Raw genomic sequence first — 230,686 nt, 5'->3', positions numbered from 1 at the left:
GTCGTCCGGAGTGGTCGGATCCGGACGCTCGGGCAGCTCCGCCGCGAACGCGGCGGCGGCCCTGACGAGGGGAAGTGCGAGCAATGCCCCGGTTCCCTCACCCACATGGACGCCGTGATCGAGGAGAGGGTTGAGCGCCATCCGGTCCAGAGCCTTCGCCTGCGCCGGCTCCCCGCTCACCTGCCCCGCCAGCCACCAGTCCGGCGCCCGGAACGCCGCCCGCTGCGCCACCAGCGCGCAGGCCGCCCCCACCACGCCGTCAAGGACCACCGGCATCCGCCGCACCGAGGCCTGGAGCAGGAAACCGGTCATCGCCGCCAGATCCGCCCCGCCGACCGCCGCCAGCAGCTCCAGCTGGTCACCCAGGACCGGCCGGGCCCGCCGCAGCGCGTCCCGGATCGCCGCACACTTCCGCATCCACGCCAGATCGTCGATCCCGGCGCCGCCCCGGCCCGTCACCACGGACGCGTCCGTCCCGCAGAGCGCCGCGATCAGCGTCGCCGCCGACGTCGTCCCGCCGACGCTCAGATCGCCGAGCACCACCAGATCGGTGCCCGAGTCGGCCTCCTCGTCGGCGATCGCGATACCGAGGCGGACCGCCGCCTCCGTCTCCTCGACCGTCAGCGCGTTCTCCACGTCGATCCGGCCGCTGCCGCGCCGCACCCGATGGCGCACCACCTCGGCCGGCAGCAACTCCGGATCGCAGTCGACACCGGCGTCCACGACCCGTACCGGCACGTCCGTCGACCGGGCGAGCACGGCGATCGGGCTCAGCCCGTCCAGGACGGCCCGCACCAGCTCGTGCGCGGTGCCCGCCGGGCGGCCCGACACACCGAGCGAGGCGACCCCGTGGTCGCCCGCGAACAGCACCACCCTCGGCTGCTCGATCGCCCGCACCTTGACCGAGGCCTGGGCGGCCGACAGCCACTCACCGAGCTCGTCGAGCCGGCCGAGCGCCCCCGGCGGCACGGTCAGCCGTTCACGGCGCTCCTCGGCGTCACGCCGGATCCCGCCGTCGGGGCGCTCGATCAGATCGGAGAAGTCGTCCAGATTCACGGGTACCGCCTTGAGACACATCAGCGAGGGCCATCGGTGCTCGCACCCTACCCGCGCAGCACCAGGGCCTGACCGGCGACCACGAGGACGACCTCCTCGCACTCGTCGGCGAACGCCGCGTTCAGCCGACCGAGCTCGTCCCGGAAGCGGCGCCCCGCCGCCGTGCCCGGCACCACTCCGGAACCGACCTCGTTCGTCACCGCGACGACCGTACGGCGGGTGGCCCGCACCGCCGCCACCAGCTCCGCCGTCCGCTTCCGCAGCGCCCTCTGCCCACCGGCCGCCCACCGCCCGTCGTCCCAGGCGCCCACCCGGTCCATGGCGTCGGTCAGCCACAGCGACAGACAGTCGACCAGCAGCGCGGGCCCGTCCTCCGCCAGGAGCGGTACGAGGTCACAGGTCTCGGCGGTACGCCAGGAACCCGGCCGCCGCTCCCGGTGCAGGCCCACCCGCTCCGCCCACTCCGGGTCGCCCTCGCGGCCGCCGCCCGTCGCCACGTACAGCACCTCGGGGAAGGCCTCCAGACGCCGCTCGGCCTCCACGGACTTCCCCGACCTGGCCCCGCCCGTCACCAGGGTCCGCCGGGGCACGTCCGGCACCTCGTGGTACTCGCCCACGTACAGCGTCGTCCCGTCCGGCACCGCCCGCGCGCCCGCCGCCGCGAGCCGCCGGTCCAGCTCGGCCCCCGTCGGCACGTCATGGTCCAGATGCGCCGCGATCACCTCGGTCACAGGACCGACCGCCCCGGTCGCCCGCAGCCGGGCCAGCCCGTCCGGGCGGCCCGTCACATCGGCGACCACCATGTCGTACGGCACCCGGTGGTTCTCCGGGAGCCCGGCGACGGACCCGCCGGGCGGCAGATAGAGCAGCCGCTCGCCGTCCGCCGACGTCACCTCGTAGCCGGTACCGGGGGAGTCCATCGGGACGGCCCGCACCCGGTGCCCGCTGATCAGCGTCAACTCCCGCCCGTCCGGCACCCTCCCGGCGGTGGGGAGCGCGGCGGGCACCTCGACGGCCGGCCCGTCGTGCGGATGCGTCAGCAGGACCTGCCGTACGCCCACGAGCGAATGTCCCGACCGGGCGGCCGCGAGCGCGGCCCCCGGGGTCAGGTCGAGCAGCAGGGCCCCGTCCACGAGCAGCGACGTCGCCGCGCGGACCCGGGGCCCACGGGAGAGCGCGCACACGGCGCAGGGGCAGTCGGGGCGGGGCAGCCCGAGGGGGGCGCCGGTGCCGAGCAGAGTCAGTTCCACCCTCAGATCCTCCCGCGCCACCGCGAGCCGTGCGCGCCCGGCTACTCTGCGGGCAGGAAACCGATCATCCGGTGAGCGCCAGGAGGCGGACATGGCATGGACGTGGCGGTTCGAGAAGTCCGACGGCACGCAGGTCGAGCCGGTGGTGACTCCGGAGGAGTTCACCACCCAGGGCGACGCGGAGAGCTGGATCGGCGAACACTGGCGTGACCTCCTCGGCGGCGGCGCGGACCAGGTGACCCTCTCTGAGGACGGGACGAAGATCTACGGCCCGATGCCCCTCGACGCGGAAAGCTAGGGCGCCCGGCGACCAGGGGGGTGCGGGGGCAGACGCCCCCGCATCCGGAGGCGCGCCCGCACCTGGAGGTCGCGCGCCCGGGTGCGGAGCTCGCGCGCCCGCACCCGGAGGTCGCACCCCCGCACCACCCGGAGGCGCGCCCGCACCCGCCGACGGTGCCGAGGTGCCCGTAGGGAGGGCGCACCTGCGGGGGCCACCGCCCGCCGCAGGCCCCGTCACATCTCGCCCAGCGTGACCTCCGCCTTCCGCGTCGCCGTCCCCCGGACGTACGTCGTCGTCACCTTGTCGCCCGGCCGGAGCGAGGCCAACGCCTCCGACAGGGACGTGATCGTCGTGATGTCGGTGTCACCGAGCCGGATGATCACGTCCCCGGGCCTCAGGCCCGCCCGCCCCGCCGCCCCGTTCGCCGGCGCTTCGACCACGGCCACGCCCGCCGGCTCGTAGTCGTCGTCGAGCACCGTACGGCCGGTGATGTTCAGGGCCGCCCGCCCCGAGTCCGTCACCTTGCCGTCCTTGACGATCTGGTCCGCGACGGTCCGCACCATCGACGCGGGGATCGCGAACCCGATCCCGGCCGCCGAGCCGCCGCCCATCTCCGGATCGGTCGCCGCGAGCGTCGGGATGCCGATGACCTCGCTGTTCAGGTTCACCAGCGCGCCCCCGCTGTTGCCGGGGTTGATCGCGGCCGACGTCTGGATCATGTTCCCGATGGTCGCTCCCGTGCCCCCGCCCGTCCGCCCCTCGCTGACGGTGCGGCCGGTCGCCGAGACGATGCCCTGCGTCACGCTGCCGGACAGGCCGAGCGGGGAACCCATCGCCAGCACGATCTGCCCCATGTCGACGGCGGCCGAGTCGCCGAACTTCGCCGGCTTGAGGCCCTGCGGCACGGACGTCAGTCTGATCACCGCGAGATCCTGCTCGGGGTACGAGAAGACGAGGCGGGCGGTCACCGGCTGCCCGCCGGTGGCGGCGGTGACCTCGAAGTTCTTCTCCTGGCCGACCACGTGCGCGTTGGTGACGATGTGCCCCGCGGCGTCGTACACGACCCCGGAGCCCAGGCTGTTCGCCGCGTCGATCTGGACGACCGACGGCAGTACGTTCTTGATGACGGCCCGGTAGTCGTCCTGGAGGTCGTTGGCGGCGAGCGGCGCGGCAGCCTGGGTGGAGCGCTCACGCACGGGCGCGTCCCCGTCGGCGGAGCAGCCCCCGACGAGCGCGGCGGCACAGGCCGCGGCGGTCAGGGGGAGGAGGCGGCGGGGGGTACGGGCGTGGCCACGGGATACGTCCATGTCCGGAGTATCCGGTTCACGCCCAGGCGGGGCCCGACGACCGCACCCGATCAGGGGTGCCGGCCCCTCCCGGGCACCGGCCCCGCCCGTCTCAGCCCCGTACCCCGCACAGGTGCAGCAGCGCCGCGATCCCTCGGTAGGGTTCCGTGCGGCCCGCCCGGTCCTCGGCGGCGAGGAGCCGGTCCAGCTCGTCGGCGGCCGGCAGGCCCGCCTCGGCCGGGACGCCGTCCGTGAAGACCCGTACCCCGTACCAGGCGTGCAGCGGCGCCGCGATCCCCGCGAGCGTCGCCGTCAGCGCGTCGAGACGGTCGGCCCGCACCTTCACGCCGTGGTCGTCCGTGTAGACGTCCGAGTCGAAGCCCGCGAGCGCCCCCGACCAGTCGCCGGCGAGCCCCGGCCGCATGGCCAGGGCGTCGGCGTTGCGCACGACCAGGGAGAGCAGCCCGCCGGGAGCAAGCATCCGGGCCAGGCCGGCCAGCAGCGCGTCCGGCTCGTCCGCGTACATGAGCACGCCGTGGCAGAGGACCACGTCGAAGCTGCCGGGCAGGAAGTGCACCCCGGTCTCGCGGCCGTCGCCCTCGATCAGCCGGACCCGTTCACGGATACCGGCGGGCTCCGTCGCCAGCGACTCACGGGCCGCTTTCAGCAGGTCGGGATCGGCCTCGAGGCCGGTCACCGTGTGGCCGGCGCGCGCGAGACGCAGGGCCTGCGTGCCCTGGCCCATGCCCGCGTCGAGGATCCGCAGCCGCTGCCCCACGGGGTAGCGGCCGGATATCTGCTCGTCGAGCTGACGGGCGACGATCTCCTGGCGGATCGTGTCGCGCAGCCCGCCGGACCCGGCGGGCCAGTGCGCGACGGCGGGCAGCACCGGGCCGCCCGCCTCCGAGGTCGCCGCGCCGAAAGCGCGCCCGACGGGCTCCGAGCTGTCGGCGCTCAGGGCCGCTCTCCGCGCTTGACCTGCGGCTTCGGCAGCCGCAGTCGGCGCATCTGGAGCGTGCGCATCAGGCCGTACGCGACGGCGCCGCGCTTCGGCTCGTTCGGGAAGCGCTCGGCGAGCTGCTTCCGCAGACGGAGCCAGATGCCGACCGAGTCGATGACGATCAGGATGATCACACCGAGCCAGAGCAGCAGGGAGATGTTCTGCAGCGACCGGTTGGCGTTGCCGAACAGTGACAGCACGAGGATCACCACGGCCATCGGCAGGAAGAACTCGGCGATCGCGAACCGCGAGTCGACGAAGTCGCGCACGAAGCGGCGGACCGGACCCTTGTCGCGGGCCGGCAGATAACGCTCGTCGCCACTGGCCAGCGCCTCACGCTGACGTGCCAGGTCGGAGCGGCGTGCCTCGCGCTGGCGCTTGGCGGCCTCCTTGCGGTCGGTCGGCACCGTCACGGCGCGACGGCGCTGGGTCTGCGCCTCGCTCCGCTTCGGGGTCGGGCGGCCCTTGGGGGCCTCGGGGTCGCGGGGCTGCTTGGTGGAGAGGTCCGCCGTCACCTTGTCGGTGGGGGCCTTCTCGTCCTTCGGACGGCTACGGAACACAAAACCCAAGGGTACGGGGTGGTGGGCATGAACCCGATGCCGGCCGGGAACGATCCGCTAACGGAGTGCGTCCACGGCGATGTGCGGGGGAGGGCGGGCGCGGTCTCCCTGAGATCCCTCTACTCCCTGCGCGGGAGGGAGAGCCGCCCGTAGTCGTCCTTGGGGAGGAGCGCATCCCGCTCCGAACAGTGCGGTAATGGAGACAGGGCCCGTACTGTGGATCCTGTCGAAGAGTTGGATTCGAAGTCCGTCAGAAGGGGGCGCGCGAAGCCCATGAGCGGTGTCATGAAGCGTATGGGGATGATCTTCCGCGCGAAGGCGAACAAGGCCCTTGACCGGGCCGAGGATCCGCGCGAGACGCTCGATTACTCCTATCAGAAGCAGCTGGAGCTGTTGCAGAAGGTACGGCGGGGCGTCGCCGACGTCGCCACCTCCCGCAAGCGGCTCGAACTCCAGCTGAACCAGCTGCAGGGCCAGTCCGCCAAGCTGGAGGACCAGGGCCGCAAGGCGCTCGCGCTCGGTCGCGAAGACCTGGCGCGTGAGGCGCTGTCCCGCCGCGCCGCGCTCCAGCAGCAGGTCAGCGATCTGGAGGTGCAGCACCAGACGCTGCAGGGCGAGGAGGAGAAGCTCACCCTCGCCGCCCAGCGTCTCCAGGCCAAGGTCGACGCCTTCCGTACCAAGAAGGAGACGATCAAGGCGACCTACACGGCGGCGCAGGCCCAGACCAGGATCGCCGAGTCCTTCTCCGGCATCTCGGAGGAGATGAGCGACGTCGGCGTCGCGATCCAGCGGGCCGAGGACAAGACCGCCCAGCTCCAGGCGCGCGCGGGCGCGATCGACGAGCTGCTCGCCTCGGGAGCCCTGGACGACCAGTCCGGTCTCGCGAAGGACGACATCCAGGCGGAGCTGGACCGGCTCTCCGGCGGTACGGACGTCGAGCTGGAGCTCCAGCGGATGAAGGCGGAGCTGGCCGGCGGCCCATCGGCGCAGCAGCAGGCCCTCGAGGGCGGTGGCGCGGCGGCGCCGCAGGACCAGAACCAGCAGCAGTCCCACCCACGCTTCGAGAAGTAGGCGACAGACAGGACGCGACATGATCGTACGGATCATGGGGGAGGGCCAGTGGAAGCTGGCCGACAGCCACTTCGTCGAGCTGAACGAGCTCGACGACGAGCTGCTCGCAGAGATGGAATCGGGGGACGGGGAAGGGTTCCGGCACACGCTGGGCGCCCTCCTGGACGCGGTCCGGCGGCTCGGTGAGCCACTCCCGGACGACGCTCTCGAACCCTCGGAGCTCATCCTCCCCGCCCCGGACGCGAGCCTCGACGAGGTCAGGGCGATGCTCTCCGACGACGGCCTGATCCCGGGCTGACGCACGACCGTCGCTGTCCCGCCACACCGACAGCGGCTGTCCCGCTACCCCGACCGTCGCTGCCCCGCCACCCCGACTGTCGCTGTCCCGTCACCCCGACCGGGGAGGCGGGACAGCGTGCTTTCCCCCTACGGGTGCCCTACCGCCGCCTCCCCCCGGGGTGTCCTCCCGATCAGGCCGGGCACCCCCCGGGCTTCCCCTCCCCGTACCGTTGTCCCCCGTGACCCCCACCGGCCCCGCCACCGGCACGCTCTACCTCCGTCTCCGCGACTGGTTCCGCGCCCACCCCCTCGCCTTCGACGCGACGGTCGCGGCCGGCGCGCTCGTCTGCATGGTCGCCGGGTCCTTCACCGACCCCCACGGCAGCCCGGACGGGCCGACCTTCGGTGATCACACGCCCGACGCCTGGAGCGTGTTGATCATGGTCGCCGGGGCCGCCGCGCTCGTGCTGCGACGCCGCCACCCGTTCCGGGTGCTCTGCTTCACCGTGACGATCAGCCTCGTCGAACTGATCAGCGACACCCGGCCCGCCCCCATCGCCATGAGCGCCGTCGTCGCGCTCTACACGGTCGCCTCCCGCACCGACCGCCCCACCACCTGGCGCGTGGGCCTCGCCACGATGGCGGTGCTCACCGCCGCCGCCATGACCTTCGGCCCGACCAACTGGTACGCGCAGGAGAACCTCGGCGTCTTCGCCTGGACCGGCATGGCCGCCGCCGCGGGGGACGCCGTCCGCAGCCGCCGGGCCTTCGTCGACGCGATACGGGAGCGGGCCGAGCGGGCCGAACGGACCCGCGAGGAGGAGGCCGGACGCCGGGTCGCCGAGGAACGGCTGCGGATCGCCCGCGACCTCCACGACGTCGTCGCCCACCACATCGCCCTGGTGAACGTCCAGGCCGGCGTCGCGGCCCACGTCATGGACAAGCGCCCGGACCAGGCCAAGGAGGCCCTCGCACACGTACGGGAGGCCAGCCGTTCCGCGCTCGACGAGCTGCGCGCCACCGTCGGCCTGCTGCGCCAGTCCGGCGACCCCGAGGCGCCCACCGAACCGGCCCCCGGCCTCGCCGTCCTCGACGGGCTGCTCGACAGCTTCCGCAAGGCCGGGCTCCCGGTCGCCCTGGCCCGTACCGACGGGGAGAAGCCGCTGCCCGCGACCGTCGACCTGGCCGCGTACAGGATCGTGCAGGAAGCCCTGACGAACGTCCGCAAGCACGCGGGACCGGACGCCGAGGCGGAGGTGAGCGTCGTCCGGGTGGGCCGCACGGTCGAGATCACCGTCCTCGACAACGGCGGGCCCGCCTCCGCCCGGAGCGCCGCCCCCACCGGCGGCCACGGGCTGCTCGGCATGCGGGAACGGGTCGGCGCCCTCGGCGGCACCCTGACCGCCGCCCCCCGCTACGGCGGCGGTTTCCGGGTCCAGGCGATACTGCCGGTGACGTCCCGTTCGGGGGAGGACACATGACCATCCGGGTGCTGCTCGCCGACGACCAGGCCCTGCTCCGCAGCGCCTTCAAGGTCCTGGTGGACTCCGAACCGGACATGGAGGTCGTCGGCGAGGCCGCCGACGGCGCCCAGGCCGTGGCCCTCGCCCGCTCGGAGCGCCCCGACGTCGTCCTGATGGACATCCGGATGCCGGGCACGGACGGCCTCGCGGCCACCCGCCAGATCACCGCCGACCCCGGACTCTCCGACGTACGGATCGTCATGCTCACCACCTTCGAGGTCGACGAGTACGTCGTGCAGTCGCTGCGCGCCGGGGCCTCCGGCTTCCTCGGCAAGGGCGCCGAACCGGAGGAGCTCCTCGGCGCCATCCGGATCGCCCACGCGGGCGAGGCGCTGCTGTCCCCGGCCGCCACCAAGGGCCTGATCGCCACGTTCCTCGCGCAGGGCGCGGGCGGAAGGGCCGTCCACGGGGACGTCGGGGCGAGGACCGAGCGGCTCACCGCGCTCACCGCCCGGGAGCGGGAGGTCCTGGTGCTGGTGGCGGGCGGCCTGTCCAACGACGAGATCGCCGAGCGCCTCGACGTCAGCCCGCTCACCGTGAAGACCCACGTCAACCGGGCCATGGCCAAACTGGGCGCCCGTGACCGGGCCCAGCTGGTGGTCACGGCGTACGAATCGGGTCTTGTCCGTCCGAGGGTGGAGTGATCCGAGGCCCCGGCGTACTCCAGACGCGGTATGCGCGGGATAAGGATGTGGACCCGGGGGCCGAGGACTTACGGCCGCCGATGGCGGATCGTAGGAAGGGGGGCGTCTCCGGCGGATCCAGCGGGTCCGGGCCGGGGTCCTGGCTGCTCCCGCCTGTCGACGAGTACGCCACAGAAGAGAGACCCCATGTCCTGGCTGTCCAGATTCAGCCTCGCGCAAAGGGCCCTGGTCGGGCTGATGTCCATCGTCGCGATCGTGTTCGGGGCGATCGCGATACCGCAGCTGAAGCAGCAGTTGTTCCCCTCGATCGAGCTGCCGATGGTCTCGGTCCTCGCCCCGTACCAGGGTGCCTCTCCGGATGTGGTCGAGAAGCAGGTCGTCGAACCGCTGGAGAGCAACCTGAAGGCCGTCGACGGCCTCACGTCGGTCACCTCCACCGCTTCCGAGGGCATGGCCGTCGTCATGGCCTCCTTCGACTACGGCGACGAGTCGACGAAGCAGCTCGTCGCCGATGTCCAGCAGGCCGTCAACCGCGCCCGCGCGCAGCTGCCCGACTCCGTCGACCCGCAGGTGATCGCCGGTTCGACGGACGACATGCCGACCGTCGTCCTCGCCGCCGCGTCCGACCAGGACCAGCAGGCCCTCGCGGACCGGCTGGAGCGGACCGTCGTCCCCGCCCTCGAAGGCATCGACGGCGTCGGCCAGGTCTCCGTCTCCGGCGTCCAGGACCTCCAGGTCTCCGTCACCCCGGACGAGCGGCGGCTCGCCGCCGCCGGCCTCACCACCGCCAAGCTCGCCGAGGCCCTCCGCTCGGGCGGCGGCACGATGCCGGCCGGCTCCTTCGCCCAGGACGGCAAGAACCGCACGATCCAGGTCGGGGCCGGTTACACCTCGCTGCGGCAGATCCAGGACCTGCGCATCCCGGCGGCCGTCCCCGGCAAGGGCAAGGCGGTCCGTCTCGGTGACGTGGCCACCGTGCGCCAGGAGGAGTCGCCGCGCGTCTCCCTCACCCGTACCAACGGCAAGCCCAGCCTCGCCGTCATGGCCACCATGGACAAGGACGGCAGCGCCGTCGCCATCTCGGACGCCGTCGAGGAGAAGCTGCCCGAGCTGCGCCGTGACCTCGGCGCGGGCGCCGAGCTGACGGTCGTCTCCGACCAGGGACCGGCCGTCGCCAAGGCCGTCTCCGGGCTCACCACCGAGGGCGCGCTCGGCCTCGTCATGGCCGTCCTGGTGATCCTGGTCTTCCTCGCGTCGATCCGCTCGACCCTGGTGACCGCGGTCTCCATCCCGCTCTCGGTCGTCCTCGCCCTGATCGTGCTGTGGACCCGTGACCTCTCGCTGAACATGCTGACGCTCGGCGCGCTGACCATCGCCATCGGCCGGGTCGTCGACGACTCGATCGTGGTCCTGGAGAACATCAAGCGCCACCTCGGCTACGGCGAGGAGCGCCAGGCCGCGATCCTCACCGCGGTCCGCGAGGTGGCGGGGGCCGTCACCTCCTCCACCCTCACCACCGTCGCCGTCTTCCTGCCGATCGGGCTCACCGGCGGCATGATCGGCGAGCTGTTCGGCTCGTTCTCGCTGACGGTCACCGCGGCCCTGCTCGCCTCGCTGCTCGTCTCCCTGACCGTGGTCCCGGTCCTCTCGTACTGGTTCCTCGGCGCCCCGAAGGGCACATCGGAGGACTTGGCGGAGGCGCGCAGGCTGGCCGAGGAGAAGGAGGAGAAGAGCCGTCTGCAGCGCCTGTACGTGCCGGTCCTGCGGTTCGCGACCCGGCGCAGGCTCGCCAGCCTGGGCATCGCGCTCGCCGTCCTGGTCGTCACCTTCGGCATGGCCCCGCTCCTCAAGACGAACTTCTTCGACCAGGGCGAGCAGGAGGTCCTCAGCATCCAGCAGGAGCTGCCGCCGGGCACCGGTCTGGACGCCTCCGACGAGGCCGCGAAGAAGATCGAGAAGCTCCTCGCGGAGACCGAGGGCGTCAAGGACTACCAGGTCAACGTCGGTTCGTCCGGCTTCATGGCGGCCTTCGGCGGCGGTACCGGCACCAACCAGGCCTCGTACAAGGTCAGCCTCGACGACTCCGACGCGTACGAGAAGACCCGCGCCGCCATCGAGAAGGGCCTCGGCGCCCTCGACGGGATCGGCGACACCACCCTCGCGGCCGGCGACGGCTTCGGCAGCCAGGATCTGAGCGTGGTCGTCAAGGCCGCCGACCCGGAGGTCCTCAAGAAGGCCTCCGAGCAGGTCCGGACGGCGATCGCCGGGCTGAAGAACGTCACCGACGTGCAGAGCGACCTCTCGCAGTCCGTACCGCGCATCTCCGTCACGGCGAAGCCCGCCGCGGCCGACGCGGGCTTCGACTCCGCCTCGCTCGGCATGATCGTCGCCCAGGCCGTCCGGGGCACCCCGGCCGCCAAGGCGATCCTCGACGACAGCGAGCGGGAGGTCCTGATCACCTCGGCGCGGCCCGTCACCACCCTGGACGGGCTCAAGGCCCTGCCCCTCGGCCCGGTGAAGCTGGGCGACATCGCCACCGTCGAGCTGGTCCCCGGTCCGGTCTCCATGACCAGGATCGACGGCGCCCGCGCCGCGACGATCACGGCGAAGCCGGTCGGTGACAACACCGGCGCGGTGAGCAGCACCCTCCAGACGGAGATCGGCGCGCTCGACCTGCCGGAGGGCGCCACCGCCACCATCGGCGGCGTCTCCGAGGACCAGTCCGAGGCCTTCCTCAACCTGTTCCTCGCGATGCTCGCGGCCGTCGCGATCGTCTTCATGCTGCTCGTGGCGACCTTCAGGTCGCTGATCCAGCCGCTGATCCTGCTGGTCTCGATCCCGTTCGCGGCGACCGGCGCGATCGGTCTCCTGGTGGTCACCGACACCGCGATGGGCGTCCCGGCGATGATCGGCATGCTGATGCTCATCGGCATCGTCGTCACCAACGCGATCGTCCTGATCGACCTGATCAACCAGTACCGGGCCCAGGGCCTGGGGGTCGTCGAGGCGGTGGTCGAGGGCGGCCGGCACCGGCTGCGCCCGATCCTGATGACGGCCCTCGCGACGATCTTCGCGCTGCTGCCGATGGCCCTCGGCATCACCGGCGAAGGCGGCTTCATCGCCCAGCCGCTGGCCGTGGTCGTGATCGGCGGTCTGCTCACCTCGACGCTGCTGACCCTGCTCCTCGTCCCGACGCTGTACGCGATGGTGGAGCTCCGCAAGGAGCGCCGCGCGCAGAAGAAGGCGGCGAAGAAGGACGCGAAGCGAACGGCGAAGGAGAAGGGCGACGCGACGGTCAACCCGGATCAGCCGGACGTCTCCCCGCTGGACGCGAGCCTGCTGAACATCCTGGACTGAGCCCCGGACAGCGAAGGGCGCCCCGCGGTCGTGCGGGGCGCCCTTCGGCGTGTACGGGGAGGGAGAACCGTTACGGCAGAGCGAGCATCCGCTCCAGGGCCAGCTTGGCGAAGCTCTCCGTCTCCTTGTCGACCTGGATCTGGTTGACGAGGTTGCCCGCGGCCAGGGACTCCAGGGTCCACACCAGGTGCGGCAGGTCGATCCGGTTCATGGTCGAGCAGAAGCAGACCGTCTTGTCGAGGAAGACGATCTCCTTGCCCTGGTCGGCGAATCGGTTCGCCAGACGCCGGACCAGGTTCAGCTCCGTGCCGATCGCCCACGAGGAACCGGCCGGGGCCGCCTCCAGGGTGTTGATGATGTACTCGGTCGAGCCCACGTAGTCCGCGGCGGCGACGACCTCGTGGCGGCACTCGGGGTGGACGAGCACGTTCACGCCGGGGATGCGCTCGCGCACGTCGTTCACCGAGTCCAGCGAGAAGCGGCCGTGCACCGAGCAGTGACCCCGCCAGAGGATCATCTTGGCGGCGCGCAGCTCCTCGACGGTCAGTCCGCCGTTGGGCTTGTGCGGGTTGTAGAGCACGCAGTCGTCCAGGGACATCCCCATGTCCCGGACGGCGGTGTTGCGGCCGAGGTGCTGGTCGGGCAGGAACAGCACCTTCTCGCCCTGCTCGAAGGCCCAGTTCAAGGCCCGCTCGGCGTTGGACGAGGTGCAGATGGTGCCCCCGTGCTTGCCGGTGAAGGCCTTGATGTCGGCCGAGGAGTTCATGTACGAGACGGGCACGACCTGCTCGGCGATGCCGGCCTCGGTCAGCACGTCCCAGCACTCGGCGACCTGCTCGGCGGTGGCCATGTCGGCCATCGAGCAGCCGGCCGCCAGGTCGGGCAGGACGACCTTCTGCTCGTCGCCGGTGAGGATGTCGGCCGACTCGGCCATGAAGTGGACGCCGCAGAACACGATGTACTCGGCCTCGGGCCTCGCCGCCGCGTCGCGCGCGAGCTTGAACGAGTCACCGGTGACATCGGCGAACTGGATGACCTCGTCACGCTGGTAGTGGTGGCCGAGGACGAAGACCTTGTCCCCGAGCTTCTCCTTGGCCGCGCGGGCGCGCTCCACGAGGTCGGGGTCGGAGGGCGACGGCAGATCGCCGGGGCACTCCACTCCGCGCTCGCTCTTCGGGTCGGCCTCGCGGCCGAGCAGGAGCAGGGCGAGCGGCGTCGGCTGTACGTCGAGATCATGACGGGCTTGGGCCGTGGTCACGTCACGCACCCTTTCTTCGGGGAACCAGCGGGGATGCTTTTCGTCGAAATGACGCTATCTATCATAACCGCTTCACGTCACAATGACGACGGCCATAGTGTCGATGTGACGAATTCGCCGTCCCCATCGCAGGACTTCACCGTCCCCGCGGTGGGACAGGGTGTGCGAGCATGAAAGAGGAAACACCCCACTCGGCCCGGAATGAATCCGGGGCACCGACGGTTGCAACCGTCGGCAAGCAGTCTCCGTACACACCGGGAGAGAAGCAGATGTCCGTATCGGACGAGAAGACCACTGTCAGCGACGGCATCCTCCTGTCCGACGCCGCCGCGGCCAAGGTCAAGGGCCTCCTCGAACAGGAAGGCCGCGAGGACCTGGCCCTGCGCGTCGCCGTTCAGCCCGGCGGCTGCTCCGGCCTGCGTTACCAGCTGTTCTTCGACGAGCGTTCGCTCGACGGCGATGTCGTGAAGGACTTCGACGGCGTCAAGGTCGTCACCGACCGCATGAGCGCCCCGTACCTCGGCGGCGCGTCGATCGACTTCGTCGACACCATCGAGAAGCAGGGCTTCACCATCGACAACCCGAACGCCACGGGCTCCTGCGCCTGCGGCGACTCGTTCAGCTAAGTCGCACGGCGTACGTACGAGGGCGGCGGCCCGGGAGTGATCCCGGGCCGCCGCCCTCATACGTACCACCGGCCTCAGCGGCGCGGCACCGCTTCTCCGCTGGCCGCGTCCACCACGGGCCGGCCGCCCAGCGGGCCCTGCAGCGTCACGGTCCGAACGATCTCCTTGGCGACCATGATGCACATCCGGCCCGGGTCGATCGGCTTCTCCGTGATCCGCACCGACACCCGCTCCGCCGTCTCCTCGGCCGTCACGGTGTACGTGCTGCACACCCCGCCCCAGAAGTCGACCGTCAGCTGCCGTCCCGCCGCGTCCGTACGGAACGACTCGACCCGCCGGGCCGGCGCCGTACCCTCCTCGGACGTCGGCGCGGGCTTCGCCGAGGGCTCCACGTGCTCCGGCGCCACCGCCGTCCGCACCACCGTGTACGGCGCCCCGTCCACCGGGTCCGCGGTGAACAGCCACGACGGCACGAGCATCCGCCCGCCGGCCACGTCCTGCGCGGCCAGACCGAGCACCGCGCCCGTCACCGGCACCTGATCCGGAGCGGCCCTGTCCGCGACCGTCCGACAGGTCGGCTCGGCCCTCCCGGGGGCGGGCGTGCCCGTGTCCTCCCGTCCGACGGGGGGCACCGGTGCCGCGGGCGGTGCCGTGGGGCAGCGGCCGACGCCGATCGGGCCGGAGGCCTTGGAGTCCTCGTTCAGCGCGGCCAGCGCCTTCGCCGCGCCGATCACCGGATACACGGCGCCCTCGACTGGCTCCTTCAGCGTCCCGCTCCCGGCGACCGCACGGCCGTCCCGCGCGATGTGCAGCCCCGTCGACCAGCCGTAGGTCGGCAGCCCGCCCACCACCGGGTCGGCGTTGACCACGCGTACCGAACCGTTCATCACCCCGGTCGCGGTCACCTTCGCGTCGTCCTGCCCGAGCGCCTTCAGGACCGGCGCGGCGGCCGCCTTCGCCGCCGCCTCGCTCAGCGGCGTACCGCCCGGCGAGGGCTTCGTCTCTCCCGGCGGCGGACAGGCCTTGCCCTTGAGGCAGGTGTCACCGGCCGGGCCGCCGTCGTACCAGGAGTACGTCCAGTTCCCCGGAGCCTTGCGCGTCACGTCGAGGCGGGGCCCCGAACCGTCCTTCTCCGGCCGGATCGTCCAGACCTCGCCCACCAGGGCGGGGCTCCCGGAGACGCCGAGCGCTTCGGCCAGCCTGGTCACCTCCGCCGAGGTGACCAGGCCCTCGGGCCGGTGGACCGCGGCCGAGGAGGGCCCTTGGGGGAGTGGGCCCTTGGCTGTGTAGACGGTCCCGTTCGGGCCGCCTCCGGGGTCGGGCTCGCCGGGCGCGATGCCGGGGCCTCCCCGCGTACTGCCGCCGCCGTCGCCCTCCAGGCGCAGCGTCGGGGGCGGCCCGGCCGCCGCGGCGGCCCGGGTGGCCGGACCGTCACCGCCCCCGGACGCCGAGGTGGCGAGGTAGACGCCACCGCCTCCGGCGAGCAGCACACCCGCCGCCACCGAGGTGGCCAGGACGTTCCGTCGCCTCCGTACGTTCTCCGTACCGCTCACCGCAACGCTCCCTCGTCTCGACCGGACGCCGATGGGACGGAGCGGGCGGGCTCGCGGTTCCGTCCGTCAGCCCCCGTATTCCGCGGTGGCGTCGATCAGCCGTGCCGAAGCGGCCGGTACGACGACCCCGTGGATCAGCGCCGGGGAGACCGGGGCGGGGCTGGGGGAGACCGGGGTCACCCAGTGCGGAGCCATGCGGGCGCCGTCACCGCGCAGGTCGGCGAGACTCAACTCCGGCTCGTGGCGCTCACTAGGAGCGGGGTACATGGTCATGGGCGCACCGTATGCACCGCACGCCCCCGGAGAAAAGGCCTACTCTGGGGTAGTTTCCACTGTTCGGCAGCGGAGGCCCCAGCCGGTAGCGTGAACGGTCGACCGTCCGTCGCCCACGACGACCCCTTTAATCGAATCCCGCAGGAGCGCCCCGCCGTGCGTATCGCAGTCACCGGCTCCATCGCCACCGACCACCTCATGACCTTCCCCGGCCGGTTCGCCGACCAGCTCGTGGCCGACCAGCTCCACACGGTGTCCCTCTCCTTCCTCGTCGACAACCTCGACGTCCGACGCGGCGGGGTCGGCCCGAACATCTGCTTCGGCATGGGACAGCTCGGCGGCAGCCCGATCCTCGTGGGCGCGGCCGGCTACGACTTCGACGAGTACCGCGGCTGGCTCGACCGGCACGGCGTCGACACCGGCTCGGTACGCATCTCCGAGGTGCTCCACACCGCGCGCTTCGTCTGCACCACCGACAAGGACCACAACCAGATCGGCTCCTTCTACACGGGCGCGATGAGCGAGGCCCGGCTGATCGAGCTGAAGGCCGTCGCCGACCGGGTGGGCGGACTCGACCTCGTCCTCATCGGCGCCGACGACCCCGAGGCGATGCTCCGCCACACGGAGGAGTGCAAGACGCGGGGGATCCCCTTCGCCGCCGACTTCTCGCAGCAGATCGCCCGTATGGACGGCGACGACATCCGCACTCTGCTCGACGGCGCGACCTACCTCTTCTCCAACGAGTACGAGAAGGGCCTCATCGAGTCCAAGACGGGCTGGACCGACGCCGAGATCCTCTCCCGCGTCGGCCACCGCGTCACCACGCTCGGCTCGCGCGGTGTGCGCATCGAGCGCGTCGGCGAATCCCCGATCGAGGTCGGCTGCCCCGAGGAGACCGCGAAGGTCGACCCGACCGGTGTCGGCGACGCCTTCCGCGCGGGCTTCCTCACCGGGCTCTCCTGGGGCGTGAGCCTGGAGCGGGCGGCGCAGGTCGGCTGCATGCTCGCCACCCTGGTCATCGAGACGCTGGGCACGCAGGAGTACACGCTGCGGCGGGCGCACTTCCTGGAGCGCTTCACCAAGGCGTACGGCGACACCCCGGCGGCCGAGGTCCAGCCCCACCTGCCGTAACGCCCCGCCGACCGCGCCCCGGGACCGACGGGCACCCGGGCGCGGCCGTCACGCCACAGGCGCGCGGCCGGTCACCCCGTACGGCCGCGGGCGATCCGCCACCCCGGCGCCCACCCCGGGCCCGGGGCGGCCCGGTGTCACGACACCCCGCGCCACAGGCACGCACCCCGGGCCCGGCGCGGTCCGGCGTCACGACACCCGACGCACCACGTACGCCCGACCACCCCGGGGCGACGCCTCCTCCCCCACGTACTCCTGTCCCCGCATCCCGCACCACGCCGGGATGTCCAGCCGTGCCGCCTCGTCGTCCGACAGGACCGTCACCGTCGCGCCCACCGGGACCTCCCCGAACACCTTCGCCAGTTCGATCACGGGGATCGGGCACCGCTTGCCCAGGGCGTCCACCACGACCGGGCCGACGGCGGCCGTCGGGGCCGCCGCCGCGACCGGGGCGCCGAGCCGTTCCCGTACCCCCGCGACCAGCCCCGGCAGGACGTCGAGGAAGCGGTCGACGTCGTCCGCCGCGGTGCCGGCCGGCAGGGACACCCGGACGTTCCCCTCGCTCAGCACGCCCATCGCACGCAGCACATGGCTGGGCGTCAGCGTCGAACTCGTACACGACGAACCGGACGAAACGGAGAAACCCTCCCGGTCCAGCTCATGGAGCAGCGTCTCCCCGTCGACGTACAGACAGGAGAAGGTGACCAGATGGGGGAGCCGCCGCACCGGGTCGCCCACCACCTCCACATCCGGCACCAGCTCCGGCACCCGCGCCCGGATCCGGTCCACCAGGCCCCGCAGCCGCGCCCCCTCGGCCTCCGCCTCGGCCCGGACGGCCCGCAGCGAGGCCGCCGCCGCCACGATCGCGGGCAGGTTCTCGAAGCCGGGCGCCCGGCCCGACTCCCGCTCGTCCGAGGGGCCTTGCGGCGCGAACCGGACCCCCTTCCGTACGGCGAGCAGCCCCACCCCCGCGGGCCCGCCCCACTTGTGCGCGCTCGCCGCGAGCAGCGACCAGGCGCCCTCCACCGGCCCCCAGCCCAGCGACTGGGCCGCGTCCACGAGCAGCGGCACGCCCGCCGCCCGGCAGGCCTCGGCAACCTCGGCCACCGGCTGCCCTGTCCCCACCTCGTGGTTGGCCGACTGGAGACACGCCAGGGCCGTCCCGGGACCGAGGGCCGCGGCGAAGACGGCCGCGTCGACCGCGCCGGACCGGTCCACGGGCACCTCGGCCACGGAGCCGCCGGCCGCCGTGTGGGTCTCGGCCGCGTGCAGGACGGAGGAGTGTTCGACCGCGGAGACCACGAGCCGGTCTCCGACACGCCGACGCGCCGCGAGGGCTCCGGCGACTCCCGCGTGAACCGCACGCGTCCCCGAAGGAGTGAACACCAGCTCGTCCGGGCGGCAGCCCACGGCCTCCGCCGCCGCCTCCCGCGCCGCGTCGAGGAGCAGCCGGGCCCGTCTGCCCTCCCGGTACAGCCGGGCCGGGTCGGCCCAGCCCTCGTCCAGGGAGGCGAGCAGCGCCTGACGGGCGACGGGGTGCAGCGGGGCGGCGGACGCGGCGTCGAAGTACGGCATCCGCCCACCGTAGAGCCCGACGGCCGCTGATCCTCGCCCACCCGGGACGAGTCCCCGCGACCCACGAGGGGAATCCCCGCGCCGACCGTGGTGAGCCCTCGTCAGAGGGACGGCCCGGGGCACCGGCGGACCGCCGAACGGACGTGTCCGACCCCCCTCCGGAACCCAGGAGTCCACCCCTTCGGGGACTCGGACGGCGCGTTGGGCACCCTCCCCGCGCGACCCCAAATAGCGTCCAGTAGGGTTTGGTCCGCATAAACATCCAAACCCCTGCCCGCGGCACGGGGCGGCGACCGACCAGCGAGACGGACGGCCGTGGCCGACCAACGCGGGCCGAGACTCTCGGGAAGGCGCTACGTGAGTCCCAACGGCTCCGACCGCTCGTCGCGGCGCCCGATGCGGCGGAAGCTGCCGCAGGTGCTGACTGCGGGCCTGATCCTGGCTACAGCCACGGGCTGCTCGTACAACTGGGAAGACTTCCCCCGCCTTGGCATGCCCACCCCCGTCACGGAAGAGGCGCCTCGGATCCTCTCCCTGTGGCAGGGCTCGTGGGCTGCCGCGCTCGTCACGGGCGTCCTGGTGTGGGGCCTGATCCTCTGGGCCACGATCTTCCACCGGCGCAGCCGGACCAAGATCGAGGTACCTCCGCAGACCCGTTACAACATGCCCATCGAGGCGCTGTACACGGTCACCCCCCTCATCATCGTCTCGGTGCTCTTCTACTTCACCGCACGCGACGAGTCGAAGCTCCTCGAGCTCACGCCGAAGCCGGCCCACACGATCAACGTGGTCGGCTACCAGTGGAGCTGGGGCTTCAACTACGTCGAGAACGTGCCCGGTGTGACGGGTGACGCCCAGACGGACAAGAACCTCGCCGCGATCCCGGACAAGTTCCTCGCGGACTTCCCGGCGAACGCGGGCGGTGTCTACGACGCCGGTATCCCCGGCGACCGCAACCCGCAGAACGGCAACCCGGGTCCGACCCTGTGGCTGCCGAAGGGCGAGAAGGTCCGGTTCGTCCTGACCTCCCGTGACGTCATCCACTCCTTCTGGGTGGTGCCCTTCCTGATGAAGCAGGACGTCATCCCGGGGCACACCAACTCCTTCGAGGTGACTCCGACCCGCGAGGGCACCTTCATGGGCAAGTGCGCCGAGCTGTGCGGCGTCGACCACTCCCGGATGCTCTTCAACGTCAAGGTGGTCTCCCCGGAGCGCTACCAGCAGCACCTGAAGGAGCTGGCCGAGAAGGGGCAGACCGGCTACATCCCGTCTGGCATCGAGCAGACGGACCCGGCCAGGAATGCGGAGAAGAACCAACTGTGAGCATCCACAACGAAACCAAGGGTGCCGCCGCAGCTGAGGACTCGTACGAGAACGAGCTGCCCGTTCGGCGCAAGCAGCCCGGCAACGTCGTGATCAAGTGGCTGACCACCACCGATCACAAGACGATCGGGACGATGTACCTGGTCACGTCGTTCGTCTTCTTCTGCATCGGCGGACTCATGGCGCTCTTCATGCGCGCCGAGCTGGCCCGTCCGGGTACGCAGATCATGTCGAACGAGCAGTTCAACCAGGCGTTCACGATGCACGGAACGATCATGCTGCTGATGTTCGCGACGCCGCTGTTCGCCGGATTCGCGAACTGGATCATGCCGCTGCAGATCGGCGCGCCCGACGTGGCGTTCCCGCGGCTCAACATGTTCGCGTACTGGCTGTACCTCTTCGGCTCGATCATCGCGGTGGCCGGCTTCCTCACCCCGCAGGGTGCGGCCGACTTCGGCTGGTTCGCCTACGCCCCGCTGTCGGACGCCGTCCGCTCGCCGGGTGTCGGCGCCGACATGTGGATCATGGGCCTGGCCTTCTCCGGCTTCGGCACGATCCTCGGTTCGGTCAACTTCATCACCACGATCATCTGCATGCGCGCTCCGGGCATGACGATGTTCCGTATGCCGATCTTCACCTGGAACGTGCTGCTGACCGGTGTCCTGGTCCTGCTCGCCTTCCCGGTCCTGGCGGCCGCGCTGTTCGCCCTGGAGGCGGACCGCAAGTTCGGATCCCACATCTTCGACGCGGCCAACGGCGGCGCCCTGCTGTGGCAGCACCTCTTCTGGTTCTTCGGACACCCCGAGGTGTACATCATCGCGCTGCCGTTCTTCGGCATCGTCTCCGAGGTCATCCCGGTCTTCAGCCGCAAGCCGATGTTCGGCTACATCGGTCTGGTGGCCGCGACCATCGCGATCGCCGGTCTGTCCGTGACCGTGTGGGCCCACCACATGTACGTCACCGGTGGCGTCCTCCTCCCGTTCTTCTCCTTCATGACGTTCCTCATCGCCGTACCGACGGGCGTGAAGTTCTTCAACTGGATCGGAACGATGTGGAAGGGCTCGCTGTCCTTCGAGACACCGATGCTCTGGACGATCGGGTTCCTGGTCACCTTCACCTTCGGTGGTCTGACCGGTGTCATCCTGGCCTCGCCGCCGATGGACTTCCACGTCTCCGACTCGTACTTCGTCGTCGCGCACTTCCACTACGTCGTCTTCGGCACCGTGGTCTTCGCGATGTTCGCCGGCTTCCACTTCTGGTGGCCGAAGTTCACGGGCAAGATGCTGGACGAGCGCCTGGGCAAGATGACGTTCTGGACGCTGTTCATCGGCTTCCACGGCACGTTCCTCGTGCAGCACTGGCTCGGCGCCGAGGGCATGCCGCGTCGCTACGCGGACTACCTCGACGCCGACGGCTTCACGGCGCTCAACACGATCTCGACGATCTCCTCGTTCCTGCTCGGTCTGTCGATCCTGCCGTTCCTCTACAACGTCTGGAAGACCGCCAAGTACGGCAAGAAGATCGAGGTCGACGACCCGTGGGGCTACGGCCGCTCGCTCGAGTGGGCGACGTCCTGCCCGCCGCCGCGGCACAACTTCCTCACCCTGCCGCGGATCCGTTCCGAATCCCCGGCCTTCGACCTGCACCACCCCGAGATCGCCGCTCTCGACCAGCTCGAGAACAAGCCGCACGAGGCCGAGGCCCTCACGGGCAGCAAGGAGGCCGGCAAGTGAAGATCCAAGGCAAGATGTTCATCTGGCTGAGCGTCTTCATCCTTGCCATGGCGGTCCTCTACGGCGTCTGGTCCAAGGAGCCGGTCGGTACGACGGCGCTGTTCCTGGCGTTCGGTCTGTCCATCATGATCGGCTACTACCTGGCCTTCACGGCCAAGCGTGTCGACGCCATGGCGCAGGACGACAAGGAGGCCGACGTCGCGGACGAGGCCGGTGAGGTCGGCTTCTTCGCCCCGCACAGCTGGCAGCCGCTCTCGCTGGCGATCGGCGGCGCGCTCGCCTTCCTCGCCGTCGCGATGGGCTGGTGGATCCTGTACTTCTCCGCCCCGCTGCTCCTGATCGGCCTCTTCGGCTGGGTCTTCGAGTTCTACCGCGGCGAGAACCAGAACCAGTAGCTCTACCCCGCTCCGCACCGGAGCACACCGAGGGGCCCGGACACTTCATCACCGAAGTGGCCGGGCCCCTCTTTTGCAGCACTCGGCGCGCTGTCGCGGGCGATTGTTCTTACGGTGAGTCCATGAACGACACGCCGCGCATTCGGACTGTTCTGAGCTGCACTTTCCTGGCTGTCACCGTCACCGCGGCCGCCAGCGCCTGCACGTCCTCGGACCACCATCCGCTGTCGGCGAGGGCCTACGACGCGGCGGGCCAGCTCGCGGTCAGCGCCCCCGCCGACGGCGCCAAGGCGGACCCCGAGAAGCCCCTGGAGATCACCGCCAAGGGCGAGGGCGGCCGGATCACCGACGTCAGCGCCGTCGACGCCTCAGGACACCACCTGGCCGGCGAGCTCACCGCGGACGGGCAGCGCTGGCGTTCCACGGCCGCTCTGGCGGCCGGTACCCGCTACACCGTCCGCGTCTCCACCGAGGACGGGGACGGCGCCCCAGGCGCCCGTACGTTCACTTTCGAGACGGCCCCGGCCAAGCGGGCCCTGACCGTGACCTTCGGCCCGGAGGCGGGCACGTACGGCGTCGGACAGCCCGTCACGGCCGACCTCAGCCTCCCCGTCAAGGACCGCAAGGCGCGCGCCGTCGTCGAGCGGGCCCTCAAGGTCCGCTCCACCCCCTCCGTCGAGGGCTCCTGGTACTGGGTGGACGACAAGAAGCTGCACTTCCGCCCGAAGGAGTACTGGCCCGCCGGCGCGCGCGTCACGGTCACCGGCAACCTGGACGGCCTCAAGGTCGGCGACAAGCTCTACGGCGGCGCGTCCAAGCCGCTGAAGCTCACCATCGGCGACCGGGTCGAGGCGATCGCGGACGCCGGATCGCACTACATGACGGTGAAGCGCAACGGAGAAGTGATCAACACCATTCCGGTGACCACCGGCAAACCGGGCTTCTCCACCCGTAACGGCATCAAGGTGATCCTCGGCAAGGAGTACTACGTCCGGATGCGGGGCACCAGCGTCGGCATCGCGGCCGGCAGCTCCGAGTCGTACGACCTGCCCGTCTACTACGCGACCCGGGTCACCTGGAGCGGCGAGTACGTCCACGCCGCGCCCTGGTCCGTCGGCTCGCAGGGCGTGGCCAACGTCAGCCACGGCTGTGTCGGCATGTCGACGGGGAACGCCGCCTGGTTCTACGAGACCGTCCGCCCCGGCGACATCGTCAGGACCGTCAACAGCTACGGCGACACGATGGACACCTTCGGCAACGGCTTCGGCGACTGGAACCTGTCCTGGGACAAGTGGCGCCAGGGAAGCGCCCTGGTGGAGGCCGCCGGAAACCCGGTGGCCCCCACCGAGAAGGCCCGCCTGAGGCCGTCGATCTGATCAGCTCACGAGGCGATCGAGAGGCGCGAGCGCAACAGCGCCGCCAGGGACGCCGCGAACTCGACCGGTTCCACCGGAAGGGTGACCGCGGCGTCCGCACGGCTCCAGGTGGCCAGCCAGGCGTCCTGTGGGCGCCCGATCAGGAGCAGCACCGGCGGGCAGTGGAAGACCTCGTCCTTCAGCTGCCGGCAGACGCCCATGCCGCCCGCGGGGACCGCCTCGCCGTCCAGGACGCACACGTCGACGCCGCCCTCGTCCAGGCGCTTCAGCACCGCCGGCAGCGTCGCGCACTCCACGAACTCGACCGGGGGCACGTCGGAGGCGGGCCTGCGTCCGGCCGCCAGCCGTACCTGCTCGCGGGTGTTCGCGTCGTCGCTGTAGACCAGGACCGTGGCACTCGACTGCATCGTTCCTCCGGCTGGGAAGGCGGGTGGGTCGTCGTCGACCGATGCGCGGATGCTACTCCGGTCCACACCTCGTCAACACCCGTTCAACACCTGTTCGAAGGGTGCCGGGGAGCCGTCGTACTGGGCCGTTCGGGCCTGGCAGACCCCTCTGACACTCCGAACGGCACCCCCCGGAGTGAGGGCGGGATAAGCGACCGACATAATGTCGGTCGTGGCGACAGTAACGACAGTAGAAACAGGGCACGCGCACCCGTCGGTCAATCGACCGAACCTCACCAGCGTCGGAACCATCATCTGGTTGAGCTCCGAGCTGATGTTCTTCGCGGCCCTCTTCGCGATGTACTTCACCCTGCGATCGGTGACGGGAGCCGACTTCTGGACGGAAAAGGCCTCGGCCTTGAACTTCCCGTTCTCGGCCACCAACACCACGATCCTGGTGCTCTCCTCCCTCACCTGTCAGCTCGGCGTCTTCGCCGCCGAGCGGGGCGACGTGAAGAAGCTCAGGTCGTGGTTCATCATCACGTTCGTGATGGGTGCGATCTTCATCGGCGGACAGGTCTTCGAGTACACCGAGCTGGTGAAGCACGAGGGCCTCTCGCTCTCGTCGGACCCGTACGGCTCCGTGTTCTACCTGACCACCGGCTTCCACGGACTGCACGTGACAGGCGGACTCATCGCCTTCCTGCTGGTCCTGGGCCGGACGTACGCCGCCAAGAGGTTCACTCATGAGCAGGCAACCGCCGCCATCGTCGTGTCCTACTACTGGCACTTCGTCGATGTCGTCTGGATCGGCCTCTTCGCCACGATCTACATGATCAAGTAATCGGCGCCGCCGACACGGCGGACCGAGTCATCCAGCAAGCATCGACGCAGAAGATCCTGACACCGGGGTAATCCGTGAAAAAGCTCTCCGCACGACGACGCCATCCGCTGGCGGCGGTCGTCGTCCTACTTCTCGCGCTGGCGGCCACGGGGGGGCTGTACGCCGCGTTCGCGCCCGCGGGCACGGCGAAGGCCGATGAAACCGCCCAGTCCCTCGCCATCGAGGAGGGCAAGAAGCTCTACTCCGTAGGCTGCGCCAGCTGCCACGGAACCGGCGGTCAGGGCACCACTGACGGCCCCTCCCTCGTCGGCGTCGGTTCGGCGTCGGTCGACTTCCAGGTCGGCACGGGCCGTATGCCGGCCCAGCAGCCGGGCGCCCAGGTCCCGAAGAAGAAGGTCATCTACTCGCAGGCTGAGATCGATCAGCTCGCGGCGTACGTCGCCTCTCTCGGTTCCGGCCCGATCACGCCGACCGCGCAGCAGTACAACCCGGCGGGCGCCAACGCCGCCAAGGGTGGCGAACTGTTCCGCACCAACTGTGCCCAGTGCCACAACTTCACCGGCGAGGGTGGCGCGCTGACCCATGGCAAGTACGCCCCGAGCCTCGAAGGCGTGAGCCCGAAGCACCTCTACGAGGCCATGCAGACCGGCCCGCAGAACATGCCCTCCTTCCCGGACACGACCATGCCGGAGCAGGAGAAGAAGGACATCATCGCGTACGTCCAGGCCGTCAACGGCGAGAAGGCCGACAGCCCGGGCGGTCTCTCGCTCGGTGGCCTCGGCCCCGTCAGCGAGGGTCTGTTCGCCTGGATCTTCGGTCTGGGCGCGCTGATCGCAGTTGCCGTCTGGGTCGCGGCCCACACCGCTAAGGCCAAGAAGTCATGAGTAGCCAAGAGATTCCAGAAGAGACCCTGCCGGCAGGGCAGGACACCGCGCACGGCGCGGTGAAGGTCGCCGACGACCCGTTCGCCGACCCGGGGCTCCCGCCCCACAGGCCCCGCATCCAGGACATCGACGAGCGGGCCGCCCGTCGGTCCGAGCGCGCGGTCGCCTTCATGTTCACGCTGTCGATGCTGGCCACCGTCGCCTTCATCGCCTCGTACGTGATCTTCCCGGTCGACAAGATCGTGTACATCTGGCCCTTCGGCCGGGTGTCCGCGCTCAACTTCGCGCTCGGCTGGACCCTCGGTCTCGCCCTCTTCTTCATCGGCGCGGGCGCGGTCCACTGGGCCCGCACCCTGATGTCCGACGTCGAGATCGCGGACGAGCGGCACCCGATCCAGGCCGACGCCGAGACCAAGGCGAAGGTCATGTCGGACTTCGCGGCCGGTGCCGCCGAGTCGGGCATGGGCCGCCGCAAGCTCATCCGCAACACGATGTTCGGCGCGCTGTCGCTCGTACCGCTCTCCGGCATCGTGCTGCTGCGTGACATGGGCCCCCTGCCCGAGAAGAAGCTCCGGACCACCATGTGGGCCAAGGGGCTTCAGCTCATCAACATGAACACGCACGAGCCGCTGCGTCCCGAGGACGTCGCCGTGGGTTCGCTGACCTTCGCGATGCCCGAGGGCCTCTCGGAGCACGACCACCACTTCCAGACCGAGATCGCCAAGGCCGCCCTGATGATCGTCCGGATCCAGCCGGAGGACATCAAGGACAAGCGCGAGCTCGAGTGGTCGCACGAGGGCATCGTCGCGTTCTCGAAGATCTGCACCCACGTGGGCTGCCCGATCTCCCTGTACGAGCAGCAGACGCACCACGTCCTCTGCCCGTGCCACCAGTCCACCTTCGACCTCTCCGACGGCGCCCGCGTCATCTTCGGCCCGGCCGGTCACGCCCTTCCGCAGCTGCGGATCGGTGTGAACGACAAGGGCTTCCTGGAGGCGCTCGGCGACTTCGACGAGCCCGTCGGTCCTGCCTTCTGGGAGCGCGGATGAGCACCGTGACCGACACATCGAAGAAGGCGCCCGCGGGTGAGCGGGTCGCCGACTGGGCCGACGGACGCCTGGGGATCTACTCGCTGGCCAAGGCCAACATGCGGAAGATCTTCCCGGACCACTGGTCCTTCATGCTGGGCGAGATCTGCCTCTACAGCTTCCTCATCATCATCCTGACGGGCGTCTATCTGACGATGTTCTTCCACCCGTCGATGAACGAGGTGGAGTACGCGGGACCGTACGTCCCGCTCCAGGGACAGCTGATGTCCGAGGCGTTCAACTCGACCATGCACATCTCGTTCGAGGTGCGCGGTGGTCTGCTCATCCGGCAGATCCACCACTGGGCGGCGCTGATCTTCCTCGCCGGCATGTTCGTGCACATGATGCGCGTGTTCTTCACCGGCGCGTTCCGCAAGCCGCGTGAGATCAACTGGCTGTTCGGCTTCCTGCTGTTCTTCCTGGGCATGTTCACCGGCTTCACCGGTTACTCGCTCCCGGACGACCTGCTCTCCGGCACCGGTGTCCGCTTCATGCAGGGCGCGATCCTGTCCGTGCCGGTCGTCGGCACGTACCTGTCGATGTTCCTGTTCGGCGGCGAGTTCCCCGGCGGCGACTTCGTGGCCCGGTTCTACTCGGCCCACGTGCTGCTGCTGCCCGGCATCATGCTCGGTCTCGTGGTGGCCCACCTCATCCTGGTGTTCTTCCACAAGCACACGCAGTTCGCCGGCCCCGGCCGCACGAACAACAACGTCGTGGGCATGCCGCTGCTGCCGGTCTACATGGCCAAGGCCGGAGGCTTCTTCTTCCTGGTCTTCGGTGTCATCGCCATCATCTCGGCGATCGCCTCGATCAACCCGATCTGGGCACTCGGCCCGTACCGCCCGGACCAGGTGTCCACCGGCGCCCAGCCCGACTGGTACATGGGCTTCGCCGAGGGTCTGATCCGTGTCATGCCGGGCTGGGAGATCAACCTGTGGGGCCACACGCTGGTCCTCGGCGTGATGATCCCGCTGGCCATCTTCCCGGCGGTCCTCGCCGCGATCGCGGTCTACCCGTTCATCGAGTCCTGGATCACCGGCGACAAGCGCGAGCACCACATCGCGCAGCGCCCGCGCAACGCTCCGACGCGCACCGCCTTCGGTGTCGCCTGGATCACCGCGTACATGATCATGCTGGTGGGTGGTGGAAACGACCTCTGGGCGACCCACTTCCACCTGTCGATCAACTCGATCACCTGGTTCGTGCGGATCTTCTTCTTCGTCGGCCCGGTCATCGCGTTCATCGTCACCAAGCGGATCTGCCTCGGCCTCCAGCGCCGCGACAAGGACAAGGTGCTGCACGGACGCGAGTCCGGCATCATCAAGCGCCTGCCGCACGGTGAGTTCGTCGAGGTCCACGAGCCGCTCAGCCAGGGCGAGCTGCACCGCCTCACCGCGCACGAGCAGTACGAGGCCGCGGCGCTGCCGCCGGCCGTCGACGAGAACGGCGTGGAGCGCAAGGTCGGGCGCATGGAGAAGCTCCGGATCAAGCTCAACAAGGGCTACTACGGCGACGACAGCCAGATCGCCAAGCCCACGGTCGAGGAGTACAAGGCGATCCAGGACGGCCACGGCCACCACTGATCACCTGAACTCCTGACCTGCCGGTCGCCACGGCGAGAGCCCCGTCCATTCGATGGACGGGGCTCTTTGCCGTCCCCGGGGCTCGATAGGCTGGCCATGACCTATTGCGCGCGCAATTGACGATGGAGCTGCCATGAGCGCTGTGACCCCCGCTGGAGGATTGACGTCGGCGGGCCGCTCCTGGCCCGTCGTCCTGGACGGTCTGCTGACCGGCCGCGACCAGAGCGCCGAGGACACCGCGTGGGCGATGGACCGGATCCTGCGCGGCGAGGCCACCGACGCCCAGATCGCAGGCTTCGCGGTCGCCCTGCGTGCCAAGGGCGAGACCGTCGAGGAGATCTCGGGGCTCGTGCGCACCATGTACGAGCACGCCAACACGATCGAGGTGCCCGGCCCCTCCGTCGACATCGTCGGCACCGGCGGCGACGGCGCCAAGACCGTCAACATCTCGACCATGTCCGCGATCGTCGTCGCCGGCACCGGTGCCAAGGTCGTCAAGCACGGCAACCGGGCCGCGTCCTCCGCGTCCGGCGCCTCCGACGTCCTGGAGAAGCTCGGCGTCAACCTGGAGCTGACCCCGCGGCGGGTCGCCGAGGTCGCGGAGGAGGCCGGGATCACCTTCTGCTTCGCGGTGAAGTTCCACCCGGCGCTGCGTCATGTCGCCGCGGCCCGCAGGGAGCTCGGCATCCGGACCACCTTCAACTTCCTCGGTCCGCTCACCAACCCCGCCCGGGTGCGGGCCCAGGCCACCGGGGTCGCCGACGCCCGGATGGCCCCCATCATGGCCGGGGTGCTCGCCGAGCGCGGTTCCTCCGCGCTCGTCTTCCGCGGCGACGACGGGCTCGACGAGCTGACCACCACCGCCACCTCGCGGGTCTGGGTGGTCCGCGACGGCGCGGTACGGGAGGAGGCCTTCGACCCCCGGGACGTCGGCATCGACCTCGTGCCGGTGGAGGCCCTGCGCGGCGCGGACGCCTCGTACAACGCGGACGTCGCCCGCCGGCTGCTCGCGGGGGAGACCGGCCCGGTACGGGACGCGGTGCTGCTCAACTCGGCGGCGGCGCTGGTCGCGCTCGCCCCGGGGGAGGGCACCCTCGCGGAGCAGCTCCGCGTCGGCATCGAGAAGGCCGCGGAGGCGATCGACTCCGGCGCGGCCCGCCGGGCCCTGGAGCGCTGGATCGCCGTCAGCAACGCGTAGCGCGTGCACCGCCGTTCGACCCCGGTCCAGTATGCGGACCGGGGTCTTGCGCTTCGGCGATCATGTGGCAGGATGTCCTACAGGTCACGAGTGACAGCGTTTTGGCCCCGGCTTGCTGTCCGGCAACCCTCCGTCCGTGGCGGGGTGCCCCGGGTGATGACCAGGCTGTAGGCAGCGAGGTCTACGGCAAGCGCGGACCCCTCGAACACCAGGGGTCCTGGTCTCTCGAGGAGCTTTTTCCGTGAGCAAGCGAATGCGATAGGGCGAATCCGCCCCTACTTCACCCTCGGAACAGGGTCACTTCCGCGTACCCGCGTGCGTCCCCGACGTCTCCGAGGCATCACCCGTACCCCGCCGTGTCCGGCCGCGTACGGATCACCGAAGCCATTCCGCACCGCCCGCCGGGAGATACCGCCATGTCCGCACGCACTCACGCCGCCGTCGCCACCGCCGCCGACGAGTCCGCCGACTCCTGCTGCGCCGCCCCGCTGCCCGTCCTCGGCCGGGACGTCACCGTCCCGCTCGTCACCGGCGGCGAGGTGACCTACGCGGCGCTCGACTACGCGGCCAGCGCCCCGGCCCTCCAGCGGGTGTGGGACGACGTCGCCGCGTACGCCCCGTACTACGGCAGCGTCCACCGCGGCGCCGGCTACCTCTCCCAGCTCTCCACCGACCTCTTCGAGAACAGCCGCGCCACCGTCGCCGAGTTCCTCGACTGCCGCCCCGACGACCAGGTCGTCTTCACCCGCTCCACCACCGACTCGCTCAACCTGCTCGCAGCCACCCTCCCCGCCGACTGCCAGGTCTTCGTCTTCGAGACCGAGCACCACGCCTCGCTGCTGCCGTGGCAGGACGCCCGCGTCACCTACCTCGACGCCCCGCGCACCCCGGAGCAGGCAGTCGCTACCCTGGAGCGCGCCCTCGCCGACCGAGACCCCTCCCCGAGCTCCCGGCCCAGCTCGGGCACGGGAGGCCCCGCGCTCGTCTGCGTCACCGGCGCCTCCAACGTCACCGGGGAGCTGTGGCCGGTGAAGGAGCTCGCCGCCGCCGCGCACGCCCACGGCGCCCGGATCGTGCTCGACGCCGCCCAGCTCGCGCCCCACCACCCGGTCTCCGTCCAGGACCTGGACGTGGACTGGATCGCCTTCTCCGGGCACAAGCTGTACGCGCCCTTCGGCTCGGGCGTCCTCGCCGGCCGCGCCGACTGGCTCCAGGACGCCGAGCCCTACCTCGCGGGCGGCGGCGCCTCCCGCAAGGTGGCACGCCGGGCCGACGGCGGGGTGGACGTGGAGTGGCACACCACCGCGGCCCGCCACGAGGCCGGCTCCCCGAACGTCATCGGCGTGTACTCCATCGCCTCCGCCTGCAAGGCGCTCACCGAGGCCGGCTTCGACGCCCTCGTCGCGCGGGAGCGGCACCTGATCGCCACGGTCCGCGCGGGACTCGCCGAGGTCCCCGAGGTCAAGGTGCTGTCGCTGTTCGGCGACGACGCGCCCCGGGTCGGCGTCATCTCCTTCGTCGTGGAGGGCTGGAACAGCTCCCACTTCGCCGCCGCGCTCTCCGCCGAGTACGGCATCGGCGTCCGCGACGGACTCTTCTGCGCACACCCGCTGGTCCGCACGCTGCTCGGCGGCGACCCCGGGACCCAGGGCGAGTGCGGCGCCCCCGAGGCCGCGCCCGGTGAGAGGTCCCTCAACGCCATCCGGGTGAGCTTCGGCGCCGGTACGCCCGACGAGCACGTGGAGCGGTTCGTCGGCGCGGTGAAGGAGCTCGTCCGCGACGGCGCGCGGTGGAACTACCGCACCGAGGACGGCCGCTGCGTCCCCGACCGCGGCTGAGCGCTCACTCGTACGGGTGAAGGGGGCCTCCCGGTCGGGAGGCCCCCTTCAGTCCTGCCGCGCACGGGCTCTCAGGACTCCAGACCGATGGCGAAGGCCGCCTCCAGGTCGTGCTGGGAGTACGTGCGGAAGGCGACGTGGGTGTCCGTGGCCTCGACGCCCGGGATCTTGCTGATGCTGCCGGGGATCACGTCCGCCAGGTCGTCGTGGCGCGGCACCCGGACCATGGCGATCAGGTCGTACGTACCGGTCACGGAGAAGACCTCACTGACGCTGTCGAGCGCGGCGATGGACTCGGCGATCTCGGGGATGCGGTCCACGCTGGTCTTGATGAGCACGATCGCGGTGATCACGGCTGGCTTTCTCCCTCGGTCGCCGCGGCTTGGGCTTTCACTCTATCCCCACCCCTGTGGCGCCCCCACGCGTAGAGGAAGCCGACGGAGAAGCCCAGCACATGGGCCAGATAGGCGACGCCGGGACCGGCGCCCGCGGCCCGCGCGGCCAGCCACTGGAGCACGAACCAGAAGATCAGCACGATCCAGGCGGGGAAGCGCAGCGGAAGGAAGAAGAGGAAGGGGAAGAGGCTGGTGACCCGGGCCCGCGGGAAGAGGAAGAGGAAGGCCCCGAGCACCCCGGAGATCGCCCCCGACGCCCCGACGAGCGTCTGCTCGCTGTGCGCGTGCGCCGCCGCGTACCCGAGGAGCGCGAGGTAGCCGGTGCCCAGGTAGAAGAGGGCGAACTCGACGGCGCCCATGCGTTCCTCGGTCATCGCGCCGAACACGTACAGGAACAGCATGTTCCCCAGCAGGTGGAGCCAGCTGCCGTGGACGAAGAGCGCGGTCAGCGGGGTGAGCAGGGCCCGCGGATCGCCGCTCATCAGCTCGGCGGGGATGACGCCCCAGCGCCGGAAGTACACGCCCTGTGCCGCGAGGAGCTGATCTCCCGTGCCGTGTGCCGGGTTGAGCCCGGAGACCGGACTGATCACGAAGAGGACGCAGCAGGCGGCGATCAGTCCGTAGGTCACCGTGGGCCCGCCGCGGGCGCCGCGCCAGGACCCCAGGACAGCACGGACCGCTCCTCGCCAATCGATCACGGACAGATCATGGCGTACCCGGGACGAAGTGGACAGAGTGCCTCGCCGTGCCCCCGCCGACCCGTGAGGCCGTAGGGTTACGGGCAGTACGACCGCAGTTCGACGGCGCACCGCGGCTCCCGCACCTGGTACCACGCAACAGGAAGAAGGACGGCTCGATGACGACGGTTCCCCTGCCGACCGCCGAGACTCGCTGGCGCTGCACGCTCTGCGGCAACCTGACCCGCTTCGACGTGACCCGCTCCTCCAAGGTCGTCGAGTACGTCCATCTGGACCTCGCGGGGGAGCCGAAGGTCGAGGAGCGGCAGGTGGTCAGTGAGACCATCGAGTCGGTCCGCTGCCGCTGGTGCAACGCGGTGGACCAGATCGAACTGGTGGACAGGCCGGGCGCCGCCTCCTGAGGGACGGCGCGGATGACATAGGGGTGACGGATCGTGGAGCAGCCCGCGCACGGTGGTGAGCCGGCCGGCGCGGCAGGTGACGCTGCCGAGACGCTCGACCACCCACTGCCGGAAGGCGTACGGCGGCGGGTCGTCGCGCTGGTCGCGGACGCCTTCGGCGGGCTGACCGTCGCGGAGCTGCCCGCACCCCTGAGGCAGTACGCCCGGTTCACCGCGAGCCGACGGGCCAAGTTCGCCGGGAACGCGATGGCGGCCGCTCTGGAGAGCGACCCGTTGTTCCGGCAGCGGATCGGCGAGCGGTTCAAGCTGGGCCAGCCCGAACTGGCCGGCGCCGTGGAGACCGGCACCCCGCCCGCCGCCGCCGACCCCGTCGACGTGGCGGCGGCCGCCTACGTGCTGCGCCCGCCCGGCTGGGTCAAGCTCGTGGCCGCCGCGGGCGAGGAGGCCCTGCGCGCCGACGCCGAGCGGGCCGACGAGGCCGGCCGGCGCGAGCTGGAGCGGCTGCGCGAGGAGCTCGCCGGCGCCCGCGACCGCGCCCGGGACGAGACCGAGCAGCTGCGGCGCGACCTGGAGACGGCCAGGAAGGAAGCGGAATCGCTTCACCGCAAGCTGCGCAGCGCCCAGAGCGACGTGAAGCGCGGCGAGGCGGCGCTGCGCCGCGTCCGGGGCGAGATCGAGACCGCGCGGGCCGAGGCGGCCGCCCAGGTGTCCTCGGCCGAGAGCGAGAGCCGGCGGCTCAAGGCCCGGCTCGGCGAGGTCGAGGCGGCCCTGGAGGCGAGCCGCAGATCGGCCCGTGAGGGGCGCTCGGTGGAGGACATGCGGCTGCGGCTGCTGCTCGACACCGTCCTCGACGCCGCCCAGGGGCTGCGCCGCGAACTCGCGCTGCCGCCCGTCTCGACGCACCCGGCGGACACGGTGGACGCGGTGGAGCCGGGGCGGATGTCCCCGAAGGACATCGCGGCGCGGGCGCTCTCCGAGACCGATCCGGCACTGCTCGACCAGCTCCTCGCGCTGCCGCAGGCCCATCTGGTCGTCGACGGCTACAACGTCACCAAGACCGGCTATCCGACGATGCCGCTGGAGAAGCAGCGGCTGCGGTTGCTCGGCTCCCTGTCGGCCCTCGCGGCCCGCTCGGGCGCCGAGGTCACCTGCGTCTTCGACGGGGCGGAGCTGGCGGCCCCGGTGCTGCTCGCGCCGCCGCGCGGGGTGCGGGTGCTGTTCTCCAAGCCCGGTGTCACGGCCGACGAGTTGATCCGGCAGCTGGTGCGGGCGGAGCCGCCGGGCCGGCCGGTGGTGGTGGTCTCCACGGACCGTGAGGTCGCCGACGGGGTGGCCAAGGCGGGGGCACGGCCGGTCGCGTCCGCCTTGTTGCTGAAGCGGCTTTCGCGGCTCTCGTAACACATGGCAACTCCTGGGTCTTATGCCCGAATTCTGGATGGCGGACCGTCAAGTGGTCATCACTGCCCGTGCGATGCGTGTAAATAAAGTGGTGCCTGAGCGATATTTTTGCCAGTGGGATTTGAACTGATCACAACTTGGTCACTAGGGTCGGCCTTCGAACCTTCGCGCGGTTGATCATCCATCCGGGGTGGCAGCGAAGGAACCGCCTTCCCTTGACCGGTTGGGCGGCTCGAGGAAGAAGGAGCTCGCCTTCGTGGCGTCCCACCGTCGACCCAAGCAGCCGAGCCGCACCCGCGTGACCGTGCTCACCGTGACCGCGGCCGCCGCCGTCGCCCTCACCGCACAGTCCGGTGCCCAAGCGGCCCCCGCCAAGCCCAAGATCGACGAGGTCAAGTCCAAGGTCGACGCACTGCACCACGAGGCCGAGGAGGCCACGGAGCAGTACAACCTCGCCGAGGAGCGCCGCGGCACGCTGCAGAAGGAGATCGGCCAGCTCCAGGACAAGGTCGCCCGCGGTCAGCAGGAGCTCAACACCCTGCGCGACCAGATCGGTTCGGTCGCCAGCGCCCAGTACCGCTCCGGCGGCATCGACCCGGCGCTCCAGCTCTTCCTCTCCGCGGACCCGGACACCTACCTCGACAAGGCGTCCGCGATCGACCAGGTCAGCGCCCAGCAGGCCGACGTGCTCACCTCCATCCAGGCGAAGCAGCGCACCCTCGCCCAGCAGCGGGCCGAGGCCACCACGAAGCTGGCCGACCTCGAGGACGTCCGCAAGACCCTCGGCGCCAAGAAGAAGAAGTTCCAGGGCAAGCTCGCCGAGGCGCAGAAGCTCCTCAACACCCTCACCGCGGCCGAGAAGGCCAAGCTGGAGCAGGAGGAGCGGGCGAAGGAGCAGCGCGCGAGTCGCGCCGCCGGCGAGCGGATGGACCTCGGCAACGAGGCCCCCGCGAACGGCTACGGCGCCGCGGCGCTCGCCGCCGCCGCCACCCAGGTCGGCAAGCCGTACGTCTCCGGCGCCGAGGGCCCCGGCGCGTACGACTGCTCCGGCCTGACCATGTGGGCCTACGGCCAGGCCAACGTCCAGCTCACCCGCACCACCTACACCCAGCAGAACGACGGCGTGAAGATCGGCCGCAGCCAGCTCAAGCCGGGCGACCTGGTCTTCTTCAACGGCCTGTCGCACGTGGGTCTGTACGCGGGCAACAACACGATCCTGCACGCCCCCAAGCCGGGCGCCAGCGTCCGCTACGAGTCCATGAGCTACATGGGCACGTTCCAGTTCGGTGTCCGCATCGGCGGCTGACGCCCGACGGACCCTGCGGTATGCCGCCCGAACGGGTGGTTCACCGCGACCCTGACTGACCTGACGCCCCGCCGGTGACCTGTGTTCTCCGGCGGGGCGTCACTGTGTGTGTCCATCGGCTTCGTTGGACGCCGACTGATCAACGGCTACTGTCTGCCGCGCCAGTCTGCGTCGAGCCGAACGGAGCGCGATTCGTGGCGTCCCACCGCCGACCCGCCAGGGTCACCGTCCTCACCGCCGCCGCGGCGACCGCGGCGGCGTCCCTCGGGGCCGTCCCCGCGAGCGCCGACCCCGGAGCCGGGACCGAGGCCACCCGGGCCACGGTCGACCGCCTCTTCGAGGAGGCCGAGCGGGCCACCGAGGGCTACAACAAGGCGGACGAGAAGGCGGATGCGCTGCGCCGGACGGTCTCCCAGGCCCGGGACGGCCTCGCCCGCGGCCAGGAGCGCATCAACCACATGCGGGGGGCGCTCGGCTCGGTCGCCGGGGCCCAGTACCGCTCCGGCGGCATCGACCCCGCCCTCGCCCTGCTGCTCTCCTCCGACCCGGACAGCTACCTCGACCGGGCCGCCGCCCTGGAGCGGCTCACCGCCCGCCAGGGGGCCGCGCTCACCGAACTCCAGCGGGAGCAGCGCCGGCTGGACCAGAAGCGGTCCGAGGCCCGTACCGCCCTGGTGGAACTCGACCGCAGCCGGGCCGAGGTCGCCCGCCACAAGCGCACCGTCGAGCGCAAGCTCGCCGAAGCCCGCCGGGTGCTCGCCGGCCTCACCGCGCAGGAGCGCGCGGACTTCGACCGGGCCTCCAGGTCCGGCGGACGCGACGGCGGACAGGAGGGCGGACGCGACGCCGGACGGGAGGGCGGACGCGTCGGCGGACCCGCCGAGGCGGCGCCCCCCATGGCCGACCTCGGCCCGGCCTCCTCGCGGGCCGCCGCCGCCGTGATCGCCGCCCGCAGCGCGATCGGCAAGCCGTACGTGTGGGGGGCCACCGGCCCCTCCGCCTTCGACTGCTCGGGCCTGATGGTCTGGTCGTACCGGCAGGCCGGGATCAGCCTGCCGCGGACCTCGTCGGCGCAGCGGTACGCGGGGCGTCAGGTGCCGCTCGCGCAGGCGCAGCCCGGCGACCTCGTCACGTACCGCGGCGACGCCAGTCACGTCGGGATCTACGCCGGCGGCGGGCAGGTCATCCACGCCCCCTACCCGGGCGCGCGGGTCCGCTACGACCCGGTGAACATGATGTCGCACGTGACGGTGACCCGGGTCTGAGCCCGGGGGCACCGCCGGTCCCGGACCGTCCTGCACGGGAAGCGGGGCCTGCCGTTCCGACCGTACGATCGGGGCGTGGCAGGTCAGGGGAGTGGAGCGGCGCGCGGCGCGGCCGGGTGTCTGCTGGCCGCCCTCCTGGCCGTCGGCGGGTGCACCGCGCCCACGCCGGCCGACCCGGCACCCCGGGAGATCCAGGGCCTGCTCGACCGGCACGCGCGGGCGCTCGTCGACCGGGACGAGGCCGGCTATCTCGCGGCCCTCGACCCCTCGCTCGTACCGGCCGCGCGCACGCAGTTCGACCGGCTCGCCGAGGTCCCGCTGGGCCGCCTGAGCTACCGCGTCACCGACGTCGAGCGGACCGGAGAGGGCACGGCCACCGCCGAGGCCGAGCTGGGGTACCGGATCGAGGGCTACGACCCCGGGCCCGTCACCACCGGACGGATCCTGGACCTCGCGGAGCGGGACGGCCGCTGGTACGTCACCGGCGACCGGGCCGTCGAGGGCGCCCCGCAGCAGCTGTGGCAGCAGGGGCGGGTCGAGGCGGTGACCGGTCGGCGCAGCCTCGTCCTCGGCGTCGGCCAGAGCGACGAGCGGCTGCGGGAGATCGCGGCCGCCGCCGACCGGGCGGTGCCCGCGGTCGGGGAGGCCTGGCACGGCGACTGGGCGGGCCGCGTCGTGGTCCTCGTACCCGCGTCGGTCGAGGCGATGGGACGGCTCCTCGGCGGACCGGCCGCCTCCTACCGGGGCATCGCGGCCGTCACCACCGGCGAGACGGGCGGCGGCCCGCAGGCGCCCGCCGACCGGGTGATCGTGAACCCCGACGCGTACGCGGTGCTCGGCGCCTTCGGGCGGCAGCTGGTCCTCACCCACGAGGCCACCCATGTCGCGACCCGGGTCCAGACCACCGGGGCCACCCCGATCTGGCTCTCCGAGGGCTTCGCCGACTGGGTCGCCTACCGGGGCTCCGGCCGCACCGCCGCCCAGGCCGCGCCCGAACTCGCCCGCGCGGTCCGCGCGGGCGAGCTGCCCGCCCGGCTCCCGGAGGACCCCGAGTTCGGCTTCGGCGGCGACGCGGAGGCCCTGGCACGGGCCTACGAGGGCGGCTGGCTGGCCTGCGAGCTCATCGCGGACCGGTGGGGCGAGGAGGAGCTGACGGCCTTCTACCGCGCGGTCGGGGCCCACCCGGGCCGCGAGGGCGCGGTGGAGAAGGCACTCCAGGACGTGCTCGGCACCACCCCGGAGGACTTCACCGCCGACTGGCGCGCCCATCTGGTGGAGCGGCTCGGCCACTAGGAGCGGGCCGAGTCGCGAGTTCGCTCGAAGACGGGGATAATTTCCGCGCATGACCGGCGACACCCGGGGTAAGCGCGGCCCCGAGGGGTCGAGAGACGTGTTGATCGATGAGGGAGGGCCCGAGAGTGCTGACGACGGCGACGAGGACACAGGCGGAGAACGCTGCGAACGGTATGGCGAGCCTGCCGACCATCGACGACCCGCTCAAGGTCGCTCCTAAGGACGCCCGGGCGATGTCCAGGCTGTTCTTCGGGCAGCTGACGGCTCTTGAGGAAGGCACGCACGAGTACCAGTACGTGCGCAACACCCTCATCGAGATGAACATGTCCCTCGTCCGCTACGCGGCGGGCCGGTTCCGCAGCCGTGGCGCCGACGAGATGGAGGACATCGTCCAGGTCGGGATGATCGGCCTGATCAAGGCCATCGACCGCTTCGAGCTGTCCCGCGAGGTCGAGTTCACCACCTTCGCCGTCCCCTACATCGTGGGCGAGATCAAGCGGTTCTTCCGCGACACCTCCTGGGCCGTGCACGTCCCGCGCCGCCTCCAGGAGGCCCGCGTCGAACTCGCCCGCGCCACCGACGAGTTGAGCACCCGGCTCGGCCGCACGCCCACGGTCAAGGAGCTGGCCGAGCTGATGAGCCTGTCGGAGGACGAGGTCATCGAGGCCCGTCTGGCCGCGAACGGCTACAACTCCAGCTCGCTCGACGCCGCGATCACCGGCGACAGCGAGGACGGCGAGGCGGCCCTCGCCGACTTCATCGGCGCCGAGGACCCCGCCATGGAGCTCGTCGAGGACTTCCACGCCCTCGCGCCCCTCATCGCCGGACTCGCCGACCGCGACCGGCGAATCCTCCACATGCGCTTCGTCGAGGAGCTCACCCAGGCCCAGATCGGCGAGCAGCTGGGCTGCTCCCAGATGCACGTCTCCCGTCTGCTGTCCCGCACGCTGAAGCAGCTTCGCGAAGGCATGCTCACCACCCAGTGCTGAGACCCGGCCGAGGAGCCGCCTCCCCCGGCGGTCTCCTCGGCCCCACCCCGTCACCCTGTCGCGCCGGTCGCTCCGACCGGCGCCCTTCCTTTTTCCGTCGACCAGGTGAGTCATGACGCGTACGCACGAGATACCGGAAGTCCGCGGGGACACCCTCGACGACCAGACCCCTCCTCCTTCCTCCGACGACCGCAAGCACCGCCTCCGGCGGCGCTTGGAGCGCCTGATCGGCATCGCCGCCACCGAGGGGAACTCCCTGGTGGCCCTGCGCAACGGGGACGAGATCTTCGACGCCATGCTGACGGCGATCCGTTCCGCCGAGCACACGGTGGACATGATGACGTTCGTCTACTGGCGCGGTGACATAGCCAATGAATTCGCCCGGGCCCTCGCCGACCGTGCCCGTGAGGGGATACGCGTGCGCCTCCTTCTGGACGGCTTCGGCAGCCGGCTGATCGAGAAGGACCAGCTGCTGGCGATGGAGCAGGCCGGGGTGCAGGTGTCCTGGTTCCGCAAACCGCTCTACCTGTCGCCGTTCAAGCAGAACCACCGCTGCCACCGCAAGGCCCTCGTCGTGGACGAGCGCGTGGCGTTCACCGGCGGCGTCGGCATCGCCCAGGAGTGGTGCGGCGACGCCCGCAACGAGAACGAATGGCGCGACACCCACGTCGAGGTACGGGGTCCGGCGGTGGACGGCATCGCCGCCGCGTTCGCGCAGAACTGGGCCGAGTGCCACCAGGACCTCTTCGACGAGCGCGACCGTTTCGTCGAGCACGAGCGGCAGGGCGACGCGGTCGTGCAGGTCGTGCGGGGATCGGCCAGCATCGGCTGGCAGGACATGCAGACGCTGATCCGGGTGATGCTCGAATCCGCCGAGGAGCGGGTGCGCCTCGCCACGGCGTACTTCGCGCCGGACGCCTACTTCATCGGGCTGCTCTGCGCGGCCGCCAGGCGCGGGGTCGAGGTCGAGATCCTGCTCCCGGGGCCCCATACCGACAAGCGCGTCTGCCAACTGGCCGGGCAGCACTACTACGAGGAACTGACCGCCTGCGGCGTGAAGATCTACGAGTACCAGCCGACGATGATGCACGCCAAGGTCATCACCGTGGACCGGACCGCCAGTCTGATCGGCTCGACCAACTTCAACCGGCGCTCCCTCGACCACGACGAAGAGGTCATGCTCGCCGTCCTGGACGAGACCTTCACCGCCACCCTGGACGAGCACTTCGACCAGGACCTCGAAGCCAGTGAACGGATCAGCGGCGGCCGCTGGAAGAGACGCTCGCCCGTCCAGCGCGCCCGGGAGGCAGCCGTACTGCCGATTCGCCGCTTCCTGTGACCGGGCGGTCGCGCGGGGCGCCGTTCCGGACGGTCAGCGGCTGAGGTAGAAGCGGACGGTGGTGCCGTCCGGAGCCGTGTGCACCCGGACCAGGTCGGCGAGGTAGTTGACCAGGAGCAGGCCGCGCCCGCCCAGCTGGCCACGGGCCGCCGGGCGACGGCCGGCCAGTGGGTCGGCCAGACGGCCGCCGTCCTCGACCTCGCACACGATCCGCTCGCTCTCGGCCCAGATCCGCAGGGTGCCGGAGCCACCGCCGTGGATCACGCTGTTGGTCGTCAGTTCCGAGACCGCGAGCGCGAGGTCCTGTGCCCGGCCGCCGGGCAGCCCCAGCACCTCGGCCTCCTTGACCGCGAAGTGGCGCGCGGCCGGCAGCTCCTCGGCGCCGAAGGAGACCGTCGCGGCGCCCGCCGGACGGACCAGGGGCTCGTTGTAGCGGGTGACGACCGTCTGCCAGTCGTAGGAGGGGCTGCTCAGTTCGCGTCCCCGGTCGATGACCGTGGGGTGGGTGGCCCAGGCGTCGGCGATGACCTCGGCGTCCAGGCGTACCGTGTCGTAGGGGCACAGGATGGTCGCGTCCCGCCCCTGGAAGGCGCTGTTGATCAGCGCTTCGTGCTGCACGCACGCGGGGTACTCGGTGGCTGTACGGCCGGCCCAGATCGGCTCGCCGATGATGCGGACGTGGCCCTCGGGGTGGGCGTCGGCGAACGCTCTCAGCACTCCCGGGATGATCCGGCCGGGGTTGCGGCCGGCCTCGGTCATGTCGAGGAACTGGACACCCTCGGCGCCGGACCCGAGAGCGTTCTTGATCACTTCGAGGTTGGGGCCGGGCACCGCGACCGCCACGGCCTCCCCGGCGGCCAGGCCCTCCTGAACGAAGGGCACGGTTCCGGCCACGTACTCCCGCTCGTCCCGGTAGAACAGGGCCGGGTGCACGAAGGACTCGCCGGTGGCAACTGTACTCATCGCTGTGCCACCTCGATCGTCGACAGGTCGGGCCAGAACATGTCCAGTACGCGCCGCAACTCGGACGGGGGGTCCTCAAGGACGATACGGCCCTTGGGCAGGTTCTGCGCCGTGACCGCCAGAGCGGCCACGCCGGCCACGTCGACGAACTGGAGCCCCGACATCTCCACGTAGGAGACGTCCGTGTGGCGCCGCGCCATGGTCGTCAGGGCGTCTTCCCAGGAAGGGCGCGAGACCACGTTGACCTCGCCCATGGCTCTCACCCCCGGTCGCCCTGACAAGGGGCCTACTTCCAGCAGAGCCCGGCCCGACGACCGCATCGGGCGGAACCTGTCCGCGTCGTGTGGGGCATCCACGCTCTGTTCTCCTACGTCGGCGTCGGCAGTGGCCTCATCCGACCCCGTAGCCTAACCGACCGGGGATTCCCGCGACATCCCGGGGGACCCGTACCGGTGGGGGGCCGTCTCGCCGTGGGCCGGGAGCCCGGCACCCTCGCCGGTCCCGGACCGGGCGGGGCATACTGCGTGGCATGGACAGCACCAGCGGCAACCTGTCCCCGAGGGACGACGAGGGGACCACCGCCCGCACCGACCAGTACACCGTCGGCGGGGCCTGCGTCGTCGTCGCCCGCGGCGACCTGGACCTCAGTACGCTTCAGCCGCTCACCGACGCCCTGGCCACAGCGGGCAGCGCCTACCCCGTGGTGATCCTCGACGCCACGGAGATCACCTTCGGGGACTCCACCTTCCTCAATCTGGTCCTCCACACCCACAGCACGACGGCCCTCCGTGTCGTCGCGCCCGACGAGCAGCTCCGCCGGCTCTTCGAGATCACGGGAGCGGACACCGTCCTCGACATCCGCCCCAGTGTCGAAGCGGCCCTGTCGCCGCCGCCGTCCCCGTAGCGCCCGAGAACGGGACGCCCCTCCCGGGGAGGTCAGGTGCCCGGGCCGGGGTCCGGGTGGACGGGTTCCGTGATGCCCGCCCGCGCCGCCTCCAGCTGGGCGGCGAAGGCGATGCCGAGGAAGAGCGCGATGCCCGTCACGTTGGCCCACAACAGCAGGGCGACGAAGGCCGCGAGAGAGCCGTACACCGCACCGAACGACCCGCTGCCGCCGACGTAGAGGCCCAGGAGCCAGGTGGCGGCGACCCACAGCAGCAGATGGATCCCCGATCCGAACACCAGCCAGGTGTAACCGGGTTGGACCCGGCGGGGGGCCCAGCGGAAGATCACGGCGGAGGCGAGTGCCGCGAGCAGCACCCCGAAGGGGAGGTGGAGCGGCCGCCACCAGGTGAGCAGGGACGGCGGCCAGTGCAGTGCCCGCGTCACGGCCTCGCCGATCTCGGGGCCGGCCACGATGACGAGGAAGCCCGCCCCCAGCGGCAGGCCCGCGCTCACCGCGAGGAGGACGGCCCTGCCGTACTTGGCGAGGAACGGACGGTCCCGCTCGATGCCGTAGATGCGGTTGCAGCCCCGCTCGATCTGCCCCATGGCGGAGGCGAGGTTGAGGATCGCGAAGCCGAGGCCGAGCCACATGGCGATGGCCCCGGCCGTGTCCGCCCCGGCGCTGCGCCGGGTGTCGGCGAGCGCGTCGCCCACCAGGCCCGCGCTGGCGCCCGGAACGACGCCGGCCAGGGACAGCTCGATCGCCCGTCCCAGGCTCTCGGTGTGCATGGTCACCGTCACGCCGACCAGGGCGATGGTGAACGGGACGATGCCGAGCACCACCTGGTAGCCCAGTGACCGGGCGAAGCTGAAGCCGTCCGCGTACCGGAAGCGGGCGAAGGAGTCGACGAGCAGCGCGCGGCCGCCGTAGTGCCGCAGCGCCGTGAACGCCTCGTCGCCGGAGAGTTCCTCCCCGAGCATGTCCCGCGTCTGCGGAACGTGCACCACCGTGCCCATGTGTTCCTTCCCCCCAGGTGGCGTCGGTCGTGACGCGCGACGCCTGTCGTGTGCCCGGAACGGGCGGGCGCATACGCCGACGCGCACGGCGCGCCAGGTGTGCGTCAGAACGTGCCGGACAGAGCCTTCTCGCGCTCCGGCGCACCCGCCTGCGCGGGTACCGTCGCGGCCCCGGCGAGGCGCGGCTCCGTCACCGTCTGCTGCCACAGGATCCGGCAGGCGATGAGCGTGGCGGCGATGAGCAGCCCGTTCCGGGTGAAGAGCACCGCCATCCCCAGCGGGTCGCTCCGCGTCACATGCGAGAACCACACCGGGAACTCGAACTGCGTCACCGCCGTCGCCCACACGATCAGATGCACCGGGCGCTCCATCCGGCTCGCCCGGTAGGCGAGACACACCGCCGCCAGACCGACCAGCCACAGCATGTACTGCGGGGAGAGCACCCGGCTCGTCGCCGTGAACAGCAGCACCGCGACGAAGGCCGCGTCCGCCACCGTCGACGAGGTGAAGTGCCGCGCCTTGAACCGCCAGAGCAGCAACCAGCCGAAGGCGACGAAGGTGAGCACCATGGCGGCCGTCGACACCGTGGAGACGTACGGACCGAGGAACTCGATCGAGCCGTAGTTCATCCGCGCCTCACCGTCCCAGCCGAAGTGCCGGGCCACGTGGAAGACCATCGAACCCAGCGACTCGACCTCCGTGCCCCGGTCGCGCTGGAAGGAGAGGAAGGCCAGCGCCCCCGGCATCCACAGCACGCAGAGCAGCAGCACGGCCGCCGCCGCGCCCACCGCCGTCGGCCAGGCCCGGAAGGTCGCCCGGCCCTTGGGGGTGCCCGCGAGGAGCAGCACCGGCCACACCTTCAGGACCGCGCCGAACCCGGCGAGGGCGCCGAGGACGCGCGGACTCCGGCCGGCCGCGAGCAGCGCCGCCACCGCCACGGCGGTCACCATCACGTCGTACCGGGCGTACGCGGTCGGGCCGAGCAGCGCGACGCCGGCGATCCAGATCCAGGCGCCGCGCATCGAGCGGCCGGCCCGGCGGCCGGTGTGGACGAGCAGTCCGAAGACGAGCGCGTCACAGAGGAAGGCGAGGACGAAGAAGGCGGCCGAGTAGCCGAGGAACGGCAGCAGACCGGGGGCCAGGATCGCGAACGCGGCGGCCGGCGGGTACTGCCAGGTCACGTCGTCCAGCGGGTACGTGCCCGTCCGCAGGACCTCGTACCAGCCCTGGTAGATGTCCGCGACGTCGAACGTGATGTCCGGTCCGGGGATCACCACGATCTTGAAGACGCAGAGCAGCAGGACGACCCGGGTGAGACCCCAGAGTCCGAGCGGAAGCCGCAGATCCGCGCGTGACCGTGAACGATTCCCCACTGCGCCCGTCTTCACTGGTCTCGTCCTTGTCCTGTCGGCCCGCTCACGCGGGGGGAGTGGTGGTGCTGGGCGGTGGGTGCGCTCGCGGTACTGTCGGCCACGATGCACAAGACCCTGATCGTAACCAACGACTTCCCGCCGCGTCCCGGCGGAATCCAGGCCTTCCTGCACAACATGGCGCTCCGCCTGGACCCCGACCGGATCGTGGTCTACGCCTCCACGTGGAAGCGCGGCGGCGAGGGGATCGAGGCGACGGCCGCGTTCGACGCCGAACAGCCTTTCACGGTGGTACGCGATCGCACCACCATGCTGCTTCCGACCCCTCGCGTCACCGCCCGGGCCACCGCGCTCCTGCGCGAGCACGGCTGCGAGTCCGTGTGGTTCGGCGCCGCCGCCCCCCTCGGCCTGATGGCGCCCGCGCTGCGCCGGGCGGGCGCCCGGCGGCTCGTCGCCACCACCCACGGCCACGAGGCGGGCTGGGCCCAGCTGCCCGGCTCCCGGCAGTTGCTGCGGCGGATCGGCGAGGGTACGGACACGATCACCTACCTCGGCGAGTACACCCGCTCCCGGATCGCGGCCGCCCTCACGCCCGCCGCCGCCGGCCGCATGACGCAGCTCCCGCCCGGCGTCGACGAGAAGACCTTCCACCCCGGCTCCGGCGGCGCGGAGGTCCGCGCCCGCCTCGGGCTCAGCGACCGCCCCGTCGTGGTCTGCGTCTCCCGGCTCGTCCCGCGCAAGGGCCAGGACACCCTGATCCGGGCGATGCCGCGGATCCTCCGCGGGGTCCCGGACGCCGTCCTCCTGATCGTCGGCGGCGGCCCGTACGAGCAGGACCTGCGCCGCCTCGCCGCCGAGACCGGCGTGGCCGGATCCGTGCGCTTCACCGGCGCCGTCCCCTGGTCCGAGCTGCCCGCCCACTACGGAGCCGGCGACGTCTTCGCCATGCCCTGCCGCACCCGGCGCGGCGGCCTCGACGTCGAGGGCCTCGGCATCGTCTACCTGGAGGCCTCCGCCACCGGCCTCCCGGTCGTCGCGGGCGACTCCGGCGGCGCCCCCGACGCCGTTCTCGACGGCGAGACCGGCTGGGTCGTCCGCGGCGAATCCCCCGAGGACACCGCCGACCGCGTCACCACCCTCCTCCTCGACCCCGAACTCCGCGCCCGCATGGGCGAACGGGGCCGCGCCTGGGTCGAGGAGAAATGGCGCTGGGACCTCCTGGCCGAACGCCTGCGCGCCCTGCTCTGAGACGCCACGACGGAGGGGGCCCGGGGCGATGTCGCCCCGGGCCCCCTCCGTACGTCCGAGCCGTCGGCTCAGGCCGTGTAGATCGCCTCGATCTCGTGCGCGAAGTCCTTCGCCACCACGTTCCGCTTCAGTTTCAGGGACGGCGTGATGTGGCCCGCCTCCTCCGTGAACTGGGCCGGCAGGATACGGAACTTGCGGACCGACTCCGCCTTGGAGACCGCCGCGTTGCCGTCGTCGATCGCGCGCTGGACCTCCGCCACGAGCTCCACGTCGTCGCGCAGGGTGGCAGCCGTCGAGCCGGCCGGTTTGCCGTGCTCGGAGGCCCAGCGGCCGAGGAACTCCTCGTCGATCGTGACCAGCGCGCCCACGAACGGGCGCCCGTCGCCGACCACCATGCACTCCGCGACCAGCGCGTGCGCCCGGATCCGGTCCTCGATGACCGCGGGAGCGACGTTCTTGCCGCCCGCCGTGACCAGGATCTCCTTCTTCCGGCCGGTGATCGCCAGATAGCCGTCCTCGTCGAGGGTGCCGATGTCACCGGTGTGGAACCAGCCGTCCGCCAGCGCCTCGGCCGTCGCCGCCTCGTTGTTCCAGTACCGCGAGAAGACGTGCTCGCCGTGCAGCAGCACCTCGCCGTCGTCGGCGATCCGCACCACCGAACCCGGCAGCGGCTGCCCGACCGTACCGATCTTCTGCCGGTCCCAGGGGTTGAACGCCGTCGCCGCGCACGACTCCGTCAGGCCGTAGCCCTCCAGGACCGTGAAGCCGATGCCCCGGAAGAAGTGCCCGAGCCGCTCGCCGAGCGGCGCGCCGCCCGAGATCGCGTACTCCCCGCGCCCGCCCAGCACCGCCCGCAGCTTGGAGAAGACCAGCTTGTCGAAGACCTTGTGCTTCAGCTTCAGGCCGAAGGACGGACCCTGCGGGGTGCCGATCGCCCGGCTGTACGCGATCGCCGTGTGCGCGGCCTTGTCGAAGATCCTGCCCTTGCCGTCGGCCTGTGCCTTCGCCCGCGCCGAGTTGTAGACCTTCTCGAAGACCCGGGGCACGCCCAGGATCAGCGTCGGCCGGAACGAGGCCAGCTCGTCGGTGAGGTTCTTGATGTCCGGGACGCAGCCCAGCCGGATCGGCGCCATCACGGACGCGACCTCGACGAGCCGGCCGAAGACGTGCGCGGCGGGCAGGAACAGCAGCACCGAGCACTCACCGGTACGGAAGAGGGGCTTCAGCCGCTCCACCACGTTGCCGCACTCGGCGAAGAAGGCCCGGTGGGTCAGGACGCAGCCCTTGGGGCGGCCCGTGGTGCCCGAGGTGTAGACGATCGTCGCCGGGTCGTCCGCGTTCGCCGCCGACATGCGCTCGTCGAGCAGCTCGTCGGAGACGTCCGCGCCGGTCGCCGTGAGCCGCGCGACCGCGTCGTCCTCGATCTGCCACACGTCCTTGAGCTGCGGCAGGTGCTCCCGTACGGACTCCACCGAGGCCTCGTGCGCGGCGCTTTCGACCAGCACGAGCGTCGCGCCCGAGTCGCCGAGGATCCACTGGATCTGCTCCGGCGAGCTGGTCTCGTACACGGGTACGGTCACGCCGCCCGCGCTCCAGATCGCGAAGTCGAGGAGCACCCACTCGTAGCGCGTACGGGAGAGCAGCGCGACCCGGTCGCCCGGCTCGACACCGGCGGCGATCAGACCCTTGGCGGCCCCGCGGACCTCGGCCAGGAACTCCGTGGCGGTCACGTCGGTCCACGCCCCGGCGACCTTGCGGCCCATCACGGCGACGTCTGGGTGCTGGGAGGCGTTGCGGCGGATGAGATCCGTCAGGTTGCCGTCCGCGGGGACCTCGTACAGGGCCGGAAGGCTGAACTCGCGCAAGACTGCTGCTCCTCATCGGGCGCCGGCGCCACGGCTCTGTGTGATGCACCGGTGAAGTCCAAGAAATGGCGGGCGCTCAGTGGGGGTGAGCACGACTGGACTGCCCGGACGTTACCCATCAGTACATGGTTGCCGATAGGGGGTTCCGGCCAGATGTTCCGTGCATCACACATGTGTGGCGGTGCTCTGCGCACAGTAATCCACAGGTTTGCCGACTCGGAAGTAACCGCAGGTCGCACCCCCTAAGGTAGGGCGCATGCGAGTCCATGTGGTCAGTGACGTGCACGGAAACGCCGGAGACCTCGCCAGGGCGGGGGACGGCGCCGACGCCCTCATATGCCTGGGGGACCTGGTCCTCTTCCTCGACTACGCCGACCACAGCCGGGGGATCTTCCCCGAGCTCTTCGGCGTCGAGAACGCCGACCGGCTCGTGGAACTCCGCACCGCCCGCCGCTTCGACGAGGCCCGCGACCTGGGCCGCCGCCTCTGGGCCGCACTCGACGTCGACCGGGACACCGCGATCGAGACCGCGGTCCGCCGCCAGTACGCGCAACTCTTCGCCGCCTTCCCCACCCCCACGTACGCCACCTACGGAAACGTCGACATCCCCCGCCTCTGGCCCGACTTCGCCCGGCCCGGGACGACCGTCCTCGACGGCCAGCGGGTCGAGCTCGGCGGACTCGTGTTCGGCTTCGTCGGCGGCGGTCTGCGCACCCCCATGCGCACGCCGTACGAGATCTCCGACGAGGAGTACGCGGCGAAGGTCGAGGCCCTCGGCGACGTCGACGTCCTCTGCTCCCACATCCCGCCGGACGTCCCCGAGCTGACGTACGACACCGTCGCCCGCCGCTTCGAGCGCGGCAGCCGTGCCCTGCTCGACGCCATCCGGCGCACCCGGCCCCGCTACTCCCTCTTCGGCCACGTCCACCAGCCGCTGGCCCGGCGGATGCGGATCGCCTCGACCGAGTGCGTGAACGTCGGCCACTTCGCCTCCACGGGCAGGCCCTTCGCGCTGGAGTGGTGACGGGCGCGCGGTCACGGCGCGATAGCCTGCCGTCGGCACGTCCGTGCCCTGCGACTTCCTTCGATTTCCGCCGGACCGCACAGTGGAGGAGCCACCACGATGGCCGAACACACCAGCTCGAGCATCACCATCGAGGCGGCGCCGGCCGACGTCATGGGCGTGATCGCCGACTTCGCCCGCTACCCGGAGTGGACGGGCGAGGTGAAGGAGGCCGAGGTCCTGGAGACCGACGGCTCCGGCCGCGCGGAGAAGGTCCGGCTGCTCCTCGACGCCGGCGCCATCAAGGACGACCACACCCTCGCCTACACCTGGACCGGCGCCGACGAGGTCAGCTGGACCCTGGTCAAGTCCCAGATGCTCCGCTCCCTCGACGGCTCCTACCGGCTCGCCGCGCTCGGCGGCGACCGCACGGAGGTCACGTACCAGCTGACCGTCGACGTCAAGATCCCGATGCTCGGCATGATCAAGCGCAAGGCGGAGAAGGTCATCATCGACCGGGCGCTCGCGGGCCTGAAGAAGCGCGTGGAGTCGGGCTCGTAACGGGCCGGCCGGGCGGGCGGGCAGTCGCGTCGGGGGCCCGCGGAGGGCCCCGCCGGCGGCCGGTAACGTTCCCGGCATGCGGATCATCCTTGTCACCGGTCCCGGCGGCGCCGGCCGCACCACCGTCGCCGCCGCCACCGCCCTCGCGGAGGCACGGGCCGGCCGGCGGGTCCTGCTCGTCTCCGAGGACGCCGACCCGCTCCTGACCGGCGAGGTCCCCGACGCCCACGGCCCCGAGCCGGCCGCCGACGCCGTCCACCGCTCCGAGTTCCCCGGCGCGCTCCGCGTCCACCGCCCCGAGCCCGCCGCCGACTTCCGCCGTGAGTTCCTCGCCCTTCAGGCCCGCTCCGGCACCGCCCTCGACCTGCTCGGCGCCACGCCCTTCGAGGACGCCGAACTCACCGAGCTGCCCGGCAGCCGCCAGTTCGCCCTGCTCCGCTCCCTCCGCGACGCCGCCCAGGGCGACCACGAGCTCGCCGTCGTCGACCTGCCGCCCCTCCCCGAGGCCCTCGCCCTCCTCGCCCTGCCCGAGCAGCTCCGCCGCTATCTGCGCCGCCTCCTGCCCGCCGAACGCCAGGCCGCCCGCGCCCTGCGCCCGATGCTCGCCCAGCTCGCCGGGGTCCCCATGCCCGCTCAGTGGCTGTACGAGACCACCGCCCGCTGGGAGGCCGAGCTGGCCGCCGTCCAAGCCGTCGTCGAAGCCCCCACCACCAGCGTCCGGCTCGTCCTGGAACCCGGCCCCGCCGCCGCCCGCGCCCTGCGCACCGCCCGGCTCGGCCTCGCCGTCCAGCGCCTGGCCCTCGACGCCGTCGTCGCCAACCGGCTCCTGCCCGCCGACTCCGACGACCCCTGGCTCGCCGGGCTCGCCGCCCAGCAGCACCGGCACCTCGCGGAGCTCCGTACCGCCGCCGGAACCGTCGACGAGCTCCCCCACCTCGGCCGGAACCCGCGCGGGCCCGAGGACCTCGCGCTCCTCGCGCCCGCACGGCCCGCCGCCGCGCCCGCCCCCGTACCGCGCTGGACCGTCGAGGACCGGCGCGAGGAGGACGGCGTCCTCGTCTGGCACATCGCCCTCCCCGGGGCCGTCAAGGAGGAGCTGTCCCTCGTCCGCAGGGGTGACGAACTGCTCCTGACCGTCGGTGGCTTCCGCCGCAGCATGCCCCTGCCGGGCGCCCTGCGCCGCTGCACCGTCAGCGGTGCCGGGCTCGTCGAGGGCGACCTCAGGGTGCGCTTCACGCCGGACCCCGGCCTCTGGCCCCGTACTTCCTGAAGGGGCGTGTACCGTCGAAGTACCAGCCACTGAGGAGTACGCCATGAGCGATTCGGACGCCTGGGCCAAGGCGTGCGCCGAGGACCTGGAGGCGGAGAGGGCCCGCCGCAGGGACCGGCGCGGTGACGGGCCGGGTTCGCCCGCCGAGGAGTTCCGCAAGCTCTTCGAGGCCGTCGCCGACAAGGTCTCCGGCAGCCTCGGGAACCCGCTGCTCGGCGGCCAGGCCGCCGAGACCGTGCAGCAGCTCGTCCACCAGGCGAAAGCCGTCGTCGAGCCCGTCATCGAGCGCAACCCGCAGGTCTTCGACCACCTCGCGGCCGCCGGGAACGAACTGCTCGCCGCCTACCGCTCCGCCGTCGAGGGCCACGAGCGCCGCTGGACCCGCGACGAGGCGGTGTCCCCGGACGACCCGCGCGACCCCCGCAAGGACACGGGCGGCCCGCGCGACGACGCCCGCGAGGACGACCGCAAGGACGACGAAGGGCCGGGAACCGGCCAGCACATCGACCTCGACTGATCAGTAGGCCCGTCCCCCTCGGGTACGGTGGGCCGTAGCGGGGCTCGACCGAAAACTGAGGGACACATGGGACTCACCATCGGCGTCGACATCGGCGGCACGAAGATCGCGGCCGGCGTGGTCGACGAGGAGGGCAACATCCTCGACACGCACAAGGTGCCCACCCCGCCGACCCCCGAAGGCATCGTCGACGCGATCTGCGCGGCCGTCTCCGAGGCCGGCAAGGGGCACTCGATCGAGGCCGTCGGCATCGGCGCCGCGGGCTACGTCGACGACAAGCGCGCCACCGTCCTCTTCGCACCGAACATCGACTGGCGCCACGAGCCGCTCAAGGACAAGGTCGAACAGCGGGTCGGGCTGCCCGTCGTCGTCGAGAACGACGCCAACGCGGCCGCCTGGGGCGAGTACAGGTTCGGCGCCGGCCAGGGCCACGAGGACGTCATCTGCATCACCCTCGGCACCGGCCTCGGCGGCGGCATCATCATCGGCAACAAGCTGCGCCGCGGACGCTTCGGCGTGGCCGCCGAGTTCGGCCACATCCGGGTCGTCCCCGACGGTCTGCTGTGCGGTTGCGGCAGCCAGGGCTGCTGGGAGCAGTACGCCTCCGGGCGCGCCCTCGTCCGCTACGCCAGGCAGCGCGCCAACGCCACCCCGGAGCGCGCGGAGGTGCTGCTCGGCCTCGGCGACGGCACCCCCGAGGGCATCGAGGGCAAGCACGTCAGCCAGGCCGCCCGCGCCGGCGACCCGGTCGCCGTCGACTCCTTCCGTGAGCTGGCCCGCTGGGCCGGCGCCGGTCTCGCGGACCTGGCCTCGCTCTTCGACCCCTCGGCGTTCATCGTCGGCGGCGGCGTCTCGGACGAGGGCGACCTCGTCCTCGACCCGATCCGCAAGTCCTTCCGGCGCTGGCTGATCGGCGGCCAGTGGCGTCCGCACGCCCAGGTCCTCGCGGCCCAGCTCGGCAACAAGGCCGGCCTGGTCGGCGCCGCCGACCTGGCCCGGCAGGGCTGAGCCTCACCCCTTTGCGACAACCGCCCGTCGCGTCCTTGCGGACGCGACGGGCGGTTGTCGTACGTTACGGGGCATGGCGATCAGTGAGCTGCCCAACTCCCGGACCGAAGCGGACGGTTCGGCCGTCCTGCGGGTCCTCGGCTACAACATCCGCTCGATGCGCGACGACGAGGACGCCCTCGCCCGGGTGATCCGGGCCTGCGCCCCGGATGTCGTCCTCGTCCAGGAGGCCCCGCGCTTCTTCCGCTGGCGCAAGCATGCCGCCCGGCTCGCCGCCAAGAGCGGCCTCGTCGTCCTCAGTGGCGGCGCCACCGCGGCCGGCCCACTGCTGCTGTGCTCCCTGCGGGCCACCGTGGAACGCACCGAGGACGTGCTGCTGCCGCTCACGCCCGGTCTCCACCGGCGCGGTCTCGCGACCGCCGTCGTCCGCTTCGGCCGGGCACGCGTCGGTCTGGTCAGCTGCCACCTGAGCCTGCGGGAGGAGGAGCGGTACGCCCAGGCCGGGATGGTCCTGGACCGGGTCGCGGCCCTGGGGACCCCGTACGCGCTGGTCGCGGGGGACCTCAACGAACGACCCGACGGCCCCGCCTTCCGCCGGCTCACGAAGGAGCTCCAGGACGGCTGGGAGGTCAGCCCCTGGGGCGGCGAGAACACCTCGACCCCCGCCGACCCGCACCAGCGGATCGACGCGATCCTGGCCACCCCGGGCGTGGAGTTCCTCGGGTGCGGGGTGCCCGACGACCTCGACCCGGCGGACCTGCGGGCCGCCACCGATCACCTTCCGGTGCTTGCGGCGGTCCGCGTCCCCGCGTCGTAGCGTCACCGGGGCGTGACCTCCCCGCGGCGTGACATCCGTGCGTCGTACGTCGCCGTACGAGCGGCTCAGACGACCGCGCCCCGGCCCGGGTCGTCGAAGCCGTCGTCATCGTCGTCGTCGTGCTTCATGCGCCCCACCAGGGTGGCGAAGCCGCCCAGGAAGCCGCCGACGCACAGCGTGGTCAGCCACCAGGTCATGTCCCAGCGCAGCAGGACGGCCAGGAGCATCAGCACCGGGCCGCCGATCACGGCGAGCCAGGCGAACCTGGTCGTGGCGTCCGCGTCGGGCAGGGGGGGCGGCTCCGGCGGGACGAAGTGGTCCTCGTCGGAGCCGCCGGGCCCGTCGTCCGGCTCGGCGGGGGAGTAGTCCCGGGGGCCGGCGGGCCGCACCCCGGGCGCGAACACGACGGAACTCCCGAGGGCGGGCCGCGCGGACCCGTCCCCCGGCCCACCGCTCTCCGGCTCCGTGTCCCCGGGCTTCGTCCCCTCGGGCTTCCCGTCAGAGGGCTTCCCGTCAGAGGGCTTCCCGTCCGGGGGTTGCGAGTCCTCCGCCGGCCGGGACGTCTCGATCCTGAACTTCTCGGTCAGGGACTTCTCGACGGGGGACTTTCCAGGCGCGGAGTCACCCGGTCCGGTCGTGCCGCTCCCGGTCGCCCCGCCCCCGGACTCCTCCGGCGGGGCCTTCGGACCGCTCGGGCCGGGCCCGTCGGAAGTGTGCGTCCCCTCGCCCTCCGGTTCCGGCAGCGAAAGGGTCTCGACGGTCCGGAACGGCTTCGCCCCCGGTGGGTCCACGGGCTCCTCGCCGTACCCGGCGACGATCGCGGCCCAGGCCGCCGCCTCGTCGATGGGCTGCGGCTCCCGCTCGCCGCCGTCCTGCTGCTCAGCCACCGCTCCTGCTCCCCTCTCCGCCGACCAGACCCGGGGCGAGACGCTCGACGAAGGCCAGGCTCTCGTCGAAGATCTGCTCCGCGTCATGGTCCAACGTCGCCACGTGGTAGCTCTGTTCCAGCAGGACCTCCCGGACGTCCGTCGAGGAGATCCGGGAGAGGATCCGGGCCGAGTCGGCCGGGGGCACGACATGGTCCTGGGGGCTGTGCAGCAGCAGCACCGGCTGCGTGACCTGCGGAAGCTCCCCGTCCACGGTCCGGAAGAACTGCCGCAGCGAGTACGCGGCGTGCAGCGGCACCCGGTCGTACCCGATCTCGGTCACGCCCTCCTTGGCGATGTCGCTGGCGATCCCGTTCGTCGAGGAGACCAGGTGCCGCACGATCGGCAGCGCGTGCGCCGCCACCCCGTGCACCTTGTTGCCCGGGTTGACCAGGACGACGCCCTGCACGGCGTCCCCGTGCTGGGCGGCCAGCCGCAGCGCCAGCGCCCCGCCCATGGAGAGGCCGAAGACGAAGACGGTCCCGCACCGCCCCACGAGCTCGCTCAGCGCCCGGTCCACCTCCGCGTACCAGTCGTGCCAGGTGGTGAGCTGCATGTCGTGCCAGCGGGTGCCGTGGCCGGGCAGCAGCGGCAGCGACACCGTGAGTCCGCGCTCGGCGAGGTACTCGGCCCACGGGCGCAGTGACTGCGGGGAACCGGTGAATCCGTGACAGAGAAGGACGCCGACCTCTCCGCCCTCGTGGCGGTACGGCTCGGCTCCGGGAAGGACCGGCACCGGGGTCTCCTGTTCGGTTGCACTTCGGCGTCCTCGGGTGCGCCGGAGCGACGGAAATTGGGGAAGGACCTTCACGGTACGCGACCGGACCGACACCGACCAGGGCCGTAGCGGGGGCCGTACCCCGGTACGGGATAAAGTCGTCGCCACGGCACACGGAAGGCATGGCGAGTTGATCTACGGCGCAATGAAGTTCTCCCTCGGAGGGTCCCTCAAGCTTGCCTTCCGGCCCTGGGTGGAGGGTCTGGAGAACATTCCCGCCGAGGGGCCCGCGATCCTGGCGAGCAACCACCTGTCGTTCTCCGACTCCTTCTTCCTGCCGGCCGTCCTCGACCGCAAGGTCACCTTCATCGCCAAGGCGGAGTACTTCACCTCGCCGGGTGTGAAGGGCAAGCTCACCGCCGCCTTCTTCAAGGGCGTCGGCCAGCTGCCGGTGGACCGTTCGGGTGCCCGCGGCGCGGGCGAGGCGGCCATCAAGGCCGGCATCCAGGTCATCGAGAAGGGCGGCCTCTTCGGGATCTACCCCGAGGGCACCCGCTCGCCCGACGGGCGCCTCTACCGGGGCAAGCCCGGCGGTCTCGCCCGGGTGGCCCTGGCCACCGGCGCGCCCGTGATCCCGGTCGCCATGATCGACACGGAGAAGATCCAGCCGCCCGGCAAGGTCGTCCCCAAGCTGATGCGCCCGGGGATCCGGATCGGCAAGCCTTTGGACTTCACCCGCTACCAGGGCATGGAGGGGGACCGCTTCATCCTGCGCTCGGTGACCGACGAGGTCATGTACGAGATCATGAAGCTGTCCGGCCAGGAGTACGTCGACATCTACGCGACCGCCGCCAAGCGGCAGATCGCGGACGCCGAAAAGGCGGCCAAGGAGGCCGTGAAGGCCGAGATCGCGGCCCGGGAAGAGTCCGGCGCGTAGGCGTTCCCGCGAGGGACGTCCGGGGGGTGGGGGAGATGGCCGAGCGCGAGCATGTCGTCCGCATGTCGGTCGAGCAGCCGCTGTGGCACGCGCTGACCGGCTACCGCGTCCTGACCATGGTCTACGCGGTCCTGATCTTCGCCTTCGGCCGGGAGGCCTACGAGCGGCCCTGGATCGGCGTCGCCTATCTCGCGGTGATGTGCGTCTGGACCCTCGCGACCCTGCCCAAGGTGGCGAACGCGGCCAGCTGCACCAACCGCTTCCTGGGCGCCGACCTCACCGTCGCCCTCGTCGGCATCCTCCTGACCCCGCTCGCCGACGCCCACGCCCAGACGGTCGACGGCCCCACCCTGCCGTCGATATGGACCGCCGGCTCCGTCCTCGCGTACGCGATCAAGGGCGGCTGGCGCTGGGCCGGCCTCGCCTCCTCGCTTGTCGCCGTCGCCAACCTCGTGGAGCGGGGACACCCCAGCCGGGACACCCTCCACAACGTCCTGCTCGTCTGGGTGGCCTCCATCGCCATCGGGTACGTCGTCGAGGTCGCCCGCGCCTCGGAGCGCACCCTCGCCCGCGCCCTGGAGATCGAGGCCGCGACCCGGGAGCGCGAGCGGCTCGCCCGGGACATCCACGACAGCGTCCTCCAGATCCTCGCGATGGTGCAGCGGCGCGGCACGGCGATCGGCGGCGAGGCCGCGGAGCTCGGCCGGATGGCGGGCGAGCAGGAGGTGGCCCTCCGTACCCTCGTCGCCGGCGGTCTGAACCGGCCCAGCCTGGTCTCCGAGGACGAGTCGCAGGGCGCGGTGGTCCGGGTGGTCGACGTGGACGACGCCGACGACGGATCGCCCGTCGACCTGCGCCTCCTGCTCGCCCCGCGCGCCGGGGCCCGGGTCACGCTCTCCGATCCGGGTGTCCCGGTCCTGCTGCCGCCGCCCGCCGCCCGCGAACTGGCCGCCGCCGTCGGCGCCGCCCTGGACAATGTGCGGGTGCACGCGGGGGAGGACGCACGGGCCTGGATCCTCGTCGAGGACTGGCCGGACGAGGTGATCGTCACGGTGCGGGACGACGGCCCGGGCATCCCGGAGGGCCGTCTCGCACAGGCGGAGGGCGAGGGCCGGATGGGCGTCGCCCTCTCCATCCGGGGGAGACTGCGGGAGCTCGGCGGCACGGCCGAGCTGATCTCGGTCCCCGGACAGGGCACGGAAGTCGAGTTGAAGGTCCCACGGGGGAAGGCAGGACGAGGAAGATGAGCGAGCAGCGGGCCGAGCGGCCGATCAGGGTGATGGTCGTCGACGACCATCCGATGTGGCGGGACGCGGTCGCCCGCGACCTGGCCGAGGCGGGCCTCGACGTGGTCGCCACCGCCGGCGACGGCGAGCAGGCGGTGCGCCGCGCCCACGCGGTCACCCCGGACGTCCTCGTCCTGGACCTGAACCTGCCGCTGAAGCCGGGCGCCCGGGTGTGCAAGGAACTCGTCGGCGCCCGGCCGGAGCTGCGGGTCCTCGTGCTCTCCGCGAGCGGTGAGCACGCCGACGTCCTGGAGGCGGTCAAGTCCGGCGCCACCGGCTACCTCCTCAAGTCGGCCAGTACGGAGGAGCTCATCGACGCCGTGCGCCGGACGGCGGTCGGCGACCCCGTCTTCACGCCCGGTCTCGCCGGTCTGGTCCTCGGCGAGTACCGCCGGCTCGCCTCCGAGCCCGCTCCGGCGGCCGGCGGCGACGAGCCGAAGGCCCCGCAGCTGACCGAGCGCGAGACCGAGGTCCTGCGGCTCGTCGCCAAGGGCCTCAGCTACAAGCAGATCGCGGAGCGCCTGGTGATCTCGCACCGCACGGTGCAGAACCACGTCCAGAACACCCTCGGCAAGCTCCAGCTGCACAACCGGGTGGAGCTCGTCCGGTACGCCATCGAGCGGGGCCTCGACGACGTGTGAGCCGGCTCGACGCGACATGGGCCGTATATTCGCGGATATACGGCCCATCACCGCATCAAGGGGACTTTCGTGGAAATCCTGGCATTCGGCGTGCAGGCGGACGAGAAGCCCCTGATCGAGAAGGCGTTCGCGGGACACCACGACGTCCGCTGCGTGAACGTCTTCCTCAGCGAGGACACCGCCCCCATCGCGGCCGGTTACGAGATCGTCTCCACCAGCGTCAACGCGGTCCTGGACCACCGGGTCCTGCAGACCCTCGCCGCCGGAGGGACCCAGATGATCGCCCAGCGTTCCACGGGCTTCAACAACATCGATCTGGAGGTGGCCGAGCGGCTGGGCCTCACCGTCGCCCGGGTCTCGTCCTACTCGCCGTACTCCGTCGCCGAGTTCGCCTGGACCCTCGCGACCGCCGTCAACCGCCGGATCGTCCGCGCCTCCAACCGGACCCGCGACTTCGACTTCCGCCTCGACGGACTGATGGGCCGTGACCTGCGGGGCCGTACCGTCGGCGTCCTCGGCACCGGCAAGATCGGGGAGGCGTTCACCCGGATCGCCCACGGCTTCGGCATGAACCTGCTCGGGTGGGACGTCGCCGAGAACCCCGCCTGCGTCGCCCTCGGCATGACGTACGTCGAGAAGGAGCAGCTCTTCGCCGAGGCCGATCTGATCAGCCTGCACGTGCCGCTGCTCCCGTCGACCCGGCACCTCGTCGACGCGCGGGCCCTCAAGACGATGAAGGACGACGTCATCCTGGTGAACTCCAGCCGGGGCGGACTCGTCGACACCGACGCGCTGGTCGCCGAACTCCGGGCCGGACGCTTCGCCGGCGTCGGCCTCGACGTGTACGAGGCGGAGGCCGGGCTCTTCTTCCTCGACAAGTCCCTGGAGGTCGTCGAGGACGACACCCTGGCCCGACTCGTCACCTTCCCGAACGTGGTGGTCACCTCCCACCAGGCGTACTACACGGCGGACGCGGTCGGCCAGATCATCGACACCACGGTCCAGAACGTCCTCGACTACACCGCGGGCCGGCGCAGCGAGAACGTCCTGGTCCCGAGGATCCCCTAGACCAGTACGCCCGCGAGCAGCGAGGCCGTCAGGGCGGCTCCGTCCGTCGTCAGGACCGACTCGGGGTGGAACTGGACCCCCGCGAAGCCCGGCCCGCGCAGGGCGTGGACCTCGCCGGTCTCCGCGTCCCGGCTCACCTCGACGCGGTGCAGCGCAAGTTCCGTCGCGGTCCGGTCGTCGCAGCGGGCGGTGAAGCTGTTGTAGAAGCCGACCGTCCGCTCCTGCCCGAACAGGTCGATCGACAGCTGGGCCCCCTGGAACGGGGTCCGCTTGCGCACGATCTCCAGGCCCAGCTCGGCGGCGATCAGCTCGTGCCCGAGGCAGACGCCGAGCAGCCCGTACCGGTGGTCCCGCACCAGCTCGGCCGTCAGGGAGCGCAGGAAGCGCATCTTCGGGTCGGCCGCGTCCGAGGGGTTCCCGGGACCGGGGCCCAGGACCACCGGCCCCTCGTGGGCGAGGGCCAGCTCCCGCAGGCCCGGCTCGTCGTACCGCAGCACCGACACGTCGAGGCCCGAGGAGCGCAGGACGTGCGCCAGCATCGCCGTGAAGGTGTCCTCGGCGTCGACGACCAGGGCGTGGCCCGTCAGTTCGGCCGAGCGGACCTGCATCTTCAGCCAGAACGGCGCGAGGTCGGCCCGTCGGGCGTCCAGGGCGGCCCGTACCCGGGGATCGTCGGCGAGCCGCGCCGGGACCACCGGATCCGCCGCGCCCGTCGCCGGCCTGCCCTCGCGCACCCCGAGCGCGGTGAGCACCCCGGCCGCCTTGGCATGGGTCTCGGCCACCTCGCCCGCCGGGTCGGAGTGCCGTACCAGGGTCGCGCCGACCGGCACCCGCAGCCGCCCATCGGCGTCGATGTCGGCGGTACGGATCAGAATCGGGGAGTCCAGCGTCTGCGCGCCGCTCCCGTCGGTGCCGAGCAGGGCGAGCGCCCCCGCGTAGTAGCCCCGCCCGCCGACCTCGTGACGCTCGATCACCCGGCAGGCGTTCTGTACGGGCGAGCCGGTCACGGTCGCCGCGAACATCGTCTCCCGCAGCACCTCCCGCACGTCCAGGCTGGAGCGGCCCCGCAACTCGTACTCGGTGTGCGCGAGATGGGCCATCTCCTTGAGCCGCGGCCCGATCACCACCCCGCCCATGTCACCGACCGTGCACATCATCTTGAGCTCCTCGTCGACCACCATCGACAGCTCCTCGGTCTCCTTGCGGTCGGCGAGGAAGGCGAGGAGGTCCTCGGCGGTCGGGGCGGCGCCGGCCGGGTAGCGGTACGTGCCGCTGATCGGGTTCATCACGACCGTCCCGCCCGACATCCGTACGTGCACCTCGGGGCTGGCCCCGACGAGCGTCCGGTCTCCGGTGTGGACGACGAAGGTCCAGTACGCGCCCCGCTCGCCCGTGAGCAGTCGGCGGAACAGGGCGAGGGCGTCGGCGCGTCCGAAGCCGGGGATCTCCCCCGTGTACGTCCGACGGACGACGAAGTTCGCGCCCTCGCCCGAGCCGATCTCCTCGTCGACGACCCGCCGCACGATGCCGGCGTACTCCTCGTCGGAGACGTCGAAGCCGCCGTCCTCGACGGTCACGTCGTGCGCGGGAAGCCGCTCGACGGCCTCGGCGAGCGGCAGCTCGTACACCTCGTCGGCGACGAGCACGGAGAGCGGGGTGCCGTCGTCGCGGACGTCGAAGCCGCGCTCCCGGATCTGCCGGAAGGGCACGAGGGCGAGCGTCGGCAGCGGGCCCACGGGCAGCTCCGCGAGGCGCTCGGCCTCGTGGACCCGGCCGATCAGCACCTCGACGGTGTCGTGGTCGTGACCGGGGGTGCGGCGGCGCAGCAGGGCGAAGGGCGGGGCGGACTCGTCGAGGAGACGGGAGAGGTCCATGGGGTCCGTGGTTCCTTCCGGCGGAGTGCGGAGAGGAACGGCCCGGGCACGAGAAAGGCCGCCCCTCGGGCGGCCTGTGCAAGCGTGGATGTACGCGCAGTCAGTGGGCCGCCGGATGAGCGGTCCACCACCAGTTCTGGATCTGAGGCGCGAACATGCGAGCACTGTAACCCAGCGGGACCCGGAAAGGGGCCCGGTCCGCACCGTGGACGGTACGAGCCGGGCCCCTCGGGCCGTGGGCTGTCTCTCGACTACCCGATCAGAAGATCAGGTTGTAGATCTGCCAGCCCGGGCCGACGTTGACGCGGGCCGCGAAGGGCACGGTCGCGCTGCCCAGGCCCTTGTAGGACCAGAGCGTTCCGGCGCTGTCGCGGGCGACGAGGTCGACCTTGCCGTCACGGGACAGGTCGCTCGGACCCACGATGCTGTTGTACGCACCCCAGCCACCGCCGACCCTGACGCGGGCCGCGAACGGCGTGGTGGCGCTGCCCGTACCGGTGTACGACCAGAGCACCCCGGAGGTGTCGCGGGCGATGAGGTCCGCCTTGCCGTCACCGGACAGGTCGCCGGTGCTGATGATCGCGTTGTACGCCTGCCAGCCGCCGCCGACCCTGCTCCGGGTCGCGAACGGGGTGGCCGGGACGCCGGTGCCCTTGTACAGCCACAGGACACCCGACTTCTCGCGGGCGATCAGGTCGGGCCTGCCGTCGTTGGTCACGTCGCGGACGGCGATGATCCGGTCGTAGATCTCCCAGCCGCCACCGGTCCGCAGACGGGTCTTGAACGGCGCCGACGGGTTGCCGCTGCCCTGGTGGTACCAGAGCACACCGGAACCGTCACGGGCCACGGCGTCACCGGTGCCGTCGGCACGGAGCGCGGTCATCGGGGTGATGGCGTTGTAGCCGCCCCACCCGCCCCCGACCCGGTACCGGTTCAGGAACGGCGCGGAGGCGTCGCCCGTGCCCTGGTACTGCCAGAGGACACCGGAGGCGTCACGGGCGAGGAGGTTGTAGCGGTTGTTCGCGGCGACGGGGGCGGCGGGGGACTCCTCCACGACGTCCGTCGCCTTCACCCACGCCATGCGGTGGTTGTAGCGGATGGGGATGTACATGTCGGTGCCCACGACGTTGGTCTGGGCGGAACCGAAGTAGTCGTCACCCTTGACCGCCGGGCCGGCCTTCACGTACGCGCCGCCGCTGCCGAAGGCGTACTTCGACAGGTAGTTGGGGTTCTCCGTCGGTGCGGTGACACCGCCGGTGCCGGGGTACGCCGAGGCCTCGGGGAAGGCGCGGCCGTAGATCCGCGGGGTCACTCCGGCCTTGGCCTTCAGCACCTTCTGCGAGGTGCCCGTGACGGGCGCGGTGTACTGGCCACCGGGGTTGTGGAACCAGGCCTTCTGGCCGCCGTACCAGATCTGGGTCCAGTCGTTCTGCACGCCGGTGACCACATAGGTGCCGCCCGCGCGGACCTTGTTGCCCCAGTTGGGACCGTCGCTCCACAGGACGTTGGGGATGTACGCGTCCTTGATCGGCGTCGCGGTCGACGCCGTGGTGTACAGGTAGCCGAAGTTGGCCGGCTGGGCGGTGACGGTGTTGCCGCCGTAGGTGATCTTGGGCTGGTTCGCCGAGGTGAACGGCGGAACGACGCGGACCAGCTGGCCGACGCTGAGCGGGCCGCCGGCGCCGCCGGCGCCCGTCGGGGCACCCATCAGGGACATGTAGTGGTTCCAGTCCCAGAAGGGGCCGGCGTCCCAGTGCATGCCCGCGACCTTGGCGTCGACGTGCCCCGGCACCTCGTCGTGGCCGATGATGTGCTCGCGGTCGATCGGGATGCCGTACTTCCCCGCGAGGAACTTCACCAGGGCGGCGGAGGACTCGTACTGCGGCTCGGTGTACCACTGGCCGGCCTTGATCGCGTAACCCTCGTGCTCCACGCCGATGGCGTGCATGTTGAGGGTCCAGTTGCCCGCGTGCCAGGCGATGTTCTTGTTCTCGACCATCTGGGTGACCAGACCGTCCTGGGCACGGATCAGGTAATGGGCGCTGCCCTTGGCCGTCGCGCTCTGGAAGGTCGCGATCGTCCCTTCGTAACTGCCCTCGGTGTCGTGGATGACGATCTGGCGGATGCCCACGTCACTGTTGGGGCGATCGGCGAGGGTGTAGTTCCGCTGCCCGGTGCTCGGCACCTCGGCCGGACGGTAGTCGCAGAGCAGACCGGCCGGGCACTCGGGCGTCGGGAGGGCGGTGGTGCTCGCGAAGGAAGCGGCCAGCGGTACGTTCGACGGCTTCACGGGCTCGACCGCGGGGTCGGCGGGGAGAGCGACCGTTTCGCCGTCCGTGGTGAGACTGCGCTCGCCCGTCCTGATGGACTCGAAGACGCGCTTCGCGAAGAGGTCGGCGCCCTTCTTGTCGGGCGACTGGCTGTACCGCGCGACGGCCGGGTACCAGTCGCCCGGGTCGTCGGACAGTTCGGCGCCGGCCTGCTGCTGGTACTCGGCGAGCAGCGCGGCACCGGCGCGGATCGAGGCGGCGGTGTCGTTCTTGACGGCGTCGCCGGAGCTGTCGATCAGCTCGGCCGCCTGGTCCAGGGTGTGCAGCCGGGGGTCGTCGGTGTCGACGGTCTCCTCGGGCAGCGCCTTCAGCGCCTTCTCCGCGTCGAAGGTCTTCTCGATCTCGGCCTTGCCGCTCGCGTTGAGGTGCGCGAGGCGCTCCCTGTCGTCGTGCTGCTCGACGTCGTCCGGGTCGACGTCCGTCAGACCCATGACGTTGTACGCGCCGGTCGTGCTCGGCAGCCCGTCGTGCGACTCCCACCGCGTCTGCCGGTACGACACGGCCATCAGCACACTCTGCGGCACGTCGAACTCACGCGCCGCGTTTGCGAACTGCGACTGGAGGGAAGGTTCCCCGGCAGCCTTGTCGGTGCCCGCCGCGCCGAGGAGGCCGGGAGACGCGACCGCGATGGTGCCGATCGTGGCTGTGGCCACGACCGCTGCCGCCACCCCGTAGAGGATTCGTTTCTTCTTGCGGTCCCTGCGGTGCCTCTGGGTCACGCCCACCCCTGTGATTCGACTGTGTACGACCGTGTACTTGTGAAACGGGCCAGAGGGTAACACCACTCGATGGAATGAAGATCGTCAGTGGACATTTCGGGCGCCCGTCTCAGTCACTGGGCAGGGGGACAGGACCGGACGAAGAACCCCGTAATGTTGTGCGTGTGACCGTGAACGCTGATTCCCACGCCGTCGCCAAGGCGACCTGGCGAGACCTGCCCGCGGCGCAGCAGCCCGAGTACCCCGATGCCGAGGCTCTGCGCGATGTGATCGCGGACCTCGAGTCGTATCCTCCGCTCGTCTTCGCCGGCGAGTGCGACCAGCTGCGCGCCCGGATGGGAGCCGTCGCCCGTGGCGAGGCGTTCCTGCTCCAGGGCGGCGACTGCGCCGAGGCCTTCGACGGTGTGTCCGCCGACCACATCAGGGCCAAGCTCAAGACGCTGCTCCAGATGAGCGCCGTCCTCACCTACGCGGCCTCCGTGCCCGTGGTGAAGGTCGGCCGCATCGCCGGCCAGTACTCGAAGCCCCGCTCCAAGGGGACCGAGACCCGTGACGGCGTCACCCTGCCCACGTACCGCGGCGACTCGGTCAACGGCTTCGCCTTCGACGAGAAGTCCCGCATCCCGGACCCCGAGCGCCTGAAGCGGATGTACAACGCCTCCGCGTCCACGCTCAACCTGGTCCGTGCCTTCACCACCGGTGGCTACGCCGACCTGCGCCAGGTGCACGCCTGGAACCAGGACTTCGTGAAGTCGTCCCCCTCGGGCCAGCGCTACGAGGCGCTCGCCCGCGAGATCGACAACGCCCTGAACTTCATGAAGGCCTGCGGCACCGACCCGGCCGAGTTCAAGGCCGTCGAGTTCTACGCCTCCCACGAGGCGCTGCTGCTCGACTACGAGGGCGCCCTCACCCGTACCGACTCGCGCACCGGCAAGCTCTACGACACGTCCGGCCACATGGTCTGGATCGGCGAGCGCACCCGCCAGCTCGACCACGCCCACATCGAGTTCGCCTCCCGGATCGCGAACCCGATCGGCATCAAGCTGGGCCCGACCACGTCGGTGGACGAGGCGCTGACGTACATCGACCGGCTCGACCCGGACCGCGAGCCCGGCCGGCTGACCTTCATCGTCCGCATGGGCGCCGACAAGGTCCGCGACAGGCTCCCCGAGCTGGTCGAGAAGGTCACCGCCTCCGGTGCGGTCGTCGCCTGGGTCACCGACCCGATGCATGGCAACACCTTCGAGGCCGCCTCCGGCCACAAGACGCGCCGCTTCGACGACGTGCTCGATGAGGTCAAGGGCTTCTTCGAGGTCCACAAGAGCCTCGGCACCCACCCGGGCGGCATCCACGTCGAGCTCACCGGTGACGACGTCACCGAGTGCGTGGGCGGCGGCCACGAGATCTTCGTCGGCGACCTGCACCAGCGCTACGAGACGGCCTGCGACCCGCGCCTCAACCGCAGCCAGTCCCTCGACCTGGCGTTCCTGGTGGCGGAGATGTACCGCGATCAGTAAGTAGGTACCTACGAGGATGGGGCGCGGATCCATGTGATCCGCGCCCCATCCTCGTATCCGGGACTTTTGCGGTCCCGCGCCGCCGGGTAAGGTTAGGTTAGCCTAATCGATCACGGCGGGAGGTGAACCGCGTTGTACGTCTGCTCATGCTTCGGTGTCACGGAGAAGCAGGTCAAGCAGCATGCGGACGCGGGTGCCTGCACGCCCCGCCAGATCGCCTCGGCGTGCAAGGCCGGCACGGACTGCGGTTCGTGCGTCCGTCGCATCCAGGCCATCCTCGGGCGCGGCAACTGCCCCCGGCGTGAGCTCCTGGACCAGGGGATCCCCGCGCTCGCGACGGAGCTCGCGGAGCCCGTCGCGGAGCTCGAGGAAGCCGCTTAGCTCGGCTGCTCGATGAGCGTCGAGATGTAGAGCGCCTCACCCAGGGACTCGATCAGCTCCAGCTGCGTGTCCAGGTAGTCGATGTGGTGCTCCTCGTCGGCCAGGATCTCCTCGAAGAGGTTCGCCGAGGTGACGTCGCCCTTGGCGCGCATGACCTCGATCCCGCGCCGCAGACGGTCGATCGCCTCGACCTCGACCTGGCGGTCCGCCTGGAACATCTCGGTGATCGTCTGGCCGACCCGCACATGGAAGAGCCGCTGGTAGTTGGGCAGGCCGTCGAGCATCAGGATGCGCTCGGTCAGCTTGTCCGCGTGCTTCATCTCGTCGATGGACTCTTCGCGGGTGTACTTGGCGAGCTTCGTCCACCCCTTGTTGTCCTGGATGCGATAGTGCAACCAGTACTGGTTGATGGCCGTCAGCTCGCCGGTCAGCTGCTCGTTGAGGAACTCGAGGACCTCGGGGTCGCCCTGCATCGCAGAGGCTCCTTCCACGTTACGTGTCTACGCCATCACTGGGCAGGATGGCCGCATCCTCGCACCCCGAATGGGGGGCGTCCAGTAAGTGCAGGCTTAGTCCGAGATGCCCGAATCGGCCGATGCCTGTCGTCTCCTGGTCATGACCACCCCTCGCAGTCTGTCACCATGGATGACATGGGTCAGCCGGAGAGCGGAGTACACCGGGGAGCGGGGCAGCCGGATCGTTCGCCGGACCTTCCGCCGGGCCAGCGGCTCCAGCGCGGCTGGCCGGTCACCCACTACGGGCCCGTCCCCAAGTTCAAGCCGGACCGCTGGGAGTTCCGCGTCTTCGGGGCGACGGCCGACGGCGACAAGCGGTGCTGGAACCACGAGGAGTTCTCGGCCCTCCCGTTCTCCACGGTCGTGGCCGATCTGCACTGCGTCACGAAGTTCAGCATGCTCGGGGCCGAATGGGGTGGCGTCCCGGCCCGCACGGTCCTCGACCTCGCTCCGCCCGCGCCCCAGGTGACCCATGTGATGGTCTGGGCCGAGTACGGCTACAGCGCCAACATGCGGCTCGCCGACTTCGCCGCGGACCGTACGATCTTCGCCACCCACATGGACGGCGAGCTGCTCACCGCCGAGCACGGTTTTCCGCTGCGCCTCGTCGTCCCCCATCTGTACGCCTGGAAGGGCCCGAAGTGGGTCCGGGGTGTGGAGTACATGGCCGCCGACCGGCGGGGCTTCTGGGAGGAACGGGGCTATCACAACCTTGGCGACCCCTGGACCGAGCAGCGGTACTCCTACCAGGAGGAACCGGGAGACGGCCCGGAGCTGTAGCCGCTCGGGGCCGCCCGCGGGTGTGGTCAGTGGTGGTACTGGTGGACCACCGCGTGGCCCTTGCCACGGCCGATCATCCACTTGTTGACCGGCGTGGTGATCACGAACGCGGCGGCGAGCGCGATGGCGAGCACGATCCAGAAGAACGGCTCCGAGAGGTGTGCGTCCATGGCTCCGGGCCAGAGGGCGAGGACGCCGTTGTCGATGATCTCCATGACCGTGATGGAGAGGGTGTCGGCGGCGAGGGCGACCTTGAGCGCGGTCCCGAAGTCGACGCCGGCGGTCAGGACGCCGCGCAGGGTGAGCGCGTAGCCGAAGAAGAAGGCCAGGACGATGGCGAGGATCATCGTCTGCACGTTGCCCCAGCCGAGCGCGGTGCCGATGACCATGCCGAGCACCTCGCCGATGGCGCAGCCGGTGAGGCAGTGCAGCGTCGCCTTGGCGGCCATGGACCAGGAGACCTTGCCGGAGTGACCTGAGTGGCCGGAGTGAGCGGTGTGGTCGTGGTGGGTGTGCGCGTCGTGCTGCATCGGGTGCTCCCAGCGCCGGGTAGCGGTTCCTGCCGTTACAGGAACCGTATACCCCCACGGGGTATTCCTCAACGCGTTTTCCCGCGTGCTCTCAGCCCGAAACGACGCCTCTGAGCTTCTTCAGCAGCTCCACGTCCGCGAGATGCCCCTCCTTGCCGCCCGGCGTCTCGATGATCAGCGGCACCCCGTCCGACGCCGGGTGCCTGAGGAGGTTCCGGAAGCCGTCCTCACCGATGTGCCCCACGCCGATGTTCGCGTGCCGGTCCTTGCGGGCGCCGACCACGTCCTGGGAGTCATTGGCGTGGATCAGTTTCAGCCGCCCCTCGCCCACGGTCTCCACCAGCTCGTCGAGGGTCTGGGCCGCGCCGTGCGGACCGGTCAGATCATGGCCGGCGGCGAAGATGTGGCAGGTGTCCAGGCAGATCCCCAGCTTCGGATGACGGTCGAGCGCGTCGAAGTACGGTCCGAAGTCCTCCGCGCGCGAGCAGAGCGAGAAACCCTGGCCCGCCGTCGACTCCAGGAGCAGATCCGGATCTTCGTCGTGCGTCAGCTCGTCGAGGAGCGGCAGCATCCGCTCCCGTACCTGGGCGAGCGCCTCCGCGCGCGGGCGGCCCCCGGTCGCCGAGCCGGTGTGCACCACCACCCCCTTCGCGCCGATCGCCCGACCGCGCCGCAGCGAGTGCCGCAGCGACTCCACCGACTTGTCGACGGTGGCCTCGGTGTGGGAGCCGAAGTTGATCAGATACGGGGCGTGGACCCAGGCCGAGACCGACTCGGCGGCGCACTCGGCGCGGAACCGTTCGTCCTGGGCGGGGTTGCCGGCCGGGGTGGCCCAGCCGCGCGGGTTGGCGACGAAGACCTGCACGGCCTCGGCGCCGAGTTCACGGGCGTAGCCGAGGCCGGTCGTGGCGAGGCCACCGGCCACCGGGACGTGCCCGCCGACGGGGTTGCGCATGAGTCTCTACAGTCCCTTGATCGTGATGCTGACGGTGGAGCCCTCGGGCGCGGTCGCGCCGCCCTCCACGGACTGGTCCGCGACCGTGTCGCCGAGGTAGGGGAAGGACTTCTCGACCTCCACCTGGAAGCCCGCGTCCTCCAGGGCCGCGCGGGCGTCGTCGGCGGTCTCGCCGGTGACGTCCGGGACCTCGACGAGCTTGGGGCCCTTCGAGACGGTGAGGGTGACGGCGTCGCCCTCGGCGGCCCTGCTGCCCTCGGCGAGGGACTGCGCGGCGACGGCTCCGGCGTCCTCGGGGGAGTGGACCCGCTCCGGGGCGACCCGCACGGTGAGCCCGGCCTCCTGGAGGAGGGCCGTGGCGTCGCCGACGGTCTCGCCGGTGACATCGGGTACGTCGATCGGTGCGCCCTTGCTGACCACCAGGGCGACGGCCGAGTCCGGCGCACGCTCGGTGCCGGGCTCGGGGTCGGAGCTGATCACGGAGCCCCGGGCGACGGAGTCGCTGAACGCGGTGGAGGTCACCCCGGGTGCCAGACCCTCCTTCTCCAGCATGCGCCTGGCCTCGGCGAGCGGCTTGTTCCTGAGGTTGGGCACCTTCACGATCTCCGGGCCCCGGGACAGGGTCAGGGTGACGGTGCCGTTGCCCCGGAGGCGCTCGCCCGGAGCCGGGTCGACGGCCATGACGGTGCCGCGCTCGTACACGTCGCTGAACGCGCGCTTCGTCGTGCCGACCTCAAGACCGGCGTCGGTGATCCGCTCCGTCGCGACCGTCTCGGTCTGGCCGAGGACGGCGGGGACCCGGGTGAACTGGCCGGAATTGATGTACCAGACGCCGGCGCCGAGCCCGAGGACGAGCAGGACACCGAGGACGATCAGAAGGGGGCCGCGCGGGGGCCGGCGGCGGGTCGGCGGCGAGGGAGCGGGGGGCTCCGGCGCGGGCAACCGGTTCGTGTGCAGCACCGGCTGGGGGTCCTCCGCCCCGGCGGCCGGTACGGGCCGGGTGATCACACTGGTCCGGTCCTCAGCCGTGTCCCGGGCCCCCGGCCGGGCCTGCGGGGGTACGGCGTCCAGCTGCTCCTCGCCGAGCGCGGCGCGGGCCTCCCGGAGGAGGGCGAGCAGGGCGACGGCGTCGTGCGGGCGGACATCGGGGTGGCGGGCGGTGGCCGCCGCGACCAGCTCGTCGAGCTCCAGGGCGAGGCCGGGGACGGTGGCCGAGGGGGCGGGCACGTCGGTGTGGAGGTGCTGGTAGAGCACCTGGGCGGGGGTGTCGCCGCCATGGGGCTTGCCACCGGTCAGCATCTCGTACAGGACGACACCGCAGGCGTACACGTCGGCGCGGGTGTCGGCGGTGCCGTGCTCGATCTGCTCCGGCGCGAGGTACGAGACGGTGCCGAGGACCGAGCCGGTGGTGGCGGTCGCCGAGCCCACGGTCCGTACGAGACCGAAGTCGGCGACCTTGACCCGGCCGTCGTCCCCTATCAGGACGTTCTCCGGCTTCATGTCCCGGTGCACGAAGCCGGCCCGGTGCGCGGCGCCCAGCGCGGCGAGCATCGGCTCCAGGATGTCCAGGGCGGCGCGGGGTGCCAGGGCGCCGCGCTCGCGCAGGACGTCTCGGAGGGTGCAGCCGTCGACGTACTCCATCGCCAGGTAGACGTACGCACCCTCGGCGCCCTGGTCGAAGACCCCGACCACGTTGGGGTGGGCGAGGCGGGCGACGGACTTCGCCTCACGGATGAAGCGCTCGACGAAGGCGGCGTCGGTCGCGAGGGCGGGATGCATCACCTTGAGCGCGAGGACGCGGTCGAGGCGGGTGTCCACGGCCCGGTAGACCGTGGCCATCCCGCCGACGGCGATGCGCGCGTCGACGCGGTAGCGGCCGTCGAGCAGCCGCCCGACGAGGGGGTCCTGAAGGGTCGTGTCCACGGCGACGAGTCTACGAGCCGTGGGGCGGGGGGTCAGAAGGCCGGGCGTTCCGGGTCCAGGCGGGGGCGGCCGGCGGACGGGGAGGACGCCTCCGCGAAGTGGCGGCGGGGGATGCGGCCCGCCCGCCACGCCAGCCGCCCCGCCTCGACCGCGTGCCGCATCGCCGCCGCCATCAGGACCGGCTCCTGCGCCCGGGTCACCGCCGACGCCAGCATCACGGCCGCGCACCCCAGCTCCATCGCGAGCGTCGCGTCGGACGCCGTGCCCGCGCCCGCGTCGAGGATCACCGGCACCCCCGCCCGCTCCGTGATCAGCTGGAAGTTGTGCGGGTTGCGGATGCCGAGCCCGGAGCCGATGGGGGAGCCGAGCGGCATGATCGCCGCGCAGCCCACGTCCTCCAGCTTCCGTGCGAGGACCGGGTCGTCGTTGGTGTAGGGGAGGACGGTGAAGCCGTCGTCCACGAGGGTCTCGGCCGCGGCGAGGAGCTCCTCCCCGTCCGGCAGCAGGGTCCGCTCGTCGGCGACGACCTCCAGCTTGATCCAGTCGGTGCCGAGCGCCTCCCGCGCGAGCCGTGCGGTCAGGACCGCCTCGCCGGCCGTGAAGCAGCCCGCCGTGTTGGGCAGGACGCGGATGCCGAGCCGTTCCAGTACGGAGAGGACCGAGCCCTGCACGGTGGGGTCCAGGCGCCGCATGGCGACCGTCGTCAGTTCCGTACCGCTGGCGGTCAGCGAGCGCTCCAGGACGTCGAGGCTGGGCGCCCCGCCGGTGCCCATGATCAGGCGCGAGGAGAACTCCGTACCGCCGAGGACGAAGGTGTCGTCGGACATCGCGTTCAGCCTCCCTGTACCGCGGTGAGGACCTCGACCCGGTCGCCTTCGCCGAGGAGCGTCGACGGCCACTGCCCGCGCGGCACGACCGTCTCGTTGAGGGCGGCGGCGACCCCGGAGCGGGCCGTGGTCAGGGTGGCGACGAGGGCGTCGAGGGTGAGGGGGCCGGAGAGCTCGCGCGGTTCTCCGTTCACGGACACGTTCATGCGGGCTGCTCCTGACGTACGGGAGGGGCGGGGGCGAAACGGCGGGGGGTGAAGGGGCGCGCCTCGTCGGGGAGGACGCCGGTGGTGAGGACCTCGGCCATGACGTCGCCGGTGACGGGGGTGAGCAGGACCCCGTTGCGGTAGTGCCCGGTGGCCAGGTGCAGACCGGGAAGCGCGGTGGGGCCGAGCAGCGGCGCGTTGTCGGGGGACGCGGGGCGCAGGCCCGCCACGGTCTCGGTGAGCGGCAGCTCGGTGATCCCGGGGACCAGCTCGTGGGCGTCGCGCAGCAGCTCGTACACCCCGCCCGCCGTCACCGTGGTGTCCCAGCCGAGTTCCTCGCTGGTGGCGCCGACGACGAGCTCGCCGTTCTCGCGGGGCACCAGGTAGACGTGGCTGCCCCGCACGACGGCCCGGACGGTCCGGGAGAGGAAGGGGGCGTACGCGGCCGGCACCCGCAGTCGCAGCACCTGGCCCTTCACGGGGCGGACGGGCGGCAGCGCCTCGGCCGGCACGCCCGCGAGCCGCCCGCTCAGGCTTCCGGCGGCCAGGACGACCTGGTCGGCCGTCAGTTCCCGGCCTCCGGCGAGCACGGCGCCGCGCGCGCGGTCCCGCACCACCGTCAGGCTCTGCGCGAGGGCGCGGTGGAAGACCACCCCGGCCCGCTCGCAGGCGACGAGGAGCGCGGCGGCCAGTCGGCGCGGGTCGACCTGGTGGTCGCCGTCGACCCGCAGCCCGCCGCGCACCCCCGGGGCGAGCATGGGTTCGAGGCGGCGGCACTCGCGGCCGCTGAGCCACTCGGAGGCGAGCCCGCAGCGGGTCTGCAGGGCGTGCAGTTCGCGCAGGTGGGCCCGGTCGTCGGCGTCGAGGGCGACGGCGAGGGTGCCGCAGGCGCGGTAGCCGACGTCGTGCCCCGTGGACTCCTCGAGCTCGGCGACGAAGGCGGGGTAGCGCGCGGCGGAGGCGAGGTTGAGCCCGAGCAGGGTCTCCTCGCCGTAGTGGAGTTCGGTGACGGCGGCGAGCATCCCGGCCGCGACCCGTGCGGCGCCGCCGCCGGGGTCCGGGTCGACGACGGTGGTGCGCAGTCCGCGCCGGGCGGACCGCCAGGCCGTGACCAGGCCGACGATGCCGCCCCCGATCACGAGGACATCGGAGATGTCGGAGACATCGGAAGAACGCATGGGCGTCCAGCCCCTCCCTTCGCCGGCATGACCCGGATCAGGTTCGTACGGTCGGAGGCCGTCCCAGCCTCCCTCTCAGCCCGGTGCGTCCGGGCTCCCGCGAGTGCTTTACGCCCGCCAGACTAGCCTCCGTCCCCGAGGCGGCCACAGACCCCTCCTGGCCTCCGCATTCCTGATGGCTCGTCAGATGCGTAAGGTGGTCGGGTGAGCGAGCAGAAGCAGGCCCAGCAGCATGTCGTGATCGTCGGCGCCGGGATGGCGGGCGTACAGACCGCCGTCGCCCTGCGTGAACAGGGCTTCACCGGCCCCCTGACCCTCATCGGGGCCGAACCCCACCAGCCCTACGACCGGCCCCCGCTCTCCAAGGCCATCCTCCTCGGCAAGGCCGAGGACTCCGCCTTCGACGTCGACTTCGAGGTCCTCGGCATCGAGCTCCGCCTCGGCCTGGACGTCACAGGACTGCGCGCCGCCGACCACGAGATCGACACCGAGGCCGGACCCGTCCGCTACGACATCCTGGTCGTCGCCACCGGCGCCCAGCCGGTCACCCTGCCCGGCGCCGAGGGCGTCCCCGGCGTCCATCTGCTGCGGACCCTCGACGACGCCGTACGCCTCGGACCCGTCCTGGAGCGGCGCCACACCGTGGTGGTCGTCGGCGCCGGATGGATCGGCGCCGAGTTCGCCACCGCCGCGCGCGAGGCGGGCTGCGCCGTCACCGTGGTCGAGGCCGCCGACCGCCCCCTCGCCGGCGCACTGCCCGCCGAGGTCACCACCCCCATGGCCGAGTGGTACGGGGCCCACGGCGCCGAACTCCTCACCCATGCGCGCGTGGACACCGTCGAGCCCGGCCGCGTCCTCCTCGCCGACGGCCGCGAGCTCCCCGCCGACGCCGTCGTGGTCGGCATCGGGGCCCGCCCCGCCACCGGCTGGCTCACCGGCTCCGGCATCGTCCTCGACCCCGGCGGCGCCGTCACCGCTGACGAGCGGCTGCGCACCTCCCTGCCCGACGTGTACGCCGTCGGCGACTGCGCCTCCTTCCCCTCCGCCCGCTACGGCGAACGCCTCCTCGTCCACCACTGGGACAACGCCCTACAGGGCCCCCGCACGGTCGCCGCCGCGATCACCGGGGCCGCGGACACGCCGTACGACCCCGTCCCGTACTTCTGGTCCGAGCAGTTCGGCCGCTTCGTCCAGTACGCCGGCCACCACGCGGACGCGGACCGACTGCTCTGGCGCGGCGATCCCGCCGACGAGGCCTGGTCCGTGCTCTGGCTGCGGGCCGACGTGCCGGTGGCCCTCCTCGCCGTCGGCCGCCCCCGCGACCTGGCCCAGGGCCGCAAGCTCATCGAGACGGCGACGGCCGTGGACCCCACGCGCGCGGCGGACCCCTCCGTACCCCTGAAGGCGGCAGTCGCGTAGGGCCCGACTACCGGCTGTCAGCCCGGGATGGCAGGCTTGTCCTGTGACCGAGATTGACGTAAAGATCGATGCGCTCGTCCCCGCCTGGCTCTACGTGCCCGACATCGCGGAGATGCTCGACATCGAGGTGACGCGCGTGCGGCAGCTGATCAAGGAAGGTCAGCTGATCGCCGTGCGCCGTGGAGAGAACAACGCCCTGCAGATCCCCGCCGCCTTCATCCAGGGCGACAAGATCGTCAAGGGCCTCGTCGGGCTCCTGACCGTGCTGCGGGACGACGGCTTCACCGACGAGGAGATGCTGGAGTGGCTCTTCACTCCGGACGAGAGCCTGCCGGGCACGCCCGCGCAGGCCCTCGGCGAGAACCGCGGCACGGAGGTGAAGCGCCGCGCCCAGGCGCTCGCCCTCTGACACACGTACGCCCGAAGACACCACCAGCGGGTGTCGCGGTGGCCGGCTCCTCGCGGGGTCGGCCGCCGCGGCGCCGGCGACACCGACGGGGGGAACCCACCCATGCCCACGCCTCGTGAGCGGCTCGCCGACGCCCGGCTCTACCTGTGCACCGACGCCCGGAAGCGCCAGGGAGACCTGCCCGCCTTCCTCGACGCCGTGCTCTCCTCCGGCGTGGACATCGTGCAGCTCCGCGACAAGGGCATGGAGGCCGGTGAGGAGCTGGAGCACCTCGCCGTCTTCGCCGACGCCGCCCGACGCCACGGCAGGCTGCTCGCCGTGAACGACCGGGCCGACGTCGCCCACGCCATCGCCTCCGACGTGCTCCACCTGGGCCAGGGCGACCTGCCCGTGCCCGCCGCCCGCGCCATCCTCGGCGACGAGGCCCTGATCGGCCGGTCCTGCCACGCCGAGAGCGAGGCGGCCGCGGCCGCCGCCGAACCGGGCGTCGACTACTTCTGCACCGGCCCCTGCTGGCCCACCCCGACCAAGCCCGGACGGTACGCACCGGGCCTCGACCTCGTGCGGTACGCGGCGGGCCTGGCCCAGGACCGGCCCTGGTTCGCCATCGGCGGCATCGACGAGACCAACCTCGACGAGGTCCTGGACGCGGGCGCGCGCCGGATCGTCGTCGTCCGGGCCATCACCGAGGCCGACGACCCGGCGGCCGCGACCGCCGCCCTCGCCAAGCGGGTCCGGGAGCGCGCGGGGGAGTAGGGGCCTGGCCGAGGTGGCGTCCGGGACCGGCGCGCCCGCCCTGCGGAACTCGGCGGTTCGTCCAAGGACGCGCCCCGCCGGCTGTCCGAAACGGTGTCCATCAGCCGGACACCGTGTACGCCGCCCGCCGCACCCCGTCTAACCTGCCGGTATGGCCCTTGGTACCGCTTCCGTCCGTTCGGACCGCGCCCGCACGGTCCGCGAGATCCTCGCCTCCGGCGGCACGTCGTACTCCTTCGAGTTCTACGCGCCCCGGACCGAGAAGGGCGAACAGGGCCTCTGGAACGCACTGCGCCGGGTCGAGGCGGTCGGACCGAGCTTCGTCTCCGTGACCTACGGCGCCGGCGGCTCCACCCGCGGCGGCACCGTGAAGGCCACCCAGAAGATCGCCTCCGACACCACGCTCACCCCGGTCGCCCACCTCACCGCCGTCGACCACTCGGTCGCCGAGCTGCGCAACGTCCTCGGCCAGTACGCCGACGCCGGCATCCGCAACATGCTCGCGCTCCGAGGCGACCCGGCCGGCGACCCGCTCGGCGAGTGGGTCGAACACCCCGAGGGCGTCCGGTACGCGGCCGACCTCGTCCGGCTCATCAAGGAGTCGGGCGACTTCTGCGTGGGCGTCGCCGCCTTCCCGGAGATGCACCCCCGCTCCACCGACTGGGACACGGACATCAGGCACTTCGTGGACAAGTGCCGCGCGGGCGCCGACTACGCGATCACCCAGATGTTCTTCGACCCGGAGAACTATCTGCGGCTGCGCGACAGCGCCGCGAAGGCGGGCTGCGAGACCCCGATCATCCCCGAGGTCATGCCCGTCGTGAACGTGAAGACCCTCGGCCGGCTGCCCCAGCTGAGCAACGCGGCCTTCCCCGACGACGTGAAAGAGCGCATCCTCGCCGTCAAGGACGATCCCACCGCTGTACGCTCCATCGGTATCGAGTTCGCGACGGAGTTCTGCGCGCGGCTGCTCTCCGAGGGTGTCCCCGGACTGCACTTCATCACGCTGAACAGCTCCACCGCGACGCTCGAGATCTACGAGAATCTCGGACTGCACCAGCAGTCGTGACCGGTCGTACCCGCCCCGACCCGCGGCGGTGACCGTGGAGAGGGGCGGCGGGGCATGGGGTGGACGGTCCTCTACATCGCGTTCGGAGTGGTCGCACTGTGGTTGCTGGGGGAGGTGCTCCTCCAGTACAAGGCGCGGCTGCGCTGGCGGGTGCTCGCCTTCTGTGGCTTCCTCGGCGTGGTCCTGGGCGTGCTGCTGCCCTCGGTGACGGTGATCATCGCCGGGGCGGTCGCCTTCGCCGTCGGCCAGACGTACGTGACGCTGTCCTTCCGCCGTGGCTTCTCCACTGGCTGGGCGATCGGCGGCAATCCGGGCGCGAGCCGTCGCCGCAGGTCCGGCCCTTCCGCGCAGTCCGGGCCCACCCTTGAGGTCACCGAGCTCGCCTACGGCGGCGAGGACCCCTCGTACGCCGTACCGGAGGGCGAGGACGCTCAGCCAGCCGCGGTCTACGAACCCCTGCCGATGCCCGACGACACCGGCCAGTACGGGGTCTACGACACGGGCCAGGACACGGCTCACGCCGCCACGGGCCACGAGGCCGGCCACGGCACCGGCTACGACACGGGGTACGACCCCTACGCGCCGGCCTACGACCAGCAGCCCGCCTACGACTACGGCGCCGCCGCCGCGCAGCAGCAGTACGCCGCCTACTCCGACCCGTACATCGGGCCGGGCACGGACGGCCAGCAGTACGGCTCGTACTACGCCGACCCGTACGCCGCCCCGTACTCCTACGACACGCCGCCCGGCGGGGTCTGGGTCCCGCAGCAGCGCGACACCGAGCCGGTGCCCCCGCCGCAGCAGCCGGGGACCCCGGACCCGTACGGCTACGAGCCGCACCAGGACGACCAGCAGCAGTACCGCTACTGAGTGACCGCGGGGGCGCCGGCGGGTCCGGTGGCCCCCCGGACGGCCGGGCGCGTCCTGCCGCCCCGGGGGAAGGCCCGGCCCGAACCCCGGGGCTTTCTGAGACCTCCCCGCAGGGCCCGGCGCTTCCGGCGGCCCTCTCATGCGGCCCGGCGCTTCCGGCGCCCCGCACGACCCCGGCGCGTCATGGAGGCCTTGCCGCACGGCCCGGCGCTTCCGGCGCCCCCCAAACGCCCCAGCGCGTCCTTGAGCCTCCCCGCACGGCCCGGTGTGCCCTGCCGCCCTCTACTGGGAGCCGCGGAAGTCCGCGCCCTCCACGACGAAGCCCGCCACCAGCGCGCCCGACATGCCCGCGTGGGCGAGTCCGCCGCCCGGGTGGGACCAGCCGCCCGCGAACCAGAGGCCCGGCAGCGGGGAGCGGTTGTCGGCCGGGAGCAGCCGCCCGCCGGCCCCGGCGAGCGCGGGCCCCGGCACCTCGGCGGCGCCGGTGTCCCGCCGTACGTCCTCCGGCGTGCGGACGTGCTGCCACAACACCCGCTCCCGCAGCCTGGGCACCGCCCGCCCCGCCGCCTCGGCCATCCGCCCGGCAAAGGCCTCCCACGCGGCCGCGTCCCGCTCCGGAGACGTGGGAACCGTCGCCGTGACCGTCACCGACTCGTGGTCCGCGCCGGGGCGCAGCGCCGGGTCGTCCGGGCGCAGCACGGTCACCGTCGGCCGCTCGCCGTCCCCGTGCACGACGGTGCGGTGGACCGCCTCCGGCTCGCGAGGTCCGCGCAGCGCCAGACAGACCGTCACCCGGCTGGTGCCGAGGGCCTGGAAGCGCGGCAGGTCGTGGTCACCGCGCCCCCACGCGACGACGTGTTCCCGGTAGAGGGCGGGCACCGGGGCCCCGGCGACGACATGGTCGGCCTCGACGAGGTCACCCCCGGCCAACCGGACTCCCACCGCCCGGCCGTCCTTCTCCAGGACGTCCTCGACGGGCGTGTCGAAGACGAACTCGACACGCCGCTTCCTGCACCGCTCGTACACCGCGTCCGCGAGCGCCCGCAGCCCCCCGCCCACGTACCAGCTGCCGAAGGTCTGCTCCATGTACGGCAGGACGGCGGCCGAGGCGGGCGCGGTGGCCGGGTCGAAGCCGTACGTCCACGCGTACGCGTCGAGCAGGGCGGCGAGCCGGGGGTCGCGCAGCTCCCGCGCCCCGACCTGCGCGAGCGTCGTCGTCGGCCGCCGCAACAGGCCCGGCTTCAGGGCCGGGTACGGCTCGCGGGCCAAGGGTGCGGGATCGGCCGGCTGCGGCTCCTCGAGGAGCGGACGGCGGGTGCGGTCCCAGGCCTCGCGGGCCCGCACCAGGAAGTCGCCCCAGCGCTCGCCCGCGCCCGCGCCGAGTGCCCCGTCCAGGGCGGCGACCGTGCCGGCCCGGGAGGCGTTCGGCAGGTCCACGCGCGTGCCGTCGGCGAAGACGTGACGGGCCGCCGGGTCGACCTGCGTCAGCGTGACGCACTCCTCCAGGGCCTCCTTGCCGGTCTTCACGAACAGGTCCCGGTACACGGCGGGCAGATGCAGCAGCCCCGGGCCCGTGTCGAAGGCGAAGCCGTCCCGCTCGAAGCGGCCGACCGCGCCGCCGTACGTCGAGCCCCGCTCGTACACCGTCACCCGGTGGCCCGCCACGGCCAGCCGGGCCGCCGCCGCCATGGCGCCGAGTCCCGCGCCGATCACCACAATCCGTGCCATGCCGGCGACTTTATCCGGCGCCCGCGACAGGGGCGGAAGCCCGGTCGGGCGTCCGGGGCCGGCCAGTCAGAAGTGCTTCGTTCCGCCGTCGGACGGCGGCCGTGACCGGGCCCTCGACATCGCGTCGGCGAGCCGCCTCTCCTCACGGCGCTGGGACCTGCGGCGCAGGAAGCGGCGGATCCGCCGCGCGAGGAAGACCAGTATCACCAGGCCCAGGGCGAGCAGGACGGCCGCGATGATCGCCGCCGCCACCGGGTGGAAGAGCGCGAAGGTGATGACGGCCGCCACCCCGAGGTCCTCCGCCAGGCTCAGCGCCACATTGGAGAACGGCTCTGGCGACGAGTTGACCGCCATCCTCGTCCCCGCCTTGACGAAGTGGCTCAGCAGCGCCGTCGTACCGCCGACCGCGCCCGCCGCGAGTTCGGGCAGCGAACCGTTCTGACCGGCGAGCAGGGCGGCGACGACGGCCCCCGACACCGGCCTGATCACCGTGTGGACGGCATCCCATGCCGAGTCCACGTACGGGATCTTGTCGGCCACCGCCTCGCACAGGAAGAGCACGCCGGCGACGACGAGGACATCGGTGCGCTGCAAGGACTCGGGCACCTCGTCGGTGAGCCCGGTCGCGCCGAAGACGCCGAACAGCAGGACCACCGCGTACGCGTTGATCCCGCTCGCCCAGCCGCTGGTGAACACCAGGGGGAGTACGGACACGCCCGCGATCGTAACCAGCTCTGAGTACCCGTACCTAGGGGGCGAGATGAGTAGGTGCGCGGATGGGCGCGGGCGGCTCCGGACGGAAGAGTGGAGCTCACGGAAGGGGCGCGGCTCCGGCACCGCCGGCACGGGGCTGCGGAACGGGGCCGCGCACCTGCCGGCACGGGGGTGCACGGGGGAGAGACCGGTGCGGCGGGGCTCGGGGGGATCGAGCCTCGCCGCACCGGTCCTTCGCGTGGTCCACGCGGGCGCGTGGTCATCGTTTCCGTGATCCACGCGGGCGCGCGGTCAGCGGCCGCCCACCCGCCCGTGCAGCAGCCGGGAGAGCGCCGCGTGCACGTCGTCGAGCGAACGCTCGCTCTGGAAGGCCTGCCAGTCGAGCGCCGCCACGAGCACCATCCCGACCAGCGCCGCCGCCGTCAGCTGGACGTCGATGTCGTCGCTCAGCTCACCGGCCTCGACGCCCTCGCGCAGTACCCCCTCGACGACCGCGACGGCCTGCTGGCGGACCACCAGGAGCGTCGAGTTCCAGGCCCGGTTGGTGCGCCACAGCTCGGCCACGTACAGCTGGGTGAAGGCCGGGTAGCGGTCGATGAAGACGAGGCCCGCGCGGATCATCGCGTCGAGCGCGTCGACCCTGCTCCCGCCGCGCTCGGCGGTGTCCTCGGCCGCCGTGCGCAGCGAGGCCGTGAGCAGCGACACGCCGTGGCGCAGCAGCTCCTCGAAGAGCTCCGTCTTGCTCTTGAAGTTGTAGTAGACCGTGCCCTTGGCCACGCCGGCGCGCTCGGCGATCTCGTCCACCGTGGTCGCGGAGAAGCCCTGCTCCGCGATGAGGGTGACGGCCGCTTCGTAGAGCTTCGCGCGCGTGGCCTGGCGTCGGGTGCTGCTGCTGTCCATGGGGTCGATTCTCACAGGTGTCGCGGGTGTCACCGGCCCCGTCTCACAGGGTCAGTTCGGGGTGGAGCCGGTCGAGCGTCCAGACCTGCCGCCTGTGCGCCGAGATCGCGGTCAGGGCGAGGGCGCCCACGGTGAACGCGGTCAGGACCGCGCAGGCCTGCCAGACGGGCCCGATCCCGCCGCCGGTGATCAGCCGGCGCAGCGCCTCGACCACGTAGGTCATCGGCAGGAAGGGGTGGACGGCGTTGAAGAAGCCCGGACTGGTCTGGACGGGGTACGTGCCGCCCGCCGAGGTCAGCTGCAGCATCAGGACCGCGAGGACCAGGATGCGGCCGGCCGCGCCGAAGCGGGCGTTGAGCCACTGGATGATCGCCGCGAAGCAGCAGGTGACCAGGGTGAGGAAGCCGACCGTGCCCCCGGCCCGGGCCATCTGGAGGCCGAGTCCCCAGTGCAGGACCGCCATGAGGGCGGCGACCTGGAGGACGCCGATCGCCGCCACCGGGAACCAGCCGGCGAGCGCGATCCGCCAGGCGGAGGCGCCTGCGGCCAGGGCGCGCCGGTTCAACGGCTGGATGATCATGTACGCGACCATCGCGCCGACCCAGAGGGAGAGCGGGATGAAGTACGGGGCGAACCCGGTGCCGTAGTTCGGTGCCTTGTGCAGGGACTGGGAGGCCAGCCGTACGGGGTCGGCCATGACCTCCGTACGCCGGTCACGGTCCTGCTCGTCGTAGTCCGGGATCCGCTCGACGCCGTCGCGCAGCCCGCCGGCCAGCTCTCCGGAGCCGTCGGCCAGCTTGAACAGGCCCCCGTCGAGGGCGCCCGCGCCCTTCTTGAGCTTGCCGACGCCGGTGTCGAGGCTGACGGAACCGGTCTTGGCCTCGGTGATGCCGGAGTGGAGCTTGTCGGCGCCGTCCGCGACCTTCTTCGCGCCCGCGTTGAGCTCGTTGATCTTCCTGATGGCGTCCTCGACGTCCTCGTCGAGGTGCGGGGCGCGGGCGGCCAGCTCGTCGGCCTGCTTCGTGAGCGTGACGAGCCGGGCGTCCAGGGTCTTGATGTCGCCCTTGCTGTCCTTGGTCAGCTCGTGCACGTCGTCCGCGACGGTGGCCACGTCGTCGGCGGTGACCGAGGCCTCCTTGAGCCGGGCGCAGATCCGCTCGTCGGCCTCGGGCTTCAGCTCGCACTCCTCCCGGTGGATCGCGGCGAGGCCGTCGTCGGCCTTGTGCGCGGCCGTACGGAGCACGGGGGCGCGCTCGACCAGGTCGTCGAGCCGGTGGCGGACGGCGGTGGCGGAGTCGGAGACGAGCCGGGCGGTGTCGCGGATCGAGGTGCCGTTGTTCGCCAGGTAGGGGCGGACCTTGTCGGCGGTGCCGTTGACCTTGTCGGCGAGCGACTGCGTGCCGTTCGCGACCTTGCGGGAGCCGCTCTCCAGGTCCTTCGCGCCCTTGTCGAGCTTCCTCAGGCCGGCGGCCAGGTCACCGCTGCCGGTCTTGGCGGTCGTGAGGCCGTCCGCCAGGTCCTTGGAGCCCTTCTTCGCCTTGTCGACGCCCTGCTTGAGGTCGTTCGCCCCCTTGGCGGCCTTAGCGGTGGCGTCGTGGATGTCGGAGAAGGAGATGAAGATCTTGTCGAGGAAGGACCGCGAGGACTTGGTGGAGGCCGCGGTGCGCACCTCGGAGAAGACCGTCCGGGAGATCTGCCCCACGATGTAGTTGTTGGCGTCGTTCGTCCGCACCCGGAGGGCGCCGGTCTCGGGGGAGTCGCCGGAGCTGGAGGCGATCCGCGAGCTGAAGTCGCCGGGCATGGTCAGGGACAGGTAGTACTTCCCGTCCTCGACGCCCTGGCGCGCCTCGGCGTCGCTCACCCGGTGCCAGGCGAAGGTGTTGCTCTCCAGGAGCCCCTTGGTGATGTCGTCGCCGGCGTTGATCCTCTTGCCGTCGGCGGTGGCTCCCCGGTCCTCGTTGACGAGGGCCACGGGGATCTTGTCGAGCCTGCTGTACGGGTCCCAGAAGGAGTACAGGTACAGGGCGCCGTACAGCAGCGGCAGCAGCAGGATCGCGACGAGCGCGGCGCGCGGCAGCTTTCCCCTGCCGAAGCGCCTCAGCTCAAGCGCGGCGAGTTTCGGCGAGCGCATCGGCCGCCCCCTCCTCGGTCGTGTGGTCGGTGTCGTTCCCGGTGTCGGCGACGCCGGCCGGGTCCGTCTCGGCTTCCGGCTCGGCGGCCTCCCCTTCGGGAGCCTCAGGTCCGACGGCCTCCGGCGTGGCGGCTTGGGTCTCTGCGGCCTCCGGTTCGGCGGTCTCCGGCGTGGCGGCATCCGTCTCTGCGGCTCCCGGTTCGCTCTCCCCGGTGGGCGTCTCCGGTTCCGCCGCGTCCGCGAGCGTGGTGATCCGCAGGGCGTCGGCGGGGGCCTCGCTGCAGACGGCGAGCACGGTCGTCCCGGCGGCGGCCACCGAGCGCAGCAGCCCCCAGACCTCGGCCCGGTCGGCGCCCGAGAGCTTCAGGTCCGTGTCGTCCACGGCGAGCAACCGGGGGCGGCCGATCAGGGCCAGTGCGGTCGAGAGCCGCAGTGCTTCGAGCCGTTCCAGATCCCGTACGGAGGTCCGCTCGCCCTTCGGCAGCGTGGAGAGGTCGAGCCCGGCGGCCGCCACGGCCTCCTCGATACGGGCCCGGCTCGACGCGGCCCGTGCGGACGGGCGCCGCAGCAGGGACCGGACGGAGCCGTCGTAGCGGCGCTGGAGCAGGGCCCGCTCGCGCAGGTGCTCCGCGACCGTGAAGGCGGGATCCAGCTCGCTGACGCCGGGCACCTGTCCGAGGGCGCTGATCCGGCGGACCGCGGCCATCTTCCGGGGCAGGGGAAGACCGCCCACCTCGGCGGTGCCCTCCTTCGCCTTCATCCGGCCGGTGAGCGCCAGCAGCAGACAGGTGCGCCCCGACCCGGACGGCCCCTCGATCGCCACCAGCGAGCCCGGCGCCGCCCGGAACGAGACCTCCCGGAAGGCCCAGCCGCGCGGGCCCTTCAGTCCCAAGCCGTCCGCGACGACGGCGGCACCGCGCGGCCGCTCCTCGGCTTCCGCTCCCACGGATCCACCCCCACTTCCCCTTTTGAACTGACTGGTCAGTGCAAAAACTACCCCCGGACCCGGTTCTCCCGCAAAAGCCCAGGTCGACGGCGTTGTCAGTGGGGCGGGGCACGATGGACACATACGGCCACAGCGCCGTCACGCGACGACAGGAGGACTCGTCATGGCAAGCCCTTCCGCAGCAGCCGCGCCCCGCCGCCACCCCGGGGGCCGCGCCGTCCCCGCGCAGTCCGGACCCGCGTCCGACATCCACCCCGTCCCGCGTCGGTCCGCCGCCCCGCCCGCCGCCCTCGACCTCCTCGCCAAGGCCCGTGCCGGACTGGCCGAGGCCATGACCCTCGACCGTCCCCACGAGCGGTACGCCGCCGCTCATCTCGCCGCCCTGCGGGCCGCCGCCGCGGTGCTCGCCGCCCGCGCCCGACCCGAGACCGGCCCCCGCCGCCGACAGCGGATACGGAGTGCCTGGGAGCTCCTCGCCGAGCTGGCGCCCGAGCTGACCGAGTGGAGCGCCCTGTTCGCCTCGGGCGCCGAGCGCAGGGCCCGCGCCGAGGCAGGCATCGCCGGCGCGGCCACCCGGCGCGAGGCCGACGACCTCCTCAGGGACGCCTCCTTCTTCCTGCGCCTGGTCGAGCGGCTGCTCGCGCTCCAGCCGGACCCGCCGCGTCGGCCGGGGGCGGACGGGGCCGGAGGATGATCCGAAAGGCGAGGCCGAGGCCATAGGGTGGGGAGCGTCCGTACCCGTCACCGAGGAGTCAACAGCCGTGCCGGACCCTTCCCCCGCCTTCGGCCGAGAGGCGTCGTCGCGCCCGTCGCGCGCCTCCCTGCGTACCGCCGTCGTCTGGGACGTCCTCAAGGAGGCCCTCGACCGCCGGGTCGAGGCCGCCGGCAAGGACAGCCTCGACGTCCTCGACACGGGCGGCGGCTCCGGGAACTTCGCGGTACCGGTCGCGCGTCTCGGCCACCGGGTCACCGTCGTCGACCCCAGCCCCAACGCGCTCTTCGCGCTGGAGCGCCGAGCCGCCGAGGCCGGGGTCGCCGACCTGGTGACCGGCGTCCAGGGCGACATCAGCGGCCTCTTCGACGTGGTCGGGCGTGAGAGCTACGACACCGTGCTCTGCCACGGGGTCCTGGAGTACGTCGACGACCCCGCCGAGGGCGTACGGAACGCGGTCGCGGCCCTCCGGCCCGGCGGCAGCCTCAGCCTGCTCGCCGCCGGGGTCGGCGGCGCGGTCCTCGCCCGCGCCCTCGCCGGACACTTCACCGAGGCGCGGCACGCGCTCGACGACCCGGCGGGCCGCTGGGGCGCCGGCGACCCCGTGCCCAGGCGCTTCACCGCCGAGCAGCTCACCGACCTCGCCGACGGGGCCGGCCTCGTCGTCGGCGCCGTGCACGGCGTCCGGGTCTTCGCCGACCTCGTCCCGGGCGTCCTCGTGGACACCGAGCCGGGGGCGGCGGAGGCCCTGCTGAAGCTGGAGGCGGCCGCCGCCGAGCTGCCCTCCTTCCACGCGATCGCCACCCAACTGCACGTGCTGGGCGAGAAGCGGGCCTGAGCAGGACGGCCACCCGTTCGGCGCTGCGGGCGACGGCACTCCATGGAGTACGCCACAGCCTGCCCGGTAACGGCGTCCGCCCCGTATGATCGGGGGACAGCATCCGGCATGACAGGCGAGGGGCTGGGGAATCAACGCCTCAGCAACCGAATCCGCATGGCGGCCCGGCTTGGCTATTCGGCACTGAGGGCGGGTTTCACGGGGGCGATTCCCTGCCTATCCTGAAAGGGCCGCAAACCGGTCGCCCCCGCGACCGACGACTAGGAGGACTCCGTGCCGCTCTCGGAGCACGAGCAGCGAATGCTCGAGCAGATGGAGCGAGCGCTGTACGCCGAAGATCCCAAGTTCGCGACAGCGCTCGAGGGAAGCGGACTGCGTACGTACACCCGGCGACGGGTCTACCAGGCAGTCGCCGGCTTCCTGGTGGGTATCGCGCTCCTCATGGCCGGCATGGTCGCACAGCAGATCTGGATCAGCGTGGTGGGATTCCTCGTCATGCTGGGCTGCGCGGTCCTGGCGGTCACCGGATGGCGCAAGGCGCCGAAGCCGGGGGAGCAGCAGGCCAAGGGTGGTGTGACGGCCGGTGGCCATCAGACCCGGCAGCGACGCTCCATGATGAACCGGATCGAAGAGCGGTGGCAGCGCCGCCGCGACGAGCAGCAGGGCGGCGGCCACTGACGGCCCCCTGAGCGGCGGCCCCGCACCCTCCCGCACGACCCGAGCCCCGTGCCCGGCGCGCACCACGCGCCCCCACGGGGCTCAGCCATGCCCGCGCCCGGGCCAGCCCCGTCGTGGGCATGCGGTCCGGTGGGCGGACACTCACCCGCCACCCCCCGTGTGGGGTGTCCCGTCTCCCAGGCGGGGGCCGTCCGTCCCCCCACACGAGAAGGCGTCCCATCCCCCCACGGCGGGCCTCCGTCCCCCATACGGGCGGGCGCCCCGGTCCCGCCCCCCTCCCTCAGCCCGGCTTCGGGCGGGTGCGGCGGAGGTGGGACAGGGCGGTGTGGCGGCGGAGTGCCCAGTTCGTCGACCACTCCGACCAGCGGGCCGCGGCCGCCCAGCGGAGCCGCGCCGCCGACCGCGGCGCCAGGCTCGCGCGGAGCCTAGTGCGCCGGTCCGCGGAGGCGTGGAGGCCCGCACGCACCCGCGCGGCCTCCTCCGCCAGGCCCGCCGCCGGGCGCGGGTGAGGGGCGTACAGCACCTGCTCCACCGCCCCCGCCACCCGGTGCACCGCGTCCGCCGCCTCGTCCCGCAGCTCACCGAGCCGGACGATCCGCGCCGCCGTGTTCCGCGGGGACAGCGACTCGTCGGGCTCGACCCCGTAGTCCCAGGCGGTGTCGTTGATCTCCCGCCAGACCACGAGCGTCCTCGCCGCCGTCTCCTCGGGACCCCGTACCCCTTCCGAACCGATCCGGCGGGCCCGGAGCCGGGTCCGCCAGAGCAGGGGAAGGAAGGGAAGGCAGAGCACGACCAGGGCCGCGAGCGTCAGCAGGACCACCGTCAGGTGATCGGAACCGGAGCCGTCCGAGGACGCACCGCCCACCGCCGCGTCCGGACCGCAGTCGCCGAGCCGCCGCATCTGCGGGGTGCAGCTCTCCGAGGCGCTCGGCGCGGCGGACGGCTGCGCCGAGGCGCTCTGCTGGGGCTGCGCGGGACCGGTGGCCGTACCGGAGGGCGTGCGCTCGCGGGTGTACTCGGGGGTGGAGCCCCGCGAGGGGGTCGGCTCGAACCGGGTCCAGCCGGCGCCCTCGAAGTACAGCTCCGGCCAGGCGTGGGCGTCCCGGATGCCGACCGAGACCGAACCGTCGGTCTGCGTCGTGCCCGGCATGAAGCCCACGGCGACCCGGGCCGGGATGCCGAGCGAGCGGGCCATCGCCGCCATGGAGAAGGAGAAGTGGACGCAGAAGCCCTCCTTGTCCTTCAGGAACCGGGAGATCGCCTGCACCCCGGTGCCGGACTCCACCTCGACGTCGTAGCGGAAGCCGCCGTCCCTGGCGAACCAGTTCTGGAGCTTCACCGCCTGCTCGTAGTCGTCGCTCGCGCCCTGGGTGACCCGCAGCGCGGTCGCCCTCACGTCGGCCGGGAGCGAGGCCGGGACCTTGGTGTACTCGCGGAGCAGCTTCTCCGGGGCGGGCCCGGCCGCGGCCAGCTGGTCCGGCGTCGGCCGTACGTCCAGGCTGGAGACCTGGTAGCGGGCGCCCCGGGTGGTCTGCTTGTCGTCGCCGACGAGCATCCGGCCGGCCGGCTCGTACCGCCAGCGTCCTTCGATGTCGACGCGGCCGGCCGGGTACGGCATCGGCAGCCACTTCTGCTCGTAACCCTCGGAGGCGACGAAGTTGCTGGTCACCTCGGTGATCTGGACGTCCTGGGAGAGCCCCTGCGGCCACGGCAGCTGCTCGGGGACGTCCTCGATCGGACGGACCGAGGACTTCCACGACGTGCCGTCGAACTGGTCGAGCGCGACGAGCCGCAGATACATGCCGGAGGTGTCGCGGGCGTTGGTCCGGTACCGCAGGACCTCCCGGTCCTCCTGCTGGCGCAGATTGTCCTGGAGGGAGACCAGCGGGTTCACCGCCGCGATGGTGCCGCCCTTGCCCACACCCCCCGTGCCCTCGCCGTCACCCCGGCCGAAGAGACCGCCGGAGAAGCCGGGCAGCGCGAGCGGGACCACCAGGGCGACACCCATGGCCACCGCGCCGATCCGGCGGCCCGTGCGGGCCGGGGCGAAGGTGGGGCCGCCGCCCCCGACGGTGGAACCGGGCCGGCCGGAACGCTGGGAGCCGCCGAAGACCCGCCCCCACTGGGAGAGCCGGTCGCGGCCCTCCGCGAGGAGCAGCAGCAGATAGCCGGAGGCCGCGAGGAGGAACCAGAGCCGGCCCGCGCCACCGCCGGAGAGCCCGGCCGCCACCGAGTACAGGGCGAGCAGCGGAAGACCCGCCGGGGCCGCCCTGCGGAAGGTGACCGACAGGGTGTCCACGAGGAGACCGATCGTGACCACCCCGCCGACCAGCATGAGCCGGATTCCCTCGGTGTCCGGCGCGGGGATCGCGAACCGGCCCACGTCGTCGGCGCCCGCCCGGAACAGGTCGGCGGCGTGCGCCCAGACCTGCGGGCCGGGGAGGAACCAGAGGACCGCCTGCTCCCGGGCGAAGATCACGGTCAGCGCGAGCAGCGCGACGGCGATCTGGGCGAGCAGGGTCAGCGGCCGGGCGAGCGGTGCCCGCCTGGCCAGCGTGCCCGCTCCACTCACCAGGGCGAGGACGAAGGCCGCCGTGAAGATCCAGGTCGCCGGCTTCACCAGGGGCAGCAGTGCTCCGGCCCCCATCAGAGTGGCGGCCCAGGCCGCCAGCGTCAGCCGTGCGCGCCCGCTCATGACCATCCTCCGTAGGTGTCGGCGGAGGCGGACTCCGCGCGGACTCCGGCCGCCTGCTGCCACAGGTCGGCGAGCCGCGCCCCGGGCGGTACGGCCAGCGCCGTCCAGCCGGCCTCGCGCAGCTGCCGTACGCGGTCCTCGACGGCTCCGGTGACCGAGCCGCCGGTCAGCCACGTCCCGGAGTCCAGGACGAAGGCGACGGCCGCGCCGGCGCGGCCGCGCATCCGGGCGGTGAGGGCCGCCTGTTCCCGGTCGAGGTCGCCGACGAAGGCGATGAGCAGTCCTTCGTCGCCGCCCCGCAGGACGTCGGACGCCCGGGACAGGCCACCGCCCTCGGAATGGTCGACGACCGCGAGGGTGTCCATGAGGAGACCGGCGGACTCGGCCGAGTCCTGTGCCGAGGCGGCGAAGCCGTCGGTGCCCTCGCCGGGCACCGCGCTGCCGGTGTCGGTGACCAGCCGGACCGCGTAACCGCGCTCCAGCATGTGGACGAGCGAGGACGCGGCCCCCGAGACCGCCCACTCGAAGGCGGAGTCCGGGCCAGAGCCCTGGTAGGCGACCCGGCGGGTGTCGAGGAGCACGGTGCAGCGGGCCCGCTGCGGCTGCTCCTCGCGGCGCACCATCAGCTCGCCGTAGCGGGCGGTGGAGCGCCAGTGCACCCGGCGCAGGTCGTCACCGTGCCGGTAGGCGCGCGGGATGATGTCGTCGTCGCCGGCGAGGGCGAGCGAGCGCTGCCGTCCGTCGCCGTAGCCCGAGGTCTCGCCGACGAGCTTCACCGACGGCAGGCTCTCGGTCCTCGGCACGACGGTGAGGGTGTCGTACGCGCTGAAGGAACGGGTCAGTTCGCACATCCCGAACGGGTCGTTGAGCCGCAGCTGGAGCGGGCCGAGCGGGAAGCGGCCGCGCAGGTCGGAGCGGACCCGGTAGGACACCTCGCGCCGCCCGCCCGCCTCGACCCGGTCGAGGACGAAGCGGGGGCGGGGCCCCAGCATGTACGGCACGTGGTCCTGGAGCATGAGCAGCCCGGTGGGCAGCTTGGAGACGTTCTCCATCCGCAGCTGGACCCGGGCCTCGGTGCCCGCCTCCACCCGCTGGGGGGTGAGCCGGCGGGAGGCCGCGACCCGGTAGCGGGTGCGGTGCAGCACGAGGACGCAGATCAGCGGCAGCGTGGCGAGCAGCAGCCCGACGCGCAACAGGTCGGCCTGGCCGAGGACGTACGCGCAGCCCGCGGCGGCCACCCCGGCCGCGAGGAAGGAGCGGCCACGGGTGGTGAGACCGCCGAAGGCGGTCCGCAGACCGCCCCGGTCGTCCTCGCCGTCCCGCTGTCCGTCCGGCACGGCGGCGCCTCCCATCACAGCCGCCGGGCGCCGGGCTGCTGGCCGTAGAGCGGTCCGGCGGGCGGGGCCGCGGCCGGGACGGGGGTGCGCTGCAGGATGTCCTGGACGACCTGCTCGGCGGTACGGCGGTTCAGCTGGGCCTGTGCCGTCGGCAGCAGCCGGTGGGCGAGCACGGGCGCGGCGAGGGCCTGGAGGTCGTCGGGCAGCACGTACTCACGTCCGCTGAGCGCGGCGGAGGCCTTGGCGGCCCGCAGCAGGTGGAGCGTGGCCCGCGGAGAGGCGCCGAGCCGCAGGTCGGTGTGGGTGCGGGTGGCGGAGACGATGTCGACCGCGTACCGGCGTACGGCGTCGGCGACGTGGACCGCGCGCACCGCCTCGATCAGCTTCAGGATGTCGTGGGCGTGGGCGACCGGCTGGAGGTCGTCGAGCGGGGAGACCGAGCCGTGCACGTCGAGCATCTGGAGCTCGGCCTCGGGGCTCGGGTAGCCGATGGAGACCCGGGCCATGAAGCGGTCGCGCTGGGCCTCGGGCAGCGGGTAGGTGCCCTCCATCTCGACCGGGTTCTGCGTGGCGACCACCATGAACGGGCTGGGCAGCTCGTAGGTCTGGCCGTCGACGGTGACCTGGCGCTCCTCCATGGACTCCAGGAGCGCGGACTGGGTCTTGGGCGAGGCGCGGTTGATCTCGTCGCCGATCACGATCTGCGCGAAGATCGCGCCCGGCTTGAACTCGAAGTCCCGGCGCTGCTGGTCGAAGATCGACACGCCGGTGACGTCCGAGGGCAGCAGGTCGGGGGTGAACTGGATGCGGCGCACCGAGCAGTCGATGGACCGGGCCAGGGTCTTGGCGAGCATGGTCTTGCCGACGCCGGGCACATCCTCGATGAGGAGGTGCCCTTCGGCGAGCAGCACGGTCAGCGAAAGCCGTACGACCTCGGGCTTGCCCTCGATCACACTCTCCACCGATCTGCGGACACGCTCCACAGTGGTGGTCAGATCAGCGAGGCTCGCTCGATCGTCATAGGTCGTCACCCGGCCCTCCTCGGCCTTCCGGAACACGGACACCTGCCCCCGGTGGAAACGTCGGGGGGTGTCACCTGAGCATTCTTGTTCGCGTGGCCGGGTCGTGTCACTCGCCTGTGGACAAGTGCGAGGGATATGCCGGGCTATGGGTGTTTACGCCGGGTGGGTCGCCGGGCCGATCGTGCGCGGAGGGCCTGTCGTCACGTCCAGGACGGAGCCCCCGACGGGCCGGCCGTCCGGAATGTCCGGCCGGGTCCCGGCGCCGTGCGACGCGCCAGCCGGTTGATTGACCGGCGGGTCCCGTGGACTAAAGTGACGCGGAGTTCACGGAGACAACGAGCGATTCCCGCGGTTTCTCCCCCCGTGTGTGCGGCGGTACCTACGGCTCGGCCTCCTTCCGCTCGCCCGTACCTCCGCGCCGGATCTGAGAGGGCGCATTGAGCAACGACCGACACGTCCCGGTCATGCTCCAGCGGTGCCTGGACATGTTGGCCCCCGCCCTGGAACGCCCCGGCGCGGTCGTCGTCGACTGCACCCTGGGCCTCGGCGGTCACAGCGAGGCACTCTTGAAGCGGTTCCCCGAGGCGCGGCTCGTCGCCCTCGACCGGGACAAGGAGGCCCTGCGGCTCTCCGGTGAACGGCTCGCCCCGTACGGGGAGCGCGCCACCCTCGTCCACGCCGTGTACGACGAGCTGCCCGAGGTCCTCGACCGGCTCGGCATCCCGACGGTCGACGGCATCCTCTTCGACCTGGGCGTCTCCTCCATGCAGCTGGACGAGGCCGACCGCGGCTTCGCCTACGCCCAGGACGCCCCGCTCGACATGCGGATGGACCAGACGACCGGGATCAGCGCGGCCGAGGTCCTCAACACCTACCCGCCCGGCGAACTGGTCCGGATCCTCCGCGCGTACGGCGAGGAGAAGCAGGCCAAGCGGATCGTCTCCGCGGTCGTGCGCGAGCGCGACAAGGAGCCGTTCAGCAACAGCGCCCGGCTCGTCGAGCTCATCCGCGCCTCCCTGCCGCAGGCCGCCAAGCGGACCGGCGGCAACCCGGCCAAGCGCACCTTCCAGGCCCTGCGCATCGAGGTCAACGGCGAGCTGACCGTCCTGGAGCGGGCGATCCCGGCGGCCGTGAAGGCCCTCGGCGTCGGCGGCCGGATCGCCGTCCTCTCGTACCACTCGCTGGAGGACCGGCTGGTCAAGCAGGTCTTCGCGGCCGGCGCCGCGACCACCGCCCCGCCCGGCCTGCCGGTCGTCCCGGAGAAGTACCAGCCCCGTCTGAAGCTGCTCACCCGGGGCGCCGAGCTGCCCACCGAGGAGGAGGTCGCCGAGAACCGGCGCGCCGCCCCCGCCCGTCTCCGGGGCGCCGAGCGGATCCGGGAAGACGTCCTGTGAGTACGGCGAAGGGGCCGCTCAAGGGGCGGGCCGCGCGGCTCGGACGGCTCATGCCGTCGGGACCGAGCTCGGCCGCCCGCACCCCCTTCGTCCTGCTCGTCGTGGTGCTGCTCGGCGGTGGTCTGATCAGCCTGCTCCTGCTGAACTCCGCCCTCAACCAGGGCTCCTTCAAGCTCAACGAGCTCAAGGACAGGACCACCGAGCTCACCGACGAGGAGCAGGCGCTCCAGCGGGACGTCGACGCCTACGTGGCGCCCGACGCGCTGGAGCAGCGGGCCCGCCGGCTCGGCATGGTCCCGGGCGGCAGCCCCGCCTTCCTCGGCCCGGACGGCAAGGTGCTCGGCGAGCCCTCGGTGGCGGTGGCGCCGCCGAAGCCGAGCCCCACGCCGAGCGCGTCGGCCACGGGCACCGCTACCGCGACGGACACGGGTACCGCCACGGACACGGGCACCACCACGGGACCCGACACGCCCGGCGCCGCCGCGGCCACCGCGAACGCCACGCGGACCGGGGCCACGCGGACCGGGGCCACGCAGACCGAGGGCACGCAGACCGGGGCCACGCAGACCGGCACCGGTCCCACCGGTCCCACCCCTGACACCCCGCAGACCGGCACCGGCCCCACCACCGGCACCGTCCAGCCCAACGCCCCCCAGTCCGGCCACCGGCCCGCCACCGAGGTCTCCACGACCGACACCGCAGCCGACGGCACGACCGGCCGGACCGTGCCCGCGCCGGCGCTCGCGGACACCGCACCCGGCCCCGCAGAAACCGCCCCGACGACCTCCGGCAGGTGACCGAGCAGTGCCCTCGAAGGAGCCCCCGCGCCGCCGCGTCCCCGGCCCCGCCCGGCCCGCGCGCCCCCGGCCCGCCTCCGCGGGAGCCCGCCCGCCCCGCCCCGCCCCGCGCCGCCCGGCCACGAAGCGGACCGCGCCCCGGCCCCCGGCCCGGCCGCCCCGCACCATCCGGCTCGGCAGCCCGCGGCCCCGGCTGCGGCTGATCTCCCTCGGCCTGACCCTCGTCATGCTGGCCTTCGTGGTGCGGCTGCTCCAGGTCCAGGCCGTCGACGCCAGCGCGTATGCCGCCAAGGCCGACAAGTACCGCTTCCAGGAGTACACGCTCTCCGCCGAGCGGGGCGAGATCACCGACCGCAACGGCATCGCGCTCGCCGCCAGCGTCGACGCGTACGACATCACGGCCGACCCCAAGCTCTTCACGCCCGAGGAGTCCAAGGTCCCCGACGCGCCCGAGCAGGCCGCCGCGCTCCTCGCCCCCCTCCTCGGCAAGGAGCCCGCGGAGCTGGCGAAGAAGCTCCGTACCCCCAAGTCCCGCTACACCCTGCTGGCCCGCAAGCAGACCCCGCAGGTCTGGAACCAGATCAAGGACCTCAGGAAGGTCTACGGGCAGAAGGCCCAGGTCTCCGCCGGCGGCAACGGGATCAACCTCCTCGGCGGCATCCTCAGCGAGCCCAGCACCAAGCGCGTGTACCCGAACGGCGAGCTCGCCGCCGGGATACTGGGCTACGTCAACGCCGAGGGCCGGGGCGCCGGCGGCGTGGAGTCCATGCTCGACCCGGAGCTCGCCGGCAAGGACGGCAAGATCCGCTTCACCCAGTCCGGCGGCCGCCAGGTGCCGACAGCCGGCTCCCAGGGCTCCCCCGCCGTCCCCGGTTCCGACATCGAGCTGACGATCGACCGGGACATCCAGTGGGCCGCCCAGCAGGCCATCACCGAGCAGGTGAGCAGGTCCAGGGCCGACCGGGGCTACGTCATCGTGCAGAACGCCAGGACCGGCGAGGTCCTCGCCATGGCCAACGCCCCCGGCTTCGACCCCAACGACCTCTCCGCCGCGAACTCCGCCGCCATGGGCAACGCCGCCCTCCAGGACGCCTACGAGCCCGGCTCCACCAGCAAGGTCATGTCCATGGCCGCGGTCCTGGAGGAGGGCAAAGCGGCCCCCGGCACCCATGTCACCGTCCCCAACCGGCTCCACCGCGGCGACCGGCTCTTCAAGGACGACATCGACCACCCGACCTGGTACCTGACCCTCAACGGCGTCCTCGCCAAGTCCAGCAACATCGGCACGATCCTCGCCACCGGCCGCCTCGGCGACACCCAGGCCGAGTCCAACCGGATCCTCGACTCGTACCTGCGCAAGTTCGGCATGGGCAGCCCCACCGGCCTGGACTACCCCGGCGAGACCTCCGGCATCCTCGCCAAGCCCCAGAACTGGTCCACCTCGCAGCAGTACACGATCCCCTTCGGCCAGGGCCTCTCCGTCAACGCCATGCAGGCCGCCTCCGTCTACTCGACCATCGCCAACGGAGGCGTACGCGTCGAACCGACCCTGGTCCGCGGCACCAAGGGCCCCGACGGCCGCTTCACCCCCGCGCCCAAGCCCAAGGAGAACCGGGTCGTCAGCGAGAAGACCGCCAAGACCCTCGCCCAGATGCTCGAGTCCGTCGTCGACGACCGGGAGGGCACCGGCACCAGGGCCGCGATCCCCGGCTACCGCGTCGCCGGCAAGACCGGTACCGCCAACCGCGTCGACCCCGAACTCGGCCGCTACAAGGGCTACACCGCGTCCTTCGCCGGCTTCGCCCCGGCGGACGACCCGCAGATCACCGTCTACTGCGCCATCCAGAACCCCACCAAGGGAAGCTACTTCGGCGGCCAGATCTGCGGACCCATCTACAAGAAGGTCATGGAGTTCGCCCTCAAGACCCTCCACGTCGCACCCACGGGCAGCGAACCCGCCCGACTGCCGGTCACCTTCGAACCCACCCCGTGACACTCCGGGAGCACCAGTGACAACGATCACCCCCCATTCCGGGAACCGGAAATCGAACTCCGGCGAGGCCCCGGGCCGTTTTGGCCCCCCACAGGGTGCGCCCGGTACGCTCACCGCCGTGCCACACGCTGATCAGTACCGAACCGCCCCGCCCCGGCCGCAGCAGGCCCGCCCGACACCCCTGGGCGACCTGGCCGCGCAGCTGGGGGTCGACGCCCCCCAGGCCGCCGAGATCTCGGGCATCACCCACGACTCGCGGGCCGTGCGCCCCGGCGACGTGTACGCGGCCCTGCCGGGCGCACGCGTCCACGGCGCCGACTTCGTCGCCCAGGCCGCAGGACTCGGCGCCGCCGCGATCCTCACCGACCCGGCGGGCGCCGAGCGCGCCGCCGCGACCGGCCTGCCGGTCCTGGTCGTCGAGAACCCGCGCGGCCGGATGGGCGAACTCGCCGCCGAGATCTACGGGCGGCCCGGCGCCGACCTCCTCCAGATCGGCATCACCGGCACCTCGGGCAAGACCACCACCGCCTACCTCGTCGAGGGCGGCCTGCGCGGCTCCGGACACCACACCGGACTCGTCGGCACCGTCGAGATGCGGATCGGCGACGAGCGCATCAAGTCGGAGCGGACCACCCCCGAGGCCACCGACCTCCAGGCGCTCTTCGCCGTCATGCGCGAGCGGGACGTCGACGCGGTCGCCATGGAGGTCTCCAGCCACGCCCTGGTGCTCGGCCGGGTCGACGGCTGTGTCTTCGACGTCGCCGTCTTCAACAACCTCAGCCCGGAGCACATGGAGTTCCACTCCGACATGGACGACTACTACCGGGCGAAGGCCGGGCTCTTCACGCCCGAGCGCAGCCGCCTCGGTGTGGTCAACCTCGACGACGCCTACGGCCGCAGGCTCGTGACGGACGCGACCGTCCCGGTCGTCACCTTCTCCGCCGAGGGCCGCGCCGACGCCGACTGGCGCGCCGAGGACCTCGTCCTCGGCTCGCACGACTCGACGTTCACCGTCGTCGGACCCGAGGGCGTACGGATCCCGGCCACCGCGCCGCTGCCCGGCCCGTTCAACGTCGCCAACTCCCTCGCCGCGATCGTCACCCTCGCCGTCGCGGGCGTCGACCCCAAGAGCGCCGCCGAGGGCGTCGCGGCCGTCCCCGGCGTACCGGGCCGCCTGGAGCGGGTCGACGCGGGCCAGCCGTACCTCGCGGTCGTCGACTACGCCCACAAGACGGACGCCGTCGAATCGGTCCTGCGCTCCCTGCGCGAGGTCACCGAGGGCAGGCTCCACGTCGTCATCGGCTGCGGCGGCGACCGGGACACCACCAAGCGCGGCCCGATGGGCGCCGCCACGGCCCGGCTCGCCGACACCGCGGTCCTGACCTCCGACAACCCCCGCTCCGAGGACCCGCTCGTGATCCTCACCGCCATGCTCGCGGGCGCTGCGGACGTGCCGGCGGGGGAGCGCGGCGACGTCCTGGTCGAACCCGACCGGGCCGCCGCCATCGCGGCCGCCATCTCCCGCGCGCGCCCCGGCGACACCGTCCTGGTCGCCGGCAAGGGCCACGAACAGGGCCAGGAGATCGCCGGAGTGGTCCGCCCCTTCGACGACCGCGAGGTCCTGCGCGCGGCGATCCTCGAACAGAACGCCCCGGCCGCCCCCTCCGGCGGCCGGGCCGAAGCCAGCCACCAGAACAGTCAGGGATGAAGCAGTGATCGCCCTCTCCCTCGCCGAGATCGCCGAAATCGTCGGCGGGCAGGCGCACGACATACCGGATCCGGCCGCCCGGATCACCGGGCCCGTCGTCATCGACTCCCGCGAGGTGCGGGCCGGCAGCCTCTTCGTGGCCTTCGCCGGTGAGAACGTCGACGGCCACGACTACGCGGAGCGGGCCGTCGCCGCGGGTGCGACGGCCGTCCTGGCCGCCCGCCCCGTCGGTGTCCCCGCCCTCGTCGTGGACGACGTCCAGACCGCTCTGGGAGCCCTCGCCCGCGCGGTCGTCGAACGGCTCGGCACCGATGTCGTCGCCCTCACCGGCTCGGCGGGCAAGACGTCCACCAAGGACCTGATCGCGCAGGTCCTCGACCGGCACGCGCCCACGGTGTGGACGCCCGGCTCGCTCAACAACGAGATCGGCCTGCCGCTGACCGCGCTGAAGGCGACCGACGAGACCCGGCACCTGGTCCTGGAGATGGGCGCCCGCGGCATCGGGCACATCCGCTACCTCACCGGCCTCACCCCGCCGCGGATCGGACTCGTCCTCAACGTGGGTACCGCCCACATCGGCGAGTTCGGCGGTCGGGAGCAGATCGCCCAGGCCAAGGGCGAGCTCGTCGAGGCGCTGCCGTCGGCCGAGGAGGGCGGGGTGGCGGTCCTCAACGCCGACGACCCGCTCGTCCGCGCGATGGCGAGCCGCACCAAGGCCCGCGTGATCCTGTTCGGCGAAGCGGACGAAGCGGCCGTACGGGCCGAGAACGTCCGCGTCACAGCGACCGGGCAGCCCTCTTTCCTCCTTCACACACCCACCGGGTGCAGTGACGTGACCTTGCGCCTGTACGGTGAGCACCACGTGTCGAACGCGCTCGCAGCGGCCGCCGTCGCGCACGAGTTGGGCATGCCTGTCGAGGAGATCGCCACCGCGCTCTCCGAGGCCGGCACCCTGTCGCGCTGGCGCATGGAGGTCACCGAGCGTCCGGACGGCGTGACGATCGTCAACGACGCCTACAACGCGAACCCCGAGTCCATGCGAGCCGCCCTGCGCGCGCTCGCGTCCATGGGCAGGGCCGCACAGGCCCGAGGGGCTCGTACGTGGGCGGTGCTCGGCAAGATGGCCGAGCTCGGTGACGCATCGCTCGTCGAGCACGACGCGGTCGGACGGCTCGCCGTCCGGCTCAACGTCAGCAAGCTCGTCGCGGTCGGGGACAGGGAAGCGTCCTGGCTGCAACTGGGCGCATATAACGAGGGTTCGTGGGGTGAGGAGTCGGTGCACGTGTCCGACGCGCAGGCGGCTGTCGACCTGTTGCGCAGTGAGCTGCGTCCGGGGGACGTCGTCCTTGTGAAGGCTTCCAGGTCGGTCGGTCTGGAGCAGGTCGCCCTTGCTCTCCTCGACACCGAGGGTGAGGTCACCGGCCGATGAGGCAGATCCTCTTCGCGGGGGCCATCGGGCTCTTCCTGACCCTGATCGGCACCCCGCTGCTCATCAAGCTCCTCGCGCGCAAGGGGTACGGGCAGTTCATCCGGGACGACGGCCCGCGCGGGCACGCCGGGAAGAAGGGCACGCCCACCATGGGCGGCATCTCCTTCATCCTGGCCACGCTCATCGCGTACGCCCTGGCCAAGGTCATCACCGGCGAGCCCGTCTCGTACTCCGGGATCCTGGTCCTCTTCCTGATGGCCGGCATGGGTCTGGTCGGCTTCCTCGACGACTACATCAAGATCGTCAAGCAGCGGTCGCTCGGCCTGCGGGCCAAGGCGAAGATGGCCGGACAGCTGATCGTGGGCATCGCCTTCGCGGTGCTCGCGCTCCAGTTCTCCGACTCGCGCGGTCTCGCCCCGGCCTCCATGAAGCTCTCCTTCATCACGGACTTCGGCTGGTCCATCGGCCCGGTGCTCTTCGTGGTCTGGGCGCTCTTCATGATCCTGGCCATGTCCAACGGCGTGAACCTGACGGACGGTCTGGACGGTCTGGCCACCGGCGCCTCGGTGATGGTCTTCGGCGCGTACACCTTCATCGGGCTCTGGCAGTTCCAGGAGTCCTGTGCGAACGCCCTCACCCTGACCAACCCCAACGCCTGCTTCGAGGTGCGCGACCCGCTCGACCTCGCGGTCGTCGCCTCCGCGCTGATGGGCTCCTGCTTCGGCTTCCTCTGGTGGAACACCTCACCCGCCAAGATCTTCATGGGTGACACCGGTTCGCTCGCCCTCGGCGGCGCCCTCGCCGGTCTCGCCATCTGCTCCCGTACGGAGCTGCTGATCGCCCTGCTCGGCGGCCTGTTCGTGCTGATCACGATGTCCGTGGTCATCCAGGTCGGCTCGTTCAAGATGACCGGCAAGCGCGTCTTCCGGATGGCACCCCTCCAGCACCACTTCGAACTCAAGGGGTGGTCCGAGGTCCTTGTCGTCGTCCGGTTCTGGATCATCCAGGGCATGTGCGTGATCGTGGGCCTGGGCCTCTTCTACGCGGGATGGGCATCGTCGAAGTGACAGAACAGCTCGACTGGAACGGCAGGAACGTCACCGTCGCGGGGCTCGGGGTGTCGGGCATCCCGGCCGCCCGCGTCCTGCACGGGCTCGGCGCGCGGGTGACCGTCGTCAACGACGGCGACGACGAGCGCTCGCGGGAGCAGGCCGCCGAGCTGGAGGCGGAGGGCATCACCGTCCGCCTCGGCGACGGGGCGACCCTGCCGGCCGGTACCGAGCTGATCGTCACCACCCCCGGCTGGCGGCCCGACAAGCCGCTGTTCACGGCCGCCGCCGAGGCGGGCGTGGAGGTCTGGGGCGACGTCGAACTCGCATGGCGGCTCAGGGGCGCCGACGCGGCCCCCTGGCTGGCCGTCACCGGCACCAACGGCAAGACCACGACCGTACGGATGCTCGCCTCGATCCTGGAGGCGGCCGGACTGCGGACCGCCGCCGTCGGCAACATCGGGGTCTCGCTCCTCGACGCCGTCCTCGGCGAGGAGCGGTACGACGTGCTCGCCGTCGAACTCTCCAGCTACCAGCTCCACTGGGCGCCGTCCGTCCGCGTCCACTCGGCCGCCGTGCTCAACCTGGCGCCCGACCACCTCGACTGGCACGGCTCCATGGAGGCGTACGCCGCCGACAAGGGCCGGATCTACGCGGGCAACCAGGTCGCGTGCGTCTACAACGTCGCGGACAGGGCGACCGAGGACCTGGTCCGCGAGGCCGACGTCGAGGAGGGCTGCCGGGCCATCGGCTTCACCCTCGGCACCCCCGGCCCGTCCGAACTGGGCGTCGTCGAGGGCATCCTCGTCGACCGGGCCTTCGTCGAGAACCGGCAGAAGAACGCCCAGGAGCTGGCCGAGGTCGCCGACGTGCAGCCGCCGGCCCCGCACAACATCGCCAACGCGCTCGCCGCCGCCGCCCTCGCCCGCGCCTTCGGCGTCGACGCGAAGGCCGTACGGGACGGGCTGAAGGCCTTCCGGCCCGACCCCCACCGCATCGAACTGGTCGAGGAGGTCCAGGGAGTCACGTACGTCGACGACTCCAAGGCCACCAACACCCACGCGGCACAAGCCTCGTTGGCGGCCTATGACCCGATCGTCTGGATCGCCGGCGGACTCGCCAAGGGCGCGACCTTCGACGAGCTCGTCCAGAAGTCGGCGAAGCGCTTGCGCGGCGCCGTCCTGATCGGAGCCGACCGCGCCCTCGTCCGCGAAGCCCTGGCGCGACACGCCCCGGAGGTCCCGGTGGTGGACCTCGACCGGACCGACACTGGGGCGATGTCCGAGGCGGTCCGCGAGGCGGCCCGGCTGGCCCGCCCGGGAGACACGGTGCTCCTGGCCCCGGCCTGCGCCTCGATGGACATGTACACCAACTACAACAAGCGCGGCGAGGCCTTCGCGGACGCGGTCCGCGCCCTCGCCGCCACCGGGGACGCCTGACCTGACCACTGGGAAGGTCCGGCAGGACCGGGCTCGACCAAAGGGGGCAGCGACCATGCCGAGCAAGATCGCCGGGACACGCCGGCCTTCCGCCGTACGCGGCGGAGGGCGGTCCCCCGCGCCCCTGCGGCGGGTGCGCGGGGGAGGCGTACGGGGCCTTCGCGAGCGGGTGCTGAAGGCCTGGGACCGGCCGCTCACGGCGTACTACGTGATCATCGGCGCGGCTCTGCTCATCACCATGCTCGGCCTGGTGATGGTCTACTCCGCCTCGATGATCACGGCGCTCCGCTACGAGCTGGTGCCGTCCTACTTCTTCCGCAAGCAGTTCTTCGCCGCGCTGCTCGGCACCGGACTGCTGCTCCTCGCCTCCCGGATGCCGGTGAAGCTGCACCGGGCGCTCGCCTATCCGATCCTGGTCGGTGCGGTCTTCCTGATGGTGCTCGTGCAGATCCCCGGGATAGGGCACTCCGTCGGCGGCAACCAGAACTGGATCTCGCTGGGCGGCCCCTTCATGCTCCAGCCGAGCGAGTTCGGCAAGCTGGCGCTGATCCTCTGGGGCGCCGACCTGCTCGCCCGCAAGCAGGACATGAAGCTGCTCACCCAGTGGAAGCACATGCTGGTGCCGCTGGTCCCCGGCGCCTTCATGCTCCTCGGGCTCATCATGCTCGGCGGCGACATGGGCACCACGATCATTCTCACGGCGATCCTGTTCGGCCTGCTGTGGACGGCCGGAGCGCCCACCCGGCTCTTCGTCGGCGTGCTCACGGTGGCCGGCGCGATCGGTGTGCTGCTCATCAAGACGAGCGCGAACCGGATGAAGCGCTTCGACTGCATCGGAGCCTCCGACCCCGGTGGGGAGGGAGCCCCCTGCCTCCAGGCCGCGCACGGAATCTACGCTCTGGCCTCGGGTGGCTGGTTCGGTTCCGGACTCGGTGCGAGCATCGAGAAATGGGGCCAACTGCCGGAAGCCCACACCGACTTCATCTTCGCGGTCACCGGTGAGGAACTGGGTCTCGCGGGGACGTTGTCGGTACTCGCCCTGTTCGCGGCTCTAGGCTATGCGGGTATCCGCGTGGCCGGAGGCACGGAGGACCCCTTCGTGAGGTTCGCCGCGGGAGGTGTGACCACCTGGATCACGGCTCAGGCCGTGATCAACATGGGTGCGGTGCTCGGCCTGCTGCCGATCGCCGGGGTCCCGCTCCCGTTGTTCTCCTACGGTGGGTCGGCCCTGCTGCCGACCATGTTCGCCGTCGGGCTCCTCATCGCCTTCGCGCGACAGGAACCCGCCGCGAAAGCGGCCCTGGCCATGCGCCGCCCCGGCTGGGGTAAGCGGGCCGGGGTGAGATGGAAGTCGATGCGACGGCGCGTCAAGAAGCGCCCGTCCGGAGAGCGGTGAATTTCGGTGCATGTCGTACTCGCCGGCGGGGGGACCGCCGGCCACATCGAGCCCGCGCTGGCCCTCGCGGACGCCCTGCGCAGGCAGGACCCCAGCGTGGGAATCACGGCGCTCGGCACGGAGAAGGGTCTGGAGACCCGGCTCGTGCCCGAGCGGGGCTACGAGTTGGCCCTCATCCCCGCCGTACCGCTGCCCCGCAAGCCCACCCCCGAGCTGATCACCGTCCCCGGACGGCTGCGCGGCACGATCAAGGCGGCCGAGCAGGTCCTGGAGCGCACCAGGGCGGACTGCGTGGTCGGCTTCGGCGGCTACGTGGCGCTGCCCGGCTATCTCGCGGCCAAGCGCCTCGGGGTGCCCATCGTGGTCCACGAGGCCAACGCCAGGCCCGGTCTCGCCAACAAGATCGGTTCGCGGTACGCGGCCGGGGTCGCCGTCGCCACCCCCGACAGCAAGCTCCGCAACGCCCGCTACATCGGCATCCCGCTGCGGCACACCATCGCGACCCTCGACCGGGCGCGGGTGCGTCCCGAGGCGCGCGCGGCCTTCGGCCTCGACCCGAACCTGCCGACGCTGCTCGTGTCCGGCGGTTCGCAGGGCGCCCGGCGGCTCAACGAGGTCGTCCAGCAGATCGCCCCGGTGCTCCAGCGCTCGGGCATCCAGATCCTGCACGCGGTCGGCCCCAAGAACGAGATGCCGCGCGTCGACAACATGCCCGGAATGCCGCCCTACGTACCGGTACCGTACGTGGACCGGATGGACCTCGCGTACGCCGCGGCCGACATGATGCTCTGCCGTGCGGGCGCGATGACCGTCGCCGAGCTCTCCGCCGTCGGGTTGCCGGCGGCGTACGTCCCGCTGCCCATCGGCAACGGCGAACAGCGACTCAACGCGCAGCCGGTGGTCAAGGCCGGCGGTGGACTCCTCGTCGACGACGCGGAGCTGACGCCGCAGTGGGTGCAGAGCAACGTCCTGCCCGTACTGGCCGATCCGCACCGGTTGTACGAGATGTCCCGTGCCGCCGCCGAGTTCGGCCGCCGGGACGCCGACGACCTGCTCGTCGGCATGGTGTACGAGGCGATCGCCGCCCGCCGACAGGCGTAGCGGCGGCGAAAGGCGGGAAGCGTGGCAGCCGGACCGACGACCGCCGAGAAGAGCGGTGCGAGCACGTCGAAGGGGTCGTCGCGGGGTCCGTCCCGTGCGGGCACCCGGAACAGCAAGTTCCGGGTGCCCGGCACCCGGGCGCTCCTGATCGCGTTCGGCGTCCTCGCCCTCGTGGTCGGCGGGGTCTGGGCGCTCTACGGATCGACGTGGTTCCGTGTGGAACATGTGAAGACTTCCGGCGCCGGGGTCCTGACGGCGCGTGAGATCGAGGCGGTCGCCGCCGTCCCGGTGGGCGCCCCGCTCGTCTCGGTCGACACCGACGCCATCGAGGTCCGGCTCCGGCAGCGGCTGACCCGCATCGAGACGGTGACCGTCGTGCGGAACTGGCCGCACGGAATCGGGCTGAACGTGACGGAACGGAAGCCCGTTCTCCTCATCGAAAAGGGCGGAAAGTTCATCGAAGTGGACGCGGCGGGTACCAGGTTCGCCACCGCCGACACCGCCCCCCGGGGCGTCCCCCGGCTCGTCCTCGACAGCGCCTCCTCCCCGAGCCTGCGCCGCTTCCCCGCGGACCGGCTGCTCCGGGAGGCCGTCCGCGTCCGGGGTGAACTCCCGGCGGAAATCGCCCGGGACACTCGTGTCGTACGCGTCACCTCGTACGACTCCGTCACTCTGGAGCTGGCGGGCGGGCGTACTGTCTTCTGGGGCAGCGGCGAGCACGGCCCGGTCAAGGCCCGGGTTCTCACCGCGCTGCTGAAGGCCACTCCCAAAGCGGGGCACTTCGATGTAAGTGCCCCCACCGCGCCCGCATCGTCCGGGAGTTGACGGGTATTACCCCTGGCCAGCACCCTGGTTGGCCAGCGCTACGGGTGATCACATAGGGTGAAAAGAAAAACGGGAGGTTCGGCGTGTTCGTTGAACGTGCGCCGCTTGTCGACTTAGTGTCTCGTTCGGAAGAGTCCAGCGAACAGAGACACTGGTAACCCTAAACTTCAACGTTAGGGTTTGGGTCGGCGTTTCGGACCGTCCCAATCGGCATCCGTCGGAGCGGCGCGACCAACCGCGCACGCGACGACACGTAACTCGAGGCGAGAGGCCTTCGACGTGGCAGCACCGCAGAACTACCTCGCAGTCATCAAGGTCATCGGTGTCGGCGGCGGTGGTGTCAATGCCATCAACCGAATGATCGAGGTCGGTCTCAAGGGCGTCGAGTTCATCGCGATCAACACCGACGCGCAAGCGCTGTTGATGAGCGACGCCGACGTCAAGCTCGACGTCGGCCGTGAACTCACCCGCGGCCTCGGGGCCGGGGCGAACCCGGCCGTCGGTCGCAAGGCGGCAGAGGACCACCGTGAGGAGATCGAGGAGGTCCTCAAGGGGGCCGACATGGTCTTCGTCACCGCAGGCGAAGGCGGCGGGACCGGCACCGGCGGCGCCCCCGTCGTCGCCAACATCGCGCGCTCGCTCGGCGCCCTGACGATCGGTGTGGTCACCCGGCCGTTCACCTTCGAGGGCCGCCGTCGCGCCAACCAGGCGGAGGACGGCATCGCCGAGCTCCGCGAAGAGGTCGACACCCTCATCGTCATCCCCAACGACCGGCTCCTGTCGATCTCGGACCGTCAGGTCTCCGTGCTCGACGCCTTCAAGTCGGCCGACCAGGTGCTGCTGAGCGGTGTCCAGGGCATCACCGACCTCATCACCACCCCGGGTCTGATCAACCTCGACTTCGCCGACGTCAAGTCGGTCATGTCCGAGGCCGGTTCGGCCCTCATGGGCATCGGATCCGCACGCGGCGACGACCGCGCGGTGGCGGCTGCGGAGATGGCGATCTCCTCGCCGCTCCTGGAGGCCTCCATCGACGGCGCCCGTGGCGTGCTGCTCTCCATCTCCGGCGGCAGCGACCTCGGTCTCTTCGAGATCAACGAGGCCGCGCAGCTGGTCAGCGAGGCGGCCCACCCCGAGGCCAACATCATCTTCGGCGCCGTCATCGACGACGCCCTCGGCGACGAGGTCCGGGTCACCGTCATCGCGGCGGGCTTCGACGGCGGACAGCCGCCGGCCCGCCGGGACAACATCATCGGCTCGGTCTCGGCCAAGCGCGAGGAGCCGGCCCCGGCACCCCGTCACACCGAGACCTCCCGCCCGCTCGGCGGCCTCGGCACGGTCGCCCCGCGCGAGGAGCCGGCCCCGGCTCCGGCCGAGCCCGCCCCTGCGGTCAACGAGACCCCGCTGTCGCCGGCCCCGCCGGTCGTCCCGCCGGCCCGCCCGTACGGGGACAGCCAGGCCGAAGAGCTGGACGTCCCGGACTTCCTGAAGTGATAGGACAGCGCTTCGACGCGAACGGCGCGCACTTCGCCTTCACCGACAGGTGGGGCGGGGTGAGCGCCGTTCCGTATGCGGAGCTCAACCTGGGCGGCGCGGTGGGGGACGCCCCCGGGGCCGTGACCACCAACCGGGCGCGCGCGGCAGGCGCCCTCGGGCTCGACCCGGCGCGGGTGGTCTGGATGAACCAGGTGCACGGCGCGGACGTCGCCGAAGTCGACGGACCGTGGACCACCGCCGAGATCCCGGCCGTGGACGCGCTCGTCACCACCCGGCGAGGGCTCGGCCTCGCCGTCCTCACCGCGGACTGCGTCCCGGTCCTCCTCGCGGACCCGGTCGCCGAAGTCGTCGCCGCCGCCCACGCGGGGCGTCCCGGCATGGTGGCGGGAATCGTCCCGGCCGCGGTCGCGGCCATGATCGAACTGGGCGCCGAGCCCGCCCGTATCGTCGCCCGCACCGGCCCGGCCGTCTGCGGGCGCTGCTACGAGGTTCCGGAGGCGATGCGGGCCGAGGTCGCCGAGACCGAACCCGCCGCCTGGGCCGAGACGAGCTGGGGCACCCCGGCCGTCGACGTCGTCGCCGGCGTGCACGCCCAGCTCGAACGGCTCGGCGTCGGGGACCGGGGGGCCAGTACGGTCTGCACCCGGGAATCCGGTGACCACTACTCGTACCGCCGCGATCGCACCACGGGGCGACTCGCGGGATATGTCTGGTTGGACTGAGAAGAGACATGACGGACCGCACGTCGGAACTGGCCGAGAACCTGGCCCGGGTGGAGGAGCGCATCGGCGCGGCCTGCGCCGCGGCCGGGCGCGCGCGGGAAGAGGTGACGCTCATCGTGGTCACCAAGACCTACCCCGCGAGCGACGTGAGAATCCTCCACGGACTCGGTGTGCGGAACGTCGCCGAGAACCGGGACCAGGACGCCGCCCCCAAGGCGGCCGCTTGTGCCGACCTTGATCTGACCTGGCACTTCGTGGGTCAGTTGCAGACCAACAAGGTCAGATCCGTGGTGGGTTATGCCGATGTGGTGCAGTCCGTCGACCGCTTGAAGCTCGTTTCGTCCCTCTCCGCGGCCGCGGAGAGGGAGGGCCGCGAGCTCGGCTGTCTCCTCCAGGTCGCGCTCGACGCCGAGTCCGGTGAGCGCGGTGACCGCGGCGGCGTCGCTCCGGACGGGATCGAGGAGTTGGCGGCCGCGGTCGAGGCGGCCTCCGGTCTTCGGCTCGGCGGACTGATGACGGTCGCCCCGCTGGCCGGCCCGTACGCCGGAAGGCAACGCGCGGCCTTCGACCGGCTGATGGATTTGTCGACTGCCCTGCGCGCGACCCGTCCGGCTGCGAACATGGTGTCGGCAGGGATGAGTGCGGACCTCGAGGAGGCCGTCGCGGCCGGGGCGACACATGTACGCGTCGGTACGGCGGTACTCGGCGTCCGCCCGAAGCTCGGGTAACGTCGCGAAGCAGGTCGGACCACAGCAGAAAATATGGTCATTTCGCAGAACGGCGGAATGGCCCGTGGATCGCGGGCACTTGGTGACGCTGCGACATTGGCCAGTAGGGCGATCCACCACAGAGCGGAGGACTCAGAGAATGGCCGGCGCGATGCGCAAGATGGCGGTCTACCTCGGCCTCGTGGAGGACGATGGGTACGACGGCCGGGGCTTCGACCCCGACGACGACTTCGAACCCGAGCTGGAGCCGGAACCCGAGCGTGAACGGCGCCACACCCCGCCGCGCCAGGTCGAGCGTGAGGAACCGGTGCGAGTGGTACAGCCCCCGGCTCCCCGGGAACCGCTCGCCCATTCCGTCCCGGTACTCGCCGAAAGTGGACGTCCGGCCCGAATTGCCCCCGTGGCATCCATCACACCCGAACGCCCGAGCATGGAGAAGAACGCACCGGTGATCATGCCCAAGGTCGTGTCCGAGCGGGAGCCCTACCGCATCACCACGTTGCACCCGCGGACCTACAACGAGGCCCGTACCATCGGGGAACACTTCCGTGAGGGCACCCCGGTGATCATGAATCTCACGGAGATGGACGACACGGACGCGAAGCGACTTGTCGACTTTGCCGCCGGACTCGTCTTCGGGCTCCATGGCAGCATTGAGCGCGTGACGCAGAAGGTGTTCCTGTTGTCGCCTGCTAACGTCGATGTCACGGCGGAGGACAAGGCCCGGATCGCAGAGGGCGGATTCTTCAACCAGAGCTGAGAACACGAGAACCGGACGGACCGACCGCGAAGCGGCCGGACGAGCAAGAGCATGAACACAGGGGAGAGGGAAACGCGGGATGGGCGTCGCACTACAGGTGGTCTACATCGTTCTGATGTGCTTCCTCGTCCTCCTGATCGTCCGACTCGTCATGGACTACGTCTTCCAGTTCGCCCGTTCATGGCAACCCGGTAAGGCGATGGTGGTCGTCCTTGAGGCCACCTACACTGTCACCGATCCACCGCTCAAGCTTCTGCGGCGACTCATCCCGCCGCTGCGTCTCGGGGGCGTGGCACTCGACCTGTCCTTCTTCGTTCTGATGATCATTGTCTACATCCTGATCTCCATCGTGAGCAGCTTCGCGAGGTGAATGTGGACGATACGGTCTTGCCGACTGCCGACGACTACGTAGAGGTGAAGAAGAGATGCCGCTGACCCCCGAGGACGTGCGGAACAAGCAGTTCACGACCGTCCGCCTCCGAGAAGGCTATGACGAGGACGAGGTCGATGCCTTCCTCGACGAGGTCGAGGCCGAGCTGAACCGCCTGCTCCGCGAGAACGAGGACCTGCGCGCCAAGCTGGCCGCCGCGACGCGTGCCGCCGCGCAGAACCAGCAGCAGCAGGGGATGCGCAAGCCCCCGGAGCAGCAGGATCGTCCCGTCGGTCCCGGCGCTCCCGTGCCCGCTGCCATATCCGGACCGCCGGTCCAGCAGCAGCAGCCGCCGCAGATGGGCCCGCCGCAGCTGCCGTCCGGTGCCCCGCAGCTTCCCGCGGGCCCCATGCAGGGCGGCCCGATGGGTCCCGGCCCGATGCAGGGCGGCCCCATGGGCCACCCGCAGCAGCAGCAGCAGATGCAGCAGCAGATGCAGCAGCAGCAGATGCAGCAGCAGATGCCCCCGCAGATGCAGCAGCAGCAGCCTGCCCAGGGTCCCGGCGGCGACAGTGCCGCACGTGTCCTCTCGCTGGCCCAGCAGACCGCCGACCAGGCGATCGCCGAGGCCCGTTCCGAGGCCAACAAGATCGTCGGCGAGGCGCGCTCGCGCGCCGAGGGCCTGGAGCGGGACGCCCGCGCCAAGGCGGACGCGCTGGAGCGGGACGCGCAGGAGAAGCACCGCGTCGCGATGGGTTCCCTGGAGTCCGCCCGTGCCACGCTCGAGCGCAAGGTCGAGGACCTGCGCGGCTTCGAGCGCGAGTACCGCACGCGGCTGAAGTCGTACCTGGAGTCGCAGCTGCGTCAGCTGGAGACCCAGGCCGACGACTCGCTGGCTCCGCCGCGGACTCCGGCCGCGGCCTCGCTGCCGCCGGCCCCGTCGATGGCCTCGGCCGGCGCGGGTGCCCCGTCCTACGGCAACGGCTCGATGGGTGGTGCGCCGTCCATGGGTGGCGCCCCCTCCTACGGTGGTCAGCAGCAGATGTCCCCGGCCATGACCCAGCCGATGGCTCCGGTCCGGCCGCAGGCACCGCAGCCGATGCAGCAGGCGCCGGCGCCGATGCGGGGCTTCCTGATCGACGAGGACGACAACTGACGGCGGGTGGTCGCGCGATGAGCGCGTAGCCGTCGGCAGGCTAGAAGGGCCGGTTCCCTCCGGGGGACCGGCCCTTCGCCGTGCGCCGGGCTCCGTCCCCGCGTGCTCGCGACGGGGGGTACGGCGAAGGGCCCGGCGCCCCCAGGGGGTGCCGGGCCCTTCGGGTCGTGCCTACGCCTTGCGGAGTCGGAACGTCAGGCCCAGGACGTCGTCCGTGAAGGGGGCGCCGTACGTGGTGTCCGCCTCGCCCTCCGCGTGGTCCGTCGCCAGGACCTCGTCCGCGATCAGCTCCGCGTGAGCCGTCAGGGCCTCCGTCGTCTCCGGGGAGTCGGCCTGCCAGCGCAGGGCGATCCGGTCGGACACGTCCAGGCCGCTGTTCTTGCGGGCCTCCTGGATCAGGCGGATCGCGTCACGGGCGAGGCCGGCGCGGCGCAGCTCCGGGGTGATCTCCAGGTCCAGGGCGACCGTCGCGCCCGCGTCGGAGGCGACCGACCAGCCTTCCCGCGGGGTCTCCGTGATGATGACCTCCTCGGGGGTGACGGTGATCGTCTCGCCGTTCACCTCCAGGGTCGCCTCGCCGGAGCGCAGGGCCAGGGAGAGCGCCGCCGCGTCGGCCGCCGCGACCGCCTTGGCGACGTCCTGGACGCCCTTGCCGAACCGCTTGCCGAGGGAGCGGAAGTTCGCCTTCGCCGTCGTGTCGACGAGCGAGCCGCCCACCTCCGAAAGGGACGCCAGGGAGCTGACGTTCAGCTCCTCGGTGATCTGGGCCTGGAGGTCGGGGGAGAGGGCGGTGAAGCCCGTCGCCGCGACCAGGGCCCGGGAGAGGGGCTGGCGGGTCTTCACGCCCGACTCCGCCCGCGTCGCCCGGCCCAGCTCGACCAGGCGCCGGACCAGGAGCATCTGCTCCGAGAGCGTCTTGTCGATCCGGGCCGTGTCCGCCTCGGGCCAGGTGGCCAGGTGCACGGACTCCGGGGCCTCGGGCGTCACCGGCACCACCAGGTCCTGCCAGACCCGCTCGGTGATGAACGGGGTCAGCGGGGCCATCAGGCGGGTGACCGTCTCGACCACGTCGTGGAGGGTGCGCAGGGCCGCCTTGTCGCCCTGCCAGAAACGGCGGCGGGAGCGGCGCACGTACCAGTTGGACAGGTCGTCGACGAAGGACGAGATCAGCTTGCCGGTGCGCTGGGTGTCGTACGACTCCATCGCCTCGGTGACGTCGGCCACCAGGGTGTGGAGCTCCGAGAGGAGCCAGCGGTCGAGGACCGGGCGGTCGGCCGGGGCCGGGTCCGCGGCGCTCGGGGCCCAGCCCGCGGTCCGCGCGTACAGGGCCTGGAAGGCGACGGTGTTCCAGTACGTCAGGAGGGTCTTGCGGACGACCTCCTGGATGGTGCCGTGGCCGACCCGGCGCGCCGCCCACGGCGAGCCGCCGGCCGCCATGAACCAGCGGACGGCGTCGGCGCCGTGCTGGTCCATCAGCGGGATGGGCTGGAGGATGTTCCCCAGGTGCTTGGACATCTTGCGGCCGTCCTCGGCGAGGATGTGGCCGAGGCAGACCACGTTCTCGTACGAGGACTTGTCGAAGACGAGGGTGCCGACCGCCATGAGGGTGTAGAACCACCCGCGGGTCTGGTCGATCGCCTCGGAGATGAACTGCGCCGGGTACCGGGACTCGAACAGTTCCTTGTTCTCGTACGGGTAGCCGTACTGCGCGAACGGCATGGAACCCGAGTCGTACCAGGCGTCGATGACCTCCGGCACGCGCGTGGCCGTCTTCGAGCAGCTCGGGCACGGGAAGGTGACCGCGTCGATGTACGGGCGGTGCGGGTCCAGCTCCGACTGGTCGGTGCCGGTCAGCTCGGTCAGCTCGGCGCGCGAGCCCACGCACGTGAGGTGGCCGTCCTCGCAGCGCCAGATCGGCAGCGGGGTGCCCCAGTAGCGGTTGCGGGAGAGCGCCCAGTCGACGTTGTTGGTGAGCCAGTCGCCGAAGCGGCCGTGCTTGACCGAGTCGGGGAACCAGTTCGTCTTCTCGTTCTCGGCGAGCAGGCGGTCCTTGACGGCGGTCGTCCGGATGTACCAGGACGGCTGCGCGTAGTACAGCAGGGCCGTGTGGCAGCGCCAGCAGTGCGGGTAGCTGTGCTCGTACGCGATGTGCCGGAAGAGCAGCCCGCGCGCGTCCAGGTCGGCGGTGAGCGCCTCGTCGGCCTTCTTGAAGAAGACGCCGCCGACCAGCGGCACGTCCTCCTCGAAGGTGCCGTCGGGGCGGACCGGGTTCACGACCGGCAGGCCGTACGCCTTGCAGACCTTGAGGTCGTCCTCACCGAAGGCGGGGGACTGGTGGACCAGACCCGTACCGTCCTCGGTCGTCACGTACTCGGCGTTGACGACGTAGTGCGCCGGGGCGTCGAAGGGGACCAGCTCGAAGGGGCGCTGGTAGGTCCAGCGCTCCATCTCCGCGCCGGTGAAGGACTCGCCGGTGGTGACCCAGCCCTCGCCGAGCGCCTTCTCGAGCAGCGGCTGCGCGACGACGACCCGCTCGTCGCCGTCGGTGGCGACGACATAGGTGACCTCGGGGTGGGCGGCGACCGCCGTGTTGGACACCAGGGTCCACGGGGTCGTCGTCCAGACGAGGAGCGCCGCCTTCCCGGCCAGCGGGCCGGAGGTCAGCGGGAAGCGGACGTAGACGGAGGGGTCGACGACCGTCTCGTAGCCCTGGGCCAGCTCGTGGTCGGAGAGGCCGGTGCCGCAGCGGGGGCACCAGGGGGCGACCCGGTGGTCCTGGACGAGGAGGTCCTTGTCGAAGATCTGCTTCAGCGACCACCACACCGACTCGATGTACGAGGGGTCCATGGTCCGGTACGCGTCGTCGAGGTCGACCCAGTAACCCATGCGGGTCGTCAGCTCGGCGAACGCGTCGGTGTGCCGGGTCACCGACTCGCGGCACTTGTCGTTGAACTCGGCGATGCCGTAGGCCTCGATGTCCTTCTTGCCGGAGAAGCCGAGCTCCTTCTCGACGGCGAGCTCGACCGGCAGGCCGTGGCAGTCCCAGCCGGCCTTGCGGGCCACGTGGTAGCCGCGCATGGTCCGGAAGCGGGGGAACACGTCCTTGAAGACGCGGGCCTCGATGTGGTGCGCGCCGGGCATGCCGTTGGCGGTGGGCGGGCCTTCGTAGAACACCCACTCGGGGCGTCCTTCGGACTGCTCGAGGGTCTTGGCGAAGATCTTGTTCTCCTGCCAGAGATCGAGCACGGCGTGCTCCATCGCGGGCAGGTCGACCTGGGCGGGCACCTGGCGGTACTGCGGCGGTGTCATCGAGTTCCTCCGGCGGACTGTCGTCGTTCCGTCCGGAGGGACGAGAGCGCTGCTCCCGCGGTACCACCCTCCTTGGCCCGGGGCGGCGCGCCCTGAGCCCCCTCATTGGGGTCGCGACGTCGGGTCTAGTCACCGCGCTGTCCTGCGGCTTTCTTCCGACGGCTCCGGGGTGATGCTTCACATCGGGCTCGCCCCCGGGCTCTCACCGTCCCCGGGTCGCTCATGGCTGCGTACGACGCTACTCGTCCCCATCCAAGCCTTTCGCTGTGGCCCAGTGTACGGGGCCGGGTGCGCGGCGGCCGACCGGTTTTCCCGTGACCCGAATGGCCATACGGGTCAGGCCGGACTTGACGTACGGCCATGTGGGGGAGGACCGGGACGGATAACCCGGCGGGGAGCTGGGCACAACGGAGGCAGGCCCGTCCCGAGGTGCGCGGGGGCGGGTGGGAACGGCGGCGAGCCCCGTTGCCGCGGGCCTTGGGCCGATTTATCGTCCCAGCACGATGCGCGAGCAAGATCACAAAATGTGAAGGGGCCGCGACATGGTGGCGAAGAAGACCGCCGCGAAGAAGACCTCGGCCGCCGGTTCCACCGGTACGGCCGAGGGCGCCAAGGACGTGGCCGGCAAGAAGACGACGGTCACGGAGCCGCCGACGGTCGCGCGGAAGAAGCCCGCCGTGAAGAAGACGGCCGCCCACAGGACGGACGCCCGGGACATGGACGCCCACGACACGGACGCCCACAGGACGGTCGCCGTGAAGAAGACGGCTGCCCACAAGACGGACGCCCAGGACATGGACGCCCACGACACGGACGCCCACAGGACGGCCGCCGTGAAGAAGACGGCTGCCTCCAGGACAGCCGGGAAGAAGACGGTCGCCAGGAAGACGGCCGCCAAGAAGGCCGTGGCGAAGAAGGCGGCCGCCAAGAAGGCGCCCGCCACGACGCAGACAGGAGCCAGTACGGTGGCAGCGAAGAAGATCGCGGGTGGCGTCACGACCGCCGGGGACGAGACCGCGGTGCCGCCGGCCCGTACCGGCGAGCTCGCGGTGCGGCCGGGTGAGGACCCCTGGACCCCCGACGAGGTCGTCGAGGCCCGTACGGTGCTCCAGACGGAGGTGGTGAGACTCCGCAGCGAGCTCGCGCACTCCCAGGAGGAGCTCACCGGCCTGATGCGGGACTCCGGCGACGGAGCCGGGGACGACCAGGCCGACACCGGCACCAAGAACATCACCCGGGAGCACGAGCTGGCCCTGGCCGCCAACGCCCGGGAGATGCTGGAACAGACCGAGCACGCCCTGGAGCGCCTCGACGCCGGCACGTACGGCCTCTGCGAGGTGTGCGGGAAGCCGATCGGCAAGGCCCGGATGCAGGCCTTCCCGCGGGCCACGCTCTGCGTCGAGGACAAGCAGCGCCAGGAGCGGCGCGGCTGACGATCTCGGATGCCGGTCTCGCACGCCTGTGCCGTACCCTCGGTGCACGGTCAGGCATCGAGGTCGAGGGACTCACTCACGTGGCAGAGGCGGAGCGCATCATCGGTACGCCGGGTTCAGCAGGAGCCGACGATTCGGCCGCCTCCGACGAGACGGCGGCCGCCGACGGATCGGCCACGCCCGACGGGTCGGCCGCTCCCGAGGAGCGGCCCCGGGGCAGGCGCAGGATCCTCGCGCTCTTCGTGGTGGCGGTCGTGGCCTACCTGCTCGACCTCGGCAGCAAGATGCTGGTGGTCGCCAAGCTGGAGGGCCGCGAGCCGATCCGGGTGATCGGCGACGTGCTGCGCTTCGACGCCATCCGGAACCCGGGTGCCGCGTTCGGCATGGGCGAGGCCTTCACCGTCATCTTCACCTGCATCGCGGCCGCCGTGATCGTCGTGATCATCCGGCTCGCGCGCAAGCTGTACAGCCTGCCGTGGGCGATCGCGCTCGGCCTGCTGCTCGGTGGCGCGCTGGGCAACCTCACGGACCGGATCTTCCGCTCGCCCGGCGTGTTCGAGGGCGCGGTCGTCGACTTCATCGCCCCCGCGCACTTCGCTGTCTTCAACCTCGCCGACTCCGCGATCGTCTGCGGCGGCATCCTCATCGTGATCCTGTCGTTCCGGGGTCTGGACCCGGACGGGACCGTCCACAAGGACTGATCCGGACGGAGTGCTCCCCGCACAAGGCATACTCGACGGGTGAGTACGAGTCCCGAGATCCGCACACTGCCCGTTCCCGATGGCCTGGAGGGCGAGCGCGTCGACGCCGCCATCGCCCGAATGTTCGGGTTCTCCCGTACGAAGGCGGCCGAGCTGGCCGCCTCCGGGAAGGTCCAGGTCGACGGCTCCGTCGTCGGCAAGTCCGAGCGGGTCAGCGGAGGCGCTTGGCTCGAGGTCGAGATGCCGGGCGTCGCCGCGCCCGTGCAGATCGTCGCCGAGCCCGTCGAGGGCATGGAGATCGTCCATGACGACGACGACATCGTCGTGATCATGAAGCCGATCGGTGTGGCCGCGCACCCCAGCCCCGGCTGGACCGGCACCACGGTCATCGGCGGTCTCGCCGCCGCCGGCTACCGCATCTCCACCTCCGGCGCCGCCGAGCGCCAGGGCATCGTGCACCGCCTCGACGTCGGCACCTCCGGTCTGATGGTGGTCGCCAAGTCGGAGTACGCGTACACCTCGCTCAAGCGCCAGTTCAAGGAGCGCACGGTCGACAAGCGCTACCACGCGCTCGTGCAGGGGCACCCCGACCCGATGAGCGGCACCATCGACGCGCCCATCGGCCGGCACCCGAACCACGACTACAAGTGGGCGGTCACCGCCGAGGGCAAGCCCTCGGTCACCCACTACGACCTCATCGAGGCGTACCGCTCGGCCTCGCTGCTGGACATCAAGCTGGAGACGGGCCGCACCCACCAGATCCGGGTGCACATGTCCGCCCACCGCCACCCCTGCGTCGGCGACCTCACCTACGGCGCCGACCCGACGCTGGGCAAGCGCCTCGGCCTGACCCGGCAGTGGCTGCACGCCGTCCGCCTGGGCTTCGAGCACCCCGGTGACGGCTCGTGGGTCGAGTTCGCCAGCACCTACCCCGAGGACCTGCAGAAGGCCCTCGACCGGATCGCGTCGGAGAGCCGGTGAGCACCGCGTACACCGTCCGTGAGGCGGTCGGCGCCGAGGACCGGGAGGCCTGCTTCTCGGTGCGCCGTGAGGTCTTCGTCGAGGAGCAGGGCGTTCCGCGGGAGCTGGAGTACGACGCGTACGACGCCACCGCGGTGCACGTGCTCGCGGAGCGCGAGGACGGGTCGCCGCTGGGCACCGGGCGCCTGCTGTTCGGGGCGGACGCGCTCGGGAAGACCGGTGGCGACGCCTCGGTCGGCTCGCTCGGCCGGCTGGCGGTCGCCAAGGCGGCCCGCGGCCTCGGCGTCGGCGCGGCGCTCGTGGGCGCCGTCGAGGACGTGGCGCGCGAGCGCGGCCTGACCGCCGTCGACCTGCACGCGCAGACGCACGCGCTCGGCTTCTACGAGCGGCTCGGCTACGAGGCGTACGGCCCCGAGTTCCCCGACGCCGGCATGCCGCACCGGGCGATGCGCAAGGCCCTGTAGGCGGAGCCGCATCGGGCCGCCCCCTCCTGCCGATGCTCCTGCGGGGGGCAATGGCGGCCAAAACGGGCATACATGGCAGGGTGGGGCCGTGGATCAATTGGCCCTGTTGTTCTTGCTGCTGCTCGGCGCGTTGCTCACCGTCCCCCTCGGTGAACGGCTCGGACTGCCCGCGCCCGTACTGATGACCCTCATCGGGATCGTGCTGGCCGTCCTGCCCTTCGTGCCGAACGTCGAGATCCCGCCGGAGCTCATCCTCCCGCTGGTGCTGCCGCCCCTGCTGTACGCCTCCGTGCAGCGCACCTCCTGGCGCCAGTTCGCGGCGAACAGACGGCCCATCTTCCTGCTCGCGGTCGCCCTCGTCTTCGTCACCACGGCCGCCGTCGGCGCGGTCGCGAACGCGCTCGTGCCCGGCCTCCCGCTGGCCGCCGCGATCGCGCTCGGCGCCCTCGTGGCGCCTCCCGACCCGGTCGCGGCGACCGCCGTGGCCGGCTCGCTGGGACTGCCGCGCCGTCTCGTGTCGATCCTGGAGGGCGAGGGCCTCTTCAACGACGTCACCGCGATCGTGCTCTACCACGTGGCGATCGGCGCCGTCGTCAGCGGCTCCTTCTCCTGGCCCGAGGCGGTCGGCGCGCTCGTGCTCTCCGCCGTGGTCGCCATGGTCGTCGGCCTGGGGCTCGGCTGGCTCACCCACAAGCTGATCGGGCTCCTCGGGGACGCCACCCTCCAGACCGGCCTGACCCTTCTCGTGCCCTTCGTGAGCTACGTCCTCGCCGAGGAGCTGCACGGCTCCGGCGTCCTCGCCGTCCTGGTGACCGCCCTCTTCCTGGCCGAGCACGCGACGGACGCCGACGACGTCATGGGCCGGCTCGCCGGACAGACCTTCTGGCAGATCGTCGACACCCTCGTCACCGGTATCGCCTTCGGCCTCATCGGCCTCGAACTCGTCCATGTCTTCGGGGTGGCGGACGGGCACGGCCTGGAGATGCTCGGCTGGGGCGCCGCCGTCGTCGCGGTGGTCGTCGGCGTCCGGCTCCTCTGGCTGCTTCCGGCCACCTGGCTCGCGAAACGCCTGCACACGCGCCGGGACGTCGACGAGGAGATCCCGACGAGCTGGCGGGAGACCATCGTCATGTGGTGGGCGGGGATGCGCGGGGTGGCCTCGGTGGCCCTCGCGCTCGCCATCCCGCTCCGTACCGACGACGGGTCGCCCTTCCCCGGCCGCGACGAGATCGTCTTCATCGCCTTCTGCGTGATCATCGCCACTCTCGTCGTCCAGGGGCTCACCCTGCCCTGGCTGGTCAGACGGCTCGGGGTGCGGGCCGACGCGGACGCCGAGCGCGCGCTCGAACGGGACCTCGCGATCAGGGCCGCGAAGGCCGCCAAGCGCCGGCTCAAGGAGATCGAGGAGGTCGAGGAGCTGCCCGAGGAGGTCCAGGAGCGGCTGCTGCGCGGGGCGTACGACATCGGGGCGAGGATCAGCCCGGACATGATCGACGAGGAGCGCAGGGCCGCGTTCGTCGAGCGGACGAAGCGGTTCAAGGCGGTGCAGCGGATCCAGCGGGAGCTGATGTCGGCCGCCCGGCACGAGGTCCTCGCGGCGCGCAGCGAGCCGGGCGCCGATCCGGAGGTGGTGGACCGGGTGCTGCGGCAGCTGGACGTCCGCAGCATGCGGTGACGGTGGGCCGCGCGGCGGCGCCGTGGCTGCCGGTGACGGGGGGGCGCGGTGCGGTGGCCGCCCCGCGGGTTTCGGTGACGGTGTGCCGCGGCGTCGTGGCTGGACCGGGGTTTCGGTGACGGTGGGTGGCGGGTGGCAGGATGGCGGGTATGGACATCATGCTTTTCCACTCGGTCCACGGGCTGCGCCCGGCCGTCCAGGCCGCGGCCGACCGGCTGCGGGCCGCCGGGCACCAGGTGTGGGTGCCGGACCTGTTCGACGGCTGGACCACCGACTCGGTGGAGGAGGGCATGGCGAAGCGGGACGGGATCGGCAAGGACGAACTGCTCAAGCGCGCGATCCTGGCCGCCGCCCCTTACTCGGAGCGTGGTCTGGTCTACGCGGGCTTCTCCTTCGGCGCCTCCGTGGCGCAGACCCTGGCCCTCGGTGACGAGAAGGCGCGCGGGTTGCTGCTGCTCCACGGCACGTCGGACCTCGCGCCGAACGTGTCGGTGGACGAGCTTCCCGTACAGCTGCACGTGGCCGAGCCCGACCCCTTCGAGACGGACGACTGGCTGTCCGCCTGGTACCTCCAGATGCGCAGGGCCGGGGCGGACGTCGAGATCTACCGGTACCGCGGCGCGGGGCACGTGTACACGGACCCGGAGCTGCCGGACTGGGACGCGGAGGCGGCGGAGCGGACCTGGTCGGTGGCGCTGTCCTTCCTGGACAGCCTGTAGGGCCCTCTTCGGACGGCCGTGGTGAACGGGGCGCGGCCCCCGGGGAGTCCCCCGGGGGCCGCACCTGTGTCCTGGACGCCTGATCAGGCGCGGTACGCCGTCCAGTACTCGTTCATCCGGGTCACCTGGCCCGAGGTGAACTGGTACATGCACGCGTCGTACGTGTAGTCCATGAAGTTGTGGATCGGGTCCGCGCCGGACTTGGAGGCGCAGGAGTCACGGCCGGTCGGGCACTCGTACGCAGGGCTCTTCTCGGCCGGGGTGTCGGTGACGTAGTCGCCGTTGCCGTTACAGCCGCCCTGGAAGGTGTGGTAGAGGCCCATCCAGTGGCCGACCTCGTGGGTGGCGGTGTCGCCCTCGGCGTAGTTGGCGGCGGAGCCGCCCGGGAGCGAGGCGTCGAGGACGACGACGCCGTCCATGGAGGGGTTGGACTGGTACGAGGACGGGAAGGTCGCCCAGCCGAGGAGGCCGCCGCCCAGGTTGGCGGTGTAGAAGTTCAGCGCGCCCGCGCCGCCCTTGCGGAGGGTCTGCTTCATCTGCTTCTCGGCGGTGGAGCCGGAGGTCAGGTTGTACCAGGTGGCGTTGTCCGTGTAGTCGGTGGCGGCGAGGGTGAACTGGAAGTTGCTGTTCACGTTGCCGGTGCCCTGGCCGGCGTAGGCCGAGTTCAGGACCGCCATCTGGTTGTTGATGGCCGTGGCGGAGAGCTTGCCCGTCGTGCCGGAGTGGATGACGTGGAAGTAGACGGGGATGTTCACCACGGCCGCGGCGCCGGTCTCGGCCGAGGCGCTGAGGCGGCTCTCGGCGCGGGCGGCGGACAACTTCTTCCTGAAGTCGTCGTCCATGGACTTGGCCTGGGCGGCCGTGACCTCGTTGGGCTCACCGGCGTGGCCCTCGGCGCCGCGCGCCTTGCGGGCGCCGGAGTGGGAGTCGTGGTCGTCCGCGCACTCCTCGGCGGTGGCACCGGCCAGGGTGGTGGTGGCGGCGCCGGTGGCTACCGGGGCGGACAGGGGGGCCAGGGCCAGGGTTCCGGCCATGACGGCGGTGCCGAGCATACGACGTGACATACGCGGTGATATACGGACAAGAGCACGCACGGTGACTCCTCGCGGGGGGTGGTGGGAGGAACTTCCTCGCCACTGCGGGGAGATTACGCGTCCATGTCAGAGGCTGTTGAGCAGTGATCAGGCCCAATCATCCATGGGGCAATTCGGGTCATCGGGAAGAAAATCTTGTGCGGGTTCCGGAGTTTGAGATGCCGACGTAACGGCGGGGACGACGGAGGCGGGTGGTGTGTCCGGATTCGATCTCCGAAAACCAGCCACCCGCCGTAGCGATGTGATCTTCTGTTAACAGAAGGGATCATGGCTGAAAATCGACCATGAAGGACCGTCGGTCACACCTCAGCGCACCGGCTGGTACACCCGCTCGACACGCTGCGTTCCGCTCAGCGTCCGGTAGGAGCGCTCCCAGGCCGTCGTCGCCGCCGGATCCGTCTTGTCGGAGACCGTGTAGTAGTCCATCTGCGAGTGCTCGGCCGTCACGTCGAGCACGCCGTAGCCGTGGTGGTCCATGTCCACCCACTTCACATGCCGGTTGGCGGCCTTCACGGCGCCGGCGGCCACCGCCGAGAGCGTCCCCGGGGCCACGTGCAGCAGGTCGTCGAGGTTGTCCGAGGTGACCGAGGTGACGACGAACTCGGTCGCCGCCGACGCCGAGAAGGGATACGTCGCCGCCTTCACCGGTACGTCGTTGGCCCAGGCCATGTGGATGTCACCGGTCAGGAACACCGTGTTGCGGATGCCGCGCGAGGTCAGGTGCGCGAGCAGTTCCTTGCGGTCGTCCGTGTACCCGTCCCACTGGTCGACGTTGACCGCGAGCCCTTCCTTGGGCAGGCCCATCAACTCGGCCAGCGGCTCCAGGAGGTGGGCGGGCAGGGCGCCGAAGGCGACCGGCGAGATCATCACCGAGGTGCCGACGAGCTGCCAGGCCGCGTCCGAGCCGGCGAGCCCCGACTTGAGCCAGTCCAGCTGGGCGCGGCCCGTGATGCTCCGCTCCGGGTCGTCGACCGTGCCGCTGCCCGCCTTCGCCGGCGTGGAGCGGAAGGAGCGCAGGTCGAGCAGGTGCAGATCGGCCAGCCTGCCGAAGCGGATACGGCGGAAGACCGTGCCCTCCGTGGAGGTGCGGACCGGCATCCACTCGAAGTACGCCTGCTTGGCGGCGGCCACCCGGGCCGCCCAGTCGCCCTCGGCGCCGGGGGTGTGGTTCTCGGCCCCGCCCGTCCAGGCGTCGTTGGCGAACTCGTGGTCGTCCCAGATGGCGATCACCGGGTGGGCCGCGTGCAGCGCCTGGAGGTCCGGGTCCGTCTTGTAGTGGCCGTGCCGGGCGCGGTAGTCGGCGAGCGAGACGATCTCGTGGCGCGGCTCGTGCCGGCGGACGGTGTACTTCGCCTCCGGATAGGTGCCGCTGCCGTACTCGTACAGGTAGTCGCCGAGGTGGAGGACCGCGTCCAGGTCGGGGCGGGCCGCGAGGTGGCCGTACGCGGAGAAGTGACCGGCCTCCCAGTTCGCGCAGGAGGCCACACCGAAGCGGACGCCGGGCACGGCGGCGTCGACGGCGGGCGCGGTGCGGGTGCGGGCGGCGGGGGAGACGGCGGAGTCCGCGGTGAAGCGGAACCAGTAGGTGGTGGCCGGGCGCAGGCCGCGGACGTCCGCCTTCACCGTGTGGTCGGTGGCGGCGCTCGCCGTGGTCGTGCCGGAGGCCGTGATCCGGGTGAAGGCCCGGTCCTCGGCGAGCTCCCAGCCGACCTGGACGTCGGCGCCGAGGCCCGAGCCGGGCACGGCTTCGGGGGTGGGGGTGACGCGCGTCCAGAGGAGGACGCCGTCGGGCAGCGGGTCACCGGAGGCGACGCCGTGGAGGAACGCGGTGGTCCCGGAGGCCGCCTGGGCCTGGGCAGCCGCGCCGAGGAGGGCGGGCGCGGCGACGGCGGTGACGGCGGCGGCCTTGACGACCGTGCGCCGACTGGGGGCTGAGGATATGAAACGACTGGTCACGGGCAGTCAGATTACTGGCGAGTATGCCCGACTGGCAGGCGATATCCGGAAGTTCGCCGACTGGTCGCCCACCGGTCGCGGCCCCGGCGGCGGGCGGGCGTCTTCGGAGGGCCGCTCGCCTGACAAACCCACGAGCCCGGACGGTGACGACGCCCAGCGCGCACCCCGCGTGCCGTCCTTCGCTCCCCGACCCGACCACGGGGGAGACCAGGGAGCGAAGGAGACCGTTCCGGTCAGCCCTTGAGGGCCGCGTCGATCGCCGTGGTGAACTCGTCCGCCGTCATCGGCGGGTTGTCGCTGCCCGCCACCGTCACCGGCTTGGCGTCCATCTTCAGGGTCGGCGTGCCCTTCACCCCGCTGTCGTCGAAGGCCTTCGACATCTTCATCGCCCAGGCGTCGAACGTGCCGTCCTCGACGTTCTTCCTGAAGGCGGCGTTGCCCTTGAGGGCCGGGACGGAGTCCGCCACCTCGATGAGGTAGGAGTCCTTGGCGAACTTGTCGTCGTTCTCCTCCGGGTGGAACTTCGACGAGTACAGCGCCGCCTTGTACGTCAGGAAGGCCTCGGGGCTCACGTCCAGGGCCGCGCCGAGCGCCGAGAGGGCGTTCTTCGAACCCTCTCCCGTGGCGGCGTCGTCGATGAAGGTGGCACCCACGTACTTGATCTTGTACTTGCCCGCCGCCACGTCCTTCTCGACCGTGGCGCCCACGGACTGCTCGAAGGTCGCGCAGACCGGGCAGCGCGAGTCCTCGTACAGCTCCAGGGTCTTCTTGGCGGACTCCTTGCCGATGACGACGTTCGTGCCGTTCGTGCCCGAGGTGTTCTTCGGGGCCGTCACGGTCGAGGCCTTCGCCGCCGACTCCCACTGGGAGGGCTTGTTCGACTGCACCACGGCGTAGCCGATGCCGCCGGCGGCGGCGAGGACGGCCACCGCCGAGACGCCGACGACGAGCTGCCGGCGCGCCCGGTCCTTCTTCGCCTGGCGCTCGCGCTCGACGCGCAGCCGCTCGCGGGCGGCAGCCTTGTTGGCCTGGGTGTTGCGTGCACTCATGATCGTGGTCTCCGTGGGGTGAGGAAGAAAGGGACTGCGTGCCGGGAGCCTGCGCCGCTCAGACGAGAGCGAAGGCCGGGCACGGCGGTCCCCGCCGCCCCACGGAGTGCGTGAGGAGCCGGGTGCGGGAGGGCCGGGGCCGCCCCACGGGCCGTCCGGCGCTCCGCGGCGCCGGACCACCGGTACGGAAGAGGGCCGCCACGAGCAGCAGCGGCCGGAACGCGAAGGCCGCCACCGCGCCGAGCAGCCGGGCGAGCGCCCGCTCCCCGCCGCGCAGCCAGACCGCGGCCGAGAGGCCCACGCCCACGTGCGCCAGGAGCAGCAGCCACGGCAGCGCCGGGTCGGGGGAGTCGAGCAGCGCGGCGGCCGTCCCGCTCTCGGGAGACGCCACGCCCGGCAGCGGGGTGCCCACGGCGCCGCCGCAGAACACCTCCACGCCCACCGTGCGCAGGGAGCCGGCGACCGGGCCGCCGGCGGCGCCGTAACAGAGCGCCTGCCCGCTGGTGAAGAGGGTGTCGGCCGCCAGCTGCAACGGGACCAGGAGCCCGGCGATGGGGCCGAGGCCACGCTCGCGGCCGGCCAGGGCGTACGCCACGGCGAAGACCCCGACCGCGACCGGAACGACCGTGCCGAGCGGCAGCGGCACGCGCGAGAGCAGCACGTGGGACGCCACGGACAGCGTCACGACCACCGCCGTGAAGAACGCCGCCCGCAGCGCCCTCAGCTGCGTCCCTGCCATGTCCATCGTCGTGGAGTGTGCCATGCCGGGCCGTAAGGGGTCCTTAAGGGGAAGCTGTGGGAAGCCTCACCGGTCCCACGGCGGCCGGAAGGCGACGCCTCAGAGGCCCGGGATCCGGCCGTTGCGGAAGAGGTCCACGAAGATCTGGTGGTCGGCCCGCGCCCGCGCCCCGTAGCCGTGCGCGAAGTCGACGAGGAGGGCCGCGAACCCCTCCTCGTCGGCGGCGATCGCCGCGTCGATGGCCCGCTCCGTCGAGAACGGGACCAGGGAGTGACCGCTGGACTCGTCCGCCGCCGCGTGCATCGTGGCCGTCGCCCGGCCCAGGTCCGCCACGGTCGCGGCGATCTCGTCCAGGTCGTCGATGTCCGACCAGTCCAGGTCCACCGCGTACGGCGAGACCTCGGCGACGAGCTGCCCGGAGCCGTCGAGCTCGGTCCAGCCGAGCCAGGGGTCGGCGTGCGCCTGGAGCGCCCGCTGCGAGATCACGGTGCGGTGCCCCTCGTGCTGGAAGTACTCCCGTACCGCCGGGTCCGTCACATGGCGGGAGACCGCCGGGGTCTGCGCCTGCTTCAGATAGATCACGACGTCGTTCTCCAGGGCGTCGCTGTTCCCCTCCAGGAGGATGTTGTACGAGGGGAGGCCGGCCGAGCCGATGCCGATCCCGCGCCGCCCGACGACGTCCTTGACCCGGTACGAGTCGGGGCGGGCCAGGCTGGACTCCGGCAGGGTCTCCAGATAGCCGTCGAAGGCCGCGAGGACCTTGTACCGGCCGGCCGCGTCCAGATCGATCGCGCCGCCGCCCCCGGAGAAGCGGCGCTCGAAGTCCCGGATCTCCGTCATCGAGTCGAGCAGCCCGAACCGGGTCAGGGAGCGGGCGGTGCGCAGCGCGTCGAGCAGCGCGCCCTCGGCCGTGTCCAGGGTGAACGGCGGCAGCTCGTCGCTCCTCGCGCCGGTCGCGAGGGCGTGGATCCGCTCCCGGTAGGACGCCGCGAAGATGCGGACCAGGTGGGTGATCTGCTCGTCGGCGAGCGCCTTCGCGTACCCGATGAGCGCCAGGGAGGCCGCGAGCCGCTTGAGGTCCCAGGTGAAGGGGCCCACGTACGCCTCGTCGAAGTCGTTGACGTTGAAGATCAGCCGCCCGTTGGCGTCCATGTAGGTGCCGAAGTTCTCGGCGTGCAGGTCGCCGTGGATCCAGACCCGGCCGGTGCGCTCGTCCAGGTAGGGGCCGCCGTGGGCCTCCCGCTCCAGGTCGGAGTAGAAGAGGCAGGCGGTGCCCCGGTAGAAGGCGAAGGCGGATCCGGCCATCTTCCGGAACTTGACGCGGAAGGCCGCCGGGTCGGCGGCGAGGAGCTCGCCGAAGGCGGTGTCGAAGACGGCGAGGATGTGCTCACCGCGCTCGGCTGCGGTGGGCTGCGGGACCGACATTCGAGGTGCCTCCTGGTACCGGACGTGCTGACAGGCTGTCCATGACAAAAGGGACAGGTGTTCCCCGTCTCCCCACGCGAGACCCTAGTCCCGAGTGCCCCTCGACTGTCATCGGCCCGACGTAGACTTCCACGGTCCCCCCAGCCACCCCTGTGACCGCTACGGAGACCTCCCGCCGTGACCAAGCCGCCCTTCACGCACCTCCACGTCCACACCCAGTACTCGCTGCTGGACGGTGCCGCGCGGCTCAAGGACATGTTCGAGGCGTGCAACGAGATGGGCATGACCCATATCGCCATGTCGGACCACGGCAACCTGCACGGGGCGTACGACTTCTTCCACTCGGCGAAGAAGGCGGGGGTCACGCCGATCATCGGCATCGAGGCGTACGTCGCCCCCGAGTCCCGGCGCAACAAGCGGAAGATCCAGTGGGGCCAGCCGCACCAGAAGCGGGACGACGTCTCCGGTTCGGGCGGCTACACCCACAAGACGATCTGGGCGGCGAACGACACCGGGCTCCACAACCTCTTCAAGCTGTCCTCCGACGCGTACGCCGAGGGCTGGCTCCAGAAGTGGCCCCGGATGGACAAGGAGACCATCTCGAAGTGGTCGGAGGGGCTCATCGCCTCCACCGGCTGCCCCTCGGGCGAGCTCCAGACCAGGCTCCGCCTCGGCCAGTTCGACGAGGCCCTCAAGTCGGCCTCCGAGTACCAGGACATCTTCGGCAAGGAGCGGTACTTCCTGGAGCTGATGGACCACGGCATCGAGATCGAGCGCCGGGTCCGCGACGGGCTCCTGGAGATCGGCAAGAAGCTCGGCATCCCGCCGCTGGTCACCAACGACTCGCACTACACGTACGCCCACGAGTCGACCGCGCACGACGCCCTGCTCTGCATCCAGACCGGCAAGAACCTCTCCGACCCGGACCGCTTCCGCTTCGACGGCACCGGCTACTACCTCAAGTCCACGGACGAGATGTACGCGATCGACTCCTCGGACGCCTGGCAGGAGGGCTGCCGCAACACCCTCCTGGTCGCCGAGCAGGTCAGCACCGACGGCATGTTCGTCGAGAAGAACCTCATGCCGAAGTTCGACATCCCGGAGGGGTACACCGAGGTCACCTGGTTCCGCGAGGAGACCATGCGGGGCATGCACCGACGGTTCCCGGACGGGATCCCCGAGGACCGCATGAAGCAGGTCGAGTACGAGATGGACACCATCATCTCGATGGGCTTCCCCGGCTACTTCCTCGTCGTCGCCGACTTCATCATGTGGGCGAAGAAGCAGGGCATCGCCGTGGGCCCCGGCCGAGGCTCCGCGGCCGGCTCGATCGTCGCGTACGCCATGGGCATCACCGACCTCGACCCGATCCCGCACGGCCTGATCTTCGAGCGCTTCCTCAACCCCGAGCGCATCTCGATGCCCGATGTCGACATCGACTTCGACGAGCGCCGGCGCGTCGAGGTGATCCGCTACGTGACGGAGAAGTACGGCTCCGACAAGGTCGCCATGATCGGCACGTACGGCAAGATCAAGGCGAAGAACGCGATCAAGGACTCCGCGCGCGTCCTCGGCTACCCCTACGCCATGGGTGACCGGCTCACCAAGGCCATGCCCGCCGACGTCCTCGGCAAGGGCATCGACCTCAACGGCATCACCGACCCCTCGCACCCCCGCTACAGCGAGGCCGGCGAGATCCGCGCGATGTACGAGAACGAGCCGGACGTCAAGAAGGTCATCGACACCGCCCGGGGCGTCGAGGGCCTGGTCCGCCAGATGGGCGTCCACGCGGCCGGCGTGATCATGTCCAGCGAGCCGATCGTCGACCACGCGCCGATCTGGGTCCGGCACACCGACGGCGTCACCATCACGCAGTGGGACTACCCGCAGTGCGAGTCGCTCGGCCTGCTGAAGATGGACTTCCTGGGCCTGCGCAACCTCACCATCATGGACGACGCCGTCAAGATGGTGAAGGCCAACAAGGGCATCGACCTCGACCTGCTCGCCCTGCCGCTCGACGACCCGAAGACCTTCGAACTGCTCCAGCGCGGCGACACCCTCGGCGTCTTCCAGTTCGACGGCGGGCCCATGCGCTCGCTGCTCCGGCTGATGAAGCCCGACAACTTCGAAGACATCTCCGCCGTGTCCGCCCTGTACCGGCCGGGCCCGATGGGCATGAACTCGCACACCAACTACGCCCTGCGCAAGAACGGCCAGCAGGAGATCACCCCGATCCACCCCGAGCTGGAGAAGCCGCTCGAAGAGGTGCTCGCGGTCACCTACGGCCTGATCGTGTACCAGGAGCAGGTGCAGAAGGCCGCCCAGATCATCGCCGGCTACTCGCTCGGCGAGGCCGACATCCTCCGCCGCGTGATGGGCAAGAAGAAGCCCGAGGAGCTGGCGAAGAACTTCGTCATCTTCGAGGCCGGAGCCAAGAGCAAGGGCTTCAGCGACGAGGCCATCAAGGCGCTGTGGGACGTCCTGGTCCCCTTCGCCGGCTACGCCTTCAACAAGGCCCACTCGGCCGCGTACGGCCTGGTCTCCTACTGGACCGCCTACCTCAAGGCCAACCACCCCGCCGAGTACATGGCGGGACTGCTCACCTCCGTCAAGGACGACAAGGACAAGTCCGCGGTCTACCTCAACGAGTGCCGCCGCATGGGCATCAAGGTGCTGCCGCCCAACGTGAACGAGTCCGAGTCGAACTTCGCCGCCCAGGGCGACGACGTGATCCTCTTCGGCCTCTCCGCCGTCCGCAACGTCGGCACCAACGTCGTCGAGTCGATCATCAAGACGCGCAAGGCGAAGGGGAAGTTCTCCTCCTTCCCGGACTTCCTCGACAAGGTCGAGGCCGTCGTCTGCAACAAGCGGACCGTCGAGTCGCTGATCAAGGCCGGCGCCTTCGACGAGATGGGCCACACCCGCAAGGGCCTGGTCGCCCACCACGAACCGATGATCGACAACGTGGTGGCGGTCAAGCGCAAGGAGGCCGAGGGACAGTTCGACCTCTTCGGCGGCATGGGCGACGCGGCGACCGACGAGCCCGGCTTCGGCCTCGACGTCGAGTTCTCCGACGTCGAGTGGGAGAAGTCGTACCTGCTCGCCCAGGAGCGCGAGATGCTGGGCCTGTACGTCTCCGACCACCCGCTCTTCGGCATCGAGCACGTCCTGTCCGACAAGACGGACGCGGCGATCTCCCAGCTCACCGGCGGCGAGCACGCCGACGGCGCGGTCGTCACCATCGGCGGCATCATCTCCGGCCTCCAGCGCAAGATGACCAAGCAGGGCAACGCCTGGGCGATCGCCACCGTCGAGGACCTGGCCGGCTCCATCGAGTGCATGTTCTTCCCGGCCACGTACCAGCTGGTCTCGACCCAGCTCGTCGAGGACACGGTCGTCTTCGTCAAGGGACGGCTCGACAAGCGCGAGGACGTGCCCCGTCTCGTCGCGATGGAGCTGATGGTCCCCGACCTGTCGAACGCCGGGACCAACGCGCCGGTGATCCTGACCATCCCCACCGTCAAGGTGACCCCGCCGATGGTCACCCGGCTCGGCGAGATCCTCGGCCACCACAAGGGCAACACCGAGGTACGGATCAAGCTCCAGGGCCCCCGGAAGACGACGGTGCTCCGCCTCGACCGGCACCGGGTGCAGCCCGACCCGGCGCTCTTCGGCGACCTGAAGGTCCTGCTCGGCCCGTCCTGCCTGGCCGGGTAGGGCTCCACGCCGCTCCGGCACGCGCAAGGGGCGCGCCCGTCGTCACGGGCGCGCCCCTTTGCCGTCGGTCCTGCCGCCGTCGGTCCTGCCGTCGGTTCGCGTCGACTGCGTCTCAGTTGTGTCCGAAGCGCTTCTGACGTCCCTTGCGCGCCATGTCACCCGGAGTGACCTGGCTGGAGCGCTGGTCGGCCTGGGACTCCATCGACGACTGCTTCGCCTGCTGGGTGCCACGCTCGGCCTGCGACTGCTGCTTCTGATCGCGGTTCTGACTGCGGTTCTTGGCCATGGGGATGCCTCCTCAAAGGTCCTGGGTGCCAGGGCCGCTGCCAGACTCACATACCGCGCGAACCGTCGCATGTTGGATCATTACGGAGCGTAAGGCGCCCGGGAAGTGACATCCGCCACGCCGATGATCCAGTTCCGACCGTCGAGCCCCCGGCCTTCGGGCAGACTCGAAGGAATTCCGAAGCAACTCCGATCCCGAGGTTCCCGAAAGAGGGTGGAACACGTGGACCGCTGCGTCGTCCTGGTGGACGCCGGCTATCTGCTGGGCGCCGCCGCCAGTCTCCTCGCCGGGGAACCGTCCCGCTCCAGGATCACCGTCGACCACGCCGGGCTCATCCAGCAGCTGCGTCAGCGCGCCGAGGCCGAGACCGCGCTGCCCCTCCTGCGGATCTACTGGTTCGACGGCGCACCCGACCGGGTGCCCCAGCCCGAGCACCGCAGACTGCGGGTGATGCCCCGGGTCACCGTCCGGCTCGGCGCGCTGACCCGGAGCGACGGACGCTGGGCCCAGAAGGGCGTCGACGCGGCCATGCACACCGAGCTGACCGAGCTCGCCAGGAATCGGGCCTGCTCCGACATCGTGCTCGTCACCGGCGACGGCGACCTGCTGCCCGGACTCATGTCCGCGAAGGAGCACGGCGTCGCCGTCCACCTCTGGGCCGTGCAGGCCGCCGACGGCGACTACAACCAGTCCGAGGACCTGGTCGCGGAGGCCGACGAACGCCGGGTCCTGGACCGGGCCTGGATCACCCGGGCCGTCCGCGCCAAGGACCTCACCGGCATCTGCGCGCCCCCGCCCGCCCCGCGCCCCGAGATCGCCGCCATCCTCTCCGCGCCCCTGCCGGAGGCCGCCCTCGCCGCCTCCGCCGGACGGGCCGCCGAGGCGTCGGCCGCCACCGGGATCACCGGGGAGACCTCCGCCGACCACGTCGACGGCGGTAACGGCCACGTCCGCCGGGGCAACGGTCACGCGCACGGCGACGGCCACGACAGCGGTCACGTCCGCGACGACGGGCACGGCCACGGCCCGGGCGCCCCCGCCCCGGCCGGAGGCAAGGGCGTCCCCACCCCCAAGGACCTCGCGGGACTGCGCGCCCCCGGCGCGACCGCCGCCACCGCGTCACAGGCCGCGAGCGCACTCCGCTGGTCCTCCGACCGGGGCTGGGTCGAGCGTCCCGCCCCCGCGCTCGGCGAACCGGCCGAGACCGCCTCCCTGCCCACCCTCGCCACCCTCACCAGCGCCGAGCAGCGCTGGGCGGACCGCGAGGAGGACATCACCACCGTCGGCGGCGACCCCTTCGAGGTCGGACAGGTGTTCGCCCGCCGGTGGATGGAACGGCTCCCCGAGCAGAGCCACGTCCAGAAGCTCTCCACCCTCTACCCCCGCATCCCGCACCGCATCGACGGCGAACTCCTCCGCTACGCCGCCCGATTCGGCCTGCTGGCCCACAAGGACGACCAGATCGACGAGCACGACCGGTACGCGATCCGGGCGGGATTCTGGCGCGAGATCGACGTCCGGGCCGCCACCGAACCCGCCCCCGCGCCCGGAGCCGGCCCGGCGACCCCGTAGGCTCTTCCCCCGTGAGTACGGTGTGCGCGGTGCGGGATCTGGTCAAGACGTACCCCGCCACGCGCGGCAGGCGCGGTGCGCCCGCGACACCCGAGGTGCGGGCCACCGACGGGATCAGCCTCGACGTGCGCGGCGGCGAGATCTTCGGCCTGCTCGGCCCCAACGGAGCCGGCAAGTCCACCCTCGTCCGCCAGCTCACCGGCCTCATGCGCCCCGACTCCGGCACCGTCGCGCTCCTCGGCCACGACCTGGTCCGCCACCCCGAGCGGGCCGCCCGCCTCCTCGCGTACCTCGGCCAGGAGTCCACCGCCCTCGACGAGCTGACCGTCGCCCTCGCCGCCGAGACCACCGGACGGCTGCGCGGCCTCACCGCCCACGACGCACGCGCCGAGAGCGACGCCGTCCTGGCAGAGCTCGGCCTCGGGGAGCTCGCCTCCCGGCCCCTCCGCAAGCTCTCCGGCGGACAGCGCAGGCTCGCCTGCTTCGCCACCGTGCTCGTCGGCCGGCGCCCCGTCCTCGTCCTCGACGAGCCCACCACCGGCATGGACCCCGTCGCCCGCCGCGCCGTCTGGGCGGCCGTCGACCGGCGGCGCGCCGAGCACGGCACCACCGTGCTGCTCGTCACCCACAACGTCATCGAGGCCGAGACCGTCCTCGACCGGGTCGCCGTCCTCGAACACGGGAAGGTCATCGCCTGCGACACCCCCGCCGGGCTCAAGGAACGCGTCGCCGGCGAGATCCGCGTCGAGCTGGTGTGGCGCGAGTCGGCCCCCCTCCACCTCCCCGAGGTCGCCGCGCTGCGCGGACTCGCGCAGGAGACGGGGAGGCGATGGATCCTCCGGCTCGCCCCCGACGCGGCCCGCGCGGCCGTCGCCACCGTCACCGGCGGCGCCGCCTTCGCCGCACTCGACGACTTCACCCTGGCCACGCCCAGCCTGGAAGACGTGTACCTCGCCCTCGGCGGCGCGACGGAGGGGCTGGTGAAGGCGTGACCCCCTCCGTGCGCCGGTCCGTCGTCTCCAGCGTGTGCCGCGTGGAGCGCCGCCCCCCGGGCTTCGGTGTGCGCCCTGTGGCGCGCCGGTCCGCGGTCCTCGAAGCGCTTCCCGCGGCGCTCCCGGCCGTGGCCCCCTCCGGGGTCGCCTCCGCCGTTCTCGGCGCACCCCCCTCCCACGCCCCCCGTGGCCTCCGCGTTCCGTACGTGACCGTCAGGAGCTGTACGCAGTGAGCACCGTGCCCGCCGAGGTCCTGCCGACCGGCGCGCCTTCCGTCCGGGGCCGCGACGACGAGGACGCCGTGGCGCCCCTCGCTCCGCGCGCCCGGCTGCTGCCGGCCATGGCCGCCGTATACCGGGCGCAGCTCTCCCGCGCCCGGGTCGCCCGCATCCCGCTCCTCTTCGTCGCCACCTTCCAGTCCGTCGGGATCATGGTCCTGATGCGCGGGGTCGTCGACGGCGGCTCCGAGGCGCGCGCCGTCGTGGCCGGCTCCACCGTCCTCGTCGTCGCCTTCGTCGCGCTCAACCTCCTCGCCCAGTACTTCGGGCAGCTGCGGGCCGGCGGCGGACTCGACCACTACGCCACCCTGCCCGTGCCGCCCGCCGCCGTCGTGCTCGGCGCCGCCGGGGCGTACGCCTCCTTCACGGTGCCAGGGACCGCCGTCACCGCCGTCGCCGGCTCCGTGCTCTTCGGGCTGCCGCTCGGCAACCTGTGGATCCTCGCCGCCGTCGTCCCGCTCGCCGGGGCGGCGCTCGCCGGGCTCGGGGCCGCCCTCGGACTCCTCGCGCCCCGGCAGGAGCTGGCCACCCTCCTCGGCCAGCTCGGCATGTCGGCGGCCCTGCTCCTCGGCGTCCTCCCGGCCGAGCGGCTCCCGGGGCCCATCGGCTGGGCACGGGACCTGCTGCCGTCGACGTACGGCGTGGAGGCTCTGGCCCGCACCTTCGAGCCGCACCCCGACTGGGCGGCCGTCGCCCTGGACCTCGCCGTGTGCGCGGCGGTCGGCGTGGTCTCCCTCGCGGTCGCCACCCGGGCGTACCGGCGGGCCGCCGTCCGCTGAGGCGGGACACAGGCGCACCTGGCACGATGGCGGGGTGACCGCACCTCTGACTCCGCCTCACCAGCCGCAGCCGCACGACCCCGACCGGCCGCCGCCGCCCCCGCCGGTGCTCGGCCCGGCCGGGGACCCGATCACGGCGGCCGAGGTCCTGCAGGGCGTTCTGGTGACCCTCGTCTCGGCGGTCGCGGGGGCGCTGCTCGGAGTGCTGTGGCTGAACCTGGCCCCCCGCGTCCTGCTCATCTCGGACGGCAAGGGGGTCTACCTCCGCAACTCCGAGGGGGAGGCGGCGATCGGCTCGGACGGTACGTTCGTGCTCCTGGCCCTGGCCTTCGGTGCGGTCGCCGCGCTCGTCGTCTTCCTGCTGCGCCGCAAGGGCGGGGTCCCGCTGGTCCTCGGTCTCGCGCTCGGCGGCCTGCTGGGCTCGCTGCTCGCCTGGGGCCTGGGGACGTACTTCGGCCCGACGCGGAACGTGGTCGCCCACGCCAAGGCGGTCGGCCCCGACGTCACCTTCGAGGCGCCGCTCGAACTGAACCTGGCGGCGGCCGCGATGCTGGCCTGGCCGCTCGCCGCCATGATCGTGTACCTGGCGCTCACGGCCCTGTTCGGGCCGCGCGATGCGGAGCCGGAGCCGTGGGACCGGCCCAAGGCGTACTGAGCCTCACCGAGGTCCTGGGCCGCGCGGACGTCCGTCAGGCGCGGCCGATCGGGGCCACGACCGCCGAGGTGAGGGCGGCCAGGTCCGCGGGGGAGAGCTCCACCTCGAGGCCCCGGCGGCCCGCGGAGACGCAGATGGACGCGTGGTCGCGGGCCGAGGCGTCGAGGACCGTACGGAGCCGCTTGCGCTGGCCGAGGGGTGAGATGCCGCCCCGGACGTAGCCCGTGGTGCGCTCGGCGGCCGCCGGGTCCGCCATCGCCGCCCGCTTCCCGCCGACGGCCGAGGCCAGCGCCTTCAGATCGAGCTGGCCCGCCACCGGGACCACCGCAACCGTCAGCTCGCCGTCGACGTCCGCGACCAGCGTCTTGAAGACCCGGTCGGGAGACACCCCGAGGGCCTCCGCGGCCTCCTCGCCGTACGAGGCGGAGGCCGGGTCGTGCTCGTACGCGTGCACGGTGAACGGGGTGCCGGCCGCCGTCAGGGCCACCGTCGCGGGGGTGCCGCCGCCGCTGTTCTTCTGCTTCTTCGCCACGCGCTCGCTCTTCCTCGGCTCGGCCGGCCCCGGTCCGGATCGGTCCGGGCCGGACCCGATCAGTTCGGGTACGTCGGGGCCTGCGTCAGGTCCACCGCCGGCAGCGACGGAAGGTGCCGCAGCACCGCCGTCTCCGCGCGCAGCAGCGTCAGCTCCTCGCGCAGCCGGGTCGCGGTGTCCGGGGCCTGGAGCAGCCGCTGCTTCGACGGGGTGTCCAGCACCGCGGCCGCCGCGACCAGGTACGACACCACCGAGGGGTCGTCCGGCAGCTCGCTCGTCGTCAGCGAACGCTCCCGCGCCCCCGCGAGGCGCTTCTGGTAGCTCCGGAAGGCCCGCAGCACCCCTTCGGCGAGGGCGGGGGCCTCCTCGCCCTGCTCCTCCGGGATCTCCTCGACCTCGGCGACCAGGAACGGCCCGCTCGCGTCGACCGAGAGGAGCTTCACCCGGGTCGTCCCGGTCGCCATCACCTCGAAGCTGCCGTCCGAGCGCTCCCGGATCGACGCCGCGTCGGCGACGCAGCCGACCCGGTGGAAGGCCTGGACGGGGTCGGAGCCGAAGCCGGCCGCCGGGCCCTTCTCCGGCAGCGCCGTCTGGTCCGGCAGGCCGGGAGCGGTCGGCGCGACCTCGCGGCCGTCGCGGATGGCGACGACGGCGAAGCGGCGCGGCTCCGAGTCGTCGATCGCGAGCAGCTCGCGCATCATGGCGCGATAACGCTCCTCGAAGACGTTCAGCGGCAGCACGAGGCCAGGGAACAGCACCGCGTTGAGCGGGAAGAGAGGCAGGCGAGCGGTGGTCACAGCGGCCAAGCCTAATGGCCGCCGGGCCCGCCCCGTCCGGCCCGTCCATGTCCGGTGTCCCACAGCGGCGTCCGACAGGCCAGCTCCGCCCCGACGCGGTCCCGCGCGGCGAGGAAACGGCGCAGTGGATCCTCCCGTGCGGCGCCCCGTCCCGCGCCGGGCGGCACCCCCCAGGGGAACGAGGTCGCGTGGACCCCGATCCGGCCGAACTCCTGCCGCGCCTCCTCCCACCGCGCCCGCTCCACCAGCACGTGCGCGAGCAGGTTGCGGACCTCCGCGGGCCACGGGTCGCCCGTGGGGAAGGCCGCCGACAGGGCCAGGGCGCGGTCCGCCGCCCGGTCGATCCGCCGTTCCGGCACGGCCGGGTCCCGGTGCGACGGGACCCGGAGCCGGTCGTAGGCCGCGCGGACCGGCAGCGCCCGTACGAGAGAGTCCGGGGCGGCGTCGTCGGCCGCCTGCTCGGCGAAGTCGAAGGCGGCCCGGTGCGAGCCGTACCACTGCGCGGAGAGGTACTTGAGCGCCGCGACATGGCAGCCGTAGTGGTGCGGGGAGCGGCGCACGGCCTGCTCCCAGAGCGTCTCGAAGACGGTGTGCCCGGCGTGCGCCCCGCGCGCGTGGTCCAGGGCGAGCCGCCACGGCACCGGATCGTGCGGAGCCGTCTCGGCGACCGCCGTGATCAGCGGGCCGAGCTCGCGCAGCCGCTCCGCCCGCGCGGGGGACTCCCAGGCCCTGCGGACGGCGAGCTGCGCCGTCACGAGCAGGGCGTCGGGGTCGCCGGGCGCCACGGAGAGCCAGTGGGTCAGCCAGTCGCCCCTGCTGTACGCGAAGGTGGCGAGCCGGGTGACGTACCGGTCGCGGTCCTCCCAGTCGCCGGCGTCCCGGGTGGTGGCGAGCAGCTTCGCGGCGGGCTCCGGATCGGCCAGGGCGGCGGCGACAAGGGCGGGGGCCAGCCGCTCGTCCGGGGCGTCGAGCAGCACGTCGTCGTCCGGGACGAACCCGGCGGCGAGCCGCGGGGCGTGCCGGGCCGAGCGGACGGCGCCGATCAGGGCACGGAGCAAGGACATGGTGCGACGTATTCTCTCCCGGCTCCACGGGCCGCGGCAGCCCGTCTCACAGCCCGTACACCAAACCTCCGCCGCCTCAGCCCCTGCTCAGGAGTCTGGTTGCGCCCGCCGCCACCGTCGTCGCCAGGATCCAGCCCAGCATGATCAGCACCGCCGCCACCCACTGCCAGACGCCCTCGAGCCGCCAGTGGCCGTCCTGGCCGAGGTTGATCACCGGGATCAGCAGGTCCAGGGCGTACAGCGTGCCGTTCCACTCCGGCGCCTCGTCCGGCTTCAGCGGTATCGGGCGGTAGTGGGAGAACGCCACCGTGCCCGCCGCCCACAGGACCGCCATCCACAGCGCGGCCCGCCCCGGCCGGTAGCCGTACGCCACGGTCAGGTCCTGGAGGTACCCCCAGAGCTTGCCGGCCACCGGCAGGGTCTCACGTCTGCGCCGCTGCTTGGCGAGCAGCACCTCGCGGGCGTCGGCGTCCTCCCCGCTGCTGCGCAGGACCGTCGCGAGCCGCTCGTACGGCTCGGGGGCGTACTCCGGGGTCGCCGCCGCCACCCACTCCAGGCGGCGGCGCAGCGGGAAGTGCCCGTACGGCACGAGGTTCTCGTAGACGAAGCCGCCCATCGCGAGCCCGCCCGGTCCCGGCCAGCTGGTCGACAGGTCGATCAGGGTGACGACCTTGGCGCCGTTGAGCACGACCCGGCCCTCCTCCGGCCGCTCGCCGTTGAACCTCAGCTCCGGAGTGACTATCCGGCGCATCGAGACCTCCTCCCGACGGGCCCCGTCGAGCAGGAAGCGGGCGTGGTGCAGGTCCACCGCGTCACCGAACCGGCCGTCGTCCAGCCGCACCCCGCCGTGGAACTCCACCGGCTTGCGGCGGGCGTCCTGGGCGGGCGACACCCCGTACGGCGGGGTGGCCGTGGCGCTGCCCGTGAAGCCCCCGTCCTCGTACACCCAGGCCGCGTTCAGATAGAGCGAGCGCTCCACCGTCAGCTGCGGCGCGTTCAGCGCGCGGCGGCCCTGCGCACCGCGCAGCACACTGCCCCGCAGACTGAGCGAGACGCCGATCTTCGCCCCGCGCAGGCTCACCTCCCCGTGCGTCTCGATCAGCTCGGCCTGGAGGTCCTGCGCGACCACCAGGCCGTCCGCCGTGATGGCCCGCCCCCGCCGGTCCGGCCACACCTGGATCTGGTTGACCAGCAGGTCCGTGCCGATCTGCGCGTCGGTGAGCCGGATGCCCCGCTCCACCCGGCAGCGCGGCAGGTGCAGGTCCCCCTCGGTGTGCAGCCGGGCGGCCTCCAGACGCGGCAGTGCGCACGCCACCATCCGCAGCGTGCCGAAGCGGGCCTCGGGCACCACCACCTCGTCGTCGAACCGGCAGCCGTGCAGCTCCACGTACGGCCCTATCGTCCCGCCCGCCAGGTCCAGCACGCCCGTGATCCGGACCCCGCGCAGCTTCAGCGCGGCCACCCGCCCGGATCTGGCCTGCGGCCCCGCGAGCAGCAGCAGTCCCACCACATCGGCGCGGACACTCCGCTCCGGTCCCCATTCCCGTCCCCCGAAAGGGTCGTCCCGCTCCGCGACCCCCTCCGTCAGATCGCACGTCCTGCCGATGCGGAACGCCTGCCACAGGGCCCGCTCCGGGCCCGTGAGGCCGTCCGGCACGTCGTCCTCGTGCGGCTCGGTCACCGCCGCCCCCTCGCTTTCCACCATCCGCGCCCACGATTCCGCGACGCCGTCTCCCGGCGTTCGTGGATTCGTACAGCCGTTCTTCCCGCTGAGTGACGGGCTGAACGCTAACGGTCAGGAGTGGCGACAAGACGCCAGTGAGGCGTGTATCAGCCAGTGATACGGGCGACCGGCGCTGTGGGGCGTCTGAGAGAATTGACCCGTGATCTCTCGAATCGATCTGCGCGGCGAGGCCCTCCCCGAGGGCTCCTCCCTGCGCGACCTGCTGCCCCGTGCCGAGTTCGACGTGGAAGCCGCCCTGGAGAAGGTGCGGCCGATCTGCGAGGACGTCCGGCATCATGGCGCCGCAGCGGTGATCGACTACGGGGAGAAATTCGACGGCGTCCGCGTCCCGAGCCTCCGCGTCCCCGTCGAGGAGCTCTCCCGCGCTCTCGACGAGCTCGACCCGGCCGTCCGCGCCGCCCTCGAGGAGTCCATCCGCCGCACCCGCCTCGTCCACCGCGAGCAGCGCCGCACCACCCACACCACCCAGGTCGTGCCCGGCGGCACGGTCACCGAGAAGTGGATCCCGGTCGAGCGCGTCGGCCTGTACGTGCCCGGCGGCCGCGCGGTCTACCCGTCCTCCGTCGTGATGAACGTCGTCCCCGCCCAGGAGGCCGGTGTCGAGGGCGTCGCCCTCGCCTCGCCGCCGCAGAAGGAGTTCGACGGGCTCCCGCACCCCACGATCCTCGCCGCCTGCGCCCTGCTCGGCGTCGACGAGGTCTACGCGGCCGGCGGCGCCCAGGCCGTCGCCATGTTCGCGTACGGCACGGAGGGCCCGGACGGCTGCGCCCCCGTCAACCTGGTCACCGGCCCCGGCAACATCTACGTCGCCGCCGCCAAGCGCCTCCTCAAGGGCCGCATCGGCATCGACGCCGAGGCGGGCCCCACCGAGATCGCGATCCTCGCGGACTCCACCGCCGACCCCGTCCACGTCGCCGCCGACCTCATCAGCCAGGCCGAGCACGACCCGATGGCCGCCTCCGTCCTCGTCACCGACTCCGACGAGCTGGCCGAGGCCACCGAGGCCGAACTCAAGACCCAGGTCGCCGCCTCCAAGCACATCGACGACCGGATCGTCCCGGCCCTGGCCGGCCGCCAGTCCGCGATCGTCCTCGTCCGCGACCTCGCCGACGGCCTCAAGGTCGTCGACGCGTACGGCGCCGAGCACCTGGAGATCCAGACCCGCGACGCCGCCGCGGTCGCCGACCGGGTCCGCAACGCGGGCGCGATCTTCGTCGGCCCCTGGGCCCCCGTCTCGCTCGGCGACTACTGCGCGGGCTCCAACCACGTCCTGCCCACCGGCGGCTGCGCCTGCCACTCCTCGGGCCTCTCGGTGCAGTCCTTCCTGCGCGGGGTGCACATCGTGGACTACACGCGCGACGCGCTCGCCGACGTCGCCCACCACGTGGTGACCCTCGCCGAGGCCGAGGACCTGCCCGCGCACGGCGCCGCGATCAAGGCCCGCTTCGGATGGAAGGTGCCGCAGCGGTGACCGGCATCGACGACCTCCCCGTCCGGGACGAGCTGCGCGGCAAGTCCCCCTACGGCGCGCCCCAGCTCGACGTCCCCGTCCAGCTGAACACCAACGAGAACCCCTACCCGCTGCCAGAGCCCCTGGTGGCCCGGATCGCGGAGCGGGTCGCCGAGGCCGCCCGCGGCCTCAACCGCTACCCCGACCGGGACGCGATCGAGCTCCGTACCGAACTCGCCCGCTATCTCACCCGCACCGGCAAGCACCCGGTCGCCGTCGAGAACGTGTGGGCGGCCAACGGCTCCAACGAGGTCCTCCAGCAGCTGCTCCAGACCTTCGGCGGCCCCGGCCGGACCGCGATCGGCTTCGAGCCCTCGTACTCCATGCACGCCCTGATCGCCCGCGGCACCGGCACCGGCTGGATCTCCGGCCCGCGCCGCGAGGACTTCACCATCGACGTGGCGGCGGCCGGGAAGGTGATCGCCGAGCACCGCCCGGACGTCGTCTTCATCACCTCGCCCAACAACCCCACCGGCACCGCGGTCGCGGCCGACACCGTCCTCGCCCTGTACGAGGCGGCCCAGGCGGCCAAGCCCTCGCTGGTGGTCGTCGACGAGGCGTACGTGGAGTTCAGCCACCGCGACTCGCTGCTGCCGCTCATCGAGGGCCGCCCCAACCTGGTGGTCTCCCGGACCATGTCCAAGGCCTTCGGCGCCGCGGGCCTGCGCCTCGGCTACCTCGCCGCCCACCCGGCCGTGGTCGACGCCGTCCAGCTGGTCCGTCTGCCGTACCACCTCTCCGCCGTCACCCAGGCGACCGCGCTCGCCGCCCTCGAGCACACCGACACCCTCCTCGGGTACGTCGAACAGCTCAAGGCCGAGCGCGACCGGCTCGTCACCGAGCTGCGGGCGATCGGCTACGAGGTCACCGACTCGGACGCCAACTTCGTGCAGTTCGGGAAGTTCCCGGACACGCACGCGGCCTGGCAGCGCATCCTCGACCGGGGCGTCCTGGTCCGGGACAACGGCGTACCCGGGTGGCTGCGGGTCACCGCCGGCACCCCCGAAGAGAACGACGCGTTCCTCGACGCGGTTCGTGAATTGATGAAGGAGCAGGAGCGATGAGCCGCGTAGGCCGCGTTGAGCGCACCACCAAGGAGACCTCCGTCGTCGTCGAGATCGACCTCGACGGCACCGGAAAGGTCGATGTGTCGACCGGGGTCGGCTTCTACGACCACATGCTCGACCAGCTCGGCCGGCACGGTCTGTTCGACCTGACCGTCAAGACCGACGGCGACCTCCACATCGACTCGCACCACACGATCGAGGACACCGCCCTCGCCCTCGGCGCCGCCTTCCGGCAGGCCCTCGGCGACAAGGTCGGCATCTACCGCTTCGGCAACTGCACGGTCCCCCTGGACGAGTCGCTCGCCCAGGTCACCGTCGACCTCTCCGGCCGCCCGTACCTCGTGCACGAGGAGCCCGAGAACATGGCGCCGATGATCGGCTCGTACGACACGACGATGACCCGGCACATCTTCGAGTCCTTCGTCGCCCAGGCCCAGATCGCGCTGCACATCCACGTCCCGTACGGGCGCAACGCCCACCACATCGTGGAGTGCCAGTTCAAGGCCCTCGCCCGCGCCCTGCGCTACGCCTCCGAGCGCGACCCGCGCGCCGCCGGCATCCTCCCCTCCACGAAGGGCGCGCTCTAACTCCATGACCGGCCTCTCCACCATCCTCATCGTCGTCGGGCTCTTCCTCGCCGGCGGTGTGTACTCCTTCTCCAAGCAGAAGCTGCCCAAGGGCGTGATCGCCGTCCTCGCCATCGCCTCCGTGCTGTGCCTGGTCGCCGGCGTCCTGCGGATCCAGGGAATCTGGGAATGAGCACCGTGAGCACGCCCAAGAAGGTCGTCGTCTTCGACTACGGCTTCGGAAACGTCCGCTCCGCCGAACGCGCGCTCGCCCGCGTGGGCGCCGACGTCGAGATCACCCGCGACTACGACAAGGCCATGAACGCCGACGGGCTCCTCGTCCCCGGCGTGGGCGCCTTCTCCGCCTGCATGCGCGGGCTGAAGGAGGCCCGCGGCGACTGGATCGTCGGCCGCAGGCTCTCCGGCGGCCGCCCGGTGATGGGCATCTGCGTCGGCATGCAGATCCTCTTCGCGCAGGGCATCGAGCACGGCGTGGAGAGCGAGGGCCTCGACGAGTGGCCCGGTACGGTCGAACCGTTGAACGCCCCCGTCGTCCCCCACATGGGGTGGAACACGGTCGACGCGCCCGAGGACACCGAGATGTTCGCGGGCCTCGCCACCGACGACCGGTTCTACTTCGTGCACTCCTACGCGGTGCGCGAGTGGACCCTGGAGGTCGGCAACAAGAACATCCGCGCCCCCAAGGTCACCTGGGCCACCCACGGCGAGCCCTTCGTCGCCGCCGTCGAGAACGGCGCCCTGTGGGCCACCCAGTTCCACCCCGAGAAGTCCGGCGACGCCGGCGCCCAGCTCCTCACCAACTGGATCGGAACCCTGTGAGCACTCTCGAACTCCTCCCCGCCGTCGACGTCCGCGACGGCCAGGCCGTCCGGCTCGTCCACGGCGAGTCCGGCAGCGAGACCTCCTACGGCGCCCCGCTCGAGGCCGCCCTGGCCTGGCAGCGCGCGGGCGCCGAGTGGCTCCACCTGGTCGACCTGGACGCCGCCTTCGGCACCGGCGACAACCGCGACCTGGTCCGCCGGGTCACCGAGGCCATGGACATCAAGGTCGAGCTCTCCGGAGGCATCCGCGACGACGCCTCGCTCGCCGCCGCCCTCGCCACCGGCTGCACCCGCGTCAACCTCGGCACCGCCGCCCTGGAGACCCCCGAGTGGGTCGCCAAGGTCATCGCCGAGTACGGCGACAGGATCGCCGTCGGTCTCGACGTACGCGGCACGACCCTGCGCGGCCGGGGCTGGACCCGCGACGGCGGCGACCTCTACGAGACGCTGGCCCGCCTCGACTCCGAGGGCTGCTCCCGGTACGTCGTCACCGACATCGCCAAGGACGGCACCCTCCAGGGTCCGAACCTGGAGCTCCTGAAGAACGTCTGCGCGGCCACCGACAAGCCCGTCGTCGCCTCCGGCGGCGTCTCCTCCCTGGACGACCTGCGGGCCCTGTCCGGCCTGGTCCCGCTGGGCGTCGAGGGCGCGATCGTCGGCAAGGCGCTGTACGCCGAGGCGTTCACCCTGGAAGAGGCGCTCGCGGCGGTGGCCTCGTGACCTCCGGGGTCCGCAAGGTGGTGACCGGTGCTCCCTGGGAGGACCAGTTCGGCTACTCCCGCGCGGTGGAGCTGCCGAACGGTCTGGTCCTGGTCTCCGGCTGCACGTCGGTGGTGGGCGGCCAGATCGCCGGGGGCGGCCCCTACGAGCAGGCGATCAACTCCTTCAACGTGGCCTTCGCGGCGCTGAAGCAGCTCGGCCTCGGCCCCCAGGACGTCGTGCGGACCCGGATGTACCTCACCCACGCCCGGGACGTGGACGAGGTCGGCCGGGCGCACAAGGAGCTGTTCGACGCTGTCCGCCCCGCCGCATCGATGATCATCGTCTCCGGTTTCGTCGACCCGAGTCTGGTCGTCGAGGTCGAGGTCGAGGCCTACCGGGAGGACACGGCATGAGTCTCGCCGTACGGGTGATCCCCTGCCTGGACGTCGACAACGGCCGGGTCGTCAAGGGCGTCAACTTCCAGAACCTGCGGGACGCGGGCGACCCCGTCGAGATGGCCAAGCTGTACGACGCCGAGGGCGCCGACGAGCTGACCTTCCTCGACATCACCGCGTCCTCCGGCAACCGGGAGACCACCTACGACGTGGTGCGCCGCACCGCCGAGCAGGTCTTCATCCCGCTCACGGTCGGCGGCGGGGTCCGCGCGGCCGAGGACGTCGACAGGCTGCTGCGGGCCGGGGCCGACAAGGTGGGCGTCAACACCGCCGCCATCGCGCGCCCCGAGCTGATCCAGGAGATCGCGGAGCGCTTCGGACGTCAGGTGCTCGTCCTGTCGGTCGACGCACGGCGTACCGCGTCGGGCTCCTTCGAGGTGACGACGCACGGCGGCCGCAAGGGCACCGGCATCGACGCCGTCGAGTGGGCGCACCGGGCCGCCGAGCTGGGCGCGGGGGAGATCCTGCTCAACTCGATGGACGCGGACGGGACGAAGGACGGCTACGACACCGAGATGATCGCGGCCGTGCGCAAGCACGTCACGGTCCCGGTGATCGCCTCCGGCGGTGCGGGGAAGCTCGCCGACTTCCCGCCGGCCGTTGCGGCGGGCGCGGACGCGGTGCTCGCGGCCTCCGTCTTCCACTTCGGCGATCTGCGGATCTCGCAGGTCAAGGACGCGCTGCGGGAGGCGGGCCGACCGGTCCGCTGAGCGACGCCGTCCGAAGGGCCCCCTCGGGGGCCCTTCTTCTCCGCAAGACGCGCAGGATTATTTGTGCAATTCTCATTGCGCAAGTTTTCTTTCGTATCTAGGGTCGGTGCATGACCTCGTCGGAGAACCGCCGGATCACCGATCTCGGCACCCTCAAAGCCATCTCGCACCCGCTGCGGATGCGCCTCTACCGCGCCCTCTTCGTGGCCCGCACCGCCACCGCCTCCCAGCTCGCCGACCAGGTCGACGAAGCCGTCTCCCTCGTCAGCTACCACCTGCGCAAGCTCGCCGACCACGGCCTGATCGAGGAGGCCGAGACCCAGTCGACGGACGGCCGCGAACGCTGGTGGAAGCCCAGCTCGTACGGCTTCAGCATCCAGGAGGAGGACGTCCGCGACGCCCCCGAACTGGTCGCCGCGAGCGACGCCTTCGGCCGCACCGTCAACGAACAGCGCGTCGAACTCCACCGCCGCTTCCTGGACGAGCGGCTCACCTGGTCCGGCGAGTGGCGCTCCGCCTCCGTCAGCGCCGAGTGGCTGCCCCGCCTCAACGCCACCGAACTCACCGCCCTCGGCCAGGAGCTCGAAGCCGTCCTCACGAAGTACGACCAGGCGGCCCGCGCCGCCGAGGCGGCCGGCGACACCGAAGGCCGCGAGAACGTCGCCGTCCACCTCCACGCCTTCCCGTACCGCTCATGACGGCCACCCTGATCGCACCGGCGACCCGCCCCGCCCACCGCGACCCCCAGGTCCTGCGCTGGCTCGGGGCCTACACCGCCTCCACCCTCGGCGACAGCGTCTACTACCTCTCCCTCTCCTGGGCCGCCGTCAGCAGCGGCACCCCCGCCCAGGCCGGACTCGTCATGGCCGTCTCCGCCGTACCCCGCGCGCTGCTCATGCTCGTCGGGGGAGTGATCGCCGACCGCCTCGGCCCGCGCCGGGTCGTCATCGCCTCCGACGCCGTCCGCTGCCTCGTCGCCCTCGGCCTCGCCGCGACCCTGTTCCTCGCCTCGCCCGGCCTGGGGGCCCTCGCCGCCGTCGCCTTCGTCTTCGGCGTCGTCGACGCCCTCTTCATGCCGGCCGTCGGCGCCCTTCCGCCCCGGATCACCGACCGCGACCAGCTCGCCCGCGTCCAGGGCATGCGCGGCATCGCCCAGCGCCTCGGTCCCGTCCTCGGCGCCCCCCTCGGCGGGCTCGCCGTCGCCGTGGGCGGCTCCGCCACCGCCTTCGGCATCGCCGGGATCCTCTTCGCCCTCTCCCTGCCGCTGCTCTGCGCGCTCCGGCTCCGCCCGCTGCCGGGCCCGGACCGGACGACCGGCGGCGGCACGGCCCTGCGTGACCTCGGCGACGGCCTGCGCTACCTCCGCCGCCACAGCGTCCTCGGCCCGCTGATGATCGTCGTGCTCCTGGGCGACCTCGGCTTCGCCGGCCCCCTCAACGTCGGCCTCGCGATCCTCGCCGACCAGCGCGGCTGGGGCGCCGCCGGCATCGGCTGGATCCTCGCCGGATTCGGTACGGGCGCGGGCGCCGCGTCCCTGCTGCTGACCGTCAAGGGCCGGATACCCCGGGCGGGCGCCGTCCTCGGCGGGACCGTCGTCCTCGGCGCCGTGGCGATCGGCGCCCTCGCCCACGCCCCGCAGCTGCCGGTCGCGGTGGGCCTCGCCCTCTGCGTCGGTCTGCTCGCGGGACTCTCCGGCGTCCTGTGCGGCGCCCTCGTCCAGACCGCATGCGACCCCGCGTACCTGGGCCGGGTGAGCGCCGTCTCCGGCCTGGTCAGCCTCGGCATCGCCCCGCTGAGCTTCCCCCTGGCCGGCGCCGCCATCGGCCTGTGGGGCCCCGGCCCGGTCTTCGTCGTCAGCGCGGCGGTCTGCGCCCTCTCCGGCGTGTACGCCCTCGCCGTCCCCGCTCTCCGTCGCGCCGAACTGCCCCGCTAGTCCGGTAGCCGGGGTCCCGCCGGTCAGGCCGAGGTCGGGGTCAGAGCCCCAGCCGCCTGGTCCCGCTCAGCCGCTCGATCGCCTCCGGCTCCCCGTCCAGCGCCACCTTGGCCGCGGCCTGGCGCCCGTACAGGTACATCGTCAGCTCACCCGGCTCCCCGGAGGCCGTCACCACCGGGGTGCCCCGGTGGGCCACCACCGTCTGGCCGTTCGGGCGGCGCAGCACCAGGCCCACCGGGACCTTGCGGCCCAGGAGACGCGCGGTGCGCTCCAGCCGGGACCACAGGGCGTCCGCGAAGACCGGGTCGAGCTCGCGCGACGACCAGTCGGACTGGGCACGGCGCACGTCCTCGGCGTGGACGTAGAACTCGACGACGTTCGCCCCCTCGTCCACCTGCTTGATGGTGAACGGGGAGAACCGCGGGGGCCCCGTACGGATGAGCTGGATCAGCTCCTCGTACGGCTTGGCGGCGAACTCCGCCTGCACCCGGTCCTGCCGCTCCTTCAGCGCCGGTACGACGGAACCGGCCGCGGCGTCCGGCCGCCGCTCCCGCACCACCACATGGGCCGCGAGGTCCCGGGTCCGCCACCCCTCGCAGAGCGTCGGAGCGTCCGGACCGGCCGCTTCCAACAGGTCGGCGAGCAGAAGCCGTTCACGTTTGGCATGGGTCGACATGACCGCCAGCGTACGGCGGTCGCCGCCGGTCCGCCCAGTGGACGCCCCACCGGACACCACCCCGGGGCGCGGCACAATGGCGCCATGAGCAATCTCGACCCGGCCCTCTCCGCCCGGCTCAAGCGCGGCCCCGACGGACTCGTCCCCGCCATCGCCCAGCAGTACGACACCGGTGAGGTGCTGATGCTCGGCTGGATGGATGACGAGGCCCTCCACCGCACTCTCACCACCGGCCGCTGCACCTACTGGTCCCGCAGCCGCCAGGAGTACTGGGTCAAGGGCGACACCTCCGGACACGTCCAGCACGTCAAATCCGTCGCCCTCGACTGCGACGCCGACACCGTCCTCGTCAAGGTCGACCAGGTCGGAGCCGCCTGCCACACCGGCGCCCGGACCTGCTTCGACGCCGACGTGCTCCCCGTATCCGAGTAGGGTCTGGCGCCATGGATCTCGACACCTTCCGCAAGCTGGCGGCCGACCGCCGCGTCATCCCCGTCAGCCGCAGACTCCTCGCGGACGGCGACACCCCGGTCGGGCTCTACCGCAAGCTCGCCGCCGAACGGCCCGGCACCTTCCTCCTCGAATCCGCGGAGAACGGCCGCAGCTGGTCCCGCTACTCCTTCATCGGCGTCCGCAGCGACGCCACCCTGACCGTGCGGGACGGCGAGGCCCACTGGCTGGGCACCCCGCCCGTCGGCGTCCCCACGGACGGCGACCCGCTCCAGGCCCTGCGCACCACCGTCGAGACCCTCCACACCCCGCGCGACCTCTCCTCCGGCATGCCCCCGTTCACCGGCGGCATGGTCGGCTACCTCGGCTACGACATCGTCCGCCGCCTGGAGAAGATCGGCGAGCACGGCCGCGACGACCTGCGGCTCCCCGAGCTGACCATGCTCCTCACCAGCGACCTCGCGGTCCTCGACCACTGGGACGGCTCGGTCCTGCTGATCGCCAACGCGATCAACCACAACGACCTGGAGACCGGCGTCGAGGAGGCGTACGCGCACGCCGTCGCCCGCCTCGACGCGATGGAGGCCGACCTGGCCCGCCCCGTCGCCACCGCCCCCACCGCCCTCCCGGCCTCCGAGCTGCCGGAGTTCTCCGCGCTCTGGGGCGGCCCCGCCTACCAGGAGGCCGTCGAGGACGTGAAGGAGCGCATCCGGGCCGGCGAGGCCTTCCAGGTCGTGCCCTCCCAGCGGTTCGAGACCCCCTGCACCGCCTCCGCGCTCGACGTCTACCGGGTCCTGCGGGCCACCAACCCCTCCCCGTACATGTACCTGTTCCGCTTCGAGAACGGATTCGACGTCGTCGGCTCAAGCCCCGAGGCCCTCGTCAAGGTCGAGGACGGGCACGCGATGCTCCACCCCATCGCCGGCACCCGGCACCGGGGCTCCACCCCGCAGGAGGACCACGACCTCGCCGAGGAACTGCTCGCCGACCCCAAGGAACGCGCCGAGCACCTCATGCTCGTCGACCTCGGCCGCAACGACCTCGGCCGCGTCTGCACCCCCGGTTCCGTCGAGGTCGTCGACTTCATGTCCGTCGAGCGCTACTCGCACGTCATGCACATCGTCTCCACCGTGACCGGCGAGGTCGCCGAGGGCAGGACCGCCTTCGACGTCCTCACCGCCTGCTTCCCGGCCGGCACGCTCTCCGGCGCGCCCAAGCCCCGCGCCATGCAGATCATCGAGGAGCTCGAACCCTCCCGGCGCGGGCTCTACGGCGGATGTGTCGGTTATCTCGATTTCGCCGGGGACGCGGACACGGCCATCGCCATCCGGACCGCCCTGCTCCGCGACGGAACGGCGTACGTGCAGGCCGGAGCGGGTGTCGTCGCCGACTCCGACCCCGTCGCCGAGGACAACGAATGCCGCAACAAGGCCGCGGCCGTCCTCCGCGCCGTCCACACCGCCAACCGGATGAACGGCGACCCGGCCCGTAGGGGATAGTGGGGTACGTGAGTGCCGTACCCGTACCCCAGCCCCGGGCCGCCCGCGCGGCCGTCCCCACCGGCGGCCGCCGCAGCCTGGCCGCGGCCCTCCTCCTCGGCGCCCTCGGCGCCACCGTCGTCCTGCTCTCCGCCGGCCAGATCTGGGCGGAGGGCACCGCGTCCGTCGGCGGCGGCACCGTCCCCGTCGAGGCCGACGGCGGCAGCGTGACCGGCGTACCGACCGCTCTCGCGATCGTCGGTCTCGCCGCGCTCTTCGCCGTCTTCGCCGTCCGCCGCACCGGCCGCACCCTCGTCGCCGCGCTCCTCGCGCTCAGTGGCGCCGGCGCCGCGCTCGCCGCCCTCCTCGGCGCGTCCGACAGCGCCGCGCTCAACGCCGAGGCCGCCCGGATCAGCGGCGACACCGCCGCCGCCGTGGCCGGCCTCAGCCACACCGTCTGGCCGTACGTGACCGCTGTCGGCGCCGTCCTCATCCTGCTCGCCGGCCTGTTCGCACTGCGCTTCGGCAAGAGCTGGCCCGCGATGGGCGGCCGCTACGAGCGCACCGGAGCCCCCCGTGCCGGACGCAGGACCCCCACCACCGACCCGGACCGACCCGAGGACCTGTGGAAGGCCCTCGACCGCGGCGAGGACCCCACCCGGGGAGTGTGACAGGGGCACCGACCGCGACGCGTGATCGTCCCGGTACCCCCGATTCATCCTCGCGCGCCCTCGTGCGGGACAATGAGCGCAGAGTGTCCGCGCACGCGAGACCTCACCATCGAGCAACTGCAACGAGGAGCAACTCATGGCGGGCAGCGCCCACGGACACACCCCGGCCGCCTGGACCGGTGTCATCATCTCCTTCATCGGCTTCTGCATCGCCGGAGTCTTCATGGTGGCCGCCAACGGGCCCGGTTTCTGGGCCGGCATGGGTGTCGTCGTCCTCGGCGGCATCATCGGCGGCGCGATGAAGATCGCCGGGCTCGGCATGCCGAAGGAGTCGGAGGCCGTGGCCGCCGCCCGCGAGGCCGCGACCCTGCAGGCCCGTTCCTGACACGCCACGACGCATCCGAGAGCGCAGTCCGGCCACGCCGGGCTGCGCTCTCGCACGTCCGGGGTGAGAATCACCGGGTGGACCCGCAGCCGACGGCCGGAGCCGTGACCGACGCTTCCCCCACCCGCCCGGGGGAACCCGCCCCGCCGGGTGAACCCCCGGGCACTGCCGCGCGGCCGCACGCGCACGCGTGGCCGGGTGCTCCCGTACCGCCGCCTCCCCCCAGGCCGCTCGCGCGGCGGCTGGTCGCGCCGGTCGCCGTCCTCGGCGGGGTGACCGCCGCCTTCGCGTACGTCGGGACCGTCGACCCCAACGAACCCGGGCACTACCCGGTCTGCCCCCTGCTCCGCTTCACCGGCATCCTCTGCCCCGGGTGCGGCGGGCTCCGCAGCGCCCACGCCTTCGTCCACGGCGACCTCCCGGCCGCCCTCGGCGCCAACGCCCTCGCCGTCGTCGGCTACGGACTCTTCGGCGTCCTCATCGTCCTGTGGCTGATTCGTGCCGTCCGCGGGTTGCCCATGCGCCTCGCGGTCCCCCCGGCCCTGTGGTGGGGGATCGGGGCCGTCCTCGCCCTCTTCACCCTGGTCCGGAACCTTCCCTTCGGCTCCGCGCTCGCCCCCTGAGGGCCCCGCGGGGCACCGGGACGACCCCGACGGGAGTCCCAGCAGTTGGGACGCCACTCCGGCCGATGCGAGTACGGAGCCGTCCTGCGGATAGGATCGAAGTGGCTGAACCTGCTTCATCATCACCATCACCGTCCCGGAAGGGGGCCCCTCGCGTGAGTGTGCTCGACGAGATCATCGAAGGCGTACGCGCCGACCTCGCAGAGCGGCAGGCGCGGGTCACCCTCGACGAGCTCAAGGAGCGCGCCGCCAAGGCGCCGCAGGCCAAGGACGGCGTCGCCGCACTGCGCGGGGACAGCGTCAAGGTGATCTGCGAGGTCAAGCGCTCCAGCCCGTCCAAGGGCGCGCTCGCCGCGATCGCCGACCCGGCCGGACTCGCCGCGGACTACGAGGCGGGCGGCGCGGCCGTCATCTCCGTCCTCACCGAGGAGCGCCGCTTCGGCGGCTCGCTCGCGGACCTGGAGGCCGTCCGGTCCCGGGTCGACATCCCGGTCCTGCGCAAGGACTTCATCGTCACCGCGTACCAGCTGTGGGAGGCACGGGCGTACGGAGCGGATCTGGTGCTCCTCATCGTCGCCGCCCTGGAGCAGGAGGCGCTGGTCTCCCTCATCGAGCGCGCCGAGTCCATCGGGCTCACCCCGCTCGTCGAGGTGCACGACGAGGACGAGGTCGAGCGGGCCGTCGACGCGGGCGCCCGCATCATCGGCGTCAACGCGCGCAACCTCAAGACCCTCAAGGTCGACCGCACCACCTTCGAGCGCGTCGCCCCCGAGATCCCCGCGGGCATCGTCAAGATCGCCGAGTCCGGCGTCCGCGGCCCGCACGACCTCATCGCCTACGCCAACGCGGGCGCGGACGCGGTCCTGGTCGGCGAGTCCCTCGTCACCGGCCGCGACCCGAAGGCCGCCGTCGCCGACCTGGTCGCCGCCGGCGCCCACCCGGCGCTCCGGCACGGCCGGAGCTGACCGCGCCATGACCCTCCGCCGCGCCACGCCGACCTCCCGGGGCATCTCCCCGGGTCCGGTCGGCGCGCCGTCGGCGAACCCCGGGGGCCGGCGCCGCATGCTGCGTACCGCCGCGTCCGTCCCCGCCCACGCCCCCCTGGCCCGCGGCTGCCGACCGCGTGGCTGCCGAGCCCCCGCCCGCCGTGTCCACGGCCGCCGGGTCCGGTACGTCATCGGCTCCGAGCCCGGCCAGGTCAACGGCATGCGATGGCGCCCGCGCCCCGCGCGCACACTCCCCCCGGCCCCCGACGCCACCTGACACCGCCACGCCCTGTTCCCCCCCCCGCCTCCCCGTGTGGACAATCGTCCCGCAGCGGGACGGCGGGAACACGGGACGGCGCCCTCGGCGGCGCCTCCGCTCCCGCCTCCTGGAGCGGGCGCAGGTGCCCAGGCTCGGCAGGGGCCGGCTGTTGTGGCTCGCGCGCATCACGTGACCATCGACCGCACGTCACCCGGGGCATCCGCCCCGCGAGGAGCAGCCGCATGTCCAGCGAGTTCTTCATCCCCGACCTGGAGGGTCAGGTCCCCAGCCCCGAGGGATACTTCGGCGCCTACGGCGGCAAGTTCATCCCCGAGGCCCTCGTCGCCGCCGTCGACGAGGTCGCCGTCGAGTACGACAAGGCCAAGTCCGACCCCGAGTTCGCCCGTGAGCTCAACGATCTGATGGTCGACTACACCGGCCGTCCGAGCGCCCTCACCGAGGTCCCCCGGTTCGCCGAGCACGCCGGCGGTGCCCGGATCTTCCTCAAGCGCGAGGACCTCAACCACACCGGCTCGCACAAGATCAACAACGTGCTCGGTCAGGCCCTGCTCACCAAGCGCATGGGCAAGACCCGGGTCATCGCGGAGACCGGCGCCGGCCAGCACGGCGTGGCCACCGCCACCGCCTGCGCCCTCTTCGGTCTCGACTGCACCATCTACATGGGCGAGATCGACACCCAGCGCCAGGCCCTCAACGTGGCCCGGATGCGGATGCTCGGCGCCGAGGTCGTCGCCGTGAAGTCCGGCAGCCGTACCCTCAAGGACGCCATCAACGAGGCGTTCCGCGACTGGGTCGCCAACGTGGACCGCACCCACTACCTGTTCGGCACCGTGGCCGGCCCGCACCCCTTCCCCGCCATGGTCCGCGACTTCCACCGGGTCATCGGTGTCGAGGCCCGCCGCCAGATCCTGGAGCGCGCCGGACGCCTCCCCGACGCGGCCGTCGCCTGCGTGGGCGGCGGCTCCAACGCCATCGGGCTCTTCCACGCCTTCATCCCGGACGCCGACGTGCGCCTGATCGGCTGCGAGCCGGCCGGCCACGGCGTCGAGACCGGCGAGCACGCGGCCACCCTCACCGCGGGCGAGCCCGGCATCCTGCACGGTTCGCGCAGTTACGTCCTCCAGGACGAGGAGGGCCAGATCACCGAGCCGTACTCGATCTCGGCCGGCCTCGACTACCCGGGCATCGGCCCCGAGCACGCCTACCTCAAGGACAGCGGACGCGGCGAGTACCGCGCCGTCACCGACGACGCCGCCATGCAGGCGCTGCGGCTGCTCTCCCGTACCGAGGGCATCATCCCCGCCATCGAGTCGGCGCACGCCCTCGCCGGGGCCCTGGAGGTCGGCAGGGAGCTGGGCAAGGACGCCCTGCTGCTCGTCAACCTCTCCGGGCGCGGCGACAAGGACATGGACACCGCCGCCCGGTACTTCGGGCTGTACGACACCGACGCCGAGGTCGCGGCGGACGCCGCCGCCACCGCCGAGATCGAGGGGGACTCCAAGTGACCGGCAACATCCAGCTGCTCAGCGACACCCTCGCGAAGGCGAAGTCGGAGGACCGGGCCGCGCTCATCGCGTACCTCCCGGCCGGCTTCCCGACCGTCGACGGCGCCATCGCGGCGATCAAGGCCGTCTTCGAGGGCGGTGCGGACGTCGTCGAGGTGGGGCTCCCGCACAGTGACCCGGTCCTCGACGGGCCGGTCATCCAGACCGCCGACGACATCGCCCTGCGCGGCGGTGTCAAGATCGCCGACGTCATGCGCACGGTCAAGGAGGCACACGAGGCCACCGGCAAGCCGGTCCTCGTCATGACGTACTGGAACCCGATCGACCGGTACGGCGTCGAGCGCTTCACCGAGGAGCTCGCCGCCGCGGGCGGCGCCGGATGCATCCTGCCCGACCTGCCGGTCCAGGAGTCCGCCCTCTGGCGCGAGCACGCCGACAAGCACGGTCTCGCCACCGTCTTCGTCGTCGCGCCCAGCAGCAAGGACGAGCGGCTCGCCACCATCACGGCCGCCGGTTCCGGCTTCGTCTACGCCGCCTCCCTCATGGGGGTCACCGGCACCCGCGCGTCGGTCGGTGAGCAGGCCGCCGATCTCGTCCGTCGCACCCGGGCCACGGCGGACCTCCCCGTCTGCGTCGGGCTCGGGGTCTCCGACGCCGCCCAGGCCAAGGAGGTCGCGGCCTTCGCCGACGGCGTCATCGTCGGCTCCGCGTTCGTCAAGCGGATCCTCGACGCCGACGGCGACGAGGCCGCCGGACTCGCCGCCGTAAGGGAACTGGCGGCCGAACTCGCCGAGGGTGTCCGCCGCGTTCCGTAACCCGTTCGGGTGGACTGCGACCGGGGAGGCACGCGCGTGCCTCCCCGGTTCGTTCCTGTGGCGTGAGCGAGAACAACCGTGGTGACGGTAACCGGAGCGCGCGGGAGCGCCTCCAACAGCAGCGTGAGCGGGAGCAGAGCCGCGAGAAGCAGCGACGCGTCCTGATCGTGTCGGCGGCGGTGGTCGGCGTCCTCGGCCTGGCCGCGGTCGTCGGGGTGATCGCCGCGGGAGGCGACAAGGACAGCGGGTCGGACAAGGCGGGACCGGTCGTCGCGCCGACCGGAGCGACCGACGAGGACGGCAAGCCCGCCATCCCGACGGGCAAGGCGGACGCGCCGTCGACGCTCGCGATCTGGGAGGACTTCCGCTGCCCGGCGTGCGCCCAGTTCGAGAACGTGATGCGGGACGCGATCCACGAGCTGGAGGCGTCCGGGGCACTCAGGACCGAGTACCACCTCGCGACCCTCATCGACGGGAACATGGGCGGCAGTGGCTCGCTGCGCGCGGCGAACGCGGCGGCGTGCGCCCAGGACGCAGGGAAGTTCACCGCCTACCACGACACGCTCTACATCAACCAGCCGCAGGAGACGGACGACGCCTTCGGCAAGAACGCGAAGCTGATCGAGCTGGCCGCGAAGGTACCGGGACTCGACACGCCCGCCTTCCGCAGCTGTGTCGAGGACGGGACGCACGACAGCTGGGTGGTCAAGTCGAACGAGGCCTTCCAGAACGCCGGGTTCCGCGGCACGCCGTCCGTCCTGCTCAACGGAGAATCGATCTTCCCGACCAAGGGGAACGAGCAGATCTCCCCGGAGAACCTGAAGAAGTGGGTCACCGAGGCCAACAAGGGCAAGAAGCCCGGTACGGCCTCGCCCTCGGCGGGTTAGTTACCCAGACGTTGCCGGGCGGGCTGCCGCCCCGCCCGCCCGGCAGGGTAGCGTCGGACCTGCCATGGACCTTGCCTATATTCCCAGCCCGTCGACCGGCGTGATCAATCTCGGACCGATCCCGCTGCGCGGCTATGCCTTCTGCATCATCATCGGTGTCTTCGTCGCCGTCTGGTACGGCAACAAGCGGTGGATCGCCCGGGGCGGCACCGCCGGCACCGTCGCCGACATCGCCGTCTGGGCGGTGCCCTTCGGCCTCGTCGGCGGACGCCTCTACCACGTGATCACCGACTACCAGCTGTACTTCAGCGAGGGTGAGAACTGGGTCGACGCCTTCAAGATCTGGGAGGGCGGCCTCGGTATCTGGGGCGCCATCGCGCTCGGCGCGGTGGGTGCCTGGATCGGCTGCCGCCGCCGGGGCATCCCGCTCCCGGCGTACGCCGACGCCATCGCCCCCGGCATCGTCCTCGCCCAGGCCATCGGCCGCTGGGGCAACTGGTTCAACCAGGAGCTGTACGGCAGGCCGACCGACCTGCCCTGGGCCCTGGAGATCACCGAGAGCGCGAACCGCGAGGCCGGGACGTACCACCCGACCTTCCTGTACGAGTCGCTCTGGTGCGTCGGCGTCGCCCTCCTCGTCGTCTGGGCCGACCGCCGCTTCAAGCTCGGCCACGGCCGCGCCTTCGCGCTCTACGTGGCCGCGTACTGCGCCGGTCGCGCCTGGATCGAGTACATGCGCGTCGACGAGGCGCACCACGTGCTCGGCCTGCGGCTGAACGTGTGGACGGCGATCGTCGTCTTCCTGCTCGCGGTGGTCTACATCGTGGTCTCGGCGCGGATCCGTCCGGGCCGCGAGGAGATCGTGGAGCCGAGGGCCGACAAGGACGTCAAGGGCGGGAAGACGCTCACGGCGGAGAAGACCGAGGGCGTGGACGCGGCAGAGAAGGACGGGGTCGTCGAGGACGCCGAGCCGAAGGACGTCACGCCGGACGCGGACTCCGACGAGGACGCGGAGCACGGCGCCGGCAACGGTGCCGGGTCCGCCGCCAAGAGCTGATCCGCCCGTAGCAGGCCGGAGGGCCGCCGGGACCGTGAGGTCCCGGCGGCCCTTTCGCCTGTCCCGGGGCGGGCGTCAGCCCGTCGGGGGCGCGAGGGCGAGGAGCCGGTGGGCGCCCTCGACCACCGCCGCGTCGACGAAGCGGCCGTCCGGCAGGGCGAGCGCGCCCCGCTCGGTGCCGGCCGCCGCGACGACCTCCCGTGCCGCGTCGATCTCCTCCGGGGTGGGGAGGTAGGCGCGCTCGATGACCGGGAGCTGGCGGGGGTGGATGGCCGCCCGGCCGAAGAAGCCCAGGGCCCGGCCCCGGGCGCAGCCGGCGGCCAGCGCGTCCAGGTCGCCGATGTCGGGGTGGACCGACTGGGCCGGCGGCGGGAGGGCGGCCGCGCGGGCCGCGACCACCACCCGGCCGCGCGGCCAGTCGAGGGCGCTGTCCTCCCGTACCCCCAGGTCGGCGCGGAGGTCGGCCTCGCCGAGCGCGATGCCGCGCACGGCGGGGTGGGCGGCGGCGATGGCGTACGCGTGCTCCACGGCGAGGGCGTTCTCCAGGAGTGGGTAGAGGGGGACGCCCGGGGCGAGTCCGGCGATCCGGCGGATGTCAGTGGCGTGTGTCACCTTGGGTACCCGGAGACCGCAGAGGCCGGGGAGGGGGGCCAGGGTGGGGATGTCGCGCGGGGAGTTCACGCGGACGTGGACCGGGACGGGGTGGGGGTCCGCGAGCAGATCGGCCGTGGCGTCGAGGGCGTACGCCTTGCGGTCCGGGGCGACCGCGTCCTCCAGGTCGACGATCACGACGTCGGCGCCGGAGGCCAGGGCCTTGCGGACGACGTCGGGCCGGTCGCCGGGGGCGTACAGCCAGGTGAGGGGGGTGCGGACCCGGTGGAGACCGTCGATCTCCGCCACGGCGCTCATACCGCCCCCTGGTCGCGGAGGCGGCCGATCTCGGCGGCGGTGAGGCCGAGTTCGGTGAGGACGGCGGTGGTGTCGGTGCCGTGGGGGCGGCCGGGCCAGCGGATGGCTCCCGGCGTCTCGGAGAGGCGGAAGAGGACGTTCTGCATCTTGATCGGGCCGAGTTCGGGGTCCTCCACCTCGGTGATCGTGCCGAGCGCCCGGTACTGGGGGTCGTCGACGACGTCCCGGATGTCGTAGACGGGGGCGATCGCCGCCTCCGCCTTCTCGAAGGCCGCCATCGCCTCGTCCCGGGTGTGACGGGCGATCCAGGTCCCGACGGCCTCGTCCAGGACGTCCGCGTGCTCGGCCCGGCCCGTTCCGTCGGCGAACCACGGCTCGTCGATCAGCTCCGGGCGGCCGACGAGCCGCAAGACCCGCTCGGCGATCGACTGGGCGGAGGTGGAGACGGCGACCCAGGAGCCGTCGGCGGTCCGATAGGTGTTGCGCGGGGCGTTGTTGCGGGAGCGGTTGCCGGTCCTGGGCTGGACGTAGCCGAGCTGGTCGTACCAGAGGGGGTGGGGCCCGATGACCGAGAGCATCGGTTCGATGATCGCCATGTCGACGACCTGGCCGCGGCCGGTCGCCGTCCTCGCGGTGAGCGCGGTCATCACCGCGTACGCCGTGGCCAGGGCGGCGATGGAGTCGGCCAGACCGAAGGGGGGGAGGGTCGGCGGGCCGTCGGGCTCGCCGGTGATGGCGGCGAAGCCGCTCATCGCCTCGGCGAGGGTGCCGAAGCCGGGACGGTGGGCGTACGGGCCGAACTGGCCGAAGCCGGTGACGCGGGCGAGGACCAGACGCGGGTTGACGGTGGACAGCTCCTCCCAGCCCAGACCCCAGCGTTCCAGGGTGCCGGGGCGGAAGTTCTCCACGATCACGTCGGCGTCGGCGGCGAGCGCCAGGAGGGTGTCACGGCCTCCGGGTGAGGACAGGTCGAGGGTGATCGCCCGCTTGTTGCGGCCGAGGACCTTCCACCACAGGCCGACGCCGTCCTTGGCCGGGCCGTGGCCGCGGGACGGATCGGGCTTGCGGGGATGCTCGACCTTGACGACGTCGGCGCCGAAGTCCCCGAGCATCGTGGCCGCGAGCGGGCCGGCGAAGAGGGTCGCGAGATCCAGGACGCGCAGTCCGTGCAGGGGCGGAGCGGGCGCGGCGGGCGCGGTGGCCGGTGCGGGGACGGTCATACGGGGTCGGCCTCCAGGGTGTCGGGGGAGAGGAAGGTCGCCTCGATCTCCACGCGGTACGGCATCGAGGTCGACGCGCCCTCGCGCCGCACGGAGAGCGCGGCGGCGGCCTGCGCCCAGGCCAGGGCCTCGGGGGCGGGGCGGCCCTCGCCGAGGGCCACGGCGAGCGCGCCGACGAAGGTGTCGCCGGCTCCGGTGGTGTCCACGGCCCGGACGCGGGGGGCGGGCACCGCGATCGGATCGGCGCCGCGCGCCGCGTAGAGGCTGCCGGCCGCCCCCAGGGTGACGACCACCTCGGGGACGTGCCGGAGCAGGGCCTGGGCGGCCTCGCGCGGGTCGGTCAGTCCGGTGAGCGCGGCGGCCTCGTGCTCGTTGGGCACCAGCAGGTCGACGGAGGAGAGGAGTTCGGGGGGAAGCGGCTGGGCGGGAGCGGGGGTGAGGACGGTGCGGACGCCGAGACGGCGGGCGGTCGCGGCGCCCTCCACCACGACGGAGAGGGGGAGTTCGAGCTGGAGGAGCAGGGTGTCCGCGGTGCCGATCAGCGCCTCGTCGCCGTGGGTCAGGGAGGTGACGGTGCCGTTGGCGCCGGGGACGACGACGATCGCGTTGCCGCCGTCGTCGTCCACGACGATGTGCGCGGTGCCCGAGGAGCCCGCGGCGGTGCGCAGCAGGTCGGTGTCCACCGCGCAGTGCTCCAGGGTGGCCCGGAGCCGCACCCCGAAGTCGTCGGCGCCGACCGCGCCGATCATCGCCACCTCACCGCCGGCGCGGGCGGCGGCGACGGCCTGGTTGGCGCCCTTGCCGCCCGGGATGGTGCGGAAGGAACGGCCGGTGACGGTCTCGCCGAGAGCCGGGGCCCTCGGCACGTAGGCGACGAGATCCATGTTGGTGCTGCCGAGTACGACGATGCTGGTCATGGGCGTACTGCCTCCAGGTGGGTCAGTTCGGCCAGGGTGTCGAAGCCGATGCCGTCGAAGGACGGGACCGAGGTCGAGAGACGGTTCTTGAGGGGGGAGGTCCAGTGCTCGGGGAGCCGGGCGGGGTGACCGGCGAGCAGTCCGGCGACGGAGCCGGCGGTGGCGCCGTTGGAGTCGGTGTCCCAGCCGCCGGAGACGGCCGCGCAGACGGAGCGGGAGAAGTCGCCGTCGGCGTGGGTGAGGGCGGCGGCGAGCAGGGCGGCGTTCGGGACGGCATGCACCCAGTGGTACCCGCCGAGTTCCGCGTGCAGCCGGTCGACGACCGCGTCGAAGTCGGGCGTGCGGCGGGCGGACTCGATGCCGAGACGGACCGCCCCGGCGAGGCGTGAGCGCGGCGGGATCACATCGAGGCCCGCGGCGAGCGACCGGTGGACGTCGGCGGTGCCGGTCGCGGCGGTGGCGAGGGTGGCGGCGACGAACATGGCGCCGTAGACGCCGTTCGCGGTGTGGGTGAGCACCGCGTCCCGGTGGGCCTGTCCGGCGGCGGCGACCGGATCGCCCGGACGGGTCCAGCCGTGGACGTCGGCCCGGATCTGGGCGCCGATCCACTCCCGGAAGGGGTTGCGGTGGACGGCGGTCAGCGGGGGTTCCACGCCGTCGAGGAGATTGCGGTAGGCGACGCGCTCGGCCGTGAAGGTGCGGCCGGCGGGAAGCTCGTCGAGCCAGAGGCGGGCGACGTCGGCGGTGGTGAAGTCGCGGCCGTGCCGCTGGAGGAGCAGCAGGTTGAGCAGGGGGTAGTTGAGGTCGTCGTCCTCGGGCATGCCGTCGATGTTCTCGGCGAGGGAGGTGGTGGCGGAGCGACGGTTCCAGGGGTGTGCGACGAGGAGTTCGTCGGGCACGCCACGGGCGGTGAACCAGCCGGAGAGGGGCCAGTTGCCGGCGGCGCGGCCGAGGGCGCGGATCGCCGGCAGGGGCAGTTTCTCGACGGGCTTGCCGAGCAGACACCCGACGGCACGGCCGAGCCAGGCGGCGTGCAGACGGTCGCGGAGGCCCGCGGGGGCTGCGCGACCGAGCGCTCGGGGTGCTCGAAGCCCGCCGAGCCCGGGTGCTCCGGGCGGGGGGCGTCGGCCGGTACCGGGCGGCTGGGGTGCGGAGGCGCGGGCCCCGGTCCCGTCAGGGTCCGGGGCGGGAACGGCGTGGGGGGTCGTCGCGTCCTGGATGTCGGCGAGCGCGGTCGGTTCGCGTTCCGCGAGGGGCGTCGGGAGGGCCGCCAGGGCGTCCAGGAGTTCCGTCGCCAGCGGGCGGAGGTCCGGGCGGGGTGTCCCGGACGCGCCGGCCGTCGCCGGGGCGGGAGGGCCGCCCGCCGCCGCCCAGCGGGCCGCGAGGGCGCTCGCGTCGCGGCCGTCCTCCGCCGCCTGGCGCAGCTCGTGGCCCACCAGGTCCTCCGGCTGGACCCAGGTCAGGCGCAGGTTCACCGGGCGCCGCTCGTCAGCGCCGCGAACGCCGACTCGTGGACCCGGCGGTGCTCCGCGTCCCGCGCGAACACCTCGTGGGTCACCTCGGTCAGTGCCCGAGCCGGGGCGTGGAGGTCGAGACGGCTCGCCTCCGCCACCCGCTTCGCCCAGTCGGCGGGCACCGCGGACTCGCCGTGCAGCGCGCCCACGATCGCACCCGCCATCGTGGCGATCGAGTCGCAGTCACGGCCGTAGTTGACCGCGCCGAGGACCGTGCGGCGGTAGTCGCCCTCGCCGACGAGGAGCATGCCGAGGGCGATGGGGAGTTCCTCGATCGCGTGCAGGCGGGAGGGGCGACGGGCACCGAGGGAGGGGGAGCGGTAGTCGGGGCCGACCGAGTCGAAGGGGGCCACCGCCTTGCGGAGCGGGGTGAGGGCCGACTCGAAGTCCGTGTGCCGCCCGGCCACTTCGGCGACCGCCTCGATCGCCGCCCGCGTGCCGTCCTTCGCCAGGGCCAGGGCCGTCCCCACCACCGAGGAGGCCGTGGCGCCCGGCGCGCACGCCGCGGCCACCGCCGCCGCGAACACGCCGGCCGCCTCACGGCCGTACGAGGACTGGTGTGCGCCCGCGACGTCGAGGGCCTCGGCGTACGCGGCCTGGGGGTGGGCGGCGTTGACGAGCCCGACGGGTGCCATGTACATCGCGGCGCCGCAGTTGACGATGTTGCCGCTGCCGGCCTCGCGCGGGTCCACATGGCCGTAGTGGAGCCGGGTCACGATCCACTTCTCGGCCAGGAAGATCCGCTGGAGCGGCAGCGCCTCCGCCTCCAGCTCGGGGATCCAGACGGGGGAGCCCATGAGTTCGGGGACGAGGTGGTCCGCGACCGCGTACGCGTCGAGGTGGCCGCGGACCTTCTCGTACACCCGGATCAGGGCGTGGGTCATCAAGGTGTCGTCGGTGACGTGCCCGTCGCCCTTGTGGTACGGGGCGATGGGGCGTGCGGTGCGCCATTCGCCGCCGTTCCAGGGGCCGACGATCCCGGTGACGCGGCCGCCGTGGCGTTCCAGGATCTGCTCGGGGGTGTAGCCCTCGACGGGGCCGCCGAGCGCGTCGCCGACGGCGGCCCCGACGAGACTGCCGGTGATCCGGTCATCCAGTGTGGGTGTCATGTCGGAATTGTCCACCCGGGGCGGCCGGTTCCGTGGCTGCGAGGAGCCCGGCGAGTTCGATCAGGTCCGTCCCCGCGAGCCGCGGCAGCGCGCAGCCCGCGAGCGTCCGGCACGCCTCGCGCCAGGTCGACGGCACCGAACGGCCGCCGCCCAGCGCCCCGGTGAGCGCGCCCGCGAGCGCGGGGGCGGAGTCGGCGACCCGCGAGAGACAGACGGCGGCCGGTACGGCGGCCGTCATCTCGCCCCGCGCGGCGGTGGCGAGCGCGAGCGCCACCGGGACGGTCTCGGCGGCGGCGATGCCGTAGCTGTAGACGTGGTCCACGATCTGGTGCTCCAGGAGCGGGACGAGCTCGAAGGCCGAACCGGCGGTCTGGGCCAGCTTCACCGCGTACCGGGCGTTGCGGCCGATCTCCGTGACGGGCGGGAGTTCGTCGAGGGCCGCCTCGACGCATTCGTCGACCGTCGCCCCGCCGAAGGCCGCCGCGAGGGCCGCCGCCACCGCGCGGGCGCCGTGGACGCCGTCGCCGTCCTGGGTGTACCGGGCGTCGAACTCGGCCAGTGCGGCGGCGGCGCGCGGGTCACCGGGGTGGACGAGGGCGAGCACCGCCGCCCGTACGCAGGCGGCGTCGTCGAAGAAGTGCGGGTTGTCGTGGCCGGTGGCGGGGGGACGCAGGCCGGTGGCGAGGTTGCCGAGGCCCGCGCGGACGGAGATCCGGGCGCGGAGCGGGAGGATCGCCGACTCGACCTCGGGGGCGCGGTCGGCGGCGGCGGCGACCTGGTCGGCCAGGGCGTTCCATGCGAGGTCGACGGCGGCGCGCAGACGGCGCTCCGGGGGGAGGCCGGCGAAGACCTGGCCGGAGGAGGTGAGGACCGCCTCGGCCGTGAAGACCGCCCATTCGGCGTCGTCGGAGGGGCCGAGACGCAGGGGCTCGGGGGGCTGGTTGAGGGCGATGGGGACGGGGAGGGTGGTCGTGGCGTTCTGCTCGGCGAAGGTGTCGAGCTCGCGGGTGAGGCGGCGGGTCCACTCGGGCATGCGGGCGGCGCGGTGCCTGGCGGCGGGCCATCCGGCGGCGTCGCCCGCGGCGAGGCCCAGGAGGAGGCCCTCGATCGCGTCGCGGCCGGGCCGGGGCTGTGCGGCCGGCACGGAGGTGGGGGCGTTGCCCACCGCGGCGGTCGTCGTGTCCGCGCTCATCAGGACTCTCCCTCCGGGGTCAGGAGGTCCGCCACGTCCAGGACGTGGTAACCGCGCATCGACGGGAGGCAGCTGCCCGTGACCGGGGCGATGGCCGAGGCCCAGTCCTCGGGGATCGTCCGCAGTCCGCCGGCCGCGCCGGCCAGCGCGCCCGCCACCGCCGCCGTGGTGTCGGCGTCGCGGCCCATGTTGACGGCCGTCAGGACCGCCGTGCGGAAGTCGCCGCGCGCCGCGGCGAACGCGCCGAACGCCAGGCCCACCGCCTCCGGGGCCAGGTCCGTCCAGGGGTAGCCGCCGATGACGACCGCCGAGCGGACCTGGCGTTCACGGGTGAGCGGGTCCTGCTGGACACGCTGGGCGGCCACCACCGCGCGGCGCAGCGAGCGGGCCGTCCACGAGTCCATCGGGACGACCGAGAGGGCCGCCGCGATCACCGAGGTCACGCCCGCCCCCGTCATCGCCGCCGCGACGCCCGCCGCGACCGCCTGCCCGCCGTAGATGCCCTCGCCGTCGTGGCTCACGCTGCCGTCGATCGCGACGAGTCGGGCCGCCTCCGCCGGGCGTCCGGCCGCGAACACCCCGAAGGGCGCCGCGCGCATGGCGAGACCGTCGCTCCAGGCGTGCCGGTGCTGGGCGGAGATGGGGGCGGCGAGGCCCCGGCGGAGGTTCTCCAGGGTGCCGCGCTCCGAGAAGCCCGCACCGCGGAACGGGCCCTCGTCGAGGTCGGCGATCCAGTGGTGCCAGGCCCGCTCGACGTGCTGGACGGTCAGGGCGGAGCCGTGCCGGGCGAGGAGCAGCGCCGAGAAGATGGCGTACTCGGTGTCGTCGGTGCCGGCCGGGCTGTCCGTCACGAAGCCCTCGATCCGGCCCCAGCGGCGGCGGATCTCGGACGGCCGCATGTTCTCGGCGGGCGCGCCCAGCGCGTCGCCGACGGCGAGGCCGAGGAGCGCCCCTCTCGCCCGTTCACGCGTGTCGCATGCCGTGGTGGTCGCCATTTCGCGGCCCCTTCCTCGGGAGAGGCGCACCCATGGCGCCCCGATGCCTGGATCTGTGCCACCACGGGCCGTGAACTCGCCGAAGAAACGTCTCTGTCACCCGCCTGACTCCACGCCAGACCCGGTTCACACAGCAAGGCGGACCTTAGTAAGTACGGCCTGCCTTGCTGGCGCGACCCTTACATCGCGCGTATTTTCGAGGTGTTGGGGGAGGCGGGTGAGACCCGGCCCGTCGGAACGAGGGAGAGCCATGTCCATCATCGAAGCCCAGGCACCGCTGCACGAGGCCCACCGGGACAACCACACGCACCGCGACGTGAACGGCGGCTGGCTGCGCCCCGCCGTGTTCGGCGCGATGGACGGCCTGGTGTCCAACCTCGCCCTGATGACGGGTGTCGCCGGCGGCGCGGTCTCCTCGGGGACCGTCGTCATCGCCGGCCTCGCCGGGCTCGCGGCCGGTGCCTTCTCGATGGCGGCAGGCGAGTACACCTCCGTCGCCTCGCAGCGTGAACTCGTCCAGGCGGAACTGGACGTGGAGCGGCGCCAGCTGCGCAAGCACCCCGTCGACGAGATGGAGGAGCTCGCCGCGCTCTACGTCTCCCGCGGCGTCGAGCCCGCGCTCGCCCGCGAGGTCGCGATGCAGTTGTCGAAGGACCCTGAGCAGGCCCTGGAGATCCACGCGCGCGAGGAGCTCGGCATCGACCCGGACGACCTCCCGTCGCCGACCGTCGCCGCGGTCTCGTCCTTCGGCTCCTTCGCGCTCGGCGCGCTGCTCCCCGTACTGCCCTATCTGCTCGGGGCGACCGCGCTCTGGCCCGCCGTGCTGCTCTCGCTCGTCGGCCTCTTCGCCTGCGGTGCGCTCGTGGCCCGGGTGACCGCCCGCGGCTGGCTCTTCAGCGGACTGCGCCAGCTCGTCCTCGGCGGGGCCGCCGCGGCCGTCACGTACGGGCTCGGCATGCTCTTCGGGGCCGCGCTGTAACCCCGTACCCCTCACGCGTCCGTACGGGTCGACGATCTGCTCTTACGGGTGAACGGTGGGCCCCCTGACCGGGGGCCCGTCGTCGTTTCGGCACGTAAGCCGCGGAACGGCTGTGACGTATATCCCTGGTCCGATCCGCCGCGGCGATGAGACACTATGCAGGACGCCACATAGGTAGCCGGTTACCCGGCGGTTTCGAACCCGTGACCAACGGGAATGAGGCATGAGCGTCAGTGGGCAACGAAGCCCACTCCATGACGGGTCGCCGTAGACCCGGAGATCGTCCGGGCCACCTCGATCCGTCCCCCGCGGGACGGCGTGCGCGCCCGCACTTCACAGGTGAACCACGACCACCGCTGCGTGTCCGCGGTGTCCGCATGTTGGAATGAGCTATCCACTTCGCGAGAAGCCAGCCATCATGTAACCTGCACGAAATTTCGCGGAGGGCCAACGTCGTCCCTCGGCAGCTGCATATGCCAATACGACGACGGGAGAGCCGATGCGTTCCGACGCCTGGTCGCCCATGGACGGTCGCCCCGCTCCGCAGGGGATGTACGACCCCCGTAACGAACACGACGCCTGTGGTGTCGGGTTCGTGGCCACCCTCACCGGTGTAGCCAGCCACGCGCTGGTCGAGCAGGCGCTGACCGTACTGCGCAACCTCGAGCACCGCGGCGCCACCGGCTCCGAGCCCGACTCCGGTGACGGCGCCGGCATCCTGCTCCAGGTCCCGGACGCCTTCCTCCGCGAGGTCACCGACTTCGCACTCCCCGACGCGGGCGCCTACGCCGTCGGCATCGCCTTCCTCCCCGCCGACGGCCCCGCACAGGCCGTCGAGCGGATCGAGGCGATCGCCGCCGAAGAGGGCCTGACCGTCCTCGGCTGGCGCGAGGTCCCCGTCGCCCCCGAGCTGCTCGGCGCCTCCGCCCGCTCCACCATGCCGATCTTCCGGCAGCTGTTCGTCGCCGACGGCACGGCCACCGGCATCGCGCTGGACCGCAAGGCCTTCGTGCTGCGCAAGCGCGCCGAGCGCGAGGCCGCGACCTACTTCTCGTCGCTCTCCGCCCGCACCATCGTCTACAAGGGCATGCTGACCACCGGCCAGCTGGAGCCCTTCTTCCCGGACCTGTCGGACCGCCGCTGCGCCACCGCCGTGGCCCTGGTCCACTCCCGGTTCTCCACCAACACCTTCCCGAGCTGGCCGCTGGCCCACCCCTACCGCTTCGTCGCCCACAACGGTGAGATCAACACCGTCAAGGGCAACCGGAACTGGATGACGGCCCGCGAGGCCCAGCTCTCCTCCGACGTCCTCGGCGAGGGCCCCCTGGAGCGGATCTTCCCGATCTGCACCCCGGACGCCTCCGACTCGGCGTCCTTCGACGAGGTCCTGGAGCTGCTCCACCTCGGCGGGCGCTCGCTGCCGCACGCGGTCCTGATGATGGTCCCGGAGGCGTGGGAGAACCACGAGACCATGGACCCGGCCCGCCGCGCCTTCTACCAGTACCACGCCACGATGATGGAGCCCTGGGACGGCCCGGCCTGCGTCACCTTCACCGACGGCGTCCAGGTCGGCGCGGTCCTCGACCGCAACGGTCTGCGCCCCGGCCGCTACTGGGTCACCGACGAGGGCCTCGTCGTCCTCTCCTCCGAGGTCGGCGTCCTCGACATCGACCCGGCCAAGGTCGTCCGCAAGGGCCGCCTCCAGCCCGGCAAGATGTTCCTCGTCGACACCGCCGAGCACCGCATCGTCGAGGACGACGAGATCAAGGCCGCCCTCGCCGCCGAGAACCCGTACGCGGAGTGGCTGGAGACCGGCGAGATCGAGCTCTCCGACCTCCCCGAGCGCGAGCACATCGTGCACACCCACGCCTCGGTCACCCGCCGCCAGCAGACCTTCGGCTACACCGAGGAAGAGCTCCGCCTCATCCTCGCCCCGATGGCCCGCACCGCGGGCGAGCCCCTCGGCTCCATGGGCACGGACTCGCCGATCGCGGCCATCTCCGCCCGCCCGCGGCTGCTCTTCGACTACTTCACCCAGCTCTTCGCGCAGGTCACCAACCCGCCGCTCGACGCCATCCGCGAAGAGCTCGTGACCTCCCTGCGCTCCTCGCTGGGCCCCCAGGGCAACCTGCTCGAACCGACCCCCGTGTCGTGTCGCAGCGTCACCCTGCCCTTCCCGGTGATCGACAACGACGAGCTGGCCAAGCTCATCCACATCAACGCCGACGGCGACATGCCCGGCATGAAGGCCGCGACCCTCTCCGGCCTCTACCGGGTCTCCGGCGGCGGCGAGGCCCTCGCCGCCCGCATCGACGCGATCTGCGCCGAGGCCGACACGGCCATCGAGGGCGGCGCCCGCCTCATCGTGCTCTCCGACCGGCACTCCGACGCCGAGCACGCGCCGATCCCCTCGCTGCTGCTCACGGCGGCCGTCCACCACCACCTCATCCGCACCAAGCAGCGCACCAAGGTGGGCCTGCTCGTCGAGGCCGGTGACGTCCGCGAGGTCCACCACGTCGCCCTGCTCATCGGCTACGGCGCCGCGGCGGTCAACCCGTACCTCGCCATGGAGTCCGTCGAGGACCTCGTCCGCGCCGGCACCTTCATCGAGGGCCTGGAGCCCGAGCAGGCCATCCGGAACCTGATCTACGCCCTCGGCAAGGGCGTCCTCAAGGTCATGTCCAAGATGGGCATCTCCACCGTCGCGTCCTACCGCGGCGCCCAGGTCTTCGAGGCCGTCGGCCTCGACGAGACCTTCGTCGCCACGTACTTCAACGGCACGGCCACCAAGATCGGCGGCGCCGGTCTCGACGTCGTCGCCAAGGAGGTCGCCGCCCGCCACGCCAAGGCGTACCCCGTCTCCGGCGTCGCCTCGGCGCACCGCGCCCTGGACATCGGCGGCGAGTACCAGTGGCGCCGCGAGGGCGAGCCCCACCTGTTCGACCCGGAGACCGTCTTCCGCCTCCAGCACGCCACGCGCAACAAGCGGTACGACATCTTCAAGCAGTACACCGAGCGGGTGAACGAGCAGTCCGAGCGCCTCATGACGCTCCGCGGCCTCTTCGGCTTCTCCACCGACCGGGAGCCCATCCCGCTCGACGAGGTCGAGTCGGTCTCCGAGATCGTCAAGCGCTTCTCCACCGGCGCCATGTCGTACGGTTCCATCTCCAAGGAGGCGCACGAGACCCTCGCCGTCGCCATGAACCAGCTGGGCGCCAAGTCCAACACCGGTGAGGGCGGCGAGGACCCGGACCGCCTCTACGACCCGGCCCGCCGCTCCGCGATCAAGCAGGTCGCCTCCGGCCGCTTCGGCGTCACCAGCGAGTACCTGGTCAACGCCGACGACATCCAGATCAAGATGGCCCAGGGCGCCAAGCCCGGCGAAGGCGGTCAGCTGCCCGGCCACAAGGTCTACCCGTGGGTCGCCAAGACGCGTCACTCGACGCCCGGCGTCGGCCTCATCTCGCCGCCGCCGCACCACGACATCTACTCCATCGAGGACCTGGCCCAGCTGATCCACGACCTCAAGAACGCCAACCCGGTCGCCCGCATCCACGTGAAGCTGGTCTCCGAGGTCGGCGTCGGCACGGTCGCCGCCGGTGTCTCCAAGGCCCACGCGGACGTCGTCCTCATCTCCGGCCACGACGGCGGAACGGGCGCCTCCCCGCTGACCTCCCTGAAGCACGCGGGCGGCCCCTGGGAGCTCGGCCTCGCCGAGACCCAGCAGACCCTGCTGCTCAACGGCCTGCGCGACCGGATCGTCGTCCAGACCGACGGCCAGCTCAAGACCGGCCGTGACGTCGTCATCGCCGCGCTGCTCGGCGCCGAGGAGTTCGGCTTCGCGACCGCGCCGCTCGTCGTCTCCGGCTGCGTCATGATGCGCGTCTGCCACCTGGACACCTGCCCGGTCGGCATCGCCACCCAGAACCCGGTCCTGCGGGACCGTTTCTCCGGCAAGGCCGAGTTCGTCGTCAACTTCTTCGAGTTCATCGCCGAGGAGGTCCGCGAACTCCTCGCCGAGCTGGGCTTCCGCACCCTCGAAGAGGCCGTCGGCCACGCCGAGCTGCTCGACACCAGCCGTGCCGTCACCCACTGGAAGGCGCAGGGCCTCGACCTGGAGCCGCTCTTCTACGTGCCGGAGCTGCCCGAGGGCGCGGTCCGCCACGCCCTGATCGAGCAGGACCACGGCCTGGAGAAGGCCCTCGACAACGAGCTGATCCAGCTCGCCGCCGAGGCCCTGAACGCCGCCTCCGCCGAGGAGGCCCAGCCGGTCCGCGCCCAGGTCGCCATCCGCAACATCAACCGCACGGTCGGCACCATGCTGGGCCACCAGGTGACGAAGAAGTTCGGCGGCGCCGGCCTCCCGGCCGACACCATCGACATCACCTTCACCGGCTCCGCCGGCCAGTCCTTCGGCGCCTTCCTGCCGAGCGGTGTCACCCTCCGCCTGGAGGGCGACGCCAACGACTACGTCGGCAAGGGCCTCTCCGGCGGCCGGGTGATCGTCCGTCCCGACCGGGGCGCCGACCACCTCGCCGAGTACTCCACCATCGCGGGCAACACCATCGGGTACGGAGCGACCGGCGGCGAGCTGTTCCTGCGCGGCCGCACCGGCGAGCGCTTCTGCGTCCGCAACTCCGGCGCCCTCGTCGTCTCGGAGGGCGTGGGCGACCACGGCTGCGAGTACATGACCGGCGGCACCGCGGTCGTCCTCGGCGAGACCGGCCGCAACTTCGCGGCCGGCATGTCGGGCGGCGTCGCCTACGTCGTCGACCTGGACCGGGACAACGTCAACTCCGGCAACCTGGGCGCGATCGAGGCCCCGTCGGACGCCGACAAGGCGTGGCTGCACGACGTCGTGCGCCGCCACCACGAGGAGACCGGTTCGACGGTCGCCGAGAAGCTGCTCGCCGACTGGGACGCCAACGCCGACCGGTTCAGCAAGATCATCCCCACCACGTACAAGGCAGTGCTCGCCGCCAAGGACGCCGCTGAGCTCGCCGGTCTCTCCGAGGCCGAGACCACCGAGAAGATGATGGAGGCGGCGACCCATGGCTGACCCCAAGGGCTTCCTGACCACAGGGCGCGAGGTCGCCGAGACCCGCCCCGTGGCCGAGCGCGTCCGGGACTGGAACGAGGTCTACGTCCCCGGCTCCCTGCTGCCGATCATCAGCAAGCAGGCCGGCCGCTGCATGGACTGCGGCATCCCGTTCTGCCACAACGGCTGTCCCCTCGGGAACCTGATCCCCGAGTGGAACGACTACGCCTACCGCGAGGACTGGTCGGCGGCGCAGGAGCGCCTGCACGCCACCAACAACTTCCCGGAGTTCACCGGCCGCCTGTGCCCCGCGCCGTGCGAGTCGGCGTGCGTGCTCGGCATCAACCAGCCGGCCGTCACGATCAAGAACGTCGAAGTCTCCATCATCGACAAGGCCTGGGACGGGGGCGACGTCAAGCCGCAGGTGCCCGAGCGCCTGTCCGGCAAGACCGCCGCCGTCATCGGCTCGGGCCCGGCGGGTCTCGCCGCCGCCCAGCAGCTGACCCGGGCCGGCCACACCGTGGTCGTGTACGAGCGTGCCGACCGCATCGGCGGCCTGCTGCGCTACGGCATCCCCGAGTTCAAGATGGAGAAGCGGCACATCAACCGCCGCATCGAGCAGATGCGCGCGGAGGGCACCAAGTTCCGCACCGGCATCGAGATCGGCCGCGACCTGACGTCGACGGACCTGCGCAAGCGGTTCGACGCCGTGGTCATCGCCGCCGGCGCCACCACCGCCCGCGACCTGCCCGTCCCGGGCCGCGAGCTGGCCGGCATCCACCAGGCGATGGAGTACCTGCCGCTCGCGAACAAGGTCGTCGAGGGTGACTTCGTGACCCCGCCGATCACCGCCGAGGGCAAGCACGTCGTCGTCATCGGCGGCGGCGACACCGGCGCCGACTGCGTCGGTACGGCCCACCGCCAGGGCGCGGCCTCGGTCACGCAGCTGGAGATCATGCCCCGCCCCGGCGAGGAGCGGAACGCCGGCCAGCCCTGGCCGACCTTCCCCATGCTGTACAAGGTCACCTCCGCGCACGAGGAGGGCGGCGAGCGGGTCTACTCCGTCTCCACCACCCACTTCGAGGGCGACGAGGACGGCAACGTCCAGTTCCTCCACCTCGTCGAGGTCGAGTTCGTCGACGGCAAGCTGACCCGGAAGCCGGGCACGGAGCGCAGGATCCCGGCCCAGCTGGTCACGCTCGCGATGGGCTTCACCGGCACGGACGTGGAGAACGGCCTGGTCGCCCAGTTCGGTCTGGCCCTCGACGAACGGGGTAACATCGCCCGTGACGCGGACTTCGCCACCAACGTCGACGGCGTCTACGTCGCCGGAGACGCAGGCCGAGGCCAGTCGCTGATCGTCTGGGCCATCGCCGAGGGCCGTTCCGCGGCCCGTGGCGTGGACCGCTACCTGACCGGCGCCAGCTCCCTGCCGGCCCCGATCCGCCCGACGGACCGCTCCCTGACGGTCTGATCCCGCCGGATCACCAAGACGTCCCGTACAACGACGTACGGAACTGAGCGCGGCGCCCCCCGAATGTCCCCGACCGGACGACTGGGTGGGCGCCGCGGCGCGTTCCCGCGCGGGTGCGGGCCGGTCAGGTGACCGGGCCTCCCCGAGCCGGGGCACGCTGGGGCGGCCTCGACGCGGCCGCCCTCGCGGGACTGCCGAGGGAAGGTGGTCTCCGGCGACGAGGGCGGGGAACGGGCGTCCCCGGCCCGGGAGTTATTCGCTGGCCGACGGGCGGGCCGACGGGGGATCATGACGCCATGAGCTCTCTCGTACGACACGTGACCATCGACTGCGCCGACGCCTACGCCCTGGCCACCTTCTGGGCCCAGGCGCTGGACGCCAAGGTCTCCGACGACGACCAGCCCGGGGACGAGGAGGCGCTCGTCGAGTCGGCCGGTGCGGCCCTCCTCTTCATCCAGGTCCCGGAGCCGAAGGCGGTCAAGAACCGGGTCCACCTGGACCTCCAGCCGCAGGACCGGACCCGTGACGAGGAGGTAGAGCGGCTGCTCGGGCTCGGCGCCACCCTGCTCGACGACCGGCGGAACCCGGACGGCACGGGCTGGGCGACCCTCGGGGACCCGGAGGGCAACGAGTTCTGCGTCGAGCGCAGCGCGGCCGAGCGCGCCGCCACCGCGTGACGGCTCCGAGGCGTCCGCAGCGTTCCAGGCGTCCGGAACGTCCGGAGTAGTCCGGACAGTGGCTGTCTGGTATCCCACCCGGGCTCCGGCACCGGAATGGGCGGCGGCGACGTCCGGATCTCCGGACGGGCGGTCGAGGTCACGGACCCCGGGACCGTGGACCGGTACGCGGCCGACGCGGGCGCGCCCCTGCCGTTCCACCTTTTTCGGCTGGAGCCACCGAGGTCGTACGGACCTGGGTGGACGGAGCCGAGATCGTCCTGCACAGCTGGGTACGGGGGCGTCCGACGAGGATCTTCCGGCGCGGCAACGACGACAGCCCGCCCCGCCGGGAGCCCCTGCCGGAGGACCGGCACCACACCCCTCCCGACGTCCGTACGGCTGTGAGGTCGCCCACGTCGCAAGGCGCTGGTCAGGCCTGATCCGTCCAGGCATCGGTCGGGCGGGGCGGGAAGCTCCCGACGCGCACTATTGTTCCTGTAGAGACATCCGGGGTCCGTATCGCGAGTCCCGGGAGAATGACCGGAGCTCGCACCGCGCGTTCCGGGAGAAGCATCCGGGGCCCGTATCGCGTGTTCCGGGTAGAGCAGCCGGGGCCCGCACCGTGCAGGTGCGGGCCCCCGCTGTGCCGCGAGCACCGGCCAGAAAGGCACGCATGACCCGCTCCGAACGCGCCCCCAAGCGCGGCCCCCGCACCGCCCAGGCGAAGTCCACGTCCCAGCCGAAGGGCTCGCGCGGTGGGCGCCGCCCCACCGCGCCCCCGCCGCCGAGCGAGTTCACGCCGCCGGAGACGCTGACGCCCGCGCTCCCCGCGGTGGCCGCCTTCGCCGACCTCGACATGCCCGAGGGCCTGCTGCGGACCCTGGGTGAGCAGGGCGTCACGGAGCCGTTCCCGATCCAGGCCGCGACCCTTCCGAACGCGCTGGCCGGCCGCGACGTGCTCGGCCGGGGGCGTACCGGATCCGGCAAGACCCTCGCCTTCGGACTCGCGATCCTCGCCCGCACCGCGGGCCGACGCGCCGAGCCCACCGCGCCCCTCGCCCTGGTCCTGGTGCCCACGCGCGAGCTCGCCCAGCAGGTGACCGACGCCCTCACCCCGTACGCCAACGCGCTGCGGCTGCGGATCACCACGGTCGTCGGCGGCATGTCGATCGGCCGGCAGTCCTCCGCGCTGCGGCGCGGCGCCGAGATCCTCATCGCCACGCCCGGCCGGCTCCACGACCTCATCGACCGGGGCGACTGCCGGCTCGACCAGGTCGCCGTCACCGTCCTCGACGAGGCCGACCAGATGGCCGACATGGGCTTCCTGCCGCAGGTCACGAAGGTGCTCAAGCAGGTCGAGCCGGGCGGGCAGCGGCTGCTGTTCTCGGCCACCCTCGACCGGAACATCGACCGGCTCGTCAAGATGTTCCTCGACGACCCGGTCGTGCACTCCGTCGACCCCTCGGCCGGCGCGGTCACCACCATGGAGCACCACGTCCTGTACGTGGCCGACGAGACCGACAAGAAGGCCGTCACGCTGCGGATCGCGGCCCGCGACGGCCGGACGATCCTCTTCATGGACACCAAGCGGTCCGTGGACCGGCTGGTCAAGCGCCTCCTCGCCAACGGCGTACGGGCCTCCGGCCTGCACGGCGGCCGTTCGCAGCCGCAGCGCAACCGGACCCTGGACCAGTTCAAGACCGGGCAGGTGACCGCCCTCGTCGCCACGAACGTGGCGGCGCGCGGCATCCACGTCGACGACCTCGACATGGTCGTCAACGTCGACCCGCCCATGGACCACAAGGACTACCTGCACCGCGGCGGCCGGACCGCCCGCGCCGGTGAGTCCGGCAGCGTCTTCACCCTGGTCCTGCCGGAGCAGAAGCGTGACATGGGCCGCCTGATGACGAACGCGGGCATCAGCCCCCGTACGGCCCAGATCAAGTCCAGCGACGACGAGCTGGCCGAGCTGACGGGCGCGCGGCAGCCCTCGGGCGTCCCGATCGTCATCGAGACCCCGCAGCCGACCCCGCCGCGCAAGGCGACGGCGTCCGGCAGCGCCGGCGGCGGCGCCGGCAACCGTCGGCGCCGCCGTCCGGCCCCGGCCGGCGGGACGACCGGTACGGCCTCGGGCTCCGGGCGTTCCGGCGCCACGGGTACGGGTTCGGGCCGCGCCGCCGGTTCCACCGGTGGTGCGGGGCGCGCCTCCGGCTCGGGCCGGGGTTCCGGCACGGGCGGTGGCCGCAGCACCGCGGCCGGCGCCGGTCGCGCGGGCCGTCAGGCCTCGGGCACGGGCCGCGCACGGAGCGCCGGCACCACCCGCAGCTCCCGACCGAGGTCGACCGACTCGTAGCGGAGGAGACTCCCGCAGGACGAGAGAGGTGACCGCCGGGGACCCGCGAGGGCCCCGGCGGTGCCGTACGGCGCCCCTTGCCTGGCTGCGCCCCCCTTACAGCGCGCCCGGCCCCGGTACGGCCGTACCCGCCCGACAACGGGCGACGGGGCCCCGCCGCGTCCCGGCCCCCGCGGCCTCAGGCAGCCCGCCTCCCGGAGCTCTCACGCGCGTCGCGGTGTCGTCCATTCCAGGCGGGTCCTGACCCGGGGGTCGTGGACGTACTCGAGGGCGGCGAGGGCCGTCTCCCGAGCCGGACCCTCCGGGTCGCCGTCCGCGAGGGCCGACGCCAGGGCGTCCACGGCGCGGGGGTCCTGACGGATCGCGAGCCCTCGTGCCGCCTCCGCCGCCGTCTCCGGGTCGGGGTCGCCGAGCCGTTCCGCCAGCCCCTCCCGTACGAGCGGGGTGTCGTCGGGCAGTTCGGCCAGCGCGAGCGTCGCCCAGTCCCGGACCCGCGCGTCACCGTCCCTGCTCAGGGCGAGCAGCACCCCGAGCGCCTCCACGTGCCCGGCCGGCACGATCCCGGCGAGGGCCCCGGCGACGGCCCGCCGTACCGCCGCGTCGGGATGCCCGGCCGCCGCGAGGAGGTCGGGCACGGCGGCCGGGTCCCCGCACTCCCCGAGCGCCGACACCACCGAGAGCGCCGGCTCCCGCGCCGGGGTCGCCGCCTCCGCCGCGAGCCGCCGGAGCACCGGGACCGCGCTCGCCGCGAAGCCGGGCAGGGCGCCGAGGACCCGCGCGCCGAGGGCCCGGCGCATCGGGTCGCGGTAGGCGCACCACGCGGCCGCCGCCACGAAGGTCTCCTCGTCGGCGCGGTCGGCCAGTTCGGCCACCGCCGTCGTCCAGTCGTCGAGCTCCGGGTCGCCGCAGCGCAGGGCTCGCGCCGCCAGCTCCTCGTGGGACGTGCGCAGTCCGAGGGCCGACTCCAGGAGCGTGGCGATGGCCGCGTGGCCGGTCTGGCGGTCGTCCCCGCGCCCGGGGGAGCCGTCCTCCCGCAGCAGGTCCACGACGACCGTCACGCCGCCGTCCTCCCGTACCCGGCGGACCACGGCCTCGTACGTCTGCCCGCCCTCGTTCCCCGCGACGAGCCCCCGCCGCAGCTCGGCGGCGATGTCGGCCCCGATCCACCGCCGGGCCTCCCGCAGCGCCGCCTCCCGCGCCGTCGCGCCGTGGTCGAGGAGCGCCCTGACGCAGCCGGCGGAGCCGCGCCGTGCGGCCGCGACGAGCGGGAGGATCCCGTCGGGTCCGCACCGGTCCGGATCGGCCCCGTACTCCAGGAGCACCCGGGCCGTGTCGGCGTGCCCGAGCCGCAGGGCCCACGCGAGGGCCGTGAAACCGTACGCCTCCTCCTGGTCCGCCGCCGCGCCCGCCGCGAGGAGGGCCCGCGCCACCTCGGTGTGCCCGCCGGTGGCCGCCCCGCAGAGCGGCAGGTCGCCGCCGTCCTCGCCGCTGCCCCGGCCGGGGTCCGCGCCTGCGGCCAGCAACACCCGTACGATTCCCGCCTGGTCGCCGACGGCCGCGCGGTACAGGGCGGTCTCCCCGTCCTCCCGGGCCTCGGGGTCGACCCCGTCCCGCAGGGCCCGTACGGCCCCGTTCTCGTCCTCGTCGCGGATGGCGTCGAACAACATGCTCATGCGCCGACCCTGACCCGCCGTGCGGGTCCGGCGCAAATCCGATTCCCCGCCCCGTCCCACGGATTCCCGCAGGTGCGCGGCCGTGCCCACCGCCTAGTCCGCCGACGGCACGGACACGGGGAGACCGGCAGCGTCCTCGGCATCCCGGGCGGCGCCGAGCGCTCGTCCGGCCGTGCCGGGAGCGACGGATGACGCTCTATCACGCAGGCACGGCACGGCACGCGGCCTCGTCCTCGGCCTCCCGGGCGGCGCCGGGGACGTCCGCTTCCACCGGGGCCCCCGGCCCTCCGCGGGAGGCCCCGCCCGGCTCGCACGCCCTAACCCGCGCACTCCAGCACCGTGCCGCACACCCCGCACCTGGCCCGCAGCGGCCGTCCCGCCGGGACCCTCAGGCGTTGCCGGCAGACCGGGCAGGGGAACGAGACGCCGGTCGCCGGTGCTCCGCCGTCGAAGGCGTACGGGGCACCGGGGGCCGCCCGCCCCCGGCGCCGCTCCCTGCCGTAGCGCCGGCGCTCGGCCCAGCCCGCCCCGGCGAGCGGCGGCGGCGTCCGCTCCCGGTCCGCCTCCGCCCGGCCCCGTACCCATGCCTCGTACGCCACCGCGCTGGTGAACCACGGTGACGGGTCCTCGCCGAACACCTGGGCCCGCTTGGCGAGGACGTAGCCGAACTCCTCCGGGGTCAGATATCCCAGCTTCTGGCTCTCCACGCCGTCCTGGCGGTACGCGTCGAGCAACAGCCATCCGGCACCCAGATAGGTGGTGACGACATCGGTGAGGATCTCGTTCTCCTCGGTATCGGGGAAGCCGAGTCCGAGCCGGTGCAACAGAACATGGGTGATCTCGTGGGCGAGAGCGGCGCCGATGTCTCGGCGGCGGGTCCGAAAACGGTCGTTGAGTTCCACGAAGTACTCGGGCCCCGCGGCGAGTTCCACGGTCGCCGCGTGCTTCATCGGCCGGAAGCTCACCACCATGCGCGCCTCGGGCAGCCGCAGGTGCCGGACGAGGGCGCGGGCCACCCGCTGGGTGCCGAGGTGGAGGTCCTCGGTGCCGTCGAAGGCCACTTCGGAGGCCGGCACGCTGGTCGGATAGCGGTGCACGCCGTCCGCCGAGAGGCGTCGGTAGAGCGCCGTGAGCGCGGCCCCGATCCTGGCGCGGTGCGGAAGGCCGTGGGCGACGCTGTCGCCCTCCTGACGGTTCGGCATGCCGGTTTCCCCCCTCTCCTCCACTGTACGGTCCCGCCGCTGGATCTGGCCGAAAAGGCTTGCTTGTGGCGGCAGTTGGACCCCGCCCATAATCCGACATGACTTGACGGGCGCATGTCATTGCCCGTCGGTTCAACCCCCCATGAAAGAAGGCAGACACGTGAAGCAGAACAGAATGGTCCGCGCGCTCCAGAAGCTCGCCGCGGCCGGGGCCGTCGTCCTGGCGGCCGTCAGCCTCCAGCCCACCAGCACGGCCTCCGCCGCCCCCGCCCCCGTCGTCGGCGGCGTCCGTGCCGCCCAGGGCGAGTTCCCCTGGATGGTCAGGCTCTCCATGGGCTGCGGCGGCTCGCTGATCACCCCGCAGATCGTGCTCACCGCGGCCCACTGCGTGAGCGGCTCCGGCAACAACACCAGCATCACCGCCACCGCCGGTGTCGTGGACCTACAGAGCAGCAGCGCCATCAAGGTCCGGTCCACCAAGGTCCTCCAGGCCCCGGGCTACAACGGCAAGGGCAAGGACTGGGCGCTGATCAAGCTCGCCAGCCCCATCACGTCGCTGCCCAACCTGAAGATCGCCGAGACCACCGCGTACAACAGCGGCACCTTCACGGTGGCCGGCTGGGGCGCCGCCCGTGAGGGCGGGTCGCAGCAGCGCTACCTGCTCAAGGCGAACGTCCCGTTCGTCTCCGACGCCTCCTGCCAGGCGTCGTACGGCAGCGACCTCGTCCCCTCCGAGGAGATCTGCGCCGGCTACAACCAGGGCGGGGTCGACACCTGCCAGGGTGACTCCGGCGGCCCGATGTTCCGCAAGGACAACGCCGGAGCCTGGATCCAGGTCGGCATCGTGAGCTGGGGCGAGGGCTGCGCCCGGGCCGGCTACCCCGGCGTCTACACGGAGGTCTCGACCTTCGCCGCCGCGATCAAGTCGGCCGCGGCCACGCTGTAACGGCGAGGCGTGGACGGGTGCCCCGGAGCGGCCTCGGCTCCGGGGCACCCGCATGCGCAGGACCCCGTCATCCGCCCCGCGAACTCACAGGACGCCGAGCTCGACGCCCGGCACACCGCCCCCCTCCAGCTCCAGCGCCCACACCTCGTTCGCCCCCTCCCGCAGCACCGGCCCCGGCACGAACAGCGCCTCCTGCGGGCCGGCCGCCGCCCAGTACCGGCCCAGGCAGAAACCGTTCACCCACACGAAGCCCCGGGTCGCTCCCGGCAGCCGCAGGACCGCGTCCCCGGCGCCTGCGACCTCCAGCGTCCCCCGGTAGAGGCCCGGTCCGCCCCCGTCCGCCGCGGGCTCGAACGGCACCTTCTCCATCGCCGCCGCCCCGAACGCGTCCAGCCGCAGCCCCCGCGCCCGGAACCCGTGCAGATACTGCCGCTCGTGCCGCACGCCGCCGGTGATCCCCTTCGACTCCCCGAGCCGGGGACCGTAGTTGACCCGGCCCAGCGACTCCACCCAGAGGTCGACGGTCACCGCCCCCGGCACCGGCTCGGCGAGCACCGCCTCCTCCGTGTCGAGCACCCCCGCCAGGGCCCCGTCGACGTACACCACCGCCCGGTCCCGCAGCCCCGTCACCCCCAGCGGGTACGGCTGCCGAGGCCCGGGTACCGCCACCCGGTAGCGCACCAGACCCCGGTCCACGCCCAGCTCCTCGAAGGTCGGAGGCACCGGCGTCAGCGACTCCTCGTCGCCCAGCACCTCCAGGACCGCGTCAAGCGCCGCCCAGCAGTCGAAGGCGCCCCGCACCGGGGCCCCGAGCCGCGCCGGGGGCTCCGGCAGCTCCGGCAGCGGCCCCTCCGCGTACGCCGCGAGCACCTCGCGGAAACGCCAGAACTTCTCCGTCGGCCTCCCCGCCTCGTCCACCGGAGCGTCGTAGTCGTACGAGGTCACCGTCGCCCGCAACGGCCCGTCGTGCAGCTCACCGGCCCGGTTCGCGCCCGCCCAGCCCGCGAAGTTCGTACCCCCGTGCGCCAGGTACACATTGACCGACGCCCCGCACTCCAGGACCTCCCGCAGCGCCGCCGCCGCGTCCTGCGCGTCCCGCACCGCGTGCTGCGTGCCCCAGTGGTCGAACCAGCCGCACCAGAACTCCATGCACATCAGCGGCCCCGAGGGCCGATGGCGCCGCAGCGTCGCGAAACCCTCCCGGGCCCCCGAACCGAAGTTCGCCGTCGCGAGCACCCCCGGCAGCGAACCACCCGTCAGCATGTGGTCCTCGGGGCCGTCCGAGGTGAACAGCGGCACGCTCACCCCGCAGTCACGCAGCAGCTCCGCGACCCACTCCAGATAGCCCCGGTCGCTGCCGTAACTCCCGTACTCGTTCTCCACCTGGACCAGGACCACCGGCCCACCCCGGTCGACCTGCCGCTCCACCACCTGCGGCAGCAGCCGCCGGAACCAGGCCTCCACCGGCGCCAGGAACTCCGGGTCGAGGGTCCGCACCCGCCGCCCGAGCGGTCCGGTCAACCAGTGCGGCAGACCACCGTTCTCCCACTCGGCGCAGATGTACGGCCCCGGGCGCACGATCGCCCGCATCCCGGCCCGCTCCACCGCGTCCAGGAACCGGCCGAGCGCCTCCACGTCCCCGTACCGGCCCGGCTCCGGCGCGTACAGGTTCCACGGCACGTACGTCTCGACACAGTCGAGGCCCATCGCCCGCAGCATCCCGAGCCGGTGCCCCCACTGCTCCTCGCGCACCCGGAAGTAGTGCAGCGCACCCGACAGCAGCCGCACCGGCCGCCCGTCGAGCAGAAAGTCCTCGTCACCCACAGCGAACACGCTCATGGCAGCACCCTCGCCCCTTGGCGGCGGACCGGTCCATGGACAAAGATCGTCGCAGTTTGGACGTTAGGGCCCGCCCGCCCGTCGGGCCCCGGGAAGGGGCCCACCGCATGTACCACACCTGGATGCGCTACTTCACGCCCAGCCCCGTCCACCACCGCCTCGGCCTCGTCTGTCTCGGCGTCGGACTCCAGCACGGCACGCTGCCCACCGTCGGCCCCCGCACCCTGGACCACCACGTGGCCGTCGTCGTCTCCGCCGGCGCCGGCTGGTACCGGGCCGCCGACGGGCGCCGCGCCACCGTCACCGCACCCGCCCTGCTCTGGCTGACCCCCGGCGTCCCCCACCACTACGGCGCCGACCCCGGCACCGGCTGGGACGAGGCCTTCGTCGACTTCGCCGGACCCGCCACCACCACCTACACCGAACTCGGCTACATCGAACCCGACCGGCCCGTCGTCCCCCTCTCCGACGCCGCCCCAGCCCGCGCCGCCATCAGCCGGATCGCCCGCGCCGCCCGCCCCGGCAACCCCCTCCTGGAAGTCGAGACGGGAGCCGCCGTCCACGAACTCCTCGTCGCCCTGCGCCGCGCCCGCGCCGACACCCACACCGACGGCGACCCCGTCCTCGCCGCCCTCGCCCGCGACGCCTGCCGGCCCCTCACCGTCGCCGACCACGCCGCCCGGCACGGCATGACCGCCGCCGAACTGCGCACCGCGGTCCGTCGCGCCGCCGGATGCAGCCCCAAGGACTACCTGCTCACCGTCCGCCTCGGCCGCGCCAAGGAACTCCTCGCCGCCACCGACCTGCCCGTCGCCGCCGTCGCCCGCCGCGTCGGCTACGACGACCCGGCCTACTTCTCCCGCCTGTTCACCCGCCGGGTCGGCACCGCCCCCATCCGCTTCCGCGAACAGCAGGGACGGTCCGTGCACGGCGGCTGGAGCGACCGCGTTCCGGATCCCGAACACCCGCCCACGATCCTCCCCGGATCCGTCTAAGCTCGCAGATCATGAGTGACCCCACCGATCCCCACGCCATCGACGAGTCCGTACGGGCCGAACTGACCCGGCTGCGCGAAAGCATCGACAACATCGACGCGGCGGTCGTGCACATGCTCGCCGAGCGCTTCAAGTGCACGCAGCAGGTCGGCGTCCTCAAAGCCCGGCACCAGCTGCCGCCCGCCGACCCGGCCCGCGAGTCACGCCAGATCGCCCGGCTGCGGGAACTCGCCGAGAACGCGAAACTGGACCCGGCCTTCGCGGAGAAACTCCTCAACTTCATCATCGCCGAGGTCATCCGCCACCACGAGACGATTGCGGACGGAGCACGCTGATGGCCCGCGTCACGGTCTTCACCCTCGGAGGAACCATCTCCGTACGAGGCGGTGACGCGGCCCGCATGAGCGGCCAGGAGGTCCTCGCCGAGCTCGGCGGAGACCACGACGTCGTCCTGAACGACTTCCGCCGCGTCCCCAGCTCCACCCTCAGCCACGAGGACCTCGCCGCCCTCGCCGCCGAGGTCCGCGCCACCGTCGCCGCCGGCTCCGGCGTGGTCGTCGTCCAGGGCACCGACACCCTGGAGGAGACCGCCTTCCTCCTCGACCTGCTCTGCACCACCGCGCAGCCGATCGCCGTCACCGGCGCCATGCGCCGCCCCGACCTGCCGGGCGCCGACGGCCCCGCCAACCTCGCCGCCGCGCTCGCGGTCGCCGCCGCCCCGGCCTGCCGGAACCTCGGCGTCCTCGTCGTCCTCGCCGACGAGATCCACGCCGCCCGTCTCGCCCGCAAGACCCACACCACCTCCGTCGCCACCTTCGCCTCGCCGGGCGCCGGACCCGTCGGCAGCGTCGTCGAGGGTGAACCCCGCATCCTGCTCCGCCCCGCCGTCCCCGTCGCGCCCTGCCCCCTGCGGCTCGACCCCGACGTCCGGGTGGCGCTCGTCACCCTCTCCCAGGGCGACCGCGGCGAACTCCTCGACGCCGTCGACGACCGCTTCCAGGGCCTCGTCGTCGCCGCCTTCGGCGCCGGACACGCCCCCGCGTGGCTCGTCGACCCGCTCGCCGAGCTCGCCCGCCGCATCCCGGTCGTCCTGGCCTCCCGTACGGGCGGCGGCACGACCCTCTCGGACACCTACCGCGGCCCGGGCTCCGAGTACGACCTGCTCCACCACGGACTGATCCCGGCCGGTCCCCTCGACCCCGCCAAGGCCCGGATCCTGCTCCACACCCTGCTGTCCAGCGGCGCGGCCGGCCCCAGCGGCTACGACCGCCCCCGCATCACGGCCGCCTTCGCCCACCTGGACGGCTCGGGCCTCGCCTGAGGCGTATCCCGCACCACCCCTGCCCCCCGACCGGACGATCGGGCAGCATAGGGCCCATGTCCGTACTGACGCGCGACGAAGCGCAGACCCGTGCCCAGCTCCTCGACGTCCACCGCTACCTGGTGGACATCGACCTCACCACGGGCGCAGAGACCTTCGAGTCCACCAGCACCGTCCGGTTCGCCGCCCGCACCGCCGGGGACACCTTCGTCGAGCTCAAGCCCGTCACCCTGCACTCCGCCACCCTCGACGGACAGGCCATCGACCCGGCCTCCCTCACCGGCAACCGGCTCCCGCTGAGCCTCACCGAGGGCGAGCACGAGCTGCGCGTCACCACCACCATGCGCTACTCCCGCACCGGCGAGGGCATGCACCGGTTCACGGACCCCACCGACGGCGAGTCGTACGTCTACACCCAGCTCTTCATGGAGGACGTCCAGCGCGTCTTCGCAGCCTTCGACCAGCCCGATCTGAAGGCCGTCTTCGAGCTGACCGTCACCGCGCCCGACGGCTGGACCGTCCTCTCCAACAGCGTCACCGAACAGGGGGCCGACGGCAGCTGGAAGGCCGCCCCCACCCCGCTGCTCTCCACCTACTTCGTCTGCGTCGCCGCCGGCCCCTGGCACTCGGTCCGCACCGAGCACGCCGGGCTGCCCTTCGGCATCCACTGCCGCCGCTCCCTCGCCCCCCACCTCGACGCCGACGCCGACGAGATCCTCGCCGTCACCAAGGCCTGCTACGACCGGTACCACGAGAAGTTCGACGAGCCGTACCCCTTCGACTCCTACGACCAGGCCTTCGTCCCCGAGTTCAACGCGGGCGCCATGGAGAACCCCGGCCTCGTCACCTTCCGCGACGAGTTCGTCTTCCGCTCCGCCGTCACCGTCACCGAACGGCAGACCCGCGCCATGGTCATCGCCCACGAGATGGCCCACATGTGGTTCGGCGACCTCGTCACCCTGCGCTGGTGGGACGACATCTGGCTGAACGAGTCCTTCGCCGAGTACATGGGCTTCCAGACCGTCAACGAAGCCTGCGCCGACCTCTTCCCCGACACCTGGGTCGACTTCGGCATCGCCAGGAAGGCCTGGGGGTACGAGGCCGACCAGCGGCCCTCCACCCACCCCGTCGCCCCCGACCCGGAAGCCGTCCCCGACACCGCCTCCGCGCTCCTCAACTTCGACGGCATCTCCTACGCCAAGGGCGCCTCCGCCCTCCGCCAGCTCGTCGCCTGGCTCGGCGAGAAGGACTTCCTCGCCGGCATCAACATCCACTTCAAGCGGCACCGCTTCGGCAACGCCACCCTCGCCGACTTCATCGACAACCTGGCGGCCGCCACCGACCGCGACGTCCACCGCTGGGCCGAACAGTGGCTGCGCACCACGGGCGTCGACACCCTCACCCCCCGCCTCCACGGAGAGGGCGCCCGCTGGCGGCTGACCGTCGACCACGAGGGCAGCCGCCCGCACCGCGTCGAGGTCGGCGTCTACGACCGGGAGCCCGACGGCGAACTCGCCCTGCGCGAGCGCCGCGCGCTCGACGTCCCGCAGGAGACACCCGCCGAGCTGACCGGCCCGCGCCCCGCCCTCGTCGTCCTCAACGACGGCGACCTCACCTACACCAAGCTCCGCTTCGACGACGTCTCCGAGGAGTCCGCCCTGCGCGGCCTCTCCCGCGTCCCGGACCCGCTCACCCGGGCCGTGATCTGGAACGCGCTGCGCGACATGGTCCGGGACGGCGACCTCGAACCCGGCACGTACCTGGAGATCGCCCACGCCCACCTCACCGACGAGACCGAACTCGCCATCGTCCAGGGCGTCCTCGGCTTCGCCCGCACCCAGATCGCCGACCGCTACGTCACCGAGGACGAGCGCCCCGCCGCCCTCGCCAGGATCGGCGAGATCGCCCGCGCCCTGCTCCGCCGCACCGAGGACGGCGAGGACCCCGGCCTGCGCCTCACCGCCGTCCGCGCGTTCGTCGACAGCGCCACCACCCCCGCCAAGATCGCCTCCTGGCTCGAAGACGGCACCGTCCACGGCGGCCCCGAACTCGACCCCGAGCTGCGCTGGCGGATCCTGGCCCGCCTCGCCGTCCTCGGCGCCACCGACGAGACCGTGATCGCCGCCGAACTCGAACGGGACCCCAGCGCCACCGGCCGGGAAGGCGCGGCCCGCTGCCGGGCCTCCCTCCCGACCGCGGACGCGAAGGCCGAGGCCTGGTCGGCGCTCTTCGACTCCGACGACCTGTCCAACTACCTCTTCACCGCCACCGCCCAGGGCTTCTGGCAGCCCGAACAGGCCGATCTCACACGGGAGTACGTGCCCCGCTTCTACACCGCCGCGACCGCGCTGGGCGCCCGCCGGGGCCCCGCCATGGCCGAGGCGGCGGGCCGCTACGCCTTCCCGGCGTACGCCATCGACCCGGAGTCCCTGTCCCTGGGTGAACACCACCTGAAGGACGACACCGTGATCCCGGCCCTCCACCGCAAGCTGGTGGACCAGCTCGACGACCTACGAAGGGCGCTGGCGGTCCGTTCGTCCTGACCCGTACGTCGGCGGAGCCGCAGGCCGTGCACGGAACGTCAGGGCAGGCGAACGGCGATCGCGAGGGTGTCGTCCTTGTGGAGGACGTCGGTGAGCATGTCGCGGGCGATGGCGGCGGGAATCCGATCCGTGGGCAGCCCTCGATGACGGCGAGCGGACTGGAGCAGACGGCTCTCCCCCTCGTAGGTGTCTCTGCGGCTCTCCGTCAGGCCGTCGGTGTAGAGGACGAGCAGGTCGCCGGGGCGGAGCGTGGCGGTGACGATGCGTTCGCTGCCGGGGAGGGGATAGCCGACCCCGCGGCCGCGGGCTTCGAGGAAGGTGGCGGTGCCGTCGGCGCGTACGAGGAGCGCCGGCGGGTGGCTTCCGTTCGCGAGGCCGACTTCACCGGTCGACGGGTTCACCCGGGTCAGCAGGAGCGTTGCCATGACGCTGTGGTCCAGGGGCGCGAGGATGCTGTCGGTGCGCGCGACGATACTGCCGACGGGGTGACCTTCGAGGGCCAGGGTGCGCACGGCGTGGGTGACGGTCAGCGCGGTGCGGGTGCTGGTGACGCCGTGGCCGAGGGCGTCGACGACGGTGATGTGGATGGTTCCGTCGGGGAGGGCGAACCAGTCGTAGAGGTCCCCTCCGGTGGGGTCGTCGTCACCGGCGGGGGCGTAGTGCACGGCCATCTCGAGGCCGTCGACATGGAGGGGCGGGGGGCGCAGGGCGTCCTCCAGGGCGCGCAGTGTGCGGCCGTGGGCCCGGCGAAGCTCCTCGTCCCGCTCTTCGAGTTGTACGTAGAGGGCCAGGACGCCGCTGTTGGTCTCGGCCAGTTCGTGCTTGAGCTTGCGGTGCTCCGCGGCGAGGCCGTCGGTCCTGTCGAGCGCCGCGCGCAGTTCCTCCTCGACGAGCACGTGGTCGCCGTCGACATCCGTCGGGGGCCCGTGGTCCGGGGCGGCGGGGGTCGGTACGCGCCAGAGCATGCGGTGGTCGGCGGTGATCTCGGCCGGCAGCAGAGGTCGTTTCCTCGCCACCGGGGCGGCGGGAATCCCTCGCGGCAGGCGAAGGGTGACGGTCAGCCGGCCGCAGCCGTCGCTGTCGGTCGGTTCGTGGGCGTGGGTCAGGACGACGTGGCGCCCGGCGTTCAGTGAGGGGGCGGCCGCTTCGCTCACGGACAGGACGAGACGGGCCCTGTCGTCGGCGGCCAACCGGTGCGCGAGCGCGATGCTGCGTACGGCGCGCCGCAGAGCGGCCGGGGTGTGGAAGGTGTCGCTGTTCATGTGATCCCCAGGGAGGCGCCGAAGGCCAGGACCGTGGCGTCGTCCCGGCTTCGGCGACGTGTATGGGCCAGTGAGGCCGCGAGCAGGGCAGGGGGCAGGCTCAGGTGGGCGGGGGAGGGAGCGTGCGTCCACCGGTGGTCGATGCCGTCGGTGTACAGGGCCACGGTGGTGTCGGGGGGCAGCTCGAAGGACCGGCTCTGGGGCTGGGGGTGGTGGTACCCCACGATGCCGGGCTGTCCGGTGAGCTGCTGCCGGACTCCCCGGGGCGAGAGGACCGCGGCGCGGATGTTGCCGACGCAGCAGTACTCGGCGCGCCCGGACGCGGTCCTGAGGGCTGCCGCCGCCGCGCCTCTGGTGTGCCTCAGCGCCTTGTGGAGGGCGCTGATGATGTGGGGGAGCGGCGCGTCGGAGCAGGCCCGGAAGGTTCGCAGGGCCCGCTGGGTGGCTGCTTCCGCGTCCGGCCCGTGACCCAGTCCGTCGACCACGAGCGCTGTCCGGGCGTCACCGTGGTGGGCGAGCGCGTAGCCGTCGCCGCAGACGGGCTGGCCGTCGGCGGGCAGGCACAGGGCGCCGATGTCGGCGGTCGGCTTCGGGCTCCCGGGAAGCAGGAGCCGAGCGTGCGCGAGGGTGCCGTGTCGGGGGTCCGAGCGGATGTCGAAGTCGGTGGCTATGCGGCGTACCGCTCCCAGACCGGCTCCCAGCGTCCTGGTGGTGCTGTAGCCGTCGGTGAGGCTGAGGCCGATGTCACCGATGCCGGGACCGTGGTCCACCGCGATGACGTCCAGGCCGGTCCCCAGGGGGGCCGGCTGGAGGAAGATCGCTCCGTTGTGCGCGTGCTTGCTGATGTTGCTGGCGAGTTCGCTCGCGAGGACGGCTGCCCGGTCGGGTTGGGCCCCGGGCATGCGGAGGTGTACGGCGAGGGCGCGGGCCTGGTCGGCAGCCGCCTGGACGGCGCTGTGGTGGTCGATGCGGACGTGGAGCGTCCCGGGAAGGGTGCCGTCGATCACGGTCGGGTGTTCCAGCGCAGGGCGGTCACGGTCGTGCCCTGGCCCGGGACGGTGTGGACGTGGAACTCGTCCATGAGGCGGCGGGCCCCGCCGAGGCCGTGTCCCAGGCCGGCGCCCGTGGTGTATCCGTCGAGGAACGCGGTTTCGAGGTCGGCGATGCCGGGTCCTTGGTCCGATACGGAGAACCTCAGCCCTTGCCGTCCCGCCTGGTGGACCGTCTCGATGGTGAGGGTGCCGCCGCCGCCGTGGACGTACGCGTTGCGGGCCACCTCGCTGGCGGCCGTCACGACACGTGTCTGGTCCACCAGTCCGAAGCCGACGCGCACGGTGGCCTCGCGTACGGCGTGGCGGGCGGCGAGCAGGTCCTCCTCGGCGCGGATCTCGCGCGTCACTCTCCCGTCCTCGTCCCTCTCACGGGCGGTGGAGGCGCGGGGGGAGACGAGGTGTGTCAGTCGGGACTCATCGTAGAGCGACATCGTGGGCCCCCTCTGGGGGATGCGGGACTTGTCGCCATCCGAGGGCGATCATGCCCTGCTCCGCGTTCAGGGTGGTTTCCACGCCGGGGAGGCGCAGGCCGAGTTCCACCAGGGTGATCGCCACGGCCGGGCGCATGCCGGCCACCACGACTCGCGAGCCGAGGAGTCGGGCTGTCGTGGCCAGTTCCATCAGGGTGCGCGCCACGAACGAGTCGACGAGTTCGAGGCGCGAGACGTCTATGAGTACGCCGCGCGCTCGATCGGCGACGATGCGCTCGGTGAGTTCTTCGGTGAAGGCGACAGCGCTCTTGTCGTCGAGCTCGTCGAGAAGGCCGGTGACCAGCACGTCACCCAGCCGCAGGATCGGGACACCTCCGCTGGGGGCGCCCGTCACAGGGCGGCCGCGTAGGTGGACCGGGGTGTCGGGCGGTTGGTCATGGGGATGGCCGCGGCGAGGGCGTCGGCGAGTGTCGCGCGGGTCAGGATGGCAGAGAGGTCGATGCCGAGCTGAGCGATGATCTGCGCGATCGGTGGCCGGATGCCGCTGATCACGCAGTCCGCGCCCATGAGCCGGACGGCGTTGACCGTCTGCATCAGGTGGTGTGCGACAGCGGTGTCCACAGTGGGCACGCCGGTGATGTCGATGATCGCCACCTGCGCTTCGTCCCGTTGGATGGCTTCCAGCAGGTTCTCCATCACGATCTGGGTCCGCGCGGTGTCGAGCGTGCCGATCAGGGGGACGGCCAGCACCCGGTCCCAGAGCCGGACGACCGGAGTGGAGATCTCCAGGAGCTGTCGGCTCTGCCGCCGGATGATCTCCTCGCGGCCCTCCACGTAGGTGGAGAAGGACAGTGCTCCAGCGGCGTCGAGAAGTCTGTTGATCAACAGCGCCGCCTGGAAGAGGGTGTCCCCCTCGCGGGTCTCGTGCTGCACCGCTTCGAGCAGCGCCTCTTTGAGGGCGAGGACGGCCAGCGAGGTGGACGTCGGGTTCGCCCCGCCGCGCGCACGACGCAGGGAGAGGTCGGTGATCGCCTGACACAGCCCGGGGTGGGAGCTGACGACCCGCTCCGCCGGCTGGTCGGTCTCGAGTGCGGCACGCAGCGCCTCGACGAGCAGGTCCGCCTCCTCACGCAGCTCGGCCTCGGTGATGCCGGTTCCGAGGACTGCCCGTTCCAACTGCAGTTGCACCCACCGGTCGGCCACTGCCTCGCTCCGTGCACGCAGAGCCTCACCTACTCGGATCCGGGCCTCGCGTTCTGGGGTGGTCATCGCTAATCCGCCTTCGCAATTGTTGTTGCGCGACAAATGTTAGCGGAGCGGTGGTGTCAAGCGAAAGGCTGCCGGTCCCGGAGGGCGCTGGGGCACGGCGCGGCACGGCGCGGCACGGCGCGGTCGAAGGGGACGCACGGGCGCTCTCCGGGCGGCTGTGCGAGCAGGCCGCCGCGCAGAGGTCCAGTAACCCGGCATCGCGATGACATGCGCCCTCGGACAAGGGCGGAGCCGCGGGGCAGTCCGCCCGCAGGGCGTGCACCCCGCGGGCAGGCGTGGGCAGCGGGAAGTCAGGAGTACGGTGATCCGGTCGACGCGCTCGGCCGATCGGGGGATCAGGGGATCAGGCCGATTCCACAGCGTCGTCCCCCGGCTCCTCGCCCGGCGGGCTGGTGTCACCCGCGACCCGGCTGAAACCGGCCAGCCCCTTCGTGAGCGCGGCCCGTTCCTCCACCGTCATGTCGGTGATGATCTCGAGAAGCACGTGTTCGCGACGCGCCCTCAGGTCCCTGAGGTAGTTTTCCCCTCGGCTCGACAAGCGCAGCTCGAGCTCGCGGCGACTGGCGGAGCTGAGGGACCGCTTGATGAATCCCAGGGCGTGTAGACGGTCACACATCCGGCTCACCGACGAAGGCGTCGAGCTGAGCGCCTCTCCCAAGGTGCGCAGGTTGATCCCGTGATGACGGTCCAGCGTGTACAGCACCCGAAGCTGCGACGGCGACACCGGGGCCGTCGGCGTCATGTCCCGGGCCTGGCTCCAGAGCACTTCCAGCAGCTCGATGACCTCGCGCGTCGCCTGCGCGGCAGCATCCCGATCGCCGCCCGGGGTAGGTAGGGAATGCATGTCCCCAACTGTGACACTTCGCAATGGTCCTGTCAGTCGCTGAAGCATGAAAGACCATCCGCTCTTTTTCCCGCTATTTCCGAACAGGTGGTAACCGAACGGTGGACAGATTCACAGCGGTGGAACGCTCCCTCCGCAGAGCCGCACCCCACGCCCTCCTCGAAGCGGTGCGGGACGCGCTCACTGCCCACTACGCCGCCGAATCCGTCGACCTGCTCATGGCCGACTACGCGATGACCATACTGCAACCCGTCAGCGCCCTCCCATACACCGCCGAGCCGATCCCCGTCCACACCAGCGCGCCCGGCAGGGCCTTCGGCGCCCAGGAACCCTACGCAGAGGCCGTCAAGGGCACCGACCGGGTCACCGCACACCTGCCCGTCAGCGTGCGGGGCGACCGCATCGGCATCCTCAGCGTGCGGCTTCCGGCGGACTCCTACGACGCGGACACCGCCCGGGAACTGGAGGACGTCGCGGAAGTACTGGCCTACGGGATCGTGGTCGCCGAGCGGGACACCGACCTCTACCTCCAGGCCCGCCGCGCGGACCGCCTCACCCTCGCCGCCGAGATGCAGTGGCAACTCCTGCCCGGCCGCTCCTGCTCCCGCCCCGAATACGAACTCGGGGCGCAGCTCGAACCGGCCTACGCGATCTACGGCGACAACTTCGACTGGTCGACCTCTGCCGACCACCTCACCCTCACCGTGACCAACGGCATGGGCGAAGGCATCGAGGCCGCCCTGCTCACGAACCTCGCCATCAACTCCCTGCGCAACGCCCGCCGCGCCGGCCTCTCGCTCACCGACCAGGTGTGCCTGGCCGACCAGGCGGTCTACGGCCACTACCACGGGGCCGTGCACCTCTCCGTCCTCCATCTGAGGTTCGACCTGGAGACCGGGGAGACGGAGGTCATCGACGCCGGTTCTCCCAAGATGTGGCGCCTGAGGCAGGGCAGGGCAGAACTGATCGAACTCGACGCGCAGCTTCCGCTGGGCATGTTCGAGGACTCCATCTACAGCGTGCAGCGCCTCCGGATGGAGCCGGGAGACCGGCTGCTCTTCGTGAGTGACGGCGTCTACGACGTGGCCTCCCCGGCGGGAGAGCGGTACAGCGAGCGGGCTCTGATCCGCGCGATGACCAACACCCGTCTTCTCCCGCCCTCCCAGGTACCCCGCGCCGTCCTGCAGGAGCTCTCCGGCCACCGCGGCCCCATCGACGCGGACGACGACGCCATGGTGGTGTGCCTCGACTGGCACGGTCGCCCCTGACGATCGTCTCGGACGAGGAGGGGTCGTCCGCCGACGGTGCGGGCGCGACGGCCGGCCCGCCCGGTGGCCGTGCCGCACGCCGGGCACTCCACCACCGTCCCGCCCCCCCCGGTGGCCGTGCCGCACGCCCGGCACTCCACCACCGGCCCCACGGCACGGACCGGCGCGCCCCGGCCAGGTACGTGTCCCCCGTTCGGGTCACAACCCCCCACTCTCCGGACAGCCCCCACCGCGGCCCGCCACCCTGTCGTCCATGCGTGCCGCACCCCCACCCCTCGCCGTCGACCCCACCCCCCTCAGCCGCTACCTGGGCACCGCCCTCGACGCCCTCCGCGAAGGAGCGCAGGCCAGGGGCGGCCCTCTCCCGGCCGGCGGCCCCGAAGCCGTGGCGCGCCGGGTGCGCGAGGCCCTCGGCGAGGCCCTGCCGGAGCGCGGCACCGGCCCGGACGAGGCCCTTCGTACCCTGGTCCGCCTCCTCGCGGAAGGCGCCGCCGACCCCGCCCACCCCCTCTGCGCCGCCCACCTCCACACCCCGCCCCTCGCCCTCGCGGCCGCCGCCGACCTCGCCGCCTCCGCGCTCAACCCGTCCATGGACTCCTGGGACCAGGCGCCCGCCGCCTCCGTCCTCGAAGCGGAGGTCACGGGGGCCCTCGCCGCCGAGGTCTTCCCCGGAGCGGCGGCCGCCGACGCCCTCGTCACCACCGGCGGCACCGAGTCCAACCAGATCGCCCTGCTCCTGGCGAGAGAACGCCACGGCCCGGCCCTCCGTACCGTCGTCGGCGCGAACGCCCACCACTCCCTCCACCGCGCCGCCTGGCTCCTCGGCCTCGCCGAGCCGGTCACCGTCCCCACCCCGAACGGCACGATCGACCCCGCCGCCCTCGCCGATGCCCTGGCCCGCACCGAAGGCCCCGTCCTCGTCGCCGCCACCGCCGGCACCACCGACGAGGGACTGATCGACCCGCTGCCTGAGCTCGCCGACACCTGCGCCGCCCACGGCGCCGAACTCCACGTCGACGCCGCCTACGGAGGCCCCGTCCTCCTCAGCCGGACCCACCGCCACCTCCTCGACGGCCTCGACCGCGCCCGTAGCGTCACCGTCGACCTGCACAAACTCGGCTGGCAGCCGGCCGCCGCCGGACTCCTCGCCGTACGCGACACCGCCGACCTCGCCGCCCTCGGCCACACCGCCGCCTACCTCAACGCCGACGACGACACCGAGGCCGGCCTCCCCGACCTCCTCGGCCGCTCCCTGCGCACCACCCGCCGCCCCGACGTCCTCAAGACGGCCGTCACCCTCCGCGCCCTCGGCCGCACCGGCCTCGGCGCCCTCGTCGACACGTGCATGGACCTCGCCCAGGACCTCGCCGACCTGGTGGAGAAGACCCCGGGACTCGACCTGCGGGCCCGCCCCACCCTCACCACCGTCCTCTTCCGGCCCAGCGGCGCCGACGACCGGACCGTCGCCACGATCCGCCGCACCCTCCTCGCCGAGGGCCGCGCCGTCCTCGGCCGCGCCGAGGCCGACGGCCGCCTCTGGCTCAAGGCCACCCTGCTCAACCCCCACGCCACCCACGGCGACCTGGCACAGCTCCTCACCCTCGCGGAAGGCGGCACGCACCGATGACCGGCAGCACCCCCAAGGACGACCTCGACCGCCCCCACGACCTGGTGGGCGTCGGCATCGGCCCCTTCAACCTCTCGCTCGCCGCCCTCGCCCAGGGCGTCCCCGGCGGCCTCGCCACCGCGTTCTACGAGCAGCGGCCCGCCTTCCACTGGCACCCGGGCCTCCTCATCGACGGCGCCACCCTCCAGGTCCCCTTCCTCGCCGACCTGGTGACCCTCGCCGACCCCGCGAGCCCCTGGACCTTCCTCAACTACCTGAAGAGCAGGGACCGCCTCTTCCCCTTCTACTTCGCCGAGAAGTTCCACATCCAGCGCGCCGAGTACGACGCCTACTGCCGCTGGGTCAGCGAGCGGCTCCCCGGACTCCACTTCGGCCACCAGGTCGACTCGGTCCGCTGGAACCCCGAACGGCGCCTGTTCGAAGTCGACTTCACCCAGCTCGACACGGACGGCGAGGCCGAGGCACTGGGCCGCGCGTACACCCGCAACGTCGTCCTCGGCGTCGGCACCGAGCCGTACGTCCCCGAGCCGCTCAAGCCGCTCGCCGACGCCCCCGGCGTCCCCGTCTTCCACTCCGCCGACTACCTGACCCACCGCGAGAAGCTGCTCGCCGCACGGCACGTCACCGTCATCGGCTCCGGCCAGTCCGGCGCCGAGGTCTTCCTCGACCTCCTGCGGGCCCGCCCCGCCGGAGCCGAGAGGATCCACTGGCTGGCCCGCACCGAGGCCTTCGCCCCGATGGAGTACTCCAAACTGGGTCTCGAGCACTTCACCCCCGATTACACCCGCTACTTCCACGCCCTGCCCGAGGCGGTACGCGGCGACCTCGTCCCCCGCCAGTGGCAGCTCCACAAGGGCATCGACGCCGACACCCTCGCCGCCATCCACGACGAGCTCTACCGGCGCACCCTGCACGGCGGCTGGCCCGACGCCGTCCTCACCCCCGGCGTCCGCGTCCGCACCGCCGGGCGGGTCGCCACCACCCAGGTCGAACTGCACCTGGAGCACATCCAGCAGGGCACCCGCTCCCGGCTCACCACCGACGCCGTCGTTCTCGCGACCGGCTACCGGGAGCGCCCGGTGGACCGGATGCTCGCCGGCCTCGACCCGTACCTCCGCCACGACTCGGCGGGCCGCGCCCGGATCGACGAGCGGTACCGGCTGGTCCTCGACCCGTCCGTCACCGGCGCCGTCCACGTCCAGAACGCCGAGAAGCACACCCACGGCGTCGGCGCCCCCGACCTGGGCCTCGCCGCCTGGCGCAGCGCGACCATCCTCAACTCGATCACCGGCAAGGAGCCGTACCAGCTGCCCCGCCGCACGGCCTTCACCAGCTTCGGCCTGGAGACACGAGAGGCGCCGAGCATTCCGGCCCAGAGCCAGAAGCTGACGCCCCTCGTACAGCAGTGAGGTCCTAGAAGACCGGCACGCCGTCCCGGGTCAGCCTCCAGTCCACCGAGGCGAACAGACCCGGGTCGACCGTCCCCTTCGCCTGCACCCACTGGATGATGGTGTTGCGGATCTCGTCCGAGTTCGCCCACAGCTGCGGGGCGTTCGCCACGTGCGGGAACGCGCCGCCGCCGCTCGCCCGGTAGTTGTTGACCGCGAGGACGAACTTCGCCGCCGGATCGACCGGCGCGCCCTCGAAGGCCAGGTTCACGATCCGCGCACCGGCCGGCTTCGCGATGTCGATCTCGTACGTGAGACCCGACACGGCGTCGTAGTTGTAGTCCGGCGTGCCGTCCGCGTTGGTCAGCTTCGCGGTGTCGACGGGCGCGCCGGCCGGGGTCCGGACGTAGTACTTCGCCGAGTACTCCAGGTACTCCTTCAGCTGGGCGCCCGTCATCAGCCGGGCCTCCATGGTGTTCTCGAAGGGGTAGAGCCCGGCGGCGTCCTTGATGGTGATCCGGCCGGCCGGTATCCGGGCCGTCCGGGAGAAGCAGGACGCCTGCGAGAGCACCGGCAGGTCCGCGTACGCGCCGCCCGCGAGGGCCGCCCTCACCGTCTCGGTCTGGACCACGTTGATCAGGTCGATGATCGGCTCGTCCTTCCACGGCGCGTCGGCCGTGGTCATGACGGCGGTGGAGGTGCCGATGACCTGGTTGACGTACGCGACGACCTTCGTGTGCTCGTCCGCCAGCAGCCCCGTGATCTCCGGGTCCTCCGCCACCGTGTTGGAGTTGAGGACCTGCGCGCCGACCTTCTCGACGACCCAGCGGCCCTTCTCCCACACCAGGTCGAAGTCGAAGAGGGTGAGCCGCTGGCCCCACTTCAGCGGCTCGGACAGGACGACGTCCTTGCCCGTCTCCTTGTTCCTCACCCGGTACTCCGGGATCTCGGTGTGCGCGTGACCGACGAGGATCGCGTCGATGCCCGGCACCTGCTCGGCGACGAGCCCGGCCGCGTTCTCGACGTGGGGGAGCTGGTCACCGTACGAGGACGTGCCGCTGGAACCGGAGTGCGCCGAGACGACGACCACGTCCGCGCCCATCGAGCGCAGCTTCGGCACCCACTTCGCGGCCTGCTCCTCGAGCCCGGGGAAGACCATCCTGCCGCTGACGTTCGCCTTGTCCCAGATGGCGATGCCCGGGTTGGTCAGGCCCAGCACCGCGACCTTGACGTCCCTGCCGTGCGGGGTGCGCATCCGGTGCATGCTGTACGGCGGGAAGGCCGGGCGCAGCGTCTTCGCGTCGAGCGCGTTGGCACCGAGCAGCGGGAAGTCGCACTGCTCCTCGAACTTCCGCAGCACCGGGATGCCGTAGTTGAACTCGTGGTTGCCGAGGGCGGCGGCGTCGTAGCCGATGGCGTTCATGGCCTGGGCCATCGGGTGGACCGGACCGCCGGCCTTCGTGATCGGGTCGACCTTGGCGTAGTAGTAGGACAGCTGGGTGCCCTGGATGGTGTCGCCGGCGTCGATGAGGAGGGTGTTGCGGCGGCCCTTCGCGGCGCGGACCTGGTCGACCAGAGTGGAGATCTTGGCGAGGCCGACGTCGTTGTGCGCCTTGTCGTCGAACTCCCTGTCCGTGAAGTAGTCCCAGTTGAAGACGTTTCCGTGCAGGTCGGTGGTGCCCATCACGGTGAAGGAGTACCGCTTGGCCGGCTTGGGACGACGCTCGTGTGCCTCGGCGGGGGCGACGGCCCCGGCGGTGAGGGCGGCTCCGGCCCCGACGGCGACGGAGCTCTCCAGGAACGTCCGGCGGTTCAACGGCATGTGCTCTCCTTGGTTCGTCCGGCGTCGGCGCACGGGCGCACAACGCGCGTAGATTCTGGCCCAGGCCTCCCCGTGGGCAACAGCCCTTTCGGGTTACGGAGTGGGAAAGTGTTCGGTGACGCTGTCGTCGTACGCGGAGGAGTCAGGACGTGACACAGGAACACGCGACCCCCGGGGCACCCCAGGTGACGGTCCGTGGCGAGGGACGCCTCGACGTCGACCCGGAGCTCGCCCGGATCGGCGTGACCGTCTCGGCGCGCGGGACGGACCGGGCGGCGGCGCTCGCGGACCTCACCCGGCGCAACGCCCGGGTGCTCGACCTGCTCAAGGCGCAGGGCGACGCCCTCGGGGCACTGGAGACCGGAAGCTCTCCATCGCCCCCGAGCTCGGCCGGCGCGGCCGGGGCGAGCGCGTGCAGGCCTACCGGGGCCGCGTCCGGGTGACCGCCGAACTGACCGACTTCACCCTGCTCGGGGAACTGGTGACCCGGCTCGCCGACCTGGAGCTGACGAGCGTGGACGGCCCCTGGTGGGCACTGCGGCCCGACTCCCCGGCGTACGCGGAGGCACGTCGGCTCGCCGTGACGGAGGCGGTCCAGCGGGCGCGGGCCTACGCGGAGGCGCTCGGCACCTCGCTCGCGTCACTCCTCGAACTCTCGGACGCCGGGCTCGCGGGCCCGGGAGCGCCGATGCCGCCGCCCTTCGCCGGAGCCCCGATGGCCTTCGCGGCCGAGGGGGTCGGCGAGGCACCCCCGCTGGACCTCGAACCGCAGCGGCGGACGGTCACCGCCGAGGTCGTGGCACGCTTCACGATGCGGCCGCCGACCCTCTGAGAAGGGGGCGCCGGGACGCGTGAATCGCTCATCGGAGCACCCCGGCGCACATATTCAAGACTTGTCAACAGCCTTTCACGGAAAGGTTGTTGAGTAGTCATGTCCCACCAACTCGCTACTGGTGGGTAAGGCCTAGGCTCGACCCATGCGCCGAGCGAAAATCGTTTGTACCCTTGGACCCGCCACCGAAACATACGACCAGATCAAGTCGTTGATCGAGGCCGGAATGGACGTGGCCCGCCTCAACCTCAGCCACGGCACGTACGCCGAGCACGAGGAGCGCTACCGCCACGTACGCAAGGCCTCCGACGAGACCGGCCGGAGCGTCGGCGTCCTCGCCGACCTTCAAGGCCCGAAGATCCGCCTCGGCCGCTTCCGCGAAGGCCCCGTACTCCTTGAACGCGGCGACGAGTTCGCCATCACCGTCGAACCGATGGAAGGCGACCGCCACGGCTGCGGGACGACCTACTCCGGTCTCGCCGAAGACGTCACCCCCGGTGAGCGCATCCTCGTCGACGACGGCCGCGTCACCCTGGAGGTCGTCTCCGTCGAAGGACCCCGGGTGAACACCCTCGTCATCGAGGGCGGCATGGTCTCCGACCACAAGGGCCTCAACCTCCCCGGCGTCGCCGTCTCCGTCCCCGCCCTCTCCGAGAAGGACATCGAGGACCTCCGCTGGGCGCTGCGCATCGGCGCCGACGTCATCGCCCTCTCCTTCGTCCGCAGCGCCCGCGACATCGTGGACGTCCACCGGATCATGGACGAGGAGGGACGCCGGCTGCCCGTCATCGCCAAGGTCGAGAAGCCGCAGGCCGTCGAGAACATCGACGAGATCGTCGCCGCCTTCGACGGCATCATGGTGGCCCGCGGCGACCTGGGCGTCGAGATGCCCCTGGAGCAGGTGCCGATCGTCCAGAAGCGCGCCGTCAAGCTCGCCAAGCGCAACGCCAAGCCGGTCATCGTCGCCACCCAGATGCTCGACTCGATGATCGACAACTCCCGCCCCACCCGCGCCGAGGCGAGCGACGTGGCGAACGCGGTCATCGACGGCACCGACGCCGTGATGCTCTCCGGCGAGACCAGCGTCGGCCGCTACCCGATCGAGACGGTCCGCACCATGAGCCGGATCGTCGAGGCCGCGGAGGAGGACGTCCTCGCCAAGGGCCTGCCCCCGCTGACCGACCGCAACAAGCCCCGCACCCAGGGCGGCGCCGTGGCCCGCGCGGCCGCCGAGATGGGCGACTTCCTCGGCGCCAAGTTCCTCGTCGCCTTCACCCAGTCCGGCGACACGGTCAAGCGCCTCTCCCGCTACCGATCCCCGATCCCCCTCCTGGCCTTCACCCCGGACCCGGCCACCCGCTCCCAGCTCAACCTCACCTGGGGCGTCGAGACCTTCCTCGGCCCGCACGTGGACTCGACGGACGCGATGGTGGCCCAGGTCGACGAGGAACTGCTGCGCATCGGCCGCTGCAGGAAGGGCGACATCGTGGTCATCACGGCGGGCTCCCCGCCGGGAGTCGCGGGCTCGACGAACCTGGTCCGGGTCCACCACATCGGAGAGTCCCTGACATAGGGGGAGGCGGGGAGGTCCTTGATCGGGCCATCCATCTCATGCCTTGGAATCGCAGGTAAAGTGCCCCGGGTGGGATTCGAACCCACGCTGGATGGTGTTTGAGACCACTGCCTCTACCGCTGGGCTACCGGGGCATCCTTCGAAACGAAGGTGGGTGATCACCCGCCGTGTCCCTACCTTACAGGAGGTAGGTAGGCTCATGGGGAGCTGTATCCGCCTCGGAACGAGGCCATCGAACGAGGAGCCCGCGTGACCGCCCCCGAGTCGCCCCAGCCCGCCGACGACGCCGAGGCGTCGCACGTTCCTCCGCTGACGACCCGTGTCGTCATCGCCGAGGACGAGGCCCTCATCCGCCTCGACCTCAAAGAGATGCTGGAGGAAGAGGGCTACACGGTCGTCGGCGAGGCCGGAGACGGTGCCAAGGCCGTCGAACTCGCCCGTGAGCACCGGCCCGACCTCGTCATCCTGGACGTGAAGATGCCCGTCCTCGACGGGATCTCGGCCGCCGAGAAGATCGCCGGCGAGTCCATCGCCCCGGTCCTCATGCTCACCGCCTTCTCGCAGCGCGAGCTGGTCGAGCGCGCCCGGGACGCCGGCGCCATGGCGTACCTGGTGAAGCCCTTCAGCAAGAGCGACGTGGTGCCGGCCATCGAGATGGCCGTCTCCCGGTTCGCCGAGCTGCGCGCCCTGGAGAAGGAGGTCGCCGACCTCTCCCTCCGCCTGGAGACGCGCAAGCTGGTGGACCGCGCCAAGTCGATCCTGCAGACCCAGTACGGGCTGACGGAGCCGGCCGCGTTCCGCTGGATCCAGAAGACCTCGATGGACCGCCGCATGTCGATGCAGCAGGTCGCCGAGGCCGTCATCGAGGACGCCGAGGAGAAGAAGGCGGCCAAGGGCCAGTAGGAGCCCGCCCGTACCGAAGACGCGAAGAAGGCCCGCCCCACGTCACCGCGGGGCGGGCCTTCCGTCAGCGAGCGGTTCAGTCCTCGCCGAGGTACGCCTTGCGGACGGACTCGTCGTGGAGCAGGTCCCGGCCGGTGCCGGACAGGACGACCTTGCCGATCTCCATGACGTGACCGTGGTCCGCCAGGGCGAGCGCGGCCTGGGCGTTCTGCTCGACGAGCAGGATGGTGGTGCCCTGGGCCTTCAGTTCGGCGATCGTCGCCATGATCTTCTGCATCATGATCGGCGAGAGACCCATGGAGGGCTCGTCGAGCATGAGCAGCTTCGGCTGCGACATCAGCGCCCTGCCCATGGCGAGCATCTGCTGCTCACCGCCGGAGAGGGTGCCGGCCGCCTGCCTGCGACGTTCGCCCAGGATGGGGAAGAGGTCGTAGGCGCGCTGGACGTCCTTGGCGATGCCCGCGGTGTCCTTCCGGAGGAAGGCGCCGAGGAGGAGGTTCTCCTCGATCGTCATCCGGGGGAAGATGTGCCGGCCCTCGGGGGAGTGCGCCAGGCCCAGCGAGACGATCTTGTGCGCGGGGATCTTGCGGAGGGACTTGCCCTCGAACTTGATCTGGCCGCCGACCGGCTTGAGGAGCCCGGAGAGGGTCCGCAGGGTGGTGGTCTTCCCGGCGCCGTTGGTGCCGATGAGGGTGACGACCTCACCGGCGTCGACGGAGAAGGAGATGCCCTTGACGGCCTCGATCTTTCCGTAGGCGACGCGCAGGTCCTCGACTTCGAGCAGTGCGGTCATGCGTCGTTCTCCTTGCCCGAAGCAGGGTCGTGCGGGGTGTCCTTCGAGGCCGGGGTCTTCGCCGGAGCCTCGTCGGAAGCCGGGGCGGCCTCGGACGCCGGGGCCGCCTCGGTGGCGGGGGTCTCCTCGGAAGCCGGAGCCGTCCCGGTGACGGGGGTCTCCTCGGAAGCCGCGGCCTCCTCGGCGGCCGGGGCCTTCTCGACGGCCGGGGCCGCCGGGGCCGCCGGGGCCGCCGGGGTGTCGTCGGCCGCCGCCGCGGGCTCGTCCGCCACGGGCTCGCCCAGGTACGCGGCGATGACCCGCTCGTCGCTCTGGACGGTCTGGCTGTCGCCCTCGATCAGCTTCTGGCCCTGGACGAGCACGGCGACCCGGTCGCAGAGGTTGAAGATGAACCGCATGTCGTGCTCGATGACGAGCACGGCGATGCCCATGTCCCGGATGGCGAAGATGAGTTCCTCCGCCGCCCGCGTCTCCTGCGGGTTCATGCCGGCGGTGGGCTCGTCGAGCAGGATCAGGCCGGGGTCGCTCGCGAGGGCGCGGGCGATCTCCAGCTTGCGCTGCTCGCCGTACGGGAGGTTCTTGGCGAGGTGCTGTGCCTTGTCCTGGAGGCCGATGAACTCCAGGAGTTCCATTGCCCGCTTCGACGCCTCCGCCTCGGCCTTCTTGAAGGCGGGGAGGCGCAGCAGCGCGGACCAGAGGCCCTGCTTCATCCGGGTGTGGCGTCCGACGAGGACGTTCTCCAGGACGGTCATGTTGTGGAAGAGGCGGATGTTCTGGAAGGTACGGGCGATGCCGGCGTCGGTGACCTTGTACGACGTGGGGGGCAGGACCGTGCCCTTGTACCGGACCTCACCCTCGGTGGGGACGTAGAGACCGGTGAGGCAGTTGAAGAAGGTGGTCTTGCCGGCGCCGTTGGGGCCGATGAGACCGACGATCTCGCCGCTGTTCACGGTCAGGTTCACATCGCGTACGGCGGTGAGGCCGCCGAAGCGCATGGTGACCCCGCGCGCGTCGAGGACGGTCTCGCCGGCGGCCGGCGCGGTGGTGGCGTCGGCGGACTTCGTGGTGGTCGTCATGGTTCAGGCACCTGCCTTGGCGAGCGTGGCGGGCGTCTCGTCCTTCTCGTGGAACTCCAGCTGGTTGCGCCGGTTGGCGATGATGCCCTCCGGGCGGAAGCGCATGAGGAGGATCAGCGCGACGCCGAAGGCGAACAGCTGGTACTCGCCCATGAACTGGAGCTTGTTGGGGATGAGGAAGAGCAGCGAGGCACCGACCAGGGGACCGCTCATCGTGCCCATGCCGCCGAGGACGACGGCCGCGAGCAGGAAGGCGGAGTTGGGCGGGATGGGACCGGCGAAGAGGTACTGCTCCGGGGTCACCGTGTAGGTGACGTGGGCCTGCACGGTGCCGGCGAGGCCGGCGAGCGAGGCGCCGAGCGCGAAGGCGATGAGCTTGACCCGGAAGCCGTTGATGCCCATGGCGAGCGCGGCGGTCTCGTCCTCGCGGATGGCGACCCAGGCGCGGCCGATGCGGGAGTCGCCGCTGCGCCGGAAGACCAGCACGACGACCGCCATGATCAGCAGCATCAGGAAGAAGTAGTTGGCGAAGCGTCCGATGGTGAAGCCGGCGATCGAGTGCTCGGCGCCGAAGTCGAACCCGAACATGTTGAGGTTCGGGATGGACGCGATGCCGTTGGAGCCGTTGGTGATGTCCGGCCCCGAGGTGCCGTCGGTGTTCATCACGGCGATACGGAAGATCTCACCGAAGCCGAGCGTCACGATGGCGAGGTAGTCGCCGCGCAGCCGCAGGGTCGGGGCGCCGATGAGGACACCGAAGACCAGGGAGGCTCCGGCGCCGACGAGGATGGCGGCCCAGAAGGGGAGGTGGACGCCGAACGGCGAGGTCGGGGCGCCCGAGACGAGGGCGGCCGCGTAGGCGCCGACGCCGAGGAAGGCGACGTAACCGAGGTCGAGGAGACCGGCGAGGCCGACGACGATGTTCAGACCGAGGGCGACGGTGGCGAAGATCAGGATGTAGACGCCGAGCGTCGCGTACTGGTCGTCGGTCTGGGTGAAGGGGAAGAGCGCCGCGGCGATGAACGCGCCCGCGATGGAGAGGTTCTGGTGCTTCTTGGTGAGCTGCGTGGCCTGCGCCATGAGGCCCGACTTGTTGACCGCCGCGAAGCCGATCCCGGCGGTGATCAGGAAGCCGAGGAACAGCTCGTCGTACTCCGTGCCGACACCGTAGGTGAAGACGCCGAGCGCCACGGCGAGGACGCCCGTGATGATCAGGATCTCGACGGAGGAGTGCATCGGGGGCAGCTTGCGCGCGGTGCCGGTGGCGAAGGCCGACGTGAAGGTGGCCCAGCCGTTGCCGGCCTCGTGCTTGAACTGGTCCCAGCCGGTGTCCTCGGGGTCGACCGGCAGCAGCTTCGGCCGCTCGAAGGGAAGGGCGAGGGCACCGAGGAGGGCGAGCAGGGTGGCGAGCGCGACGACCGCGCCGCCTGGCTCCAGGTTGACCGGACCGCCGAGCTGGATGCTGATGGCGGCGACGGTGAACCAGGCGATGCCGAAGTTGGCGAGCGCGGCGAGCTTGAGTGCCGCGTCACCGCCGGCCGGGGTGAGCCAACGGGTGCCCTTGACGCCGTACGAGGAGAGGGCGAAGAGGGTGGTGAGCAGGCCCGTGACCAGGACCTGCATCTGGAGGCCGGCGGGGGAGCCGTAGAAGGTGAGGTCGCCCGGGAAGCGGGGGGTCCAGGTCCAGGCGAGGAAGCAGCTGGCGACGGTGAGGACGCCGCCGCCCAGGGCGAGGGCGCGGGCGGCCTTGGCCGGCACGAAGCCGATGAGGCCGGTCGCCTCGGCCGTGGGGGCCGTGGCTGCCTTGGGGTTCTCGGAGATGGTGGTCATGGTGCTCACGCCCTGTCCGCGACGCGCTCGCCGAGGAGGCCTTGTGGCCGGGCGAGGAGTACGACGATGAGGAGTACGAAGGCCCAGACGTCGGCCCAGGACTGGCCGCCGAGCTGCTCCATACCGGGGATGTGGCTGATGTACGCCGTCGCCATGGTCTCGGCGACACCGAGGACGACTCCGCCGATCATGGCTCCGTAGATGTTGCCGATACCGCCGAGGACCGCCGCCGTGAAGGCCTTGAGGCCGAGGAGGAAGCCCATCTTGTAGTCGACGACGCCGTACTTCAGGCCGTACGCGACGGCGCCGACCGCTGCCATCGCGGCACCGAGGGCGAACGCGATCACGATGATCCGGTCGGTGTTGACGCCCATGAGCTTCGCGGTGTCCGGGTCCTGCGCCGTGGCCTGCATGCCGCGACCGGTGCGGGTGCGCATGACGAAGAAGGCGAGGAAGGCCATGCAGATGGGGGCGGCGATCAGCAGGAAGACGTCACCGGTCTGGATGGTGATCGGGCCGAGCTCGATCGAGCCGCCGGGGATCTGCGGGAAGGTCCGGGCGGACTTCGCCTCCGGGTACCAGACCCAGACGGCGTACTGCAGGGCGAGCGAGAGACCGATGGCCGTGATGAGCGGGGCCAGCCGGGGGCCGCCGCGGAGCGGACGGTAGGCGAACCGTTCCGCCCCGATGGCTATGGTCGTCGCGACGAGCACGGCACCGATGATCATGAGGGGCAGAGCCACCCACATGGTGGTGCCGCCGGGCAGGATGAGCCAGACCGTGAGGGCCCCGAAGCCGCCGGTCATGAAGATCTCGCCATGGGCGAAGTTGATGAGCTGGACGATGCCGTAGACCATCGTGTAGCCGACGGCGACCAGCCCGTACATGGATCCCAGTAGCAGGCCGTTGACCAGCTGCTGCGGCAGTTCGTTCACCGCATTGTCCTCCGAGACTTTCGACGGATGTGACACCGCGCGGGGAGCCTGGTGCGGCCCCCCGCGCGGTGAAGGTGGTGCGTGAGTGGTGGTGGGGTGGGTCAGCCGCCGAAGGTGCCGGACTTGACCGGCTTGAACGCGCCGCCCTCGACCTTGTAGACCGTCAGCTGCTTGTTGGTGGTGTCACCGAACTCGTCGAAGGAGACCTTGCCGGTCACACCCTCGAAGGAGACGCCCTGCAGGGCCTCGACGACCTTGGCGCGGGCGTCCTCGGGGAGCTTGCCGCCGTTGCCGTCCACGACCTTCTTGACGGCCTCGATGATCGACCAGGTCGAGTCGTACGCGTAGCCGCCGTAGGCCTCGTAGGCCTCCTTGTAGCCACCGGTCTTGTAGTCGGCCAGGAACTCCTTGGCCGAGGCGAGGGACTCGATCGGCGCACCGACGGAGGTGGCGATGTCACCGTTGGCCGCCGCGGCGCCCGCCAGCTTCACGTACTCGGGGCTGTAGAGCGCGTCGCCGCCGACGACGGTGACCTTCGCGCCGGCTTCCTTGATCTGCTTGGCCAGCGGGCCGGCGGCCGGGTACTCGCCACCGTAGTAGACGACGTCGGCGCCGGAGCTCTTCACCTTGGTCGCGACCGCGGAGAAGTCCTTGGTGTCCGGGTTGATGTGCTCGGTGCCGAGGACCTTGCCGCCGAGCTTCTCGAACTCGCTCTTGAAGGTGCCCGCGAGGCCGGCGCCGTAGGTCTTCTTGTCGTCGATGATGAAGGCCTTGGTCTTCTTGGCCTCGTTGAAGACGTACTGGGCGGCGAACGGGCCCTGGATGGCGTCCGTGGTGGCGGTACGGAAGTACGACTTGTAGCCGCGCTTCTTGTCGCCCGTGCTCCAGTTGACACCTTGGGTCAGCGCCGGGTTGGTGTTGGCCGGGGAGACCTGGGCCAGCTTGGCGTCGTCGAACACCTTCTGCATCGACTCGGCGACGGAGGAGTTCAGCGGGCCGACGACGCCGAGGACGCCCTTGTCGGCGACGAACTTGGTCGCGTTCTGCTGGCCTGCGGAGGGCTGGGCCTGGTCGTCCAGGGACTCCAGCTTGAAGGTCACGCCCTTGACGTGGGCCTTCTTGTTGGCCGTCTTGACCGCCAGGTCGGCCGAGTTCTTGATGCCGAGGCCGAGGGCGGAGAGCTCGCCCGTGAGGGGCGCGTCGAGACCGATGGTCACGGTGACGTTGCCGCTGTCACCGTTCTCGGCCGCGCCGCCCTTGTCGTCGCGCGAACCACAGGCGGTGAGGGTGAGTGCTCCCGCGGTGACCGCGGTGGTGAGTATGAGCAACGAACGGTTTCGCACGAAGGGTCCTTTCCCTGGCGCGGCCCCCTCGGAATGAGGCGGTGCCGTGAAGCTGCGGAGCGAGGGGTGCCGTTTTGGAACGCCGGGCCGTACCGAGGTGGTGACAGGGCCGTGCAGTAGGACGCGCCCGGCAGCGCGGTGACTGGCGGTGACTCTAGGCGCAGGTGGGGAGGGTCGGGGAGCGCCGAGGTCATGATGTGACTGTCTTGTTATGCCGACGGGGAAAGAGTGTGCGCAGCGACTGGGCAAACCGGGGCATAGCTGGCCGTAATGCGGTGTTCACATAGTGAGAACGTGCAGTTCCGCTAAGGGGCTTGAGTGAATCTTGGTCCTGTCGGAGCGCTCGGCCGACTCTCCGGATATCGGACAGTGGCAGAAAGCTGAGCGGACGCGACGGCTTCTCCCGGTCGGTTCACCCCCACTCGCACGGCGGTCACTCAGGGTGACAGGGAGAAGGGGTGCGTCGCATCGCCGACCGCGCCGGGTGTCGGGGAGCCGAACGGGATTCCCCACGCGAACGGCGCGGCGCGGGAGGGTCGCCCCGTCCCGCGCCGCGCCGTGTGGTCGGCCCCGCTGCCCCTCAGGCGCCCTCGGCCCGGCCCGCCTCCGGCAGGTCGCCCGCGTCCTTGGCGGTGATCTCACGCAGCATGCAGGTCAGCCGGGCCGTGCAGACCCGCTTGTCCTGCTCGTCGGTGATCACGATCTCGTACGTGGCGGTGGATCGCCCGCGGTGCACCGGCGTCGCCACTCCGGTCACCAGGCCGCTGCGCGCCCCGCGGTGGTGGGTGCAGTTCAGGTCGACACCGACCGCGATCTTCGAGACCCCGCCGTGCAGCATCGAGCCGATGGAGCCCAGCGTCTCGGCGAGCACCGCCGAGGCGCCGCCGTGCAGGAGGCCGTACGGCTGGGTGTTGCCCTCCACCGGCATCGTGCCGACGACCCGCTCCGCCGAGGCCTCCAGGATCTGGACGCCCATCCGGTTCCCGAGGTGCCCGGCCGAGAACAGCGCCGGGAGGTCGACGCCGAGGGCCGCGTACTCCTCGATGACTTCCCGCGGGAACTTCACATGCTGCTGTTCACCCATGGCCCGGCTCCGTTCGTCTTCGTACGGCTGCTGATCGCGCGATCACTCGGTACATGATCATCGACTCGCCTGAGCGAACGCTTAGGCGGAGTGCGATTGTTCCAGACGGACGATCACGGACTTGCTCGCGGGGGTGTTGCTGATGTCCGCCGTCGACTCCAGCGGCACGAGGACGTTCGTCTCCGGGTAGTAGGCCGCCGCGCACCCCCGGGGCGTCGGATAGTGGACCACCCGGAAGCCGGGCGCCCGCCGCTCGCTGCCGTCGGTCCACTCGCTCACCAGGTCCGTGTACGCCCCGTCGGCGAAGCCGAGCTCCGCTGCGTCCTCGGGGTGGACCAGGACGACCCGGCGGCCGCCCTTGATGCCCCGGTAGCGGTCGTCCAGGCCGTAGATCGTGGTGTTGTACTGGTCGTGCGAGCGCAGTGTCTGCAGCAGCAGCCGGCCCTCCGGCACCCTCGGGTACTCGACGGGCGCCGCCGTGAAGTTCGCCTTGCCGGTCTTCGTGGGGAAGCGGCGCTCGTCCCGCGGGCCGTGCGGCAGCGCGAAGCCCCCGGGATTCGCCGCGAGACGCGCGTTGAAGTCCTGGAAACCGGGGACCACGCGCCCGATGCGGTCCCGGATCGTGGCGTAGTCCGCCTCGAACTCCTCCCAGGGCGTGGCCGATCCGGCGCCGAGGACGGCGCGGGCCATGCGCGCGACGATCGCCGGCTCGGACAGCAGGTGCGGACTCGCGGGCGGCAGATTGCCGCGCGAGGCGTGCACCAGACTCATCGAGTCCTCGACCGTCACGAACTGCTTGCCGGCCCTCTGGACGTCCTTGTCGGTGCGGCCGAGCGTGGGAAGGATCAGCGCGCGCGTGCCCGTGACGGCGTGCGAGCGGTTCAGCTTCGTCGAGACGTGGACGGTCAGCCGGGCCCGGCGCATCGCCGCCTCCGTCACCTCCGTGTCGGGCGTCGCCGCCACGAAGTTGCCGCCCATCGCGAAGAACACCTTCGCCTCCCCGTCGCGCAGCGCCTGGATGGAACGGACCACGTCGAAGCCGTGGCGGCGCGGCGAGACGATCCCGAACTCCTTGTCCAGGGCGTCGAGGAAGGCGGGCGCGGGCCGCTCGAAGATCCCCATCGTGCGGTCACCCTGCACGTTCGAATGACCGCGCACCGGGCACACCCCGGCGCCCGGCCGGCCGATGGCGCCGCGGAGCAGCAGGAAGTTGACGACCTCGCGGATGGTCGGCACGGCGTGCTTGTGCTGGGTGAGGCCCATCGCCCAGCAGACGACGGTCCGCTCCGATGCGAGCACCATCTCCAGGGCCCGCTCGATCTCGGCCCGGTCGAGCCCCGTCGCGGCGAGCGTCTCGTCCCAGTCGGCCGCCCCGGCCGCCGCGGCGAACTCCTCGTATCCGTGGGTGTGCTGTCGTACGAACTCCTCGTCGACCGCGCCGGGCGTCTCCAGGACCAGCCTGTTGAGGAGCCGGAACAGGGCCTGGTCGCCGCCGATCCGGATCTGGAGGAAGAGATCGGTCAGCGCGGTGCCCTTGACCATGCCCTGCGGCGTCTGCGGGTTCTTGAACCGCTCCAGACCCGCCTCCGGCAGCGGGTTCACCGAGATGATCCGGGCGCCCGCCTCCTTCGCCTTCTCCAGGGCGGAGAGCATCCTCGGATGGTTCGTGCCCGGGTTCTGCCCGGCCACGACGATCAGGTCCGCCCGGTGCAGGTCCTCGAGGGAGACGCTGCCCTTGCCGATGCCGATGGTCTCCGTCAGGGCCGAACCCGACGACTCGTGGCACATGTTGGAGCAGTCCGGCAGGTTGTTCGTGCCGAACTCTCGGGCGAAGAGCTGGAGCAGGAACGCCGCCTCGTTGCTCGTCCGGCCCGAGGTGTAGAAGAGCGCCTCGTCGGGGGAGCCGAGGGCCCGGAGCTCCTCGGCGATGATCGCGAAGGCCCGCTCCCAGGTCACCGGTTCGTACCGCTCGCCGCCCTCCGGCAGCAGCATCGGCTGCGTGATCCGGCCCTGCTGGCCCAGCCAGTACCCGCTGCGGCTCGCCAGGTCCGCCACCGGGTGCGCGGCGAAGAACTCCGGGGTCACCCGGCGGAGCGTCGCCTCCTCGGCGACCGCCTTCGCCCCGTTCTCGCAGAACTCCGCCACGTGCCGCTTGTCCGCCTCGGGCCAGGCACAGCCGGGACAGTCGAAGCCGTCCTTCTGGTTGACCTTCAGCAGGGTCCGCGCGGTCCGCACCGACCCCATCTGCTCCCGGGCCATCCGCAGGGTGTGCCCGACGGCGGGCAGGCCCGCCGCGGAGTGCTGCGGCGGCGTGACCTGCGGTGCGTCCTGGACCGGGTCACCGACCGGCGGCTTGCTGACCATCGCGCTCTCCCTTGAGCGGTAATCCTGCGGCGTACGTCTCCGATCCTGTCACGCGGCACCGACAGCTCCCTCCCACGGCGCCGACGGCCCGCGCCTGCGACGTGTGGACGGGATTGTCAGCGGTCCGTGGCAGGATCGTCATGTGGCCGAGACAGCATCGAAGAACCCCGCAGACACCCGCCCCCGCCTGCTCCTCATGGACGGGCACTCGCTCGCGTACCGGGCGTTCTTCGCGCTGCCCGCGGAGAACTTCACCACCGCGACCGGTCAGCCGACGAACGCGATCTACGGGTTCGCCTCGATGCTGGCGAACACGCTCCGCGACGAGGCCCCCACGCACTTCGCGGTCGCCTTCGACGTGTCCCGCAAGACCTGGCGGTCCGAGGAGTTCCCGGAGTACAAGGCGAACCGCTCGAAGACCCCCGACGAGTTCAAGGGGCAGGTCGAGCTGATCGGTGAGCTCCTCGACGCGATGAACGTGCCGCGTTTCGCCGTCGACGGCTTCGAGGCGGACGACGTCATCGCGACCCTCACCGTCCAGGCCGAGGCCGAGGGCTTCGACGTCCGGATCTTCACCGGCGACCGGGACTCCTTCCAGCTGGTCTCCGACCGCACCACGGTGATCTACCCCACCAAGGGCGTGTCCGAGGTGACCCACTTCACCCCGGAGAAGGTCCAGGAGAAGTACGGACTCACGCCCGCGCAGTACCCCGACTTCGCCGCCCTGCGCGGCGACCCGTCGGACAACCTTCCCGGCATCCCCGGCGTCGGCGAGAAGACCGCCGCCAAGTGGATCAACCAGTTCGGCTCCTTCGCCGAGCTCGTCGAGCGCGCCGAGGAGGTCAAGGGCAAGGCCGGCCAGAACTTCCGCGACCACCTGGAGTCGGTCAGGCTCAACCGCCGGCTGACCGAGATGGTCCGGGACGTCGAGCTGCCGAAGACCGTCGCGGACCTCGCCCGCGAGCCCTACGACCGCGGGGCCCTCGCTCTCGTCCTCGACACCCTGGAGATCCGCAACCCCTCGCTGCGCGAGCGGCTCCTCGCCGTCGACCCCGGCGCCGCGGAGGAGACCGCCCCGGCCCCCGCCGCCGGCGTCGAGCTCGACGGCACCGTCATCGGCTCCGGCGAGCTCGCCCCCTGGCTCGCCGAGCACGGCAACGGTCCCCTCGGCATCGCCACCGTCGACAGCTGGGCCCTCGGCACGGGCAACGTGAGCGAGGTCGCCCTGGCCGCCGCCGGAGGCGCCGCCGCCTGGTTCGACCCCAGCGCCCTCGACGAGGCCGACGAGCGGGCCTGGTCCGCCTGGATCTCCGACCCCGCCCGCCCGAAGGTCATGCACAACGCCAAGGGCGCCCTGCGGGTCTTCCCGGAGCACGGCTGGACCGTCGCGGGTGTCACCATGGACACCGCCCTCGCCGCCTACCTCGTCAAGCCCGGCAGGCGCTCCTTCGCCCTCGACGCGCTCTCCGTGGAGTACCTCCACCGTGAGCTCGCCCCCGCGGCGGCCGCCGACGGACAGCTCGCCTTCGGCGCCGACGACTCCGCCGAGGCCGAAGCCCTCATGACCCAGGCCCGGGCCGTCCTCGACCTCGCCGACGCCTTCGACGAGCGGCTCGGAGAGGTCGGCGCCCGCGACCTCCTCCACGACGTCGAGCTGCCCACCTCCGCGCTCCTCGCCCGCCTGGAGCGGCACGGCATCGCCGCCGACCGCGACCATCTGGAGGCGATGGAGCAGCAGTTCGCCGGCGCCGTGCAGCAGGCGGTGAAGGAGGCCCACGCGTCGGTGGGCCACGAGTTCAACCTCGGCTCGCCCAAGCAGCTCCAGGAGGTCTTCTTCGGCGAGCTCAACCTGCCGAAGACCAAGAAGACCAAGACCGGGTACACGACGGACGCGGACGCGCTCGCCTGGCTGGCAGCCCAGACCGAGCACGAACTGCCTGTGATCATGCTCCGCCACCGTGAGCAGGCGCGCCTGCGCTCCACCGTCGAGGGCCTGATCAAGACGATCGCCGCCGACGGCCGGATCCACACCACCTTCAGCCAGACCGTCGCCGCCACCGGGCGCCTCTCCTCCACCGACCCGAACCTGCAGAACGTGCCGGTGCGCACGGACGAGGGGCGGGCCATCCGGCACGGCTTCGTCGTCGGCGAGGGCTTCGAGGCCCTGATGACCGCCGACTACAGCCAGATCGAGCTGCGCGTCATGGCCCACCTCTCCGAGGACGCGGGCCTCATCGAGGCCTTCACCTCCGGCGAGGACCTGCACACCACCGTCGCCTCGCAGGTCTTCGGCGTCGAGCGGTCCGCCGTCGACGCCGAGATGCGCCGCAAGATCAAGGCCATGTCGTACGGCCTGGCCTACGGTCTGTCCGCCTTCGGCCTCTCGCAGCAGCTGAACATCGACCCGGGCGAGGCCCGTGGCCTGATGGACACCTACTTCGAGCGCTTCGGTGGCGTACGCGACTATCTGCGCCGGGTCGTCGACGAGGCCCGCGCCACCGGATACACCGAGACGATGCTGGGCCGCCGCCGCTACCTCCCGGACCTCAACAGCGACAACCGGCAGCGCCGCGAGTCCGCCGAGCGGATGGCGCTCAACGCCCCGATCCAGGGCACGGCCGCCGATATCGTGAAGGTCGCCATGCTCAACGTCGACCGTGCGCTGACCGAGGCGGGCCTCGCCTCCCGGATGCTCCTCCAGGTCCACGACGAAATCGTGCTGGAGCTCGCCCCCGGCGAGCGCGAGCAGGTCGAGGCCCTCGTCCGCGAGCAGATGGCCGGCGCGGCCGACCTGCGCGCCCCACTGGACGTCTCGGTAGGCGTCGGCCACGACTGGGACTCCGCCGCCCACTGACCGCCCCTCCGTGTGCCCTGCCGGGCCTGGGGTCCCGGACTCGCACCACCGCCGCGGATGGCTGCGCGCCGGGAGGGCCGGTCAAGGGAGCCGGGTCCGACCCGGCTCCCGAGACCGGTGCCGCGGCGGCCCCGTGGCCTCATGCCGCCGGAGCGCGTCAGCGGGATCCCTGACGGGAGCGCTCGGCCCGAGGACCCCGGCGCTCCCCGTCCCGTTCCGGGTGCGGGGAGGCCGGGGCCTCCGCGGTCGGAGCGGGCGGCGCGGCCCGCAGCCGCACTCCCGCCCCGTACAGCACGAGCCCCACGGCGAGACCCGCTCCGGCCCCGAAGCAGGCCGTCGGGATGACGTCCAGGGGCGTCTCGATCCGTCCCCAGCCCCAGTACGCGGCCCAGCGCAGCACGCGGTGGGTGATCCCGGCGAGGACACAGCCGCCGATCAGCCAGGCCGCGAGCAGCCGCCCGCGCCGTCCCGGGACCGGCACGCGGGCCGGGAGCTCCATGCCCGGGTCGGCGGAGCGCAGCGCCCGCGCGACGAACCAGCCGAGGAGTCCCAGGGCCAGCGCCGAACTCCCGTACTGGGTATAGGTGTAGACCGGGAATCCGGCCACGACGTCACCGAGGAACGGGACCATCCGGGTGCCCCAGCGGTCGATGTGGGTGAAGGAGTCCCACACCACGTGGGTCGTCGCGCCGAGGGCCGCGGAGAGGCCGAACCATCCGGCGAGCACGGCCGGATGCCGACCGCGCCAGGGGCGGCCGCGCACGAGCCCGTAGACCCGTCCGCGCCACCGCGCGGGCAGCAGCGCCACGAGCGGCTCCCGCACGGTCAGCCACAGGGCCACCAGCGCGGCGGCGATCAGGACGTCGGCGGTGACGATCCCGGCGGGGGAGTGGGTGAGGTCCCCGAGGGACATCGCTGCGGGGAACGCCGTGGCGGCGAAATAGGTCATGTCGGGCGCGAAGGAGCCCGCGACGAGAGCGGACGCGACCAGGGGGCCGCGGGCGGTCCCGTTCCGGTGCAATCCGGGCAGTACGGCAGCGGCATGGCTCAGCGTGAACGGCAACGGGTGTTCCCCCAGGTTCCGGTGGTGACGGCCGGAGTGTGACATCGGCCGCTGTGCAAGAGGCCCCGGCGCTCCGCCCGGTTCCCGTCCGCGCCGGGCCGGTGGACGTCCGAGAGGTGACGAAAACGTGAAACACGGTCAGGCCCCGGTGCCGGGCCGTACGCAGGTGGCATAGGGTCGCCAGAGGTCTGACGCGGGGAGCGTGGGACCGCAGTCGAGGGGGAAGGGACCACCGACATGTCAGCGCATTTGGGCCGCAGGCTGCGCAAGGGAGCGACCAGCGGTGCGGTGGTGGCGGCCGCGGTCGCCGCGCTCGCCGCCTCGCAGGCACCGGAGATGACTCCGCCGCCCACGGACAACGCCGGCGGTGACCGCGCCATCGGCGCCGGGGACACGGCGTCGCCGTCCGGCGAGGGCTCCGCCACCGGCGATTCGCCCTACTACACCGAACTCCCGCCGCTGAACACGCCGAACAAGCCCGGGGCGGCGACCCCCCTTCTGCCGGTGATCGCCGGGCCCGCCGAGGCCGGCATACCCGCGTCCGTGGCCTCCGCCTACAAGCGCGCCGAGCAGTCGATACGCTCGACCGACCCCGGCTGCAACCTGCCGTGGCAGCTGCTCGCCGGTATCGGCAAGGTCGAGTCCGGACAGGCGGGCGGCGGCAGGGTCGACGCCAACGGCACGACCCTCAAGCCGATCCTCGGCCCCGCTCTCAACGGCGTCGGATTCGCCAACATCTCGGACACCGACGGCGGTGCCTACGACGGCGACAAGATCCACGACCGCGCCGTGGGCCCGATGCAGTTCATCCCGTCCACCTGGGCCATCTGGGGCCAGGACGCCAACAGCGACGGGAAGAAGGACCCCAACAACATCTACGACGCCGCGCAGGCCGCCGGTCTCTACCTCTGCGCCGACGGCCGCAACCTCGCGCTCAAGGCCGACCTCGACCGGGCGATCCTCAGTTACAACCGCTCCAGGGAGTACCTGAACACGGTTCTCTCCTGGTTCGAGTTCTACCAGCGCGGCACCCACCAGGTCCCGGACGGCACCGGCGTGCTGCCGGTCGACCGGAGCGACGGCCGGAGGCCGGACAACCGTCCGACCTCGCCCCTCCTGCCGTTCCCGACGTCGCCCTCCCCGAAGCCCTCCACGCCGGTCGCCCCGAAGCCGACGGAGCCGGGCAAGCCGTCGGAGGTCACCCCGACGCCGACGAAGCCGACGCCGACCACCCCGACCAAGCCGCCGGTCACTCCGCCGGCGAAGCCGCCCACCGTGCCGCCCGCCGTCAAGGTCGCGCGGCTCGCGCCCGTCTCGACCGGGCAGCTGACCGCGATCACCGAGAGCGCCTTCGCCCACGCCCCGACGGTCGCGGCGCTCGATGCCTCGGGCGCCCCGGTCACCGGTGTGACCATCCGCTTCGAGATCTCCGGCGCGACCGACGCCCACTTCGCCGGCGGCGCGACATCGGCCTCCGTCACCGTCGGTTCCGCCGGCATCGCCAAGGCCCCGACGCTGCGGGCGGGCGAGAAGACCGGGACGTTCAAGGTCAGGGCCACCGTCGTGGGCCGCACCCTGACCGCGATCGAGTTCGGCGCGACCGTCACCGCCCGCGAGGCGGACACCCTCGCCCGCGTCGCCGGTGACCCCCTGTCGGCCGCCACCGGCACCGCCTTCACCCAGCCGGTGCAGCTGAAGGCCACCGACAAGGGCGCGCTCGCCCCCGGGGTCCTCGTCACCGCCGTGATCGTCTCTTCCCCGACGGCCACCGAGACGAGCGCCGACGGCCCGTACTTCAAGGACGGCGCGAGCGCCCCTGTCCGTACGCTGGTCCTCAAGACCGACCCGAACGGTCTGATCTCGCTCCCCGCGCTCTTCGCCGGCGACAAGGCCGGGGAGTACGTGATCCGCTTCACCGCGCCCGGCGGCGGCCGCGCGGAGGTCAAGCTCACCGTGACCGCGCCCGCCTCGACGCCGGAGCCGACCCCGGATCCGACGCCCTCCGGCACCGGTACGCCCGACACCAGCCCGTCGGCCACTCCCTCGGTCTCCCCTTCGGCCTGACCCGATCGCTCCCTGCGTCTCCCCGCGCCGCCTCTCCGTCCCCACCGGACGGAGGGGCGGCGCTTCCAGAACTCCTCGCCGACTCCGGCCTCACGCACTGGTACACGACCCAGCGGATGTTCTGGATCGAGCCGGTCACGGGCGCCCCCTCAACGGTGAGGAGATCCACAACGCCCTCTGGCTGGAGGCCCGTTCCCGTCGCCCCGCGCCGGAGGCCACCACCACCCCGGTCACCCCTCGCGTCTGAGCCGCGCGCTCGTGTACCGGGTCGCCTCCACCGCCGAGGGGTCCTCCGGCCACGGGTGCTTCGGATACCGCCCCCTCAGCTCCGCCCGCACCGCCCGGTAGCCGTCCCGCCAGAACGACGCCAGATCGGCGGTCACGGCCGCCGGCCGCCCGGCGGGGGAGAGCAGGTGGACGAGCACAGGGACCCCCGCCACCCGAGGCGTCTCGGCAAGCCCGAACATCTCCTGGAGCTTCACCGCGAGAACCGGCCGCTCACCCCCGTACTCGACCCGGATCCGCGAACCGCTCGGCACCTCGATCCGCTCGGGCGCCAGCTCTCCCAGCCGGCCCGCCTCACCCGACGCCCACGGCAACAACCGCCGCAGGGCCTCACCGGCGTCGATCCGCCCCAGATCGGCACGCCTCGCGGCCCGGGACAGCTCCGGCTCCAGCCACTCGTCGGCCCGCTCGACCAGCGCCTCGTCCGCCATGTCCGGCCAGGGATCCCCCAGCTCCCGGTGCAGGAAGGCGAGCCGGGCGCGCAGCTCCCCGGCGTCCCGGCTCCACCGCAGAAGACCCAACCCCTCCCGCCGCAGCCCGTCGAGCAACGCCGCCCGCACCGACGCGGGCGCCGCTCCCGCCCCGAGCGGCCGGACCGTCAGGTCCACCGCGCCCAGCCGGTCCACGGAGCGCGCGACCACGTCCCCGCCCTCCCAGCGGACCTCCTCGCCCGTGGACCGCAGATGCCCGGCCGCCCGCCGGGCCATGTCCTCGTCCATCACCGCCGCGAGCCGCACCCGAGCCGTGGCATCCCGCGCCGTACGGTCCGCCACCGCCACGGCGAGCCACGGCGCGGTGCGCAGAGCGGAACCCTCGGCGAGCCTGGCCCCGCTCCCCGACACCATCAGATAGCCGCCCTGCTCCCGGGCCCGCGCCACCCGCTCGGGAAAGGCCAGCGCCGTCACGAGCCCGGCCACGGCATCCTCACCGACCCCCGACCCACCCCCGGCGCCCGCCTGTGCCCGAGCCACCGACCCACCCCTGGCACCCGCGTCCGCCCGAGCCGCCGAGCCACCCCCGCCACCCGTGTGCGCACCGCCCGCCCCGACCGCCCGGGCCGCCGAGCCACCCCCGACCGCCTTGGCCGCCCCGACCTCCCCCGGGTCATCGCCGTGCCCCACCGCTCCGGACGCGCCCCGGCCCGCCGCCTCGACGGCCGACCGCTCCAAACGGCGTGCCTCCGCCTTCCACCGGGCGCCGTACCCGTCGGAGCCCCGGCGCGCCGCACGCCAGGCCGCCGCCAGATCGTCCCCGTAGTCACGCGGCGGCTCCTCGCTGAGCAGCGCCACCACCTCCGCCGCCCGCCGTGCCCCGACCTCCGGCGCACCGTCGAGGAGGGCGCGGCCGAGCCGGGGATGGAGCCCGAGCCGTGACATGCGTACCCCCCGCTCCGTGGCCCGGCCGGCCGCGTCCACGGCTCCGATCGACATCAGGACCGACCGGGCCGCCGCCATCGCGCCGGCGGGCGGCGCGTCGAGCAGCGCGAGCCCCTCCGCCGCCGGATCGCCCCAGCAGGCGGCCCGCAGGGCGAAGTCCGCCAGGTCGGCGACCTTGATCTCCGGGGACGGGAAGCGCGGCCTGCCCCCGTCGCTCGCCTCCGCCCAGCAGCGGTACACGAACCCGAAGGCCTCACGGCCGGCCCGGCCGAGCCGCTGGGTCGCCGTAGCCTCGGAGACCGTCACCGTCGCCAGCGAGCCCAGCCCCCGGGCATGGTCCGTGCGCGGCTCCCGGGCCAGCCCCGAGTCCACGACGATCCGCACTCCCGGCACCGTCAGGCTGGACTCCGCCACCGAGGTCGCGAGGACCACTCTGCGCCGCCCACCGGGCTCCGCACCCCGCAGCACCGCGTCCTGCACCGCAGCCGGGGCCCGCCCGTGCAGCTGGAGCACCTCCGCGTCGAGGCCCGCCAGCAGTCCGGCCGTCCGCGCGATCTCCCCCGTGCCCGGCAGGAAGCAGAGGACGTCCCCCTCGTGTCGCTCCATCGCGAGCCGGACCGTCGCGGCCACGTGCCGCAGCAGCGCCGGATCCACCCAGGTGCCGTGCGCCGGTCGGATGTCCGAGGGGAGCGCCGCGAAGAAGACCCGGCAGCCGTGGCCCTCGCCCTTGCTCCACACCACCGGCGCGGGCCCGCCTCCGTCCAGGACCGTGAGGAGATCGGCCCATGCCGCCGCGTCGCTCGTCGCCGACGCGGCGATCAGCTTCAGCTCCGGGCGCAGGGTGGCCCGCACGTCCACCAGGAAGGCCATCGCCGTGTCGGCGTCCAGGTGCCGCTCATGGCACTCGTCGAGCAGGACCACGTCCACATCCGCCAGCTCCGGGTCGCGCTGCAGGCGCTGGAGCAGGATGCCCGTGGTCACCACCTCGACCCGGGTCGCGGGACCGGCCCGCCGCTCGCCGCGCACGGAGAAACCGACCGCGCCGCCGACCTCCTCGCCGAGCAGCCACGCCATCCGCCGGGCCGCGGCGCGCACCGCCATCCGCCGCGGCTCGGCCACCAGCACCCGCCGCCGCGGTCCGTCCCCTATGAGGCCGGCGAGCGCGAGCGGCACCAGCGTGGTCTTGCCGGTGCCGGGAGGCGCGGACAGCACGGCCGCACCGCGCCGGTCGAGCGCGGCCAGCAGCTCGGGCACGACATGGCGGACGGGGAGACGGTCGAGTGCGTCGTTTCGGATCACGCACTCAGTCTCGTACGCGAAGCGAAAAGGCGGGCCCCGTTGTCCACAGGGCCCACCTATAAGTACGACAAGCCCGTATAAGTACGACAAGCAAGCCGAAGTATCCACGTGTACGTCGACGCGCCCGACCCGCCACCCCGCGCCTTCCCGCTACTCCCCGCGCTCGCAGACGAAGATCGCCGTCCCGGGGATCAGGTTCCCCCGCAGCGGGGACCAGCCGCCCCACTCCTGGCTGTTCCACTCCGGCCACTCCGGCTCGACCAGATCCAGCAGACGGAAGCCGCCGGCCACCACGTCCCGCACCCGGTCCCCGAGCGTCCGGTGGTGCTCCACGTACACCGCCCGCCCCTGCTCGTCCTGCTCCACGTAAGGGGTCCGGTCGAAATAGGAGGCCGCGATCGACAGGCCCTCCGGGCCGGGCTCGTCGGGAAACGCCCATCGGATCGGATGCGTCACGGAGAAGACCCACCGGCCGCCGGGCCGCAGCACCCGCCGCACCTCCCGGAACACCTTCACCGGGTCGGCGACGAACGGCACCGCGCCGTACGCCGAGCACGCCAGGTCGAAGGAGCCGTCCCGGAAGGGCAGCGCCCCGGCGTCGGCCTCCACCAGTGGCACCTCCCCGCCGATCCGCAGCGCGTGCTGGAGCTGCCGGTGGGAGAGGTCGAGGGCCACCGGCCGCGCCCCCTGCGCCGCCAGCCACCGCGAGCACTGCGCCGCGCCGGCGCCGATCTCCAGGACGTCGAGCCCGTTGAGGGAGGAGGCGGGTCCGAGGAGCCCCGCCTCGGCCTCGTCGAGTCCCTCGGGCCCCCACACGAACCGGTCGTCGCCCAGGAAGGAGCCGTGATCGCTCTGGTACTCGTCGGCGTTCCTGTCCCACCAGCCCCGGCTGGCACGGCTGCTCTCCGCGTCCCCCGCGTCACGCCGGGTCGCCTCCGCCTCGTCCTCGGCCGAGTCCGGGGGGACTTCGTGTTCGTACTCTTGGTTCATCTCGCCCGCCGATGTAGTTTGCGCTCAGTGCCGCCGTACGGCGGACCACGCCGTTGCGGCGCGTAAAGACATGAGTGGTGCCGGAGTTGAGCGGATCTGCCCCGGGTGCGCGCTTCGCGCATTGACCCTGTCCGGCCGCCCCCGTATGCTAAAGGTTGCGCTGCGGGCCTGCGCGCCTCAGACGGAGTAGGCCGCGCTCGTACCTGTTGTATGTCCCCTCGGTTTTCGAGGCTCCTGCCGTTCGCGGAAGGTGCCTCATTGGCTGTCCGGCTTCTTGGTGCGATACGGGCTCACGGCGTGGCAGTACCTACGACTTTCTGTCCGTAACCGGAGCCCTTACCCACATGACGAGCAGCACCGAGACCACCGCCACCACCCCGCAGGTTGCGGTCAACGACATCGGTGACGAGGAAGCATTCCTCGCCGCGATCGACGAGACGATCAAGTACTTCAACGACGGCGACATCGTCGACGGCGTCATCGTGAAGGTCGACCGGGACGAGGTCCTGCTCGACATCGGTTACAAGACCGAAGGCGTGATCCCGAGCCGTGAGCTCTCGATCAAGCACGATGTCGACCCGAACGAGGTCGTCAAGGTCGGCGACGAGATCGAGGCCCTGGTTCTCCAGAAGGAGGACAAGGAAGGCCGCCTGATCCTCTCGAAGAAGCGTGCCCAGTACGAGCGCGCCTGGGGCACCATCGAGAAGATCAAGGAAGAAGACGGCATCGTCACCGGTACCGTCATCGAGGTCGTCAAGGGTGGTCTCATCCTCGACATCGGCCTCCGCGGCTTCCTGCCGGCCTCTCTCGTCGAGATGCGTCGCGTCCGCGACCTCCAGCCCTACGTGGGCAAGGAGCTCGAGGCGAAGATCATCGAGCTGGACAAGAACCGCAACAACGTGGTCCTGTCCCGCCGTGCCTGGCTCGAGCAGACCCAGTCCGAGGTTCGCCAGACGTTCCTCACCACCCTGCAGAAGGGTCAGGTCCGCTCCGGCGTCGTCTCCTCGATCGTCAACTTCGGTGCCTTCGTGGACCTGGGTGGCGTCGACGGCCTCGTGCACGTCTCCGAGCTCTCCTGGAAGCACATCGACCACCCGTCCGAGGTTGTCGAGGTCGGCCAGGAGGTCACCGTCGAGGTTCTCGACGTGGACATGGACCGCGAGCGTGTCTCCCTGTCGCTGAAGGCGACGCAGGAGGACCCGTGGCAGCAGTTCGCCCGTACGCACCAGATCGGTCAGGTCGTCCCGGGTAAGGTCACGAAGCTGGTTCCGTTCGGTGCGTTCGTCCGCGTGGACGAGGGCATCGAGGGTCTGGTCCACATCTCCGAGCTGGCCGAGCGCCACGTGGAGATCCCGGAGCAGGTCGTCCAGGTCAACGACGAGATCTTCGTCAAGGTCATCGACATCGACCTCGAGCGTCGTCGCATCAGCCTCTCGCTGAAGCAGGCCAACGAGTCCTTCGGTGCCGACCCGGCCTCGGTCGAGTTCGACCCGACCCTGTACGGCATGGCCGCGTCCTACGACGACCAGGGCAACTACATCTACCCCGAGGGCTTCGACCCCGAGACCAACGACTGGCTCGAGGGCTTCGAGACCCAGCGCGAGGCCTGGGAGACCCAGTACGCCGAGGCGCAGTCCCGCTTCGAGCAGCACCAGGCTCAGGTCATCAAGTCCCGCGAGGCCGACGAGGCCGCCGCTGCCGAGGGCGCTGCCGCCCCGGCCGCCGGCAACGCCGCTGGTGCGGGCATCTCGGGTGGTTCGTACTCCTCGGAGTCGGACGACAACTCCGGCGCCCTGGCGTCGGACGAGGCGCTTGCCGCCCTGCGCGAGAAGCTGGCCGGCGGCCAGAGCTGAACAGGCTCTCCGCTGAGCGCTAGCCGCTAGCGAATCGAGGCCCGCTCCCCTTCGGGGGAGCGGGCCTCGGTCATGTCCGGGCTCTGGTCACGTCCGGGCTTAGGCCGTGACCGGCCCCGGTCGTCCGCCGGAGCGGTGCCGGCTCAGGGGGTGACGGGGATGTTCGTCAGACCGTTCCCGCCGGTCACCGTGTTCGAGGCGTACACCGTGGTCGGACAGGAGCTGCTCGGGTTGGTGACGTTGATCGCGAGTCGCTGAGGCCCGGTGGCGCCCGTGAGGTTCGAACGGTTGCCGCGGAAGACGGTCCCGCAACCCCAGCCGCTCTGCTGGGAGTGGGTCTCGTAACCGTTGTTCGTCGTGTTCACGCCGGTGTTGTTCTCCACGAGGACACCGTTGCCCTTCACGTCGACCCAGGAGTCGTCGTAATGGACGCCGGTCAGCCCCCGCCCGTCGAACGTGTTGCCGACGATCCGCGCCCCGGTGGTGCCCTCCTTGATGTCGATGCTCTCGCCGCCGACGTCCGGCCCGATGACGTTGTTCAGGATCTGGGCGTTGTCGCTGCGGTCACTGAGGGTGTTGGCGGTACCGACGTACACGCCTTCGCCCATGCCCCGGCCGTCGTTCCCCGTGTCGTAGACGCGTGAGTTCCGGATGACCGCGTTCCTGCTGGAGTTGCGGAAGTGCACGCCCTCCATGTCCAGGCCGTGCACGCTCACGCCGTCGATCACCACGTCGTCCGCGGCGTCCGTCATGATCCCCTTCTGGCCGCCGGTCACGGTGATGCCCGCGACCGTCCAGTACGAGGCGCCGTTGAGGTGCAGTCCGTAGCCGCCGCCGGCGGTCAGGACCGCGCGCGAGGAGCCGGTCAGGGTGATCCGGGCGGAGGAGGTTCCGGGGGTCGTGGCCTTGAAGTTGCCGGTGTACGTGCCGTCCGCGAGGCGGATCGTATCGCCGGGGCGGGCATTGACGAGCGCGGTCTTCAACTGGGCGGCGGTCGAGACGTCGACGGTCGCCGCCGAGGCGGGGGTGGTGACGAGGGGGACGGCGAGGAGCGCCGGGAGGAGGGGGAGGAGCAGCGTCCGGGTGCGCATGGGGATCCCTTCCGGTGGGGGGAGTGGGGACGGTTCCTGTATGTGCACGATGGTCGAGATGTTGAACGCGATGCTGCCCCGAGACGGTAAGGAGAGGTGATGGTCATGTCAAGGTCTGGACCAGTGCCCCGAAACCGTCCCTTCCTCGCCGGAAGATCGCCCGCCGCGGGAATGGCGGTGCCGTGCGAGACGTTCCCAGAGAGAACACGAGGAGGAGCGGTAATCGTGCTTGAGCCCCAGGATTTGTACGAATGGGACCCGAAGGGCCTGGCCGTCGTCGACCTGGCCCTGGCGCAGGAGTCGGCCGGTCTGGTCATGCTGTACCACTTCGACGGCTACATCGACGCGGGCGAGACCGGTGAGCAGATCATCGAGCGCCTGCTGGACACGCTGCCGCACCAGCTGGTGGCCCGTTTCGACCACGACCGGCTCGTGGACTACCGCGCCCGCCGCCCGCTGCTGACCTTCCAGCGCGACCGCTGGACCGCGTACGAGACCCCCTCCATCGAGGTCCGCCTCGTCCAGGACGCCACCGGGGCACCCTTCCTCGTCCTGTCCGGCCCCGAGCCCGACGTGGAGTGGGAGAGGTTCGCCGTGGCCGTCCGGCAGATCATCGAGCGCCTCGGCGTGCGCCTCGCCGTCAACTTCCACGGCATCCCCATGGGCGTGCCCCACACCCGCCCCGTCGGACTCACCCCGCACGGCAGCCGCACCGACCTCATGCCCGGGCACCGGAGCCCGTTCGACGAGGCCCAGGTCCCCGGCAGCGCCGAAGCACTCGTCGAGTACCGGCTCACCGAGTCCGGGCACGACACCCTCGGTGTCGCCGCGCATGTGCCGCACTACGTCGCCCGCTCCCCGTACCCGGACGCGGCTCTGGCCACCCTGGAGGCCATCACGGCCGCCACCGGACTCGTCCTCCCCGCCGTCGCCCACTCCCTGCGGACGGAGGCGCGGCGCACCCAGACCGAGATCGACCGCCAGATCGGCGAGGGCGACGAGGAACTGGTCGCGCTCGTGCAGGGCCTTGAGCACCAGTACGACGCGGTGGCCGGAGCCGAGACCCGCGGCAGCCTGGTCGCCGAGCCGGTCGACCTGCCGTCGGCGGACGAGCTGGGTCGCGAGTTCGAGCGCTTCCTCGCCGAGCGGGAGGGCGACTCCTGACCCCTCCCCGGCAGGCCCTAAGCTGCCGCTCATGCTGAAGGTGGGCCTGACCGGCGGGATCGGCGCCGGCAAGAGCGAAGTGTCACGGCTGCTCGTCTCGTACGGCGCCGTGCTGATCGACGCGGACCGGATCGCCCGCGAGGTCGTCGAGCCCGGTACGCCGGGTCTCGCGGCCGTGGTCGAGGCCTTCGGGGACGGCATCCTCACCGAGGAGGGGACACTCGACCGGCCGAAGCTCGGATCCATCGTGTTCGCCGACGCCGACCGCCTGGCCACCCTCAACGCCATCGTCCACCCCCTCGTCGGAGCCCGGTCGGCCGAGCTGGAGGGCCGCGCCAGGGCCGGGGACGTGGTCGTCCACGACGTACCGCTGCTCACCGAGAACGGGCTCGCCCCTCTGTACGACCTGGTCGTGGTCGTGGACGCGTCCCCGGAGACCCAGCGCGACCGGCTCGTACGCCTCCGCGGCATGGCCGAGTCCGAGGCGGCTGCCCGGATGGCGGCTCAGGCGACCCGCGCGCGGCGGCTGGCCGTCGCGGATCTCGTGATCGACAACGACGGCCCGCTCGACGCCCTCGAACCGCAGGTGCGGAAGGTCTGGGACGAGCTGGAGCGCAGGGCAGCGGGCGCCGCGTAGCGCCTGGACGCGGGCACGAGCGGGGAATGCGGCTGCCGGGTCCGGTGTTCAACCACCGGATCGAGTGGGAAGGATGCCATGGTGGCCGACAGAAACCCGGAAATCCACGTCATCGACTTCCGTGCCGCCGAACACCTGCTGGCCGCGCGGGACCCCCGGGGTGCGGTGAAGCTGCTGGACTCGGTGATCGCCGCGCATCCCGAGAACACGGCGGCGCGTCTGCTGCGCGCCCGTGCGTTCTTCGCCGCCGCGCAGCTGCGTCCGGCGCAGCTCGAGTTCGAGCTGGTCCTGGAGCGTGAGCCGGACAACGCCTTCGCGCACTTCGCGCTGGCCCGCACCTACGAGCGATCGGGCCGGCCGGCCCAGGCCACCCGGCACTTCCGCCTCGCCGCCGCTCTCGACCCGAAGCCGGAGTACCTCCAGGCGGCGGGGTTCGACACCGAGAAGTGAGGGGAACCGAGGCGCTCAGCGTCCGGTGCCGCCGTGATCGGGTTCGTACGGGGGGACGTTCCGGCCGGGCTGCCAGTGCGGGCCCTGGTGGAGACGGCGCAACACCGTCCCCAGGTCGAACGTGACCACCAGGAACAGCACGCCGCACGCCACGGCCCAGCCGGGGCGGCCCACCAGCGCGAACGCGACCGTACCGAAGGCGGCCCAGAGCAGGCCCCACACGCTCAGCCAGAACCGCAACCGCAGGGCGCTGCGCGCGGTCGCCGGCTCGTTCCCGGTACGCATGACGGTCACCCACCCTCCTCGTCGAAGCCGCTGGAGGCACTTCCAGGATGGACCCCGGGACGGGGGAGGGGAACCGGTCCGGGTGCCCGGGTGCGCGCCCACCGGACCCGGTCGGCGCGTGCCGGACGCGCGGCTAGTGGATGACGCTGTAGCTGCGCCACGGCAGGGTGCCCGGCACGATCCCGTCGCCGCTGTTGCTCGGGAGGTAGGTGGAGTCCTTGCCCCCGCAGTCGCGCGTCGGGTACAGCACGATGTCGACCAGGGTGTTGTTCTCGACCTTGGTGGCGCCGGCCGGCGCCAGACGGTGGCAGCCCTTCACCAGGGGGCTCGTCACCACGACCGCCACCTCACGTTCCGTCTCGTACTCGATCGTGCCCACGGCGGTGCGCCCCAGGCCCGAGCAACCCGCGACGGCGAGAGTGAGCAGCACGGCCCCGGTGGCGGTCGTGAGACGCCGGCGAACGGACATGGCGGATCCTCTTCTGTGGTGGAGGCGTTCCACGCCACCCTCCCGCCCCCGGAGCCGGGTGTCATCCGCTGCTGGGCCGCCCGGGGGAGCGTGCCGACGGGCGTTGTCAGACCCCGCCCGTAAGGTCGGAGTTCCAGTCGACATCCGTCATCGGTGGAAGGAGCGCGGAGCAGTGACACACACCTGGATCACCAGCGCCGCCGTCTTCCTTCCGGCCGCTCTGCCCAGGGAGGGGCGGGTCGCCTTCTGGGCCCCCGACGGCGAGGCGCTGCCGGACCCGGCGGACAGCGGAGCGGAGCGCGTCGAGCTGACCGTCGCCCGGCGGCACGGCAGCGGCGCCCGTGGCCGTGCCGTGCCCGCCCTGACCCTCCCCGTCGACGCCGCCCTGCCCCATCTCGTCGCGGCCCGCCGCCACCCTGCCGCCCACCCCGCCACCGCCGGCTGGGGCGCCGCCGCCCTCCACGCACTGCACCTGACGGCCCGCGGCCGGATGCTGCCGGGCCTGACCGCCGACGACCTGGACGCCTGGCGGGCGGGGCCCCTGGACGCCGACGACATCGCCCATCTGCGGGCCGTCGCCGCGGCCCTGCCGTACGAGGCGCACGCCGTGCCCGTCCCCGGGCAGGAGCCGCTGCGTCTGCCCGATCCCGAGGCGCTCGTGCGGGCCTTCCTCGACGCGGTCGCCGACGTGCTTCCCCGCACCCCGGCCGCCGCCCACGCGGTGGGAGCGCCGTTCGCCTCCCGTGCGCCCCAGCACCTGCCCCGTGCGCGTGCCTGGGCCGCGGAGGCGGCGGCGGGGATGGACGCGGGCGTCCGGGTCTCGCTCCGCCTGGACCTCTCGCCGTCCGAGCTGTTCGACGCGGCCGCCGGCACCGAACCTTCCGAAGGCGAAGGCGAAGGCGAAGGCGAGGGCGCGGACGCGGAACGCGGAGGTGGGCGCCACGCGGCCGCCGCGCTCCTCCAGGTCCACAGCCTCGCCGACCCGACCCTCGTCATCGACGCCACCGCCCTGTGGGCGGGGGAGGGGGAGCACTTCGGGCCCCGCGCCCGGATCGACGCCGTCCTCGCGCTGCGCCGTGCCGCCCGGGTCTGGCCCCCGCTCGGCCGGCTCCTGGAGCGGGACGTGCCCGACGTCCTCGCCGTCACCGAGGACGAGCTGTACGAGCTGCTCGGCCCCGCCGCCGCCCGGCTCGCCGACGCCGGAGTCGCCGTCCACTGGCCCCGTGAGCTGGCCCGCTCGCTCAGTGCCTCCGCCGTCGTCCGGGCCGACCGGACCGCGCCCGGCTCCGCGACCGACGGCACGGCCTTCTTCGACAGCGAGGAACTCCTCCGCTTCAACTGGCAGCTGGCCCTCGACGGCGACCCGCTCACCGAGCGCGAGATGGACCGGCTGGCCGAGGCGCACCGGCCCATCGTGCGCCTCCGTGACCAGTGGGTCGTCGTCGACCCCGACCTAGTCCGCAAGGCGCGCAAGCGGGAACTGGGCCTGCTCGAACCGGTCGACGCCCTTGCCGTCGCCCTCACCGGCACCGCCGAGGTGGACGGCGAGACCGTGCCCGCCGTCCCGGTCGGGGCGCTCGCCGCGCTCCGCGACCGGCTGCTCGCCGGGCCCGAGGACGTGCAGGCCCCGCCCGGCCTCACGGCCACCCTCCGCGACTACCAGCTGCGGGGCCTCGCCTGGCTCGACCTGATGACCTCGCTCGGTCTCGGCGGCTGCCTCGCCGACGACATGGGCCTCGGCAAGACCGTCACCCTCATCGCCCTCCACCTGCGCCGTGCCCGCCGCGCCCCGACCCTCGTCGTCTGCCCCGCGTCCCTGCTGGGCAACTGGCAGCGGGAGGTGGGGAAGTTCGCGCCCGGCGTGCCCGTGCGGCGCTTCCACGGCGCCGACCGCGACCTCGACGGCGTCGACGGCGGTTTCGTCCTCACCACGTACGGCACCCTGCGCACCAGCGCCGCCCGGCTGGCCGAGCAGGAGTGGGGGATGGTCGTCGCCGACGAGGCCCAGCACGTCAAGAACCCGTTCTCCGCGACCGCGCGGGCGCTGCGCGAGATCCCCGCCCCCGCCCGGGTCGCTCTGACCGGCACCCCCGTGGAGAACAACCTGTCCGAGCTCTGGGCGCTCCTCGACTGGACCACCCCCGGTCTCCTCGGCCCGCTCAAGGCCTTCCGCTCCCGACACGCCCGAGCTGTGGAGAACCACGAGGAGATCGAGCACGAGGAGGCGGTCGAGCGGCTCGCCCGACTCGTGCGCCCCTTCCTGCTGCGCCGCCGCAAGTCCGACCCCGGCATCGTCCCCGAGCTGCCGCCGAAGACGGAGTCCGACCATCCCGTCGCCCTCACCCGGGAGCAGGCCTCGCTCTACGAGGCGGTCGTCCGCGAGACCATGGCGCGGATCGAGGAGGCCGAGGGCATGGCCCGCCGAGGGCTCGTCATGAAGCTGCTGACCTCCCTCAAGCAGATCTGCAACCACCCCGCGCAGTTCCTGAAGGAACAGACGCCGTCCGGCAGGGGCACCGCACGGCTCGCCGGCCGCTCGGGGAAGCTCGCCCTGCTCGACGAGCTCCTCGACACGATCCTCGCGGAGGACGGGTCGGTGCTCGTCTTCACCCAGTACGTGTCGATGGCACGGCTCCTCGCCGACCATCTGGCCGCGCGCGGCATCCAGGCCCAACTCCTCCACGGCGGCACCCCGGTGGCGGAGCGGGAGCGGATGGTCGACCGCTTCCAGGCCGGCGAGGTCCCGGTGTTCCTGCTCTCCCTCAAGGCCGCGGGCACCGGCCTCAACCTCACCCGGGCCGGTCATGTCGTCCACTACGACCGCTGGTGGAACCCGGCCGTCGAGGAGCAGGCCACCGACCGGGCCTACCGCATCGGACAGACCCAGCCGGTGCAGGTCCACCGGCTCGTCGCCGAGGGCACGGTCGAGGACCGGATCGCCGAGATGCTCCGGGCCAAGCGGGCACTGGCCGACGCCGTCCTCGGCTCCGGCGAGGCGGCCCTCACCGAGCTGACCGACCGGGAGCTCGCCGACCTGGTGTCCCTGAGGAGGCCTTCGTGAGCCGGAGGAGGTCATCGCTGAGCCTGAGGAGGCCCTTCGTGTCCCTGAGGAGGCCCTCGTGAACAGCGCCAGGGGAGCCCGTGGAGCCGCTCCCCGCCACGACGAGCGCCGCCGCAGCTTCCCGCAGGTCGCGCCGCGCGAGACCCCCGACGGACGGTTCGCCGCCACGTGGTGGGGCAACGCCTGGGTCGACGCACTGGAGGACACCGCCCTCGACGGGGCCCGCCTCGCCCGCGGCAAGGCGTACGCGGGACGCGGCCACGTCGACGCGATCACCGTCACCCCCGGCCGGGTCGTCGCGTACGTCCACGGCAGCCGCGCCCGCCCGTACCGCGCCGAGATCCGGATGCGGACGCTCGGCGACGACGGCTGGGAGCGGTTCCTCGACGAGGCCACCGCCCGCCCCGACCACATCGCCGCCCTCCTCGACAAGGACGTGCCGCACGCCCTGGGAGCGATCACCGGACTGCTGCCCGCGCCGGGCGACCTCGTCCCCGACTGCACCTGCCCGGACGACGGCTACCCCTGCAAGCACGCCGCCGCCCTCTGCTACCAGGCGGCGCGGCTCCTCGACGAGGACCCGTTCGTCCTCTTCCTGATGCGCGGCCGCGGAGAGCAGGAGCTCCTCGCCGAACTCACCCGGCGCAACGCGGCCCGGTCCGCCGCCGAGACGATCGCGGCCGCGCCGCCGATGCCCACGGTCCCCGCCCGTGCCGTACTCGACGCGACGGACCGGCCCGCGCCGTCGCTACCCCCGCCCCTGCCGCTACCGGACCGCCCAGGACGCCCCGCCGTCTTCCCGCCCGACCCCGCCGCGCCCGACCCGCTCGCCCTCGACCTCCTCGCCACCGAAGCCGCCGCCCGCGCCCACGTGTTCCTCAGCACCGGGCGCGACCCGGTCGCCGCGCTCACCCCCTGGCAGGACGCCGTCCGGCTCGCCGCCGCGCACCCGGGCTCCGGGCTCACCGCCTCGACCCGCGCCCTCTACCGTGACCTGGCGTACGCGCTCGACCGTACCCCCACGGACCTCGCCCGCGCGGTCGCGGCCTGGCGTCAGGGCGGAGCCGCGGGACTCGCCGTCCTCGAAGCGCCGTGGGATCCGCCTGCGGGACCCTTCGACCGCGCCCGACCCGCGCTGATCGCAGCCGACTTCCCCGCCTTCAGACCCTGGCGCAACCGGCTCTCCACCGAGTCCCTCCAGCTCCGCCTCGGCCGCGACGGCCTCTGGTACGGCTACGAGTCGGACGCCGGCCGTGAGGACTGGTGGCCACGCGGCGCCCCCGATGCGGACCCGGTCGGAGCCCTCACCGACCTCCTGGGACGCTGACCGACACTCGAACAGGCCCCACTCGATGGAGTGAATCAGGTCAACGGCCGGATCCGGCACGTGTGTTTGTCGCGTTGATTCGGGTACGGGCACTTGCCCGTGCACACCTCCGGAAGGCAGGAAGCCATGAGGCAGATTCGCCGAAGTGGTCTGGCCACACTGTTGGTCACGGGTGGGGCGCTCGCGCTCTCGGCGGGCGCCGCGCACGCCGACTCCGCCGCACAGGGCGCCGCGGTCGGCTCGCCGGGCGTCGGCTCAGGCAACACGGTTCAGCTGCCGGTGCACGTGCCGGTCAACGTCTGCGGGAACACGGTCAACGTCGTCGGTCTGCTCAACCCGGCCTTCGGCAACAGCTGTGCCAACCGCTCCGCCGCGCCCGAGCCCAAGGGCTACGGGTCGGAGGACGGTGGCGGCCGGTCCCACAAGGACCTGCCCGGCACCCCGCGCGGTGGCGAGCAGGCCGGCGGCTCCCACGGTGGCGGGCCGGGGGCCGGTTCGTCCACCGGCGGCGGGTCCAAGGCCGAGGGCCTCGCCGCAGGCTCTCCCGGAGTCCTCTCCGGGAACGGGCTCCAGCTGCCGGTCGACCTCCCCGTGAACGTCAGCGGGAACTCGGTCAACGTCGTCGGTCTGCTCAACCCGGTCTTCGGCAACACGGCGGTCAACGGCCCCGCGAAGCCGGCGCAGCCGATCGAGAAGCCGACGCCGCGCCCCCAGACCCCCGTGCGGAACGTGCCGGTCCCGCAGACGGAGACCGAGACGGAGCCGGAGACGGAGCCCGAGGTGGAGAAGCCCGCCCCGGCTCCCGCGCCGCAGGGTGAGACGAGCCCGGTCGCGCTGGCCGCCACCGGTGCGGACACCCTCGGCTACGCCGCCGGCGCGAGCGCCGCGCTGCTGCTCGGTGGCGCCCTGCTGTACCGTCGCGCGCGCCGCGCCGGAGACCAGGCCTGAAGGTCCCGCCCTCGCGGTCCGGCCGAGGCACGCTGACACCCGAGCCGTCAGCCGCGTCCCCGGTCGACGGCGTTCTCGCCGCCGCTACGCCAGGCCCGGAGCACCGCCTCGATGGCGGGTGCGACCCTCGTCCGGGCCTGGTGCCGAGGAACCCCCCGCATCAGCAGCGCGTCGTACGGCGTGTCGACGTGCCGTACGGAGGCGCGTACCGCCGCCGTGACGGCGCCTCGGTCGAGCGAGCGGCCCGCGGCGGTGCGCCCCACGCGCCCACTGCCCTTCGCGGAGGCGTGGACGGCGACCTCGGTGGCTCGGTCCGCCGGGCAGGAGGGGAAGAGCCGCAGGATCTCCGCCCGGAGGACCTCGGTGATCTCCTCGTCGAGTGCCGCGCGCCGCACCGCGTCCCTGGCCCGGCGCCTGGCCCGCGCCTCCGCGTCGGCCAGGCAGGCCGACTCCGCCTCGGCCAGTGCCGCCTCCTCCACGAGGAGGCCCTGCCGCTCGTACCGTGTACGGCGCCGGTTGTGCCGTACCACCACCGCCCACAGCGCACTGCCCTCGCGGGCGCGGCGGGTCAGCGCCGTGTCGCCCCGGCGCAGGAAGACCAGATGTCCCAGGTCGGCGCAGTCCAGGCAGACCGGCGCACCGAACTCGACGATCATGCGCTCCAGCGGCCCCTGCCGGCACTCCGAGCAGCGGGGGCGCCTGAGCGGTTCGACGACGATGGGCGCGACGAGGTCCATGACCGCCCTGCTCAGCGGACGCCGGGCGCGGCTGCGGAGACGAAGCGGGCGAGCGCCTGCTTCGCCTGCTCGGAGCGGCGGGCCCGTTCCGTCTCTCCCACCGCCTCGTGCATGCAGTGGGTCTCCAGGAAGGCGGCCTCCGCCAGTCGGCGGACGTGGGCGTCGTCGCACACCAACTGGACGCGGAAGAGCGCCTGTCGCGCGTTGGTCCGCTGCCGGTAGGAGGCGTGGCGGGACTCCTCGGCCTCCTCGGAGCCGGGCTCCTCTGCGGCCCGGAACCAGCGGTCGTTCTGGCTGTGGCGGTAGTCGACGACCGCGCCCGCGTAGGCGCTGTAGGTCGCGATCCGCTCCTGGCGGAGCTGTTCGGTGCGGGCGAGCGAGGCCGTGCGCTCCGTGGCCCGCGCCTGGAACCAGTGGGTGGCGATGACACCCAACAGGGTTCCCGCCACCGCTATCAGCGCCACATCCATGACCGGCCGCCCCTCCCCGTCTCCTCCGGCCGTGTCCGCGGCCGGTTCCCCCGTCGGGTCCGAAGATCCTTCGGACCCTCAGATCATGACAGCCCAGGGGCGGGACGTCACTGCCGGTAGCCGCTCAGGAAGCGGCCGATGCGGCTGATCGCGGCGTCGAGGTCATCGGCGTACGGCAGGGTCAGGATGCGGAAGTGGTCCGGGCGCGGCCAGTTGAAGCCGGTTCCCTGGACGACCTGGATCTTCTCGCGCAGGAGCAGGTCGAGGACGAACTTCTCGTCGTCGTGGATCCTGTGCACGGCGGGATCGAGGCGGGGGAAGGCGTACAGGGCTCCCTTCGGCTTCACGCAGGAGACACCGGGGATCTCGTTGAGCTTCTCCCAGGCCCGGTCGCGCTGTTCGCGGAGCCTGCCGCCCGGTGCGGTCAGCTCGTGGATCGACTGGCGGCCGCCGAGCGCGGCCTGGATGGCGTACTGGGCGGGGGCATTGGGGCAGAGCCGCATGGAGGCCAGCATGGTGAGGCCCTCCAGATAGCTCCTGGCGTGCTGTTTCGGGCCGGTGACGACCAGCCAGCCGGAGCGGAAGCCCGCCACCCGGTACGTCTTGGAGAGCCCGCCGAAGGTGAGGACGACCAGGTCGGGGGCGAGGGAGGCGGCCGGGTAGTGGACGGCCTCGTCGTAGAGGATCTGGTCGTAGATCTCGTCGGCGAAGACCATGAGGCCGTGGCGGCGGGCGAGATCGAGGATGCCCTCGACGATCTCCTTCGGATAGACCGCGCCGGTCGGGTTGTTGGGGTTGATGACGACCACGGCCCGGGTCCGGTCGGTGATCTTGGACGCCATGTCGTCGAGGTCCGGGTACCAGTCGGCCGACTCGTCGCACAGGTAGTGCACGGCCTTGCCGCCCGCGAGGGTGGTGACCGCCGTCCACAGCGGGAAGTCCGGGGCCGGGATCAGCACCTCGTCGCCGTCTTCCAGCAGGGCCTGCACGGCCATCGAGACGAGTTCCGAGACACCGTTGCCGAGGAAGACGTCGTCGACGTCGACCTCCGGCAGCCCCATGGCCTGGTAGCGCTGTGCCACGGCTCGGCGGGCGGAGAGGATGCCGCGGGAATCGGTGTACCCGTGGGCCTTCGGGAGCATCCTGATCATGTCCTGGACGATCTCCTCGGGCGCCTCGAACCCGAAGAGCGCCGGATTGCCGGTGTTGAGGCGCAGCACGCTGTGGCCCGCCTCCTCCAGCGCGTTGGCGTG

201 protein-coding genes, 1 tRNA gene, 2 pseudogenes and 2 riboswitches (2 of these 206 running past the window's edge) are annotated in these 230,686 nt (G+C 72.1%); of the genes and pseudogenes, 121 read left to right on the top strand and 83 right to left on the bottom strand.

Annotated features, from left to right (window positions below; translation table 11 throughout):
• Positions 1-1,056 carry the 5' portion of a nicotinate-nucleotide--dimethylbenzimidazole phosphoribosyltransferase gene (cobT, locus tag ABZ567_RS01800; RefSeq protein ID WP_360783352.1) on the bottom strand. 21 nt of this gene lie to the left of the window's left edge, so 1,056 of the gene's 1,077 nt are visible here — the first part of the coding sequence; it begins with the start codon at positions 1,054-1,056; its stop codon lies off the left edge, out of view.
• Positions 1,057-1,103: 47 nt separating this feature from the next.
• Positions 1,104-2,306: a bifunctional adenosylcobinamide kinase/adenosylcobinamide-phosphate guanylyltransferase gene (locus tag ABZ567_RS01795; protein WP_360783350.1), complete on the bottom strand. Its 1,203-nt coding sequence runs from the start codon at positions 2,304-2,306 to the stop codon at positions 1,104-1,106.
• 91 nt (positions 2,307-2,397) lie between these two features.
• On the opposite strand from ABZ567_RS01795, the gene ABZ567_RS01790 reads away from it, so the two are divergent.
• Positions 2,398-2,604, top strand: a complete 207-nt coding sequence (locus ABZ567_RS01790) for a hypothetical protein (protein ID WP_360783348.1) — start codon at positions 2,398-2,400, stop codon at positions 2,602-2,604.
• A gap of 215 nt (positions 2,605-2,819) precedes the next feature.
• Here the strand turns inward: ABZ567_RS01790 and ABZ567_RS01785 are convergent, their stop codons facing one another.
• From ABZ567_RS01785 to ABZ567_RS01775, 3 genes are all read right to left on the bottom strand, one after another.
• Positions 2,820-3,893 carry a trypsin-like peptidase domain-containing protein gene (locus tag ABZ567_RS01785; protein WP_360783345.1) on the bottom strand — a complete coding sequence of 358 codons (1,074 nt, stop codon included), beginning with the start codon at positions 3,891-3,893 and terminating at the stop codon, positions 2,820-2,822.
• A gap of 91 nt (positions 3,894-3,984) precedes the next feature.
• On the bottom strand, positions 3,985-4,761 hold the full coding sequence (locus tag ABZ567_RS01780) for a methyltransferase domain-containing protein (protein WP_360783341.1): 777 nt from the start codon (positions 4,759-4,761) through the stop codon (positions 3,985-3,987).
• 65 nt (positions 4,762-4,826) lie between these two features.
• The gene (locus ABZ567_RS01775; protein ID WP_360783339.1) at positions 4,827-5,432 is read right to left on the bottom strand and encodes a DUF3043 domain-containing protein; all 606 of its coding nucleotides are present in this window, start codon (positions 5,430-5,432) and stop codon (positions 4,827-4,829) included.
• A 273-nt stretch (positions 5,433-5,705) separates the two neighbouring features.
• Here ABZ567_RS01775 and ABZ567_RS01770 point away from each other — a divergent pair, with 273 nt between their 5' ends.
• The 5 genes from ABZ567_RS01770 (at position 5,706) to ABZ567_RS01750 (ending at position 12,306) form a co-directional block, all read left to right on the top strand.
• A complete protein-coding gene (locus tag ABZ567_RS01770) occupies positions 5,706-6,503 on the top strand; it encodes a PspA/IM30 family protein (protein WP_360783337.1) in 798 nt (265 codons plus the stop codon).
• A gap of 19 nt (positions 6,504-6,522) precedes the next feature.
• On the top strand, positions 6,523-6,801 hold the full coding sequence (locus tag ABZ567_RS01765; protein WP_360783335.1) for a hypothetical protein: 279 nt from the start codon (positions 6,523-6,525) through the stop codon (positions 6,799-6,801).
• Positions 6,802-7,021: 220 nt separating this feature from the next.
• Positions 7,022-8,263 carry a sensor histidine kinase gene (locus tag ABZ567_RS01760; protein WP_360783332.1) on the top strand — a complete coding sequence of 414 codons (1,242 nt, stop codon included), beginning with the start codon at positions 7,022-7,024 and terminating at the stop codon, positions 8,261-8,263.
• Positions 8,260-8,949, top strand: coding sequence for a response regulator transcription factor (locus ABZ567_RS01755; protein WP_360783329.1), 690 nt, complete (start codon positions 8,260-8,262; stop codon positions 8,947-8,949). The genes ABZ567_RS01760 and ABZ567_RS01755 overlap by 4 nt, the downstream gene beginning before the upstream one ends.
• 186 nt (positions 8,950-9,135) lie before the next feature.
• Entirely contained in the window at positions 9,136-12,306 is a 3,171-nt protein-coding gene (locus tag ABZ567_RS01750) for an efflux RND transporter permease subunit (protein ID WP_360783326.1), read from the top strand.
• Positions 12,307-12,376: 70 nt separating this feature from the next.
• On the opposite strand, the gene nadA is transcribed toward ABZ567_RS01750, so the two are convergent.
• Entirely contained in the window at positions 12,377-13,573 is a 1,197-nt protein-coding gene (gene nadA / locus ABZ567_RS01745) for a quinolinate synthase NadA (RefSeq protein ID WP_360783324.1), read from the bottom strand.
• A 260-nt stretch (positions 13,574-13,833) separates the two neighbouring features.
• Here nadA and ABZ567_RS01740 point away from each other — a divergent pair, with 260 nt between their 5' ends.
• Complete coding sequence (locus tag ABZ567_RS01740; protein ID WP_056645451.1) at positions 13,834-14,190, top strand: iron-sulfur cluster assembly accessory protein; 357 nt, start codon at positions 13,834-13,836, stop codon at positions 14,188-14,190.
• A gap of 74 nt (positions 14,191-14,264) precedes the next feature.
• On the opposite strand, the gene ABZ567_RS01735 is transcribed toward ABZ567_RS01740, so the two are convergent.
• Complete coding sequence (locus ABZ567_RS01735) at positions 14,265-15,743, bottom strand: hypothetical protein (protein ID WP_360783321.1); 1,479 nt, start codon at positions 15,741-15,743, stop codon at positions 14,265-14,267.
• A gap of 66 nt (positions 15,744-15,809) precedes the next feature.
• Complete coding sequence (locus ABZ567_RS01730) at positions 15,810-16,016, bottom strand: hypothetical protein (protein ID WP_360783318.1); 207 nt, start codon at positions 16,014-16,016, stop codon at positions 15,810-15,812.
• A 156-nt stretch (positions 16,017-16,172) separates the two neighbouring features.
• Here ABZ567_RS01730 and ABZ567_RS01725 point away from each other — a divergent pair, with 156 nt between their 5' ends.
• Positions 16,173-17,147 (top strand): carbohydrate kinase family protein, encoded by a 975-nt coding sequence (locus ABZ567_RS01725; RefSeq protein ID WP_360783315.1) that lies wholly within the window; start codon positions 16,173-16,175, stop codon positions 17,145-17,147.
• Positions 17,148-17,336: 189 nt separating this feature from the next.
• Here the strand turns inward: ABZ567_RS01725 and ABZ567_RS01720 are convergent, their stop codons facing one another.
• A complete protein-coding gene (locus ABZ567_RS01720) occupies positions 17,337-18,722 on the bottom strand; it encodes an aminotransferase class V-fold PLP-dependent enzyme (protein ID WP_360783312.1) in 1,386 nt (461 codons plus the stop codon).
• A 357-nt stretch (positions 18,723-19,079) separates the two neighbouring features.
• On the opposite strand from ABZ567_RS01720, the gene coxB reads away from it, so the two are divergent.
• From coxB to ABZ567_RS01700, 4 genes are all read left to right on the top strand, one after another.
• Positions 19,080-20,045 carry a cytochrome c oxidase subunit II gene (gene coxB, locus ABZ567_RS01715; protein WP_360783309.1) on the top strand — a complete coding sequence of 322 codons (966 nt, stop codon included), beginning with the start codon at positions 19,080-19,082 and terminating at the stop codon, positions 20,043-20,045.
• On the top strand, positions 20,042-21,778 hold the full coding sequence (ctaD, locus tag ABZ567_RS01710) for a cytochrome c oxidase subunit I (RefSeq protein ID WP_360783306.1): 1,737 nt from the start codon (positions 20,042-20,044) through the stop codon (positions 21,776-21,778). The genes coxB and ctaD overlap by 4 nt, the downstream gene beginning before the upstream one ends.
• Positions 21,775-22,173 (top strand): cytochrome c oxidase subunit 4, encoded by a 399-nt coding sequence (locus ABZ567_RS01705; RefSeq protein ID WP_360783303.1) that lies wholly within the window; start codon positions 21,775-21,777, stop codon positions 22,171-22,173. The genes ctaD and ABZ567_RS01705 overlap by 4 nt, the downstream gene beginning before the upstream one ends.
• Positions 22,174-22,295: 122 nt before the next feature.
• Positions 22,296-23,549 (top strand): Ig-like domain-containing protein, encoded by a 1,254-nt coding sequence (locus ABZ567_RS01700; protein ID WP_360783300.1) that lies wholly within the window; start codon positions 22,296-22,298, stop codon positions 23,547-23,549.
• Between the two features lie 5 nt (positions 23,550-23,554).
• Here ABZ567_RS01700 and ABZ567_RS01695 read toward each other — a convergent pair whose 3' ends face one another.
• Positions 23,555-23,956 carry a response regulator transcription factor gene (locus ABZ567_RS01695; RefSeq protein ID WP_073806804.1) on the bottom strand — a complete coding sequence of 134 codons (402 nt, stop codon included), beginning with the start codon at positions 23,954-23,956 and terminating at the stop codon, positions 23,555-23,557.
• A 202-nt stretch (positions 23,957-24,158) separates the two neighbouring features.
• Between ABZ567_RS01695 and ABZ567_RS01690 the strand changes: the two genes are divergently transcribed.
• From ABZ567_RS01690 to ABZ567_RS01665, 6 genes are all read left to right on the top strand, one after another.
• Positions 24,159-24,779 (top strand): heme-copper oxidase subunit III, encoded by a 621-nt coding sequence (locus ABZ567_RS01690; protein WP_360783297.1) that lies wholly within the window; start codon positions 24,159-24,161, stop codon positions 24,777-24,779.
• Positions 24,780-24,853: 74 nt separating this feature from the next.
• Entirely contained in the window at positions 24,854-25,663 is an 810-nt protein-coding gene (locus ABZ567_RS01685; protein WP_360783295.1) for a c-type cytochrome, read from the top strand.
• Complete coding sequence (locus ABZ567_RS01680; protein WP_360783292.1) at positions 25,660-26,712, top strand: Rieske 2Fe-2S domain-containing protein; 1,053 nt, start codon at positions 25,660-25,662, stop codon at positions 26,710-26,712. Before ABZ567_RS01685 ends, ABZ567_RS01680 begins: the two co-directional genes overlap by 4 nt.
• Positions 26,709-28,334, top strand: a complete 1,626-nt coding sequence (locus tag ABZ567_RS01675) for a cytochrome bc complex cytochrome b subunit (RefSeq protein WP_360783290.1) — start codon at positions 26,709-26,711, stop codon at positions 28,332-28,334. Before ABZ567_RS01680 ends, ABZ567_RS01675 begins: the two co-directional genes overlap by 4 nt.
• Before the next feature lie 133 nt (positions 28,335-28,467).
• The gene (gene trpD / locus ABZ567_RS01670) at positions 28,468-29,532 is read left to right on the top strand and encodes an anthranilate phosphoribosyltransferase (RefSeq protein WP_360783287.1); all 1,065 of its coding nucleotides are present in this window, start codon (positions 28,468-28,470) and stop codon (positions 29,530-29,532) included.
• Between the two features lie 82 nt (positions 29,533-29,614).
• A riboswitch (SAM riboswitch) is annotated at positions 29,615-29,731 on the top strand.
• Positions 29,732-29,948: 217 nt separating this feature from the next.
• Entirely contained in the window at positions 29,949-31,370 is a 1,422-nt protein-coding gene (locus ABZ567_RS01665) for an aminotransferase class V-fold PLP-dependent enzyme (RefSeq protein WP_360783284.1), read from the top strand.
• A 71-nt stretch (positions 31,371-31,441) separates the two neighbouring features.
• Here ABZ567_RS01665 and ABZ567_RS01660 read toward each other — a convergent pair whose 3' ends face one another.
• Together ABZ567_RS01660 and ABZ567_RS01655 are read right to left on the bottom strand one after the other, a co-directional pair.
• Entirely contained in the window at positions 31,442-31,723 is a 282-nt protein-coding gene (locus tag ABZ567_RS01660; protein ID WP_030205672.1) for an Lrp/AsnC ligand binding domain-containing protein, read from the bottom strand.
• Positions 31,720-32,463 carry a rhomboid family intramembrane serine protease gene (locus tag ABZ567_RS01655; protein WP_360783281.1) on the bottom strand — a complete coding sequence of 248 codons (744 nt, stop codon included), beginning with the start codon at positions 32,461-32,463 and terminating at the stop codon, positions 31,720-31,722. The genes ABZ567_RS01660 and ABZ567_RS01655 overlap by 4 nt, the downstream gene beginning before the upstream one ends.
• A 158-nt stretch (positions 32,464-32,621) precedes the next feature.
• On the opposite strand from ABZ567_RS01655, the gene ABZ567_RS01650 reads away from it, so the two are divergent.
• The 7 genes from ABZ567_RS01650 (at position 32,622) to ABZ567_RS01620 (ending at position 40,454) form a co-directional block, all read left to right on the top strand.
• Positions 32,622-32,864, top strand: a complete 243-nt coding sequence (locus ABZ567_RS01650) for a hypothetical protein (protein WP_053640505.1) — start codon at positions 32,622-32,624, stop codon at positions 32,862-32,864.
• Between the two features lie 33 nt (positions 32,865-32,897).
• Positions 32,898-34,262, top strand: a complete 1,365-nt coding sequence (locus ABZ567_RS01645; protein ID WP_360783277.1) for an NYN domain-containing protein — start codon at positions 32,898-32,900, stop codon at positions 34,260-34,262.
• A gap of 256 nt (positions 34,263-34,518) precedes the next feature.
• Complete coding sequence (locus ABZ567_RS01640; protein WP_360783274.1) at positions 34,519-35,568, top strand: NlpC/P60 family protein; 1,050 nt, start codon at positions 34,519-34,521, stop codon at positions 35,566-35,568.
• A 194-nt stretch (positions 35,569-35,762) separates the two neighbouring features.
• A complete protein-coding gene (locus ABZ567_RS01635; RefSeq protein WP_360783271.1) occupies positions 35,763-36,833 on the top strand; it encodes an NlpC/P60 family protein in 1,071 nt (356 codons plus the stop codon).
• A 75-nt stretch (positions 36,834-36,908) separates the two neighbouring features.
• On the top strand, positions 36,909-38,126 hold the full coding sequence (locus ABZ567_RS01630) for a hypothetical protein (protein WP_360783268.1): 1,218 nt from the start codon (positions 36,909-36,911) through the stop codon (positions 38,124-38,126).
• 173 nt (positions 38,127-38,299) lie between these two features.
• Complete coding sequence (locus ABZ567_RS01625) at positions 38,300-39,115, top strand: RNA polymerase sigma factor SigF (protein ID WP_360783264.1); 816 nt, start codon at positions 38,300-38,302, stop codon at positions 39,113-39,115.
• Positions 39,116-39,227: 112 nt separating this feature from the next.
• The gene (locus ABZ567_RS01620; protein WP_360783261.1) at positions 39,228-40,454 is read left to right on the top strand and encodes a phospholipase D-like domain-containing protein; all 1,227 of its coding nucleotides are present in this window, start codon (positions 39,228-39,230) and stop codon (positions 40,452-40,454) included.
• Positions 40,455-40,487: 33 nt separating this feature from the next.
• Here the strand turns inward: ABZ567_RS01620 and ABZ567_RS01615 are convergent, their stop codons facing one another.
• Together ABZ567_RS01615 and ABZ567_RS01610 are read right to left on the bottom strand one after the other, a co-directional pair.
• The gene (locus tag ABZ567_RS01615; protein ID WP_360783259.1) at positions 40,488-41,417 is read right to left on the bottom strand and encodes a sensor histidine kinase; all 930 of its coding nucleotides are present in this window, start codon (positions 41,415-41,417) and stop codon (positions 40,488-40,490) included.
• Complete coding sequence (locus ABZ567_RS01610; protein WP_360783256.1) at positions 41,414-41,671, bottom strand: STAS domain-containing protein; 258 nt, start codon at positions 41,669-41,671, stop codon at positions 41,414-41,416. Before ABZ567_RS01610 ends, ABZ567_RS01615 begins: the two co-directional genes overlap by 4 nt.
• Positions 41,672-41,946: 275 nt before the next feature.
• Here ABZ567_RS01610 and ABZ567_RS01605 point away from each other — a divergent pair, with 275 nt between their 5' ends.
• Positions 41,947-42,321 (top strand): STAS domain-containing protein, encoded by a 375-nt coding sequence (locus ABZ567_RS01605; RefSeq protein ID WP_360783253.1) that lies wholly within the window; start codon positions 41,947-41,949, stop codon positions 42,319-42,321.
• Positions 42,322-42,353: 32 nt separating this feature from the next.
• On the opposite strand, the gene ABZ567_RS01600 is transcribed toward ABZ567_RS01605, so the two are convergent.
• Positions 42,354-43,319 carry a YihY/virulence factor BrkB family protein gene (locus tag ABZ567_RS01600; RefSeq protein WP_360783250.1) on the bottom strand — a complete coding sequence of 322 codons (966 nt, stop codon included), beginning with the start codon at positions 43,317-43,319 and terminating at the stop codon, positions 42,354-42,356.
• 104 nt (positions 43,320-43,423) lie between these two features.
• Positions 43,424-44,662, bottom strand: coding sequence for a glycosyltransferase family 87 protein (locus ABZ567_RS01595; protein WP_360784984.1), 1,239 nt, complete (start codon positions 44,660-44,662; stop codon positions 43,424-43,426).
• A gap of 132 nt (positions 44,663-44,794) precedes the next feature.
• Here ABZ567_RS01595 and ABZ567_RS01590 point away from each other — a divergent pair, with 132 nt between their 5' ends.
• On the top strand, positions 44,795-45,937 hold the full coding sequence (locus ABZ567_RS01590; protein WP_360783247.1) for a glycosyltransferase family 4 protein: 1,143 nt from the start codon (positions 44,795-44,797) through the stop codon (positions 45,935-45,937).
• A 68-nt stretch (positions 45,938-46,005) separates the two neighbouring features.
• On the opposite strand, the gene ABZ567_RS01585 is transcribed toward ABZ567_RS01590, so the two are convergent.
• Positions 46,006-47,802, bottom strand: coding sequence for an AMP-dependent synthetase/ligase (locus ABZ567_RS01585; protein WP_360783244.1), 1,797 nt, complete (start codon positions 47,800-47,802; stop codon positions 46,006-46,008).
• A 256-nt stretch (positions 47,803-48,058) separates the two neighbouring features.
• Here ABZ567_RS01585 and ABZ567_RS01580 point away from each other — a divergent pair, with 256 nt between their 5' ends.
• The 6 genes from ABZ567_RS01580 (at position 48,059) to ABZ567_RS01555 (ending at position 52,978) form a co-directional block, all read left to right on the top strand.
• Positions 48,059-48,826, top strand: a complete 768-nt coding sequence (locus ABZ567_RS01580) for a metallophosphoesterase (RefSeq protein WP_360783241.1) — start codon at positions 48,059-48,061, stop codon at positions 48,824-48,826.
• A 99-nt stretch (positions 48,827-48,925) separates the two neighbouring features.
• A complete protein-coding gene (locus tag ABZ567_RS01575) occupies positions 48,926-49,366 on the top strand; it encodes an SRPBCC family protein (RefSeq protein ID WP_360783238.1) in 441 nt (146 codons plus the stop codon).
• Positions 49,367-49,442: 76 nt separating this feature from the next.
• Positions 49,443-50,636: an ArsA-related P-loop ATPase gene (locus ABZ567_RS01570; protein ID WP_360783235.1), complete on the top strand. Its 1,194-nt coding sequence runs from the start codon at positions 49,443-49,445 to the stop codon at positions 50,634-50,636.
• Positions 50,637-50,679: 43 nt separating this feature from the next.
• The gene (locus tag ABZ567_RS01565; protein WP_360783232.1) at positions 50,680-51,153 is read left to right on the top strand and encodes a DUF5304 domain-containing protein; all 474 of its coding nucleotides are present in this window, start codon (positions 50,680-50,682) and stop codon (positions 51,151-51,153) included.
• A 66-nt stretch (positions 51,154-51,219) separates the two neighbouring features.
• A complete protein-coding gene (locus ABZ567_RS01560; protein ID WP_360783230.1) occupies positions 51,220-52,161 on the top strand; it encodes an ROK family glucokinase in 942 nt (313 codons plus the stop codon).
• 73 nt (positions 52,162-52,234) lie between these two features.
• Entirely contained in the window at positions 52,235-52,978 is a 744-nt protein-coding gene (locus tag ABZ567_RS01555; RefSeq protein ID WP_360783228.1) for an endonuclease/exonuclease/phosphatase family protein, read from the top strand.
• 65 nt (positions 52,979-53,043) lie between these two features.
• Here ABZ567_RS01555 and ABZ567_RS01550 read toward each other — a convergent pair whose 3' ends face one another.
• Complete coding sequence (locus ABZ567_RS01550) at positions 53,044-53,865, bottom strand: hypothetical protein (protein ID WP_360783226.1); 822 nt, start codon at positions 53,863-53,865, stop codon at positions 53,044-53,046.
• On the bottom strand, positions 53,858-54,640 hold the full coding sequence (locus ABZ567_RS01545) for an alpha/beta fold hydrolase (RefSeq protein ID WP_360783223.1): 783 nt from the start codon (positions 54,638-54,640) through the stop codon (positions 53,858-53,860). The genes ABZ567_RS01550 and ABZ567_RS01545 overlap by 8 nt, the downstream gene beginning before the upstream one ends.
• Before the next feature lie 172 nt (positions 54,641-54,812).
• Here ABZ567_RS01545 and ABZ567_RS01540 point away from each other — a divergent pair, with 172 nt between their 5' ends.
• The 4 genes from ABZ567_RS01540 to ABZ567_RS01525 all read left to right on the top strand — a co-directional run bounded on the left by ABZ567_RS01540 (position 54,813) and on the right by ABZ567_RS01525 (position 58,554).
• Complete coding sequence (locus ABZ567_RS01540) at positions 54,813-55,559, top strand: lysophospholipid acyltransferase family protein (protein ID WP_351214727.1); 747 nt, start codon at positions 54,813-54,815, stop codon at positions 55,557-55,559.
• Between the two features lie 35 nt (positions 55,560-55,594).
• A complete protein-coding gene (locus ABZ567_RS01535) occupies positions 55,595-56,806 on the top strand; it encodes a DUF5931 domain-containing protein (RefSeq protein WP_360783219.1) in 1,212 nt (403 codons plus the stop codon).
• Positions 56,803-57,486 carry a response regulator transcription factor gene (locus ABZ567_RS01530; RefSeq protein WP_360783216.1) on the top strand — a complete coding sequence of 228 codons (684 nt, stop codon included), beginning with the start codon at positions 56,803-56,805 and terminating at the stop codon, positions 57,484-57,486. The genes ABZ567_RS01535 and ABZ567_RS01530 overlap by 4 nt, the downstream gene beginning before the upstream one ends.
• 69 nt (positions 57,487-57,555) lie before the next feature.
• Positions 57,556-58,554, top strand: a complete 999-nt coding sequence (locus ABZ567_RS01525; protein WP_360783214.1) for a 2-hydroxyacid dehydrogenase — start codon at positions 57,556-57,558, stop codon at positions 58,552-58,554.
• Here the strand turns inward: ABZ567_RS01525 and ABZ567_RS01520 are convergent.
• From ABZ567_RS01520 to ABZ567_RS01510, 3 genes are all read right to left on the bottom strand, one after another.
• A complete protein-coding gene (locus tag ABZ567_RS01520; protein ID WP_360783211.1) occupies positions 58,551-60,428 on the bottom strand; it encodes an anthranilate synthase family protein in 1,878 nt (625 codons plus the stop codon). The two genes, ABZ567_RS01525 and ABZ567_RS01520, sit on opposite strands and share 4 nt — an antisense overlap.
• 100 nt (positions 60,429-60,528) lie before the next feature.
• Entirely contained in the window at positions 60,529-60,585 is a 57-nt protein-coding gene (locus tag ABZ567_RS01515) for a trp operon leader peptide (protein ID WP_071892416.1), read from the bottom strand.
• Between the two features lie 102 nt (positions 60,586-60,687).
• Complete coding sequence (locus ABZ567_RS01510) at positions 60,688-63,477, bottom strand: N-acetylmuramoyl-L-alanine amidase (protein ID WP_360783209.1); 2,790 nt, start codon at positions 63,475-63,477, stop codon at positions 60,688-60,690.
• Positions 63,478-63,641: 164 nt separating this feature from the next.
• Between ABZ567_RS01510 and ABZ567_RS01505 the strand changes: the two genes are divergently transcribed.
• Together ABZ567_RS01505 and ABZ567_RS01500 are read left to right on the top strand one after the other, a co-directional pair.
• Complete coding sequence (locus ABZ567_RS01505; protein WP_360783206.1) at positions 63,642-64,994, top strand: class II 3-deoxy-7-phosphoheptulonate synthase; 1,353 nt, start codon at positions 63,642-63,644, stop codon at positions 64,992-64,994.
• A 132-nt stretch (positions 64,995-65,126) separates the two neighbouring features.
• The gene (locus ABZ567_RS01500) at positions 65,127-65,375 is read left to right on the top strand and encodes a (2Fe-2S)-binding protein (protein WP_360783203.1); all 249 of its coding nucleotides are present in this window, start codon (positions 65,127-65,129) and stop codon (positions 65,373-65,375) included.
• Here the strand turns inward: ABZ567_RS01500 and bfr are convergent.
• Positions 65,372-65,848 carry a bacterioferritin gene (gene bfr, locus ABZ567_RS01495; RefSeq protein ID WP_360783200.1) on the bottom strand — a complete coding sequence of 159 codons (477 nt, stop codon included), beginning with the start codon at positions 65,846-65,848 and terminating at the stop codon, positions 65,372-65,374. The genes ABZ567_RS01500 and bfr overlap by 4 nt on opposite strands.
• 177 nt (positions 65,849-66,025) lie before the next feature.
• On the opposite strand from bfr, the gene ABZ567_RS01490 reads away from it, so the two are divergent.
• Complete coding sequence (locus ABZ567_RS01490; protein ID WP_360783198.1) at positions 66,026-66,670, top strand: sulfite oxidase-like oxidoreductase; 645 nt, start codon at positions 66,026-66,028, stop codon at positions 66,668-66,670.
• A gap of 26 nt (positions 66,671-66,696) precedes the next feature.
• Here ABZ567_RS01490 and ABZ567_RS01485 read toward each other — a convergent pair whose 3' ends face one another.
• From ABZ567_RS01485 to thiO, 6 genes are all read right to left on the bottom strand, one after another.
• Entirely contained in the window at positions 66,697-67,200 is a 504-nt protein-coding gene (locus ABZ567_RS01485) for a DUF4396 domain-containing protein (protein ID WP_360783195.1), read from the bottom strand.
• A 91-nt stretch (positions 67,201-67,291) separates the two neighbouring features.
• Entirely contained in the window at positions 67,292-68,155 is an 864-nt protein-coding gene (locus ABZ567_RS01480; RefSeq protein ID WP_360783193.1) for a deoxyribonuclease IV, read from the bottom strand.
• A 6-nt stretch (positions 68,156-68,161) separates the two neighbouring features.
• Complete coding sequence (pknB, locus tag ABZ567_RS01475) at positions 68,162-70,078, bottom strand: Stk1 family PASTA domain-containing Ser/Thr kinase (protein ID WP_360783190.1); 1,917 nt, start codon at positions 70,076-70,078, stop codon at positions 68,162-68,164.
• 32 nt (positions 70,079-70,110) lie between these two features.
• The gene (locus ABZ567_RS01470; protein WP_360783188.1) at positions 70,111-70,905 is read right to left on the bottom strand and encodes a thiazole synthase; all 795 of its coding nucleotides are present in this window, start codon (positions 70,903-70,905) and stop codon (positions 70,111-70,113) included.
• Positions 70,906-70,910: 5 nt separating this feature from the next.
• Positions 70,911-71,111 (bottom strand): sulfur carrier protein ThiS, encoded by a 201-nt coding sequence (gene thiS, locus ABZ567_RS01465; protein ID WP_360783186.1) that lies wholly within the window; start codon positions 71,109-71,111, stop codon positions 70,911-70,913.
• Positions 71,108-72,289: a glycine oxidase ThiO gene (thiO, locus tag ABZ567_RS01460; RefSeq protein ID WP_360783183.1), complete on the bottom strand. Its 1,182-nt coding sequence runs from the start codon at positions 72,287-72,289 to the stop codon at positions 71,108-71,110. Before thiO ends, thiS begins: the two co-directional genes overlap by 4 nt.
• A riboswitch (TPP riboswitch) is annotated at positions 72,287-72,400 on the bottom strand. It overlaps the preceding gene by 3 nt.
• A 93-nt stretch (positions 72,401-72,493) precedes the next feature.
• Here thiO and ABZ567_RS01455 point away from each other — a divergent pair.
• The 5 genes from ABZ567_RS01455 (at position 72,494) to ABZ567_RS01435 (ending at position 76,812) form a co-directional block, all read left to right on the top strand.
• Entirely contained in the window at positions 72,494-73,708 is a 1,215-nt protein-coding gene (locus ABZ567_RS01455; protein WP_360783180.1) for an FAD-dependent oxidoreductase, read from the top strand.
• Positions 73,709-73,751: 43 nt separating this feature from the next.
• The gene (locus ABZ567_RS01450) at positions 73,752-74,117 is read left to right on the top strand and encodes an Rv2175c family DNA-binding protein (protein WP_360783178.1); all 366 of its coding nucleotides are present in this window, start codon (positions 73,752-73,754) and stop codon (positions 74,115-74,117) included.
• 102 nt (positions 74,118-74,219) lie between these two features.
• Positions 74,220-74,873 (top strand): thiamine phosphate synthase, encoded by a 654-nt coding sequence (gene thiE / locus ABZ567_RS01445; protein WP_360783175.1) that lies wholly within the window; start codon positions 74,220-74,222, stop codon positions 74,871-74,873.
• A gap of 151 nt (positions 74,874-75,024) precedes the next feature.
• Positions 75,025-75,942 (top strand): methylenetetrahydrofolate reductase [NAD(P)H], encoded by a 918-nt coding sequence (gene metF, locus ABZ567_RS01440; protein WP_360783173.1) that lies wholly within the window; start codon positions 75,025-75,027, stop codon positions 75,940-75,942.
• Positions 75,943-75,996: 54 nt separating this feature from the next.
• Positions 75,997-76,812 carry a hypothetical protein gene (locus tag ABZ567_RS01435; RefSeq protein ID WP_360783170.1) on the top strand — a complete coding sequence of 272 codons (816 nt, stop codon included), beginning with the start codon at positions 75,997-75,999 and terminating at the stop codon, positions 76,810-76,812.
• 282 nt (positions 76,813-77,094) lie between these two features.
• Here the strand turns inward: ABZ567_RS01435 and ABZ567_RS01430 are convergent, their stop codons facing one another.
• The 5 genes from ABZ567_RS01430 to ABZ567_RS01410 form a co-directional block, all read right to left on the bottom strand.
• On the bottom strand, positions 77,095-78,540 hold the full coding sequence (locus ABZ567_RS01430) for an NAD(P)/FAD-dependent oxidoreductase (RefSeq protein WP_360783168.1): 1,446 nt from the start codon (positions 78,538-78,540) through the stop codon (positions 77,095-77,097).
• Between the two features lie 66 nt (positions 78,541-78,606).
• Positions 78,607-79,254 carry a DUF4126 domain-containing protein gene (locus tag ABZ567_RS01425; RefSeq protein WP_360783165.1) on the bottom strand — a complete coding sequence of 216 codons (648 nt, stop codon included), beginning with the start codon at positions 79,252-79,254 and terminating at the stop codon, positions 78,607-78,609.
• A gap of 291 nt (positions 79,255-79,545) precedes the next feature.
• A complete protein-coding gene (locus ABZ567_RS01420; protein WP_360783162.1) occupies positions 79,546-80,154 on the bottom strand; it encodes a helix-turn-helix domain-containing protein in 609 nt (202 codons plus the stop codon).
• 43 nt (positions 80,155-80,197) lie between these two features.
• Positions 80,198-82,285, bottom strand: coding sequence for a YhgE/Pip domain-containing protein (locus ABZ567_RS01415; RefSeq protein ID WP_360783160.1), 2,088 nt, complete (start codon positions 82,283-82,285; stop codon positions 80,198-80,200).
• Complete coding sequence (locus ABZ567_RS01410; RefSeq protein WP_360783157.1) at positions 82,257-83,231, bottom strand: ATP-binding cassette domain-containing protein; 975 nt, start codon at positions 83,229-83,231, stop codon at positions 82,257-82,259. The genes ABZ567_RS01415 and ABZ567_RS01410 overlap by 29 nt, the downstream gene beginning before the upstream one ends.
• A gap of 163 nt (positions 83,232-83,394) precedes the next feature.
• Between ABZ567_RS01410 and ABZ567_RS01405 the strand changes: the two genes are divergently transcribed.
• The 3 genes from ABZ567_RS01405 (at position 83,395) to ABZ567_RS01395 (ending at position 85,459) form a co-directional block, all read left to right on the top strand.
• Positions 83,395-83,925 (top strand): SAV_6107 family HEPN domain-containing protein, encoded by a 531-nt coding sequence (locus tag ABZ567_RS01405; RefSeq protein WP_360783154.1) that lies wholly within the window; start codon positions 83,395-83,397, stop codon positions 83,923-83,925.
• Between the two features lie 67 nt (positions 83,926-83,992).
• A complete protein-coding gene (locus tag ABZ567_RS01400; RefSeq protein ID WP_360783151.1) occupies positions 83,993-84,781 on the top strand; it encodes a methyltransferase in 789 nt (262 codons plus the stop codon).
• A gap of 273 nt (positions 84,782-85,054) precedes the next feature.
• Positions 85,055-85,459 (top strand): DUF3040 domain-containing protein, encoded by a 405-nt coding sequence (locus ABZ567_RS01395; RefSeq protein WP_360783149.1) that lies wholly within the window; start codon positions 85,055-85,057, stop codon positions 85,457-85,459.
• A 280-nt stretch (positions 85,460-85,739) separates the two neighbouring features.
• On the opposite strand, the gene ABZ567_RS01390 is transcribed toward ABZ567_RS01395, so the two are convergent.
• From ABZ567_RS01390 to ABZ567_RS01380, 3 genes are read right to left on the bottom strand one after another with little or no spacing between them, the layout of a single operon-like run.
• Positions 85,740-88,154, bottom strand: coding sequence for a DUF3488 and transglutaminase-like domain-containing protein (locus ABZ567_RS01390; protein ID WP_360783146.1), 2,415 nt, complete (start codon positions 88,152-88,154; stop codon positions 85,740-85,742).
• Positions 88,151-89,506 (bottom strand): DUF58 domain-containing protein, encoded by a 1,356-nt coding sequence (locus tag ABZ567_RS01385; RefSeq protein WP_360783143.1) that lies wholly within the window; start codon positions 89,504-89,506, stop codon positions 88,151-88,153. Before ABZ567_RS01385 ends, ABZ567_RS01390 begins: the two co-directional genes overlap by 4 nt.
• Positions 89,506-90,522: a MoxR family ATPase gene (locus ABZ567_RS01380; RefSeq protein ID WP_360783140.1), complete on the bottom strand. Its 1,017-nt coding sequence runs from the start codon at positions 90,520-90,522 to the stop codon at positions 89,506-89,508. Before ABZ567_RS01380 ends, ABZ567_RS01385 begins: the two co-directional genes overlap by 1 nt.
• A 428-nt stretch (positions 90,523-90,950) precedes the next feature.
• Between ABZ567_RS01380 and rsmH the strand changes: the two genes are divergently transcribed.
• The 16 genes and pseudogenes from rsmH to ABZ567_RS01300 all read left to right on the top strand — a co-directional run bounded on the left by rsmH (position 90,951) and on the right by ABZ567_RS01300 (position 108,877).
• Entirely contained in the window at positions 90,951-91,907 is a 957-nt protein-coding gene (gene rsmH, locus ABZ567_RS01375) for a 16S rRNA (cytosine(1402)-N(4))-methyltransferase RsmH (protein WP_360783137.1), read from the top strand.
• Between the two features lie 50 nt (positions 91,908-91,957).
• Positions 91,958-92,311, top strand: a pseudogene (locus ABZ567_RS01370) (hypothetical protein); the annotation flags it as partial.
• 400 nt (positions 92,312-92,711) lie between these two features.
• Positions 92,712-94,697, top strand: a complete 1,986-nt coding sequence (locus tag ABZ567_RS01365) for a penicillin-binding protein 2 (protein WP_360783136.1) — start codon at positions 92,712-92,714, stop codon at positions 94,695-94,697.
• 118 nt (positions 94,698-94,815) lie between these two features.
• Complete coding sequence (locus ABZ567_RS01360; RefSeq protein WP_360783133.1) at positions 94,816-96,405, top strand: UDP-N-acetylmuramoyl-L-alanyl-D-glutamate--2,6-diaminopimelate ligase; 1,590 nt, start codon at positions 94,816-94,818, stop codon at positions 96,403-96,405.
• Positions 96,406-96,409: 4 nt separating this feature from the next.
• Positions 96,410-97,834 carry a UDP-N-acetylmuramoyl-tripeptide--D-alanyl-D-alanine ligase gene (murF, locus tag ABZ567_RS01355; protein WP_360783130.1) on the top strand — a complete coding sequence of 475 codons (1,425 nt, stop codon included), beginning with the start codon at positions 96,410-96,412 and terminating at the stop codon, positions 97,832-97,834.
• Positions 97,831-98,901, top strand: a complete 1,071-nt coding sequence (mraY, locus tag ABZ567_RS01350; RefSeq protein WP_360783127.1) for a phospho-N-acetylmuramoyl-pentapeptide-transferase — start codon at positions 97,831-97,833, stop codon at positions 98,899-98,901. Before murF ends, mraY begins: the two co-directional genes overlap by 4 nt.
• Positions 98,883-100,322: a UDP-N-acetylmuramoyl-L-alanine--D-glutamate ligase gene (gene murD / locus ABZ567_RS01345; protein ID WP_360783124.1), complete on the top strand. Its 1,440-nt coding sequence runs from the start codon at positions 98,883-98,885 to the stop codon at positions 100,320-100,322. The genes mraY and murD overlap by 19 nt, the downstream gene beginning before the upstream one ends.
• A 55-nt stretch (positions 100,323-100,377) precedes the next feature.
• Positions 100,378-101,718: a putative lipid II flippase FtsW gene (gene ftsW / locus ABZ567_RS01340; protein WP_360783121.1), complete on the top strand. Its 1,341-nt coding sequence runs from the start codon at positions 100,378-100,380 to the stop codon at positions 101,716-101,718.
• A 6-nt stretch (positions 101,719-101,724) separates the two neighbouring features.
• Complete coding sequence (gene murG / locus ABZ567_RS01335) at positions 101,725-102,819, top strand: undecaprenyldiphospho-muramoylpentapeptide beta-N-acetylglucosaminyltransferase (RefSeq protein WP_360783118.1); 1,095 nt, start codon at positions 101,725-101,727, stop codon at positions 102,817-102,819.
• Positions 102,820-102,840: 21 nt separating this feature from the next.
• Positions 102,841-103,644: an FtsQ-type POTRA domain-containing protein gene (locus ABZ567_RS01330; RefSeq protein ID WP_360783117.1), complete on the top strand. Its 804-nt coding sequence runs from the start codon at positions 102,841-102,843 to the stop codon at positions 103,642-103,644.
• A gap of 279 nt (positions 103,645-103,923) precedes the next feature.
• Positions 103,924-105,138 carry a cell division protein FtsZ gene (ftsZ, locus tag ABZ567_RS01325; RefSeq protein ID WP_360783114.1) on the top strand — a complete coding sequence of 405 codons (1,215 nt, stop codon included), beginning with the start codon at positions 103,924-103,926 and terminating at the stop codon, positions 105,136-105,138.
• Positions 105,135-105,863, top strand: a complete 729-nt coding sequence (pgeF, locus tag ABZ567_RS01320; RefSeq protein ID WP_360783111.1) for a peptidoglycan editing factor PgeF — start codon at positions 105,135-105,137, stop codon at positions 105,861-105,863. Before ftsZ ends, pgeF begins: the two co-directional genes overlap by 4 nt.
• A gap of 8 nt (positions 105,864-105,871) precedes the next feature.
• A complete protein-coding gene (locus ABZ567_RS01315; RefSeq protein WP_360783109.1) occupies positions 105,872-106,591 on the top strand; it encodes a YggS family pyridoxal phosphate-dependent enzyme in 720 nt (239 codons plus the stop codon).
• 139 nt (positions 106,592-106,730) lie between these two features.
• Entirely contained in the window at positions 106,731-107,351 is a 621-nt protein-coding gene (gene sepF / locus ABZ567_RS01310; RefSeq protein WP_073806744.1) for a cell division protein SepF, read from the top strand.
• A gap of 79 nt (positions 107,352-107,430) precedes the next feature.
• Entirely contained in the window at positions 107,431-107,721 is a 291-nt protein-coding gene (locus ABZ567_RS01305) for a YggT family protein (protein WP_017238790.1), read from the top strand.
• A gap of 55 nt (positions 107,722-107,776) precedes the next feature.
• The gene (locus tag ABZ567_RS01300; protein ID WP_360783105.1) at positions 107,777-108,877 is read left to right on the top strand and encodes a DivIVA domain-containing protein; all 1,101 of its coding nucleotides are present in this window, start codon (positions 107,777-107,779) and stop codon (positions 108,875-108,877) included.
• A gap of 171 nt (positions 108,878-109,048) precedes the next feature.
• Here ABZ567_RS01300 and ileS read toward each other — a convergent pair whose 3' ends face one another.
• Positions 109,049-112,186 carry an isoleucine--tRNA ligase gene (ileS, locus tag ABZ567_RS01295; RefSeq protein WP_360783102.1) on the bottom strand — a complete coding sequence of 1,046 codons (3,138 nt, stop codon included), beginning with the start codon at positions 112,184-112,186 and terminating at the stop codon, positions 109,049-109,051.
• A 542-nt stretch (positions 112,187-112,728) separates the two neighbouring features.
• On the opposite strand from ileS, the gene ABZ567_RS01290 reads away from it, so the two are divergent.
• The 6 genes from ABZ567_RS01290 (at position 112,729) to ABZ567_RS01265 (ending at position 118,159) form a co-directional block, all read left to right on the top strand.
• Positions 112,729-113,619: a histone H1-like repetitive region-containing protein gene (locus ABZ567_RS01290; protein WP_360783099.1), complete on the top strand. Its 891-nt coding sequence runs from the start codon at positions 112,729-112,731 to the stop codon at positions 113,617-113,619.
• Between the two features lie 80 nt (positions 113,620-113,699).
• Complete coding sequence (lspA, locus tag ABZ567_RS01285) at positions 113,700-114,320, top strand: signal peptidase II (RefSeq protein ID WP_360783097.1); 621 nt, start codon at positions 113,700-113,702, stop codon at positions 114,318-114,320.
• Positions 114,321-114,359: 39 nt separating this feature from the next.
• Positions 114,360-115,301, top strand: coding sequence for an RluA family pseudouridine synthase (locus ABZ567_RS01280; RefSeq protein ID WP_360783094.1), 942 nt, complete (start codon positions 114,360-114,362; stop codon positions 115,299-115,301).
• Positions 115,298-115,765: a GNAT family N-acetyltransferase gene (locus ABZ567_RS01275; protein ID WP_360783092.1), complete on the top strand. Its 468-nt coding sequence runs from the start codon at positions 115,298-115,300 to the stop codon at positions 115,763-115,765. The genes ABZ567_RS01280 and ABZ567_RS01275 overlap by 4 nt, the downstream gene beginning before the upstream one ends.
• A gap of 88 nt (positions 115,766-115,853) precedes the next feature.
• Positions 115,854-117,440, top strand: a complete 1,587-nt coding sequence (locus tag ABZ567_RS01270) for a Na+/H+ antiporter (protein ID WP_360783089.1) — start codon at positions 115,854-115,856, stop codon at positions 117,438-117,440.
• 149 nt (positions 117,441-117,589) lie between these two features.
• On the top strand, positions 117,590-118,159 hold the full coding sequence (locus ABZ567_RS01265; RefSeq protein ID WP_360783087.1) for a dienelactone hydrolase family protein: 570 nt from the start codon (positions 117,590-117,592) through the stop codon (positions 118,157-118,159).
• A gap of 83 nt (positions 118,160-118,242) precedes the next feature.
• On the opposite strand, the gene ABZ567_RS01260 is transcribed toward ABZ567_RS01265, so the two are convergent.
• The 5 genes from ABZ567_RS01260 to ABZ567_RS01240 all read right to left on the bottom strand — a co-directional run bounded on the left by ABZ567_RS01260 (position 118,243) and on the right by ABZ567_RS01240 (position 124,422).
• Positions 118,243-119,223 (bottom strand): zinc metalloprotease, encoded by a 981-nt coding sequence (locus ABZ567_RS01260; RefSeq protein ID WP_360783084.1) that lies wholly within the window; start codon positions 119,221-119,223, stop codon positions 118,243-118,245.
• 336 nt (positions 119,224-119,559) lie between these two features.
• Positions 119,560-121,209, bottom strand: coding sequence for an alkaline phosphatase D family protein (locus ABZ567_RS01255; protein WP_360783081.1), 1,650 nt, complete (start codon positions 121,207-121,209; stop codon positions 119,560-119,562).
• Between the two features lie 233 nt (positions 121,210-121,442).
• Positions 121,443-122,258 carry a DsbA family protein gene (locus ABZ567_RS01250; RefSeq protein ID WP_360783079.1) on the bottom strand — a complete coding sequence of 272 codons (816 nt, stop codon included), beginning with the start codon at positions 122,256-122,258 and terminating at the stop codon, positions 121,443-121,445.
• A 58-nt stretch (positions 122,259-122,316) separates the two neighbouring features.
• Positions 122,317-123,003 (bottom strand): hypothetical protein, encoded by a 687-nt coding sequence (locus ABZ567_RS01245; protein ID WP_360783076.1) that lies wholly within the window; start codon positions 123,001-123,003, stop codon positions 122,317-122,319.
• 93 nt (positions 123,004-123,096) lie between these two features.
• The gene (locus ABZ567_RS01240) at positions 123,097-124,422 is read right to left on the bottom strand and encodes a DUF2252 domain-containing protein (protein WP_360783073.1); all 1,326 of its coding nucleotides are present in this window, start codon (positions 124,420-124,422) and stop codon (positions 123,097-123,099) included.
• Between the two features lie 177 nt (positions 124,423-124,599).
• Between ABZ567_RS01240 and dnaE the strand changes: the two genes are divergently transcribed.
• Positions 124,600-128,139: a DNA polymerase III subunit alpha gene (dnaE, locus tag ABZ567_RS01235; RefSeq protein WP_360783070.1), complete on the top strand. Its 3,540-nt coding sequence runs from the start codon at positions 124,600-124,602 to the stop codon at positions 128,137-128,139.
• A gap of 112 nt (positions 128,140-128,251) precedes the next feature.
• Here the strand turns inward: dnaE and ABZ567_RS01230 are convergent, their stop codons facing one another.
• On the bottom strand, positions 128,252-128,425 hold the full coding sequence (locus ABZ567_RS01230) for a hypothetical protein (protein ID WP_360783067.1): 174 nt from the start codon (positions 128,423-128,425) through the stop codon (positions 128,252-128,254).
• A 213-nt stretch (positions 128,426-128,638) separates the two neighbouring features.
• Between ABZ567_RS01230 and ABZ567_RS01225 the strand changes: the two genes are divergently transcribed.
• From ABZ567_RS01225 to ABZ567_RS01210, 4 genes are all read left to right on the top strand, one after another.
• Positions 128,639-129,997, top strand: a complete 1,359-nt coding sequence (locus tag ABZ567_RS01225; protein ID WP_360783063.1) for an NYN domain-containing protein — start codon at positions 128,639-128,641, stop codon at positions 129,995-129,997.
• 11 nt (positions 129,998-130,008) lie between these two features.
• Positions 130,009-130,989, top strand: coding sequence for an ABC transporter ATP-binding protein (locus tag ABZ567_RS01220; protein WP_360783060.1), 981 nt, complete (start codon positions 130,009-130,011; stop codon positions 130,987-130,989).
• 253 nt (positions 130,990-131,242) lie between these two features.
• Positions 131,243-132,046, top strand: coding sequence for an ABC transporter permease (locus ABZ567_RS01215; protein ID WP_360784982.1), 804 nt, complete (start codon positions 131,243-131,245; stop codon positions 132,044-132,046).
• A 34-nt stretch (positions 132,047-132,080) separates the two neighbouring features.
• Positions 132,081-132,701, top strand: a complete 621-nt coding sequence (locus ABZ567_RS01210) for a DUF2567 domain-containing protein (RefSeq protein WP_360783057.1) — start codon at positions 132,081-132,083, stop codon at positions 132,699-132,701.
• A gap of 34 nt (positions 132,702-132,735) precedes the next feature.
• Here ABZ567_RS01210 and ybaK read toward each other — a convergent pair whose 3' ends face one another.
• The 4 genes from ybaK to ABZ567_RS01190 form a co-directional block, all read right to left on the bottom strand.
• The gene (gene ybaK / locus ABZ567_RS01205; protein WP_360783054.1) at positions 132,736-133,233 is read right to left on the bottom strand and encodes a Cys-tRNA(Pro) deacylase; all 498 of its coding nucleotides are present in this window, start codon (positions 133,231-133,233) and stop codon (positions 132,736-132,738) included.
• Between the two features lie 59 nt (positions 133,234-133,292).
• Entirely contained in the window at positions 133,293-134,030 is a 738-nt protein-coding gene (locus ABZ567_RS01200; protein ID WP_360783051.1) for an LON peptidase substrate-binding domain-containing protein, read from the bottom strand.
• An 11-nt stretch (positions 134,031-134,041) separates the two neighbouring features.
• Positions 134,042-135,094 carry a hypothetical protein gene (locus ABZ567_RS01195; RefSeq protein ID WP_360783049.1) on the bottom strand — a complete coding sequence of 351 codons (1,053 nt, stop codon included), beginning with the start codon at positions 135,092-135,094 and terminating at the stop codon, positions 134,042-134,044.
• A 76-nt stretch (positions 135,095-135,170) separates the two neighbouring features.
• The gene (locus ABZ567_RS01190; protein WP_360783046.1) at positions 135,171-136,775 is read right to left on the bottom strand and encodes an oxidoreductase; all 1,605 of its coding nucleotides are present in this window, start codon (positions 136,773-136,775) and stop codon (positions 135,171-135,173) included.
• Between the two features lie 202 nt (positions 136,776-136,977).
• Between ABZ567_RS01190 and hisD the strand changes: the two genes are divergently transcribed.
• The 10 genes from hisD (at position 136,978) to ABZ567_RS01140 (ending at position 144,623) form a co-directional block, all read left to right on the top strand.
• Entirely contained in the window at positions 136,978-138,309 is a 1,332-nt protein-coding gene (gene hisD, locus ABZ567_RS01185) for a histidinol dehydrogenase (RefSeq protein WP_360783043.1), read from the top strand.
• The gene (locus tag ABZ567_RS01180; protein ID WP_360783040.1) at positions 138,306-139,412 is read left to right on the top strand and encodes a histidinol-phosphate transaminase; all 1,107 of its coding nucleotides are present in this window, start codon (positions 138,306-138,308) and stop codon (positions 139,410-139,412) included. Before hisD ends, ABZ567_RS01180 begins: the two co-directional genes overlap by 4 nt.
• Entirely contained in the window at positions 139,409-140,002 is a 594-nt protein-coding gene (gene hisB / locus ABZ567_RS01175) for an imidazoleglycerol-phosphate dehydratase HisB (protein ID WP_360783038.1), read from the top strand. Before ABZ567_RS01180 ends, hisB begins: the two co-directional genes overlap by 4 nt.
• Positions 140,003-140,006: 4 nt before the next feature.
• Positions 140,007-140,174 carry a hypothetical protein gene (locus ABZ567_RS01170; protein WP_360783035.1) on the top strand — a complete coding sequence of 56 codons (168 nt, stop codon included), beginning with the start codon at positions 140,007-140,009 and terminating at the stop codon, positions 140,172-140,174.
• Positions 140,171-140,821: an imidazole glycerol phosphate synthase subunit HisH gene (gene hisH, locus ABZ567_RS01165; RefSeq protein WP_360783032.1), complete on the top strand. Its 651-nt coding sequence runs from the start codon at positions 140,171-140,173 to the stop codon at positions 140,819-140,821. The genes ABZ567_RS01170 and hisH overlap by 4 nt, the downstream gene beginning before the upstream one ends.
• Complete coding sequence (priA, locus tag ABZ567_RS01160) at positions 140,818-141,543, top strand: bifunctional 1-(5-phosphoribosyl)-5-((5-phosphoribosylamino)methylideneamino)imidazole-4-carboxamide isomerase/phosphoribosylanthranilate isomerase PriA (RefSeq protein WP_360783029.1); 726 nt, start codon at positions 140,818-140,820, stop codon at positions 141,541-141,543. The genes hisH and priA overlap by 4 nt, the downstream gene beginning before the upstream one ends.
• On the top strand, positions 141,540-141,938 hold the full coding sequence (locus ABZ567_RS01155) for a RidA family protein (RefSeq protein ID WP_360783026.1): 399 nt from the start codon (positions 141,540-141,542) through the stop codon (positions 141,936-141,938). Before priA ends, ABZ567_RS01155 begins: the two co-directional genes overlap by 4 nt.
• The gene (gene hisF / locus ABZ567_RS01150; RefSeq protein WP_360783023.1) at positions 141,935-142,690 is read left to right on the top strand and encodes an imidazole glycerol phosphate synthase subunit HisF; all 756 of its coding nucleotides are present in this window, start codon (positions 141,935-141,937) and stop codon (positions 142,688-142,690) included. The genes ABZ567_RS01155 and hisF overlap by 4 nt, the downstream gene beginning before the upstream one ends.
• Positions 142,691-142,800: 110 nt before the next feature.
• Positions 142,801-143,388 (top strand): helix-turn-helix domain-containing protein, encoded by a 588-nt coding sequence (locus tag ABZ567_RS01145; protein WP_360783020.1) that lies wholly within the window; start codon positions 142,801-142,803, stop codon positions 143,386-143,388.
• Positions 143,385-144,623 (top strand): MFS transporter, encoded by a 1,239-nt coding sequence (locus ABZ567_RS01140; RefSeq protein WP_360783017.1) that lies wholly within the window; start codon positions 143,385-143,387, stop codon positions 144,621-144,623. Before ABZ567_RS01145 ends, ABZ567_RS01140 begins: the two co-directional genes overlap by 4 nt.
• 40 nt (positions 144,624-144,663) lie before the next feature.
• On the opposite strand, the gene ABZ567_RS01135 is transcribed toward ABZ567_RS01140, so the two are convergent.
• Positions 144,664-145,299, bottom strand: a complete 636-nt coding sequence (locus ABZ567_RS01135; protein WP_360783014.1) for a TIGR03085 family metal-binding protein — start codon at positions 145,297-145,299, stop codon at positions 144,664-144,666.
• 84 nt (positions 145,300-145,383) lie between these two features.
• Between ABZ567_RS01135 and hisI the strand changes: the two genes are divergently transcribed.
• The 11 genes from hisI (at position 145,384) to lgt (ending at position 154,436) form a co-directional block, all read left to right on the top strand.
• A complete protein-coding gene (gene hisI / locus ABZ567_RS01130) occupies positions 145,384-145,731 on the top strand; it encodes a phosphoribosyl-AMP cyclohydrolase (RefSeq protein ID WP_360783011.1) in 348 nt (115 codons plus the stop codon).
• 11 nt (positions 145,732-145,742) lie between these two features.
• The gene (locus ABZ567_RS01125) at positions 145,743-147,248 is read left to right on the top strand and encodes an anthranilate synthase component I (protein WP_360783008.1); all 1,506 of its coding nucleotides are present in this window, start codon (positions 145,743-145,745) and stop codon (positions 147,246-147,248) included.
• On the top strand, positions 147,248-147,898 hold the full coding sequence (locus ABZ567_RS01120) for a TIGR02234 family membrane protein (protein ID WP_360783006.1): 651 nt from the start codon (positions 147,248-147,250) through the stop codon (positions 147,896-147,898). Before ABZ567_RS01125 ends, ABZ567_RS01120 begins: the two co-directional genes overlap by 1 nt.
• A 136-nt stretch (positions 147,899-148,034) precedes the next feature.
• Positions 148,035-148,283 (top strand): HGxxPAAW family protein, encoded by a 249-nt coding sequence (locus ABZ567_RS01115; protein WP_360783003.1) that lies wholly within the window; start codon positions 148,035-148,037, stop codon positions 148,281-148,283.
• A gap of 242 nt (positions 148,284-148,525) precedes the next feature.
• Positions 148,526-148,906, top strand: a complete 381-nt coding sequence (locus tag ABZ567_RS01110) for a DUF2752 domain-containing protein (protein ID WP_360784980.1) — start codon at positions 148,526-148,528, stop codon at positions 148,904-148,906.
• Positions 148,907-149,061: 155 nt separating this feature from the next.
• Positions 149,062-149,871, top strand: a complete 810-nt coding sequence (gene trpC / locus ABZ567_RS01105; RefSeq protein ID WP_360783001.1) for an indole-3-glycerol phosphate synthase TrpC — start codon at positions 149,062-149,064, stop codon at positions 149,869-149,871.
• Between the two features lie 7 nt (positions 149,872-149,878).
• Entirely contained in the window at positions 149,879-150,169 is a 291-nt protein-coding gene (locus tag ABZ567_RS01100) for a hypothetical protein (RefSeq protein WP_360782998.1), read from the top strand.
• 224 nt (positions 150,170-150,393) lie between these two features.
• Positions 150,394-151,677, top strand: coding sequence for a tryptophan synthase subunit beta (gene trpB / locus ABZ567_RS01095; RefSeq protein ID WP_360782995.1), 1,284 nt, complete (start codon positions 150,394-150,396; stop codon positions 151,675-151,677).
• Positions 151,674-152,492 carry a tryptophan synthase subunit alpha gene (gene trpA, locus ABZ567_RS01090; protein ID WP_360782992.1) on the top strand — a complete coding sequence of 273 codons (819 nt, stop codon included), beginning with the start codon at positions 151,674-151,676 and terminating at the stop codon, positions 152,490-152,492. Before trpB ends, trpA begins: the two co-directional genes overlap by 4 nt.
• A 62-nt stretch (positions 152,493-152,554) precedes the next feature.
• The gene (locus ABZ567_RS01085; RefSeq protein ID WP_360782989.1) at positions 152,555-153,379 is read left to right on the top strand and encodes a thioredoxin domain-containing protein; all 825 of its coding nucleotides are present in this window, start codon (positions 152,555-152,557) and stop codon (positions 153,377-153,379) included.
• A 64-nt stretch (positions 153,380-153,443) separates the two neighbouring features.
• Complete coding sequence (gene lgt / locus ABZ567_RS01080; RefSeq protein ID WP_360782986.1) at positions 153,444-154,436, top strand: prolipoprotein diacylglyceryl transferase; 993 nt, start codon at positions 153,444-153,446, stop codon at positions 154,434-154,436.
• 75 nt (positions 154,437-154,511) lie between these two features.
• Here lgt and ABZ567_RS01075 read toward each other — a convergent pair whose 3' ends face one another.
• From ABZ567_RS01075 to ABZ567_RS01045, 7 genes are read right to left on the bottom strand one after another with little or no spacing between them, the layout of a single operon-like run.
• Positions 154,512-155,345: an aldolase/citrate lyase family protein gene (locus tag ABZ567_RS01075; protein ID WP_360782983.1), complete on the bottom strand. Its 834-nt coding sequence runs from the start codon at positions 155,343-155,345 to the stop codon at positions 154,512-154,514.
• A complete protein-coding gene (locus tag ABZ567_RS01070) occupies positions 155,342-156,565 on the bottom strand; it encodes a CoA transferase (protein WP_360782980.1) in 1,224 nt (407 codons plus the stop codon). Before ABZ567_RS01070 ends, ABZ567_RS01075 begins: the two co-directional genes overlap by 4 nt.
• On the bottom strand, positions 156,562-157,482 hold the full coding sequence (gene rbsK, locus ABZ567_RS01065) for a ribokinase (protein WP_360782977.1): 921 nt from the start codon (positions 157,480-157,482) through the stop codon (positions 156,562-156,564). Before rbsK ends, ABZ567_RS01070 begins: the two co-directional genes overlap by 4 nt.
• Positions 157,479-158,957 carry an ADP-ribosylglycohydrolase family protein gene (locus ABZ567_RS01060; protein ID WP_360782974.1) on the bottom strand — a complete coding sequence of 493 codons (1,479 nt, stop codon included), beginning with the start codon at positions 158,955-158,957 and terminating at the stop codon, positions 157,479-157,481. Before ABZ567_RS01060 ends, rbsK begins: the two co-directional genes overlap by 4 nt.
• On the bottom strand, positions 158,954-160,105 hold the full coding sequence (locus tag ABZ567_RS01055) for an ADP-ribosylglycohydrolase family protein (protein ID WP_360782971.1): 1,152 nt from the start codon (positions 160,103-160,105) through the stop codon (positions 158,954-158,956). Before ABZ567_RS01055 ends, ABZ567_RS01060 begins: the two co-directional genes overlap by 4 nt.
• Positions 160,086-161,297 (bottom strand): ADP-ribosylglycohydrolase family protein, encoded by a 1,212-nt coding sequence (locus tag ABZ567_RS01050; protein ID WP_360782969.1) that lies wholly within the window; start codon positions 161,295-161,297, stop codon positions 160,086-160,088. Before ABZ567_RS01050 ends, ABZ567_RS01055 begins: the two co-directional genes overlap by 20 nt.
• The gene (locus ABZ567_RS01045; protein ID WP_360782966.1) at positions 161,297-162,292 is read right to left on the bottom strand and encodes an ADP-ribosylglycohydrolase family protein; all 996 of its coding nucleotides are present in this window, start codon (positions 162,290-162,292) and stop codon (positions 161,297-161,299) included. Before ABZ567_RS01045 ends, ABZ567_RS01050 begins: the two co-directional genes overlap by 1 nt.
• Positions 162,293-162,542: 250 nt before the next feature.
• On the opposite strand from ABZ567_RS01045, the gene ABZ567_RS01040 reads away from it, so the two are divergent.
• From ABZ567_RS01040 to ABZ567_RS01020, 5 genes are all read left to right on the top strand, one after another.
• On the top strand, positions 162,543-163,271 hold the full coding sequence (locus ABZ567_RS01040; protein WP_360782963.1) for a VIT1/CCC1 transporter family protein: 729 nt from the start codon (positions 162,543-162,545) through the stop codon (positions 163,269-163,271).
• Between the two features lie 499 nt (positions 163,272-163,770).
• Positions 163,771-168,330, top strand: a complete 4,560-nt coding sequence (gene gltB, locus ABZ567_RS01035) for a glutamate synthase large subunit (RefSeq protein WP_360782960.1) — start codon at positions 163,771-163,773, stop codon at positions 168,328-168,330.
• The gene (locus ABZ567_RS01030) at positions 168,323-169,783 is read left to right on the top strand and encodes a glutamate synthase subunit beta (RefSeq protein WP_360782958.1); all 1,461 of its coding nucleotides are present in this window, start codon (positions 168,323-168,325) and stop codon (positions 169,781-169,783) included. The genes gltB and ABZ567_RS01030 overlap by 8 nt, the downstream gene beginning before the upstream one ends.
• A gap of 296 nt (positions 169,784-170,079) precedes the next feature.
• Positions 170,080-170,460 (top strand): VOC family protein, encoded by a 381-nt coding sequence (locus tag ABZ567_RS01025; protein ID WP_360782956.1) that lies wholly within the window; start codon positions 170,080-170,082, stop codon positions 170,458-170,460.
• Between the two features lie 655 nt (positions 170,461-171,115).
• Positions 171,116-172,795, top strand: a complete 1,680-nt coding sequence (locus tag ABZ567_RS01020; RefSeq protein ID WP_360782953.1) for a DEAD/DEAH box helicase — start codon at positions 171,116-171,118, stop codon at positions 172,793-172,795.
• Between the two features lie 203 nt (positions 172,796-172,998).
• On the opposite strand, the gene ABZ567_RS01015 is transcribed toward ABZ567_RS01020, so the two are convergent.
• Complete coding sequence (locus tag ABZ567_RS01015) at positions 172,999-174,468, bottom strand: ankyrin repeat domain-containing protein (RefSeq protein ID WP_360782950.1); 1,470 nt, start codon at positions 174,466-174,468, stop codon at positions 172,999-173,001.
• A 317-nt stretch (positions 174,469-174,785) separates the two neighbouring features.
• Positions 174,786-175,670, bottom strand: a complete 885-nt coding sequence (locus ABZ567_RS01010) for a hypothetical protein (RefSeq protein ID WP_360782947.1) — start codon at positions 175,668-175,670, stop codon at positions 174,786-174,788.
• A 142-nt stretch (positions 175,671-175,812) separates the two neighbouring features.
• On the opposite strand from ABZ567_RS01010, the gene ABZ567_RS01005 reads away from it, so the two are divergent.
• Complete coding sequence (locus tag ABZ567_RS01005) at positions 175,813-176,616, top strand: serine protease (RefSeq protein ID WP_360782945.1); 804 nt, start codon at positions 175,813-175,815, stop codon at positions 176,614-176,616.
• A gap of 84 nt (positions 176,617-176,700) precedes the next feature.
• On the opposite strand, the gene ABZ567_RS01000 is transcribed toward ABZ567_RS01005, so the two are convergent.
• Complete coding sequence (locus ABZ567_RS01000; protein ID WP_360782942.1) at positions 176,701-178,455, bottom strand: beta-galactosidase; 1,755 nt, start codon at positions 178,453-178,455, stop codon at positions 176,701-176,703.
• A gap of 107 nt (positions 178,456-178,562) precedes the next feature.
• On the opposite strand from ABZ567_RS01000, the gene ABZ567_RS00995 reads away from it, so the two are divergent.
• The 4 genes from ABZ567_RS00995 to pepN are packed head-to-tail and all read left to right on the top strand — an operon-like array spanning position 178,563 to position 183,314.
• Positions 178,563-179,450, top strand: a complete 888-nt coding sequence (locus ABZ567_RS00995) for an AraC family transcriptional regulator (protein ID WP_360782939.1) — start codon at positions 178,563-178,565, stop codon at positions 179,448-179,450.
• 11 nt (positions 179,451-179,461) lie between these two features.
• A complete protein-coding gene (locus tag ABZ567_RS00990) occupies positions 179,462-179,785 on the top strand; it encodes a chorismate mutase (protein ID WP_073806683.1) in 324 nt (107 codons plus the stop codon).
• Complete coding sequence (locus ABZ567_RS00985) at positions 179,785-180,771, top strand: asparaginase (RefSeq protein WP_360782936.1); 987 nt, start codon at positions 179,785-179,787, stop codon at positions 180,769-180,771. The genes ABZ567_RS00990 and ABZ567_RS00985 overlap by 1 nt, the downstream gene beginning before the upstream one ends.
• A gap of 56 nt (positions 180,772-180,827) precedes the next feature.
• Positions 180,828-183,314 (top strand): aminopeptidase N, encoded by a 2,487-nt coding sequence (gene pepN, locus ABZ567_RS00980; protein ID WP_360782933.1) that lies wholly within the window; start codon positions 180,828-180,830, stop codon positions 183,312-183,314.
• A gap of 38 nt (positions 183,315-183,352) precedes the next feature.
• Here the strand turns inward: pepN and ABZ567_RS00975 are convergent, their stop codons facing one another.
• The 6 genes from ABZ567_RS00975 to ABZ567_RS00950 all read right to left on the bottom strand — a co-directional run bounded on the left by ABZ567_RS00975 (position 183,353) and on the right by ABZ567_RS00950 (position 188,172).
• Complete coding sequence (locus tag ABZ567_RS00975) at positions 183,353-184,576, bottom strand: PP2C family protein-serine/threonine phosphatase (RefSeq protein WP_360782930.1); 1,224 nt, start codon at positions 184,574-184,576, stop codon at positions 183,353-183,355.
• Positions 184,573-185,583 (bottom strand): SpoIIE family protein phosphatase, encoded by a 1,011-nt coding sequence (locus tag ABZ567_RS00970; protein ID WP_360782928.1) that lies wholly within the window; start codon positions 185,581-185,583, stop codon positions 184,573-184,575. The genes ABZ567_RS00975 and ABZ567_RS00970 overlap by 4 nt, the downstream gene beginning before the upstream one ends.
• The gene (locus tag ABZ567_RS00965; RefSeq protein ID WP_360782925.1) at positions 185,580-186,059 is read right to left on the bottom strand and encodes an anti-sigma regulatory factor; all 480 of its coding nucleotides are present in this window, start codon (positions 186,057-186,059) and stop codon (positions 185,580-185,582) included. Before ABZ567_RS00965 ends, ABZ567_RS00970 begins: the two co-directional genes overlap by 4 nt.
• Positions 186,043-186,453 (bottom strand): STAS domain-containing protein, encoded by a 411-nt coding sequence (locus tag ABZ567_RS00960; protein ID WP_360782922.1) that lies wholly within the window; start codon positions 186,451-186,453, stop codon positions 186,043-186,045. The genes ABZ567_RS00965 and ABZ567_RS00960 overlap by 17 nt, the downstream gene beginning before the upstream one ends.
• The gene (locus tag ABZ567_RS00955; RefSeq protein ID WP_360782919.1) at positions 186,450-187,328 is read right to left on the bottom strand and encodes an STAS domain-containing protein; all 879 of its coding nucleotides are present in this window, start codon (positions 187,326-187,328) and stop codon (positions 186,450-186,452) included. The genes ABZ567_RS00960 and ABZ567_RS00955 overlap by 4 nt, the downstream gene beginning before the upstream one ends.
• Before the next feature lie 343 nt (positions 187,329-187,671).
• Positions 187,672-188,172 (bottom strand): MarR family transcriptional regulator, encoded by a 501-nt coding sequence (locus ABZ567_RS00950; RefSeq protein WP_360782916.1) that lies wholly within the window; start codon positions 188,170-188,172, stop codon positions 187,672-187,674.
• A 101-nt stretch (positions 188,173-188,273) separates the two neighbouring features.
• Here ABZ567_RS00950 and ABZ567_RS00945 point away from each other — a divergent pair, with 101 nt between their 5' ends.
• The 3 genes from ABZ567_RS00945 to ABZ567_RS00935 all read left to right on the top strand — a co-directional run bounded on the left by ABZ567_RS00945 (position 188,274) and on the right by ABZ567_RS00935 (position 192,476).
• Positions 188,274-189,440 (top strand): PP2C family protein-serine/threonine phosphatase, encoded by a 1,167-nt coding sequence (locus tag ABZ567_RS00945; protein WP_360782913.1) that lies wholly within the window; start codon positions 188,274-188,276, stop codon positions 189,438-189,440.
• Between the two features lie 253 nt (positions 189,441-189,693).
• Positions 189,694-191,067, top strand: a complete 1,374-nt coding sequence (locus ABZ567_RS00940; RefSeq protein ID WP_360782910.1) for an aminotransferase class V-fold PLP-dependent enzyme — start codon at positions 189,694-189,696, stop codon at positions 191,065-191,067.
• Positions 191,064-192,476, top strand: coding sequence for a SidA/IucD/PvdA family monooxygenase (locus ABZ567_RS00935; protein ID WP_360782907.1), 1,413 nt, complete (start codon positions 191,064-191,066; stop codon positions 192,474-192,476). Before ABZ567_RS00940 ends, ABZ567_RS00935 begins: the two co-directional genes overlap by 4 nt.
• 4 nt (positions 192,477-192,480) lie before the next feature.
• On the opposite strand, the gene ABZ567_RS00930 is transcribed toward ABZ567_RS00935, so the two are convergent.
• A complete protein-coding gene (locus tag ABZ567_RS00930) occupies positions 192,481-194,277 on the bottom strand; it encodes a 5'-nucleotidase C-terminal domain-containing protein (RefSeq protein WP_360782904.1) in 1,797 nt (598 codons plus the stop codon).
• Positions 194,278-194,426: 149 nt separating this feature from the next.
• Here ABZ567_RS00930 and ABZ567_RS00925 point away from each other — a divergent pair.
• A pseudogene (locus ABZ567_RS00925) lies at positions 194,427-195,109 on the top strand (SIMPL domain-containing protein).
• Positions 195,110-195,254: 145 nt separating this feature from the next.
• Entirely contained in the window at positions 195,255-196,682 is a 1,428-nt protein-coding gene (pyk, locus tag ABZ567_RS00920) for a pyruvate kinase (protein ID WP_360782902.1), read from the top strand.
• Positions 196,683-196,743: 61 nt separating this feature from the next.
• On the opposite strand, the gene ABZ567_RS00915 is transcribed toward pyk, so the two are convergent.
• Positions 196,744-196,816: transfer RNA gene (locus ABZ567_RS00915), tRNA-Leu, on the bottom strand.
• Positions 196,817-196,931: 115 nt separating this feature from the next.
• On the opposite strand from ABZ567_RS00915, the gene ABZ567_RS00910 reads away from it, so the two are divergent.
• A complete protein-coding gene (locus ABZ567_RS00910; RefSeq protein ID WP_360782899.1) occupies positions 196,932-197,585 on the top strand; it encodes a response regulator in 654 nt (217 codons plus the stop codon).
• Positions 197,586-197,661: 76 nt separating this feature from the next.
• On the opposite strand, the gene ABZ567_RS00905 is transcribed toward ABZ567_RS00910, so the two are convergent.
• The 7 genes from ABZ567_RS00905 to ABZ567_RS00875 all read right to left on the bottom strand — a co-directional run bounded on the left by ABZ567_RS00905 (position 197,662) and on the right by ABZ567_RS00875 (position 207,010).
• Positions 197,662-198,378: an ABC transporter ATP-binding protein gene (locus ABZ567_RS00905; RefSeq protein WP_360782896.1), complete on the bottom strand. Its 717-nt coding sequence runs from the start codon at positions 198,376-198,378 to the stop codon at positions 197,662-197,664.
• The gene (locus ABZ567_RS00900; RefSeq protein ID WP_360782893.1) at positions 198,375-199,454 is read right to left on the bottom strand and encodes an ABC transporter ATP-binding protein; all 1,080 of its coding nucleotides are present in this window, start codon (positions 199,452-199,454) and stop codon (positions 198,375-198,377) included. Before ABZ567_RS00900 ends, ABZ567_RS00905 begins: the two co-directional genes overlap by 4 nt.
• A 3-nt stretch (positions 199,455-199,457) precedes the next feature.
• Entirely contained in the window at positions 199,458-201,284 is a 1,827-nt protein-coding gene (locus tag ABZ567_RS00895) for a branched-chain amino acid ABC transporter permease (RefSeq protein ID WP_360784978.1), read from the bottom strand.
• Between the two features lie 5 nt (positions 201,285-201,289).
• Positions 201,290-202,219, bottom strand: coding sequence for a branched-chain amino acid ABC transporter permease (locus ABZ567_RS00890; protein WP_360782889.1), 930 nt, complete (start codon positions 202,217-202,219; stop codon positions 201,290-201,292).
• Positions 202,220-202,320: 101 nt separating this feature from the next.
• Positions 202,321-203,562 carry a branched-chain amino acid ABC transporter substrate-binding protein gene (locus ABZ567_RS00885; protein WP_360782886.1) on the bottom strand — a complete coding sequence of 414 codons (1,242 nt, stop codon included), beginning with the start codon at positions 203,560-203,562 and terminating at the stop codon, positions 202,321-202,323.
• Positions 203,563-204,142: 580 nt separating this feature from the next.
• Complete coding sequence (locus tag ABZ567_RS00880) at positions 204,143-204,646, bottom strand: hotdog fold thioesterase (protein ID WP_360782883.1); 504 nt, start codon at positions 204,644-204,646, stop codon at positions 204,143-204,145.
• Between the two features lie 81 nt (positions 204,647-204,727).
• Positions 204,728-207,010: an FdhF/YdeP family oxidoreductase gene (locus ABZ567_RS00875; protein WP_360782880.1), complete on the bottom strand. Its 2,283-nt coding sequence runs from the start codon at positions 207,008-207,010 to the stop codon at positions 204,728-204,730.
• 142 nt (positions 207,011-207,152) lie between these two features.
• On the opposite strand from ABZ567_RS00875, the gene polA reads away from it, so the two are divergent.
• Positions 207,153-209,864 (top strand): DNA polymerase I, encoded by a 2,712-nt coding sequence (polA, locus tag ABZ567_RS00870; RefSeq protein WP_360782877.1) that lies wholly within the window; start codon positions 207,153-207,155, stop codon positions 209,862-209,864.
• Between the two features lie 157 nt (positions 209,865-210,021).
• Here polA and ABZ567_RS00865 read toward each other — a convergent pair whose 3' ends face one another.
• Entirely contained in the window at positions 210,022-210,927 is a 906-nt protein-coding gene (locus ABZ567_RS00865; protein ID WP_360782874.1) for a DUF4184 family protein, read from the bottom strand.
• A gap of 237 nt (positions 210,928-211,164) precedes the next feature.
• On the opposite strand from ABZ567_RS00865, the gene ABZ567_RS00860 reads away from it, so the two are divergent.
• Positions 211,165-212,991 carry a lytic transglycosylase domain-containing protein gene (locus ABZ567_RS00860; RefSeq protein WP_360782872.1) on the top strand — a complete coding sequence of 609 codons (1,827 nt, stop codon included), beginning with the start codon at positions 211,165-211,167 and terminating at the stop codon, positions 212,989-212,991.
• Between the two features lie 230 nt (positions 212,992-213,221).
• Here ABZ567_RS00860 and ABZ567_RS00855 read toward each other — a convergent pair whose 3' ends face one another.
• On the bottom strand, positions 213,222-215,951 hold the full coding sequence (locus ABZ567_RS00855; protein ID WP_360782869.1) for an ATP-dependent helicase C-terminal domain-containing protein: 2,730 nt from the start codon (positions 215,949-215,951) through the stop codon (positions 213,222-213,224).
• 150 nt (positions 215,952-216,101) lie between these two features.
• On the bottom strand, positions 216,102-216,941 hold the full coding sequence (locus ABZ567_RS00850; protein ID WP_360782866.1) for a class I SAM-dependent methyltransferase: 840 nt from the start codon (positions 216,939-216,941) through the stop codon (positions 216,102-216,104).
• Positions 216,942-217,285: 344 nt separating this feature from the next.
• On the opposite strand from ABZ567_RS00850, the gene rpsA reads away from it, so the two are divergent.
• Positions 217,286-218,794 (top strand): 30S ribosomal protein S1, encoded by a 1,509-nt coding sequence (gene rpsA, locus ABZ567_RS00845; protein ID WP_360782863.1) that lies wholly within the window; start codon positions 217,286-217,288, stop codon positions 218,792-218,794.
• A 143-nt stretch (positions 218,795-218,937) separates the two neighbouring features.
• On the opposite strand, the gene ABZ567_RS00840 is transcribed toward rpsA, so the two are convergent.
• Entirely contained in the window at positions 218,938-219,885 is a 948-nt protein-coding gene (locus tag ABZ567_RS00840; RefSeq protein ID WP_360782860.1) for a right-handed parallel beta-helix repeat-containing protein, read from the bottom strand.
• Positions 219,886-220,110: 225 nt separating this feature from the next.
• Here ABZ567_RS00840 and ABZ567_RS00835 point away from each other — a divergent pair, with 225 nt between their 5' ends.
• From ABZ567_RS00835 to ABZ567_RS00825, 3 genes are all read left to right on the top strand, one after another.
• Positions 220,111-221,049 (top strand): PAC2 family protein, encoded by a 939-nt coding sequence (locus ABZ567_RS00835; RefSeq protein ID WP_360782858.1) that lies wholly within the window; start codon positions 220,111-220,113, stop codon positions 221,047-221,049.
• A 31-nt stretch (positions 221,050-221,080) separates the two neighbouring features.
• Positions 221,081-221,686 (top strand): dephospho-CoA kinase, encoded by a 606-nt coding sequence (gene coaE, locus ABZ567_RS00830; RefSeq protein WP_360782855.1) that lies wholly within the window; start codon positions 221,081-221,083, stop codon positions 221,684-221,686.
• Positions 221,687-221,767: 81 nt separating this feature from the next.
• Positions 221,768-222,136, top strand: a complete 369-nt coding sequence (locus tag ABZ567_RS00825) for a tetratricopeptide repeat protein (protein ID WP_360784976.1) — start codon at positions 221,768-221,770, stop codon at positions 222,134-222,136.
• Positions 222,137-222,151: 15 nt separating this feature from the next.
• On the opposite strand, the gene ABZ567_RS00820 is transcribed toward ABZ567_RS00825, so the two are convergent.
• On the bottom strand, positions 222,152-222,421 hold the full coding sequence (locus ABZ567_RS00820; RefSeq protein WP_360784975.1) for a DUF6343 family protein: 270 nt from the start codon (positions 222,419-222,421) through the stop codon (positions 222,152-222,154).
• 133 nt (positions 222,422-222,554) lie between these two features.
• A complete protein-coding gene (locus ABZ567_RS00815; RefSeq protein ID WP_360782852.1) occupies positions 222,555-222,890 on the bottom strand; it encodes a hypothetical protein in 336 nt (111 codons plus the stop codon).
• Between the two features lie 172 nt (positions 222,891-223,062).
• Between ABZ567_RS00815 and ABZ567_RS00810 the strand changes: the two genes are divergently transcribed.
• The 3 genes from ABZ567_RS00810 to ABZ567_RS00800 all read left to right on the top strand — a co-directional run bounded on the left by ABZ567_RS00810 (position 223,063) and on the right by ABZ567_RS00800 (position 228,226).
• A complete protein-coding gene (locus ABZ567_RS00810; RefSeq protein WP_360782849.1) occupies positions 223,063-225,951 on the top strand; it encodes an SNF2-related protein in 2,889 nt (962 codons plus the stop codon).
• Positions 225,952-226,009: 58 nt separating this feature from the next.
• On the top strand, positions 226,010-227,278 hold the full coding sequence (locus tag ABZ567_RS00805; protein WP_360782847.1) for an SWIM zinc finger family protein: 1,269 nt from the start codon (positions 226,010-226,012) through the stop codon (positions 227,276-227,278).
• 126 nt (positions 227,279-227,404) lie between these two features.
• Positions 227,405-228,226, top strand: a complete 822-nt coding sequence (locus ABZ567_RS00800; RefSeq protein ID WP_360782844.1) for a chaplin — start codon at positions 227,405-227,407, stop codon at positions 228,224-228,226.
• Between the two features lie 47 nt (positions 228,227-228,273).
• On the opposite strand, the gene ABZ567_RS00795 is transcribed toward ABZ567_RS00800, so the two are convergent.
• The 3 genes from ABZ567_RS00795 to ABZ567_RS00785 all read right to left on the bottom strand — a co-directional run.
• Complete coding sequence (locus ABZ567_RS00795; RefSeq protein ID WP_360782841.1) at positions 228,274-228,963, bottom strand: DUF2293 domain-containing protein; 690 nt, start codon at positions 228,961-228,963, stop codon at positions 228,274-228,276.
• A gap of 11 nt (positions 228,964-228,974) precedes the next feature.
• Positions 228,975-229,433, bottom strand: coding sequence for a hypothetical protein (locus tag ABZ567_RS00790; RefSeq protein WP_360782838.1), 459 nt, complete (start codon positions 229,431-229,433; stop codon positions 228,975-228,977).
• Between the two features lie 107 nt (positions 229,434-229,540).
• On the bottom strand, positions 229,541-230,686 hold the 3' portion of the coding sequence (locus ABZ567_RS00785) for a pyridoxal phosphate-dependent aminotransferase (RefSeq protein ID WP_360782836.1). It continues 66 nt past the right edge of the window; the window shows 1,146 of its 1,212 coding nt (coding positions 67-1,212); the start codon falls outside the window, past its right edge; its stop codon occupies positions 229,541-229,543.

It is taken from the genome of Streptomyces sp. NPDC016459, assembly GCF_040632845.1.
In the GTDB taxonomy this organism is placed as follows: Bacteria; Actinomycetota; Actinomycetes; order Streptomycetales; family Streptomycetaceae; genus Streptomyces.
Note: the sequence above shows the minus strand (reverse complement) of the source record. Positions and strands in the feature narration are given on the sequence as shown.

Coding starts and splice junctions, on each gene's coding strand:
- ABZ567_RS01790 (WP_360783348.1), top strand. CDS start 2,398: ATGGCATGGACGTGGCGGTTCGAGAAGTCCGACGGCACGCAGGTCGAG.
- ABZ567_RS01785 (WP_360783345.1), bottom strand. CDS start 3,893: ATGGACGTATCCCGTGGCCACGCCCGTACCCCCCGCCGCCTCCTCCCC.
- ABZ567_RS01770 (WP_360783337.1), top strand. CDS start 5,706: ATGAGCGGTGTCATGAAGCGTATGGGGATGATCTTCCGCGCGAAGGCG.
- ABZ567_RS01765 (WP_360783335.1), top strand. CDS start 6,523: ATGATCGTACGGATCATGGGGGAGGGCCAGTGGAAGCTGGCCGACAGC.
- ABZ567_RS01755 (WP_360783329.1), top strand. CDS start 8,260: ATGACCATCCGGGTGCTGCTCGCCGACGACCAGGCCCTGCTCCGCAGC.
- ABZ567_RS01750 (WP_360783326.1), top strand. CDS start 9,136: ATGTCCTGGCTGTCCAGATTCAGCCTCGCGCAAAGGGCCCTGGTCGGG.
- ABZ567_RS01740 (WP_056645451.1), top strand. CDS start 13,834: ATGTCCGTATCGGACGAGAAGACCACTGTCAGCGACGGCATCCTCCTG.
- ABZ567_RS01730 (WP_360783318.1), bottom strand. CDS start 16,016: ATGACCATGTACCCCGCTCCTAGTGAGCGCCACGAGCCGGAGTTGAGT.
- ABZ567_RS01720 (WP_360783312.1), bottom strand. CDS start 18,722: ATGCCGTACTTCGACGCCGCGTCCGCCGCCCCGCTGCACCCCGTCGCC.
- ABZ567_RS01700 (WP_360783300.1), top strand. CDS start 22,296: ATGAACGACACGCCGCGCATTCGGACTGTTCTGAGCTGCACTTTCCTG.
- ABZ567_RS01695 (WP_073806804.1), bottom strand. CDS start 23,956: ATGCAGTCGAGTGCCACGGTCCTGGTCTACAGCGACGACGCGAACACC.
- ABZ567_RS01690 (WP_360783297.1), top strand. CDS start 24,159: ATGTCGGTCGTGGCGACAGTAACGACAGTAGAAACAGGGCACGCGCAC.
- ABZ567_RS01680 (WP_360783292.1), top strand. CDS start 25,660: ATGAGTAGCCAAGAGATTCCAGAAGAGACCCTGCCGGCAGGGCAGGAC.
- ABZ567_RS01675 (WP_360783290.1), top strand. CDS start 26,709: ATGAGCACCGTGACCGACACATCGAAGAAGGCGCCCGCGGGTGAGCGG.
- trpD (WP_360783287.1), top strand. CDS start 28,468: ATGAGCGCTGTGACCCCCGCTGGAGGATTGACGTCGGCGGGCCGCTCC.
- ABZ567_RS01665 (WP_360783284.1), top strand. CDS start 29,949: ATGTCCGCACGCACTCACGCCGCCGTCGCCACCGCCGCCGACGAGTCC.
- ABZ567_RS01650 (WP_053640505.1), top strand. CDS start 32,622: ATGACGACGGTTCCCCTGCCGACCGCCGAGACTCGCTGGCGCTGCACG.
- ABZ567_RS01625 (WP_360783264.1), top strand. CDS start 38,300: ATGGCGAGCCTGCCGACCATCGACGACCCGCTCAAGGTCGCTCCTAAG.
- ABZ567_RS01620 (WP_360783261.1), top strand. CDS start 39,228: ATGACGCGTACGCACGAGATACCGGAAGTCCGCGGGGACACCCTCGAC.
- ABZ567_RS01615 (WP_360783259.1), bottom strand. CDS start 41,417: ATGAGTACAGTTGCCACCGGCGAGTCCTTCGTGCACCCGGCCCTGTTC.
- ABZ567_RS01610 (WP_360783256.1), bottom strand. CDS start 41,671: ATGGGCGAGGTCAACGTGGTCTCGCGCCCTTCCTGGGAAGACGCCCTG.
- ABZ567_RS01605 (WP_360783253.1), top strand. CDS start 41,947: ATGGACAGCACCAGCGGCAACCTGTCCCCGAGGGACGACGAGGGGACC.
- ABZ567_RS01600 (WP_360783250.1), bottom strand. CDS start 43,319: ATGGGCACGGTGGTGCACGTTCCGCAGACGCGGGACATGCTCGGGGAG.
- ABZ567_RS01590 (WP_360783247.1), top strand. CDS start 44,795: ATGCACAAGACCCTGATCGTAACCAACGACTTCCCGCCGCGTCCCGGC.
- ABZ567_RS01580 (WP_360783241.1), top strand. CDS start 48,059: ATGCGAGTCCATGTGGTCAGTGACGTGCACGGAAACGCCGGAGACCTC.
- ABZ567_RS01575 (WP_360783238.1), top strand. CDS start 48,926: ATGGCCGAACACACCAGCTCGAGCATCACCATCGAGGCGGCGCCGGCC.
- ABZ567_RS01570 (WP_360783235.1), top strand. CDS start 49,443: ATGCGGATCATCCTTGTCACCGGTCCCGGCGGCGCCGGCCGCACCACC.
- ABZ567_RS01565 (WP_360783232.1), top strand. CDS start 50,680: ATGAGCGATTCGGACGCCTGGGCCAAGGCGTGCGCCGAGGACCTGGAG.
- ABZ567_RS01560 (WP_360783230.1), top strand. CDS start 51,220: ATGGGACTCACCATCGGCGTCGACATCGGCGGCACGAAGATCGCGGCC.
- ABZ567_RS01555 (WP_360783228.1), top strand. CDS start 52,235: ATGGCGATCAGTGAGCTGCCCAACTCCCGGACCGAAGCGGACGGTTCG.
- ABZ567_RS01535 (WP_360783219.1), top strand. CDS start 55,595: ATGGCCGAGCGCGAGCATGTCGTCCGCATGTCGGTCGAGCAGCCGCTG.
- ABZ567_RS01530 (WP_360783216.1), top strand. CDS start 56,803: ATGAGCGAGCAGCGGGCCGAGCGGCCGATCAGGGTGATGGTCGTCGAC.
- ABZ567_RS01520 (WP_360783211.1), bottom strand. CDS start 60,428: ATGGACCTCTCCCGTCTCCTCGACGAGTCCGCCCCGCCCTTCGCCCTG.
- bfr (WP_360783200.1), bottom strand. CDS start 65,848: ATGCAGGGCGACCCCGAGGTCCTCGAGTTCCTCAACGAGCAGCTGACC.
- ABZ567_RS01490 (WP_360783198.1), top strand. CDS start 66,026: ATGGGTCAGCCGGAGAGCGGAGTACACCGGGGAGCGGGGCAGCCGGAT.
- ABZ567_RS01485 (WP_360783195.1), bottom strand. CDS start 67,200: ATGCAGCACGACGCGCACACCCACCACGACCACACCGCTCACTCCGGC.
- ABZ567_RS01480 (WP_360783193.1), bottom strand. CDS start 68,155: ATGCGCAACCCCGTCGGCGGGCACGTCCCGGTGGCCGGTGGCCTCGCC.
- ABZ567_RS01470 (WP_360783188.1), bottom strand. CDS start 70,905: ATGTCCGACGACACCTTCGTCCTCGGCGGTACGGAGTTCTCCTCGCGC.
- thiS (WP_360783186.1), bottom strand. CDS start 71,111: ATGAACGTGTCCGTGAACGGAGAACCGCGCGAGCTCTCCGGCCCCCTC.
- thiO (WP_360783183.1), bottom strand. CDS start 72,289: ATGCGTTCTTCCGATGTCTCCGACATCTCCGATGTCCTCGTGATCGGG.
- thiE (WP_360783175.1), top strand. CDS start 74,220: ATGCCCACGCCTCGTGAGCGGCTCGCCGACGCCCGGCTCTACCTGTGC.
- metF (WP_360783173.1), top strand. CDS start 75,025: ATGGCCCTTGGTACCGCTTCCGTCCGTTCGGACCGCGCCCGCACGGTC.
- ABZ567_RS01435 (WP_360783170.1), top strand. CDS start 75,997: ATGGGGTGGACGGTCCTCTACATCGCGTTCGGAGTGGTCGCACTGTGG.
- ABZ567_RS01430 (WP_360783168.1), bottom strand. CDS start 78,540: ATGGCACGGATTGTGGTGATCGGCGCGGGACTCGGCGCCATGGCGGCG.
- ABZ567_RS01420 (WP_360783162.1), bottom strand. CDS start 80,154: ATGGACAGCAGCAGCACCCGACGCCAGGCCACGCGCGCGAAGCTCTAC.
- ABZ567_RS01415 (WP_360783160.1), bottom strand. CDS start 82,285: ATGCGCTCGCCGAAACTCGCCGCGCTTGAGCTGAGGCGCTTCGGCAGG.
- ABZ567_RS01405 (WP_360783154.1), top strand. CDS start 83,395: ATGGCAAGCCCTTCCGCAGCAGCCGCGCCCCGCCGCCACCCCGGGGGC.
- ABZ567_RS01390 (WP_360783146.1), bottom strand. CDS start 88,154: ATGAGCGGGCGCGCACGGCTGACGCTGGCGGCCTGGGCCGCCACTCTG.
- ABZ567_RS01385 (WP_360783143.1), bottom strand. CDS start 89,506: ATGGGAGGCGCCGCCGTGCCGGACGGACAGCGGGACGGCGAGGACGAC.
- mraY (WP_360783127.1), top strand. CDS start 97,831: ATGAGGCAGATCCTCTTCGCGGGGGCCATCGGGCTCTTCCTGACCCTG.
- murD (WP_360783124.1), top strand. CDS start 98,883: ATGGGCATCGTCGAAGTGACAGAACAGCTCGACTGGAACGGCAGGAAC.
- ftsW (WP_360783121.1), top strand. CDS start 100,378: ATGCCGAGCAAGATCGCCGGGACACGCCGGCCTTCCGCCGTACGCGGC.
- ABZ567_RS01315 (WP_360783109.1), top strand. CDS start 105,872: ATGACGGACCGCACGTCGGAACTGGCCGAGAACCTGGCCCGGGTGGAG.
- sepF (WP_073806744.1), top strand. CDS start 106,731: ATGGCCGGCGCGATGCGCAAGATGGCGGTCTACCTCGGCCTCGTGGAG.
- ABZ567_RS01305 (WP_017238790.1), top strand. CDS start 107,431: ATGGGCGTCGCACTACAGGTGGTCTACATCGTTCTGATGTGCTTCCTC.
- ABZ567_RS01300 (WP_360783105.1), top strand. CDS start 107,777: ATGCCGCTGACCCCCGAGGACGTGCGGAACAAGCAGTTCACGACCGTC.
- ileS (WP_360783102.1), bottom strand. CDS start 112,186: ATGACACCGCCGCAGTACCGCCAGGTGCCCGCCCAGGTCGACCTGCCC.
- ABZ567_RS01290 (WP_360783099.1), top strand. CDS start 112,729: ATGGTGGCGAAGAAGACCGCCGCGAAGAAGACCTCGGCCGCCGGTTCC.
- ABZ567_RS01265 (WP_360783087.1), top strand. CDS start 117,590: ATGGACATCATGCTTTTCCACTCGGTCCACGGGCTGCGCCCGGCCGTC.
- ABZ567_RS01260 (WP_360783084.1), bottom strand. CDS start 119,223: ATGTCACGTCGTATGCTCGGCACCGCCGTCATGGCCGGAACCCTGGCC.
- ABZ567_RS01250 (WP_360783079.1), bottom strand. CDS start 122,258: ATGAGTGCACGCAACACCCAGGCCAACAAGGCTGCCGCCCGCGAGCGG.
- ABZ567_RS01245 (WP_360783076.1), bottom strand. CDS start 123,003: ATGGACATGGCAGGGACGCAGCTGAGGGCGCTGCGGGCGGCGTTCTTC.
- ABZ567_RS01240 (WP_360783073.1), bottom strand. CDS start 124,422: ATGTCGGTCCCGCAGCCCACCGCAGCCGAGCGCGGTGAGCACATCCTC.
- ABZ567_RS01230 (WP_360783067.1), bottom strand. CDS start 128,425: ATGGCCAAGAACCGCAGTCAGAACCGCGATCAGAAGCAGCAGTCGCAG.
- ABZ567_RS01195 (WP_360783049.1), bottom strand. CDS start 135,094: ATGTCCTTGCTCCGTGCCCTGATCGGCGCCGTCCGCTCGGCCCGGCAC.
- hisB (WP_360783038.1), top strand. CDS start 139,409: ATGAGCCGCGTAGGCCGCGTTGAGCGCACCACCAAGGAGACCTCCGTC.
- ABZ567_RS01170 (WP_360783035.1), top strand. CDS start 140,007: ATGACCGGCCTCTCCACCATCCTCATCGTCGTCGGGCTCTTCCTCGCC.
- hisH (WP_360783032.1), top strand. CDS start 140,171: ATGAGCACCGTGAGCACGCCCAAGAAGGTCGTCGTCTTCGACTACGGC.
- hisF (WP_360783023.1), top strand. CDS start 141,935: ATGAGTCTCGCCGTACGGGTGATCCCCTGCCTGGACGTCGACAACGGC.
- ABZ567_RS01145 (WP_360783020.1), top strand. CDS start 142,801: ATGACCTCGTCGGAGAACCGCCGGATCACCGATCTCGGCACCCTCAAA.
- ABZ567_RS01140 (WP_360783017.1), top strand. CDS start 143,385: ATGACGGCCACCCTGATCGCACCGGCGACCCGCCCCGCCCACCGCGAC.
- ABZ567_RS01135 (WP_360783014.1), bottom strand. CDS start 145,299: ATGTCGACCCATGCCAAACGTGAACGGCTTCTGCTCGCCGACCTGTTG.
- hisI (WP_360783011.1), top strand. CDS start 145,384: ATGAGCAATCTCGACCCGGCCCTCTCCGCCCGGCTCAAGCGCGGCCCC.
- ABZ567_RS01125 (WP_360783008.1), top strand. CDS start 145,743: ATGGATCTCGACACCTTCCGCAAGCTGGCGGCCGACCGCCGCGTCATC.
- ABZ567_RS01115 (WP_360783003.1), top strand. CDS start 148,035: ATGGCGGGCAGCGCCCACGGACACACCCCGGCCGCCTGGACCGGTGTC.
- ABZ567_RS01100 (WP_360782998.1), top strand. CDS start 149,879: ATGACCCTCCGCCGCGCCACGCCGACCTCCCGGGGCATCTCCCCGGGT.
- trpB (WP_360782995.1), top strand. CDS start 150,394: ATGTCCAGCGAGTTCTTCATCCCCGACCTGGAGGGTCAGGTCCCCAGC.
- lgt (WP_360782986.1), top strand. CDS start 153,444: ATGGACCTTGCCTATATTCCCAGCCCGTCGACCGGCGTGATCAATCTC.
- ABZ567_RS01075 (WP_360782983.1), bottom strand. CDS start 155,345: ATGAGCGCCGTGGCGGAGATCGACGGTCTCCACCGGGTCCGCACCCCC.
- ABZ567_RS01070 (WP_360782980.1), bottom strand. CDS start 156,565: ATGACCGTCCCCGCACCGGCCACCGCGCCCGCCGCGCCCGCTCCGCCC.
- rbsK (WP_360782977.1), bottom strand. CDS start 157,482: ATGACCAGCATCGTCGTACTCGGCAGCACCAACATGGATCTCGTCGCC.
- ABZ567_RS01055 (WP_360782971.1), bottom strand. CDS start 160,105: ATGACACCCACACTGGATGACCGGATCACCGGCAGTCTCGTCGGGGCC.
- ABZ567_RS01050 (WP_360782969.1), bottom strand. CDS start 161,297: ATGAGCGCGGACACGACGACCGCCGCGGTGGGCAACGCCCCCACCTCC.
- ABZ567_RS01045 (WP_360782966.1), bottom strand. CDS start 162,292: ATGGCGACCACCACGGCATGCGACACGCGTGAACGGGCGAGAGGGGCG.
- ABZ567_RS01040 (WP_360782963.1), top strand. CDS start 162,543: ATGTCCATCATCGAAGCCCAGGCACCGCTGCACGAGGCCCACCGGGAC.
- gltB (WP_360782960.1), top strand. CDS start 163,771: ATGCGTTCCGACGCCTGGTCGCCCATGGACGGTCGCCCCGCTCCGCAG.
- ABZ567_RS01030 (WP_360782958.1), top strand. CDS start 168,323: ATGGCTGACCCCAAGGGCTTCCTGACCACAGGGCGCGAGGTCGCCGAG.
- ABZ567_RS01025 (WP_360782956.1), top strand. CDS start 170,080: ATGAGCTCTCTCGTACGACACGTGACCATCGACTGCGCCGACGCCTAC.
- ABZ567_RS01020 (WP_360782953.1), top strand. CDS start 171,116: ATGACCCGCTCCGAACGCGCCCCCAAGCGCGGCCCCCGCACCGCCCAG.
- ABZ567_RS01015 (WP_360782950.1), bottom strand. CDS start 174,468: ATGAGCATGTTGTTCGACGCCATCCGCGACGAGGACGAGAACGGGGCC.
- ABZ567_RS01010 (WP_360782947.1), bottom strand. CDS start 175,670: ATGCCGAACCGTCAGGAGGGCGACAGCGTCGCCCACGGCCTTCCGCAC.
- ABZ567_RS01005 (WP_360782945.1), top strand. CDS start 175,813: ATGAAAGAAGGCAGACACGTGAAGCAGAACAGAATGGTCCGCGCGCTC.
- ABZ567_RS01000 (WP_360782942.1), bottom strand. CDS start 178,455: ATGAGCGTGTTCGCTGTGGGTGACGAGGACTTTCTGCTCGACGGGCGG.
- ABZ567_RS00995 (WP_360782939.1), top strand. CDS start 178,563: ATGTACCACACCTGGATGCGCTACTTCACGCCCAGCCCCGTCCACCAC.
- ABZ567_RS00990 (WP_073806683.1), top strand. CDS start 179,462: ATGAGTGACCCCACCGATCCCCACGCCATCGACGAGTCCGTACGGGCC.
- ABZ567_RS00985 (WP_360782936.1), top strand. CDS start 179,785: ATGGCCCGCGTCACGGTCTTCACCCTCGGAGGAACCATCTCCGTACGA.
- pepN (WP_360782933.1), top strand. CDS start 180,828: ATGTCCGTACTGACGCGCGACGAAGCGCAGACCCGTGCCCAGCTCCTC.
- ABZ567_RS00975 (WP_360782930.1), bottom strand. CDS start 184,576: ATGAACAGCGACACCTTCCACACCCCGGCCGCTCTGCGGCGCGCCGTA.
- ABZ567_RS00965 (WP_360782925.1), bottom strand. CDS start 186,059: ATGTCGCTCTACGATGAGTCCCGACTGACACACCTCGTCTCCCCCCGC.
- ABZ567_RS00955 (WP_360782919.1), bottom strand. CDS start 187,328: ATGACCACCCCAGAACGCGAGGCCCGGATCCGAGTAGGTGAGGCTCTG.
- ABZ567_RS00950 (WP_360782916.1), bottom strand. CDS start 188,172: ATGCATTCCCTACCTACCCCGGGCGGCGATCGGGATGCTGCCGCGCAG.
- ABZ567_RS00940 (WP_360782910.1), top strand. CDS start 189,694: ATGCGTGCCGCACCCCCACCCCTCGCCGTCGACCCCACCCCCCTCAGC.
- ABZ567_RS00935 (WP_360782907.1), top strand. CDS start 191,064: ATGACCGGCAGCACCCCCAAGGACGACCTCGACCGCCCCCACGACCTG.
- ABZ567_RS00930 (WP_360782904.1), bottom strand. CDS start 194,277: ATGCCGTTGAACCGCCGGACGTTCCTGGAGAGCTCCGTCGCCGTCGGG.
- pyk (WP_360782902.1), top strand. CDS start 195,255: ATGCGCCGAGCGAAAATCGTTTGTACCCTTGGACCCGCCACCGAAACA.
- ABZ567_RS00905 (WP_360782896.1), bottom strand. CDS start 198,378: ATGACCGCACTGCTCGAAGTCGAGGACCTGCGCGTCGCCTACGGAAAG.
- ABZ567_RS00900 (WP_360782893.1), bottom strand. CDS start 199,454: ATGACGACCACCACGAAGTCCGCCGACGCCACCACCGCGCCGGCCGCC.
- ABZ567_RS00895 (WP_360784978.1), bottom strand. CDS start 201,284: ATGACCACCATCTCCGAGAACCCCAAGGCAGCCACGGCCCCCACGGCC.
- ABZ567_RS00880 (WP_360782883.1), bottom strand. CDS start 204,646: ATGGGTGAACAGCAGCATGTGAAGTTCCCGCGGGAAGTCATCGAGGAG.
- ABZ567_RS00875 (WP_360782880.1), bottom strand. CDS start 207,010: ATGGTCAGCAAGCCGCCGGTCGGTGACCCGGTCCAGGACGCACCGCAG.
- ABZ567_RS00860 (WP_360782872.1), top strand. CDS start 211,165: ATGTCAGCGCATTTGGGCCGCAGGCTGCGCAAGGGAGCGACCAGCGGT.
- ABZ567_RS00850 (WP_360782866.1), bottom strand. CDS start 216,941: ATGAACCAAGAGTACGAACACGAAGTCCCCCCGGACTCGGCCGAGGAC.
- rpsA (WP_360782863.1), top strand. CDS start 217,286: ATGACGAGCAGCACCGAGACCACCGCCACCACCCCGCAGGTTGCGGTC.
- ABZ567_RS00840 (WP_360782860.1), bottom strand. CDS start 219,885: ATGCGCACCCGGACGCTGCTCCTCCCCCTCCTCCCGGCGCTCCTCGCC.
- coaE (WP_360782855.1), top strand. CDS start 221,081: ATGCTGAAGGTGGGCCTGACCGGCGGGATCGGCGCCGGCAAGAGCGAA.
- ABZ567_RS00820 (WP_360784975.1), bottom strand. CDS start 222,421: ATGCGTACCGGGAACGAGCCGGCGACCGCGCGCAGCGCCCTGCGGTTG.
- ABZ567_RS00815 (WP_360782852.1), bottom strand. CDS start 222,890: ATGTCCGTTCGCCGGCGTCTCACGACCGCCACCGGGGCCGTGCTGCTC.
- ABZ567_RS00800 (WP_360782844.1), top strand. CDS start 227,405: ATGAGGCAGATTCGCCGAAGTGGTCTGGCCACACTGTTGGTCACGGGT.
- ABZ567_RS00795 (WP_360782841.1), bottom strand. CDS start 228,963: ATGGACCTCGTCGCGCCCATCGTCGTCGAACCGCTCAGGCGCCCCCGC.
- ABZ567_RS00790 (WP_360782838.1), bottom strand. CDS start 229,433: ATGGATGTGGCGCTGATAGCGGTGGCGGGAACCCTGTTGGGTGTCATC.